This window comes from Dysgonomonas termitidis, from assembly GCF_054657735.1.
In genome coordinates, this window is the sequence record NZ_BAAHYD010000002.1 from 1 (window position 1) to 230,686 (window position 230,686).

At 42.0% G+C, this 230,686-nt stretch carries 163 protein-coding genes, 5 pseudogenes and 3 riboswitches (1 of these 171 cut by a window edge); of the genes and pseudogenes, 80 read left to right on the top strand and 88 right to left on the bottom strand.

Translation table 11 applies throughout. The features are described from left to right. Positions 1-724 (top strand): IS66 family transposase (gene tnpC, locus ACYQ3L_RS04410; RefSeq protein ID WP_459952349.1); only part of this gene is annotated, 724 nt, incomplete at its 5' end. 85 nt (positions 725-809) lie between these two features. On the opposite strand, the gene ACYQ3L_RS04415 is transcribed toward tnpC, so the two are convergent. The 3 genes from ACYQ3L_RS04415 to tnpA (ACYQ3L_RS04425) are packed head-to-tail and all read right to left on the bottom strand — an operon-like array spanning position 810 to position 2,483. Continuing rightward, the gene (locus tag ACYQ3L_RS04415) at positions 810-1,661 is read right to left on the bottom strand and encodes an IS66 family transposase (protein ID WP_459952350.1); all 852 of its coding nucleotides are present in this window, start codon (positions 1,659-1,661) and stop codon (positions 810-812) included. A 19-nt stretch (positions 1,662-1,680) separates the two neighbouring features. After that, positions 1,681-2,088 (bottom strand): IS66 family insertion sequence element accessory protein TnpB, encoded by a 408-nt coding sequence (tnpB, locus tag ACYQ3L_RS04420; protein ID WP_379993516.1) that lies wholly within the window; start codon positions 2,086-2,088, stop codon positions 1,681-1,683. Continuing rightward, positions 2,076-2,483 carry an IS66 family insertion sequence element accessory protein TnpA gene (tnpA, locus tag ACYQ3L_RS04425; protein ID WP_379993515.1) on the bottom strand — a complete coding sequence of 136 codons (408 nt, stop codon included), beginning with the start codon at positions 2,481-2,483 and terminating at the stop codon, positions 2,076-2,078. Before tnpA (ACYQ3L_RS04425) ends, tnpB (ACYQ3L_RS04420) begins: the two co-directional genes overlap by 13 nt. 153 nt (positions 2,484-2,636) lie before the next feature. On the opposite strand from tnpA (ACYQ3L_RS04425), the gene tnpA (ACYQ3L_RS04430) reads away from it, so the two are divergent. Continuing rightward, on the top strand, positions 2,637-3,080 hold the full coding sequence (tnpA, locus tag ACYQ3L_RS04430) for an IS66 family insertion sequence element accessory protein TnpA (RefSeq protein ID WP_379993514.1): 444 nt from the start codon (positions 2,637-2,639) through the stop codon (positions 3,078-3,080). Between the two features lie 48 nt (positions 3,081-3,128). Here the strand turns inward: tnpA (ACYQ3L_RS04430) and ACYQ3L_RS04435 are convergent, their stop codons facing one another. The 6 genes from ACYQ3L_RS04435 to ACYQ3L_RS04465 all read right to left on the bottom strand — a co-directional run bounded on the left by ACYQ3L_RS04435 (position 3,129) and on the right by ACYQ3L_RS04465 (position 5,774). Next, positions 3,129-3,389, bottom strand: coding sequence for a hypothetical protein (locus tag ACYQ3L_RS04435; RefSeq protein ID WP_379993513.1), 261 nt, complete (start codon positions 3,387-3,389; stop codon positions 3,129-3,131). Between the two features lie 71 nt (positions 3,390-3,460). After that, positions 3,461-3,823, bottom strand: a complete 363-nt coding sequence (gene tnpB, locus ACYQ3L_RS04440) for an IS66 family insertion sequence element accessory protein TnpB (protein WP_459952351.1) — start codon at positions 3,821-3,823, stop codon at positions 3,461-3,463. Positions 3,824-3,829: 6 nt separating this feature from the next. After that, entirely contained in the window at positions 3,830-4,216 is a 387-nt protein-coding gene (locus tag ACYQ3L_RS04445) for a hypothetical protein (protein WP_379993512.1), read from the bottom strand. Between the two features lie 72 nt (positions 4,217-4,288). After that, on the bottom strand, positions 4,289-4,906 hold the full coding sequence (locus tag ACYQ3L_RS04450) for an IS66 family transposase (RefSeq protein ID WP_379993520.1): 618 nt from the start codon (positions 4,904-4,906) through the stop codon (positions 4,289-4,291). Continuing rightward, entirely contained in the window at positions 4,906-5,184 is a 279-nt protein-coding gene (locus ACYQ3L_RS04455; RefSeq protein ID WP_465251899.1) for a transposase domain-containing protein, read from the bottom strand. The genes ACYQ3L_RS04450 and ACYQ3L_RS04455 overlap by 1 nt, the downstream gene beginning before the upstream one ends. A gap of 200 nt (positions 5,185-5,384) precedes the next feature. Further along, complete coding sequence (locus tag ACYQ3L_RS04465; protein WP_379993511.1) at positions 5,385-5,774, bottom strand: hypothetical protein; 390 nt, start codon at positions 5,772-5,774, stop codon at positions 5,385-5,387. A gap of 292 nt (positions 5,775-6,066) precedes the next feature. Here ACYQ3L_RS04465 and ACYQ3L_RS04470 point away from each other — a divergent pair, with 292 nt between their 5' ends. The 5 genes from ACYQ3L_RS04470 (at position 6,067) to ACYQ3L_RS04490 (ending at position 13,904) form a co-directional block, all read left to right on the top strand. Next, positions 6,067-11,490, top strand: a complete 5,424-nt coding sequence (locus tag ACYQ3L_RS04470; RefSeq protein WP_379993510.1) for a hypothetical protein — start codon at positions 6,067-6,069, stop codon at positions 11,488-11,490. Positions 11,491-11,533: 43 nt separating this feature from the next. Further along, positions 11,534-11,848 (top strand): ubiquitination-like system serine protease family protein, encoded by a 315-nt coding sequence (locus tag ACYQ3L_RS04475; RefSeq protein ID WP_379993509.1) that lies wholly within the window; start codon positions 11,534-11,536, stop codon positions 11,846-11,848. Positions 11,849-11,862: 14 nt separating this feature from the next. Beyond that, positions 11,863-12,153, top strand: coding sequence for a hypothetical protein (locus tag ACYQ3L_RS04480; RefSeq protein WP_379993508.1), 291 nt, complete (start codon positions 11,863-11,865; stop codon positions 12,151-12,153). Between the two features lie 65 nt (positions 12,154-12,218). Continuing rightward, on the top strand, positions 12,219-12,533 hold the full coding sequence (locus tag ACYQ3L_RS04485) for an RNA-binding protein (protein ID WP_379993507.1): 315 nt from the start codon (positions 12,219-12,221) through the stop codon (positions 12,531-12,533). Positions 12,534-13,124: 591 nt separating this feature from the next. Further along, positions 13,125-13,904, top strand: a complete 780-nt coding sequence (locus ACYQ3L_RS04490; RefSeq protein ID WP_379993506.1) for a copper resistance protein NlpE N-terminal domain-containing protein — start codon at positions 13,125-13,127, stop codon at positions 13,902-13,904. 40 nt (positions 13,905-13,944) lie between these two features. On the opposite strand, the gene ACYQ3L_RS04495 is transcribed toward ACYQ3L_RS04490, so the two are convergent. Then, positions 13,945-14,088 (bottom strand): hypothetical protein, encoded by a 144-nt coding sequence (locus ACYQ3L_RS04495; RefSeq protein ID WP_379993505.1) that lies wholly within the window; start codon positions 14,086-14,088, stop codon positions 13,945-13,947. Positions 14,089-14,207: 119 nt separating this feature from the next. On the opposite strand from ACYQ3L_RS04495, the gene ACYQ3L_RS04500 reads away from it, so the two are divergent. The 7 genes from ACYQ3L_RS04500 to ACYQ3L_RS04530 are packed head-to-tail and all read left to right on the top strand — an operon-like array spanning position 14,208 to position 20,408. Continuing rightward, positions 14,208-14,900 carry a hypothetical protein gene (locus tag ACYQ3L_RS04500; RefSeq protein ID WP_379993504.1) on the top strand — a complete coding sequence of 231 codons (693 nt, stop codon included), beginning with the start codon at positions 14,208-14,210 and terminating at the stop codon, positions 14,898-14,900. Continuing rightward, complete coding sequence (locus ACYQ3L_RS04505) at positions 14,893-15,837, top strand: hypothetical protein (RefSeq protein WP_379993503.1); 945 nt, start codon at positions 14,893-14,895, stop codon at positions 15,835-15,837. The genes ACYQ3L_RS04500 and ACYQ3L_RS04505 overlap by 8 nt, the downstream gene beginning before the upstream one ends. After that, complete coding sequence (locus tag ACYQ3L_RS04510; protein ID WP_379993502.1) at positions 15,821-16,708, top strand: hypothetical protein; 888 nt, start codon at positions 15,821-15,823, stop codon at positions 16,706-16,708. Before ACYQ3L_RS04505 ends, ACYQ3L_RS04510 begins: the two co-directional genes overlap by 17 nt. Beyond that, positions 16,705-17,268: a hypothetical protein gene (locus tag ACYQ3L_RS04515; RefSeq protein ID WP_379993501.1), complete on the top strand. Its 564-nt coding sequence runs from the start codon at positions 16,705-16,707 to the stop codon at positions 17,266-17,268. Before ACYQ3L_RS04510 ends, ACYQ3L_RS04515 begins: the two co-directional genes overlap by 4 nt. After that, positions 17,265-19,850 (top strand): hypothetical protein, encoded by a 2,586-nt coding sequence (locus ACYQ3L_RS04520; RefSeq protein ID WP_379993500.1) that lies wholly within the window; start codon positions 17,265-17,267, stop codon positions 19,848-19,850. Before ACYQ3L_RS04515 ends, ACYQ3L_RS04520 begins: the two co-directional genes overlap by 4 nt. A gap of 2 nt (positions 19,851-19,852) precedes the next feature. Continuing rightward, positions 19,853-20,056 carry a hypothetical protein gene (locus tag ACYQ3L_RS04525; protein ID WP_379993499.1) on the top strand — a complete coding sequence of 68 codons (204 nt, stop codon included), beginning with the start codon at positions 19,853-19,855 and terminating at the stop codon, positions 20,054-20,056. A gap of 34 nt (positions 20,057-20,090) precedes the next feature. Continuing rightward, complete coding sequence (locus tag ACYQ3L_RS04530) at positions 20,091-20,408, top strand: hypothetical protein (protein ID WP_379993498.1); 318 nt, start codon at positions 20,091-20,093, stop codon at positions 20,406-20,408. Positions 20,409-20,613: 205 nt separating this feature from the next. Here ACYQ3L_RS04530 and ACYQ3L_RS04535 read toward each other — a convergent pair whose 3' ends face one another. The 3 genes from ACYQ3L_RS04535 to ACYQ3L_RS04545 are packed head-to-tail and all read right to left on the bottom strand — an operon-like array spanning position 20,614 to position 22,453. Beyond that, complete coding sequence (locus ACYQ3L_RS04535; protein WP_379993497.1) at positions 20,614-20,844, bottom strand: (4Fe-4S)-binding protein; 231 nt, start codon at positions 20,842-20,844, stop codon at positions 20,614-20,616. Positions 20,845-20,889: 45 nt separating this feature from the next. Then, entirely contained in the window at positions 20,890-21,186 is a 297-nt protein-coding gene (locus ACYQ3L_RS04540; RefSeq protein WP_379993496.1) for a GNAT family N-acetyltransferase, read from the bottom strand. Positions 21,187-21,229: 43 nt separating this feature from the next. Beyond that, positions 21,230-22,453: a low temperature requirement protein A gene (locus ACYQ3L_RS04545; protein ID WP_379993495.1), complete on the bottom strand. Its 1,224-nt coding sequence runs from the start codon at positions 22,451-22,453 to the stop codon at positions 21,230-21,232. Positions 22,454-22,833: 380 nt separating this feature from the next. Here ACYQ3L_RS04545 and ACYQ3L_RS04550 point away from each other — a divergent pair, with 380 nt between their 5' ends. Further along, positions 22,834-22,968 carry a hypothetical protein gene (locus ACYQ3L_RS04550; RefSeq protein WP_379993494.1) on the top strand — a complete coding sequence of 45 codons (135 nt, stop codon included), beginning with the start codon at positions 22,834-22,836 and terminating at the stop codon, positions 22,966-22,968. Between the two features lie 85 nt (positions 22,969-23,053). Here the strand turns inward: ACYQ3L_RS04550 and ACYQ3L_RS04555 are convergent, their stop codons facing one another. Continuing rightward, positions 23,054-23,290, bottom strand: a complete 237-nt coding sequence (locus ACYQ3L_RS04555; RefSeq protein WP_379993493.1) for a hypothetical protein — start codon at positions 23,288-23,290, stop codon at positions 23,054-23,056. A gap of 682 nt (positions 23,291-23,972) precedes the next feature. On the opposite strand from ACYQ3L_RS04555, the gene ACYQ3L_RS04560 reads away from it, so the two are divergent. From ACYQ3L_RS04560 to ACYQ3L_RS04630, 15 genes and pseudogenes are all read left to right on the top strand, one after another. Then, complete coding sequence (locus ACYQ3L_RS04560) at positions 23,973-24,542, top strand: RNA polymerase sigma-70 factor (RefSeq protein ID WP_379993492.1); 570 nt, start codon at positions 23,973-23,975, stop codon at positions 24,540-24,542. Positions 24,543-24,651: 109 nt separating this feature from the next. Further along, entirely contained in the window at positions 24,652-25,815 is a 1,164-nt protein-coding gene (locus ACYQ3L_RS04565) for a FecR family protein (RefSeq protein WP_379993491.1), read from the top strand. 142 nt (positions 25,816-25,957) lie between these two features. Further along, positions 25,958-29,464 carry a TonB-dependent receptor gene (locus ACYQ3L_RS04570; protein ID WP_379993490.1) on the top strand — a complete coding sequence of 1,169 codons (3,507 nt, stop codon included), beginning with the start codon at positions 25,958-25,960 and terminating at the stop codon, positions 29,462-29,464. A gap of 16 nt (positions 29,465-29,480) precedes the next feature. Further along, positions 29,481-31,421 carry a RagB/SusD family nutrient uptake outer membrane protein gene (locus tag ACYQ3L_RS04575; RefSeq protein WP_379993489.1) on the top strand — a complete coding sequence of 647 codons (1,941 nt, stop codon included), beginning with the start codon at positions 29,481-29,483 and terminating at the stop codon, positions 31,419-31,421. A gap of 19 nt (positions 31,422-31,440) precedes the next feature. Further along, positions 31,441-32,646 (top strand): DUF5000 domain-containing lipoprotein, encoded by a 1,206-nt coding sequence (locus ACYQ3L_RS04580; protein WP_379993488.1) that lies wholly within the window; start codon positions 31,441-31,443, stop codon positions 32,644-32,646. 39 nt (positions 32,647-32,685) lie between these two features. Beyond that, on the top strand, positions 32,686-33,816 hold the full coding sequence (locus ACYQ3L_RS04585; RefSeq protein ID WP_379993487.1) for a DUF4998 domain-containing protein: 1,131 nt from the start codon (positions 32,686-32,688) through the stop codon (positions 33,814-33,816). Positions 33,817-33,934: 118 nt separating this feature from the next. Beyond that, the gene (locus tag ACYQ3L_RS04590; RefSeq protein ID WP_379993486.1) at positions 33,935-35,473 is read left to right on the top strand and encodes a glycoside hydrolase family 76 protein; all 1,539 of its coding nucleotides are present in this window, start codon (positions 33,935-33,937) and stop codon (positions 35,471-35,473) included. A 66-nt stretch (positions 35,474-35,539) separates the two neighbouring features. After that, positions 35,540-36,049 (top strand): annotated as a pseudogene (locus ACYQ3L_RS04595) (sugar-binding domain-containing protein); the annotation flags it as partial. A gap of 64 nt (positions 36,050-36,113) precedes the next feature. After that, entirely contained in the window at positions 36,114-39,359 is a 3,246-nt protein-coding gene (locus tag ACYQ3L_RS04600; RefSeq protein WP_379993485.1) for a glycosyl hydrolase, read from the top strand. A gap of 72 nt (positions 39,360-39,431) precedes the next feature. After that, on the top strand, positions 39,432-42,665 hold the full coding sequence (locus ACYQ3L_RS04605) for a glycosyl hydrolase (RefSeq protein WP_459952353.1): 3,234 nt from the start codon (positions 39,432-39,434) through the stop codon (positions 42,663-42,665). A 6-nt stretch (positions 42,666-42,671) separates the two neighbouring features. After that, a complete protein-coding gene (locus ACYQ3L_RS04610; protein WP_380001144.1) occupies positions 42,672-46,238 on the top strand; it encodes a glycosyl hydrolase in 3,567 nt (1,188 codons plus the stop codon). Between the two features lie 83 nt (positions 46,239-46,321). Continuing rightward, complete coding sequence (locus ACYQ3L_RS04615; RefSeq protein ID WP_380001142.1) at positions 46,322-48,622, top strand: alpha-L-rhamnosidase-related protein; 2,301 nt, start codon at positions 46,322-46,324, stop codon at positions 48,620-48,622. A 215-nt stretch (positions 48,623-48,837) separates the two neighbouring features. Further along, a pseudogene (locus ACYQ3L_RS04620) lies at positions 48,838-49,035 on the top strand (glucuronate isomerase); the annotation flags it as partial. A gap of 19 nt (positions 49,036-49,054) precedes the next feature. Further along, positions 49,055-49,417 carry a carbohydrate kinase family protein gene (locus tag ACYQ3L_RS04625; RefSeq protein WP_380001140.1) on the top strand — a complete coding sequence of 121 codons (363 nt, stop codon included), beginning with the start codon at positions 49,055-49,057 and terminating at the stop codon, positions 49,415-49,417. Between the two features lie 87 nt (positions 49,418-49,504). Beyond that, on the top strand, positions 49,505-50,275 hold the full coding sequence (locus ACYQ3L_RS04630; protein WP_459952354.1) for an NUDIX hydrolase: 771 nt from the start codon (positions 49,505-49,507) through the stop codon (positions 50,273-50,275). Positions 50,276-50,317: 42 nt separating this feature from the next. On the opposite strand, the gene ACYQ3L_RS04635 is transcribed toward ACYQ3L_RS04630, so the two are convergent. Further along, entirely contained in the window at positions 50,318-51,550 is a 1,233-nt protein-coding gene (locus tag ACYQ3L_RS04635) for a phage integrase SAM-like domain-containing protein (protein WP_459952355.1), read from the bottom strand. 311 nt (positions 51,551-51,861) lie between these two features. Here ACYQ3L_RS04635 and ACYQ3L_RS04640 point away from each other — a divergent pair, with 311 nt between their 5' ends. From ACYQ3L_RS04640 to ACYQ3L_RS04650, 3 genes are all read left to right on the top strand, one after another. After that, positions 51,862-52,380, top strand: a complete 519-nt coding sequence (locus ACYQ3L_RS04640; protein WP_459952356.1) for an RNA polymerase sigma factor — start codon at positions 51,862-51,864, stop codon at positions 52,378-52,380. A gap of 63 nt (positions 52,381-52,443) precedes the next feature. Beyond that, positions 52,444-52,647 carry a hypothetical protein gene (locus tag ACYQ3L_RS04645; protein ID WP_459952357.1) on the top strand — a complete coding sequence of 68 codons (204 nt, stop codon included), beginning with the start codon at positions 52,444-52,446 and terminating at the stop codon, positions 52,645-52,647. Positions 52,648-52,649: 2 nt separating this feature from the next. Next, positions 52,650-53,003, top strand: coding sequence for a hypothetical protein (locus ACYQ3L_RS04650; RefSeq protein ID WP_379995923.1), 354 nt, complete (start codon positions 52,650-52,652; stop codon positions 53,001-53,003). Positions 53,004-53,085: 82 nt separating this feature from the next. Here the strand turns inward: ACYQ3L_RS04650 and ACYQ3L_RS04655 are convergent, their stop codons facing one another. The 3 genes from ACYQ3L_RS04655 to ACYQ3L_RS04665 form a co-directional block, all read right to left on the bottom strand. Then, a complete protein-coding gene (locus ACYQ3L_RS04655; RefSeq protein WP_459952358.1) occupies positions 53,086-54,363 on the bottom strand; it encodes a phage integrase SAM-like domain-containing protein in 1,278 nt (425 codons plus the stop codon). Between the two features lie 198 nt (positions 54,364-54,561). After that, positions 54,562-54,851: riboswitch (cobalamin riboswitch) on the bottom strand. An 11-nt stretch (positions 54,852-54,862) separates the two neighbouring features. After that, a complete protein-coding gene (gene nrdG, locus ACYQ3L_RS04660) occupies positions 54,863-55,429 on the bottom strand; it encodes an anaerobic ribonucleoside-triphosphate reductase activating protein (RefSeq protein ID WP_379994715.1) in 567 nt (188 codons plus the stop codon). Next, complete coding sequence (locus ACYQ3L_RS04665; protein ID WP_379994713.1) at positions 55,422-57,629, bottom strand: anaerobic ribonucleoside triphosphate reductase; 2,208 nt, start codon at positions 57,627-57,629, stop codon at positions 55,422-55,424. The genes nrdG and ACYQ3L_RS04665 overlap by 8 nt, the downstream gene beginning before the upstream one ends. Positions 57,630-57,803: 174 nt before the next feature. Further along, positions 57,804-58,051: riboswitch (cobalamin riboswitch) on the bottom strand. 238 nt (positions 58,052-58,289) lie between these two features. Then, positions 58,290-58,541: riboswitch (cobalamin riboswitch) on the top strand. A gap of 176 nt (positions 58,542-58,717) precedes the next feature. On the opposite strand from ACYQ3L_RS04665, the gene ACYQ3L_RS04670 reads away from it, so the two are divergent. The 6 genes from ACYQ3L_RS04670 (at position 58,718) to ACYQ3L_RS04695 (ending at position 64,391) form a co-directional block, all read left to right on the top strand. Next, positions 58,718-59,512: a threonine/serine exporter family protein gene (locus tag ACYQ3L_RS04670; RefSeq protein ID WP_379994710.1), complete on the top strand. Its 795-nt coding sequence runs from the start codon at positions 58,718-58,720 to the stop codon at positions 59,510-59,512. Between the two features lie 2 nt (positions 59,513-59,514). After that, positions 59,515-60,018, top strand: a complete 504-nt coding sequence (locus tag ACYQ3L_RS04675; RefSeq protein ID WP_379994707.1) for a threonine/serine exporter family protein — start codon at positions 59,515-59,517, stop codon at positions 60,016-60,018. A 347-nt stretch (positions 60,019-60,365) separates the two neighbouring features. Continuing rightward, positions 60,366-61,082, top strand: a complete 717-nt coding sequence (gene dapB / locus ACYQ3L_RS04680) for a 4-hydroxy-tetrahydrodipicolinate reductase (RefSeq protein ID WP_379994705.1) — start codon at positions 60,366-60,368, stop codon at positions 61,080-61,082. A gap of 32 nt (positions 61,083-61,114) precedes the next feature. Next, positions 61,115-62,629 carry a signal peptidase I gene (lepB, locus tag ACYQ3L_RS04685; protein WP_379994703.1) on the top strand — a complete coding sequence of 505 codons (1,515 nt, stop codon included), beginning with the start codon at positions 61,115-61,117 and terminating at the stop codon, positions 62,627-62,629. 108 nt (positions 62,630-62,737) lie between these two features. Then, a complete protein-coding gene (gene lepB / locus ACYQ3L_RS04690; RefSeq protein WP_379994700.1) occupies positions 62,738-63,730 on the top strand; it encodes a signal peptidase I in 993 nt (330 codons plus the stop codon). A 7-nt stretch (positions 63,731-63,737) separates the two neighbouring features. Next, complete coding sequence (locus ACYQ3L_RS04695) at positions 63,738-64,391, top strand: WbqC family protein (protein ID WP_379994698.1); 654 nt, start codon at positions 63,738-63,740, stop codon at positions 64,389-64,391. A 120-nt stretch (positions 64,392-64,511) separates the two neighbouring features. On the opposite strand, the gene ACYQ3L_RS04700 is transcribed toward ACYQ3L_RS04695, so the two are convergent. The 4 genes from ACYQ3L_RS04700 to ACYQ3L_RS04715 all read right to left on the bottom strand — a co-directional run bounded on the left by ACYQ3L_RS04700 (position 64,512) and on the right by ACYQ3L_RS04715 (position 71,681). After that, complete coding sequence (locus tag ACYQ3L_RS04700) at positions 64,512-65,555, bottom strand: EFR1 family ferrodoxin (RefSeq protein ID WP_379994696.1); 1,044 nt, start codon at positions 65,553-65,555, stop codon at positions 64,512-64,514. A gap of 15 nt (positions 65,556-65,570) precedes the next feature. Then, positions 65,571-66,803 (bottom strand): TlpA disulfide reductase family protein, encoded by a 1,233-nt coding sequence (locus tag ACYQ3L_RS04705; RefSeq protein WP_379994694.1) that lies wholly within the window; start codon positions 66,801-66,803, stop codon positions 65,571-65,573. A gap of 121 nt (positions 66,804-66,924) precedes the next feature. Further along, positions 66,925-68,466 carry a SusD/RagB family nutrient-binding outer membrane lipoprotein gene (locus tag ACYQ3L_RS04710; RefSeq protein ID WP_379994692.1) on the bottom strand — a complete coding sequence of 514 codons (1,542 nt, stop codon included), beginning with the start codon at positions 68,464-68,466 and terminating at the stop codon, positions 66,925-66,927. A gap of 17 nt (positions 68,467-68,483) precedes the next feature. After that, complete coding sequence (locus tag ACYQ3L_RS04715) at positions 68,484-71,681, bottom strand: SusC/RagA family TonB-linked outer membrane protein (RefSeq protein ID WP_379994690.1); 3,198 nt, start codon at positions 71,679-71,681, stop codon at positions 68,484-68,486. A gap of 879 nt (positions 71,682-72,560) precedes the next feature. On the opposite strand from ACYQ3L_RS04715, the gene ACYQ3L_RS04720 reads away from it, so the two are divergent. From ACYQ3L_RS04720 to mutL, 19 genes are all read left to right on the top strand, one after another. Continuing rightward, positions 72,561-73,571 (top strand): Gfo/Idh/MocA family protein, encoded by a 1,011-nt coding sequence (locus ACYQ3L_RS04720; protein WP_379994688.1) that lies wholly within the window; start codon positions 72,561-72,563, stop codon positions 73,569-73,571. A 340-nt stretch (positions 73,572-73,911) separates the two neighbouring features. Beyond that, entirely contained in the window at positions 73,912-74,400 is a 489-nt protein-coding gene (locus ACYQ3L_RS04725) for a DoxX family membrane protein (protein WP_379994686.1), read from the top strand. Between the two features lie 20 nt (positions 74,401-74,420). Then, the gene (locus ACYQ3L_RS04730) at positions 74,421-76,118 is read left to right on the top strand and encodes a Gfo/Idh/MocA family protein (RefSeq protein ID WP_379994684.1); all 1,698 of its coding nucleotides are present in this window, start codon (positions 74,421-74,423) and stop codon (positions 76,116-76,118) included. 69 nt (positions 76,119-76,187) lie between these two features. Continuing rightward, on the top strand, positions 76,188-77,660 hold the full coding sequence (locus tag ACYQ3L_RS04735; protein ID WP_379994682.1) for a glycoside 3-dehydrogenase: 1,473 nt from the start codon (positions 76,188-76,190) through the stop codon (positions 77,658-77,660). Positions 77,661-77,693: 33 nt separating this feature from the next. Continuing rightward, complete coding sequence (locus ACYQ3L_RS04740; protein ID WP_379994680.1) at positions 77,694-78,578, top strand: 3-keto-disaccharide hydrolase; 885 nt, start codon at positions 77,694-77,696, stop codon at positions 78,576-78,578. Positions 78,579-78,677: 99 nt separating this feature from the next. Then, positions 78,678-79,562 (top strand): sugar phosphate isomerase/epimerase family protein, encoded by an 885-nt coding sequence (locus ACYQ3L_RS04745; protein ID WP_379994678.1) that lies wholly within the window; start codon positions 78,678-78,680, stop codon positions 79,560-79,562. 47 nt (positions 79,563-79,609) lie between these two features. After that, positions 79,610-80,572 carry an FAD:protein FMN transferase gene (locus tag ACYQ3L_RS04750; protein WP_379994677.1) on the top strand — a complete coding sequence of 321 codons (963 nt, stop codon included), beginning with the start codon at positions 79,610-79,612 and terminating at the stop codon, positions 80,570-80,572. 140 nt (positions 80,573-80,712) lie between these two features. Then, complete coding sequence (gene tatA, locus ACYQ3L_RS04755) at positions 80,713-80,910, top strand: twin-arginine translocase TatA/TatE family subunit (RefSeq protein WP_006799017.1); 198 nt, start codon at positions 80,713-80,715, stop codon at positions 80,908-80,910. A gap of 14 nt (positions 80,911-80,924) precedes the next feature. Beyond that, positions 80,925-81,788 (top strand): twin-arginine translocase subunit TatC, encoded by an 864-nt coding sequence (gene tatC, locus ACYQ3L_RS04760; RefSeq protein ID WP_379994676.1) that lies wholly within the window; start codon positions 80,925-80,927, stop codon positions 81,786-81,788. Positions 81,789-82,787: 999 nt separating this feature from the next. After that, positions 82,788-83,492 carry an RNA ligase family protein gene (locus ACYQ3L_RS04765; RefSeq protein WP_379994675.1) on the top strand — a complete coding sequence of 235 codons (705 nt, stop codon included), beginning with the start codon at positions 82,788-82,790 and terminating at the stop codon, positions 83,490-83,492. An 11-nt stretch (positions 83,493-83,503) separates the two neighbouring features. Continuing rightward, entirely contained in the window at positions 83,504-84,616 is a 1,113-nt protein-coding gene (locus ACYQ3L_RS04770; RefSeq protein ID WP_379994673.1) for an AAA family ATPase, read from the top strand. 59 nt (positions 84,617-84,675) lie between these two features. Further along, positions 84,676-85,053 carry a DUF4377 domain-containing protein gene (locus tag ACYQ3L_RS04775; protein WP_379994672.1) on the top strand — a complete coding sequence of 126 codons (378 nt, stop codon included), beginning with the start codon at positions 84,676-84,678 and terminating at the stop codon, positions 85,051-85,053. Positions 85,054-85,253: 200 nt separating this feature from the next. Further along, entirely contained in the window at positions 85,254-85,907 is a 654-nt protein-coding gene (locus ACYQ3L_RS04780) for a hypothetical protein (protein WP_379994671.1), read from the top strand. A 152-nt stretch (positions 85,908-86,059) separates the two neighbouring features. Beyond that, positions 86,060-87,535, top strand: a complete 1,476-nt coding sequence (gene guaB / locus ACYQ3L_RS04785) for an IMP dehydrogenase (RefSeq protein WP_379994670.1) — start codon at positions 86,060-86,062, stop codon at positions 87,533-87,535. Between the two features lie 150 nt (positions 87,536-87,685). Further along, positions 87,686-89,701, top strand: a complete 2,016-nt coding sequence (locus ACYQ3L_RS04790; RefSeq protein ID WP_379994669.1) for a peptidylprolyl isomerase — start codon at positions 87,686-87,688, stop codon at positions 89,699-89,701. Beyond that, complete coding sequence (locus ACYQ3L_RS04795) at positions 89,698-90,564, top strand: peptidylprolyl isomerase (protein ID WP_379994667.1); 867 nt, start codon at positions 89,698-89,700, stop codon at positions 90,562-90,564. The genes ACYQ3L_RS04790 and ACYQ3L_RS04795 overlap by 4 nt, the downstream gene beginning before the upstream one ends. 81 nt (positions 90,565-90,645) lie before the next feature. After that, positions 90,646-92,031, top strand: a complete 1,386-nt coding sequence (locus ACYQ3L_RS04800) for a peptidylprolyl isomerase (RefSeq protein WP_379994665.1) — start codon at positions 90,646-90,648, stop codon at positions 92,029-92,031. A gap of 177 nt (positions 92,032-92,208) precedes the next feature. Then, positions 92,209-94,095, top strand: a complete 1,887-nt coding sequence (locus ACYQ3L_RS04805; RefSeq protein WP_379994663.1) for an OstA-like protein — start codon at positions 92,209-92,211, stop codon at positions 94,093-94,095. A 74-nt stretch (positions 94,096-94,169) separates the two neighbouring features. Further along, complete coding sequence (gene mutL / locus ACYQ3L_RS04810) at positions 94,170-96,011, top strand: DNA mismatch repair endonuclease MutL (RefSeq protein WP_379994662.1); 1,842 nt, start codon at positions 94,170-94,172, stop codon at positions 96,009-96,011. A gap of 149 nt (positions 96,012-96,160) precedes the next feature. On the opposite strand, the gene ACYQ3L_RS04815 is transcribed toward mutL, so the two are convergent. The 22 genes from ACYQ3L_RS04815 to ACYQ3L_RS04920 form a co-directional block, all read right to left on the bottom strand. Further along, complete coding sequence (locus ACYQ3L_RS04815; protein ID WP_379994661.1) at positions 96,161-96,613, bottom strand: GatB/YqeY domain-containing protein; 453 nt, start codon at positions 96,611-96,613, stop codon at positions 96,161-96,163. 118 nt (positions 96,614-96,731) lie between these two features. Beyond that, positions 96,732-98,024, bottom strand: a complete 1,293-nt coding sequence (ftsZ, locus tag ACYQ3L_RS04820) for a cell division protein FtsZ (protein WP_379994660.1) — start codon at positions 98,022-98,024, stop codon at positions 96,732-96,734. Between the two features lie 69 nt (positions 98,025-98,093). Continuing rightward, entirely contained in the window at positions 98,094-99,419 is a 1,326-nt protein-coding gene (gene ftsA, locus ACYQ3L_RS04825; protein ID WP_379994659.1) for a cell division protein FtsA, read from the bottom strand. A gap of 59 nt (positions 99,420-99,478) precedes the next feature. After that, positions 99,479-100,213 (bottom strand): cell division protein FtsQ/DivIB, encoded by a 735-nt coding sequence (locus tag ACYQ3L_RS04830; RefSeq protein WP_379994658.1) that lies wholly within the window; start codon positions 100,211-100,213, stop codon positions 99,479-99,481. Continuing rightward, positions 100,210-101,580: a UDP-N-acetylmuramate--L-alanine ligase gene (gene murC, locus ACYQ3L_RS04835; protein WP_379994657.1), complete on the bottom strand. Its 1,371-nt coding sequence runs from the start codon at positions 101,578-101,580 to the stop codon at positions 100,210-100,212. The genes ACYQ3L_RS04830 and murC overlap by 4 nt, the downstream gene beginning before the upstream one ends. Beyond that, the gene (gene murG / locus ACYQ3L_RS04840; protein WP_379994656.1) at positions 101,573-102,685 is read right to left on the bottom strand and encodes an undecaprenyldiphospho-muramoylpentapeptide beta-N-acetylglucosaminyltransferase; all 1,113 of its coding nucleotides are present in this window, start codon (positions 102,683-102,685) and stop codon (positions 101,573-101,575) included. The genes murC and murG overlap by 8 nt, the downstream gene beginning before the upstream one ends. Continuing rightward, positions 102,682-103,932 (bottom strand): FtsW/RodA/SpoVE family cell cycle protein, encoded by a 1,251-nt coding sequence (locus ACYQ3L_RS04845; protein ID WP_379994655.1) that lies wholly within the window; start codon positions 103,930-103,932, stop codon positions 102,682-102,684. The genes murG and ACYQ3L_RS04845 overlap by 4 nt, the downstream gene beginning before the upstream one ends. 49 nt (positions 103,933-103,981) lie before the next feature. After that, positions 103,982-105,316 (bottom strand): UDP-N-acetylmuramoyl-L-alanine--D-glutamate ligase, encoded by a 1,335-nt coding sequence (murD, locus tag ACYQ3L_RS04850; RefSeq protein ID WP_379994654.1) that lies wholly within the window; start codon positions 105,314-105,316, stop codon positions 103,982-103,984. 98 nt (positions 105,317-105,414) lie between these two features. Next, positions 105,415-106,677 carry a phospho-N-acetylmuramoyl-pentapeptide-transferase gene (gene mraY / locus ACYQ3L_RS04855; protein ID WP_006799047.1) on the bottom strand — a complete coding sequence of 421 codons (1,263 nt, stop codon included), beginning with the start codon at positions 106,675-106,677 and terminating at the stop codon, positions 105,415-105,417. Between the two features lie 18 nt (positions 106,678-106,695). Further along, positions 106,696-108,147: a UDP-N-acetylmuramoyl-L-alanyl-D-glutamate--2,6-diaminopimelate ligase gene (locus ACYQ3L_RS04860; protein ID WP_379994653.1), complete on the bottom strand. Its 1,452-nt coding sequence runs from the start codon at positions 108,145-108,147 to the stop codon at positions 106,696-106,698. Between the two features lie 15 nt (positions 108,148-108,162). Continuing rightward, positions 108,163-110,370 carry a penicillin-binding protein gene (locus ACYQ3L_RS04865; protein WP_379994652.1) on the bottom strand — a complete coding sequence of 736 codons (2,208 nt, stop codon included), beginning with the start codon at positions 110,368-110,370 and terminating at the stop codon, positions 108,163-108,165. 24 nt (positions 110,371-110,394) lie between these two features. After that, a complete protein-coding gene (locus ACYQ3L_RS04870) occupies positions 110,395-110,721 on the bottom strand; it encodes an FtsL-like putative cell division protein (protein ID WP_006799050.1) in 327 nt (108 codons plus the stop codon). Positions 110,722-110,755: 34 nt separating this feature from the next. Next, positions 110,756-111,667, bottom strand: coding sequence for a 16S rRNA (cytosine(1402)-N(4))-methyltransferase RsmH (gene rsmH, locus ACYQ3L_RS04875; RefSeq protein ID WP_379994650.1), 912 nt, complete (start codon positions 111,665-111,667; stop codon positions 110,756-110,758). Between the two features lie 2 nt (positions 111,668-111,669). After that, on the bottom strand, positions 111,670-112,131 hold the full coding sequence (locus ACYQ3L_RS04880) for a division/cell wall cluster transcriptional repressor MraZ (protein WP_379994649.1): 462 nt from the start codon (positions 112,129-112,131) through the stop codon (positions 111,670-111,672). A gap of 571 nt (positions 112,132-112,702) precedes the next feature. After that, entirely contained in the window at positions 112,703-114,211 is a 1,509-nt protein-coding gene (gene hutH / locus ACYQ3L_RS04885; protein ID WP_379994648.1) for a histidine ammonia-lyase, read from the bottom strand. Positions 114,212-114,214: 3 nt separating this feature from the next. Then, positions 114,215-114,838, bottom strand: coding sequence for a cyclodeaminase/cyclohydrolase family protein (locus tag ACYQ3L_RS04890; RefSeq protein WP_379994647.1), 624 nt, complete (start codon positions 114,836-114,838; stop codon positions 114,215-114,217). Positions 114,839-114,914: 76 nt separating this feature from the next. Further along, complete coding sequence (locus ACYQ3L_RS04895) at positions 114,915-115,310, bottom strand: four helix bundle protein (protein ID WP_379994646.1); 396 nt, start codon at positions 115,308-115,310, stop codon at positions 114,915-114,917. 10 nt (positions 115,311-115,320) lie between these two features. Next, the gene (gene hutI / locus ACYQ3L_RS04900; protein ID WP_379994645.1) at positions 115,321-116,595 is read right to left on the bottom strand and encodes an imidazolonepropionase; all 1,275 of its coding nucleotides are present in this window, start codon (positions 116,593-116,595) and stop codon (positions 115,321-115,323) included. A 44-nt stretch (positions 116,596-116,639) separates the two neighbouring features. Next, positions 116,640-117,542 carry a glutamate formimidoyltransferase gene (ftcD, locus tag ACYQ3L_RS04905; RefSeq protein WP_379994644.1) on the bottom strand — a complete coding sequence of 301 codons (903 nt, stop codon included), beginning with the start codon at positions 117,540-117,542 and terminating at the stop codon, positions 116,640-116,642. A gap of 12 nt (positions 117,543-117,554) precedes the next feature. Continuing rightward, positions 117,555-118,376 carry a hypothetical protein gene (locus ACYQ3L_RS04910; protein ID WP_379994643.1) on the bottom strand — a complete coding sequence of 274 codons (822 nt, stop codon included), beginning with the start codon at positions 118,374-118,376 and terminating at the stop codon, positions 117,555-117,557. Then, complete coding sequence (gene hutU, locus ACYQ3L_RS04915) at positions 118,376-120,358, bottom strand: urocanate hydratase (protein ID WP_379994642.1); 1,983 nt, start codon at positions 120,356-120,358, stop codon at positions 118,376-118,378. Before hutU ends, ACYQ3L_RS04910 begins: the two co-directional genes overlap by 1 nt. 290 nt (positions 120,359-120,648) lie before the next feature. Then, entirely contained in the window at positions 120,649-123,483 is a 2,835-nt protein-coding gene (locus ACYQ3L_RS04920; protein ID WP_379994641.1) for a helix-turn-helix and ligand-binding sensor domain-containing protein, read from the bottom strand. A 580-nt stretch (positions 123,484-124,063) separates the two neighbouring features. Here ACYQ3L_RS04920 and ACYQ3L_RS04925 point away from each other — a divergent pair. The 7 genes from ACYQ3L_RS04925 (at position 124,064) to ACYQ3L_RS04955 (ending at position 137,081) form a co-directional block, all read left to right on the top strand. Beyond that, positions 124,064-127,231 (top strand): SusC/RagA family TonB-linked outer membrane protein, encoded by a 3,168-nt coding sequence (locus ACYQ3L_RS04925; RefSeq protein WP_379994640.1) that lies wholly within the window; start codon positions 124,064-124,066, stop codon positions 127,229-127,231. 27 nt (positions 127,232-127,258) lie between these two features. Further along, positions 127,259-128,863, top strand: coding sequence for a RagB/SusD family nutrient uptake outer membrane protein (locus ACYQ3L_RS04930; protein WP_379994639.1), 1,605 nt, complete (start codon positions 127,259-127,261; stop codon positions 128,861-128,863). Positions 128,864-128,884: 21 nt separating this feature from the next. Then, positions 128,885-130,747: a hypothetical protein gene (locus ACYQ3L_RS04935; RefSeq protein WP_379994637.1), complete on the top strand. Its 1,863-nt coding sequence runs from the start codon at positions 128,885-128,887 to the stop codon at positions 130,745-130,747. Positions 130,748-130,814: 67 nt separating this feature from the next. Continuing rightward, positions 130,815-131,666, top strand: coding sequence for a glycoside hydrolase family 16 protein (locus ACYQ3L_RS04940; RefSeq protein ID WP_379994636.1), 852 nt, complete (start codon positions 130,815-130,817; stop codon positions 131,664-131,666). Positions 131,667-131,680: 14 nt separating this feature from the next. Beyond that, a complete protein-coding gene (locus tag ACYQ3L_RS04945; RefSeq protein WP_379994635.1) occupies positions 131,681-133,105 on the top strand; it encodes an endo-1,6-beta-glucanase in 1,425 nt (474 codons plus the stop codon). A gap of 52 nt (positions 133,106-133,157) precedes the next feature. Then, complete coding sequence (gene bglX / locus ACYQ3L_RS04950; protein WP_379994634.1) at positions 133,158-135,548, top strand: beta-glucosidase BglX; 2,391 nt, start codon at positions 133,158-133,160, stop codon at positions 135,546-135,548. 285 nt (positions 135,549-135,833) lie between these two features. After that, the gene (locus ACYQ3L_RS04955; RefSeq protein WP_379994633.1) at positions 135,834-137,081 is read left to right on the top strand and encodes a glycoside hydrolase family 5 protein; all 1,248 of its coding nucleotides are present in this window, start codon (positions 135,834-135,836) and stop codon (positions 137,079-137,081) included. Positions 137,082-137,517: 436 nt separating this feature from the next. On the opposite strand, the gene ACYQ3L_RS04960 is transcribed toward ACYQ3L_RS04955, so the two are convergent. Beyond that, a complete protein-coding gene (locus ACYQ3L_RS04960; protein ID WP_379994632.1) occupies positions 137,518-137,877 on the bottom strand; it encodes a hypothetical protein in 360 nt (119 codons plus the stop codon). An 8-nt stretch (positions 137,878-137,885) separates the two neighbouring features. Further along, positions 137,886-138,188: an FtsB family cell division protein gene (locus ACYQ3L_RS04965; RefSeq protein WP_379994631.1), complete on the bottom strand. Its 303-nt coding sequence runs from the start codon at positions 138,186-138,188 to the stop codon at positions 137,886-137,888. An 82-nt stretch (positions 138,189-138,270) separates the two neighbouring features. On the opposite strand from ACYQ3L_RS04965, the gene xerD reads away from it, so the two are divergent. After that, positions 138,271-139,170, top strand: a complete 900-nt coding sequence (gene xerD / locus ACYQ3L_RS04970; protein WP_379994630.1) for a site-specific tyrosine recombinase XerD — start codon at positions 138,271-138,273, stop codon at positions 139,168-139,170. Between the two features lie 71 nt (positions 139,171-139,241). Next, on the top strand, positions 139,242-139,787 hold the full coding sequence (locus ACYQ3L_RS04975) for a DUF3332 domain-containing protein (protein WP_379994629.1): 546 nt from the start codon (positions 139,242-139,244) through the stop codon (positions 139,785-139,787). 84 nt (positions 139,788-139,871) lie between these two features. Here ACYQ3L_RS04975 and ACYQ3L_RS04980 read toward each other — a convergent pair whose 3' ends face one another. Next, a complete protein-coding gene (locus tag ACYQ3L_RS04980; protein ID WP_379994628.1) occupies positions 139,872-141,812 on the bottom strand; it encodes a sialate O-acetylesterase in 1,941 nt (646 codons plus the stop codon). Positions 141,813-142,109: 297 nt separating this feature from the next. On the opposite strand from ACYQ3L_RS04980, the gene ACYQ3L_RS04985 reads away from it, so the two are divergent. Then, positions 142,110-144,116 (top strand): Ig-like domain-containing protein, encoded by a 2,007-nt coding sequence (locus ACYQ3L_RS04985; RefSeq protein ID WP_379994627.1) that lies wholly within the window; start codon positions 142,110-142,112, stop codon positions 144,114-144,116. Positions 144,117-144,143: 27 nt separating this feature from the next. Then, positions 144,144-144,962, top strand: a complete 819-nt coding sequence (locus ACYQ3L_RS04990; protein ID WP_379994626.1) for a DUF3108 domain-containing protein — start codon at positions 144,144-144,146, stop codon at positions 144,960-144,962. A 65-nt stretch (positions 144,963-145,027) separates the two neighbouring features. On the opposite strand, the gene ACYQ3L_RS04995 is transcribed toward ACYQ3L_RS04990, so the two are convergent. The 3 genes from ACYQ3L_RS04995 to ACYQ3L_RS05005 all read right to left on the bottom strand — a co-directional run bounded on the left by ACYQ3L_RS04995 (position 145,028) and on the right by ACYQ3L_RS05005 (position 147,931). Continuing rightward, the gene (locus ACYQ3L_RS04995) at positions 145,028-146,353 is read right to left on the bottom strand and encodes a KamA family radical SAM protein (RefSeq protein WP_379994625.1); all 1,326 of its coding nucleotides are present in this window, start codon (positions 146,351-146,353) and stop codon (positions 145,028-145,030) included. Between the two features lie 208 nt (positions 146,354-146,561). Beyond that, on the bottom strand, positions 146,562-147,317 hold the full coding sequence (locus ACYQ3L_RS05000; RefSeq protein ID WP_379994624.1) for an NYN domain-containing protein: 756 nt from the start codon (positions 147,315-147,317) through the stop codon (positions 146,562-146,564). Between the two features lie 119 nt (positions 147,318-147,436). Further along, positions 147,437-147,931, bottom strand: a complete 495-nt coding sequence (locus tag ACYQ3L_RS05005) for a 3'-5' exonuclease (protein ID WP_379994623.1) — start codon at positions 147,929-147,931, stop codon at positions 147,437-147,439. A 484-nt stretch (positions 147,932-148,415) separates the two neighbouring features. On the opposite strand from ACYQ3L_RS05005, the gene ACYQ3L_RS05010 reads away from it, so the two are divergent. After that, positions 148,416-152,006 carry a glycoside hydrolase family 2 TIM barrel-domain containing protein gene (locus tag ACYQ3L_RS05010; protein WP_379994622.1) on the top strand — a complete coding sequence of 1,197 codons (3,591 nt, stop codon included), beginning with the start codon at positions 148,416-148,418 and terminating at the stop codon, positions 152,004-152,006. 58 nt (positions 152,007-152,064) lie between these two features. Here the strand turns inward: ACYQ3L_RS05010 and ACYQ3L_RS05015 are convergent, their stop codons facing one another. The 7 genes from ACYQ3L_RS05015 to ACYQ3L_RS05045 all read right to left on the bottom strand — a co-directional run bounded on the left by ACYQ3L_RS05015 (position 152,065) and on the right by ACYQ3L_RS05045 (position 166,916). Continuing rightward, positions 152,065-154,284, bottom strand: coding sequence for a S9 family peptidase (locus tag ACYQ3L_RS05015; RefSeq protein ID WP_379994621.1), 2,220 nt, complete (start codon positions 154,282-154,284; stop codon positions 152,065-152,067). A 586-nt stretch (positions 154,285-154,870) separates the two neighbouring features. Beyond that, positions 154,871-157,306, bottom strand: coding sequence for a glycoside hydrolase family 127 protein (locus ACYQ3L_RS05020; RefSeq protein WP_379994620.1), 2,436 nt, complete (start codon positions 157,304-157,306; stop codon positions 154,871-154,873). 191 nt (positions 157,307-157,497) lie between these two features. Continuing rightward, the gene (locus ACYQ3L_RS05025; RefSeq protein ID WP_379994619.1) at positions 157,498-158,325 is read right to left on the bottom strand and encodes a M90 metallopeptidase family protein; all 828 of its coding nucleotides are present in this window, start codon (positions 158,323-158,325) and stop codon (positions 157,498-157,500) included. An 11-nt stretch (positions 158,326-158,336) separates the two neighbouring features. Beyond that, the gene (locus ACYQ3L_RS05030) at positions 158,337-160,805 is read right to left on the bottom strand and encodes a glycoside hydrolase family 127 protein (protein ID WP_379994618.1); all 2,469 of its coding nucleotides are present in this window, start codon (positions 160,803-160,805) and stop codon (positions 158,337-158,339) included. Positions 160,806-160,895: 90 nt separating this feature from the next. Beyond that, positions 160,896-162,353, bottom strand: a complete 1,458-nt coding sequence (locus ACYQ3L_RS05035) for a RagB/SusD family nutrient uptake outer membrane protein (protein ID WP_379994617.1) — start codon at positions 162,351-162,353, stop codon at positions 160,896-160,898. 19 nt (positions 162,354-162,372) lie between these two features. Further along, positions 162,373-165,612, bottom strand: a complete 3,240-nt coding sequence (locus tag ACYQ3L_RS05040; protein ID WP_379994616.1) for a SusC/RagA family TonB-linked outer membrane protein — start codon at positions 165,610-165,612, stop codon at positions 162,373-162,375. A gap of 68 nt (positions 165,613-165,680) precedes the next feature. Further along, a complete protein-coding gene (locus tag ACYQ3L_RS05045) occupies positions 165,681-166,916 on the bottom strand; it encodes a glycoside hydrolase family 27 protein (protein WP_379994615.1) in 1,236 nt (411 codons plus the stop codon). 276 nt (positions 166,917-167,192) lie between these two features. Here ACYQ3L_RS05045 and ACYQ3L_RS05050 point away from each other — a divergent pair, with 276 nt between their 5' ends. Beyond that, on the top strand, positions 167,193-171,236 hold the full coding sequence (locus ACYQ3L_RS05050; RefSeq protein WP_379994614.1) for a hybrid sensor histidine kinase/response regulator transcription factor: 4,044 nt from the start codon (positions 167,193-167,195) through the stop codon (positions 171,234-171,236). 2 nt (positions 171,237-171,238) lie between these two features. On the opposite strand, the gene ACYQ3L_RS05055 is transcribed toward ACYQ3L_RS05050, so the two are convergent. Beyond that, positions 171,239-175,207: a response regulator gene (locus ACYQ3L_RS05055; RefSeq protein ID WP_379994613.1), complete on the bottom strand. Its 3,969-nt coding sequence runs from the start codon at positions 175,205-175,207 to the stop codon at positions 171,239-171,241. 163 nt (positions 175,208-175,370) lie between these two features. Here ACYQ3L_RS05055 and ACYQ3L_RS05060 point away from each other — a divergent pair, with 163 nt between their 5' ends. The 6 genes from ACYQ3L_RS05060 to ACYQ3L_RS05085 are packed head-to-tail and all read left to right on the top strand — an operon-like array spanning position 175,371 to position 185,024. Then, complete coding sequence (locus ACYQ3L_RS05060; protein WP_379994612.1) at positions 175,371-176,414, top strand: glycoside hydrolase family 130 protein; 1,044 nt, start codon at positions 175,371-175,373, stop codon at positions 176,412-176,414. 21 nt (positions 176,415-176,435) lie between these two features. Next, positions 176,436-177,698: an MFS transporter gene (locus ACYQ3L_RS05065; protein ID WP_291111544.1), complete on the top strand. Its 1,263-nt coding sequence runs from the start codon at positions 176,436-176,438 to the stop codon at positions 177,696-177,698. A 34-nt stretch (positions 177,699-177,732) separates the two neighbouring features. Continuing rightward, entirely contained in the window at positions 177,733-179,415 is a 1,683-nt protein-coding gene (locus ACYQ3L_RS05070) for a hypothetical protein (RefSeq protein WP_379994718.1), read from the top strand. A gap of 31 nt (positions 179,416-179,446) precedes the next feature. Next, positions 179,447-182,458, top strand: coding sequence for a SusC/RagA family TonB-linked outer membrane protein (locus tag ACYQ3L_RS05075; RefSeq protein WP_379994611.1), 3,012 nt, complete (start codon positions 179,447-179,449; stop codon positions 182,456-182,458). A 12-nt stretch (positions 182,459-182,470) separates the two neighbouring features. Continuing rightward, entirely contained in the window at positions 182,471-183,907 is a 1,437-nt protein-coding gene (locus tag ACYQ3L_RS05080; protein WP_379994610.1) for a RagB/SusD family nutrient uptake outer membrane protein, read from the top strand. 19 nt (positions 183,908-183,926) lie between these two features. After that, complete coding sequence (locus ACYQ3L_RS05085) at positions 183,927-185,024, top strand: LamG domain-containing protein (protein ID WP_379994609.1); 1,098 nt, start codon at positions 183,927-183,929, stop codon at positions 185,022-185,024. Between the two features lie 87 nt (positions 185,025-185,111). Here the strand turns inward: ACYQ3L_RS05085 and ACYQ3L_RS05090 are convergent, their stop codons facing one another. From ACYQ3L_RS05090 to ACYQ3L_RS05210, 25 genes and pseudogenes are all read right to left on the bottom strand, one after another. After that, the gene (locus ACYQ3L_RS05090) at positions 185,112-185,945 is read right to left on the bottom strand and encodes a hypothetical protein (protein ID WP_379994608.1); all 834 of its coding nucleotides are present in this window, start codon (positions 185,943-185,945) and stop codon (positions 185,112-185,114) included. 11 nt (positions 185,946-185,956) lie between these two features. Beyond that, positions 185,957-186,322: a GntR family transcriptional regulator gene (locus ACYQ3L_RS05095; protein ID WP_379994607.1), complete on the bottom strand. Its 366-nt coding sequence runs from the start codon at positions 186,320-186,322 to the stop codon at positions 185,957-185,959. Positions 186,323-186,325: 3 nt separating this feature from the next. Beyond that, positions 186,326-187,162 (bottom strand): hypothetical protein, encoded by an 837-nt coding sequence (locus tag ACYQ3L_RS05100; protein ID WP_379994606.1) that lies wholly within the window; start codon positions 187,160-187,162, stop codon positions 186,326-186,328. Positions 187,163-187,175: 13 nt separating this feature from the next. Beyond that, positions 187,176-188,012, bottom strand: coding sequence for an ABC transporter ATP-binding protein (locus ACYQ3L_RS05105; RefSeq protein ID WP_379994605.1), 837 nt, complete (start codon positions 188,010-188,012; stop codon positions 187,176-187,178). 339 nt (positions 188,013-188,351) lie between these two features. Then, positions 188,352-189,008: a helix-turn-helix domain-containing protein gene (locus tag ACYQ3L_RS05110; protein ID WP_379994604.1), complete on the bottom strand. Its 657-nt coding sequence runs from the start codon at positions 189,006-189,008 to the stop codon at positions 188,352-188,354. A 425-nt stretch (positions 189,009-189,433) separates the two neighbouring features. Beyond that, a pseudogene (locus ACYQ3L_RS05115) lies at positions 189,434-191,202 on the bottom strand (alpha-L-rhamnosidase-related protein). A 164-nt stretch (positions 191,203-191,366) separates the two neighbouring features. Continuing rightward, on the bottom strand, positions 191,367-192,269 hold the full coding sequence (locus ACYQ3L_RS05120; protein ID WP_379994603.1) for an AraC family transcriptional regulator: 903 nt from the start codon (positions 192,267-192,269) through the stop codon (positions 191,367-191,369). Positions 192,270-192,362: 93 nt separating this feature from the next. Beyond that, positions 192,363-193,061: a ribose 5-phosphate isomerase A gene (gene rpiA, locus ACYQ3L_RS05125; RefSeq protein ID WP_379994602.1), complete on the bottom strand. Its 699-nt coding sequence runs from the start codon at positions 193,059-193,061 to the stop codon at positions 192,363-192,365. Positions 193,062-193,083: 22 nt separating this feature from the next. Next, positions 193,084-193,854: an exonuclease domain-containing protein gene (locus ACYQ3L_RS05130; RefSeq protein WP_379994601.1), complete on the bottom strand. Its 771-nt coding sequence runs from the start codon at positions 193,852-193,854 to the stop codon at positions 193,084-193,086. 87 nt (positions 193,855-193,941) lie between these two features. Then, positions 193,942-195,066: a DNA polymerase III subunit beta gene (gene dnaN / locus ACYQ3L_RS05135; RefSeq protein WP_379994600.1), complete on the bottom strand. Its 1,125-nt coding sequence runs from the start codon at positions 195,064-195,066 to the stop codon at positions 193,942-193,944. Between the two features lie 239 nt (positions 195,067-195,305). After that, positions 195,306-196,385, bottom strand: coding sequence for an SGNH/GDSL hydrolase family protein (locus ACYQ3L_RS05140; RefSeq protein WP_459952465.1), 1,080 nt, complete (start codon positions 196,383-196,385; stop codon positions 195,306-195,308). A 75-nt stretch (positions 196,386-196,460) separates the two neighbouring features. Continuing rightward, positions 196,461-197,732: pseudogene (locus ACYQ3L_RS05145) on the bottom strand (family 8 glycosyl hydrolase); the annotation flags it as partial. Between the two features lie 26 nt (positions 197,733-197,758). Beyond that, complete coding sequence (locus ACYQ3L_RS05150; protein WP_379994599.1) at positions 197,759-198,574, bottom strand: SDR family oxidoreductase; 816 nt, start codon at positions 198,572-198,574, stop codon at positions 197,759-197,761. A gap of 13 nt (positions 198,575-198,587) precedes the next feature. Continuing rightward, on the bottom strand, positions 198,588-199,772 hold the full coding sequence (gene uxuA / locus ACYQ3L_RS05155) for a mannonate dehydratase (RefSeq protein WP_379994597.1): 1,185 nt from the start codon (positions 199,770-199,772) through the stop codon (positions 198,588-198,590). Between the two features lie 76 nt (positions 199,773-199,848). Next, positions 199,849-201,984 carry an alpha-glucuronidase family glycosyl hydrolase gene (locus ACYQ3L_RS05160; RefSeq protein WP_379994596.1) on the bottom strand — a complete coding sequence of 712 codons (2,136 nt, stop codon included), beginning with the start codon at positions 201,982-201,984 and terminating at the stop codon, positions 199,849-199,851. A gap of 287 nt (positions 201,985-202,271) precedes the next feature. Beyond that, positions 202,272-203,240, bottom strand: a complete 969-nt coding sequence (locus ACYQ3L_RS05165) for a glycoside hydrolase family 43 protein (RefSeq protein ID WP_379994595.1) — start codon at positions 203,238-203,240, stop codon at positions 202,272-202,274. 69 nt (positions 203,241-203,309) lie between these two features. After that, entirely contained in the window at positions 203,310-204,719 is a 1,410-nt protein-coding gene (locus ACYQ3L_RS05170) for an MFS transporter (protein WP_379994594.1), read from the bottom strand. Positions 204,720-204,750: 31 nt separating this feature from the next. Continuing rightward, positions 204,751-205,566: a glycoside hydrolase family 11 protein gene (locus tag ACYQ3L_RS05175; protein WP_379994592.1), complete on the bottom strand. Its 816-nt coding sequence runs from the start codon at positions 205,564-205,566 to the stop codon at positions 204,751-204,753. Between the two features lie 11 nt (positions 205,567-205,577). Next, positions 205,578-207,509: a sialate O-acetylesterase gene (locus ACYQ3L_RS05180; protein WP_379994591.1), complete on the bottom strand. Its 1,932-nt coding sequence runs from the start codon at positions 207,507-207,509 to the stop codon at positions 205,578-205,580. A 13-nt stretch (positions 207,510-207,522) separates the two neighbouring features. Next, entirely contained in the window at positions 207,523-209,958 is a 2,436-nt protein-coding gene (locus tag ACYQ3L_RS05185) for a glycosyl hydrolase 115 family protein (protein WP_379994717.1), read from the bottom strand. 51 nt (positions 209,959-210,009) lie between these two features. Continuing rightward, positions 210,010-211,680: pseudogene (locus ACYQ3L_RS05190) on the bottom strand (glycoside hydrolase family 43 protein); the annotation flags it as partial. Positions 211,681-211,693: 13 nt separating this feature from the next. After that, positions 211,694-213,541, bottom strand: coding sequence for a GH35 family beta-galactosidase (locus ACYQ3L_RS05195; protein WP_379994589.1), 1,848 nt, complete (start codon positions 213,539-213,541; stop codon positions 211,694-211,696). A gap of 72 nt (positions 213,542-213,613) precedes the next feature. Next, positions 213,614-215,593: a RagB/SusD family nutrient uptake outer membrane protein gene (locus ACYQ3L_RS05200; protein ID WP_379994588.1), complete on the bottom strand. Its 1,980-nt coding sequence runs from the start codon at positions 215,591-215,593 to the stop codon at positions 213,614-213,616. 11 nt (positions 215,594-215,604) lie between these two features. Beyond that, the gene (locus ACYQ3L_RS05205) at positions 215,605-218,697 is read right to left on the bottom strand and encodes a SusC/RagA family TonB-linked outer membrane protein (protein ID WP_379994587.1); all 3,093 of its coding nucleotides are present in this window, start codon (positions 218,695-218,697) and stop codon (positions 215,605-215,607) included. A 53-nt stretch (positions 218,698-218,750) separates the two neighbouring features. Further along, positions 218,751-219,485, bottom strand: coding sequence for a transposase (locus ACYQ3L_RS05210; RefSeq protein WP_459952247.1), 735 nt, complete (start codon positions 219,483-219,485; stop codon positions 218,751-218,753). A gap of 621 nt (positions 219,486-220,106) precedes the next feature. Here ACYQ3L_RS05210 and ACYQ3L_RS05215 point away from each other — a divergent pair. Together ACYQ3L_RS05215 and ACYQ3L_RS05220 are read left to right on the top strand one after the other, a co-directional pair. Next, complete coding sequence (locus tag ACYQ3L_RS05215; protein ID WP_379993806.1) at positions 220,107-224,231, top strand: hybrid sensor histidine kinase/response regulator transcription factor; 4,125 nt, start codon at positions 220,107-220,109, stop codon at positions 224,229-224,231. Positions 224,232-224,613: 382 nt separating this feature from the next. Beyond that, the gene (locus tag ACYQ3L_RS05220; RefSeq protein WP_006799072.1) at positions 224,614-224,787 is read left to right on the top strand and encodes a histone H1; all 174 of its coding nucleotides are present in this window, start codon (positions 224,614-224,616) and stop codon (positions 224,785-224,787) included. A gap of 88 nt (positions 224,788-224,875) precedes the next feature. Here ACYQ3L_RS05220 and ACYQ3L_RS05225 read toward each other — a convergent pair whose 3' ends face one another. The 5 genes from ACYQ3L_RS05225 to ACYQ3L_RS05245 all read right to left on the bottom strand — a co-directional run bounded on the left by ACYQ3L_RS05225 (position 224,876) and on the right by ACYQ3L_RS05245 (position 228,872). Continuing rightward, entirely contained in the window at positions 224,876-226,162 is a 1,287-nt protein-coding gene (locus ACYQ3L_RS05225) for a UDP-N-acetylmuramoyl-tripeptide--D-alanyl-D-alanine ligase (RefSeq protein ID WP_379993805.1), read from the bottom strand. Positions 226,163-226,552: 390 nt separating this feature from the next. Beyond that, complete coding sequence (locus ACYQ3L_RS05230; protein WP_379993804.1) at positions 226,553-226,756, bottom strand: hypothetical protein; 204 nt, start codon at positions 226,754-226,756, stop codon at positions 226,553-226,555. Between the two features lie 47 nt (positions 226,757-226,803). Continuing rightward, positions 226,804-227,307, bottom strand: a complete 504-nt coding sequence (locus ACYQ3L_RS05235; protein ID WP_379993803.1) for a DUF1858 domain-containing protein — start codon at positions 227,305-227,307, stop codon at positions 226,804-226,806. 3 nt (positions 227,308-227,310) lie between these two features. After that, on the bottom strand, positions 227,311-228,543 hold the full coding sequence (locus tag ACYQ3L_RS05240) for a DUF438 domain-containing protein (RefSeq protein WP_379993802.1): 1,233 nt from the start codon (positions 228,541-228,543) through the stop codon (positions 227,311-227,313). Positions 228,544-228,545: 2 nt separating this feature from the next. After that, positions 228,546-228,872, bottom strand: a complete 327-nt coding sequence (locus ACYQ3L_RS05245; RefSeq protein ID WP_379993801.1) for a cupin domain-containing protein — start codon at positions 228,870-228,872, stop codon at positions 228,546-228,548. 1,027 nt (positions 228,873-229,899) lie between these two features. Here ACYQ3L_RS05245 and ACYQ3L_RS05250 point away from each other — a divergent pair. Continuing rightward, positions 229,900-230,686: the 5' portion of a sialate O-acetylesterase gene (locus ACYQ3L_RS05250; protein ID WP_379993800.1), read on the top strand. 653 nt of this gene lie beyond the right edge of the window; 787 of the gene's 1,440 nt are visible here — the first part of the coding sequence; its start codon is at positions 229,900-229,902; its stop codon lies beyond the right edge, outside the window.

Genomic DNA, 230,686 nt, shown 5'->3' on the forward strand with positions numbered 1-230,686 from the left:
CGTCAAGGCGCCGGAAGAGCGGAAGCTTTTCTTCCATTACGACCACGGCTCGAGAGGGCAGAAAGTGGTGATAGAACTGCTGAAAAACTTTAAGGGAGCCGTCCAAAGCGACGCATACGCCGCCTACGGGATATATGAGAACAAGAAGGATGTCTTGTTGCTGGGCTGCTGGGACCATGCCCGCAGACGATTTGAGCAAGCCCTCAAAAATGACCCCGCCCGGTCATCCTTTGCCATGGATCAAATACAGTTGCTTTACCGGTTGGAGAGGCAGTTCAGGGAAACCTGTCATGTTCCCGATCAAATTGCTGTGGAGCGTAAGGCCAAAGCCTATCCCATCCTCAAGGCTTTCGAGCGCTGGCTGCTGGATGAGTATCCGAAGGTATTGCCGCAGTCCCTCATTGGAAAGGCAATCGCTTATACCTACAATATTTATCCCCGCCTGGTGCGCTATGTCATCGACGGAAGATATCAGATATCCAATATCGGTGCCGAGAATGGCCTTAGAGGCCTGGCCGTAGGCAGGAAAAACTATATGTTCTGCGGCAGCCATCAGGCTGCTTACCATGCCGCTATCATTTACTCCCTGCTGGGTACATGCAGGCTGCATGGCGTGAATCCCGAAGCCTGGCTTACGGATGTCCTGAACCGGTTACCTGATACCAAAACGGAAGACCTGCATCTGTTGCTGCCCGGAGCCTGGCTGCCGACGGGCCAACATTAATATAAATCCCTCAAGGGCGGCGATGTTCGCCGTCTGCCACACGAATAAAGTAGAGCCGGACGGTCATGTGACCGGACGGCTCTGTCTATTTTGTATGGATAAGCCCGAGGCTGCTGGCACCTGGATCTATGGACGCAATTCCCCGAACTATTACGTCTGATGAGAGTATTTTCTTTTTGATCTCCAGATAGAGCGGCCTGAGCAGTTCGCAGACCGGCTTAAACCAGCCGTCGAGCGTATTCTTCGATAGTTTTACTCCTAAGTGCTCAAGTTGCCTGACCTGACGGTAGAAGGGAACATGGTATTCATATTTCTGGAGGAGTACCTCCGCCAGCATGGAGGCTCCGGGCATCCCTTTGTATATGGGCATTAACGGTAGAGGAGCGGTCACAACCGTTTTTTCTCCCCTTTCCTCCGCATCCCTGCTGTCCTTGAGCGCGTAAGTGGGCCGTACGGTATCCTTCACATAAAGGTATCCCGGCTTCATTTCCAACGTCCGCGTATGTTCTTCCCCTATCTTGACGTAGTCGTCCAGGTCGATGCCTTCCGGATTGATGATTACGGTGACTACCGGAAGGTCATCCATAACGATCCGGTTCCTGCGTGTTGTTACGGCGGCTTGGGGTCTTGGAACCAGTATCTGCTCTTCCGCTTTTTTACGGGCTTCCTCGATTTCCGCTTCGATCTGCATCAAGCCTCCGTCTTCAAAAGGGAGCATGGGATCACCGTTTATGGGCTTACACTTCTCACTCATCTTGCCGAAGACCTTTTTCTTAAGCCACGCCAATGAAGCGTTTAGTTCGGATATCGTATTTCTGAGTTCCTCGATAGTTTGTGACTGCTGGCGGATAATTTCCATCAGCCCGGCAAGCTGTTCATCGGCGGTTAATATGGGTGGCCGTGCTGCATTATCCGGTGTCATTCCTACCTTTTTCATGTTTGAAAGATAATAAAAATCAGTAGGATATGCAAGGGCTCGGTGACTTATTTTCAGTTGTTTGCCAATGTTTTTTAAGGTCGGTGAGCCGCCTCTGCCTACCTTGACGCGGGTCCTCGTTGATGCCCTGTACCATGACTACCAAATCATTCCATGTCATGGGATAAGACTTGGTTTCCGGGTTGTATGCAGGCAATTTGAAGGTACCTTCTTCGAGCAACTTCTCGTACAGGACGAGACCGCCGCATTCGGCATGGAGTAATTTTATCTTTGTTTTGCGTTTGTTGCAGAAGATGTATACATCCCCGTTCCTTACGTCACCGCCCATCTTTTCCCGGATAAGGCCGCTCAGGCTGAACATACCTTTGCGCATGTCGGTACTGCCCGGGCACAGGAAGTAGCGCATCGAATCGTTCAGGCAGAACATGAGCCGCAAAGTTTGGTGATCAGGCTCAAGGCAGCTTTGCATCCGTTTGGCCCTTTGAACTTCATCTTTATTCCGTTGGGAAGTTCCAGCGATATCTCCGAGTCATCGCTTCCTTTGGTACATTGCTTCTCCGGTTTGCCGGGAAGTGGAGCCGGCCCGGGATGGATCGGGGATAAGATACCGTTATCAATGGATATCGGAGCAAAACCGGCCATGCCGCGGCAGCCCGGCGTTGCCTCGAGTTCTTCATCTGTTATCCGGAAACGGAGCCTCCAGTCGTAGAACTGTGAACGGTTATAACCCTCGTTCCGGCAAAAATCCGTTACTGTTAAGCTACTTTGCCGCTGCCGTAGTAAAATAACGGCGAATTCTTCCCTTGTCATGTATTTTGCCATAACTTCTTTTTGACGCAAAAATACTGCCAAACAAATTGTCATACAATATGTATATGAGCGGTCGCTTACTTTGTATGTAACATCGTAAGTATTCGGTGAACCCTGTCAAGTAGCGTAATAAAAGGTTTCTACCTTTGCAAAAAAAAGAGTTATATGCAAAGTAAGAAATGGACGCTGTCGCAGTTTGAAACGATTTATGCGCGTTATCAGGAAAGCGGCTTAACGCCGAAAGCCTTTTGTTCGAATGAAGGGATACTGACGGACCGGTTCTACGAATGGCGGAAGAAGCTGTTAACAAAAAACGGTGATTTTATCCCGGTCAGGATAAATGACAGGGGACAATTACGGTTACCCGGACGTGATAATCCCCCGCACTGCTCCTGCGATCCGGTACCCAACCAGAGTACTTGCGAGATAGCCTATCCCAATGGGGTCACCGTCCGGCTTAACGGGCCTGTTTCCCCGGAAATGCTGCGCACGCTTATCCTGTTAAACCGTAAGCGACCGCTCAACCACGTTAGTTTAGTGAGCAATATAGCAAAGCATCAATCCGGTATATACCGTAGGGTTCTCTCCCATTGGTTTATACCGGAATAAGTCCATGTGATACATATTTTGCTCTGAATATGGGATCATGATACGATGTTACATACAAAGATGAATATTTTTGACACATTTGACAGGGTTCACCGAATACTTACGTTTGGATATGCCTCTTATTTTATTTGCTGATTTAGTGAGGGATTCGTCTTTCTGAAGTAAGGCTTCCTGTAAGGAAGCGATGGTTCCTTCTATGGATTTGATCGTCGCAGACAGCGTTTCTATCTGGGTTAATAACTGCTTGTTGAATACATTGGCTGCTTCCAATTGTGCCGTCAATATAGCTTCCATCCTGTTTCTTACCATGCCTTAAAGGTACGAAAAAATATGGATATAAGCAAGCCTTAATTCGTTTTATTTAATTGATTATTAAATAGTTAAACGGATAAAAAGCGTGTCCTGTAGCGTTTGCGGAAGCGAACGCTATCTAGGGAGACCCCCGACATGATGAAGCTGAAAGTTTCCCAGGAAAGCTCATAATAGCCTGTAGCCGGATCAATTTTAGGTAGTTCAAAACTGCCCCGTTCAAGGCGCTTGTGGTACAACAGGAAACCGTCGGTATCCCATTTTAATATCTTTACGTTTTGCCGGTTCTGACCAAAGAATATATAGGTATCACCGTTCATTGGTGAGAGCGGGGATTCGGCCTTGATCAGATTGAACAATGCATCAATCCCTTTATTCATACGCACAGGGTGTTGGCACATAAAGTACCTTACATTATCGTTAAGGCCAAACATAGCGTGCTACTTTTCAGGGTGATACAATGAAAGTAATGAGATCAGGCTTTCCGCTGTACATTCCTGCAAAGTCAGATTGACATTATTTGGAAAGGTTATGCTGACACCTATGAGTACACGGTCTGTCATAACAGGATGACTTTGTGGCCTGAACTGGATAAAAGTTTGTTGATCATCATTGGTGATATCCTCGCCTCTCGCCGCCGCCTGAAGCTGCCTCATAAAGATTCCACGACGTTGAGCCCAATCTAAGATTTTTACATATTTAATGTTATTATCCCGGCAATAAGATTTGAATGATAAATACGAATCTTTCTTCAAACATTCTTTATAACCTTCTATAGCTCGCATCTGTAATGATGATTTACTCCTTTCTGAGGAATTCGTTTCCATGATCTTTTATTTGCAAATGTACAGGGCTACGGCATGCGCGTCAAGACGTCTTCGCGGAGACACTTACCGATGTTACATACAAAGATGAATATTTTTGACACATTTGACAGGGTTCACCGAATACTTACGGTCTCCCAGTTCGTAATGGAAGAAGTGCATCCTGTCCAGCACACTGCGGGCTACCCACAGGTATTCCTTTTCCGCCTTATGCTTGTCCTTACTGATGACCGGCAGGACGGTCTCGTCCGCCTGTATGTACCCCGACGAGAGGACAATTTCCCGCACCCTGCCGTACAACGGGCGCAGGGCTTCCCCCAGCCGGCTGAAGCATCCGTTGACCGTGCTTTCGCTCAGGATAACACCCAGGTCTTTCAACTGGCGCAACTGCCGGTGGAACGGTATATGGTAGGTATATTTTTGGATCAGGAGCTCGGCTGCCAGTGTGGAGCCGAACATGCATTTGTAGAGCGGTAAAAGCGGCAACGGAGCTATAACCACTGTTTTCTCACCTTCCCGCGGCAGTTCCAGCTTGTCTTTAAGCGCATACCTGGGACGTATGCGGTCCTTGACATAAAGCTTGCCCGGCTCGAACTCCAGTGTCTTTGTGTGTTCCTCGCCTATGCGCACATACCGGTTCCTGTCCAGGTTTTCCGGCTCGATGATAACTTCCACCACAGGAAGGCCTTCCATCACATCTGTTCGAGGTTTAACGGCTTTTTCTTTGTGGGCAGTGCGGATATTTCAGCGATTTCAGCTGCCGCGGATTCACTTGCCTGTGCCTGCAGCGGCAATTTGAGGTTGAAGCCCTCGAAGTCCAGGCCAAGCTGGTTGGGATCCAGGCGGGACAGCTTCTCTGACTTGCGCCCGAACATCTGACGCATAAACCAGGCCAGGTTGGTATTCAGACGGGCGATCGCTGCGCGCAGGCGCTTCATGTACAAAACCAGACCACCATCCTCGGCATGCAATAATTTAATGATCCGTCTATCCCTGTTGATGAACAGGTTATGTGGTGTACAACATAAAAGATATAAATATCACCGTTCATTGGGCAAAGCGGGGATTCGGACTTGATCAGATTGAACAATGCGTCAATCCCTTTATTCATACGCACAGGGTGCTGGCACATAAAATACCTTACATTATCGTTAAGGCCAAACATAGAATGCTACTTTTCAGGATGATACAATGACAATAACGAAATCAGACTTTCCGACGTACATTCCTGCAAGGTCAGACTGATATTGTTGGGAAAGGTAATGCTGACTCCTTTGAGAGCACTGTTCGCCATAACCGGGTGGCTTTGTGGCCTGAACTGGATAAAGGTTGGCTGACAATTGCCGTTGGCTAGATCTTCACCTCTGGCCTCATCTTGAAGCTGTCTCATATAAATTCCGTGGCGTTGCATCCAGTCTAAGATTTTTTTATAGTTAATGCTATTATCCCGGCAATAGGTTTTGAATGATAAATACGGATCGGTCTTTAAGCATTCTTTATAATCTTTGACAGCTTTCATGTATACTGTTGACAGAGATCTTTCTGAGGAATTATTTTCCATACTTTTTTGTTTGCGAAAGTACAGTGTTACGGTAAGTGCATCAAGGCGTCATCCCGGAGACGCTTACCAGCAGTCCAATAAAAATCCGGTACAAACCAGAGTGATAGAACCCTACGGTATATATCGGATTGATACTTTTAAATTTGAGTATTACACGAACGTAGTTGAGCGGTCGCTTACAATGGTCTAACCGCTTACTATTTATTTTAAGACCAAAATCTTTCCGATAAGATCACCCGTTAAACGTCTTGTCCTTTCCTTCCCTATTCTTTACCGTATAAAACGGTAAAAAATGGCCAGACAACTTATAGCCCGCGGGCAGGTAAATATACAAACCCTGAATGACGCCTACACGATCAACCAGTCGGTAAGCAGTTATGTGTTTGCAGCGGCAAGCAATGGTACGGTACTGAATGCTGTAACCATCGTATCGGCAATAAAAGTAATGAAGGGGGATACGGACTTCACAGCATTTACTATCGGCTCTATAAGCAAGCCGGCGGGATTCTCTGCGGTTACCATAAACAATACGGACAAGACCATCACCTATACGGTTGCGGCCAATACGGCCAACCTTCCCGATAACGGTATCGTTACTATTCCCCTTACCATAGCCGGCATTACTTACAGCCTTTCATTTGCCTGGTCGAAAGCCAAAGCGGGAGCTGCAGGCAAGGACGGTACGGACGCCAACCTGCTGGACTGGGTAGCTGACTGGAATACGAACAAGACCGTTATCGGGGCGAACTCCGTTATTACCCCCAAGATATTCGCCGGGGTAAAAAATGCTAACGGGACATTAACAGGCCTGGCCCTTGGCCGCTTTGCCCTATCGACACTAAACGCATCCGGGCAGGTAGCAACGGAAACGATAGACGGCCTTCATGGATTCAGGGACGGAAAGAAAACATTTTCCATCGATACGACCGGTACAGTCCTTTTAGGCAATGGAAACCAATCAGTCAAATATAATTCCGCGACCGGAAAGATCGAATTCGGTTCCGATGTCAGCCTGAACTGGATTGGAGCCACCTACATAGATAAGGACGGCGTTTTTACAGGAACACTGTCTGCCAATACAGTAAATGCCGTAAAGATCAATGCGACCCAGATAACAGCCGGAACAATCGATGTTGCCCGGTTAAACGTGGATGCCCTGAAAGTCTCCCTTATCACAGCTGCGAATATAGACGCCCTGACACTCAATGTAACCAAAGGCAAGATCGGTGGCTGGAGCATCGATACGGATTCTATATTCAGGGGAACAAAAAACAATACCTCCGGGGCATATACCGGGGCTTCGGGCGCAGTCACCATAGGCTCTAATGGGATTAGAGGTTTTAAGTGGAGGCTGGAATCTACCGGGGCAGGCGCTATAGCCGGGGGAAATATTACCTGGGACGCTTCAGGCAATGTAATATTCGGGTCATCCGTTTCCCTAAGCTGGACCAATGCAGCCGACAGTGCACTGGCTTCGGCTAAAAGCTATGCCGATACAAAGAAAACGGAAGCCATAAGCGCGGCAGCCGTGGATGCGGCCGGTAAAGTAAATGCAGTCGGCATCGGCGGACGGAACCTGATACCCCTTGCAAAAATCGGCGGAACAGCCGATACCGGAAAATTCGGGGACAATACCGGCAGGTATAAGGAAATATCATCAGCGCAATGGAGGATACAGAACTTTACCCAGCCTGAAGCGGGGTATTACTCGGTCAGTTTCTGGGCGAAGGCGGATGTGGCGGGTAAGCTGGGATTCGATATTTGCGACCAGAACAGTAAAACGGCAGACCTTACTACCGCCTGGACGCTTGTAAAATTCGAGAACCTGTATGTCACAAGTTACCTGGCGTCCCCATATTATGGATTTATCGACCTGTACAATGCATCCGGCAGTACGATAGCAACATTGTATATTTCAAACTTTAAGGTAGAATACGGGACAAAATGCACATCCTATACACCCGCGCCGGAAGATACGGACAGTATTATTAATACCGTAAAATCAGTTGCGGATAAAAACCTGGCGGCTCTTGGCGGAACATCATATCCCAGGCTGACCCAGATTTCCGCTACCGGAATATATACCGGTACTGTCAATGCCTCACAGATCACAGCCGGGACGATCGATGCAGCCCGGATCAATACGGATGCACTGAAATCCACCCTGATAACAGCGGCAAATATCGATGCCCTGACACTGAATGTTACCAAAGGCAAGATCGGCGGCTGGACAATAGGCAGCGATACGGTTACAGCGGGTAGCATCGGCAGTGTCGGCGCCGTACCCATCCAGTTGAGGAATTCGACGACTGGCAGCGGCAGTATATATAACGGCGGGATAAAGCTGTACGGTTTATCGATGCTCTGGTACCAGAACCAGAATGCGGGCCATCTTGTTTTCGGACAGGTGGCGGCAAGCGGTACCGGTATCAAAACCAGTTTCTATGGCATCCAGATGATGGCCTGGGATAATACCGAATACTTCTGCCTGTCCGCGAACACAGCCTTATCGGGTTCGAAGGAAGTCTACAACCGGATTGCAGGCTGGGCCTTCGACAACGCTAAGATATGGAAAAACAACGTATCGCTGGGCTCGGACGGTTCCATTACCAACGGCACGAAGTGGAAACTGAATAACGACGGCAGCGGGCAGGTAGCCAGCGGTAATATTTCATGGGATGCCACAGGCAACATTACATTCGGCTCCAGTGTATCACTGAACTGGACAAACGCAGCCAATACCGCCCTTGCATCGGCTAAAACTTATGCCGACACGAAAAAAACAGAAGCCATAAATACGGCGGCCACGGACGCATCCAATAAGGTAAATGCGGTACAGGTAGGGGGCCGTAACCTGCTGCTCAATTCCGGATTCCAGCTTGGCACCGCCAATTGGAGCCTGACAACAAACGTAAGCTATGACAATACGGTTAAATATAACGGCAATTTTTGCATAAAGTCTATCCAGTCCGGCCTGACGGCCGATTCATGGCGCGGGCCGTCCAGTGTCAATCAAAAGTATCCGGTTACCGAAGGGGAAAAGTATGTCGCATCGGTGTATACCATGAGTGACGATATTTCAGCCTTTGACAATTACGCAACCATGGAAGTCGACCTGGTCGATGCCGGCGGCACAAGGAAAATCCATGCAAGCGCCAGGATCGTGCCAACTAAAAATAACGACTGGCAGCGGTTCAGTATTCCTTTTGCAGTTCCGGCAGGGTATGTTTCGGTATATATCTGGGTATACGTTACACGGAACGGGCGGATGTGGATAAACTCCCCGCAACTGGAAAAAGGGAATAAATTAACGGACTGGACCCCGGCGCCGGAAGATGTTACCGCACGGATGACAAAGATCGATGCCAATGGTATCTATACAGGCACGCTGACCGCCGCGCAGGTCAATGCCGTCAGTATCGACGCTTCGAGCATCAAGGCCGGAACACTCTCCGCTGACCGGATAGCTGCCGGAAGCATCAATGCCGCCAAACTGGATGCGGCAAGCATAAAATCCTCCATTATCAATACCGACTACATCAATGGCCTTACCTGTACCTTTGTACGGGGAAAGATCGGAGGTTGGACTATCGGTGCGGATACCATTACCATAGGAAGTATCGGAACGGCAGGTGCTACACCTATACAACTAAGGTCTCTATCCACAGGCTCCGGATATGTATATTCCGGTCAGTACAAACCTTACGGACTGACAATGACATGGCATCAAAGCAGTAACGCGGGGCATTTTGTCTTCGGGCAGGTCATGTCGGCAGGCAATGCGGTCAAAACAGATTTTATCGGTATCCAGATGATGTCCTGGGATCACCTGGAATACTTCTGCCTGTCCGCGAACTATATGAAGTCCGGCGGAAAGGAAATCTATAACCGGATCGCAGGCTGGGCTTTCGATAACGATACCCTTTACAGGGGAACCAGGAACAATACCTCCGGGGCTTATACGGATGCTTCGGGAGCCATCAGCATCGGCTCGAACGGTATCCGCGGGTACAAATGGCGGCTGGAATCGAACGGCTCGGGAGCTGTCGCAGGAGGTAATATCGCCTGGGATGCCTCCGGCAACGTTACCTTCGGTTCCTCCGTATCGCTAAACTGGACGAATGCAGCCAATACCGCCCTTGCATCCGCTAAAACCTATGCCGATACCAAAAAGACGGAAGCAATATCTGCCGCTGCTACGGACGCAACAACCAAAAGTGACGCGGCCAGGGAACTGGCGCAGGCTATGGCTTTCGGCAGGATGCTATACCGCGACCCGACTTTTTACAACGGGAATAACGGTATGAATGTATATAATAATTCGAATAACGGTACGGTTACCATCACCCGGACAAGCGACACGAATGCCCCGAACGACAGCAAACAGGCGCTGGTGATAAAAAATACAGGGACATCGAGCCCCAATTGCGGTGGATTCTACTGGGGAACGGCGACTTCTTACCGCAAGGTATTCATCACCCGGATTATCGCAAAAATACCCGCAGGCAGGAATATTTCGTACCATTCGAACAGCATCGGTACAGGAGGCGTGCAAAAATGGCTGACGCCGGTAGCCGGAACCGGGGACTGGTGCGAATATATCTGCAAGGTATCCTGCGGGACGGACAGTTTTTCGGGCACACATTATTTTGCTGTCACCGGGGCTGTGGGAACCGGGGACGCCCCGGTAGAATGGCGGGTAGCCTACGCGACCGTATTCGATATTACATCCACGGAGAAATACACGACTACCATTGATGCCGGCGGGATTTACACAGGTACGGTTAAAGCGGGGCAGGTACTGGTGGATTCCGCGTTAGTAGTAGGAGGAAGTACCTATAACGGGAGTATATCCGTCAGGGACGCGTCCAATGCCGTCAAGGTCACATTGGACAGGAACGGGATCAATGCCGTCGGCGGGACGATTGCCGGATGGACCATTTCATCCAACCAGATATCGAGGAACAGCGTTATACTCGGCTCGGACGGTTCGATCACGAACGGCACAAAATGGAAGCTGATGAACGACGGCTCGGGACAGGTAGCGGATGGCAATGTCAGCTGGACAGCCGCGGGCGCCGTATCTGTTACGGGAACTATCAACGCGACGGCAGGGACTATCGGGGGATTTGTGATCAGCGGTAACAGGCTGACCAACTCGGCCGGGGATTCCTGTATTTATTTCGATAACCTGAACGGCGCGTCCTATGTCAGGATCAATGAGAGTTCGAGCTACCTGGTCAGCCTGAGGGCGGATTCAGCAAAGACAGCTATCAATATCCAGACCTATGCTTCAGGAGCCAGGGGGATTTCTATTATAGCCAATGCGGGCTCAACATATGCCATCGAGTCCTACGGGCCCCACCAGTTCGGGCAGCGCTCAGGGGAAAATTGGAATGCTCCGGGTGTGTTGTTTTCTGCTTTAGTAAAACGAACCTCTACTTTATATCAACAATGGGGTAATGGTCTAACGGTAACTTCTTTTGAAAGGACCGGGACAGGGTACTTTGTCTGTAAGCATAATCTGGGACATACTCAATATATTGTAGTGACTTCACCATATTGGGACCATAGTTCTAATGGCCACTCAAATTCATATGTTAGAGTAGAATATATTAATGCGTATGATTTTGTGTTAAGAGTCGTAAATGCAGATAATGGAAGTCAGGTGGATACAAATTTCACATTCGCTGTTATCGGAAGAAACAAATGGTAAACAAAAGCACTATTCTTTATAAAAATAAGAAATACAGTAAATCATGAAATTCAGGGAAGTAAAAGAAATGGGTGAAGGCGTCTATGAGTTCTATTGCCAGGGCTGCCGGTGCCGGCATCATGTATGGACCAACAAAGACAGCCGGCCATGCTGGGATTTTAATGGGGATACGGACAGGCCGACCATCTCGCCGTCTATACTGGTGACATATCCCACACCTTCGGGAAACCGGATATGCCATTCCTTTATAAAGGACGGCAGGATACAATACCTGGCCGACTGTTCGCATGAACTGCGGGAACAGACCTTGGAGTTAATCGAAATAAACTCAGCAACCGATGAATCATTAACCATTTAATAAAATACACCAAGATGAATATTACAAGCACAACTGTCATCAGGCACGGAGAGTATCATACAGGCAATGCCGGATACCGCATAGAATATGTTGTACTGGATTCGAAGCTGACCCGTATCCAAGCGAATGTGTATGAACCCATGGACGGTGAAGAAAAATACCTCGGCGTTATTTCCTTTGAGAACGGCGCGGTAAGCTGTTCCCTGCCTGTTCCGGAGAACTGTTCCCTTAAGGATTATTTCGGGGATTTCGAAATAATAATGAATAAAATCGAGGCCGAATCCGAAGGCCGGCCCGGTAAATAATACCGGTTCCGTAAACCTCTTATATCCCGGTATCCTATTCTTAGGAAATATTAAACAGATAAAAAATGGAATTAACGATTAAGGACCGGCTGTATATTCCGGCTATTTTACCGAAAGAAGGAAACTTTTCCCAGTTTAATATCAAGAAGGATATCCTGCGTAAAATTGAGATCTCCGACAAGGAAAGGCATGACACAGGCCTTACCGAGAATAAGGAAACCAAACGTATCGAGTGGAATGTAGAAAAGGACATTCCTTTAAACGTTGAATTCAGCGTGCAGGAACTCGAATATCTGAAACAGGCCTGCGAGCGTATTTCAGATGAGCAGCTCCCGGACGATATGTGGACCGTTGTAGAACGGATATATAATGGAGAGTAATACGTTATGTAAAGCCTTTTTATATACGGCACAAAATAATAAGATAAGTGTTATATGTCCCGTCGTAGTTAAATTGTTATATTACCAAGTGACCGGAAGAATACACAAAACCGGATTGTCCGTATAGACCGGGACAATCCGGTTTTATTTTTATCCGTCACATTTTTTTACATAAAACATTGTGTTTTATTGATTTTTAGTAATTTTGGCATATGGCCGGAACGGCAGCGTGATTTTTTATTCTGATATGCTGGTTGCCATTTTCCGTGATATTACCGGAAATCCGGTGCCGGGTAAAAGTTACAGGTGGCCTGTATGGCGTGACAACATGAAAATATACCAGGCATATTAATCGAAATAGTCAGGCATTACACAATAGTATGTATTTGGAAAACGGAGTTCCGGAACAATGCGTTTTCTGCCGAATATATTTACAAAACTATTTTTTATGATTATTAAATCTCTGAAAACAACCAGATAACCTGTCGCTTACAATAGGTAATGATAAGGACGAAGCGTTAAAAAACATCCGTAAATCCCGGATACAGTCCTTGCCTTCGAATTGATATAATTATTGTAAATTTAAATTTTATGAAAAAGATTTTATTAGTCATGGGGATTTTTTCCCTGATGACCGGGTTGAATGCCTGTAAAGGCAAACAGGAAAAACAGGATGCCGCCGGCGCTGTCGACGCGGCTCATAATTCAAGGAACAGCCTGAACTGGGACGGCGTTTACACGGGCATTACCCCATGCGCCGATTGTCCGGGCATCCGGACAAAGATCGTTTTGAACGGCGATAATACCTATACTGTCAGCAGGGAGTATATGGACAGTAAAGACGCCGTATATAATTATTCGGGATCGTTCGACTGGAGCGAAGACGGCGGTGCTGTCAGCCTGAAGGAGGACGAACGGTCCCCGGCTATCCGGTTTAAGGTCGGCGAAGACGCACTTATTCAGCTGGATATGGAAGGCAACGTCATTACCGGCGACCTGGCCGATAATTACATTTTGGTTAAAGCCGGCCCTGACCTACTGGAAAAACACTGGAAACTGGCAGAACTGTCCGGCAAGCCGGCCGGCTCAGGCAGCCCGAAGGAAGCGTTTATCGTCTTTAAGCAGGACGATAATCAGGTAACAGGCAATATGGGGTGCAACGATACACATGGAACTTACTGGCTGACGGCAAACAACGGGCTTTCTTTTTCACAAATGGCTTCTACCTCGAAGATGTGTCTCAATATGGACGTTGAGGAAAAATTAAAGGGTGTATTTGCAAATACGGAATCCTACACCCTCCGGGGAGACACCCTGGCATTGGAGGGGGAAACCTCCACGTTGGCCCGGTTTGTGGCGGTTACGGAATAGATAAAAAATTTTGACGGATAAGAACGGAGCAACCTGTAATTTAGTTACGGGCTGCTTCTTTTTTTTTGAAGTATTGGCGCTGGCGGCAAGAAAGCGCCAGTCCGGGAACAGGCTTCCGGGAACCGTTTGCCTTCCTGTTCATATCATCAGCCAATCCATTACAGGTATACGCAGGCCTTTTCATAAAATCCCCGACGCTTCCATAAACAGATAAAACTTTTCATCGTACTATGTTCTACTCTTTAATAGAGTGAATTGTCCCCCGCGCTCTGTGTACGGGGATATTTTTTAACACAAGCTTTTATGTCCAGACAAGATATTCATGTAGACGCTATATACGGTGAATGCAGTGTAACAGATAACTTAACCACTAAATTCATTTGTCCTTTCTTTTTCATTGACTATGTTGAAGGGGAGGACAATGACAATTACTGCTATGGGGAGATAACCGTCCCTAAAGATTATATACACGTGGCCGGCGACAATAAAAGCATCTATACCCATATTGAGTACACGCCTGTCTATAAGCAGTTACGGGTCAGATTCAAATTGGATATTCCGGATATAATACCGGAATACATTATAAACAAATCCGACAATACGGTCTGGTTTCCCGTAAAAATAGAGAAAAATGATACGGAACCTTCTCCGGTATATATTGCCGGGCTGTTGCAATTAAATGATAAGGGTCACTACAATCTCCGGTTCGCAAACGGATACCTGGCTATATACAGCGCGAATGAAACCGACTTCGAGATAAAGGCTTCCCTGAAGCAAAACGAAGTATTCCTGCTCAAGGCTTTTGCGGGGAACTTATACCAACACCCGACCACAGGCGTAGGCCTGATCGAGTTCCTGCACGGGAACTTTGAAAACTCAGGACTCGCCCAGAAGCTGCAACAGGAGTTTGAAAACGACAATATGATTATCAATAATGCGTATATGGATTCTTCCACAGGAGAATTATATATGGAAATAACGGAGAAAAATGGGTAAATATACAGTCACTACCGGCCAGAACCTGTTTGATGTGGCCCTCCATATATACGGTTCTATTGAAGGCATCATCGACCTGATGATGAATAATCCGGAACTGTCCCTTGCCGGAACATTAAAATCCGGGGATGAGCTGTTATTTTCCGATGATTATATTATCGACGCGAATGTTGTAGCTTACAATAAGATGAATAATATTATTCCGGCCAACGGGGAACGCCATGTCTATTACAAGGCAAGCGCCTATCCGCTTTTGATTGAACTATTTGTAGAATATACAGAGACAAGCGTTTCTTTTAGTATTTCCGGCAACGGGAATATGGAAATCGACTGGGGTGATAATTCCGGTATGGAAACCTATCCCCTGCAATATAAATCCCGTGACATATATCATGCTTTTGACAATACAATTCCGGATAAGCGAAAAATCCGTTTGTACGGGGATTTTTCTATTTATGAGATAAACCTGAGCGGACTGAAAACAAAACATATCTATGTATTCCGTCCGGTTTACTGCGAAAAGCTGGTCTTGAATTCACTAAACATAGACATACGGTTTATATCGTTGTTCCCTGACCTGCTGAAACTGGATTTGCAGGGTATCCGTACAGAAACCCTGATGCCGCTTATTGACTGTAAAAACCTGATGGAGATTGACCTCCATGGGGCAAAAATAAAGAAAGGAGTTGTGGATGAATACCTTATTGCCTTAGTAAAAAAGCATTATGGGCGCAGAAATTGTACAATAATCCTGACAGTTGAACCTACAGGGGAATATAAGGAACCGGAAAGGGATGAAAATTCCAATTACAGGATTACTTCAGGTATGGAAGCCGTCTGGCTCTTATGCAACGAACCGGCATGGAATGAGGCCGGATACTGGAAATTTATTATAAACGGCAATATATACACGACTGATAATGGCCAGGACAATTAAGGAAATATACAATGAATCCGTCCGGGAACGCAACAAGCGGCTGGAATTGTCGGAATTTTCCAACGACTCGAAACTTTCCGTTATGAACGGGCTTACATGGGCGTTCGCGGCGGTGATATATAGTTTCGAAGTATTGCTGGATGTCTTTGCCATCGATATTTCCAATGCGATCAACAGCCGGATAAACGGAACACCCGATTATTATGCGAACGCGTTGCTGCAATACCAGAAAGGGGATATTGTGAAGGTCAGGGAGGACGGGCTGGCATTCGGATACGAAGTAATTGACGGGACGAAACGGATCATTACCCAGGTTTCATATTCCGAGAGTACTAATAATGCGAACCTCGATAATAAACTGATACTGAAAGTAGCTACAGGGGAGAAAGGAAAGCTATCCGCCATCTCCCCGGAAGACCTGCTGATGGTCAACGCCTATATCAGCCGGATCAAGTTCGCGGGCACACGGGTAGAAGTGACCAGCCTGAAGGGGGATGTCCTTATTCCCCGCGTTACCGTTTATTATGACGGGGCCGTTCTGGAATCAGAGATATATGATTCGATCGATAAGGCATTGAATGAATATATAATGGATATTGAGTTCAACGCGGGAATCTATGTTTCGAAAGCGCTTGAAACCATTCGTAAAGTAGCCCATGTCACCGATGTACATATCGATGGCAAGGCAGTACCGGAACAGGGTATTTTTGTCGCGTGTTATGACACTGACGGCCATATCGGGCAGTCGGAGAAAATAGGCAGGGTGATATATACAAGCTCCGGATATATCAAAGAATCTACTTGTAAGGAAGAAGAAGCGAACCTGCCAAACTTCAGGCAGAGTATAAAACTGGTAATCGACAGGGGATGAGATATAAATTACCGGCAGACAGGATGGCTAACCGGCTGACGCCCCACTTCCTGGCGGGAAGGAGGTATATTTTGTTTTTGCAAAGCCTGCTTTATCCCCTGCAGGCTCTGAATGAGAGGTTTATCCTGTTTGCAAGGGAAAAGCATATCGAAGCCAGGATGACCAGCCAGACCGTCTATCTCGAATGGTACCTGAACCATAAGTTCAAAAAATACCTGGCAGATCCGGAAGACCGGATTTATATAAAAGAGAGCGGTACAGCCGGAGTCGATATATATCACGAAGGAGCCGGAGGGAAACCTTATACCCTCTGGAAAGAGGGTGAGGCCGTCAATACTCCCGATGAACGGGAAAACCCCAGGGAATTTTATTATTTATCCGAAGAAAAAGCAGTTAACAAAGTAAGCTTTACCGTATGTGTTCCCGGTATACATATAGAAGAGCGGGAGTTCGTTTATATGCTGTCCTATATCGTAAACAGGTACAAGCTTGCCGGGAAAACGTACCTGATAAAGATCGACTCGAAAGAGATTGAACCGAATACAAAAATAACAACATGAAAGAATACATCGCGGAAACAGGCGGACGGTATACCTATACGGATGACTTTTTAAACCTGCAGGAACTGACATTAAGCCTGACTTCCCTGTTTGAAGGCTGTTCCAATTTTATAATCAGCGGATGTGAAGTTTCCGGGAATGATATATCCGGGGGCTATGTGTGGCTAAATAAAAAAATCCGCCGTTTCGCAGGAGCGAAAACCGTGGGTTTTCCCTATTTCATTTATGAAGCCAACCATTATGATACGGTAACTTATGCCAACGAAGTAAATAAAAAAGGGAGGGTAAACTACCTGTGTTCGGGAGGCGCCGCGGTTCCCGGAAATACGGACGGGATGACCGGACGGGTTCCCGAATTTATTGAAATAAAGAAAGACTATGCGCCGCGGCTTACCGATAAGTTCTTCGGCCGGTATGCTGTCCTGCTGGAAACTCCTTTTTCAAAACAAACAATAAAGAAAGAGCTTTCCATCGCCGGAAAGCTCACAGGAGAAAAAGAGATAGAATCCAAATCAGCCTTGTCTGTCGCCAACGGTGATAACGGATACGCTATTAAAAGCATTGTTAAAAGTACGGGTGACGGTTCAGTAGGCGTATACCTGAATGGGTTACCGGTTAACGAGCTTATTATACATACGGACGGCTCATTCAGCTTTTATAAGCAGGACAGGCTGCTGGGACAACTGTCGGAGAACGGATTCAGTTATGTTGCCTCCTATTCGCAGATATCCAGGAGCGGATCGATATTGGTTACAGGTACGGACATCATAAATTCAGAAGACAATACCGATGACGGGACGGTAAATATAAATTATAGCGGTTATAAACAGGGAAACACGAAATACCGGAACTTTAATGTATATAACGGGAAATCGGCATCCGTACCCTTGTTTCAGGTTATAGGAAAAGACGGTTGTATTAGGGCAAACGGAATCCTGCAAATCCAAAGCAACGGGTCAGGCGTAGATATAACCAATCCCGGATACCTGAAGACAAACAGTCAACTGACTAATTCAATTAAATGGACGGATAGCGCATCTGAAATGATCGCATTTATCGGATTTTATGAAACCAATAATTTCGACCTGTCTTTACGGAATATCATCGGCAATATAAAAATACAGCCTGCCGCATATGTCGATATAACAGGGGAGTTAAGGGTAAACGGCATCAGTATAGACAGTACGTATGCGACAAAAGCCCTGCTTACCGCCGGACTGAATAAGAAGGTCGATGCAATTACCGGTAAGCAGCTTTCCACGGAAGATTTCACTACGGAATATAAAAGCAAACTCGATTCGATAAGCAAGGGAATTATCGGTGAGAACGGAAATGGCTTTATTTCGGCAAATGATATAAACGAGGCCTTAAAAAAGAACCTTACGATAGAAAAGAACCTTTCGGACCTGGCAGATAAAAACGCGGCAAGGATAAACCTGGATATATACTCGAAGGCCGAAAGCAAAACCATTTTCCTTCAGAAAGCAAATGGTTTGCTTGAACTGGTTAATCTGACGGCAGATGAAATTAATGGACTGACACCCGAACAGGCGGCAGAACTGAAGGCAAATAAACAGGCTGCTATCAGGAATAATATCGACGCGGAAAAGAAAGGCGCCGGGGATTCAAAGCTGGCAAAGTCAGCCAACCTGTCCGACCTGCCGGATAAAAGCCGGGCAAGGGCAAATATAGGCGTTTATTCGGTTGAAGAGACAGACGCAAAACTGGGAGGGTATCTTCCTGTTGCCGAAAGATATACCGGGGCTGTATTTACACCGGAACATAAAACCAAACTCGAAGCGATTAAGACCGGGATATTTGCAGGAATCGACAATGAAGGCAAGGCCATATCCCAGGCGGAAGGTTATGTCCTGACAAGCGGCGTGGTAAAGGAGCTGGGCAAGAAGGCGAACCTGCTCCTGGATGGCTATAACGATTCCCAGAAAAAAACAATTGCTACGAATATCGGAGTATATATAAAATCCGAATCGGATGCAAAATATGCATCGGTAGAGGAATTATTCCAGGATTTTATAACCTTCCTCGTCAAACAAGGTAAAAATACGATGGAAGCGCAAAAGATACTCCGGGATAAACTGGATGCACCGGGTAATTCGGATGTAAATAACAATTATCTGCGGAAAGACGGGAAACTTAGCGACCTGATGTTGACTAATGCAGATGCCAAAAAACTTGCCTGCCGGGCAATAGGCGCCGCCTATGCCGAGGAATACGAGACAAAGGTAAAAGATACCGGATGGCTGCAGATGTCCAACTCCGGCTCCGGGACAGACACCCGGCGTTTGTTTGTCAGGCAGATAGGGAATGTGGTTTGTATACAGGGAGTCATTAATACCGGGAAACGGGATGGCGGTAACTGGGGCGGCACTGTAGCCATTATTCCCAATACGGTTTCACCACCGCAGCATGGGGTACGGTTTACGGCCTGTGATTTTAATGACGACCATAAATACAACAGGGGATGCTCTTTTATACTGAATGGAAACAGCAGGAACATTTTGCTTTATGAGAGCGGATGGAACAATATCGACACAAATATTAATTTTACATATATGGTATAGCCATGGGAAAGAAAATAAACATACAGAGGGATCTGGAAAGCAGAAGAGGTATATCGGAAAATAACGCTATGCCAAAGTTTTATGTAGAACCGGAAAAACAGGAAAAAGATGCCGAAAGCGAAATTATACAGGAAAAAGAGACAGACCAGGAGGTCGGACAAGAGGCGGTTCCGAAAAGAAGAAGGCCGTCCAAAGGGAACGCATAAACGGTACCTGTTTGAAGAGACACGGCTGGGTTTTATGCTTAAGTATGAAGCCCCGGTCGTATTTGATATCATAATGAAGATGACACCTAAGCCGATGCTTGGGGAGCCTCCCTTATTGTTGGTTAAAACTGTCTGCCGGAATTCAGAAGATCCTTCTTTCAGGAAAAAGAAATTCACGCGTTACCTGGATGAATATGCACGGCTGGGCTTATATTGTAAAAGGCCGAAGAAGCTCAGCCCGGAAAGAACCGCTTATTATACATCTATAAGGAAGAAAAAGCTGGAAGCGTATGTAAATAAGAACAAAGAACAGATAGCCGTTTTATTGGAAAATGCCAGAAAAAACAGATAGGACCGCCCAATAGGATGAAACAACAAAATGGTGATGAAATTTTCTGTTCAAGGTGATCCCTCGTAATATCAACCTGCCCTGAAGTTTATAATATAATCAGATGATGATAAAGGGCTATATAACGCAAACATCCCCAAGAGAGCATTTTCTTCTGCATCTTTGAGGATGTTTGTAATATACACGCCGGAAAGGATTCGTATCCACCTTACTTTCCTTTATTATTCATCCTGTACGAAAGAGCACCTGACGGACAACTGTTTATCTGCCCGATCAGTTGTTCCGTTGTCGCGTTAGCAGGTTTTACCCATGGCCTTTCCTTCGGGTTATATACTTCGGGCAACATCTTTACGCAAATACCCGCATGCCGGCATATTCCGGGTTTCCAGACTATCGTCAATTCCCCGTTAGTGTATTCAACAATCTTTTCCTTTTCCATTGTTTTATCGTTTTTTTAGTGATATATTGATCTTGTAGCTTTCCTTTAGAAATTGATTCCTTTCATTACGATTCGCCTCCAATCCGGATGTTTCTTTATATATCCGGCGATAAACGGGCAGAGCGGAACCAGGGACAGGCCCTTGCTTTCTATATCCGCGAGTACCTTTTCTGCTAGCTGGCTGCCTATTCCCTGTCCTTCCAGGGCAACCGGTACTTCCGTATGCGTCAGGTAAATCTCGCCGTTGTCAGTCCTGAGATACTCGACCAGGGGCATATGTTTGCCAATGTGGAACTCATACCTGCTTTCTTCTGCATTGTCAATTAACTGATAGTTTTCCATTTTTAGTTTTTTAAGTTTCTGCTATTAAATAAAATATTCGGTATTATGCATTGTTTAATTCTGCCGTTCGTGCTTTCTTTTTTCTCCTGACAGCTGTAATTTCGTAAATGCTGATAAATACAAAAACCGAGGCGGCCAATGCGTTCAGCGCTAACAGGTTCAGGTAATGGCAGAAAGGTATAGCCAGTAATAAAACCGCTATCCCGGCAATATGCGATTTTGGAATTATTCTACAACTCAGCCATTTATAAGCCATGTTTGCAGCCAGGTATATGACAGGCCCTATTATAACCATGGCAACCGCTCCGAAAGTTATGTGGCCCAATGCGTGATTGATCACCAGTTCGTCACCGACCGCGCTCATGATCAACGCGCCTATCAGGATGACATGGATGGCGTGGTACTTGAGTCCCAGCATCCCGGGGTCATCTACCTTTTGTATTTTTTCCGCCCCGGCTTCACTGCTGGCATCGAAATACACCCACCACATAGCCAGGCTGCCAATTACAGATGTTATAGCTGCAAGTATGACAGGGACTGTCCATTCCCCGGCTTCGCTGAGCGATGCTCCCGTCATCAGAATAGTTTCACCGAAAGCGATAATAACGAACAACTGGCACCTTTCGGTCAGGTGGTGTCCGTCGATCGTCCATTCTCTGGACGAGTCGGATTTACCCAGAAAGGGCAGGTAGAAACCGAACATGGGGGAAGTATAATCGCATAAGACTGCTATGATCCATAAAGCGATCCGGATATGCCCTTCTTCGATAGCCCCGGCTATCCAGAATACGGATGAAATAATGAACCAACCGAGTATCCGGGTATAGTTAGGCGCCAGTTCATGCTTTCGTCCCAGCATAAACAGTATGGAAACAGTGCGTCCCAGTTGCGTGGCCACATAGCCCAGGGCGAAGACCAAACCCCGTTCTGCAAAAGCTTCGGGAATAGCCGCCGCGATAACCAGCCCGGCCAGCATCAATACAAACAGTAATATGCGTATGTTCCGTGTATCGGGATTGAACCAGTTCGTCATCCAAGTGGTATGCTGCCATCCCAGCCATACGGCAAACCAGAGTACCGCGCTTTGGATAAATCCCGTCCAGTCGAGGTGATGCAGCAGGGAATGCGAAATCTGCGTGACGGCGAAGACATAGATCAGGTCGAATAGCAATTCGGCGAAAGAAACTGAAGCAATCCCCTGTCCGCGCTTACGGAGCAGGGAATGTGCCGAACCGGCAGGATGGTTCCCGGGAATGGCGTTTTTCATATATGGCCCCGTTTTATCCTGCTAATTTAGATAAAATCAGCGGATTACAGCTATATAGGAGTGTTTTTTTACAGGATATAGCAGGATGCCGTTAAACTTTTAGAGAAAATGTTTCAAAGCAATCCGAGCATTGTACGTGTTTGGTATTAGTGTAAGGCGGAAAATTACACAGGTATACTATTAAAGCGAAAGAGCCCGGGCCCGGGCTCTTTCGTTTTTTTGCAGATCAAAAGAAGTCATCTACAATATATAATATAGTTGGAGGCTTAGGACATGACCATAAGATCCGGATATTGATAATCCTGTCTTTTTTGTACCATTCCATGAGGGTAATTTTTGTTTTGGTAACCGGAACACACCCTTGTGTGTAAGCTTTGGTAATGTTTCAAAATTGGAATTTAACCTATACTCAGATACCCCGGAAACTGGATAAAGAAAATAAGCCCGTTACAGACTGGCAGGCAGTTACATTCCAAAGCGATTATGATCCGTATAAGAATCCGGGGATGGTGTAAGAATAAGAGGGGATATTAGTACCTCTCGTGATACGAAATAAACATCATCTTATACTCTAAATGTGTTTCATTGAATATTCTAAACCTATTTTACTTTAAAATTACCAGATAACTGAAATAGCTTATTCAAATCATTTTTAATACTTTTGGGATCTTTGGGCTTGAAATAGTTCTTATATATTGTAGCCGCGCTATTCCCACACATAACCGCTATGTCCGGCGCTTCATACCCTAACCGCATCATTTTGGTTATGAATGTTCCCCTGGCTGAATACCAAACAATTTTATCAGTATATCCGTACTCTGAAGCAATCTTTCTCATTGTTTTATTTAGCTCATAAGATATACTCCCTACTTTGCTGGCTTTTTGTATATGTGTTTTTTCTTTGCTCCCAACCAGAGATACAAAGACCTAGTCTATGGAACTTGCAAATGCAATTTGTAACTGAGCCTGGAGAATTTTAATTTATGTTTGGTAAATCAGCAAAAGATATCAAATGTAAAGATACTGTAGAGTTCTTTTTTTTGCCTTAAATCAGTTTTGAGGGCTATAAATGGGAAATGTATCAATACCTGCATGCTGTTTGAGTAAATAGACAACCTAAGGATATAGAAAAACCGTCCTGAAAACAGACTTTCAAGAGGAAGCATATGCCATTGAATTCTTATTTTGAGTTTGTAGGGGATACAATTTATAACTCCTATAAGACAACTCTTTGTCTTAAGTCTTTTTTGCTATGGATAAATGATGTAATATTTCATTTTCAATCATATCTTTGCGAAGTACTTTATACAAAGGAAGCGTTATTTATTTGTTGTTTAGCGATTACAAAATTAATGCTTCCTTTTTTATTCTAATTGAAAAAACGTTAAGACGGCTTTTATTAGATGTTTACGGGTTATAGTAGGATAAATGCTAATTGATTTACGATGACTGGTATATATCCGTTATTTAAGACGATTTAGAAACTGAACAAACACAGATTAATTAAAAATGTGCCTGAATGAATTCGAATAAAAGTAAAGAGGAGATATTTAAAAAAATATTTTTTGAATATCATACTCCGCTTTGTAACTATGCATTTCAGTATACTTTTGAAAAGGCTGCTGCTCAGGACATTGTGCAGGATGTGCTTTGTGAATTATGGCTTCAAATGGACAAAATAGACTTTTCTTATTCTGTGGATAATTTGTTATATAAATATACCCGGAATAAGGCTATAAACTATTTGTCGAAGGCAGCGAATAACAGAAAAGATAAAATTGAAGAATTATCATTGAGTGATTATGTAAGGAACCTGGTTATTGACGATCAGGTAGAAGTTTTACATCTGAAAGACTTGATGGAATCACTGGAAAAAGGCATCAACAATCTGCCTCCTCAATGTAAATCAATTTTCATTCTTAGCCGTAAAGACGGGCTTAAAAATAAAGACATTGCACAAGTACTTGGAATAAGTATTAAAGCCGTTGAAAAGCAAATAACGAAAGCTTTATTTCTTCTAAAGGATCATCTGATAGAAAACGGATTTTCTGTAGCCCTCATCATTACGCTTCTTTCCATTCTTTTTTAGAAATTGAATCAACCTGATAAATAAAACATTCACTTTATCTCAATTTTAACATAATACGAGGTAGGGTATTTTCCTCCTGATTTGTGTAAACTATAATATCAATTGCAATATGGATTTAAAAAACAAGGAAATAGAAGAAATCATTGTACGTTATCTCGATGGATCTATAGACTCATTGGAAGAAAAAACTCTTCGCGCCTGGATAAAAGATTCGGAAGGAAATAAGAAACAGTTTCTTCAAAAATATAAACTCTGGAATTTAAGCAAACTTCCCTATTGCGACTATAATGATGAAAATGCGTATGGTACAGTCATCCATAAAATATATGCCAATAAGATTCGAAAAAGAAATATTTCCAAAAAAGTTATGTATGTGACAAGTAGCGTTGCTGCCATACTGATACTCTTCTTTTGCATATATACCCTTATTCCAAAAAACAGAAATGAAGCGGAAGACATACAATCGTATGTAGACAATTCTCAAAAACCTGATATGAAAGGGAAAGAAGCCTTATTGATCTTATCAGACGATAAAAAAGTATCTTTAAATAAAGACGATTCTTCGATCGAATATGCATCTAACAGCATTGCCATTAACAAGGATGATTCAATATCGAAAGAAGGATCTTCAGCCTTCAATCAGTTAGTGATCCCTTACGGAAAAAGATCATCTATCACGTTTTCTGACGGAACGAGAGCCTATGTAAATGCAGGAACACGATTAGTATATCCTGTCGAATTTAAGCAAGATATACGTGAGATCTATGTAGATGGCGAAATATACATTGATGTTACACCCGATAAAACCCGGCCTTTTGTAGTGAAAACAAAAGATATGGATGTAGCAGTGCTTGGCACATCTTTTAATGTAAATGCATATGAAAATAATAAAAGGAAATATGTCGTATTGAAAACCGGTGCTGTTAAAATAAATAAAAAACAGGGTAAAGAATCTATACTGAGTCCCAATCAAATATGCGAATTCGATGGTTCAGAAGATTTATTAATCAAAAACGTAAATGCCAATGATTATATTTTATGGATTCATGGTATGTATAAATACAACGGCGAGAAACTAAAAAACATCCTATATGATCTGACAAAATATTATGGAATAGAAATTATGTGTGACCAATCAATCGCGAATATGACCTATTCAGGAAAATTAGATCTGGAAAATGAACTGCCTGTCATTTTAAAAAATATTACGAAAATGTTATCCCTTACATACATAAAGGAGAATGATAAATACATTATAAAATCTTACAAATAATACTATTTCTAACCAAAACCTTGAAGAGCCTATGAAAAATTAACCGGAAAAAGAGACTGGATAGTATTTGCCGTACTATCCAGTTGTGACTTAACAATTTAAATTATTCCAACGTATTTAAAAAATTAAATCTTACAAATGTATGATAAAAAAACATGCAACCAATATTCTTTTTGCAAATATTGGGATAGGAATCAATACTAAAAAAACACTCAAAATCATGAAACTAAGTTTCTTCTTGTTTTTCATTAGTATTAATACTTGTTTTGCTGCTTATAGTTATTCGCAAACGACAAACCTTTCTCTGGATATAAAAAACAAAACAGTAAAAGACGTATTCTCCGAAATAGAGAAGAAAAGCGAGTTCGTTTTTTTCTATCAGGATGGTACCATTGACTTAAACCGGAAAGTGTCTATTAAAGCAGACAAAATGACTGTTGATAAAATATTAAACGAAATATTCAAGTCAACAAATAATACCTATGAAATAGCGAACCGGCAGATTTATATCCATAAATCAGATAATCCTTCTCCTCTTAAAGAGAATTATATCAAAGCCGAAAAAAAAATAACAGGGGCTGTTTACGATGAGGACGCAACGCCTCTTATTGGTGTTACTGTCGCAATAAAAGGTACAACCGTAGGAGTCCTGACAGATACTAATGGGGGATATTCCATCAATGTGCCAGATAATAAGGCTGTATTACAATTCACATATATAGGATTCGAAACACAGGAAATAGTAGTCGGTGATCGTAGCAACATTACTGTTATTATGAAAGGAGTAACCCAAAACCTGGAAGATATAGTTATAGTCGGATACGGAACTCAGAAGAAAGAGAGCTTAGTCAGTGCTATTTCAACAATTAACGTAAAAGAACTTAAAGCACCGACAAGTAACTTAACAACAGTTTTAGCTGGTCGTATTGCCGGTATTATTTCTTATCAGCGAAGTGGTGAGCCGGGACAAGATAATGCTGAATTTTTTATTCGTGGGATAGGAACATTTGGAGCAGGGAAAAGGGACCCATTAATACTCATTGATGGTATAGAATCATCAAATACAGATTTGGCTCGTTTACAACCTGACGATATATCGGATTTCTCGGTTTTGAAAGATGCAACAGCCGCAGCCGTATACGGAGCGAGAGGCGCCAATGGCGTAATATTGGTAAATACTAAACAAGGAGCGGAAGGAAAAACTAATTTTTCTTTTCGCGTAGAGAACTCTATTTCGACCAATACTCAAAATTTTAAGATGGTTGATAATATAACCTATATGGAATTAGCCAATGAAGCTGCATTAACACGGAATCCATTGTCACCTATTACATATTCTCAAGCAAAAATAGATTACACCAAAGCAGGTATAAATCCTTTACTATATCCAAGTAACGACTGGATTGATTTATTAATAAAGCCTTACACAATGAACCAACGTTACAATATGAGCATATCCGGAGGAGGACGCGCGGCAAGATATTATGTATCAGGAACATTTAATGTAGATAATGGGGTGTTGAAGAATGACAATATGAATAATTTTCAAAACAATGTCAAATTGAAAAACTATTCTATCCGCTCAAATACAATACTTAACCTGACAAAAAGTACAGAAGCAACAGTTCGGGTATATGGTCAGTTTGATGACTATGGCGGCCCTATCGGTGGCGGGCAAGGTATATTCAATTCTGCTCTTAAAGCTAATCCGGTCGCCTTTCCTGTAGTTTATCCTTCATCAATGTCTCCTTATACCAAACACATCATGTTTGGTAGCGATTTAGTAGCAGGTTCTAATAATACACTATATGCCAATCCATATGCCAGTATGGTTTCAGGTTTTCAAAGATACAGTACTTCTACATTCAATGCACAAGTTGAATTGAAACAAAATTTCGATTTCATATTGAAGGGATTATCCCTTAGAGGGATGGGATATATCCAGAGATATGCACGGTTCGCTTCCCATAGAAATTATAATCCTTTCTTTTACAGGGCGAAGGAAGTAAACGGGGAAATAAATCTGGTGACATTAAATGATGGAGGTGCTTCATCTGTCGGAACTGTCGGGACAGAGTATCTGAATTATACAACAGGAGATAGAGATCAGGAGAATAAATATTATGGGGAAGTTGCTGTCAATTATAATCAGGTCTTCGATAATAAACATACTGTTGGAGGTATGGTAATAGGAACCTTACAACATGCAATTATAAATTACAATACTGAAACTTTAGAATCTTCCTTACCAAGACGTAATTTAGGATTGGCAGGACGCTTTTCGTATATGTATGACGCCCGGTATCTGTTGGAGTTCAATTTTGGATATAACGGTTCGGAACGATTTGCCAAAAGCAATCGCTGGGGATTCTTCCCTTCGATAGGTGGAGGATGGATTCTTTCCAATGAATCTTTTTTTGAACCCTTAAGAAAAAAAATATCCAATTTGAAAATACGTGCTTCATACGGTTTGGTTGGTAACGATCAGATAGGTAATTCAAACGACCGTTTCTTTTATATGTCAAATGTCAATCTAAGTGATAATGCTTATGGAAGTTCTTTTGGGCAGAATTTTACTTATCACAGGCCAGGTATTTCGATATCCCGTTATGAAAACGAAAAAATAGGTTGGGAAAAGTCCAAACAAACGAATTTAGGATTAGACCTTACGGCCTTTGATTTGACCCTGACTGTGGACGGCTATATACAAAAAAGGGAAGGTATACTGATGGGTAGAACATACATACCTGGGACACTCGGATTACAATTGGGTGTACCAATGACCGCAAATATAGGAAAAGCGCAATCGTCAGGTGTTGATATAGCTCTAAATTACAATAAATCATTTAATAATTCAATGTGGACTGAACTTCGCGCAAATTTTACCTATGCCACAAATGAAGTAAAAGTTTATGATGAGCCCGATTTCGTAGCGAATGAGTATTACAGGTCGCATGTAGGCTATGCATGGAATACTGAATGGGGATATATAGCCGAGCGGTTATTTACCGATGATCAGGAGGTGGCGAATTCTCCTGCTCAGATTTTTGGGAGTGGTAGAGAATCGGAATATGGAGCCGGAGATATTAAATACCGGGATGTAAACAGTGATGGCGTAATAAATGAAGCTGATAAGGTTCCTATCGGATACCCTACTGTACCAGAAATTACATATGGCTTCGGCGGTAGTTTTGGCTATAAGAATTTCGATATCAGTGCCTTTTTCCAAGGGTCGGCACGCTCTTCATTTTTCATAGACCCTACGGCAATATCTCCTTTTGTACAAGATGGAGGCCATCAAAATGGTTTGTTGAAAGTAATAGTAGAAAACCATTGGTCGGAGGATAACCGGAATTTGTATGCATTTTGGCCTCGTCTAAGTGACATCCAAAACAATAATAATAATCAAAGGTCTACATGGTGGATGAGAAACGGTGCATTCCTTCGTCTGAAGAATGTTGAAGTTGGCTATAATGTACCTCAAAAGATGTTACGTAAGATAGGCCTTTCAAATTGTAGAATTTATGGAAATGCGACTAACCTATTTGTCTTAAGCAAGTTCAAAGCCTGGGATCCCGAAATGGGGGGTAACGGACTTGGATATCCGGTACAAAGAGTTTATAACATAGGAATTAGTTTTGGAATATAATAAATTAAATAGTATTATGGAAAAAATAAAGCTAGTACGGATAAGGAAAAATCTGGCTGAGAAATTGCTTATATTAATGATAATTCTTTCCTCCTTTTCTTGCAACGATTTTTTGGATATTATTCCTGATAATGTAGCAACGATGGACCATGCATTTTCAAATACAATAGAAACTGAGAAATACTTATTTACCTGTTACAACTACATACCGGATACGGGAGATATAGCTGGTAACATCGGATTACTTGCCGGAGATGAGATATGGATTCCCGAAATCTACAGGGATTTTGCGGCTGACAATTGGTCAATTATTGCACGGGGGCGCCAAAACAAGAACTCTCCAACCAATAATTATTGGAGTGGTTTCAATCAAGCCAAACCTTTATTTGTAGGAATACGACATTGTAATATATTCCTGGAAAATGTGGAGAATATGGATAAAATACATGACTTACCCTTGGATAAACGCAGAAGATGGATCGCAGAAGTGAAATTTTTAAAAGCTTATTACCATTTTTATTTGCTTCGTATGTATGGTCCTATTCCAATTGCTGATAAGAATCTACCAATGACTGCATCGAAAGAACAGGTGAAGGTCAAACGGCGTCCTGTTGACGAATGTGTAAATTATATAGCCGGTTTATTAGATGAATCATATGCAGACCTGCCGAGAGTAATACTAAACACGAATGATGAACTGGGTCGTATTACTAAATCTGTTAATCGGGCAATTAAAGCACGTCTTCTATTATTAAGTGCAAGTCCTTTATTTAATGGAAATACAGATTATGCTGATTTCAAAAATAAAGATGGTGAACTATTATTTAATACAACCTACGATCCGAATAAATGGAAGATGGCGGCAGATGCAGCAAAAGAAGCAATTGATGAAGCAGAACTGGCAGAACATAAATTGTATTACTATACTGAACCCAAATTTCAAATGACTGATACCACTATGATTCAGATGAGCATACGTGGAGCTGTAACAGAGCGGTGGAATGATGAAGTTATATGGGGACTAACGAATGGATTAAGAACTCAAGTATTACAAAAAGCTTGTATGCCTCTGTTGAATGAAAATATGGGAGTTAATACGGCTTATGCATCACTTGCTCCTCCGTTGAAGATTGTTAAAGAATTTTATTCCTTTCATGGAGTGCCAATTGAGGAGGACAAGCTTCTTAATTTTAAAGACATGAAAGCACTCAGGATCGCAACACCACAGGAACGGGTGAATTTTGAAGTCAGGTATGAAACTGCCCGCATTAATTATGACAGGGAAAACCGTTTTTATGCATGTATAGGTTTTGATGGAGGTAAATGGCTGACTGCCGATCTACCACAGAGAGTTGATTATGAAGCATATACTGTAAAAGCTAAAGCCGGGCAGATAAGCGCAGGAGCTGCTATAGCACTTTACTCAGTGTCAGGTTATTACACAAAAAAACTTGTAAACTGGGAATCCACATTCACTGCCAATTCTTCTATAAAAGAATATGCATGGCCGGAGATCCGATTAGCCGATGTGTATCTTATGTATGCCGAAGCTTTAAATGAAGCCGAAGGTCCTGTTGAAGATGTTCACAAATATTTAGATCTTATTCGTAAACGCGCTGGATTGGAATCTATAAAAGACTCATGGACCAAATATTCAAACAATCCTGCTAAACCGACTACAAAGGAAGGAATGAGAGAAATTATACACCGGGAACGTAACATTGAAATGTCGTTTGAAGGCATACGGTTTTGGGATATGAAAAGATGGAAAAAAGCGGTGATAAAACTAAACGAACCCATAACAGGATGGGATATAAACCAAAAAGATGCTGCTGCTTATTATCAGGAAAAAACGATATTCCAGCAAAAATTTATAGCTCCCAGGGATTATTTGTGGCCTTTAGCAATAGATGAATTAACTGTTAATTCCAATTTAGTACAAAACCCGGGATGGTAACAATAAAATTCTATACAATATGAAAAAAAAGAAATTATATATACTAATCTTATTTGTCATCTCTGTTCTGGTTACAGGATGTAGTGAGGAACAGAACGAACCATTAGAAAATAGTAAAGTCCCTCCTGGAAATATTACAAATATCCAAATAGAAAACCAACATGGGAAAGTTAAACTAACTTATACCTTACCTAAAGATCAGGATCTGTTATATGTAAAAGCTGTTTATACATTAGAATCGGGTGTCGTACGTGAGATAAAAAGTTCTTATTACCAAAATACAATGATTCTTGATGGATTTATTCAAACCTCGGAACATGAAATAAAAGTGTCGGCGGTCAACAGGAGTGAGGTTGAGTCCGAACCTGTTATTGTTAAAGTAAATCCTCTTGAAAATCCGATGTGGGAAATGCTTCGAAGTATGAAAGTTGAAGGAGATTTTTCCGGAATAAAGATTACTGTCGATAACCCTTATAAAGAGGCTGTATCAATAGAGTTAATAAAAAAAGACTCATTAGGTAACTGGAATCCTTTTCTTCCTTATATATATTCGTCATCCCCTCAAATAAGGTACATTACCCGTGGCTTAGATCCGGTTCCTCAAGAGTTTGGCCTGACTATCAGGGATAGATTCCGTAATTATACGGATACTTTATATACTATTGTAACACCTTTATACGAAGAGCATTTAGCCAAAAATTTGTTTAGAGAAATGAAACTTCCAGGTGATGCTGACATTCAAACAGTTACTGATGGTATGCGTTCAATGTGGGATGGGAATAGTGATTACAAGAATTGGAATCGTATGCTAACAGTAACAGCTAACACTAACATACAATGGATAACCTTTGATACAGGTCAACTAGCCAAATTGAGCCGTATCAAAATACAAAATTATGGAGAAGAAGTTGGCGGTGGCTATCAATTCTTTTACCGGGGACAGCTTCGCCATTTCGAAATATGGGGTTCTGCTAATCCTAATCCGGACGGCAGTTGGGATAGTTGGACTAAACTAGGAACATTTGAGTGTAAAAAACCGTCTGGACTACCTTATGGGCAGAATTCAGCCTCGGATTTTGAAGCAGGAGTAGCCGGATTTGAATATGAGATTAGTTCCGATGCACCTAAAGTCAGGTATCTCAGGATAAAGAGCCTTGAAAACTGGACGGGTACAACGTGGTTCGAAATATTGGAAGTAGATGTATTTGGCGATACAAGGCCTTAACAAAACAGATTACCCATTAATATTTAAAAGATATTTGAAATGAAAAAATATATAAATATAAGTTTTGTACTCACCTTTATCTTATCAATAATCTTTATGTTCTCTTGCTCAGAAATGGATGAATATAAAGAATTTGCTAAAGGAGGCGAGATTTCCTATACCGGAAAAATCGATTCTGTTACAGTTTTTTCAGGTGATGGCCGGGTATGTATTCAAGGTTTGATCATATCAGATCCTAAAGTCACCAATTGTAGAATATTCTGGAATGGAAATAAAGATTCTTTAAATATTCCTGTGGTTCGCACGGAGAATGTAGATACGATTAAAGAATATATATCATTACCGGAAAACCTATATAATTTTATTATCTACACTTATGACGCTTTAGGAAATAAATCGATTCCGGTGTACATTACCGGCCGATCTTATGGTGATGCATATAAAGCATCTATTTCCAATAGATTAGTTGCGTCTGCTTCAGTAGATGAGAATAGTGATGCTAAAATAGTATGGCGGGATATTGATAAAACGCTAGGTGCTTTTACAACAGATATATTTTACACGACCAATGATGGGGAACAAAAAACATATCAAGTTGATGTCGATGAAAAAGAAACTATCCTTTCAAACTATAAACAGGGAACCAATTTTAGTTATCAGACATTATACAGGCCTGATACACTGTGTGTCGACACATTTAGGACTATATCAGAAGTATATAAAATGCCTTATAAAATTGAAAAAAATAACTGGATAGCTATAGCCGATTCTTACGAACCTAACGGGCAAATGCCTATTGGAGGATCTCCTTCATTTGCAATTGATGATGATTATGATACATTCTGGCATACAGAACATGTTGATGCACAGCCCGATTTTCCGCATTGGTTTGCGGTTGATATGAAACAGCCTGTCAATATTGCATTTATTGAATTAACACGGCGTCCGGATAATACTTCTTTCTTTAAGTTTACACTGCAGGGCAGTATGGATGGACAGAATTGGACAGATATTTATGAATATGATTTTATAGAGGCTAACGGGCCTCAAAGATATTTTTTGTCAGGAGAACATATATATTCAAATCTCAGAATATATGCTTCTCAAGGAAGAGAAAGATGGGGGCATTTAATTGAGTTTTCCGTATATGGAAATTCTGATAATGAATAAGCAGGTTTTAGGCATAAGGTAAATGTGATCTGTTTTAATTTGGAGATCATCTTGCCTTTTGGATAAGGCAAGATGATATTCCTTTCATTTATCAATTTATAATATAGGCTAACAATCTATGAAAAATATATCAATCATACTATTATTATTTGCTATCTCTACTTTTACTTTTTGTAAGGATAATGAAGACGCGATTGATCTCTCGGAAAATTTAAGTGATAATTCCAAGATAGAACCAATACATTCATTAGAAGCGGAGACATCAAAAAATCCCAATCAGATATATCTAAGATGGCATAATCCGGATGATAAGTTTCTATCGACCGTAGAAATTTCATACCAGATTAAAGGCACCGATCAAATTTCCGATACTATTTGTATCAAAGCCATACCAAGATCAATAACACTCTATACATTAAATCTGCCTCAATATGCAACATATATTATTAATATTGTTGCTGTTAACCAGAGAGAGATAAGGTCTACAGCTACTGCAATAGAAGTCACCCCAATAAAACCAGAGGAAATTCCGGAAATAGAGGTTGCCGATTTCTTATCGATAGCCGATACATTAATGACATCAATGCTGGATAATTTTCTTGGTGGTCCCAGAGATGTCTGGCGGAGTTTTCCTAACCCTACAGGACCATATTGGGATGGTGATGCCTTGGCATGGGGGCAGGGTGCCGGATTTTCTGCTTTTGCCGCCATAAGAGAAGCGTCATCTAATAATGAGCTCTATAAAGAGAAATACAGTATACTGGATACAAGAATGCTTAATTCTATCAATAAATTTAAAGTTGTAGATTCCCGGAACGGAATGGCTGGATATTCTGTATATCCGGCAGATTGGAACGACAGGTTCTTTGATGATAATGTATGGATTGGGCTGGATATGATAGATTTATACTTTTTAACACAGAATCAGGCTTATTATGATAATGCCAAAGTCGTTTGGAATCTTATCATGACCGGAACCGATACGGACGGAGGGGTATTCTGGCAAGAGTTGCCTGTGAAAAGCACAACGAAACATGCTTGCTCTACAGCTCCAAGTTCAGTCTTGGCATCTAAAATGTATATGGCAACCCATGAAACACAATATCTGGATTATGCTGAAAAGATGTATCGGTTTTGTATAGATAAACTCCAAGATAAAAATGATTTTCTTATACAGGATCACTACAGGACAGACGGAACAGTTCAGGACTGGAAATTTACTTACAATTCAGGTCAAACCATTATGGCTGGAGTTTTACTATATAACCTTACAAAAGAAGAACATTATTTATCAGAAGCCCAACAAATAGCCGAGGCTATGTACAAAAACTGGTTTACAACATTCCACTCTTTAGTATTCAATAAAGATATAGGTTATATAAACAGTGATCACACATGGTTCAATGCAATTGCTTTGCGTGGTCTTATTGAATTATATAAAGTTGATGGTGATAGAAAATATATAACAGCTTATGAAGAGATGCTGTCGCATGCATGGATGTCTCCTTGCCGCAACAAGACATACAATATCCTGAACTACGATAGTTTTAAAGGTGAAGTTACGCAAACCGCTTGGGATATATTGCATGTCGGGGCAACAGTAGAAATGTTCGCACGTTTAGCTTCGTTAAAGTCAAGTGAAGGAGTATTTAATTAATAGGAAATCGAATCATTCTTTTTCTGTAAAAAATGGAATAACCAATCTAAAATCATCTATAATTAAATGAAAAAGATTTTATTATTCGCAATGATGCTTTTAAGCGTATCAGTATTTGCTCAATGGCAATCGGCAGGCGACAAAATCAAAACTCAATGGGCCGAGACATTAGATACTAAGAACTTATTGCCCGAATCCCCCCGCCCAATTATGAAGCGTTCAGCATGGACAAACCTGAATGGCTTGTGGAAATATTCGATTGTACCGGCAAATCAACAAGAACCTAAATCTTTCGATGGACAAATCCTTGTCCCTTTTGCTGTTGAATCAAGTGTGTCGGGGGTAATGAAACCATTAGAAAAAAACAATGAATTATGGTACAAGCGTACATTTGCAGTACCTTCAAAGTGGAAGGATAAAAATATACTGTTGCATTTCGGTGCGGTAAACTGGAAGACAGAAGTCTTCATTAACGATATTAAAGTTGGCAGTCATACCGGTGGATACACCCCATTCTCTTTTGTAGAAAGCGAAGTCAATGGATTGATTACTTACGGCCGCAAGGTCATTAAAGTGGAGGAAGGCAGATTGAAAAAGATCAATCAGGAAATTTGTAATTCTCTAAAAAAATAATACGGACATGAAAAGAGTTCTGAATATACTAATCTGTTTTTTAGCCTGCATATATTGTTCTGCACAAAAAATACAGTTGGAAAAAGACTTTATCACCCCTCCCGAAAGTGTTCAAACAGCCATCTATTGGTACTGGATTTCCGACAATATTTCCAAAGAAGGTGTTATTAAAGACCTTCAAGCGATGAAAAAAGCCGGTATCAACCGCGCCTTTATCGGCAATATAGGTCTGTCTGATGTGCCATATGGGCCTCATAAAATTTTCAGTGACGAATGGTGGGATATTATGCATACCGCACTAAAGACGGCTGGGGATTCAGATATCGAAATCGGCATTTTTAATTCACCTGGATGGAGTCAATCCGGTGGTCCTTGGGTTAAAGCCGAACAGTCGATGCGTTATTTGGCTTCATCGGAAATACGTGTTACCGGCCCTCAAAAGTTGTCTCAAACTCTTGATAAACCCTCTTCGGACTTCGAAGACGTGCGTGTATTGGCTTGGCCGGTAGCTAAAACCTACAGACGGAATTTGCTGGATGAGGCTTCTCAACTGCTGATTTCAACAGGAAGTAGCACTGCCGAACTAAAACCTAATGCTCCTATTCAACTTTCGTCCGGGAAAGAGACTGTCGTTGATGTGATTCTTTCGGAACCGGCAAATGCAAAAAGCATAGTTATTCATCCAACTCCTGGTCTGTTGCAAAGAGATACACCCGGAGGATCGTTTTATGAATGTTGTGTTCAAACCAAAAGTAGCAATGAGTATCGTACAATCAGCACATTTATTGTCGATCGGACGAATGGTGCACCAAATGTAGGATTTTCCCCTTTTGCCCCGATTGCAGAAAGTTTTGAAAAGGTGAAATCACGTGAATTCCGTTTGATATTCCGCAATATCCGGCGGGATTGTTCCATCGAAAAGCTTTTACTGACCGATTCTCCTGTTGTGGAGCGTTATGCCGAAAAGACGTTGGGTAAGATGTTTCAGTCTGAACAAGCTTTATGGGATGTTTACATGTGGCGTAATCAACCGGAAGAAAACAAAGATGCTCTTTGCATCGCCCCCAATCAGGTGCAGGATATATCCAAATATTTTTCTAAGGATGGTCGCCTTAATTGGGATGTGCCCAAAGGGGAATGGATAATCCAACGCACAGGTATGGCCAATACCGGAACAGTAAATGCTCCTGCTACCCCTGAAGGGCAAGGCAGGGAAGTAGATAAACTCAGCAAAAAGCATACGGTCGCACATTTTGATGCTTTTATCGGCGAAATTATGAGACGCATACCCAAATCTGATCGTAAAACGTTCCGAGTGGTAGTTGTCGATAGCTATGAGTGCGCCGGACAAAACTTTACCGATGATTTTTTACTTCGATTCAAAAAACGGTATGGCTACGATGCTCTTCCCTGGCTACCCGCTTACCAAGGTCATGCTATCGGGAATCCAGAGCTTTCTAATCGCTTTTTGTGGGATGTCCGCCGTCTTGTTGCCGATGGCATTTCTTATGAATATGCCAGAGGGTTGCGCGAAATATCCAATCGCCACGGATTGATTACCTGGCAGGAGAATTACGGTCATTGGGGTTTTGCTGGTGAATTCCTTCAATATGGTGGTCAATGTGACGAAATTGGTGGTGAATTTTGGTGCGAAGAAAATTACGGTGACATCGAAATTAAAGCTGCCGCTTCTTGCGCCAATATTTATGGGAAAAAGAAAGCTTCTGCAGAGTCCTTCACCAGTAATAGTTTTGGCAACAACAACTTTTACAGGCATCCTGCTTACCTTAAAAGGCGGGGTGATTGGTCGTTTGTTGAAGGCGTCAACGACGTAGTGCTACACGTCTATATTCAGCAGCCAAAAAACGAAGGAGCGGGAATACATGCCTGGTTCGGAACTGAATTTAACCGCCTCAACACATGGTTTTCCCACGTGGATCTGTTTGTTGATTACATCAAACGTTGCAATCTTATGCTTCAGCAAGGGTTGAATGTTGCTGATGTGGCCTATTTTATAGGTGAAGATGCGCCCAAAATGACTGGTATCCGAGATCCTGAATTGCCACGAGGCTATTCATACGATTACATCAATGCCGAAGTGATAGAAAAATCAATGACTGTGAAAGACGGAAAACTGACTTTGCCACATGGCACTTCATACCGGGTACTGGTCTTACCTAAGCAGGAAACGATGCGTCCTGAACTATTAAAGAAGATTGAATCACTGGTTATGGAAGGTGCCGTCGTCGTCGGTCCACCACCGTCACGATCACCAAGTATGCAAAATTATCCTCAAGCCGATCTCCAAGTGCAGAAACTTGCTAAAAAAGTATGGGGCAACATGGACGGAAAAAGCAGCGAACCGCAGTCTTATGGCAAAGGGTTGGTATTTCATGGTGCCAATCTGGAACAAGTTTTTGCCCGCATTAACGTCGTACCAGACTGCATTCTGCCAGACTACCGGCAAGTGCTTTTTGCACATCGGGCAAGCGATAATATGGATATTTATTTCCTTTGCAACCAGACAGACCAAACAATCCAAGTTTCTCCGGAATTTCGTATAGCGGGAAAACAACCGGAGCTTTGGGATGCTGTTACCGGAAAGAAACGTGATCTTCCCTCTTTTATACAAAAAGACGGAACGACAGAAGTGCCGTTACAGTTCGAGCCGGCTCAAAGTATGTTCATTGTATTTAAACGTCCAGGAACATCGGCTGTTTGCGATCTGTCCATCAATTTCCCGAAACAGGAAACGTTTCTTACCATCAATTCTCCATGGACCGTCCATTTCGAATCTGATGCAATCAAACGAGGGCCGAAAGCGCCAGTCACATTTGCTAAACTCGAAGATTGGACACAAAATGCGAATGATTCGATCCGTTATTTCTCAGGAACAGCTGTTTACCAAACCTCGTTTGAATTAAATACAACGGAAACATTGCCTCAACTTACGTTGGATTTAGGCAAAGTAGGTGTGATGGCTAAAGTGAAACTCAATGGTACATATGTAGGAGGTGTATGGACAATGCCTTACACATTGGATGTGGCAAAATTTGTAAAACCCGGAAAAAATACGCTCGAGGTGGAAGTGGTAAATACCTGGCAGAACAGAATGATTGGCGACGATCCGTTGCCACCAGATAAACGTCCCGTTACACCACATTCCGGTTTACCTATACATACGAAACTTACGTCATCGGGTCTCTTCGGGCCAGTTCGTCTGCTAATACCATCTGCAACAACAATTGAATAATAAAGAGAGTGATATATCTTATTAATAGTTATTCAGAGTATTGAAAAGTAAATTATTAACATAAAATAATCAATGAAGAAGATTTTGAATACAGTAATATTTGTTCTGTTATGTTCGTATTGCTGGGCCCAAGGTACGCAACTTGAAAAAGAATTTAAAACTCCTCCTAAAATTCAAACGGGTGTTTATTGGTATTGGATGTGTGGAAATATATCCAAGGAGGGCGTTATAGCGGATCTTAAAGCAATGAAAAAAGTTGGCATTAATCGTGCTTTCATCGGCAATAATTATTTTGATCCTTATAAAGGAGGGCGTACAGTAAGGTTAATGAGCGATGAATGGTGGGATATTACTCATACTGCGTTGAAGACAGCCTCAGAACTAGATATTGAGATTGGGATCTTCAATTCCCCTGGCTGGACTCAGGCCGGGGGGCCCTGGGTGAAACCCAGCCAGGCAATGCGTTATCTTACATCGTCCGAGATGAGAATAAAGGGCCCTGCAACCATTTCAACCCAGTTGGAAAAACCTATTGCTGAGTTTCAAGATGTAAAAGTAATTGCATATCCCGCTCCAAAAAATGATCTTCTAACTTTAAATAAGTCCAATTCCAGAATAAAAATATCTCCAGACCTTGTAAACTCAGACAGATTGTTCGATGGTGATAATTTTACTGGGGCGGGTATGCCTCAAAATGTAGATGTTACTGTAGATATCATTGCCAATAAAGAATTTACTGCACGAAGTATAACTGTTTATCCGGGGCATTCAAATATTAATGTTTCTTTCGATGTACAGGCAAAAGTGGGTAATGAATTTAAAACAATTTCAAATTTTGTTATTGACTGGCATAATTTAGGACTCATCGTAGGTTTTCAACCTTTTGCTCCTGTTGTCATGTCAATCGATGAAACTACAGCTAAAGAATTCAGGATTGTGATGAACAACAAACATCACGAAGGAGGCATTGGAGAAATAGAGCTTTCGGCCTCTCCACGTATTGAAAATTATGCAGCAAAAACCTTTGCTAAAATGTTTCAAGGACCACTTCCTCCATTTGATTACTATATGTGGAGAGAACAACCTGAACCGAAAAATTCAGAATTGAATATTGATCCGAAAAAAATTCTGGATATTTCTGAATATATGTCTCCGGATGGAAGGATCGCATGGGATGCCCCTGAAGGAGAGTGGGTAATATTGCGAATTGGTATGACTCCGACAGGAGTTACAAATAATCCGGCAGGGCCTGATGGTACAGGTCTTGAAATTGACAAAATGAACAAAAAACATATTGCAACTCATTTTGATGCTTTTATAGGAAAAATACTAGATCGTATTCCAGCTGAAGATCGCAAAACCTTTAAGTTAGTTGTTCAGGACAGCTATGAGTCTGGAGGAGAAAATTTCACAGACGATTTTTTAGATTCTTTCAAAGAGTGCTATGGTTATGATGCCTTACCATTTCTGCCGACATATTTCGGAAAGGTGGTCGGCAGCCAAAAGGAGTCAGATCGATTTTTATGGGATATGCGGCGTTTGGTGGCTGATAAAATTGCATACGATTACGTAGGCGGTTTTAGGGAGTTATGCCATAAACATGGATTGCGCACATGGCTTGAAAACTATGGACATTGGGGTTTTCCTGCTGAATTCTTACAATATGGAGGTCAATCGGATGAGGTTGGTGGTGAGTATTGGTTGCCTAGCGCATTCCCGTCTTGGGAAAACGATTTAGGTAATATTGAAAACCGGGCGGCATCCTCTTGTGCTCATATATACGGCAAAAATCTTGTGACTGCAGAATCGAATACCAGTGGTGGACCTGCGTTCTCGCGCGTACCAGCAGATGCAAAACAGCGTACGGATAAATACTTCTCAGAAGGTATAAACAATACATTATTCCATGTATGGGTTCATCAACCCGATCTGGATAGGTATCCGGGAACAAATGCATGGTTCGGTACCGAATTCAATCGTAATAATACATGGTTTTCGCATATCGATTTGTTTATAGATTACACCAAACGTTGCAATTATATGTTACGTCAGGGGCTTAACATCGCCGATGTAGCATACTTTATCGGTGAAGATACTCCTAAAATGACAGGAATACAAGATCCTTTACTTCCCTCCGGTTATCAGTTCGATTATATCAATGCCGAAGTTTTGGTTCGTGATGCGAAAGTAAAAAACGGATTTATAACATTGCCACATGGAACAACCTATCGTGTGTTGGTTTTACCTAAAGTAAGCACAATGCGCCCTGAAGTACTGACTAAAATCAAACAGCTGATAGCTGATGGAGCAGTAGTGTTGGGTGCTCCTCCAACACATTCGCCGAGCTTACAGGATCAACCTCAGGCTGACGGGTCAATCAGAGAAATGGCCTCTGAACTATGGGGAAGAGTTGACGGCATTAATATAACTTCTGCAAGAGTGGGTAAAGGTATGTTATTTAACGGCATCAACCTTGAAGAAGTGTTTTCAAAAATAGGATATATAGAAGATTGCAAGATACCAGCAAATGCTCCGATTCTTTTTGGGCATCGCAAGCTGGACAATATAGATATCTATTTTATATCCAACCAGAGCGAAACGACTCTGAAAACAGAACTCAAATTCCGAGTAAAAAAAGATATGCAGCCCGAACTGTTTGATCCAGTTACCGGAACAATACGTAAACTTACCGAATTCTCTTCCGATAAAGAAACGACTACCGTACCGATCTCTTTGTATGGATATGAGAGTGCGTTTATCGTGTTCCGGAGAAAGGGCACACCTGTTGTGGGGACGAAAAATTTCCCCGAACCGGTAAAAGTTGCTAATCTTGATGCAGCATGGGAAGTCGCCTTCAATGGTAAACTATCGAATCCAGCACCGATTCGTTTAAACGGACTTCTAGATTTGGCACAATCGGCAAACGATAGTATAAAATACTTCTCTGGAAATATGATCTATACTACTTCGTTCGATTTTGATACGAATACAGCAAAAGGGAAAGAGATATACCTTGATCTTGGAGAAGTCAATAAGATGGCTAAAGTATGGGTGAACGGCCAATATGTTGGTGGTACATGGACAATGCCTTACAGGGTGGATATATCTTCTGCTTTGAAACAAGGGGAAAATATCCTTCGCATAGATGTTGTCAATACATGGGTTAACAGGATGATAGGTGATAAAGCCTTACCAAAAGAAAAAAGGGAAACTTGGGCGGGAATAAATGATTACCAACCTGATTCACCGCTACAGAAATCTGGATTGATGGGACCTGTCACATTAGAATATGTGCCTAATTATTAAATAGCAATGAAGAAATTGATTGTTTTTTTAATTCTTATATCTTACCTAGGGGTATTTTCGAATATTTATATTAACGCCCAGGAACGCCCTTCCGGCTATCCTCAACGTTCCGGGATTATAGATATTAGGAGTAATTTCGCAAATCCGCCGAAAGGATACGGAGAAGTTCCTTTCTTTTGGTGGATGGGCGACACCCTTACCCGAGAGCATCTCTCATGGCATTTGGATAAGCTGGATAACAAGCATATTACAAGTCTTCAGGTAAATTATGCCCATGATGACAAAGGAGGAATCACTTATGGGAAAACCCTTCCTTCTCAACCAAGCCTCTTTACAGAAGAATGGTGGAATCTTTTTGGCTGGTTTGAAAACGAGGCTGGCAAACGTGGTATGACCGTGAGTTTAAGCGATTATACGCTTGGAGTAGGGCAAGGATCATATGTGGATGAGATGCTAAAAGAAGACTCTTCTTTAAATGGTTATGAACTCTGTTTTCGTAGTGACACTCTGGTGTCAGAATTCTTTTATCGTACATTTGTTGAGATGCCCTTATTGCTTAATGCCTATGAGCTAGATAAAGACTATAATATAACCGGACACCCTGTTGATTTAATACCTCAAATAACGAATGGAAAAATAGAATGGAAGAGCAAATGGCCCAATACGCTTATTACAGAAGTCTTTGCAGACCATCGCGTTCCTTCATTAGATCCAATGAATCCCAATTCGGGTAAAAGTTATGTGGAGCATTTTTTCCAATGCTTTGAAGATCGCCTTACGAAATCATCAGAATCAGGACTAAACTTTTTTTTCTCAGACGAATTACAATTTCATCTTTCAGGATGGCTATGGAATAACATTTTTAGTGAAGAATTCCATAAACGAAAAGGGTATGATATCAATCTTTATTTAGATGGTTTATTTATGGATATTGGCGATAAAACGCCGGGTGTCAGACTTGATTATAATGATGTTATGGTATCATTAAGTGAAGAAAACTTTTTTATTCTGGTATATAAGTGGCATGAAGATCGAGGTTTATTATACGGTTGCGATCATGGAGGACGTGGTCTTGATGTCGTAGAATTCGGTGACTATTTCCGAACTCAAAGATGGAATCAGGCGCCAGGCTGTGATCAGCCAGGTTTGGGTATTGACATTATAAAGAACAAGGTCGCATCGTCTATAGCACACTTGTATGAAAGAGAACGTGTCTGGTTAGAGGGCTTTCATAGTAGTGGATGGTCAACCAATACAGAACAGCTAACCAAAGCAGTATTTGCTAATTACGCTTCCGGACAAAATCTGTTGAGCCTTCATGGTTTTTACTATAGCACAATGGGAGGCTGGTGGGAATGGGCTCCTCCATGCAATCATTTCCATGAGCCATACTGGGAGGAGATAAAGCCATTTTTAGAATGTACAGAACGATTGAGTTATATCCTTTCGCAAGGCTACCATTGTGCAGACGTTGCTGTGTTATATCCGGTCGAACCGGTTATTGCAGGCTACGGAGATGGCTGTGTGAAAAAATCTTTTGCAGTCGGGGAACTCTTATATAAAAATGGTATGGATTTCGATTTTATGGATTATGAGTCTCTTGCCCGCTCTAAAGTTGATAGTAAAAACTTAAATATCGCAGGAGAAAGTTTCAAAGTGTTGATTATACCTTCTATGAAAGCTATCCGGAGTAGTTCTCTGGAAAAGATACTCGAATTCAAGCGAAACGGAGGCGTTATAATAAATATCGGAGACAAGCCTCAGGTAACAGAGAGGGGGCGTAATCATCCTAAAGATAAAAAATTATTGGAACAGATATTCGAAGGTGGTAAAAATACCATTCATTGTATAAATGAGACAGAGTCTCTTCTTTCTATAATTGATCAGAAATTTCAACGTGATTTCCGTGTGATTTCCGGTACAGGAGAGAATGAAACTCCATATGTTATGCATCGGACTATTGATGGAAAAGACTTATATGCCGTATATAATATCAAAAAAGGAACAGAATGCTTTTTTCGAGCAAAAGGAGCTGCACATCTTTGGAATCCCTGGACGGGTAAGATAACTCCTTTATCAGTGGAAAAAATTACACGAGAAGGCATTGTATTACGGTTGCCACTGGAAAATAGCGATATACAGATTATAACTTTCGATCCCAGTATAAAACCCACTATTGAAAAATATGCCCCTAATGAATATGCGACAAAATATATACCATTAAATGGAGACTGGCAATTCGAGATTGTCCCACTATTGGATAATGATTATGGAGATTTCAGTCTTCCCGCATACAATGATAAAGTGGGAGCAATAATATATCGTGCCAGCTATTCTTTTTCAAATAAAGAAACATTAAACACTTTTACTTTTGGAACAAAATTTATGATTTTAAGCGCTGTTCCTGAAATAGATATTGAAATTCTGAAATCGAGTATCAAGGAAAATTTGTCAACAATCGATTCTCATGGACGTAACTATTCATGGCAACCTTACGAATTTTCATGGAGATGGGGTGTTGAAGGTGATTATGGATATCAAGGATGGCATGGACTAAAAGCACGCATGTATGATGATTTTATTCGTTTAGGCAAGAAGGAGTATACTTGGAATGCAAATGAGATAGTGCGTATCCAGGAAGAAAACGGAGAAAAGAATTATTATTTGTTTACACGGGTGAATGCACCTCGCTCTGGATTTTATCTCGCCGAATATGGAAAAATGTTTCCTGCAAATATTTATATTAACGGACAACATGCCGAGTCATCACCTGAGTTGGAACTTAAGCAGGGGATTAATGAAATTTTGCTACATTTCGATAGCTATGGTGTAACCCGGTTTGCTCTACGTGATGGGAAGCCAGATATTATTGAAGAGACTCTTAAAGAATCTCCCTTAAGAATGAAATACCGGGGTGATAAATCTCTATTGCTTTTTGATATTCGCGAAGAAGTGAGTAACCATGGTGAATTTTCATTTACTTCTGCACCCGGACTCAAAGAGTTATTTTTCTCATCTTATGGCAAAGCCTGGGTTAATGCCAATAATATTGCTGCTGAAATGATAGTCACCGGAACACGTGAGGATGGATTGATTCAATATACAGCAAAGCTTGCTGAACCCGCTATTCGTCCGGTAAATATTATAATCAACGTAGATGAGCCTTTGGGGTATGGCGGTGGAAGCGTAATAGACTCACCTATTAAACAGATCTGTACGGAAGGAATTATACCTATTGGCGATTGGTCAACAATTGAGGGTTTAAAAGCTTATTCAGGTGGTGCATGGTATCGTTATAATATGGAATTAGAAGATTTGCCTCAAAGGAAAGCTACACTGAACCTTGGTCAAGTTATATCGACAGCAAGAGTGAGGATTAATAAAAAAGAGGCTGGTTTAAGACTTTCCGCCCCTTGGAAGTTTGACGTAAGCGATTATCTTCAGACAGGAAATAATCTTATTGAAGTGCTTGTATGTAATACGGCAGCTAACTATTACTTATCTGTTCCAACCCGTTACCGGGGAACTATTGAGTCTGGTATTATAGGGCCTGTATATATTGAAATAGAATAAACATTTCTATCGAACAATAAAAGCAATTATCATTTTATAAAAGCAGTAGTTCATAAAATAAATTATGTTTGTATAACAGTAATATGAAAAAAACAATCTTTGTATTTCTCTCTATTTTATTTTCCTGTATAGGCGTCAATGCCATTAATAATGCCAGATGGATAACGGTCCCTTCCGGCGATGCAAACAAGCCCAATACATGGATTTCCTTTCGAAAAGATTTTAACATAGAGAAAGTGCCATCAAAGGCATTGACTCAGATTGCCGTAGATAGCAAATACTGGTTTTGGATAAACGGGCAGATGGTTATATTTGAAGGAGGGTTAAAGAGAGGGCCGAACCCCAGAGATACATATTATGACGAAGTCGATTTGGCTCCCTACTTAAAGAAAGGCCAAAACAAGATAGCAATACTTTTATGGCATTTTGGAAAAGAAGGTTATTCTCATAAAAACAGCGGTAAAGCAGGATTGATCTTTAATCTGAAAGAAGGAAATATAGAGCTAATCAGTGATAACTCATGGCTATGTAAAATTCATCCGGCCTATGGTAACACGGGAGAGCCATACCCGAATTTACGTTTACCCGAATCGAATATTCACTTTGATGCCAACAAAGATATAGCAAATTGGCAAACTGAAGATAGCCGCGGGAAATACGGATTTGTAAATGCACATGAAATTGGAAAATGGGGTGATGCTCCATGGAATACATTAGTAAAACGGCCTATCCCGCAATGGAAAGATTTTGGAATAAAAACAGTTAAGTATAAGGATATCGAGCGTAAGAAAGGAACTGGAAAGGATACTATTATTGCAGCTTTTCCTTATAATATGCAGATGACTCCGGTTTTAGATGTAACAGATAAAAAAGGTGGTAGTTTAATTTCTATTTTTACGGATCATTTATATGGAGGCAGTGATGTCGGCATACGGGCTGAATATGTAACAAAGAAAGGAAAGCAAACTTATGAGTCAATCGGCTGGATGAATGGGCATAAACTAATGTTGGTAGTACCCTCGGATGTTACCGTAAACAGTATAAAATACAGGGAAACCGGATATAATGCTGATCCGGTTGGATCTTTTTCTTGCGACGACGAATTCTATATGCGTTTCTGGAAAAAAGCATTGCGTACACTGTATGTAAATATGCGTGATACATATTTTGATTGTCCCGATAGGGAACGTGCCCAGTGGTGGGGCGATGAAGTTGTACTGATGGGAGAAAGTTTCTATACTTACTCAACCCCTATCCATGATTTGATGAAAAAAGGCATTCATGAATTAATAGGATGGCAAAAGGAAGACGGTGTTTTACATTCACCGATTCCGGAAGGTAATTATGGAGTGGAGTTGCCCGGACAAATGCTGGCAAGTATAGGGCATTATGGTTTCTGGAATTATTACATGAACACTGGAGATAAACAGACAATACAGGATGTTTATCCCGGAGTGAAAAAATACCTGTCTCTATGGTCTCTCGATGATACAGGTTTAACAGCTTTCCGCCCCGGAGCATGGACTTGGGGCGACTGGGGTAATAACCGCGATATGCGGCTTATCTATGCAGGCTGGCATTACCTGGCATTAAAGGGTGCAGCATCGATGGCCGATTTATTAGGTTATACCAATGATGCAAAGGAGTACAGGATCATTATGGAAAAGGTGAAGGACGGGTATAATCAATGCTGGAATGATAAGGCCTACAGGCACCCTGAATATAAGGAGGAAACAGATGACAGGGTACAGGCGCTTGCCGTTATATCCGGTATTGCAGATCAATTGAAATATGATGCTATATTAAAAGTTTTCGAAACGGAATTTCATGCAAGCCCTTATATGGAAAAATATATAATGGAAGCATTATTTATGATGGGACAGGGAGAATATGGGGTGGAAAGATCCAAGAAACGTCTGTCAGCAATGGTGAACAATACAGAGTACACAACCTTGTTCGAAGGCTGGTATATCGGAGACATAGGAGAGCTTGGCGGAGGTACGGTAAATCATGCATGGAGTGGTGGAGCTTTGACTGTCATAGCCCAGTATATATGCGGTATCTATCCTCTTGAAGCAGGCTATAAGGTGTTTAAAATAGAACCAGAACCGGCTACATTCAAAACAGCTTCTATTAGCGTTCCTTCCATAGCTGGGATGATAAAGTCGAAATTTGTGTCTTCATCCAAAGAGTTTACATTAGAGGTTGTAGTTCCCTATGGTACTGAAGCTATTATATATCTGCCTGTTGGGAGAGAAAGGGAAATTACTATAAATGGGAAAATACCTTATGAGAATGAATATAAGACAAGCTCGAAATACTTATATAAAACGAAAGTTTCATACCAGCTTCCTGCGGGAAATTATAAGATTTCAGTGAAGTAACTTATCTGTATATTGAATTTTTTCTCTATTTTCAACAACTATCATACAATCAATTTCATCGCGGAACTCATTTTGACTGTGATTTACCTCAATTCTATTGAAATAAGTGTCGATTCTTAATAGGACCGGGTAGGAACAAAGAAAGGCTATGCATGAGCTATTACGCTATGGCCAATAGGTACCGCCATTCATACTTTTGCCATCGTTATAGAAGAAACCGTTTTGTTGGCATGCTTACCAACTCGCGAAACTTTGTTTCGTATCCTCGCCACGAATACTTTCGCCGGATTAAGTGTAATCTTATTGGCAATGACATGGAGCAGGGATTCCTGCCTGAAGCGGGAATAGATACGATAGGTAAGATGGTCGAAAATATATCATATTACACCGCAAAACATTTTTTTAATTTCTGACAACATATAGATACATTATATGAAAAAAGTAGTAACCTTGGGAGGAATTATGTTGCGTTTAGCAACACCAGGCTATCAATGCCTTATACAAAGCGCAAACCTTAATGTTACCTTTGAAGGTGGAGAAGCAAACGTAGCTGTTTTGCTATCTAGCTATGAAATTCCAACGGACTTTAGACCTCGTCAACCTAAAAATGATATCGCAAAATGGTGTATATCTGATTTAAGAAAATATAATGTTGGTGTCAATAAAATTACCGTATTAGTGTTAAATACTCCTCCCAAATGGTTCGGTGTTACTTCTGCAAAAGATAAACCGGATGTGGTACAAGGCATCCGGGAGTTAACTGATGCCGAGATCTATCCTGAAAAACTCTTTTAATATTGCATTTATTATAGCTTTTCGAAAAAATATGACCCATACCTACTTTCATAATCACAAGAGAAACTATTAGAACGAAATAAACCAATGGAATATACTGATAATAATGCTGTTTATAAAGATGTACATATATTTCTCGAAACGGCATCCGGAACATTCCTGTCCGAGATACTGATAAATACTGTGGTATTCAGCTTTTACAATAACAATTTAAAGGTACTTTTACTTCAAACCGGGGAAGGGTGCTGTTATTTTTTACCTGAGGGATATGTGTTTAAGGATGAAACAATAGATGACGCGTCGTTACGTATATTGCAACAGTGCTTCAAATTAAAGGATATATTATACAATGAACAGTTTCACATATCGGACGAAACCGGACAGGTAAACGAAAATATCTTTTCGGTAATGTTACGGTTATCCGGTATTGAGATTCCGGAGGACAGTTGGGTAAACACCAGGAAAGTATCGGTCTGTTATTATTCTTTAGTCGACAGGTTCAAAGTATTCCCTACGGCGCAGGATTTATTCTCATCTAAATTAGTATGGGTCGATATCCGGGATATCTCCGAACTTGCATGCAGCCACAAGGATATTATCAGTAAAGCCGTATTGAAATTGCAGGAAGACATGGATAGAAAACCGATCGCGTATAACCTGCTGAATAAAACATTTACCTTAAAGGAGTTGCAGGGGCTGCATGAAGCGGTTTTCCAGAAAAAGATCGTCAGCGCTAATTTCCAAAGGAAAATGTTATGCTCGAACCTGTTGGAACGATTAGGCAAGTTGTATGACGGAAGATCCCACAGGGCTCCGTATCTGTATAAATTTAAGGCTAAAACTAAAAGCAAGCGATAAAGAAATTAAAGGATTAGCTGAAAGGTAGCTAATCCCGTTTTCCTATTGTAAATTTTTGTTCATCCGGGTCCGTGCCTCATCCTGGTTCGTCGCTTTATAATAATGCTTATATATGACATCTGGACTATTGCCTGCATATCCGGCGACCTGGACAGGATGGAAACCGTCATCCAGCATTTTGGTTATAAAGGACCCCCTGGCGGAGTACCATGTTATTTTATCTTTATAATCCAGTTTCTTCCTTACCTTTTCGAGGGTTTTATTCACTCGTAAGGAAATACTTTCCACCCTGTTCTTTTTTTTCAGGTTAGTTTGATGTTTATAGGTAAAGATAGGAAAAACATAATCCTGGTAGGAAGCGGATATATATTTCCTTATTATAGCTTCGGCCTTATTTACGAGTGGAACATTGGCGTCTTTTGCTACTTTGCTCCTTTCATATTCTATAAAGCTATCCTTGATACAGCCTTTTTTCAGGTGGGCGACATCCGTATTACCTATCCCGCCTGCATAAAAACTAAAAAGGAACAGGTCGATATGGAATAACTGCTTCTTTGTGAAGCCATTTTTATCCATCCGCTCTATTTCCTGTATGACATAATAAGGGATTGTTTTAGGTATAAATTTGTTTGTCTTCATTTTTTGATCGACACATTTGAATATTCCGGTAGTTGCACCAGGTATTTGCCTCTGTGAAGCATAATTGCATACCGCTTTTAATTTCTTCAGCTTTTGGATCACACCGCCTTTGTTGCCTTTTTCGGCTCCTCTGACTTGAAGGTATACTGTATAATCGTTCAAAAATGTTTCATTCAGGTTTGTAAAATAATAAGAAGAAAAGCCTTTTTTATATTTGTCCCTCGTAAAATTACTTAATGAATTTTTAAGCAGTTTGTATTCTTTTACATTAGCGGAACTTCCTATGATCTCCCCATTTTTGAACCTTTCTTTTTTACCGAACTCTTCGATCAATTCATCGATCATTCTGATAACGGACAGGACTTTAACTTTTTTTGTTTTTACCTCCGGGGTATCAAAACAATTTGACCATTGGGCCGGCGTCCAGCTTCTACCCTCCAGTTCCCATTCTTCCGCTACTTTCAGATATTTTAGTTTCGTTTCTGAGAGGAGGTTGTTTTTTACTTGGTTTTCAGCATTCCGGGTCTTGAATGTCTGCTTACTTTGATCCCATTCTTTGTAAAGCCCGGTAATGTTTAGTACTTTTTTTGCTCTGCAATAACCGCTTTGATGAAAAATCGCAGTTACCTTGACCATCTTCTTGTTTTTGGGATGAAAAATTCCTTTAAAATTTATTGAGTACATATTTGAATTTGATTTATTTCAATATATAAGGTTAGGAGACAGGATGCAATTATTTGTAAAATAAATTTGTTTTTTTCATTGTCCATATTTACAAATATTGCCACACCACTAATATTCACAGGCTTATTCATCATTCTTCCGTATATTTTTAACACCTAAATAAGATTTTAAATGCTTATCAGGAATAGAGGCCCTCCTCTTAGTCTGTTTTTCATGATAATTATAAAAAACAGTTTTATTACAAAAATTTAAAATCAACATCTATGAATATTGAACAATCAAAAACAGAATTATTCAACAAATATGTATTACCGGAAAAGGATTTTATCTACCGGGTATGTTTAAAATACTCCAGGTCGGAGTATGAATGTAAAGAATTCTATAGCGAAGTATTATTCCGGATTTTCAAGGCTATTGATACTTATAATCCCTTACTGCATATCCGGCCCTGGTTATATACCATTATTACACGGATGATTGGACGCTCACGGACAAAATTCCAAAGAATGAATTTCATTGATATTGAAAACCTGCAAATACCATCGGATGAGAATGAAGAGGTTTACTTCAGAGACCTAAGGACTGATGATTACAAACAATTCTTTTCAGATGATATAGTAGAAGCTCTTGGCATGATAAAGCCGGCGTCCCGCAAAGCCTTATTATTACAACAAGCCGGATACAGCATGGATGAAATTGCCGGTGAATTGTACAATTCAAGGTTAATTAAATCAAATAGTACAGTGTCCGCAAGGTATTATTTACGTGTGGGGCAACAGTGACTGGCCAGGTCGCTTTCTCCTGACGGGAAATTATTGAGTAAAAAAACAAATAAACAAGAACATATGGCAAAATTAAAATCAGAACTGGATAAATGGATATCTATGCCGGACAAGGACTACCTCCTGCTGGTAGAAGACCATATTATGATGACTGCGCTTAAAGCTGCCGGTATAGAGGAGTTACCTATATACAAAGCCGCTGAAAATATTTTGAAAAATAACAGGATTGAAATTCATTTAAAACCAATAAAAAGCAGATATAAATAATTATGAGAAAGAGTCCTTATAAAGAGCCTAAGCAGGTCTTAATATTTAACAATGCAAAAGTATTAATAGCTATAGTCCGTTCTTTACACGCTGCTTCCGAGTTAAGTTTTTGTAATTTACAGGCAATATCTTTTTGTTGCTTAGGGAAGTATATTTCAACGGGTGGATATTATTTTAGACATGTTCATCCTGATATTGCGGTTGAACCGGAAGACCTCGACAATTTGAAGTTGGAGGAATATGATAGAATGTGTGGCGAAGAGAGATTGTATTACTCCTCCCGCCAATTGGCCAGGAAGAGAATGTTAGGGCAGGAACGCCGTAAGGCGAAATGGAAAAACCGGGATATCAAATAATGTGAGATAAACCAGTGAAATACGGCAAATCTGCTGATAGTTTTGCCGTATTTCTTATCTGTAAGCATGCCAGCAGGGACATTCACAGAAGAGAATCCAATTTATTATTAAGTTCCTCCCTCTGGGTTACAATGTAATAGTGTTTGTATATAACATCCGGGCTGTTCCCCGCATGTTCAGCAACCAGTTCGACAGGGTATTTTTCGTCTATAAGTTTTGATATATATGTTCCCCGTGCAGAGTTCCATGTTATCTTCCCTTTATATCCGATATTTTTTGCAACCTTACGGAGGGTTTTGTTTACGCAGTCTGAGAATCCGCTTACCCTGTGAACCTTTTGGGTTTCCGTCTGATGCCTGACCTGAAGGATTGGCAAAACATAATCACCATAGCACTGCCCTTTATATTTATTGATAATATCAACAGCTTTTTTTAATACCGGCATCCGAGCTTCTTTTGTCGTCTTCATCCGTTCATAAACGATTTTACCTTCATTGAAGCATTTATGGGTAAGATAAATTACATCGATAGGACTCATGCCGCCTGCATAGAAAGAAAAAAGAAAGGCATCTATATTCAGCCTTTGTTTTTCTGAATAACCGCTTAGGTCTAAGCTTTCTATCTTTTGTATATATTTATAATCAATGGTTTTAGGCGTTGTTTTTCCTATACGCATTTTATCCTGGACAACGACAGATGCGCCTTTGTTCACGCCGGGGATATTTGCCTTGTCGGCATGGGTAATGGTTGCCCTTAACGATTTCAGGCGGTTGACGATACCTCCCTTATTGCCTTGTTCCAGCCCCTTCTTTTGAAGGAAAAATGCATAATCCCTGAAAAAGTTTTCATCTATATCGGGAAAGAAGTAAGTATGGAAACTCCGGTTGTATGTTTTCTTTGTAAATTCAGCCAGGCTGTTCTTTAACGATAAATACAACTCGAAATTTGATGAACCTTTGATTATCCCCCCATTCTTAATCCTTTCTGTATTTTTAAAGCGTAAGATCAATTCATCCAAAAATACGGAAACACTCTTTACTTTTGTCACCTCTTTTTTAGTTGTATTTATATCAAAATAATGAGACCACTGGACTGGCGACCAATCAACCCCTTCCAGTTCCCACTGCTCCACAACTTTAAGATACTTTAGCCTTATAGCCATCAGAAGCTGGTTCTTTTCCGTTTCTTCACTGGTATTACCTGCGAAAGACTGGGCATTTTGGTTCCAGCTTTTTCTTTTGCCTGTGATTGATAATACTTTGGGAATCCTTGCGTAACCGGTTTTAAACAGAATCATTTCTATCCTTACCAGTTCCGGATTCTTTGTATTTGCTTTGCCTTTAAAATTTACTGAATACATATTAATTCGTTTTAAGTGCCCTTATGTAGTCTCAAAATTGCCTACATGAAAAAGGTACTAACGAATAGGTAAGGCCTAACCAAAAGGATTAAAAACCAGTAAAATTTAACATTTTAACAGTTTTAAGCTATTAGTCCGGCGTTACGGCTATATGATTAAATAATTGTTATTCAGATTGTTATTCGTAGAAAAGTCAATGTATCTCTAAATTCTTAGGCTGTCTTCTGGCTTACTCCATTTTTGAATTGCCTTCCCAATATTCAGTCAACAGTGAGCAGTTAACAGTTAACAAAAATGATAACGAATAACTGATGATTGATGGCTGTTAATCAGTGGCTATAAGTTTTGTTCAAAAAATATCAGTGATTAGTATTAACCGTTCACTGAAAAGAGCTTACAGCAGCGGGTCTGCCCGGGATTCTCACCCGGTTCCCTTTTCACCATCCTTTAAGAACATAAAGGATGACACCAAAACCATGACAAAGGTAGATATTTTATCTTAAATTGCTATATGACTGGCAGTAGAAAATTTATTTTGTATGTGTAGATGTGATAGTTCCATGCAATGGTTATTATTCCAGATGACGACCGCCGCACTTTTTAATGATTTTCCGACATCGATTAACCGCTGATTGCTGCTACCTCTGAAGATAAGGGATTCATCTTTTAATGATTCAACATATCGCCCGTCTACAAGTACATCTATGTAGGGAAGTATCCGGGATAGCCTTTCCGACCTTATGATTTGTTCATAAATATAGCCCGTGTAGCACCAGATGTTTTTATCTGTTTCGGATTTGATCCTTCGGGCTAGTTCTGTAAACCCTTCTACCTGCATAAAGGGATCGCCTCCCGTAAAAGTTACATTGGAAAACTCGGATTCCTTGAGTTTCTCCAATAAGCTATCAATGGAGTATGCTTTACCATTCCCGATATCCCACGAATGGGGATTGTGGCACCCTTTGCAAAGGTGTGCACACCCGGCGGCATAGATGGCAGTCCGGAATCCGGGGCCATCTACAGTGGTGTCGTGTACGATATCCAGTATCGATATATTGCTATTCATGGACAATACGGTCATTAAGTTCAGCAAGTTTTGCGCTATTCCATCTATCGGTAGTGCCTACCAGATAGCCTGTTATACGTTGCAGGCGGTCTATCTGCATGCTTCCGCAACGGGGGCACTCATTTATTTGTGTAGCGGCATTTTCGTATCCGCATTTCAGGCAACGGTTCCGGTTATGGTTCACCGAGGCGTAGCCGATATTATATTTATCCATCATATCTACAACAGTCATAATAGCTTCTGGATTATGAGTCGCGTCGCCATCCATCTCGACATAAAATATATGTCCTCCACGCGTAAGATCGTGATAGGGAGCCTCTATTTTAGCTTTCCGATGTGCGCTGCATGAATAATATACAGGTACATGATTTGAGTTTGTATAATACTCCCGGTCTGTAATTCCTTCAATAAGTCCGAAATCTTTTTTGTCGCGTCGTGTAAACCGCCCGGCAAGTCCTTCGGCGGGAGTGGCCAGTACGCTATAGTTGTGCTGATATTTATCAGAAAATTCATTTACCCGGTCTCTCATATATGTTATTATTTCCAGACCTAGTTTCTGGGCGGTTTCGTCTTCTCCGTGGTGCTTGCCGGTAAGGGCAACCAAGGCTTCGGCCAGCCCGATGAACCCTATGCCAAGTGTGCCCTGATTGATAACTTTCTCTATTGTATCCTCACCTGCCAGCTGCTCGCAACCTTCCCATAGCACCGACATTAATAACGGGAATTGTTTGGGAGCGGCTGTCTTTTGGAACTCGAAGCGGCGATGCAATTGGAGGGCGGCCAGCCCGAGCATCTGATCCAGTTTCCTGTAAAAGCAGTCGATCCGTTCCTTCTCGTTTTCTATGTTTCTGCATTCCAGAGCAATGCGTACCAGATTGAGTGTAGAGAAAGAAAGATTGCCTCTGCCTACCGATGTTTTCTTTCCAAAACGGTTTTCAAATACGCGGGTACGGCAGCCCATTGTCGCCACTTCATATTCAAAACGGCGGGGATCGTTCTCATTCCATTCTTCATGTTGGTTGAATGTCGCGTCCAGATTCAGAAAGTTAGGGAAGAAACGATGTGCGCTCACCTTGCATGCCAGTTGGTATAAATCGTAATTCCGGTCTGTTGGTAAATAGCTTACTCCCCGCTTCTTTTTCCATATCTGTATCGGGAAAATGGCTGTTACTCCGTTGCCCACGCCTTCATCTGTGCTGATTAACAGTTCCCGCATGATGCATCTTCCTTCGGCAGAAGTATCCGTTCCATAATTAATAGAACTGAATACCACCTGATTGCCTCCCCGGGAGTGTATGGTGTTCATGTTATGGATGAAGGCTTCCATCGACTGGTGTACACGGCTCACTGTACGGTTTATGGCATGTTGGATAATTCTTTCGTCACCATGTAATCCGGTCAGGTCTTTTGATAAGTAATCCTCTATTGGTGTTTCGTAAAGGTGTTTGTAGTCCAGTCCGTTTATCTGTTCCAGCACTTTTATTTCTTCAATAAAACTACGCCTGACAAAAGGTGCCAGATAAAAATCAAAAGCAGGGATGGACTGGCCACCATGCATTTCATTCTGGGCTGTTTCCATGGATATGCAGCCAATCATGCTCGCTGTTTCTATACGTTTGGCAGGACGCGATTCTCCATGTCCGGCATTGAATCCATGCTGAAGTATCTTATCTAATGGGTGCTGTACACAAGTGAGGCTTTTGGTCGGATAATAGTCCTTGTCGTGAATATGTAAATAGTTTTGGCGGACGGCTTCTTTTACTTCCGGCAGCAGCAGATAGTCGTCAACAAAAGGCTTCGTAGTTTCACTCGCGAATTTCATCATCATTCCTGCCGGAGTATCAGCGTTCATGTTGGCATTTTCGCGTGTGATATCGTTCGATTTGGTCTCTATGATTTCGAGGAACATGTCCCGTGTTTTGGCCTTTCGGGCAATGCTGCGCTGGTCGCGGTAAGCGATATATTTTTTAGCTGCTTCTTTCCGTGGGCTTTTCATCAGTTCCACTTCTACCATATCCTGGATTTGCTCTACGGTCATTTGCTCGTTACCCTGGCAAGAGATAAAATCCGTGATGCGTCTTATCAGGGAAGAGTCTTCTCCTTGTTCGGTGTGTAACATGGCTTTGCGGATAGCTGCCATTATCTTTTCTTCATTGAAGCCGACTATGCGTCCGTCTCTTTTTATGACTGTCTGAATCATGGTTGTATTATGTTATGAGTAAAAGAAAGTATTCGACCCGCTTTCGCGTCGTCAATTGTTGATTAATGATACATTGCTTCAATGTAACTGACGGGGATAGAGACCAAAATAGGCGAAGAGAGATTAAAGATGTAAAGTCACCGCATATTCTATTCTATCGCTTTTCTCCCGAAAGCTACGAATGTATACACGGCAGGTCTTCTGACTTATTTCCCGGTTAGGAGCCTTCCCAATGTTCAGTTAACAGTGAGCAGTAAGCAGTTAACAAAATGATAACTGAAACTGATGACCGGTAACTGTCGATCAGTGGCGTGAGGGCCTAACCTTTTCTTGAAATTTACAGCTACGGGGATAGTTCAGGACTTGCACCTGATTCCCTTTTCATCTGATTTTATTTCAGAACCGTATATGGTAACAAAGGTAGATTATTTTTTTATATGGTTTTCAAAAATGAGATTTATTTATTGAAAAATAATGCCAAAGTTTCCCGAAATAAATTCTAAGTTATACAATATTAGATAAATAAAACTTTTATATTGTTGAAAAGTTTCCTAAATTGGATAATTTACGATATTAATTTATCTTTATTCCGGATGATTTGCCGATAACTACAGAAAAAAATATTTTCTCAAAATGTTATTATTTCGATTTTTTATTCCAACTTTGTATCTGATTATTGGTGTTACAAGTCCGCATCTTCGGATAAGTAATGAAAAAGGGAATCAGGTGCAAGTCCTGAACAGACCCGCTGCTGTAACCTCTTTTCAGTGAACAGTTAACAGTCATCAGTTAACATTCATTGATGTTGTTCCGAGCGATACCCAATGCCACTGGTCGACAGATAACTGTCTATCGGGAAGGCTGCACGGAGCAAGAGTGAGTCAGAAGACCTGCCAGTAATAGTATGATTTTGTCTTTCGAGGATTAGAGGCAAGTTGGAGAAGTAAAAATTCATGTTCGGATAAAGCTGGTTTTGTGCAACAGTCAAAGTTGCATTGTGTTGGTTATATATGATAACTAAGATCCCTGCAAGAGCCGCCGACAGAATCACTTATTCTCCCGGAGATTAATTTTATAAAGCAAACAAAATGGAAAATGTTTTGCCGGAGGACAAAGGTATGTCCGCTACAAAATTTGCCGATCTGATTTTGGAGGTCAGTACGATTCTGTTAGAGTCAGGCGCTCACTGTGAACGTATAAACCGGAATGTGCAACGTATTGCCGATACGACTTGTTTTAAGGTGGAGATGCTTCTCTCCTTTACTGCTGTATCGGTAACGGTTACAGATCGTGAAAATCCCGAAAATACAGTAACCGGAAACAAGCGGGTGAGGCATCATGGTGCGCATTTCGGCGTATTGACAAATACCAGTTTGTTAACATGGAAGCTGTTTGAGAATAAAATTTCGTTGGGTGAGCTGGAAAATTGCCTGAATGAGATAAAAGCCGCACCTAAACATCCTGTTTGGCTGATACGCGTTTTTATCGGGGTAGCATGTGGTTGTTTATGTTTGCTTGCCGGAGGCGACTGGATGGACGGAGCTTTTGCCTTTATAGCGTCACTCATGGGGCTTACAGTGCGTCAGGAAATGGTAAAAAAGGGTTTCAATCTGATGGTTGCCGTTGTATGTTCTGCTTTTGCGACTACAACGATCTCCGGCATGAATGTATTGTTCGGTTGTGGCTTATCGCCCGATATATCGGTAGCAACCGCTGTCCTGTTCCTTATACCGGGGGTCCCGTTGATTAATTGTATTATAGATTTGCTGGAGGGGTATATACCCACGGGAATTGCGCGTGGGGCATTCGGCGGCTTTATTTTGTTATGTATAGCGATCGGCATGTTTATGAGTATGTCATTGATAGGTATTAATAATTTTTAGAGATGATGATAGATATATTAAGAGATGCTTTTCTAAGCTTTTTTGTAGCAATAGGCTTCGCGCTTCTTTTCGAGACCCCCCGAAAAGCTTTGCTGATTGCAGGATTGTTAGGAGGGGTAGGGCATTGTATCCGGTTTGTGCTGTTGCAATTGGATTATGGTTTGGTCGCATCTACACTTTGCGGGACTGTATTTATCGGGCTTGCCGGAATTTATTGCGCCCACCGTATACATACGCCTCCTGTCGTTTTTACGCTTCCTGCCTGCATTACGATGATTCCCGGCTTATATGCATACCGCACGATGCTCGGTTGTATCAGGATATACGAAGAGGGGATGGATAATAAAGGTTCGTCATTGCTGCAGGATACCGCATATAACTTTATTCTTACCTCTTCGCTATTGTTTTGTCTGGCGATCGGTATTTGCATTGCCGCACTCGTTTTTCGTAAAAAAAGTGTGAAAGATATAAAGAAAATCAGGGATTTGGGTATAAAGATTTTTTGAACTAATAAAGACTTGAATTCATCAATTGAGATGCTTATAAGCATTTCTTCCTGAAGGCAGGGGATGGCTAAAGTGTTAAGAATATCTAACCGGATGTAATAAACCGGGAATGGGGGCGACTAACCTTTTGTAGGTGGCTTTTATTGCTTAATTAGATAATAGCCGGGATTTAATAATGCATTTCCTATTATAACTTATTCTTGTTGTTTTACTTACTGATACAAAGAGTTGGCTCGTGTCCTTAAAAAAGCTTATAATCAAGGATTAATTAAAAGGGAAATCCTCTGGAAATAAGTTTTTATGTATATTTGTAAGCTTTAATCAATTAAATTAACAAATACTCAAATATGAATATAGCTCTCATCGGATATGGTAAAATGGGACATGAAATAGAAAAGATAGCTGTTTCGAGAGGTCACAATATTGTATCTGTCATAGATGTAAATAATACGGATGATTTCGGTTCGTCCGCGTTCAAAAGTGCTGATGTGGCAATCGAATTTTCTACGCCTGACAGTGCGATAGATAATTACAGAAAATGTTTTGCTGCACACGTTCCTGTAGTTGCAGGAACAACAGGTTGGCTCGAACATATGGATGAAGTGAAAAAAGCGTGCTCGGAAGGCGTACAGACTTTCTTCTATGCATCGAATTATAGCCTGGGAGTAAATATCTTCTTTGTGTTAAATAAGTATCTGGCACGGATAATGAATAATTATCCGGACTATGATGTGAAGATGGAGGAGATACATCATATTCATAAATTGGATGCTCCAAGCGGAACAGCTATAACGCTTGCAGAAGGTGTAATTGAAAATATCAGCCGCAAGGAACGCTGGAATCTTGAAGTTGAAGAAAAACAATCAGATCTGGCTATCCATTGTATCCGTGAAGGAGAAGTTCCCGGCATACACGAAATAATATATGAGTCGGATGCCGATATTATCAGCATCAAGCATGACGCGAAAAGCCGGAAAGGGTTTGCTTTGGGAGCAGTTATTGCCGCTGAATTTACCAAAGGTAAAAAAGGCTTCCTGGGAATGGATGATATGCTTAAATTTTAAAATAAGGTCGTAAACCTACTTTTACTTACAATATGGAAAATAACACTAAAAAAGATGGCGCGCAGCAAAAACGCAAATCCGGCGTAAGGCAATGGATATATGCCGTTCTTGCATGTATATTGTGTGTCTTGTTTGTTATCTGGACAGGATACTGGGGAGTCCTGATTCTCATTCCCGTTTTTATAGATATCTATATTACGAAATTTATCCCGTGGGGAGCATGGCGCAATGCTAAGAATCCGCATATGAGGAAAGTGCTCGACTGGGTAGATGCTATTGTTTTCGCATTGGTAGGTGTATGGATCATTAATACATTCTTTTTCCAGAATTACCAGATACCGACTTCATCTCTCGAAAAATCGCTCTTAGTAGGAGATTTCCTTTGTGTAAGCAAGGTTAGTTATGGGGCGCGTTCCCCGATGACTCCATTCTCACTGCCATTGATGCAACATACGTTTCCTGTTGGCGGATTTAAGTCGTATCTCGAAAAACCGCAGTTGGAATATAAACGGTTTGCAGGCACAGGGCATATAGAACGCAACGATATAGTCGTGTTCAACTATCCGTCCGGAGATACGGTAGCGCTTAATTATCAGAATGGGGATTATTACGGGCTGGCTAAAAGGGTTGGGCGTGATGTGGTATGGAATGATAAAAGGACATATGGGGATGTAGTCTACAGGCCTGTAGACAGACGGGAAAATTATGTAAAGCGGTGTGTCGGGTTACCCGGAGAAACTATAGAACTTATAAATGATATTGTTTACATAAATGATAAACCGATTGCCAGTCCCGAAAACATGCAGCTATTGTATTTTATCCAGACAGACGGTACTGAGATAGCTGCAAAGATATTTGAAGAATTAGGCGCCAGTGAGGATGACTATTTATATACCAACAGTATGGGGCAAAAAATGGTATATTCATTTAATCCCATGGGTATAGAAGGCGCGGACAGTCTGAGGCTGGCCAGTCTCGGATTTAAGTATAATAATGGAAGTTTCGGCCTCGCGTATCAGATTCCTCTGACAAAAGCAATGGTTGAAAAAATAAAAGAAAAACCTTTTGTGCTGACAGTCTTTCCAATGAATGAGTTTAAGAAAAAAGCAGGGATCAAGCGTGATGTTGATAATGGCGACTATGTATATCCTATTACATGGACTCAGGATTGCTATTCAGGTGACTTTCCTAAAATATGGATTCCTAAACGTGGCGAAACTATAAAATTTGATACGGATGTGGATTATAAAGTTGCGGCTTATATCCGCTGTATCAAAAATTATGAACATAATGATTTTGACTATCGTGACGGCAAAGTGTATATCAACGGGCAACAAGCCGATTCTTATACATTCAAATATGACTATTACTTCATGATGGGTGATAACCGCGATAATTCTGCCGACTCCCGTTCCTGGGGATTTGTTCCCGAAGATCATGTCGTAGGCAAACCGTTGTTTATATGGTTGTCTCTGGATAAGGATAAAGGATGGTTTAGCGGTAAGATTCGCTGGAACAGATTATTTACATCGGGGAACAAAAAATGAGCCAGTCCCCTAATCCCCCGGAGGGGCCTTGCAGGGAGGGTAAGGATGAATACTTGTTGACCGTAACTTGTAACTGCCCGTAGGGCGAAGTAACCTGTAACTAATTCAATGTCGTCAAAAAAGAAAAATATATACGTTTATCTGGGCAAAGTAATTCTTGTTACTTTGCTCATTGTTTTACTGGTGCGTAGCTTCTTTCTTGAATCATTCTCGGTTTCCTCTGCCCAAATGGAGACTACATTGCTGAAAGGAGATAAGATACTGATTAATAAAACGGCCTATGGCATCCGTATGCCGGTAACTTTATTGAGCATTCCATTTACATTTGACAAGATATTCGGCATGAAAGCATACTCTACAGCCCTGCAAGCGCCTTATAAAAGGTTCTTTGCACACGCTGCGGACAGAGACGACATCGTGCTTTTCAATAATCCTCTGGAAACAGATAAACCTTTGGATAAGCGAAGCTTGTTGCTTAGCCGTTGTATTGCCTTGCCCGGAGATTCTATCCGGATAGAGAGTGGATTGTTTATCATAAACGGAAGGCCGTATCTGAGCAGCCCTGGTACAATAGAAGAATATTATTTCAGGGTATCGGCCAAAAAAGAATTGGAAGATGTGGCAAAGGGAATGCATATACCTATGCCTTTAGGTATAGGGCAAGGGGATAGTATAATCACCCAATTGAGTAAATACGACGCATTTGTGCTGAATGAAAGTTTGTCGGATTCGCTGACACTTGTTCCCTGCAAAAAGGACACTCTGCAAAGCCACACATTCCTGATTCCATTCAAAGGGAAGATAATAGATTTGAGCGAAAGTAACCTTGTCGTATACAAGCAGATAATTTTGCAGGAACTGGAAGGACAAGATGCTAAAATTGAGGACGGTGAACTGTTGATAAATGGTATAAAACAGACCGGCTATACATTCGAAGACAGTTATTACTGGATGTTGTCCGATAACAGGACTTATTCTACAGATTCACGTTCCATCGGGTTCATTCCGTTCAGTAGTATTATTGGTAAAGCATGCCTGATCTGGCATAGTTCGGACGAAAACGGTACAAGGGCGGAACGTTGTTTCTCTTCCATAAAATAAGTGATAGATGAAATTAAATGATATATACCTTTCTTCAGCATACCTTGCCCCGGTTCAGTATTATACAAAGTTTCTTCTTGCCAACCGTATTTTTATAGAGCAAAATGATAACTATATAAAGCAGACATACCGGAACCGTTGCACTATTGTCTCGGCAAATGGCGGAATATCCCTGTCTATCCCTGTCGAACACTCCTCGAAAGACAAAACATTGATGAAAGATATCAGGATTGCCGGACATGGTAACTGGCAGCATATGCACTGGAATGCTATTGTGTCGGCATATAATTCGACACCTTTTTTCGAATACTATCAGGATGATTTTTATCCGTTCTATCATAAAAAATATTCCTTCCTGTTCGACTACAATAAAGAATTAAATGATCTGATTCTCCGGTTACTGGATATAAATCTGCCTCAGATAGAATATACGGCAGCTTATAAGACCGAACTTGCAGATACGGAGTCCGATCTCAGAGAGCTGATTCATCCCAAAAAAGATTGGAAATCGTTAGACCCGGATTTCTCTCCCATACCGTATTATCAGGTTTTCGAACAGAAATTCGGATTCATTGCTAATATGAGTATCATTGATCTATTGTTCAATATGGGAAATGAAAGCCAGATAGTGCTTGCTGGTTCGGTGAATGAAAGATTATGAGCTTTTGGAAAATAGTTTATTTGTATAATAAGCTGTTCGGCATTAATTTATAGGTCTTTGGACCGTTGGTTGTTAATTTTTTTCGACGAGTAAGTATAGGATAATAGCTATACACATTCTCTATTTGTTATCTTTCCACTTATTATCGGGAATAGATCTGTATCGTCCCCAGAATTTGTAATGGGTTAATGATGAATATGAAATGAGCTTCCCAATCCATTTTGTCTTGAGGAAGAGATGCTGTAACCTGTACAGTGCGAACAGCAATAGCATGAAGATGGATGTGAAGATGGCTGATCTTATAAAGCCGGATTGAATATTGCTTGAGATAAAATGATGTATAAAGCAGGATGACGCAAATGATGCTGTCAGTGAGACGGTGAGAAACAATCCGTGTGCGGTTTCGATCGCTTTCTTTGGGCATTCGTTCATGCATTTCATACAGCTTTCGCACTTGTATGTCCAGAATGGCCGTGAGCCTGTATCCCTGATTGCTTTCACAGGACATTGCTTTATACATGAGCCGCAGTTGTCACAATCGGGAGAAGCATAGAAAGATTTTGCGAGGGCAAACCGTCCGACAAGGTAATAGGCCAAAGCAACAGGGGATATGAGAATATCCTGCACGATGTCCTTGTCAGAGGCAAAGTCAGGTTTGCCGGATAATATCTTTTGGCAGTGCTTTTCGAGACGTGCATAATTTTTCTGGTGCAGGAATTTTACCGACTTGCCGTTCAATGCCGGATGAATGGATATCCAGTTTGAAGGCATGTCGAAGGGGATTTGTCCTGTGATATGATAGCCCTTTTTCTTCAGGATGAATGCGGATAACATGAAACTAATCCCTGTAAGGCCGGGAGTAATGAAACGACCGATTCTGAGTCCGGCTCTGGTGTTCATCAGCACCACCTTGTTTTCCCCTTTTGGAAAGCGGCGGATAAAGTCAAGAGTTATCCTGGGGTAGTTAAAGCCGTGTACAGGCGAGATGATAACAATCAATGTCCCGTGTTCCGGTACTTGTGTCTTGGAATTGATTTTTGAAATATCTGTCAATTGACATTCAATTCCGCTGTTAACAGCAAATCCGGAAAACCACATAGCCACCCGCCGGGCGTTGCCTGTGCCCGAAAAGTAAAACACATGTGCTTTCCCGAGTTTGTCCATGTACAGAACAGGTTTTTATTTTTCTGCGAGGAGTTCGTCTATTACTTTATTGAAGTCTTGCTTAAACTCTTCGTAGAACAACCCTGTCGCCGGACCGTTGAAGCCGGTGTGTATCTTGCGGACTTTACCCTTCTTGTCGATAAAAATAGTAGTGGGGTATCCCATTATTTTGCTTACCTGAGGTAGAGCTTTGGCAGTTGCATCATCGCCCAGCTTACCCGCGAATAAGATATCATATGTGGTATCGTAACGTTTCGCCAGACGGGAAAGAACTGTCTTTACATATTCAGGATCATCTTTACGCTCAAAGGCGAGGCCTATGATTTCCACGCCGCGATCTTTGTTTTCTTTATACCATGGCGATAAGTATTCCATCTCGTCGAGGCAATTAGGACACCAGCTGCCAAGTATGGATACAATCACAACCTTGTCTTTGAACTTAGGATCGGATAACGATACTTTATTGCCCTCGATATCTGGGAAGGTAAAATCAAGACGGTCGAAACCCTTTTTCATGTACGCAAGGCTGTAAGGGTCGGCGAGTGCCGCTTCGGCATTACGTTTTCCAATGAGCTTAGTTACGCCCCTGGTAGTGTAAAACTCTCCCGTAAAGTTATCGCTCCCTGCAAACCGGCCTTTAATCAGGTAAGGACTTAATCCGGCAAAGGCAGAGAATTGAAAGCCATCGTTTGTTAATGCACCTTCAAGATAACGAAGGTCTCCGGCATTGGTAAGTATAGAGCCTGTAAGTATATCCCCGCCCTGATTGAATATGCCTACATTGCGTGCCGTATCGCCTTTCGGGCTGATGAAATCAATGTCCCATTTTCCGGCCAGAGATGTTGTCGCAGGAGTTGCCGCTTTTTCGAAGCGGGGTGCGTCCGTTTTCACTGCGGAGAAAGGCACGCCTTCATCGCCGCCTTCGACAAAGAGTTTTATAAATCGTCCGTCGAATTTTCCGTTGCTGATGACACCTCTTATTTCAGCATCATAAGCTTCGATGGGAATGATTACTGTATCAGTAGAATAGCGGATGCCTTTGAGTGGTACGCGTTCAGCTCCGTTAATCAGATATACCGTGGCAGAGTCTGTCGCAGCATCTGCGACATCGAAGAGGAACGGGAATTTCTCACCGGAGACGGAGAACTCGCCGCGCCATTTGCCATCGGCCAGTCTGTTATTTACTTCCTTGTTGCATGAGGCCAGAGAGATCAGCCCGGCCAGGCTTGCTATTATATACTTTTTCATATGCTAAAAAATTAGTCCTGACCATTCTTGCCCTGCCATAGTTTGTGGTAGATCTTATGGGAGTAATTACACCACATTTCCGGGGCAGCAGGCGAAGAATGTATCAGGACAAAAATACATACTAGTTTTTAAATATCCACGGCTTTGTCTCTATTTTATCACTACCCTGTGCCGACAGTGCCTGCTGATAGTTTGCCCTATTCACGTTCTGCTCTTTGGTAGGATAATACAGCCGGCTGGGAACACCTCCGTCTCCGAAGAGAGGGTCGAAACGATATGTTACAGTGTTGGCTTCTATTTCGCCTTCGAATATGATGTCGCCTTCCTTTATGAGGAAATCGGGGAATCCGGTGCGGCGATATTCACTCCATGCTTCCAGCCCCTGCATATATAATGCGATGTATTTCTGGGTTAAGACATTCTTCTGGTTAGCCGCAGGCAGCTTGGACAGGTAGTCTGTAACTTTGTCGGCAGCGACGCCCCATTTTTCAAGCGAGGCTCGTACTCCTGCCTGATAATCGTTTTGGCTCCAGTTGTTGTATTCGGAAATAAGGAATGCAACTTCTGAGTATTCCATCAGGATTTCCGCATAATTCGCCGCATTGATCGCCGCTCCCGGCAAACTGACGTTATTGGCGGAGAATTTTCCGGCCTGATCGTTTGCAAGGCCATATGGCAGGCCTATATAGGTATTCGTGGCTGTTGCCGGTAATGCATATGCGGATAAACGTGGGTCGGCTACAGGGAGTGCCGGATTACTGCCTTTTAGCAAATCGACAAGGATGTGAGAAACGGCGAAGTCTTTCCGGTTGGCTGTTACGGTGGCCCTGTAAAGAGGAGCTTCATTTGGAGATGTACCGGAATATTTGAATGCGGCATTGTCTGAATTGCTTGTGAACACACCTTTGCTTAATGCGTCTTCGAAATGTTGTCTGTATAATGCGCTGTCCTTCTCCTTTAAGCGGGTGGCAAAACGCAAGCGTAATGAATTAGCTAGTTTGGCCCATTTCAGGTGCTTTCCTCTGTAAATGATATCCGCCTTATTAAAGGTAGAGTCATCCGGATATTTGAGGAGTGTATCACTGGCGGCTTTTAGCTCATTCAGGAAATCGGCATAGATCTTTTCTTGTGGTGCATATGCCGGGGTAATATTTTCGGGGTTTTGTTGCAGAGCCTGAAAATCTGCATCTTTATTGCCATAAGACTGGTAAGGGATATTTCCGAACACGTCAGTCAATGCATAAAAGGTATAGGTTTTCAATATCCGGCTGATGGCAATCTGAGTTGAGTTACGCCCTATACCATTGGCGGAGGCTACATCTTTTGTTGCAGGATCAGTGTTGAGCCTTATTATTTCCTCCAGATTATTCAATGTCTTATAGAGCCCTTTCCAGTAATCGTCCGAGTAGCTGAACGGAATGTCGTAGCGGGACTGTGTTGTATAAGTATTCTGTGAAAAATATTGCACAAACAGTATAGAGCCTCTTAATGATACTTGTTCGCTGCGTAGGTTATCTACCAGTAATTTCTCGGAAGAAGTGATCAAAGATGTAGTAGGTACAGATGATGGGCGGTTGGGATCTTCATTGATATCATCTACGCATGATGTGAATAATAACAATGATGTGAAAGCACCTAGTATATATAGTTTATTTATTTTCATAATCTTTTTGTTGTCTTTTAAAATTTGAACCCAAGGTTTAATCCGTATGTTACCGGAGTAGGGATATTTCCTCCTTCTATACCTTGTACATTGCCACTGCTGTTTGTCAGTTCCGGGTCTATATCTTTACTTTTTGTGTAAATATTCCATAGGTTGCGGGCATAGGCAGTAACGCTGACACTTTCTATCTTCCATTTCGGCAGTTTGAATGTATAACCGAATGTCAGCTCTCTTAGCTTGATAAATGTCGCATCGAATACAGTATAGGCTGTCGGCCCATTATATTGGTTCTGCGCCCAGGCCTGAGCGGTTATATTCTTCGTGTTTTGAGCAGTATTGCTTACAGTATATGTACCATCGGAATTGAATACGACATCTCCTGTAACGCCATCCAACACAGTCCCTGTTTCACGGATATTATTAGCCGCAGTTGATTTCAGTATACCGGAATACATACCCACTTTATAGGTCTGGGAGAAAAACTTGCCTCCTACCCGTGAGTCGATAAGGAAACCGAAAGAGAAGTCTTTATATCTTAACTGATTCTGGAAACTCCACAAGAAGTCGGGCAACACACTGCCTAGCGGAACAAACTGATCTGTACGCATATACACACCGTCTTTATCCACGACCTTTTGTCCGTCAGGTGCATATACAAAGTCATATCCCATTATCTGTCCGTAACTATCCCCTTCTTTAGCCACCAGAGATACCAGTGTATTACTTAGCTGGAGAGTGTTTACAGCTTCAGAGAGTGTGATGATCTTATTGCTGTTTTTAGAGAAGTTTGCAATAGCTGTCCAATCCCAGTCTTTTTGTCTGATAGGGTTCACTGTCAATGTAGCCTCTATGCCTTTATTATTTATCTTTCCGGCATTGATCAGCTTATAGCTATATCCGAAAGCATCGGAAGTAGGCAGTGAAATAATCTGGTTGCGGCTGTTGTTATTATAATAGGTGACGTCGAGCCCTAATAGATTATCGAAGAGTTGTAATTGTAATCCGGTTTCCCATGAAGATGTTATTTCCGGCTTCAGTTCCGGATTATTCAATTTCTCAGGAAGTGTATAAACGATATTGCCATCGAATGAATTCAGGGCTTCATAAGTCTTATATAATTGATAAGGGTCTGTATCGTTACCCACCTGTGCCCAGCCTAAACGGATCTTAGCAAATGACAGCCAGCTTTGTTCTTTCAACGCCGGTAGTTCGGTCAGAATGAAAGACGATGTGAGAGATGGATAAAGGAATGAGTTATTATCTTCCGGTAATGTTGATGACCAGTCGTTACGCAATGTCCCGTCTACATACAACATGCTTTTCCATCCATAAGAGAAGCTACCATAGACTGACGATATGGCTTTCTTGTACAACCCGGTCGATGGGTTCACAATAATAGACGCAGCATTGTTCAGACTGTAATATTCAGGGATGGCAAGTCCTCCCGAAGTTTGGATGTCGCTTACCCGTCTGTTGCGCCTCATGTAGTTCGCACCGGCATTTGCTACCAGTGAGTGATCTCCCCAACGGTTGTTGGTTGTAGCCAGGAATTCATAGTTAAACTCATCGAATTTCTGTGAATACTCCTGATATTGGGACTGTGAACGTGAATAATAAGCAATTCGGTCTTGAGAATTGTATTGATAAACATCTCCGTTGATCCGTCCGGTCAGGCTAAGCCATGTTGTAGGGGTTACTGTTAATCCTACATTTCCATAAAAGCGGTCCCTGTTTTCTTTCAGGTAACTTTCATATGCCGACCAGTATGGGTTATCGATGTATTTGGTCTTTTCTCCGGCAGCTGTATTTTCCCAGCTTGTCCTGTTCCATGCGCGGGGTGTTCCGTCGGCTCTTTTATATTCTTTCAACTTTTGATAGTCGACCTGCACTTGTCCCCATTGGTATGCCTCGAGTATGATGTTACGGTTCGAGGCTCCTGTCCACGGACGGCCTGTGGATTTGTTATTTATATAGTTCACATTTCCGAAGAATGATACAAGGGAGCCTTTGGTGCTACCTGATATATTTATGGAGTTACGCCCTAAAGATGAATTCGGGATAGTCCCTTTTACGTTCTTGTTTGTAAATGATACGCGAAAAGTACCTGTTGCCGTATTCTTGGACAGGGCGATATTATTTGTATTTGATACGCCTGTACGGAAGAAGTCTTCCACATCGTGTTTCGGATAAACCCATGGCTGAGGATTCAGATAATCGGCTGTATATTCAGGATCGAGATTATACCAGTGCAATACAGGTGTTCCGTCCAGTTTCGGGCCCCAGCTTTCGTCAGCCGCGTAATCCACTATATTATATTCTTTTCCGTCGATAGTCGCCTTTTGAAAAGTGGTGCTGTATCCCCCGCCATATAGTTTCTGACGTTCAGGCAGGCGGACTACTTTTTCGAACTCAATACCGGTATTTACCTGTATATCTATACGGTCATCTCTTCTATCTCCTTTTTTCGTGGTGATGAGGATTACCCCGTTAGCTGCACGTGTACCGTATAAGGCGGCTGCAGAAGGACCTTTCAGTACGCTAATGTCTGCGATGTCGTCAGGGTTGATGTCCTGAATTGTACTACCCACATCTTTTCCTGCACTACCATTTATCGTGGCAGATGTATTCATATCTGTATTGTCCAACGGAACGCCATCTATTATGTATAATGGCTGGTTGTTTCCCGTAATAGAGTTTATACCTCGTAAAGTTACTCTGGACGATCCTCCCATATTTCCTCCACTGGAAATAACCTGTAATCCTGCTATCTTGCCCGACAATGCGCTCAAAGCATTGGTCGGCCTTGTTTCCAATGCCTCACCTGATACTCCCTGAACAGCATATCCAAGCGCTTTCTTTTCACGGGGAATGTTTAATGAAGTGATGACCACCTCGTCCAGTTCTGTAGCCTTTTCTTTCAGAACTACATTTATAGATGTATTCGTCAATACTTTTGCTTCATGTGTCTCGAATCCCAAAAAGGAGAAGACTAAAGTTTCATTTTTCTGTGCGGAAATGGAATAATAACCATCTTCGTTGGTCAGTGTGCCAGTCCGAAGATTACCTTTAATCTGAACAGTAACTCCCGGAAGTTCCAGGCCTGTAGCATCGGTAACACGTCCTTTGATGACAAACTCTTGATCTGTTTGGGCAAATAGTAGTATTGTAAAGGCATTTAACAATAGTAATAATTTTATTTTTCTCAATCCTAACATAGTTTTTGTAGTTTATTCAAATATTTTTATAGATGCAATAAATATCTTGTTGTTAAAAACAGATAATATTTATCACAAAAGTATAACGACTATGTTGCGTGTGAAATCCCTTTTATGTGGTATTTATATACCTAAAACATGGTATAGCTTTAACCTGTTACGAGTATTTGGCCCCCTTTGGGGGCCCCTTTAAAAAAACACCTCCTTTTTGGGGAAGTTGGAAGGCTAAAAGGTAACACAGATCAATGTGCCGATTGACTAATATGCCGATGTGTCAATAGCGCGAAGCTACTTTACAATTAATAGTTAACAGTCATCAACTCGTAAGATGTAAAAACTTTGCGCCTTTGCGTAAAACAAAATAAAGTATCTTGTAACCCGTAACTGTTAAAAGGTAACAAAGGTAACACTTGTTTCAGTTAACAGTAAACAGTCATCAGTAAACAGTATCGTGGTTTGTCATGCTGAGAGAAACGAAGCATCTCGTCAGGGAGTAGTTAACAACCTGTCTCTCGTGTCTTTCTCCAAAAAGGTAACAAAAGTAACAGATATATCAGTGAACAGTAAAACAACTTGTAACTTGTAACTCGTAACTGCCCGAAGGGCGAAGAAATAACATTCGCCGAAGCGAAGGCGAGGCAAACTCGTAACTATCTTAAAAGGTATCAAAGGTTACATTTTTCATTACTTTTTCTAATCAATCTTTAAATCATTAAACGTTAAATCTTCAAATTCTAAATCCAGTATATCAAAGAACTATAAGCTAACAGCAAAAGACTGTCGGCTTCTCATTATAGATAAAATTATCTAAATTCGCTCACATATTTTGTTCTTCGCTTTCATTATACTTACATTTGTAGCAACAGAACCAATTGATTTATGACATTTAGTAACTCACAGCCTAAAATCCGTTTCGGAGTGATAGGCACTAACTTCATTGTAGATAAAGTTTTGGAAGGAGCGAGTTTCGACTCCCGTTTCGAATTAACGGCAATATATTCCCGCACACAGGAGAAAGCCGATGAGTTTGCCTGTAAGCATAATGTTCCGCATACATTTACATCATTGGAAGCAATGGCTGCGAGCCCGCTTATAGATGCCGTGTATATCGCCTCACCTAATTCGTTGCATGCTTCCCAGAGCATCTTGTTTATGGGGCACGGCAAACATGTTCTGTGTGAAAAACCTTTTGCTTCCAATGTCAAAGAGGTAAAAGCCATGATAGCTGCGTCGAGGGAAAATAATGTCACTTTGATGGAGGCCATGAAACCCAGTCTTACACCAAATTTCAAGGCACTGAAAAATCATATGGGGGAAATAGGGATTGTAAGGAGATATTTCTCGTGTTACTGCCAGTATTCATCACGTTACGATAAGCTGAAAGAAGGGACTGTACTGAATGCTTTTGATCCTGCGCTGTCTAACGGATCAGTAATGGATTTAGGAGTATATACAATATACCCGATGGTGGTTTTATTCGGCCGTCCACAGAAAATAAGCGCCACAGGATTGAAATTATCTACCGGTGCAGACGGGCAGGGAGCTGTGAATTTCGAATATGAAGGAATGAGTGCTACTGTGCTTTACTCCAAAATTGCCGACTCGGCCTTACCTACAGAGATACAGGGAGAAGAAGGCACAATAACCTCGGACCGGATAAATATTATCAGTAAAGTAACACTTAAATACAGGAATGGGGAAGAAAAAGGAATAAGTTCTCCGGATGTGTTGCACGAATATTATTACGAGGTAGCCGAGTTCATTAATTTGATACAGGACGGAAAACGCGAGTCGGATATCAATAGTCATGAAAACTCCCTTATAACGATAGAAATAGTAGATGAAATAAGGAAACAGTTAGGGGTAATATATCCTGCTGATGACAAATAAGTATATATTTGTGCCAAATATCTGGCATTTGTTTTTGTAAAAGTCAGATTAATATGATTTTAATTTTTTTAGAAAACTTTTTTTAACAATAATAAATTATTATTCACTCAAAATATTCATAGCTTTATTCCGCATTTAATAAGTAAGACTTCATGGATCGTTGAATTTACCTGTACGGGGAGTTGAACTTGCTGTGACCAAGAGCCTTAAGAAGAAATAAAACCATGTTATACTTTGATTATTATTGCATCAGGAGATTAGTATGTAAATTTTATTGCGAAAATAAGACCCCAAATAATAAACAATATTAAAAGAAACAATTTATTTATTAACTTAATCCATGAATGAACAGACATCTTACTCACGCGCCCAAACGTTTTGGCTGGTTATATTACGGCTGCTAATCGGATGGCATTTCTTATACGAGGGAATCGTAAAAATTTTAAATTCAGGCTGGTCAGCCTATCCTTACCTGATGGATTCTCAGGGATTTTTTGCTGAATATTTTCATAATTTAGCCGCCGACCCGGGTTTTTTAGCAGTATCCAACTATATTAATGTGTATGGATTAACACTAATCGGATTAGGACTAATATTGGGATGTTTCTCACGCATCGCTTCCATTGGAGGTATCATTTTTCTTGCACTATATTACCTGTCACACCCACCTTTTATCGGAGCCGCTTATATGATGCCCACAGAAGGCTCTTACCTCTGGATAGATAAAAACGTAATTGAAATAGGAGCATTGATGGTACTCATTTATTTTCCTACTTCCCGGATAATTGGCCTTGACCGGTATATCTGTAAATTATTTAAACGCAAATAAAGCTAACATACTATAATATTATGACACCCGAAGACAGAATTGTCCCTGAGGATAAAGATAAAAAGAACGATAAAAAAACTCCGGAAAATAATCCGTTACCGGAGTCCCAAGGCAGGCGTAATGCCCTCAAAGCATTGGCTACAACTCCGGTTCTAGGCGCTTTGGCATATGGTGTATATCAAAAACAAAAATACACCAAGACACTGAATGATGTAAGCGATGTATTCAAACTGAGTGCCGAAACCCCGTCGATACCCGGTCTGCAGCCCAACGGAGAGCAAATCCGCATAGGCGTTATCGGTTATGGAGGCAGGGGAAAATATTTGCTCAGAGCTGCCGGATTTGCCACTCCCAAACATTTACAGGGGTGGATAGATGATGCCAAAAAGAACAAGAAAGATACCCGCTACAAAGACTTTAAGGAGCAGGAGGACCTGAATATTGTATTTGCCGGAATATGCGATATCTTCGATACATTTGCAGAAGAAGGGATGGCTGCCGGAGCGAATATTCACAGGGAAGGTATCGGAGGTAAAATGGGGCCTGCCCCAAAACGATACCGCCACTATAAAGAAATGCTTGCCGATAAAGATATAGATGCTGTTATTATTGCAACTCCCGACCATTGGCATAGCACCATGGTAATGGATGCAGCCAAAGCCGGAAAGCATGTATATGTAGAGAAACCCCTTTCGTGGACAGTGCCTGAAACATATATGGTGAGGGATATTGTCAAAGAGACAGGGATCGTTTTCCAATTAGGACATCAGGGGCGCCAGATCGACAGTTACCGCAAGGCAAAGGAAATTATAGATAAAGGGCTGCTGGGCCCGATCAGCCTTATCGAAGTATGTACTAACAGGAATGATCCTAACGGTGCATGGGTATATGATATCCATCCGGATGCCAATCCTCAGACCATAGACTGGAAACAGTATGAAGGAGACCCGGAACGGATTAAGGAATACATGGATTACATGACCAAGTACAATCTGCTTAAATATGTTGGTCCTGAAGCAAGGGATAAATTCAGCCTCGAACGTTTCTTCCGCTGGCGCTGCTGGTGGGATTACAGTACCGGGCTTAGCGGGGATTTGCTCACACATGAGTATGATGCCATCAACCAATTGATGGGAGTAGGTATACCTCATTCGGCTACATCATCGGGTGGCGTGTACTTCTTCAAAGATGGACGGACTGTCCCCGATGTGTTGCAAACCACATTCGAATTCCCTGAAAAGAACCTGACGATGCTGTACAGTGCTACCCTGGCAAGCAGCCGCAACAGAGGTAAAGTCATCATGGGGCATGATGCATCGATGGAAGTAGGAGATACGCTGACGGTGAAAATAGACAGCGGTTCTACCAGATATAAAGAAAAACTTGAGAAAGGTATCATCAAACCCGATGTGCCATTCTATACATATGTTCCCGGAAAAAACAATGTGGATGCGATAACTTCAGCTACCGAAATGTATTTTGCCCAACGCGGACTATTATATTCTTACCTGGGAGGAAAACGTTACGATACCACATTCCTTCATGTCAGAGAATGGGTCGAATGCATCCGTAACCGGAATAATAAGCCGTCTTGTGATATAAATGCAGCCTTCGAAGAGGCGATAACCGCGCATATGGGAACACGGGCTTATCTCGAAGGCCGTACTATGTACTGGGACAAAGACAAAGAAGAAATTGTCAGAGGAGAAATCAGCTGATAATCAATTTTAAAAGGACATTAAATCTATAATAATTAATAATTATTAAACCTAAAAACAGAAAAACTTATGGCATCAGACATTTCAAGGAGAAAATTCCTGAGTACCGGAGCTAAAGCTGCTATCGGTCTGACAATTATCCCAAGCACCGTTTTGGGTAAAAACTTCGGGCATGTTGCACCAAGCGACAAACTAAATATTGCCGCAATAGGTATTGGTGGTATGGGACATGCTAATATCAAGCAAGTGGAAAAAACAGAAAACATCGTAGCTCTTTGCGACGTGGACTGGAGATATGCGAAAGGCGTATTCGACAGATTCCCCGATGCAAAAAAATACTGGGATTTCCGCAAAATGTATGACGAAATGGGTAAATCCATCGACGCTGTTATCGTAGCTACAGCCGACCATACACACGCTATTGTTTCTGCTGATGCAATGACAATGGGCAAACACGTTTATTGCCAGAAACCATTGACTCACACAGTATATGAATCCCGCTTGCTTACCAATCTTGCCAAGAAGCATAAGGTGGCGACCCAAATGGGTAATCAGGGATCTTCCGCCGAAGGAGTAAACCTTGTTTGCGAATGGATATGGAATGGCGAAATAGGTGAAATCACAAAAGTAGAAGCCTTTACAGACCGCCCGATCTGGCCACAAGGGTTGAATGCTCCTGAGAAAATAGATAAAATACCAAAGACATTAGATTGGGACTTGTTTACAGGACCGGCTAAAATGCGTCCTTACAATGCTCTGTATACTCCTTGGAACTGGCGTGGCTGGTGGGATTATGGTACAGGAGCATTGGGAGATATGGCTTGTCATATCCTTCACCCTGTATTTAAAGGCCTGAAATTAGGTTATCCTACAAGTGCTCAGGGATCTTCCACTATGTTGTTACAGGACTGCGCACCTCAGGCCCAGTATGTAAAACTTGTATTCCCGGCCCGCGACAATATGCCTAAGGTATCTATGCCGGAAGTCGAAGTACACTGGTATGATGGAGGTTTGAAACCAAATATGCCTGCCGGATGGCCACAAGGCAAAAGCATGAATGATGCAGGTGGTGGTGTTATCTTCCACGGAACTAAAGATACATTGATCTGCGGATGTTATGGTGTGAACCCATGGTTGCTTTCGGGCCGTAAACCTAATGCGCCTAAAGTTTGCCGTCGTGTGGAAACTTCTCATGAAATGGACTGGGTACGTGCATGTAAAGAAGATGCTTCCAGCCGCGTGCTGACTGCTTCTGACTTTAGCGAAGCAGGACCTTTCAACGAAATGGTAGTAATGGGTGTACTTGCTGTACGCTTGCAGAACCTGAATAAGGAGCTACTTTGGGATGGAAAGAATATGAAATTTACAAATATCAATCCTAACGAAGAAATCCGTATTCTGAAGAAAGACGACTTCAAGATTGTCGACGGCGACCCAAAATTCAACAAGATATGGACAGATCCTATCAATGCACAGGAATTTGCGCAGGAACTGATCAAGCATAATTATCGTGATGGTTGGAAATTGCCGGATATGCCGTAATATTAAAATTGTTAAATTAAACCGTATAAAGAAATGAAGAAAATTATTTACAGTCTGGGATGCCTTATGATCGCAGGAGCAATGGTTGCTTGCGGAGGTGCCAAAAAAGATGCGCAAAATGCAGGTGAAAATGCAGACTCTACAAAGAAAGCTGAAGCTGCTGCTCCTCAGTACACTGTAGTGGAAAAACCACAGATAGATCTTTCTAAATTTGCGAAAGATAAAGACGGATTTATTACTATTTTCGATGGCAAAACATTTGAAGGATGGCGCGGTTATGGAAAAGATGCCGTTCCTGGAAAATGGGTTATCGAGCAGGGCGCTATCAAGTTCAATGGAACAGGTGGCGGTGAAGCTCAGGATAAAGACGGCGGAGATATTATTTTTGCTCATAAATTCAAAAACTTCGAGTTGACTTTCGATTGGAAAGTAGCTAAAGGCAGTAATTCCGGAGTTTTCTTCCTTGCACAGGAAATTGAAACAACAAACGATAAGGGTGAAAAGAGAATGGAACCTATCTATATCTCATCCCCTGAATACCAGGTTCTGGACAATGCCAACCATCCTGATGCAAAAATGGGTAAAGACAACAATCGTCAGTCAGCATCTCTTTATGATATGATCCCTGCAGTACCTCAAAACTCTAAACCTTTTGGAGAGTGGAACACAGGTAAGATTATGGTATATAAAGGAACTGTTGTTCACGGACAAAACGGAGAAAACGTAGTTGAGTACCATTTGTGGACTCCTCAATGGACAGAATTGTTGCAAGCAAGTAAATTCAGCCAGGAAAAATGGCCTTTGGCTTTCGAATTGCTGAACAATCTTGGCGGAACTAACAGAGAAGGTTATATCGGATTCCAGGATCATGGAGATGATGTTTGGTTCCGTAATATCAAAGTTAAGATACTTGATTAATAATCAGGCAACTAATTTTTTCTATTATAATAATGTCAAATCCATTGAGGAACATATCCTTCATGGATTTGACTTTTAAATATATCTTATTTAATTAGCATGAAAATAACAACGTTTTTTATAGCTGCCCTTCTGCTGATCTCTTGTTCTCCAAAAGCGGAAACAGTGACTCAACAGGCCCCTCCGAAGAAAGATATAGCCCTGCAATTATATTCCCTTAGGGACGATATATCCAAAGACTATGCCGGCACAATAAAGAAAGCCGGGGAAATGGGATATACGGCAGTTGAGGCTGCGAACTATGGCGATGGTAAATTCTATGGAAAAACGCCGGAAGAATTCAAAGCCGACATCGAAGCTGCCGGAATGAAAGTATTATCTTCCCATACCGGCCGGGGACTTAATGAGAAAGAACTGGCGTCAAAAGATTTCACTGAAGCTATGAAATGGTGGGATCAGTGTATTGCCGCGCATAAGGCTGCCGGAATGAAATACATCGTTACCCCATCCATGGAAACGCCCAAGACATTGAAGGATTTACAGACCTATTGCGAATACTACAATGAAATAGGCAAGAAATGTAAGGAAAACGGCATGTTGTACGGATATCATAATCATGACTTTGAACTTAGAAATAAAATAGAGGACAAAGTGATGTACGACTATATGATTGAGAATACAAATCCTGAATACGTATTCTTCGAAATGGATGTATATTGGGTAGTAAGAGGCGGAAAAAGCCCTGTGGATTATTTCAATAAATATAAGAACCGTTTCGCTTTGCTTCATATCAAGGACAATAAGGAACTTGGACAGAGCGGTATGGTCGGATTTGACGCTATCTTCAATAATACAGACGCAGCAGGAACAAAACACCTGATTGTGGAAGTGGAACAGTACAACTTCACTCCTTTCGAAAGTGTGAAAAAGAGTTTGGAGTATTTACTGAATTGCCCGTTGGTAAAAAAAAGTTACGATAAATAAATTATAGATGAGCAGGGCGGAAAGCTCTGCTCATTTTCCGGATAAGCATGAATGCAGTAATGGCCGACAACGGTACTTTCTACTACAATATACAAGGAATAGCGGAAGGTACAAGTTACAATATTATTTATCAGGACGGCGAAGACCGTGACTTTCAGCCCGAAATAGAGTCTTTACTCGCCGGTTTTGAAAAGTCTATGTCTGTATATGATGAGACATCCCTTATTTCCCGCATCAACAGGAATGAGAATGTAGAAACAGACTATTACTTCGAAACTATTTTTAACAGGGCTAAAGAGATAAGCCGGCAAACGGAAGGCGCATTCGATATTTCAGCCGAGCCATTATTCAGGGCCTGGGGCTTTAGCTCCCGCGAAAAAGACATCCCCGACAAAGAAAAGGTAGATGCCCTTAAAGAATATGTAGGGATGGATAAGATGAAGATAGAAAATAAGCGTGTTGTAAAATCGAATCCGAATATAGTATTAAATGCCAATGCCATAGCTAAAGGTTATTCAGCTGATATAGTCTCAGATTTTCTGGACGGGCACGGGTGCCTGAATTATCTGGTAGAAATAGGTGGTGAAATACGTATGAGAGGAGAGAATACGGCCGGGGAAGCATGGAGAATTGGAATAGACCGTCCGGCAGAAGACAATCCGATACCGGGGCAGGACTTGCAGCTTATCTTACAGATTACGGACAGAGGAGTAGCTACATCCGGTAATTACCGCCAGTTTTATATACAGGATGGACAAAAGGTTACACATACCATAAATCCGGCAACCGGTTATCCGGTAACTCACAATTTGCTGTCAACAACAGTTATAGCCAGAGACGCGATTACAGCCGATGCATTTGCGACGGCATTCCTGGTAGTGGGTATTGAAAAGGCATTGGAATGGGTACAGAAGTTTCCGGATCTGGATGCGCTTTTTATCTGCGATGAGGAGGGACAATACAAAATGTATCATACTCCCGGTATAAAGGAAAATCTTATCCCGGCATAAGTTGGCCGGGGTTTGAAACAGGGAATAGTTAAAAAAGAAATAAATATCCATATCATCCCGTCTAGTAGACATTATTTGTGTTATTTTTACTGATGAATGGAATATAGCCATATTTACATTAATATTTAAACTTAGAAAACATGAAAACACTTTTGTTTTTAGGAAACCTGGGGACAGGAGAAATCATCATCATAGCTATAGTCGTATTGTTACTTTTTGGTGGCCGTAAAATACCGGAACTAATGAAGGGTCTGGGTAAAGGGATCAAAAACTTCAAAGAGGGCGTAAAAGGCATTGAAGACGATATAGAAGGAAACGATACAACTAAAAAAGATTGAGATAGTACTTTTCTATGGAAGAGAACAATGAAGGAATGACCTTTTGGGATCATTTGGAGGAACTTCGATGGACTTTAATACGGTCTATCATCGCTTTATTTGTATTCGCAATAGTTGGGTTTGCTATTATGCCGTACATATACGATACATGGATAATGGGGCCTACGCGTGCCAACTTTGTCCTGTATAAGTATCTGTGCTATGTTACGTCGGCTGTACCTTTTCTGCCAGACTTCTGTGATGATACATTTCACATCAAGATTATAAATTATAATCTTACATCACAGTTCTTCAGGCATATGACCACATCATTCTGGCTGGCGCTGATACTTACATTCCCTTATCTTATATTTGAGATATGGAGATTTGTCAGCCCTGCTTTATATTCCAATGAGAAGAAAAGTATCCGGTGGGTATTCCTGTTCGGTACCATTATGTTTTTCATAGGATGCTCTGTCGGTTACTTTCTGGTATTCCCGATGACTTTCCGCTTCTTGTCCACTTATCAGCTGAGTGAGATGATAGAGAATACTATCTCGCTCGACTCGTATATGGATAACTTTCTGATGCTGATATTTATTATGGGAATTGTCTTTGAACTACCGCTTGTATCGTGGTTATTGTCTCAGTTGGGATTGTTGAACAGGTCCTTCTTTAAAAAGTTCAGGCGTCATGCTATAGTAGGCCTTCTGGTGCTGTCGGCTGTTATTACACCTTCGGGTGACCCATTCACATTATCGGTAGTCTTTATACCACTATATTTCCTGTTCGAGTTGAGCCGGTTTATGGTAAAACCGGCGCCTAAGGAGACGGATGACGACGAAGAAGAGGAAGAGGAGGAAGAAGAGGACGAGGATTCTCCACAATTGTCAATATAGAATAATATATATAATCTGATTATAGTTAAGCGCATGCCTGAATCTTAGGTATGCGCTTTCCATTTTCACCGGGTAGATTATGTGCCGAAAAAGGGTAATTTTTTTGAAAAAGTTTATCTATATATAGCTTTTAGCCGTTAGCTGTTAGCTTATGGTTCTTTGAAGTATTGATTAAAGCAGTTACGAGTTTGCCTCGCCTTCGCTTCGGCGAATGTTATTTCTTCGCCCTTTGGGCAGTTACGAGTTACAAGTAAACAAGATACGACATACAAGTTGTTAACTGATGACTGTTTACTGCTAACTGATATATTTGTCACTTTTGTTACTTTTTGGAAGAGAGTGTATCAAAAGTAATTTTTGCTTTCTGTTTACATACGCTACGTTCTTGTGACCGTTGGTTATCATGTTGAACGGAGTGAAACATCTCCTAAATCGAATGAGATCCTTCGTTCCACTCAGGATGACAGCAGAAAATAACAGAATAAAGCGGAGAACTTAACAGTCCTGCCCCGCTCGCGCAGACGTCACGTCTGTGTGCTGCGTAGCAAACATTTTTACCCTGTCAACAAGACACGGACTTGAAGTCCGCGCTAGCGGGGTTTCAGCGTCCCTAAGCGCCCGCTCGGTGGTATTCAGTGTAACGGAAAAATTGTCTCTTAGCCAGATGTTGTTAACAAAAGTAAAAATGACAGAATAAAAACAGTGAAAAATATGTCAGATGTGTCAGGTTTTAACTATTTATAGTTAATAAATGCAAATCATATTGGAGGGCATAACGGATGATTTTCGTGGATTTGCCCTGGTGCAGAAACCCTGAAATTTGGACGTCTTAATAAATGTCATTACCTTTGTATAAATTATTTATAACTATTTCATACGGAATGTCATGTAATTGTTTAGCATACATAGCGGGAGTCTTCCCGCATCTTTCAAGGCTGTAAAGTGAATTTACGGGCCTTGTCTGCTATTGTATTCTAAGAACTAAAAAACAATTACATTATGTTATCACAAAAATATGGACGTACATATCATTTTCCGTTCTCGCCCGGGACTACCAGCGATGACCGGATAAACCATACATACCGGGATGATATTCAACTGATAGAAACCCTTGTGCATACAGAGAAACTGGATGGAGAGAATAACTGTCTCAACCGGTTTGGAGTCTATGCCCGCTCACATGCGGCGCCCACCACTTCGCCCTGGACCTCCCGGATACGTGAACGCTGGGAATTTATGAAGCGAGACTTGGGCGACATAGAACTATTTGGGGAAAACCTGTATGCAATACACTCTATCGAATACAAGCGGATAGAGTCTTATTACTACGTGTTCGCAGTGCGTTGCCTCGACAAATGGCTGTCGTGGGAAGAAGTGAAATTCTATGCTGCCATATTCGATTTCCCTACTGTCCCTGAATTGGATATTGAGCAGGTAAAAGATTTATCGCACGATACACTCGAGCCGCAGGTATTGGCTTGGGCACAGCACCCGAGTGTATTCGGTTCTACCGATACGCAAACCGGCGAAGATTGTACGCGTGAAGGCGTTGTCACCCGTAATGCAGGAGAATACCCTGTCAGTGCCTTCTCTCGCAATGTATTCAAATATGTCCGTAAAGGGCATGTAAAAACAGGAGAACACTGGACCCGTAACTGGAAACGTGCATGTTTGGTTTGGGAAAGGCAAATAATTAACGAATAAAATATATGATTATGACTTGGAAGTTAACACAAAATAAAGACTGGCAATCACTCGAAAGACAATTTTCGTGGGTCGCTGATATGAAAAATGTGGTGCAACACAAAACTCACCATGCTGAAGGTAATGTAGCCATCCACACACAAATGGTACTGGACGAATTATTGAAAATGCCGCGGTATCAGACTTTGTCCGAACAGGAACAGGAGATATTGTGGGCGGCGGCTCTCATGCATGATATAGAGAAATGCTCCACTTCGCAGGATGAAGGCAATGGAAATATCTCTGCTAACGGGCATGCCCGGAGAGGAGAATATACTGCGCGAAATATTCTGTTCAAAGACATTCCGACTCCGTTCCACATTCGGGAGAAAGTCGTTTCACTGGTACGCTTTCACGGCTTGCCTTTATGGCTGATGGAAAAATTGGAACCGGCCAAAAAGATTCATGCTGTATCATTAAGGGCTAATACCCGCCATCTGAGAATGTTGGCCGAGGCTGATGCCCGCGGAAGAATATGTGAGGATGCAGGGGCGTTAATCGAGTCATTGGACTTATTTGAGATGTTTTGCAAAGATGAAGGCTGCTGGGACAAAGCCTTGGAATTTCCGACGGCAAGTGCCCGGTACGAATATTTCAATACGATAGACGGTTATATTGGTTATGTGCCGTACGATGACTTCAAATGTGAGGTTACTTTGCTATCAGGTTTGCCGGGGATGGGCAAAGACCATTATATACAATCACTTAAACCGGATATGCCGGTCATCAGCCTCGATGCTATCCGCCGGAAATATAAATACAGCCCTGCGGACAGGTCAGCGACCGGCCGGGTAGTACAGGAAGCAAAAGAACAGGCTCGTGTATATTTGCGTAAGAAACAGGATTTTGTATGGAATGCTACTAATATCACACGCCTGATGCGTCAGCAACTGGTCGATCTGTTCACTTTGTATGGGGCAAAAGTTAAAATAGTATATGTGGAAAAACCATATGATGTGTGGCGCAATCAGAACCGTAACAGAGAGTTTCAGTTGTCAGGAGATATACTGGACAAGATGTTGCAGAAGCTTGAAATACCACAACTGCCGGAAGCGCATGAAGTAGAGTATATAGTTGAAAAATAAACCTTTTAGAGAGGGTATATGTTTATAAATAAGATATTAATCTATTCAAAATATAAATTATGTATAAATTAATTTTAAGCTTGCTCGCAGCGGCCTTATTTTTAGGTTCTTGCGGCAGTTCTGAGAATATTCAGAAATTGACGGTGGCATCCAGCCAGGGTGATTGTGTGGGAGTAGCTCCAATGAAATGCCTTTTGGTAAAAAGAGATGGCCAGACAGAATGGGAGTTTTTTTATAGCAACATAGAAGGCTTTATTTATGAACCCGGATATGAATATGTACTGGAAGTAAAAGTTGAAGAAGTAGAGCATCCAGCAGCAGATCAGTCTTCGTTGAAGTATACTTTGGTAAAAGAAGTTTCCAAAGAACAGAAAACATCAGACAACCTGCCTGATATGCCTACCGGGGATGATTTACAGTCCGGACCTGTGGAGTAAATCAACATCTCTTTTATTACAGACTAAAGGACGGTTTTTTGTTTAACCGTCCTTTAGTCTGTAACTCATAAAAGGCTACAGGCTTTTGCATATAAATAAATGAATTCTGAATCGATAAAAAATAAAGTATCCTGCACTATGATTTCGAAATAAATATCTAATTTTGAAGCCATACATTTTTATTATCAACCGGGTCCTCTATGAAAAAACAGTTTTTACTAATCCTCTTGCTGGCAGTATATTTCAGCCTGTCGGCCAGTGTGTACACCCCCGATAAATTACTATATAATGGAAAAGAATACAGCATAGTGGACAGCAAATACCTATCTCATTTTTTTATCGACAAAGCAGATCACACCGAAATGACCCCCGATGGAGAGATCATACTCTCTACTGCGCCCAGACAAGGCTATATAGGCACATTCCGGATCGAAGACAATCAGCTTTATGTAACGGCAATACAAAAATATTATATGGAGGATCTGCAAATAAAAAGAGAGAATGCATACAGTTCGCTATTTCCAAACACAACCCGGGCAAAAGCAGATTGGGTATCGGGCCTTATGCTTGCGGGGGAAGTACCCGAAGGTGGTTTCAAGAACGGGGATTCTCCCAAAAACTATATACTTCTGGAAATTAAGGACGGGACTGTAATCAAGGAAATGAAACTAAGCAGGAAAGAACTGAATAACTTCAAGAAAAGGCAATACCGGTCTTTTAAAAATACAGAAGAATACCATACGGTTTTCGACCGCCTAAAAGCCGAAGCGCCTGATTATACCTCCGATAGATCGATAGATGAAACAATAGAGTTTTTCATATTGATGCATTCGTCCAGAATATTGACAGATTAACAAATCAAACTAAATTAATGCTTAATTGTTAAAAAATGAAGCCGGTTCTAAAAACTTTTGTCAAATCCTCATCTTTTTTAATCAAAAAGAAACTCTGTTTGCCAAAAAATGACTATATTTGCACGCAATAAATTTCAAAAGCTCTTTTATATATGTCTTTTATTGCAGATAAAGTAGTCATGGATGGATTGACATTCGACGATGTATTGTTGATCCCCGCTTATTCAGAAGTTCTCCCACGCGAAGTCGATCTCTCGACAAGTTTCTCACGCAATATCAAATTAAATATCCCAATCGTTTCGGCGGCTATGGACACAGTCACGGAAGCTAAACTGGCTATTGCCATCGCCCGCGAAGGAGGTATTGGCGTTATACATAAAAATATGTCGATCGAAGCCCAGGCCCAACAGGTAAGGTTCGTAAAACGTGCCGAAAACGGTATGATCTCGAATCCTGTAAGCATCCTTCGCGACAAAACGGTAGGCCAGGCACTGGCTATGATGGCAGAATTCAAAATCGGAGGTATCCCTGTTGTTGACACCAACAACTATCTTGTGGGTATCGTTACCAACCGCGACCTGCGCTTCCGCCGCGATATGAACCAGCTGATAGACGATGTGATGACCAAAGACAGGATTATCACTACACGCCAGAGCACCGATCTGGAAGCCGCGGCAGACATCCTTCAACAGCATAAAATAGAAAAACTGCCCGTAGTAGATTCTGAAAACAGATTGATCGGACTCATTACATACAAAGACATAACCAAAGCTAAAGATAAACCGTTTGCATGCAAAGACGAACACGGGCGTTTGCGTGTCGCTGCCGGAGTGGGCGTGACATATGATACACTGGACCGTGTAGCCGCTTTGGTCGAAGCAGGAGTAGACGCCATTGTTATAGATACAGCGCACGGTCACTCGAAAGGGGTAGCCGATATGCTGAAAAGAGTAAAAGCTGCTTATCCCGGCATAGATGTGGTAGTAGGTAACATCGCCACAGGCGAAGCTGCCAGATATCTGGTAGATGCAGGAGCCGATGCGGTGAAAGTAGGTATCGGACCGGGCTCTATCTGTACTACACGTGTAGTAGCGGGAATCGGAGTTCCGCAACTGTCAGCCATCTATGATGTCGCAAAATCGCTGAAAGGAACAGGTATTCCATTGATAGCCGACGGAGGCCTCCGCTACTCGGGAGATATAGTAAAGGCCCTGGCCGCAGGAGGTTATTCGGTAATGATGGGCTCATTACTTGCCGGAGTGGAAGAATCTCCCGGCGAAACTATCATATTCAACGGACGTAAATTCAAATCATATCGTGGAATGGGCTCTCTCGAAGCGATGGAAAAAGGCTCGAAAGACCGCTATTTCCAGGATATGGAGGCTGATATAAAGAAACTTGTACCCGAAGGTATCGCTGCCCGTGTACCGTTCAAAGGCTCATTGTTCGAAGTCGTTTACCAGATGACAGGCGGTTTGCGCGCAGGTATGGGATATTGCGGGGCAAATAATATAGAAACGCTCCATAACGCTAAGTTTACACGCATCACAAATGCCGGAGTAGCTGAAAGCCATCCACACGATGTGGCAATAACAAGTGAAGCGCCGAATTATAGCCGCGGAGAATAAATACGATCCGATCGCATAAATTCTGAAATAAATTAAGACTCTGTATGTTGATAAAAATATACAGAGTTTTTATTTTAGAATATTTTAAAACATTATGAGCCTATATTTCTTGTATCTTTGTGTCTGGTTTATTTTTACATAGCTTATTATATGATAAAAAAGCTTTCTTTATTAATCTTTGCGCTACTTGCTACGTTGTGTACATTTGCACAACAGGACGATACTGTCGTGTTCTCAATAGATGGGACACCCGTGTATAAGTCCGAGGTTGAATACGCCTACAAAAAAGGAAATGCCAATACCGAAACCAAACAGAACTTCGCCGACTTTGTAAACTCATATATAGATTTCAAACTGAATGTAGCAGAGGCCAGGGCCCAGCATCTCGATACAACGGCGTCTTTCCAGCGGCAGCTTTCATCCTACAGGTCGCAGATGGCTCATAAATATATGAATAATACCGGCTATGAGGATGAATATATAGAGAAGATATATAAGCGGATGCAGGAAAACGTAGAGATCAACCATGTCATGTTCCCATTCGACAATGAAGAAATAGTCCTCCCTGGCGATACTCTGAGGATATACAAGAAGGCGATGGAAGCCAGAGTCAAAATACTGAAAGACGGATTCGCCGGAGCGGAACCGAATACCCCGCGCTCGGGTACTGCATTCTATACCCGTGCTGAGTCTCGCAACGGATATATAGGCTGGGTATCACCTTTTATGTTTGCGGCCAAGGTGGAAGATGCCATATACAGCTTGCCAATAAACGAGGTAAGTATGCCTATACGCGCATCCAGAGGATACCATATTATACAGGTACTGAACCGGCGTCCTGCAATGGGAGCAGTAGAGATAGAGCAAGTAGTATTCAATTTTTCACATCTGCCTCCGTCGCAACAGCAGATAGACAGTGTGGGAAAGGTAGCGTGGAGAGAATATGAAAACATCAAGTCTCCGGCAGATTACCAGACCCTCTGTGACTTATTTTCCAAAGCCCATAAAATGGAGGCCAACGGATGCTACTTCGGCATTATAAGGCTGGACTCCAATTTGCCTATGGATTTTACTATGGCAGCTTTCAATCTCGAAAAAGCCGGTGATATAAGCAAGCCGGTGATGTCCAACTATGGTTACCATATCATAAGGTTATTACGGAAAATACCCACAGAAAGCCTTGATGTAATGAAAAATCAGTTGAGGGAAAAAATACTGAAAAGCGATAAAGTTCAGGCGCTTAGCGATGAGAAAAGACGCAGGCTGAAAAGTAACTTTAATGTTACAGTCAACAAAGAGGCCTTCTCCAGATTGTATGAAATCACAGAAACGGTATCACCGCGTGATTCTGTGTTCCTGAAGATGATAAAGAACGGTGACGATATCCTGTTCGGTATCGACGGGCAGAGGGCATATCCTGTCCGTGAATTTGCCAAGTATATCAGTTACAGGCAGAAAGAAAGGATAAAAGATACGGATGATATCTCAATTATGCAAGTAGAAGAAGCCTCTCCTTACAGTTTATCGTCGGATATACTCAACGAATATTTCGAAGGTTTTCAGGCAGTCCTGCTATCCGATTATGAAGAAGATACTCTGGACAAAAGATTCCCTGACTTTGCCCGTACAATGAATGAATTTTCCGACGGTCTGTTATATTATGACGTACAGAACAAAAATGTATGGGAACGTTCAAAAAACGACGCGGGCGGGCTAACAGCTTATTTTACTAAAAACAAGGCAAGGTACTCGCTGGATGGTCAGAAATATAAAGGTATGGTGGTATATGCCAAGAGTGAAGATATCCTGAAGAAAGCCGAAGCAGGCGCTAAAAAGGCAACTTCGCGCGAGGCTTTCATCAATGAGATAGATGGTACGCTGAACAAGGACTCTTTACAAGTCAAAATAGAGCCGGGAATATGGATAAAGGGAAGCAATCCATATGTAGACAATAAAATATACGGAGGAGTTGCCCCTGCTCCATTCAGAGGATATCCGTATTTCTTCGTAACCGGAAAGTTTATAAATGCCCCTGAGGATTATACTGATGTCCGTTATGCGGTAGAATTGGATTATCAGGAAAAACTGGAAAAAGACTGGATTACTTATCTCCGTAATAAGTACAAAGTAGATATTAATAAGCCGGCACTAAATTTGAAACAATGAAAAAGACCCTCATCTGTTTATATCTGTTTTTTACGGCTTTCATTGTGTTTTCTTGCAGTGGAAGCGGAACAACCGATGCTGACCGGGCATTGAATCCGATTGTCACTGTGGGAGACAAAACCCTCTATCAGGCCGAACTAGATGAAATGCTGCCCATGGGTTTATCTGCTGAAGACAGTATTGCAGCTGCCAAGTCTTATATAGACATGTGGATAAATGACCAACTGATATACAGTAAGGCTCTGCAAAATATCATAAACAAGAAGGACATAGACGAGTTGGTAGAAAACTACAAAAAGTCGCTGATAACAAGTTCATATCAGGAGCAACTGCTGAAAGAGCATTTTTCAAAATCCGTTACGGAGAATGAGCTTAAAACGTATTATGAACAAAATAAAGACAAATTTAAACTGGAAGACAATATCATCAAGGGCCTGTATCTGAAAATCCCCGCTAACTCAAAGCAATTAGCCAATTTTCAGAAGTGGTACAGGCAGGGAAACGATGCCGCGATAGAAAATATTGAAAAAAACACGTTGCAGAATGTGGTGGCTTATGAATATTTTTATGACAAATGGGTAGGACTGGCAGATGTCCTGGAAAATATGCCTCCGGCTGTCACCGATGAGAAAATATTCCTGCAAAGGAATAAAAATCTGGAATTGCGCGATTCTTCCTTCGTTTATCTATTGAATATCAGGGAATATGAACTGGCGGGAAGCGAGGCTCCATACGACTATGTAAAGGGACAACTGTCCGAAATGTATATGGAACAAAAGAAAGCCGATTATTTGCAGCAAGTGAAGAAAGACTTGTATGACAAAGCCGTTTCAGATGAAGAAATTAAGTTTTATAACAAATAGAATATAACTTCTTTTTTTACGTTAAGAGAAAAAGTAATACATTATCACTATATTTACGCGATTTTTTAATTGAACATACAAATGGTAAAACAGGCCGGAAAATTTATTTTATTAGCAATACTATTAAGTTCGGGGCTTTTGTGTAAGGCTCAGGATAATATTATCGACCAGATAATCTGGGTAGTAGGAGATGAGGCTATATTAAAGTCGGATGTGGAAAAAGCCCGGCAGATGATGCTGTCACGGGGCGAACGTATTGAAGGTGACCCATATTGCCTGATACCCGAACAACTGGCTGTACAAAAACTGTTTCTCGACCAGGCCAAGATAGACAGTATAGACGTACCTACGGCAGAAGTGTCCAGAGGAGTGACCCGTCAGGAAAACATGGTTATTGCCAATCTGGGTTCTAAAGAAAAAGTTGAAGAGTATCTCCAGGCTTCGATGAGCCAGTTGCGTGAAGAGTGGAGGGAAGAAATCCGGAATGGCTATCTGGTATCGGAAGTAAAGAAAAAGCTGGTAGGCAAAAAAAGCAGCCTGACCCCATCGGAAGTAAGAAGATATTACGCTCAATTACCTCAGGATAGCCTGCCATATATACCTACTACCGTAGAAGTTCAGATAATTACAAACGAGCCGATAGTTCCTTTGGCCGAAATAGATAAAGTAAAAGAACGCCTGAGGGATTTCACCAACAGGGTAAATGCGGGTGAAAGCTTCTCCACACTGGCAATTATGTATTCCGAAGACGGTTCTGCCCAAAACGGAGGTGAAACCGGATTCAGCGGACGGGCAAGCTGGGTTACGGAGTTTTCCAATATGGCATTTTCTCTTAATGATCCTAAAAAAGTATCCAATATAGTAGAAACCGAATACGGATTCCACATTATTCAACTGATAGAGCGCAGGGGTGACCTGATAAACGTGCGTCATATCCTGCTTCGCCCGAAAGTGCCGGAAGCGGAATTTGAAAAAGCAATCGCTAAGATGGATTCAATCACCAAAGATATAAAGCAAAACAAATTTACATTCGAAGACGCAACCGTACTGTCATTCGATAAAGACACCCGCAAAAACAACGGGTTGATGGTAAACCGCAAGGAAAGTACCAATTATGGCACCCCGCGCTTCCTGAAGGAAGAGCTTCCGCCGGCAGTAGCCATCGCCGTGGATAAATTGAAGGTAGGTGAGGTATCGGCACCGTTCAGAATGAAGACAGATAACGGTAAAGAAGTAGTAGCTATCGTAAAGCTCAGAAGCCGTACCGAGGGACACGTAGCTAATGTATCTGATGACTATCAGGCCCTGAAAGAAATAGTAGAATCTCATAAGCAAGAGGAAATACTTCGCAAATGGCTCCAAACTAAAATTAAGGATACATATGTCTTTATAGACGAAAATTGGCGGAATTGCGACTTCCAGTATTCGGGATGGCTCAAAGATGATACTGCCGGCAAGGTTAGATAAACCTGTATCAAGTAACTGTTTTATTGGTCTTCTCCCATGAGTTTTTGAGATAGATTCTACGCTCAAAAGAATACACACAGAGAGCCAAAGAAAGAAAATAGTTATATAAAAGATTATTTCGGTAAATTTTAAACAGTTACTAAATAAGACGTGTTTAATAAACTTATAAAATATGCGATGCAAAGGCATAGAATACCTCTGGTGAGTATTCTGTGCCTCATTGCCCTTTATGCTTCGGCCCAGTCCATGCTGTCGCCGCAGGTAAGGCCGGACATCACACAGGTGCCCAAAAAGCCGCAAGATCCTGTAAAACAAAAGCCGGCAACGAGTAAAGGTGGCGTCAAAGTAATTGAATTACGCAATTCGAAAAGGCTGATAAGACGGCCGGATTTCGAGCCGCAGGTACTAAAAGACAGTGTCATATTCTTCCACGACGGAGCTTACCTTTATTGCGACAGCGCTTATTACGATGAGAAGCAAAATTCATTCGAAGCTTTCAGCAATGTCCGTATGGAGCAAGGCGATACACTGTTCCTGAACGGAAGATATATGCATTATGACGGGAATACGAAGCTGGTGAAAGTCCGTGAAAATGTCAATCTCGAACATTCACCCAAAAGCAAAAGGAACCCGATAACATTGTTTACCGACAGTCTTAATTATGACCGGACTATGAATCTGGGTTATTATTTCGATGGCGGTATGCTTGTCGATTCTCTCAACGAATTGACCTCTTTCTGGGGGCAATACGAGCCTGATATCCGTATTGCTACATTCAAGGATAGCGTAATCTTGAAGAACCCGAATTTCACACTTTATTCGGACAAGCTGAAATACAATACGAACGAGAAAGTCGCTATATTCACCACGCCCACCGAAATAGTATCTGATAGCGGAGTCATATACACCAGCAACGGGTGGTACAATACGGAAACAGAAAGATCACTCCTTCTGGACCAGTCTACAGTAATGAATAAAGAAGGAAACCGTTATCTCAGGGGTGATTCCATTTTTTATTATAAGACATTGGGCTATGGCGAAGTATTCGGAAATATGTTTTTACAGGATACTGTAAAGAAAATAATCCTTATAGGCAATTACGGCTACTATAATGAACTGAACAATTCCGCATTAGCTACCGATTCTGCTTATTGCATCGAGTATTCACAAGGAGACAGCCTGTATATACATGCCGATACACTGAAATTACTGACAGTTATAGACAGCAGTTATATCCCTAAGATAAAACCTGTTGCAGTAGATTCTCTGATAAAACCCGAACCTCAGATCCTGGATTCTCTGGCAAGGGATTCTTTGCATATCATCGACCGTTTCCAAAACGATTCGGCGCGGGTAGATATGGGGCTTCCGGCGGATACTATGCCGCTTTATACGGTGTCTGCGCTACAACAGCCTGTAGATACTGCCAGGAAAGAGTTTCGTTTGATAAAAGCCTATTATGGGGTAAGATTCTACCGTTCCGATATGCAAGGCGTATGTGATTCCCTGCAGTTCAACTCGAAGGATTCCATCATCCACATGTACCGGGACCCTATATTGTGGAATACCAACAGGCAGCTGTCGGGTGACACGATAGATATATTCATGAATGACAGTACCATCGACCGGATGCATATAAAGCAGTATAGTTTCTCTATCGAAGAAAAAGACTCTATACACTTCAACCAGCTGAAAAGCCGTTCGATGAAGATTTTCTTCGAAAATAAGAAAGTAAAAAGAGTGTTGGCCGAAGGAAACGTAGAAACAATCGCCTATCCGGAAGAACGGGACGGCACACTAAACGGGGTCCTCAACTGGCTGGAAGGCAGTTATCTGCAGATTTTTATGAACGACGGGCAGTTCGAAAAGCTGGTAGTCTGGCCTAAGCCTGTAGGCAAAACAACGCCTTTCCATTTGGTAACCAATGAGCAATTGAGACTGAAGGACTTTTACTGGTACGATTATATAAGACCTTTGGACAAAGACGATATATTCCGGAAAGCACCGAAAAAAGCCGGGGATGTACGGCCTAAACGTCCGGCAGTCTTTGACAGGGAAGAATAATCCGGTTACAAGTCAGGTAGACAAGATACAAGTAATTTTGAAATCTTGAAATTCTAAATCTTGAAATACAATAAATGAGTGATATAATACATCTTTTACCCGATTCCATAGCTAATCAGATTGCTGCGGGAGAGGTCATTCAACGACCCTCATCCATAGTGAAAGAACTGGTAGAAAACGCTATTGATGCAGGAGCCGACACTATACAACTTATTGTCAAAGATGCAGGACGGACATTAGTTCAGGTCATCGACAACGGTAAAGGCATGTCCGCTACCGATGTACGCATGGCTTTTGAACGTCATGCAACTTCGAAAATAAGGTCGGCTGATGATCTGTTCGCTCTGCATACAATGGGATTTCGCGGGGAAGCATTGCCTTCTATCGCTGCTATTGCCCAGGTAGAAGTAAAGACCCGCAGGGAAGAGGATGAGCTGGGTACTTTGCTCCAGATATCGGGATCGAGGGTTGAAGCTCAGGAATGTATCGCCTGTCCTAAAGGAAGTAATTTTTCGGTAAAGAACATCTTTTTCAATGTCCCTGCCCGCCGCAAGTTCCTTAAATCGAACGATACCGAACGGAGGAATATACTTACCGAGTTGGAACGGATAGTGCTGGTAAATTCCGAAATAGAATTTTCCTTCACCGACAATGATATTGAAGTTCTTCGGTATCCTGCATGCAATCTGCGCCAGCGAATTGTAAATGTGGTAGGGAAGAATTTCAACCAGCAACTGATATCCATCGATATAGATACTTCTTTGGTAAAGATAAGAGGATTTGTGGGAAAACCCGAATCGGCGCGCAAAACAAGGGCCTTGCAATATTTCTTTGTGAATGGGCGGTATATGCGTCATCCGTATTTCAATAAGGCCGTGACCGCTGCGTTCGAACCGTTAATCCCATCGGGCGAAAATCCGAATTACTTTATCTATTTCGATGTTGAGCCGGATACTATCGATGTGAATATACATCCTACAAAAACCGAAATAAAGTTCGAAAACGAACAGCCTATATGGCAAATATTATCGGCTGCAGTAAAAGAAGCGTTAGGCAAGTTCAATGAGGTGCCCACCATCGACTTTGATACAACGGATGCCATAGATATACCGATTCACGATCCATCGAAGAATGTAAGCCAGCCACGTGTGAATGTAAATCCATCGTACAATCCTTTCAAAAGCCCTTCTTCTGGTTCCGGCTACCAACGTCAGACTCTGGATTGGGAAAAGTTTTACGAAGGATTTGAAAAAGACAGGGGTAACTCTGGTATGGATATAGAACCGGATAGGGACGTAAATATATTCAGCCAGTCATCTGGTACGGAGACAACCATTCCTTCAGTAAACACTGAGATGGTTGTTCATTACCAATACAAGAACAAATATATACTTACATCTGTAAAATCGGGTCTGATGCTCATAGACCAGCACCGGGCACATGTCCGTATCCTGTTTGACCAGTTTATCGCGCAGATTCGCCAGAAGAGAGGTATATCGCAACGGGCCTTGTTTCCCGATATAATAGAGTTGTCTCCTTCCGAAGCAGCAATGATTCCTTATCTGATGGACGATTTGGAAGCTGTAGGATTCGATTTGAGCCATCTTGGCAACAATGCCTATGCTATAAACGGAACGCCTTCCGAAATCACAAATGTAGATCCTGTACAACTTGTACATAATATGATAAGCCGGAGTGTGGACAGCGGCAGTGATGTAAAGGAAGAAATACAGGAATCCCTTGCCTTGTCGATGGCTAATGCCGCATCTATACCTTACGGGCATAGATTATCCGACGAGGAGATGAATAAAATTGTAGACCAACTGTTTGCATCGCCTGCACATAAACATACTCCCGATGGTAAGACAATTATCTCATTACTGGAAGATGATGTGATAGAAAAGATGTTCCGGTAAGATATCTTTATCGGTACTATAATCTTTTAATTGGTAATTTGTTTTATTATTTGAGATAAACCATCTGAAAGATTCACGTGACACAGCTGTAAAACACAGAAAGAGCAGGATATTTATTATACCCTGCTCTTAAGTTATAGATTGTACGCTTATTTGCTTAATAACTTCTTTACTGTCTCCGAAATAGCCTTACCGGCTGCAACTCCGGCCAATGCCTTTGTAGCCACACCCATTACCTTGCCCATATCGGCAGGTGAAGTTGCACCAACCTGAGCGATGATTTCGCTGATTTTAGTGTCCAGCTCATCTTGCGATAATTGTTTCGGCAGGAATGTTTCGATAACAGCCAGTTCTGCCAGTTCATTTTCGGCAAGATCGGCACGGTTTTGTGTGGTGTAGATGGCTGCACTGTCGCGACGTTGCTTCGCCATCTTCTGAAGTATCTGAATAGCTGTCTCATCAGTCAGCTCATCATTAGCCCCTTTTGCAGTTTTCGCCTCTATAAATTCCTTTTTAATTCCACGCAGTGCTTCCAGCCTTATCTTATCTTTTGCACGCATTGCATCTTTTATACCTTCACTGACTTGGTCGAATAAGTTCATGGTTATATGTTTTTATTATATTGTTTCATTAAGTAACAGAAATGGTTTAATATGACGATATTGAATTATAACCAACTGCTGTTGTCATACATATAAAAATAATAAAAGGTTTGTGACCTTAAAAAAGTTCTCCCGGTTTCTTTGTTTCCGGTTTATATTCACTCGGATTGAATTTATCGTCACGCTTAAATACAGGTGTATTTTCCAGTGCATCTACAATACGGTCGTTATCCAGTTCCTCTGTCGATAAGATAACTGGTTTGGGGCTGAAAAAAGAAGTTCTTACGGCCATCGTCTGCACTCCGTCTTTACCGTAATGCTTTTCTATCATTTCGTTGATGCGGCGTTTTTCCTCTTCCTCTGTCCTGATACGTTCTTCTTCGAGCATTTCCTCTTCTTCGGTCATTTCTCGGTAATGCTCATCTATACCCGGAATGCTGGACATGCCGAATCCTGTGGCAAGAAGTGTTATCTTCACCTTCTCTCCCAGTTTTTTATCGGTAGCCGTACCCCAGATAACTTCAATTTCGGGACCGAAGCGCTTCATAAAGTTAGCTACAGCTTCCATTTCTTCAACAATAAGCGGGGTTTCGTCGCTTGAATATATATTGAATAATATTTTCTTGGCATCGAACACATCATTGTTATTCAACAACGGAGAGTGCAGAGCGTTTACAATCGCATCTTCCACACGGCTTTCTCCTTCACCGTATCCGCTACTCATAATGGCCACCCCACCGTCTTTGAGAATTGTCTTCACATCGGCAAAGTCAAGATTGATATGACCATGTACCGTGATTATTTCCGCAATACCTTTTGCTGCGATAGTCAATGTATCATCAGCTTTTGCAAAGGCATTCGGGATAGTAAGGTCAGCATATATATCTATCAGCCGCTCATTGTTGATAACGAGCAATGCATCCACATTCTTGGCTATATCTTCGACACCACGCAGAGCCTGTATTATTTTTTTACGGCCTTCGAATACAAACGGAATAGTTACAATACCAACTGTAAGGATACCCATATCCTTGGCAATACGTGCTACCACAGGTGCCGCGCCCGTACCTGTACCACCTCCCATACCTGCAGTGATAAAGGCCATTCTGGTTCCGTCGTTAAGCAGTCTTTCCAGATCGTCCCGGCTCTCTTCGGCAGCAGCTTTCGCCACTTCCGGACGGTTACCTGCCCCAAGTCCTTCCGTTGTTTTCCGTCCCAGTTGGACGCGGGTCTCTACAGGAGATTCACAAAGGGCCTGGTTATCGGTATTGCACAATGCGAACGATACATCGTGTATCCCTTCGTTATACATATGATTCACGGCATTGCCACCACCACCTCCTACACCAATTACTTTTATTATGGTCTGGGTTTTCTTCGGAAACTGGAAATCAAGTATTTTCTCATCCATATTTTTAATATTTAGCTGTTAGCTATTAGCGTATAGCTGTTAGCTTATATTTTTTTACTTGCAACTATTTTATTCTTCGTCGTTGAACATTGTTCCTCCGAAGTTCTGTATTTTTTCAAAAAAGCCAAACAGGGTTGTTTGCTTACCGTCTTTTTGCTTCTTTTGTTTTTTATTCTTCTTTGTGTCTTCCTCAGGCTCGTCGTCCTCTTCCGCAGGAGGCGGTGGAGTAGGGGTAACCACTGTTTCTACCTTAGGTGCCACAACTTCTTTCTTCTCACAATTTTCATTTGCAAAAAGCAATAGGCTCAAAGCCTGTGTATACAACGGGTTCTGAAGCAACTCGGCAGCATTGTTTATATATACGCGCTTTGCTACTGCACGTTTTACCGGAAGCTGTGATTTTTCAGCAAGGTGATCGACCAGGCCATTCATTTGAGAGGCTCCGCCTATCATGATAATGCCGGCATCCAGTTCATCGGCATATCCCGATAATTTTATCTGATTGATGACATTCAGTATAATTTCATCCTGACGGAGTTGTATGACTTTGTTTAATTCTCTCAAATCCACATCGGGAGAAACATCTGCCGCAGCCTTATTCTTATCTTTTCCTAATTTTCCGTAACGGATTTTATACGTTTCGGCCGATTCGAAAACAAAACCAAGTTCCTGTACATCCTTGGTTATGGTGCGCCCGCCGAAAGGTATGACAGACATGAAGCGCAACAGTCCCCCTTTATATATGGACAAAGTCGTAGTACCCGCCCCAAAATCGACAAGAGCGCATCCTGCCTGCCTGTCATGTTCGTCGAGAACTAAAGCCCCTGCAGCAACAGGACCCACAATATAACCTGCAATTTCTATCTGAGCTTTGTCGGTTATACTTTTTGTCAGGTTAGTCTTTATATTCGGACGGCCTATAACCAGCCGGTAATGTCCCTCTAGAGTAGAACCTATTTTATCTATAGGATCTTCTTCATATTTCCCGTCCAGATAATATTCAGGGGCAAGGACACTGTAATTGGTGAAAAACTCAGGCTTATTCAGTTTTGCCTGTTGCTCCAGATTGTCCAACAGGGCAAAGGTGATAGGCGTAGTTCCATCCAATAATTTGGTTTCCTTATGCTCTATTGCCCGAAGGGATTTTCCTGCAACCGATACATACGCCTTTCCTATTTTCTTACCTGTTTTATTTTCGAGCAAGTTGATAAGTTTCTTGATCTTACCCGCCGCTTCGTCTATATTGTATATTACGCCGTATTTTACGCATGAATCGGAAGGAATACTTTCCGATGCGAGGATGGAAATCACCCCTTGCTCATTCTTGCGGCCCAGTACTCCGATTATCTTGGATGTGCCTAAGTCGATACCTACTATAAATCCTGATTGCTCCATATAACTCCTATCTTTATAAACCGGCCCGGATAAAACCCGCCAGTATATCTATTCCTCTTTTAACGCTTTGTACAGACAACTTGTTTGTCAAATTTCAAATTAATAACGGAATACTTATTCCATCCCGTTTCGTTAAGCCCGTTTTCATAAAAAGCCAGCAGTTTATCCAGCCTTTCCTTATACCCGTAGAGGTTTCCCAGAATAATCTGGTGGTCGCCCACACGGGGTATTAATTTTATATCCTGATTAGGCAGGACTACAATTTGTTCGATTTGTGCGTTCCAAAACTTATCATTATGCAAAAATAGTGCAAATTTGTATAAGTCGGTCTTCGCGAAGTCTTCTTTTATTGCTCCGGTGGCAATAGGAAGATATGCGGTGAAACGTCTTGACAGGGGCATCTTGCGTCCTTCGTTGTCGATATAGTAATTTTCCCCTGCGCCGGACATAACTCTCAGTACCGGTTTACGCTCTTCTATAGACGCTTTGATGGCCCCGTTATTAGTAACAAATACATCAGCCTTTTTTATCAATTGATTAGTCAATATAGCCTCCTCTATAGTATTTGTATTTATATCCTTTATTTGCTTACCCGTAGGATCGAGTCCCTTTTCTTTCACATACCGGGTTATATCTTCCGTATCTACAAACTGCTCATCATCTGAAGCATTCTTTACCTCGACCTCAAATTTGGAGCATATGCCATCCTTTGGTTTTCCCTGAAAGTAGAAAACCGAGAAAACGAGATAGCCTGCAAGCAAACATATTCCGATGATGACTAATGCTTTTTTCATATTTTTTGTTCCAATATATCCTTTATCGGATTTAATAACCGGTCTATATCTCCTGCCCCTACAGTAAGAAGAACCTCCAAATCATTCTTATTTTCCAATAAAGGTAATAATTCCTCTTTGTTACACAATGTTTTAGGACAGGTGACTTTATCGAAAATAATCTTCGAGGTCACACCTTCTATCGGTTTTTCCCTTGCCGGATAAATATCCAGCAGTATCAATTCATCCAATAGAGACAGGCTTTTCGCAAATTCAGATGCAAAATCCCGTGTCCGTGTATATAGATGCGGCTGAAAAATGCCGGTCAGCTTGCGGTCAGGATATAGTTCCTTGACAGATGCTATACTTGCGGCCAGTTCTTCAGGATGGTGCGCATAATCATCTATCATCACTATCTTATCTGTTTTCAGCAAGAAATCGAAACGGCGCTTTGCTCCCATGAAGGTAGCCATGCCATGTCGTAATTCGTCCGCAGTAGCTCCGTTAAGCCAGGCCATAGCCATAGAACCAATGCCGTTTTCTATATTTATTTTTACCGGGACACCGAGCTGTATGTTATCAATCGTTCCCTTCGGTGTGACAAAATCGAAACGAATCTCACCATTTCCTATTTTTATATTCTGTGCATGGAAATCTCCTTTATCCATCGAATAAATATATATCCGCACATCTTTTCCTGTCTTTGGCGAAAGCTTTATATTGTGCTTTATCACCAATGCCCCTCCAGGCTGAATAAGGCTTGTAAACTTCTCAAAGCTTTTCAGATATTCCTCCTCCGTACCATAAATATCCAGATGGTCGGGGTCAACAGAAGTTATCAGCGCCATATAAGGATGGAGCCAATGGAAAGAACGGTCGTACTCGTCTGCTTCCACTACCGTAAATTCGCTTTTATCGGAAAGTATCAGATTGCTGCCGTAATTTTTCAATATACCGCCCAGAAAAGCATTGCAATCGAGATGCGACTGTTTAAGAATATGCGCCAGCATACTGGATGTCGTAGTCTTTCCATGTGTACCTGCACAACAGAGAGCTTTACCCGATTTTGTAATTATGCCTAATACCTGCGCCCTTTTCTGTATAGTAAATCCGTTCCCCTGAAAATATGCGACTTCTTCATTTTCAGCCGGAACAGCAGGCGTATATACAACAAGTGTACTTTCTTTATCTTTACAATAGCCCGGTATAAGTTTTATATCATCAGTATAATGGATTTCGGCACCTTCGGTTACCAGATCTTTTGTAAGAGGCGTTTCGGTGCGGTCGTATCCGGCAACCTTCTTGCCTTTCGATATAAAGTAGCGGGCCAGATTGCTCATGCCTATACCACCAATCCCTATGAAATATATAGATTGTATATTATCCATTTTTCTTTACTAATTTAATAACCTCATCCACAATACGATTGGCAGAGTCGGGTTGTGCCATTTTCCGAATATTCGCTGACAATACCTCAAGTTTCTCTTTATCCTGTATTATGTTTAATGCCTCAGGTACAAGTTTTTCGATTGCTTCGTCATCCCTGATCAGAATAGCTGCATTTTTATCTGCCAGTGCCATCGCATTCTTTGTTTGATGGTCTTCCGACACATTTGGAGACGGAATTAATATCACAGGCTTGCCGAGCAGGCTAAGTTCGGAAATAGAGCTTGCCCCCGCACGGGAAATAACCAGATCAGCCGCTTTATAAGCCAAATCCATACGTGATATAAACTCATGGATATGTATATTTTCAGGACTGCCTTTACCGGATAAATCCATATTCATTTCGAACGAATAGAGCTTTCCACATTGCCAAAGCAATTGAATATTGGAATTTGCCAGTTCATCGATTCCCGCCAGAATACTTTTATTCATCATTCTCGAGCCTAGGCTACCACCTATGAGAAGAATTGTTTTTTTATCCGGATCGAGATTAAATTCCTCATATGCTTCTTGTTTGGTAATAGTTGCGGATAGTAACTCCTGACGGCACGGATTGCCGGTCATTACTATTTTGCTTTTAGGAAAGAAACGTTCCATGCCTTCATATGCGACACACACTACCGAAGCCTTCTTTGACAAGAATTTATTTGTAACCCCGGCATAGGAATTCTGCTCCTGGATAAGTGTCGGGATTTTCAACGCATTCGCTTTGTAAAGCATCGGGCCACTGGCATAGCCTCCTACACCTATTACCACATCGGGCCGGAAATCCCTGAGTATCCGTTTCGCTTTTATCAAACTCTTTTGGAATTTCAATAGGGTAGATATATTCTTAAAGATGTTTTTCCTGTTAAGCCCGGATATTTCCAGACCGATGATTTCATATCCGGCCGCGGGAACTTTCTCCATTTCCATACGCCCGGTAGCTCCTACAAAGAGGATGTCAGCATCGGGGTAATGCTCTTTTATCGTATTGGCAATAGCTATTGCAGGAAATATATGCCCTCCTGTGCCTCCGCCGCTTATTATTACTCTTAGCTGTTTCATATTCTATTTGCTTCATCAAAAGTTTCAAAATCCACATTTGCAATACTTTCGTCTACATCTTCATGGTCCGAATCGTTCAGTTTTGAAGAACATGCCAGAATGATCCCGAAATAGGCGCAAGTAATGATTGTAGAAGTCCCTCCCCGGCTGACCAATGGTAATGGCTGCCCTGTTACGGGTATGAGATTGACTGCAACGGCCATATTAGCCAAAGCCTGTATTGTAAGTATAAGTCCTGCCCCCAGGATGAGATAGCGGGGGAATTTCTTTTCGCATTTCGATGCCAATACTCCGCACCGGATCATTAATGCGACATATAAAAGCAGCACAAACAACCCGCCAAGCAAGCCCATTTCTTCGAGAACGATTGCAAAAATAAAATCGGAATACGCCTGCGGCAAAAAATCGCGTTCTACACCGCTGCCCGGAAGTCCGATAACTCCACCGTTTGCAATTGCTATTTTAGCATGTGATACCTGATAGTTGTCGTCTGTGATCTTATAGGCAATTGTTCCATCTTCTTTTCTATCATGGATGGAGCCCCCTTCCTGTTCGCCCGAATGCCTTTCCAAACGGTTTTTCCAGGTCGTAAAACGTTCCGGCAGGTAATCTTTGACTACCTTATCCGGCAAGAGTGTGAGACTAAGGAATAATACACCACCTATAACAATTCCACCCAGGGCTACTTTGAATAGCCGCCCAAAACTGACCTGGCCGATCCATAACATGAGCATACAAACAGCGAAGAGGAGGCATGCTGTAGAAAGATTTTCAGGCGCAATGAGGGCGCAAATAATAATTATAGCGATTATTAGTGTCTTGAATACCCAACTTTCGTTTTCAGGCTTCATCTTACTCAGAAAAAAGGCGATAAAACCAATAGCCGATATCTTTGCAAATTCAGAAGGTTGTATTGTAAATGCTCCTACTCCCAGCCAGCGTTGCGCACCATTTACATCCTGCCCCATAAACATAGTGAAAATGAGTAGTATGGCCGAAATGGGCAGTCCCAGTAATAAGATGGAGAAGAAGCGGGTAGGTACCCTTTGCAGGAACATAACCACAGCAAACCCGATCAGCAAGAATGCTGCATGACGGAGTATAGGCGCCCAGTGACTCTGCTGACGGTAGGCAATTGTACTTGTAGCACTAAATACTTCAAGCAAAGAGATAATACACAATGCAATGAATATGCACCATATAACTTTATCTCCTTTAAACGCCCTTCCTAAAAAATTGAATTCCATAACATCATTATTTCAGATTTCAAAAATCGGCGTAAGCCAAATTTTGAAATTATAATCTTCTTACATATTCTTTAAATTGATCACCCCTGTCTTCATAATTTTTAAAGAGGTCGAAACTGGCACAGCATGGCGATAACAATACCGTATCTCCCTCCTCTGCCAATGCGTAAGCCTTTTCTACAGCATCTTTCATCGATGATGTATCTTCTATCTTTTCTATTTTATCGTCGAAGAACTTATGGAGTTTGCTATTATCCACACCAAGAAATACAAGAGCGCGGACTTTGTCCTTTACCAGCTGTTCTATCTCGGTATAATCATTTCCTTTGTCTGTACCCCCAAGTATCAGGATTACTTTTGTCTTCATGCTTTGCAAAGCATACCAGCATGAATTCACATTGGTAGCCTTGGAATCATTTATAAACTGGACACCCTTCACCTTAGCTACCTTTTCGAGACGATGCTCTACCCCCTGAAAGTCGCTGAGCGAATGACGAAGGTTCTCATCGGTTATATCCAGTAATTTAGCCGCAATACCCGATGCTAATGAGTTATACAGGTTGTGCGTACCTTCCAGAGCTAATAAATCCTGTTCCATAACAAATGCGGAATTAGGAGTGTTAATATCTATTTCATGGTTATTAAGGTAAGCGATTGCATTGCCGACCTTATGTTCGGCGAATGTATATTGTTTACCTTTAGATACCAGTTTCTTAATTTCTTTACTGACAATAGGATCTTCCTCCCAGAATATGAATGCATCGGCTTCAGTCTGGTTCTGTACGATACGCATCTTAGCGTCTATGTATTTCTGTATATCGTGGTCATACCTGTCCAGATGGTCCGGCGTGATATTCAGCAGGATGGCAATATCAGCTTTGAAAGAATACATATTTTCGAGTTGGAAGCTACTCAGTTCCAATACATAATAATCGTAGTTTTCTTCCGCGACCTGACGGGCGAAACTTCTTCCGATATTTCCTCCCAATCCTACATTCAGCCCCGCCGATTTCAGTATATGATATATCAGGCTGGTCGTGGTCGTTTTACCATTACTGCCTGTAATACAAATCATTTTAGCAGTCGTATAACGTTTGGCGAATTCCATTTCGGAAAGAACGGGAATACCTTTTTCTATGGCTTTGTGAACAAGAGGAGCATAATTAGGAATACCCGGACTTTTTATGATTTCGGTTGCGGCGAGTACCAGCTCTTCGGTGTGACCTTTTTCTTCGTAAGGAATACCGTATTGCTCCAGTTCTGCTTTATACTTGTCCTGCAAAGGGCCGTTATCCGACAAAAAAACATCGAATCCTTTCGCTTGCGCAAGTATGGCCGAACCAACTCCGCTTTCGCCCCCTCCCAATATGATAATTTTATTCATATGTTTTTTAATTTCAGGATTTCAAGATTTCAAGTTTCAAGATTTTTATTCAAGACTTAATCTTGAAATTTTGAAACCTGAAATTTTGAAATTGCATATTATCGCATTTTCAATGTTGCTAATGTAAGTACTGCAAGAATAATTCCTATAATCCAGAAACGTACCACAATTTTTGATTCCGGCACAGCTCCTATCGGTTTTTGGAATAAAGCCTGTATGCCTGAATTTCCGGCCTTCTGGAAGTGATGATGCAGGGGTGTCATTTTAAATACGCGGCGTCCTTCACCGTATTTCTTCTTGGTCAGTTTAAAATAAAACACCTGTATCATTACCGAAAGGCTCTCCACCATAAAGATACCGCATAATATAGGCAGCAATAATTCTTTATGGATAACCACAGCGAAAACCCCGATTATGCCCCCCAGCGTTAAGCTGCCCGTATCTCCCATAAATACTTGTGCGGGAAATGCATTGTACCATAAGAAACCAACTGTTGCACCGATAAATGCCGAAGCAAATATTACGAGCTCCTGACTGCCGGGAATAAACATGATATTCAGATAGGAGGCAAACTCAATGTGCCCGGATACATATGCAAGTATCCCCAATGTAACTCCTATAATAGCCGAACTGCCGGCCGCAAGCCCGTCCAGCCCGTCGGTCAGGTTAGCCCCGTTCGATACAGCCGTTACAATGAATATAACAATTGTAACAAACAGTATCCAGGCTGCCGGTTCCGCATAATCTCCCATGAAAGAGACAAGATCTTCATAGTCGAGGTTATTATTCTTCATGAAAGGGATAGTAGTCTGTGTCGACTTCGCTCCTTCGGCTGTATAGCTCACCCGTTCTATGACATTATCCTGGTTACGGAATTCTATATTTTCACGGATAATAACGTCAGGGCTCAGATAGAGTGTCATGCCGACAATCAGTCCCAAACCTATTTGGGCTATTATCTTAAACTTACCATGCAGTCCTTCTTTATCCTTTTTGAACACTTTGATATAGTCGTCCAGAAAGCCGAGCACTCCCAACCAGACGGTTGTAATAAGCATCAGGATAATATATATATTATCTAAACGGGCCAAAAGCAAAACAGGAACAAGTATGGAGATAATGATAATAATGCCACCCATTGTTGGCGTTCCTTTTTTACTCAATTGCCCTTCCAGTCCGAGATTGCGGACTATCTCCCCGATTTGCAGTTTTTGCAGCTTGTCGATGATACGGCGCCCTATGATAGTAGATATCAGCAGTGATAATACCAGTGCCATAGCTGCACGGAATGAGACATACCTGAACATACCCGCACCCGGGAAATCTAGCTGGTCTAAATAGTCGAATAGATAATATAACATTTGCTCCTTCTGATTTTATTATTCTCCAAAAATATTTCTTACTACTTCTCTGTCATCGAAGTGATGTTTCACTCCTTTCACATCCTGATAATCTTCATGGCCTTTTCCGGCAATGAGGATTACATCGCCCTCTTTGGCCAGTGTACAAGCTGTTTTAATCGCTTGTTCACGCTCGACGATCAATAGCGTTTTCTTCAGCTGCTGGTTGTTCAGCCCGTCAGCCATATCGTTGATAATGGCCTGTGGTTCTTCGAACCGCGGATTGTCAGATGTAAGTATCACCTGGTCGCTCAGGCGTACAGCTTCACGCGCCATAATCGGCCGTTTGGTCTTATCCCTGTTACCTCCGCAGCCTACTACAGTAATTACACGCCCGTTGCCTTCCAGTACTTCATGGATGGCTTCCAACACATTCGTTAAAGCATCCGGTGTATGAGCATAATCAACAATCGCTGTATAGCCCTCAGGAGAGCGTAATGTTTCAAAACGTCCCGATACAGGTTTTAATGTACTCAGTACGAGTAAGGCTTCATCCGGGTCCTGCCCCAATAATACGGTTGCCCCGTACACTGCTAATAAATTGTACACATTGAACACGCCAACAAACTGCACCTGCAATTCCTTATTATTGAATTCGACTGCTGTACCATCGAAATGTTTCTCAATGATCTTGGCTTTGAAGTCTGCCAGCGTTTTTACCGAATAAGTATATTTCTTCGCTTTTGTATTCTGGAGCATTACCGATCCGTTCTTATCGTCGACGTTGGTAAGGGCAAAAGCTGTTTCGGGTAGATTGTCGAAAAACATCTTTTTGGCTTTCAGGTACTCGGCCATCGTTTTGTGGTAATCGAGATGATCCTGTGTGATATTGGTAAAAATGCCTCCGTCAAATTTCAACCCGCTGATGCGCTTCTGATGTATAGCATGTGAGCTTACTTCCATGAAAGCATATTCGCAGCCAGCATTTACCATCTTTGCCAGCATCTCATTCAGCGACAGCGGATCAGGCGTAGTATGTGTGGCATGATATACCGTGCCATCGACATAATTAGCTACTGTGGACAGTAATCCGGCTTTATGCCCCAGCTTACGGAACATCTCATATAACAATGTGGCTGTGGTGGTTTTACCATTCGTTCCCGTAACTCCCACCAGTTTTAACTTGGCCGAAGGGTCTCCATACCAGAGGGTGGCTATTTTACCAGCCGCATCCGCGCTGTCTTTTACTTTTACATAAGTTATTTCCTCTTTTGACGTATCCACCTTCTCCTGATGAATAACAACTTTAGCCCCTAAATCAAGAGCATTGTTAATATATTGATGTCCGTCTACCTGTACCCCTTTTAGGGCAATAAAGGCCGAACCGGCGATTACTTTACGTGAGTCGGTCTGAATACCTGTTATTTCAAGGTTTTCATTTCCTTTTATTTCAACTACATCTATGCCTTTTAATAAATCCTTTAATTTCATATCTGTATCTTTATATTAATTCAATTCTATTGTAATGCCACCGCCTTTTACTATCCGGCTTCCGGCAGGGACAGATTGTCTCTTCACTTTTCCCTCTCCTGTCAGATTGACTCTAAGTCCGGCATTCTCCAATAAATATACGGCATCACGCGCCCCCATACCTATAACGTTAGGAACAAGGCCTTGTTTTACGGAAACATTATCTTCCAATATGATACCTCCTGACACAGAATCGTTCTTCGTTTTTATCCAATCGATATTACCGCCTGAGAATGTATAATTCTGGTCCAGTTTTTTCAATACAAATTCAGTATTCTTCAGTAATCCTCCCTTAACTACGGGAATCAATGAGTTTACTGTGTCTTTTGGTGCGGGCAGAGGTGTAGAAACCAAATGCTTAGTGTAGATACCTTCAGCTATAGACTTGAATACCGCTCCTGCCATAAGCCCTCCCGATGGAGACCCCTGCGGCCTGCGTATACCTACAAAACATGTGTATTTAGGATCTTCTGCGGGGAAATATCCGCAGAACGAAACATAGTAACCTTCATATCCTCCCCTGGATGCAATCATAGCTGTACCCGTCTTGCCTGCCGACTGGAAAAGAGGAGAACCGGCTGCTTTTCCCAGACCATCGGAAACTACTCCCCGAAGCATTTCCTTTATCTGGCCTAATGTTTTCTCGGAACATAATGCCGGATTGATGACTTCGGTTTCGAACTCTTCTTTCACTTTCCCGTCTTTCATGAAGGCCCTGGTAAGGAAAGGCTTTATCATCTTCCCATTATTGGCGATGCCATTGTAAAACATCAGCATGTAAATTGGCGGGATCTGTGTCTCATAACCGAACGACATCCATGCCAGAGTCGTTTTTGACCACGGATTTGCCTTATCATCAGGCATACGGACTATGGATGTTCCTTCTATACCCTTCAGAGGTACGTCCCATTCTATTTTCTTTGTAATACCTAAGTCACGGATATGTTGCGCATATTTCTGAGGATTATTTTCATAACCCTTCAGAATCATTTTAGTCATAACAACATTCGAAGAGATATACATACCTTCGGTAATAGTCATAAACTCTTTGCGTCCGCCTGTACGCCAGTAATGATCGCGGACAACCCGTCCTTTATATTCGAAAAGCCCGTTGCCGACACGCACGGAGTCATTCGGCGTAACGACCCCGTCTTCGAGGGCTACCATCACCGATACGGTCTTGAATGTGGAACCCGGTTCGGACATCCAGGAAAATGCGTTCGGGTTTCCTTCGGCGTACACTCCTTCCGATACCCTGTCGAGATTGGTTATCGCTTTTATTTCGCCGGTAGCTACTTCCATTACAATAGCTACACCTGATTCAGCCTTTGTTTCAGCCAATTTGCCGTAAAGGGCTTTTTCGGCCATATCCTGGATATCCACATTCAGAGTGGTCTTTATATCCCAACCATCAGTAGGTTCTTCCAACACTACATCTATCCATCGGCCCTGTACACGCTCACGTGTTTTCAACCCGGGCACACCTTTGAGTATCGAATCATATTTCAACTCCAAGCCACTGGCGCCCCCGTCTTCAAAATCTTTAAAGATGGAGCCTACGGTTCGTCCGGCCAATCGGCCGAAAGGTTTCAGGCGCATGGTTTTTTCTTCAGTGAAAAGGCCGCTCCTGTTACTACGCTGATTGAAGAACGGAAACGTTTTCAATTCTTTCAGGTCGACATAGTTTATATCGGGACGAATAATTCTTACATAACGGCTTCTTACTTTTACCTTCTTGTTGGAACCACTTTTCCGGTTGCGCTCCAGTTCGTCCAGTTCTTTGCGGCTAAGAGCCCAGCCATCTAATATTATCTTTTTATATTGGGCGGCATTTCTGTCCGGAAATTTTTTAGCTAACTCCTGAGAAAGAGGGGTTACGTACTTCATCAGCGTATCTTTCTTTATACCCTCCGACATGAAATCGACATATACGCCATATAAAGGTTCGCTGGTTGCAAGCAGGCGGCCGTCGTCAGCATATATATTTCCGCGGTTGGGACGTATCTCCCTGTCTTTCTTCACAGTTTCCTGCTTGCCTAGTTCGCGCCATTCGGGCCCTTCCGCATATTTGATTTTGAAAATGCAGACAATGATTGCTATAAACACGAAAGACATGAAAAAGACAATCCAACCGTAACGGCTGACTGCTACATTTTTCATTGTTCCTTCTGATTTCTTTGCCATATCCTTTTTCCGAGAAAGTCTCTTCTATTTCTTAATTTTATAAATCGGCTCCTTGGTTTGCTGCAAGTCTACTCCGTTCTGCTGAATCAAAGATTCGACTTTCGACTCCCGGCTCACCCCCATCAACTGCGCCGCAATAGTCAATGATTCGAATTTCGCATCTTTCAGTTCATGCTGCAACGACTCTATTTGTGACCTTTTCTCTATACAACTGTATCTGTTACTTATGTATAAGACCAGAATAACAAAAACAGTGATAATGAAACGTGCATTCTTCCAGAAGAAGTCCTCTGTGAGAACTGTCCCTCCCAGAATATACATCACTTTCTTTTTTATATCTTTCGCTTTCATTCCTATTACAAGTCCTATGTAATTTATTTACAACTTAAATTTTCTCTGCTATCCTTAGTTTAGCGCTTCTCGAACGCGGGTTCCTTTCCTCTTCTTCCCGTGAAGGCACAATTACTTTATTGTTTATCAGCCTGAATGGTGTTTCGAAGTTGCCGAAGAAATCTTTTTCCACCTTCCCTTCAAAGTTACCCGTCTTAAAGAAATTCTTCACAAGCCTGTCTTCCAGAGAATGATAAGTGATAACAACCAGACGGCCACCCGGCTTCAATATATCGAAAGCCTGTTCAAGCATTTCTTTCAGGGTTTCCATTTCCTCATTCACCTCTATCCGGAGTGCCTGAAAGGCCTGAGCCAATACTTTCTTTTCTTTTTCGCCTCTTCCCACAAAGGAATTCAGCGTATCCAGCAAATCACTTACTTTTCTGTAAGGTTTTTCTTTCCGGGTCTTTACAATCGCAGACGCAATGCGCCGCGACTGCTTAAGCTCACCATACAAGTAAAAAATGTCAGCCAGCTGCTCTTCCGGATATGTATTCAGGATCTGCGCTGCCGTTTTCCCTGCTTTTTGATTCATGCGCATATCCAGATCACTATCTTCGAAACGGAAAGAAAACCCACGGCCTTCGGCATCGAAATGATGTGATGACACACCCAAATCGGCGAGTATCGCATCCACTTCTTCTACGCCGTGATATTTAATAAAGTTTTTCAGAAAACGGAAATTACTTCGGATAAATGTGAATTTACTATCTTCCTGTATATTATTGATAGCGTCTTCATCCTGGTCGAAAGCATACAGATGCCCATTTTTATTAAGGCGGGAAAGAATTTCCTTTGAATGTCCGCCACCGCCGAATGTTACATCTACACAAATACTGTCGGTACGTATATTCATACCGTCCACACTTTCGTGGAGTAGTGCAGGTGTATGGTATATTTCAGTCATGATTAGCCGTTTTGAGAGTCGTTGTTCATTAATGCCTGAATGCGGGAACTGAAATCGTCTGCCGGAATAAGCGTCTTCTCCAGTCCTTCTTTTGCCCATATCTCAATTGTATTATCCACTCCCAGGAATCTTACATCGGATACGATACTTACCATCTGGCAATATCGCTTCGATATCAGGATGCGCCCGTTTGCATCTATATCGAGACGTTCGGCATCGACAACAAACTGTCTGAAAAGAGCCTGCTGCTCTCCGTCCCACCTGTTTAAGCGCGAACGTAATTTCGCCACTTCTGCTTCCCATACTTCCACGGGATAGAGTACGAGACAATCCTGAAACAGATCTTTTCTGAGTATCAATGTGTTCTGGGCAGAAGATTGAAGTATCTTCCTAAAAGCTGCCGGAACAAAGACCCTCCCCTTTGTATCGATTTTAGCCTCTATATTACCCAAAAACTGAATCATTAACACTTTGAATTTTAACAATATACAATATGTGACGTAAAGGTATGAAAATAATACACTTTTCCCCACTTTTCCCCACTTAAAATTGACTAAAAGTTTTCAACAGCCCTGTTTGTAAGTTATTAACATGTATATTGAATTGAGTATGTTCAACTTACAATATTTTATCAACAGGTTATCAACAGTTTGTAAACAGTTGTTTATCAGAGCTGTTTGAACATAATATTAATTTGTTGTTGAGCATAAATATTGGATTGTTTTTTGTTAGGTGCAATCAAAGATTGCTTGTATTCCTCCATAGAAGAGATATTCTATTGAAATGAAGTGAAGTTGATAAGAATCCAGCCTTAAAATATAACTACTAATTCACATAAGTAATAAGTTACATCTGTGCTAAGTGCTGATTATTAACTTTTTGAGATTCTTGTGGAGGTAATCCATATAGATCAACAGCACAAAAAGTAATAAAAGAAAAACCGGAAAGGTGTTACTTCTATTACTTTTTATATCAAGTTCTTTTTTATAATAGAGCAGAACTTATAGCTGCCCAGATATTCATATATAGAAAAGATTATTGCCAATCGATGAAGTCGAGTGAAACTCTGTTGAGGAACGCCACTGTTTTATGTATCTCTTTGTACATCACAATGTCGTCATTGATAAAAGCTACTTCTTTCCTGTATTCTTTAAGAAAATTCTCGAGTATCGGCGACGTTTTTGCAGGACGGCGGAAATCTATTCCCTGCGCTGCATTCATCAACTCTATTGCAAGAATATGGTTCAGGTTATCCATTATCTTGAATAATTTGACAGCTGCATTTGCTCCCATACTCACGTGGTCCTCCTGTCCGTTGGACGATACGATGGAATCGCTCGATGCCGCATAGCAGTACATCTTATTCTGGCTAACCATCGAAGCGGATGTATATTGCGGAATCATAAAGCCGGAGTTGACACCGGGGTTAGCGACAAGAAATTCAGGCAATCCGCGAAGGCCCATAATCAATTGAGCCACACGCCGCTCGGAAATATTTCCCAGCTCTGCTAATGCAATAGCAAGAAAGTCGTAAGAGAGAGCCAATGGCTGCCCGTGGAAGTTTCCACCCGATACGATCTTGTCCTCATCAGGGAAGATAGTGGGGTTGTCGGTCACCGAGTTTATCTCCGTCAACAGGACTGATGCCACATAGTTCATCGCATCCTTTGTGGCTCCGTGGACCTGCGGAATACAGCGGAAAGAGTAAGGGTCTTGTACGTGTGCCTTTTCCCGTGAAATAAGTTCACTGCCTTCAAGTAGTTTGCAGAAGTTGGCTGCTGTGTCGATCTGCCCCTGATGCGGACGCATCTTTTGTATTCCTTCATAGAACGGATCGAGGCAACCATCGAAGGCTTCCAGTGATAAGGCTGCTATCAAATCCGCTTTTTTTGATATGGCAAATGCGCGGAGCATGGCGAATACACCGTTAGCACTCATAAACTGTGTACCGTTGAGCAATGCCAGCCCTTCCTTACTCATCAGGCGGATAGGTTTCCAGCCGAATTCATCCAGTACGCTCATTGCTTCACGCTTTTTACCCTGGTAATAGACATCTCCCGCCCCAATCAGAGGGAGGAATAGATTAGCGAGTGGAGCCAGGTCTCCCGATGCACCAAGTGAGCCACGGTCGCAAACGATAGGAATAATATCATTGTTGAAAAAGTCGATGATACGCTGAACCGTTATTACCTGTACACCGCTATATCCAAGAGACAGGGCATGAGCTTTGAGCAACATCATGAGCTTAACAATGACCGGAGATATCTCTTCGCCTACACTGCAGGCATGCGATTTCACAAGATTCTCCTGCAAGCGGGTAAGTTCGTCGGGAGATATGTTCTTGTTGCAGAGCGAACCGAACCCTGTGGTAATACCGTACATAGGCGTTTTCTGCGACTTGATTTTTTCATCGAGGTAATCGCGGCATTTCTGGATACGATCTTTAGCTTCGGGAGCTAGTTCCAGTTTCAGATTCTTGTTTATGATTTGCTCCAGTATTCCGAAGGTTAGTTCACCTGAACCGACATAATAGACGTTCTTCATAGGTTATAGTGTTTTATTTACCTTTTCCAGCAAAGCTTGTTCTTTAGCCACGGCTGCCTTTTCCAACTGGCCGCATTCTTCTTTCATACGTGCGACATACTCTTCATCTTTTAATGCGGAGAGATTTATCTTCACGTTCAGTATCGCGCCTAATACAGCTGTACGTGCAGCCATCATACTTACGCAAGCATCTGTTATGGCATTCTGGTTACCATGTTCGGCGACTTCTTCTATGACCTCCATTATGGCAAAAGCTTTACGCGCGACATCCATAGGTACTTCGGCAGCGATTTTAGTAGTAGCCTGTATCTGTTTGCTGCGCTCGGTCTTTTCTTCGTCTGTTTCTTTCGGGAGTTTGAATGCTGCAAAGACTTTGTCATATGCATCCGAATCGGCATCTATATCATGGATAAAGAGTGCGCGATAGTTGTTTGCCGATGCTGCTATCTTCTTCATCATTTCTTCTTTATCTTCATATTTCTTCTTGCCAATGGTAAGGTTAGCAACCATTTCGGCAAGGGCTGCCGAAATTGCGGCATTCAATGCGGCAATACTACCTCCCCCGGGAACAGGATCATTGCCGGCTGTTTGGGATAGGAATTCTTTAACTGATAGATTTACAAGCATGGTATATTTGGTATTTCAAGATTTCAGGTTTCAAAATTTCAAGATTGGGATTTTTGAGTCTGAAATCTTATGGTTATTATAATTGTTTGTTTTTTAATCCGTTAATTTCTGATTGTTTCAAGTATTTTATGAAGTTGGATAGAGATTGGGAAATTATCATCGCTTTCTGGTAATGAATCTCAAAAAATTCCTTAGTTATATAATTTACATCTAACGCTCTATATAGTTGGCTTCTAGTTTCTCCGCACGAACCTTTGGCAACATATAAGAACTGAATAAACTCTTTACGTCCATCACGTTCAAATCCTTCAGCTATATTATCCATGATTGAACCGGTAGAACCTCTTATTTGGTCTCTCAATCGAAAATCTTTAGCAAACTCTCCTTCATTTGTCAATTGATAAATATCTTTTGCAAATTCCCGAGTCAGTTTCCAAACATCTAAGTCTTCAAATCGTTCTATCCTTGCCATTTTAATGCTTTTAATTTTGAAATCTTGAAACTTGAAATCTTGAAATAAGCTGTCCCTTTTTTATCACCTTTTCCACAATATTCATACCTATATGATATGGCAGAAATTTATATGACGGATATTCCAGAATAACCAGATCGCCCTGTTTTCCAATATCTATACTACCGATTTTATCTGCTTTTCCCACTGCTGCCGCTCCGTTTATGGTTAAAGCTGTCAAAGCTTCTTCGGGAGATAGCTGCATATAGATACAGGCCAGGGCAAACAGCAATGGAATAGAGTTCGTAAAGCTGCTCCCCGGATTCAGGTCAGTAGCCAAAGCCACTGCACAACCGGAGTCTATCATATAGCGTCCCCGCGCATAATGTTCTTTTAGAGAAAATGCGGTACATGGAAGCAATGTTGCCACTACTCCGCTCTCTGCCAAATCCCCGATTCCCTTATCCGAGGCTTGTAGCAGATGGTCGGCAGAAAGGGCTTTCAACTCGGCGCCGAGTTCCGCACCGCCCAGAGTGACAATCTCATCGGCATGTATTTTCAATTTGAAACCCAGATCACGGGCAGCGGTGAGATACCTGCGCGACTGTTCGATATCGAATACATTCTTCTCACAAAAGATATCACAGCATTCGGCAAGTTTTTTTTCCTTTACTTCGGGCATTACTTTTTCAATCATATAGTCAAGGAAGTCGTTCTCCCGCCCTTTATATTCCGTAGGGGTAGCGTGCGCACCCATAAACGTACTGACAATATCTACGGCGTGTTCTTCATTCAACGATTTCATAACCTCGAGTTGCTTCAACTCGGTTGCCTTATCCATGCCATATCCGCTCTTTCCTTCAACGGTAGTAACACCCATTGCCAGCATGCTGTTGAGACGTTTCCGGCCCGAATTTTTCAATTCGTCGAACGAAGCATTGCGTGTCGCGGTCATCGTGTTGTGAATACCACCTCCACGCTCCATGATAGACATATAACTATCGCCACGCATACGCCACGAGAATTCTTCTTCGCGGTATCCTCCGAATATGAAATGGGTATGGGAATCCACAAAGCCAGGAAGTACAGCCTTACCCGTAGCATCGATAATTTCATGGTTAGGAAAATCTGATAGCGGCGGGCAATTAGCATCCTTTCCCACATAGGTGATGATGCCACCGGAAACGATAACCGTTCCGTTCTCTATTACTGAAAGGTTGGACATCTCCCTTCCTTTCTTTGCTGAGAACCCGCTACAAGTAACCAGTTGCGCTGCGTTCTTTATGATGATATTCCCGTGTTTCATTCTGAATCTTTAAATTTTGAAATTTAAAATCTTTAAATCCTATTTTATTCCATCAGATGGGTTTCCAATACCTGCTTTGTAGAAAAGCCTTCCAGCCCGAGGTAATAGGCAGCCGTATCTATCAGCGCATCCATGGGAACAAGGCCGATAATTTCTGCTCCTACAATACTTACCCCGTAGCGGTTAGCCTCGACGCGTACCAACTCGTGGGCACGGTAGATAGCTGTCTTCGTAAAATCAGTCAGGTTCATCGATACCTGTACAATACCCCTGTCGGTAAGCTCCACACCCATAGCTTTACAAAAGCGAAGTCCACCGCCGAGGAAACGTACTTTCCTGGCAATAACATCGGCTATTTCGAGCTTATCAGTATTCAGGTTCACATTGTAAGCCACTAACGGCATGCGTGCGCCTATGACTGTAGCCCCTGCTGCCGGGTGCGGTTGTGCAGGACCAAAATCAGGTTTCCATTCGGGTAATTGCATTTTATCTTTCAAGCCTTCAAACTCTCCCTTGCGGATGGCCGCGAGGTTTTCGCGATGCGGGGCGGACGCGCTTTTTTCATATAGATAAACGGGCAGGTTGTATTTGTCTACTACTTCTTCAGCCACTTCTTTGGACAGATTGATCGCTTCTTCCATCGATACATTACGAATAGGAATAAACGGTATCACGTCTACCGCACCCATACGCGGATGCTGACCTTCATGATGGTTCAGGTCGATAATATCCACTGCAATGCTGATGGCTTCTATTACAGCTTTTTTTAGAGGCTCCGGTTCGCCTACTACTGTTACTACCATGCGGTTATGGTCTTTATCTGTACTGTAATCGAGTAGCTTTACGCCTTCTTTTGCACGGAAAGCATTCGCTATCTTTTCTACCTTTTCCAAGTCGCGCCCTTCGCTGAAATTAGGCACGCATTCTACGATTTTGTTTGAACTCATGGTATGTTGTTTTTATTCTTTAGATTCTTTCCCCAATTTCTCATAATCGTCCCTTGTCATTATAACAAGCGATTCATTCTCACAATCCCATATACTTATATAATTCTGCGACATTACAATATGCTGCTTCCAGCCGGCAAATTTTGCATAAAGCATCAACGTGCATATATCGGTCGCAGTAATGAATTCGTCTGTACCTGTGGCATGGGAATGTACAGATGCAACAGCGTCTTCATCTTCATCAAATTTTATAGGAATCAGATTGCGATGAAGCTTCTCCTTTTCTATCATATTATTGTCGTTGTCAAATGCCATCAGGTAATCATTACCAAAGAGGACAGTTCCCGTTAATTTTGGAGCAGTCAGGGCATATACTATCTTTTCTCCTCCTTTATTTGTCGGAATCAGGTTCAGACTGGTATTGTTATAAGCCTTAAATAATGTATCCCGCTGCACTTCTTCGAAAGCTTTTGTACGAATGGTGTATAGTTCTTTTTCAGAGGCCTTGAAATCCCTTTCTTTAAAATCTATTGTGGCCGTTTCCACTATACTGATATCACCAAAAGACACAACACCGAGAACTTTCGGATTATTCCCTTTGGAAAAGACCAGGCACTTGGGTTTATTACCATCCATAAAGGAAAAGTAGCCTCCTATCCGATGGGGTTCTTTATAACTTTTGGAGAATATATCCGTTCCGTTCCAAGCAGTTTTTTCCAGCTGATAAAGGTATTTTCCTTCTATAGTGATATCTATGGCCACTTTAGCCAAATCCAGTTGGGAAAAAGAGTTTAGTGAAAGGAACAATAATATAGGAACTATCAGTTTCTTCATTATTTACAAAGTTGTTTTATATATTCATCATCTGCCAGATAAGGCATCGTGATATGGTATCCTTCTTTATGGGATTGGTTGAATGATTCACAGGTCTCTATCGCATTTCCATTCCTTGCCCACGAACGACGGGCAACACCTCCCATCACATCCCACAACATAGATGAACGAATAATATCGTCGATTCGTTCACTTCCATCGCAAACTAATCCGAATCCTCCGTTTACCGATTTGCCGATTCCGACACCTCCTCCGTTGTGTAGGGCAATCAGACTCATGCCCCGGGCGGCATTTCCGGCAAAACATTGTACAGCCATATCAGCCATTACATTACTGCCGTCTTTTATATTTGCCGTTTCACGAAAAGGAGAATCGGTACCGCTTACATCGTGGTGATCGCGACCAAGCATGATCGGACCTACTTCTCCGTCGCGTACCAGCTTGTTGAATCGCAAAGCAATATTCATACGCCCCATAGCATCCTGATACAGTATGCGCGCCTGTGTGCCCACTACCAATTGGTTTTTTCCGGCATCACGAATCCAGTCGTAATTATCCTTATCCTGTCCTCTGCGTGCAGGGTTTATACATTCCATTGCCGTATAGTCGGTTTTAATCAGGTCTTCGTGTTTTCCACTCAAACATACCCAGCGAAACGGACCGTACCCGTAATCAAATAATTCAGGCCCCATAATATCCTCGACATACGACGGCCAGATAAATCCGTCTTTTTCATCTATCCCGTTTTTAGATATCTCCTTCACTCCGGCATCATATATAGCTTTCATAAATGAATTTCCATAGTCGAAGAAGTAAGTTCCCCGGTTTACAAGTTTGCGGATAACTTCGAAATGGCGTCTCAGTGAGGTATCTACCAGCTTCCGAAATGCAATCCTGTCTTCTTTCAATAAACGGGTACGCTTCTCAAATGTTATTCCGGCGGGGCAATATCCCCCTTCATATACTGCATGGCATGAAGTCTGATCTGACAATAAATCGATGTGTATCTGATTTGTGTACGCATATTCAAGCAGATCGACAATATTACCCAGATAGGCTATCGAGCAAGACTTTCTTTTTCTTTTGGCCGCTTTGGCTAATCTAAAGGCTTCGCCTGCATCCGGAACAATATGGTGTACCCAACCCTGATTATAACGGGTTTCTATTCTGGAATAATCTACTTCGGCAGTAATCGACACTGCACCTGCTATATCGGCGGCTTTAGGCTGAGCGCCGCTCATACCCCCGAGACCGGAAGAAACAAACAAGTAACCATTCAGGTTTTTGTTCTGTGAAATGCCCAGTTTCAACCGTCCGGCATTCAGCAGTGTATTGAATGTACCATGTACAATTCCCTGAGGACCTATGTACATCCATCCTCCGGCCGTCATCTGTCCATAATTGGCAACGCCCATCTGTGCGGCAATCTCCCAATCAGCCTGATTATCGAACATACCTACCATCATCGAATTGGTAATGATAACACGGGGTGCATCCGGTTTTGATCTGAACAAACCTAAAGGATGACCCGATTCAATGACGAGAGTTTGCTCTCTGGTCATTACTTCCAGATATTGTATTATCAGGCGGTACTGCATCCAGTTTTGGCAAACCTGTCCGGTTTCACCATATGTAACCAGTTCGTAAGGATAAAGAGCTATATCGAAGCACAGATTGTTATCTATCATTACCTGAAATGCCTTCCCCTCTATACAGTTTCCTTTATATTCATCTATCGGCTTCGGATAAATATCACCCTGTGGGCGGTAACGATAGCCATATATCCGGCCACGGGTTTTAAGTTCTTCCAGGAATTCGGGGGCCAGAGTTCCGTGAAGTTCGTTAGGTATATATCGCAAAGCATTTTTAAGAGCCAGTTCTGTTTGGGCAGGAGTCAGTTTATATCCCCGGTCGGGAGCGCGGCGTATTCCGTCAACGAAAGGCGGGTATGCAGGTAGCTGGTTATTGAGTCTGATTTCCATGATTATTGAGTTCTTAAGGTCGCAGACCGATTTATTACTTTGTTAAGTTTAAATGCAGCGGAGAGTTAGACTTAAATAGTATATCTATATCATTAAATTCTTTCTTCTTCTTAATTGCATTTTTCGAAGATAAGATTTATATTTTTTCCAATGAAAATATTTGATATATTTCTAAGCATGTTTAAAGACAAATTTCATTTTATAAAAGAATATACCAGAAGTTTTAACAATGAAAAAAGCCAACGATACAGATCATTGGCTTTTATTTCTATCAAAATGTCAGGATTCTTCTATTTCAGGTTTTGAAGGTATTCCGAGAGATTTATATCCCTGTCGAGATTCATTTTCTTTCGTAATCTGTATCTGTTCACCTCTACCCCACGTGTAGATATATTTAATAAAGGAGCGATCTCTTTAGTTGAAAGGTTCATATACAGGTAAGCACACAATATTTTATCATTCCTGCTCAATCCCGGAAACCGTTCATCCAGTAGTCTGAAGAAATCCTGATGTACAAGGTCGAAATTGGACTTGAACACTTCAAAATCAGTATCATGTTCTATATTGCTATTGATCTGGCTTATAAGCCTTACTACTCTTTGTTTTATTATATTTACTTCTTTTTCTTCGTCAATAGATTTTGAGATACTCAACGCATTCTTTTTAACATCTTCCAGTATTTCATTCTTGCGGATTACATTTAGCATATATCCGCTGAGTTCCTGTGTCTTATAACGCAATTCAGACTTCAGGTTCTCATTCTGAAGTTCATAAATTTCCTGATCCTTCAGCTTGGTTTCTTCTTTATGGCGCTTGGTTTGCGCAATTAATTCTTCACCTTTCTGGTATATTATCTTCTTTTGTTTACTGATTGTCTTTTTATATAGAACAAATAAGAAAATAATAATTATCAGGAAATACAATATATATGCCAATGAAGATCTATACCATGGGGGCAAAATCATAAAGCTGATAGAGGCCGTATTTGTCGAATCCGCATTCCCGTTTACAAACGCTTTTACTTCAAATACATACCTGCCTTCTGACAGGTTTGTATATTCTTTCGATGCGATAGGTGAGGGCAGGCTCCATTCGTCATCTACGCCTTTGAGCCTGTATACATAAAGGATATCGGATGTTTGAGTGAAATCCGTTGCAGCAAAATTTATTTTTATGGAATTTAAAGAATAGGGCAGAGAGACAAGCGCCGTGGCTTTACCTGTGCTGATAACGCTATCATTCCGGCTACTGGAAAGACTCTTTATATACGTCTTTATATTCTTCAACTTGTGAATATCTTTGGTTAAGTCTATTTTTATGAAAGCATTGTCTACAGATATAATTGCGGATTTCGTATCGGGTAAATATACATTTTCATGATTTATTATCAATTCGTTGGATAATCCCCAATTGTATATAGAAGCAGTATAGCCGCCTGGGGTATATTGTCTGAATTTCAATTTGCTATCCGATACAAACCAGATATTCTTGAGTTTATCTATATAAAGAAATTCATAATACCGGGAACCTTCAAGCATGGATTCGAGTTGTGTATATTTGTCGAAACTATCGGTGATACGGCTATATTGGTAAATACCGTCCAGCCCGCAAATAATAAGATTATTATCAACTTTCCGGAAAAACAGGTTTTCACTGGTTCTGGAATTTCCAAGTGTATATTCTTTCCTGCTGGTTATAGCGTTGAATACAGAATCAAAAGTTATCTTTTCTACCCTTTGTTTATCATTTACCAACCAAAAGCTATAAGGATTTTCGTCATCTTCGATAAATCCCCGGCTCGAATTGTTAAAATTTTCTACTCTGTGCGAAGGTATCCACCTGCCGTCTTTTTTCTTTATAATATCCAGTCCGAAATAACTTCCCGCTATCAGTTTATCCTTATCCGGTATCAGGGGGTGGGTTTCCCAAATACCCGGAATATTTATTTTATATGTCCTGTCTGTGCTTATAACCATAATACCATTATCACCCGAGCAAAAGAGTGAATTATCATACTCCATTATTGACCAGATTTGACCCTCCGATCCCTTTATCAACCCGCAACTACCATCCGGAGCTAATTTATATAATCCCTGATTAGTTCCCAGATAAAATTCATTCTTATAAAGAGCCGAACAATATCCGGTTCCAATGGGAGATACAGTAGCATAAAGATGGCTTACAGGAGTGTTCAGGTCTATGAGTCCGATACCCTTGTCGAGTCCCAGCCAGAGATTATTGTCTTTATCAAAAAACGAACTTAGTATTGTGTTGTTTTTTAATCCGTTATCGAGATTGTATATTTCTTTGAATCGTGGATTCTTTAAATCGAAAAGCAGCATTCCGCTCTGTACCGAGCCCAGAGCAATGACCGAGCCCAGAATAGAAGTACTGAACAACTGGTTCGTGGCGATGAAGTCATCGGCGACAGAATGTACCTTTTGTATATCGTTGTTGTCGAGCAGATACAATCCGAACTGGGCGGTTGTTACCAATAATCGTTTCTCATACGGAAGGATGCTGACAAGCTTATGTGACTGCAATGGAGATGATGTGGAGAGAAACTCCATTTTATTGTCTTTATCAAGGAAATAGACTCCGGCTGTGGTGCCTACATATAGCTTTCCGTCTACTATACCCGAACAGTCTATTTTTTTATCTATAGCTATAGTTCTTATCCCCAATCCGTCCTTGTACATATGTATATGCATGTCGCTGACAAAATATATAATATTGTCGTTCTGCAATATTCTCCATACTTCTCCGGTCCAACCGGTGATTTTCTCGGACAGTGATCTGTATTCCAGAAACCCCATATCATTGGGGGAGAAGTAACCGAATTCCGAACTTCCTCCTACAAATATTCTGTTATTGACAATTTTTAACGAACGTAAAATTCTGTTTCTGATTGAATATAAGGACCAGTTAACCCCGTCAAATTCCAGTAATCCGTTATTATTCGCACAATATATCCACCCGTTTTCAGACTGGTCTATCATCCAGTTCTGAGGTCCTGCCTCATACTGGGTCCGTTCGTAATTAATGACTTTTCTTTTCCATATAGGGTTTGAGTAACTATATGCCGGTATAAGAAAAGCTATGATCAGAATATATATATATTTCATATTGACTTAAGATATATGCACAAAAACCTTATTCCAAATAATTTTTTCAACTATTTGGAATAAGGTTTCCTATTTTCGGATAATACGTATTTATTCTCTCTCTCTCTCTCTCTCAAAAAGTGCCTAATAACCAAATTATCAGCAAGTAAAATGGTAAAATAAAATGATGTATTATCCAATTTTTGTCTCATTAATATATAAATCGTTATCTATAATACCTGGTTACACATCTTATTCTTATGACTGCCAACGACTGGCCGAAGTGTCTAAAATAGTCATAATCTGAATTATTCGCTATTCAAACAAATTTACTTAAACGACTATCTGAATAGTAGCGAATTCAAATATACAATATTAATTGTTAAAAAAACACATGAGAAGAATTTATTTACATAAATGTCTATTTATCAGTCATAAATGAAAACTATGTAGTAGTGTTGTAGTATTCATTTATACTCATTTTTGAGTTTTTGATGTATTAAAAAATTATAAAAAAAAATAGAACAGGAGTATGTTTGCAACAGATTCTTTTAAAAGGCTCTAAAAACCATAAATTAAACCAAACCTTAAATTAACAATCATGAAGAGAGAACCCATCTTTTGGAAAATGTTATTTATTCTTCCTTTATTTCTTTTTTCTTCCCTGGCTGTATTCGGACAGACGTCTGAAATAAAAGGAACTGTAACAGATGCAGCTACAGGAGAAACGTTAATCGGTGTATCAGTCTCCGAGAAGGGGACCATAAACGGCACTATGACCGACCTCGACGGTCAGTATTCTATTAAAGTTCCATCCGGAGCTACTTTGGTATTTACATATGTCGGATATGTAACTCAGGAAAGACCTGCTACGGGAGGTACAATAAATGTCGCTTTGAGCCTGACACAACAAATGCTCGATGAAGTAGTGGTTATCGGCTATGGTGTCCAGAAAAAGAGTGTGGTTACTGCCGCAATCAGTAGTGTGAAATCTTCTGATATAGAAAAACTGACGCCTTCCCGCATAGAGAATGTCCTGAAAGGACAAGTATCCGGAGTACAGGTTACACAAGGCTCGGGACAGCCGGGCAGCGGCTCCACTGTCCGCATACGTGGTATAGGTACTACAGGCAACAGTGATCCTCTGTATATTATAGACGGAATGGCCGTAGATGGAGGTATTACTAACCTCAATCCTTCCGATATCGCATCAGTGGAAATATTGAAAGACGGTGCTTCGGCTGCCGTATATGGTTCACGTGCCGCCAATGGTGTTGTTCTGGTAACAACCAAAAGCGGAGTAGCCGGAAAACCTAAAATCAGCTACGACATGAGTTATGGATTCCAAAATCCATGGAAGAAAAAAGCTGTCCTCAACTCGGAACAGTACATGGTATTGGTTAATGAATTGTATTTAAACAACGGGGAAGCTCTACTCTACTCATCTAAGGACATTGCCGATGCACGGGCAGGGTTGACTCCGAATACCGACTGGCAGGAAGAGGTGTTCAATAAAGACGCTCCGGTACAAAATCATCAGATCAGTATCTCTGGCGGAAATGATAAACTTTCATATTATCTGTCTTTCGGTTACTTCGATCAGGAGGGTATTATCGGCGGCAACTATAATGCTTCAAATTACAAACGCTGGAGTGTCCGCAGCAACAATACCTACGAAGTATACAACGCGGAAAAAGAGCGCAGCTTCCTTAATAAATTGAAAATAGGTTCAAACGTGACTTATTCCCGAGGCAAAAAAATAGGGATAGGTACAAACGATGTATTCGGTACAGTATTGGGTAGTGCAACGACTCTGCCCCCTAACCTGAGCGTATATCTGTCGGAAGATGATGGAAAAGCATTACTCGAGAAACATCCGTATGCAGTTAAAGCAAAAGACGGACGTGTATTAACTCCGGCTCCCGCTTATTTCCAGGAGATCCGGAATCCGATTGGTTTGATGTTACGTCCCGACAAGAGCTACGATAATGAAGACAAATTCATCGGAACGTTCTGGGGCGAATTAAATCTGTATAAAGGCTTGACATTCAAAAGCAGCTACGGATTCGACCTTGCGTTCTGGGGCAATGATGGCTACAGATTCCCTTATTATCTGTCGGATAACTCGGCTGCATCGAATGAAGATCCTGCAAAATCGGAAATCTGGTCCAGTATGAACCGTGGGGCTGCATGGCAGATCGAAAATACATTGAACTATAATTTCAAAATAGGCGAAGACCATTTTTTTACACTCCTTGCAGGACAATCGGCACGTGAATATTCCGTACGCGGACTTAGCGGCAGCGGATACGAGCATATTTCTTACGACCCTTCTATGATGGTGATCGATGCCACCCGTGGCGATGCTACAAAAGGTGGCCGCCGCAGTGGAGGTAGTGCATCCAGCACAACTCTGGCCTCTTATTTCGGGCGTTTAGATTATAACTTTGCCGAGCGTTATATGCTTCAGGCAACAGTACGCCGCGATGGCTCCGACAAATTTGGTAGTAACAACAAATGGGGAACATTCCCATCTTTTTCGGTAGGTTGGAATGTACTTAACGAACCGTTTATGAAAGATATTACTCCTGACTGGTTCCACAATATGAAGCTGAGAGGCAGCTGGGGTGTCAATGGTAACCAGAGGATCGATGCCTATGCATACATGAGTCTTATGGATGGTGGGCAAAACTACTATTTCGGAGACAATATGTACTATGGTATAAGCAGCGGCCGCCTTCCAAATCCCGACTTAAAATGGGAAGAAAGCAAACAAACCGATATAGGACTCGATCTAGGCTTCCTGAGAAATTCCCTTACACTGACAGTAGACTATTACAAGAAACGCACTGTGGGTATGCTTCGCGAAAAGCCAACTCCCAGCTACGTAGGATTGAAACCTCCTTTCGCCAATTCAGGTACAATGGATAATTCCGGTTGGGAATTTGACGTGAGTTACCGTGGCGAAATACAAGACGTAAACTTTGGTGTAAAAGCGAATGCATCTTATATGAAAAATACATTGGTGGATTACGGTAATGCCAGCGGAGAGAATTCATGGGGAAATGTTGGCGCAGCCGGTGTTGAAAACTTCATCTATCAAAAGAACGGAATGCCTAGCCCGTATTTCTACGGATATCGTACCGATGGAATATTACAGACCCAGGAAGAAGCCGATGAATATAACTTCAAATACGGAGGGAATGCCAAACCGGGTGATGTACGCTTTAAAAACCTCAATGGAGATGATAAAATCGACGATGAAGACAGAGATATGATCGGTAAGCCAAATCCGGACTGGACATTTGGTCTTACTCTCAATGCAGAATGGAAAGGACTCGACTTCTATGCGTTCTTCCAAGGAGTTACTGGAAATGAAATTTTCGATATATCAAAACGTTCGGATATTCCGCGACAAAATCTACCGGCATGGATGCTCGACAGATGGACCGGACCGGGTACATCAAACAAGATCCCTCGCCTTGTTGCAGGTGAAGACAATCGCAACTGGCGCGCATCCGACCTGTATATCAAAAACGGTGCATATTGCCGTTTGAAAAATATACAGTTGGGATATACAATTCCGGCATTCATTACACGAAAAGCCAGCATTGACCGCCTTCGTATATATGTAGCGGCCGAGAACCTGCTCACCTTTACCAAGTATGATGGTTTTGACCCTGAAATCGGAGATGGAGATATGGGGGTTGACAAAGGCATCTACCCACAAGCACGTACTATAACATTAGGCGCCAGCATTTCCTTCTAATTAAGAACCATGAAAACAATTACAAATATGAAACATATATTTTCGAAAAAAGGCAAATATACAATGCAACGCATTTGTACATGGGGACTAGGTGCTCTCCTTCTGGCGTTGCCCTCTTGTGGCGAAGACTTCCTTACTGTCTATCCTACAAATCAGGTTGCAGCAGGTGCTCCTGCTACAAAAGACGTGATTGAACAAATGCTTACTTCTTCTTATCAGATTCTTTTGATGGATAACTATGCAAATGGGTCCATTGCCAGCGTGACTATTTTCGGAGATTTCCGTTCCGATGACATCTACAAAGGAGGAGGTGATGCTACCGACCAGCCGGCTTACTATTATATGTCACAATATAAAAGCAACTCTGTAGATATACCTACAGGATGGTGGAGCATCTATTATACAGGGCTACAACGTTGCAACAGTACACTGCAAGCCTGTGACAATGCAATAAGCGGATCAGCCGCAGAAATAAGCCGGCTTAGAGCAGAAGCACATACGCTGCGGGCATACTATGTACACCTACTTTGGAAAGCATGGGGTAATATCCCTTATTATGATGTCCCGTTGGCGCCCCCTTATCTGGCTCCTCAACTTTCTGCCGACGACGTGTATCAGAAGATCATCGCAGACCTGGATGCCGCCATTAATACAGAAGAGTTGCCAATGAATACTACAGGGGCAAATGCATCACGTGTCAACAAAGCAATGGCTATGATGACCAAAGCCCGTGTGGTTATGTACCAGAAAGACCAGACGAAATATGCTCAGGTGCTTGAAGATATGAAAAAGATCATTGGTAGCGGAGAATTTGATCTGATCAAAAAAAGTCCTGATACAAAACTCACTGATAATCCGATAGAATGGATGTTTCTCCGTGAAGGCGAATTCTGCAAAGAATCTATTTTTGAAAGTAACCAGATTTCGGAAGGTAAGACATGGGGCAACTCCTGGGTTGGATATGGAAGTTATCTGCCCAGGGTAATTTCCGCACGCTCTCTTAAAGATTCGAAAGGCATGTTTGCCTTTGGCTGGGGCTGGTGTCCAGTACAACCGGATGCCTATGCCATTTTCAACGAATCTGGAGATTATCGTAAAGATGCAAGCGTTATCCAGTGGCCGAGTGGTACATACGAACCTGGTTACCAAAATACCGGCCTGTTCTTACGCAAATATACTGCCCGTGTGGGATATAACCAAAATACGACCGGAGATGCAGACCTCAATTTCGAGAATAATACCCGTATATACCGTTTGGCAGAAACCTACCTGAATGCAGCAGAACTTAGTTTCTATGCAGGAGGAGAAGGAGCGGCAAAACCTTATCTGGATGCCATCCGCGACCGTGCCTTCGGAGATGTGAATCATCGCATACCTGCTACCCTTAATAATATCAAACTGGAACGCCGCCGCGAACTATTCGGTGAGGGCAACCGCTTCTGGGATCTTGTACGTTGGGGAAGCGATGAAAAAGGACGTGATATAAATACTGTACTTTCTGTAACCGACGATACATACAAGATGAACCGTACATGGGATGATACAAAAAAATATCTGCCATTGCCTAAAAACGAAATTGATGTTACCAAGGGTACAGAATTTGAAATAAAACAAAATCCCGGATGGGAATAATTATTCAAAATGAGAATCATTATGAAAACATTAAATAATTTCCACATTAAATATAAAGATATGGTACGCAATATTACCACCGGGATCATAGCCTTGTGCTTCCTGCTTACGGCCTGTTCTCCCCAGGAGGATGACAGCTATAAACTCGGAGGCTCACAGGTGGAGATACCTCAAAACGTAAAGATAACCGCAGTTGACAATGATAATGAAGTAGTTATCACTTTCGATCCTATGACCATAATAGATGGAGATGATGTGCTGGCTGTGCAATTCTCTTCTGCCGAAGCAGGAATTAATTTTACTGTAAAAGATGCCAGTACAACCGTTCTGAAAAAGAAGGTATACCGCAGCGGCGAATATACCCTCTATGTAGCTGCAATAACACGGGCAGGAACAGGCACGCCTCGCGAGATACCATTCACTGTTGCTAAAAACCTGTTGTTGGAAACGTTGAGCGAAAGTGTACTGCCGGAAGTCGTAAAATATGGTATTGACGCTACACATCAGGAAACATTCTACAAGAATGAACTTTACATTGAGGAGAACAGTATTATTACACTTGCCGGCGCAATTGGCAATGATGATGCAATTGTGAATCTCGACTTCTTTGTAAGGGAAAGTACAACTACAGCTAAGTTTGTTGGTAAAAGCGGAGTATATTCTATCTATTGGAACCCTGTGCGCAAAAATGTTATTGTTGAACCTATTACTGCAATAGAAGCTCCTGATTATTATGTATTCACTGGTGTTGGCATTGGCTATCCAACTACTGTATCGTCGGAGGATATTAAAGCTGCTTATGGTGCGGGAGACGGACGTTATACGACAGAATGGGACCCGGGTAAGAATATTCGCAGCCGCGTTGTAATGCGTAGTACCGGAGAAAATACATATCAGGCAACTATCTGTATTAATGAAGGTGCTGCATTTAAACCGTTCTCCAATACAGGATGGGCAGGCGAAATCAAAACCGCAGCGGCCACATTCACAGGGTCTGACATAATTGATAAGACGAAAGAAAACGACTGGGTTCCTAATGGCAATCTTGATAAAAACGCTTATTATCGTATAACAGTGAACTCTTCAACGAAGGCCGTAGATATCAAGAAAGTGAGTGCAACGGGTGAAGTGTTGGAAGATGTAGAGATAGACCCGGATGCTCCTGTCGAATCCAGCATATTTAGTATAGCAAATGCTAAAAGCCAGGAAATAGCAGGTGAAGCGATCTTATCTATGTACTACACATTGAAAAAAGGAGATGAATATACACCTAACGGAGGATTGGCGAAGGCTCTATTTAATGTTGATTTCTTTGAAAAGGTAGCCGGGGGCAAATTGAAGTTCTTAGGAGAAGATGGTGATTATCGACTACTCTACAATCCTATCCGTAACAATGTGATTGTAAGTGTAGATGAACCTCAGCCTAATGATTACATATTCATCGCCGGAGTAGGACTAGGCTATCCTACAAAAGTATCTGCTGCTATCATCAGTTCGGTTTATTCCGATAAAGGAATAGCAACCCTTGAAAATTGGGGATTCTCGAATGTGATGGAATATATATTATTCCGTAAAGTAAATAACAACATCTACCAGGCAACTGTAATGATACCTTTCGAGAAAAAATATTGGGGAGAAGGACCGTATGCTTCATTCAAAGTTTATACCGCCACATCTACTGAAGCCGCAAATGAAAAAGGTGCGAAATTCTTCTCCGAAGCAGGAGGTATTACAGGAACTGCTACCGGTATAGTTACAGAAATCCTTGACATTCCGGAAGACAACAATATGGATATTTTTGCAAAATTACCGGCTGCCACATTGCGTATCACAGTTGATATGAATGCAAAATCGATGAAAGTAGATAATATCGTATTACCATAAGTACAAAACTAAATCATTCTTCAGTAAGGCATTCAATGCCTTACTGAAGAACTTTAACCCAATAATAATGAAACATATCCTTATATTCCTATCAGCCCTCCTGCTATGTTCTTTATCCGCTTGCGCTAAAGATAATTTCAATGGAGAAGAAGAACCGGAGAAACCCGATGGATATGCTCCTGAAGGCTACAGCCTGGTATGGAGCGATGAGTTCGATAATACTTCCAACGGGTTACCGGATAATAAGTGGTGGTTCGAGACCGGCAATAACGGCTGGGGAAACAACGAACCCCAATACTATATCGACAGGGTATTGGGAAATGATACCGTAGCTAAAGTACGCAACGGAATGCTGACCATCACAGCTCATAAACTGACTACACCACACGAAGGGGCCGATATCATCTCGGCACGTATGAATACAGTAGAATCATGGAAATACGGCTACTTCGAAATGAGGGCTAAAGTCCCCGGAGGAAAAGGTACATGGGCAGCCTTCTGGATGATGCCGAAAAACTTTCAAAGCTGGCCTCTGGACGGAGAAATCGACATTATGGAATATGTAGGCTATCGTCCGGATGTGACACAGGCCTCGGTACACACCAGGGATTACAACCACGTAGCAGGTACAGAAAAGACAGCTACACGCACAGCTCCGGGAGCCGAGCGCAAATTTTATACTTACGGGCTGCTCTGGACAGAAGATAAGATAACAGCCTATATCGACGGTGTCGAATATTTTTCATTTGCCAATGATCATGCGAACAATAAGAACACATGGCCGTTCAATGAACCATTTTACCTGAAATTAAATCTGGCAATAGGCGGCAACTGGGGAGGGTTGGAAGGAATCGACCCTGATATATTCCCTGCCCGCTACGAAGTAGAATATGTCAGAGTATATCAAAAAGCAAAATAAATTATATGAAATGTATGATCAATATATCAATCCTGTCTCTTACCATCGCCTCCTTATTTGCATGTAGCGACAGTTCCGAGAATCCGCCGGCTGAAGATCCGAAAGGCGACGTTTTAATGTATGTAACTACCGGCAACCGCTCGCAGGATTTCAAGAAACAGGCTGTGGATTTCAGCAATGAGCAGTCCGCGATGTCTATCACATTGAAACCCGTGGAACGTTTTCAGACAATGGACGGATTCGGGGCCGCCGTGACAGGTTCCAGCGCATTCAACCTATTGAAAATGACGGCTGAGGACCGTAAAAAGTTTCTGACAGAGACATTTTCACCTACGGAGGGAATGGGATACAGTTATATCCGTGTTGCCATCGGTTGTTCCGATTTTTCACTGAGTGAATACACCTGCTGGGACGATGAGGAGGCCGGATTCGGGCTGACCACGGAAGAAAACGATTATGTCATTCCTGTATTGAAGGAAATAATCGCTATCAACCCCACCATAAAGATACTGGCATCTCCCTGGACTTGCCCCATATGGATGAAAGAGCGGGTAGACGATAATCCATGGACAGGCGGACACCTGAAAAAAGAGTATTACGGAGACTATGCAGATTATTTCATCAAATGGATACAGGCGTTCAAGGCTCAGGGAATAAATATTACATCAGTTACTCCGCAGAACGAACCTTTGAATGATGGCAATTCGGCATCTCTCCATATGGATTGGGAAGAAATGGGTGAGTTTGTCAACCTGCATCTGGCTCCCAAGATCAAGGCGTCGGGATTAGGCACAAAAGTCTATCTGTACGATCACAATTATGATGTAGCCGATTATCCGCTCAATATTTACAAAAGCGGAATAGACAATGACGTTGTGGCGGGAGCGGCGTTCCACGATTACGGAGGGCAGATAGATGCGCTTAATTACGTTCACGAGCAAGCCCCCGACAAGGAACTTATTTTTACGGAAACATCTATCGGAACATGGAACAACGGGCAGGATCTCTCCGTACGCCTGATGGCAGATATGGAATATGTGGCTCTGGGTACAGTGAACCGCTGGTGCAAAGCCGTGATTGTATGGAACCTGATGCTCGACAGCGATAAAGGTCCTAATCGTCCCGGAGGTTGCCAGACCTGCTATGGCGCGGTAGACATTTTCAGGGGTAACTTCAAAGATATTAAAAGGAATTCACATTATTATATCATCGGGCATCTGGCTTCAGTAGTGAAACCGGGAGCTACCCGGATAGGTTCGGAAGGTAATACCGAATCGGGCATTATCTATTCGGCTTTCGAAAATACCGATGGTACATATGCCTTGGTACTGATGAACAATACCAGCGGAAACAAAAAGATTACGGTAAACAGTGGGGCTAAAAAGTTTACTTACGAAGTTCCTTCGAGAGGTGTAGTCTCTTATCGTTGGGCAAAATAGAGCCTCTTGCGGGCTATCCCGAATAATAAATTGCAGTAAAAAATAATAAGTTATGAAAGTAAGGAAACTAGGATTATTAGGCGTATTTATCCTGTCCGGAATATTCCCGGCGGGCTATGCCCAGAATAATGTTGAAAAACGGGTCGAGGATCTGTTATCCAAGATGACGCTGGAGGAAAAAATAGGGCAAATGAATCAGGTCAGCTTCTTCGCTGTCGATGATAAAGCAATCGCTCAATACAGTGACGATGATATGGATACATTCCTCGTCAGGATGGGTATTGCCGGAGGGCAAGGACAGAAGAAGCCTTCCGAAATGACCAAAGCAGAGAAAATAGCCCTTATCAAGGCCGAAGCAGCCAAGATGCTGGACAACAATATCACCCAGCCGATCAGGGACGGGAAAATAGGCTCATTACTGAATATTACCGATCCGGTGATGGTGAATAGACTGCAAAAGGCAGCGATGGACGAGAGCCGCCTGGGGATACCTATGATTATCGGGCGTGATGTCATACATGGATTCAAGACAATATTCCCTATACCATTAGGACAAGCTGCTTCATTCAATCCGCAACTGGTAGAAGACGGCGCGCGCATAGCAGCCATAGAAGCCCGTTCGACAGGTGTAAACTGGACTTTTGCCCCTATGCTCGACATCTCGCGTGATGCCCGTTGGGGACGTATTGCCGAGAGTCTGGGAGAAGACCCTTATCTGGGGGGACAACTGGGAGCAGCTATGGTAAGAGGCTTTCAGGGTAACGGTAATCTGGGTGATCCTAACGCTATCGCAGCCTGCGTAAAGCATTTTATCGGTTACGGTGCAGCCGAAGGCGGACGTGACTACAATAGTACGAATATACCTCCGCACCTGATGCGCAATATATATCTGCCTCCTTTCCACAATTCCATCAAGGCGGGTGCGGCCACATTAATGACCTCGTTCAACGACAATGACGGAATCCCGGCATCAGGGAACGATTATATTCTGAAAAGCATCCTTCGTGACGAATGGAAATTCGATGGTTTCGTTGTATCGGACTGGGCTTCGATAGGCGAAATGATCGCTCACGGGTTTGCCAAGAACGATAAACAGGCTGCCGAAATATCGGCTAATGCCGGTCTGGATATGGAAATGGTAACGGGTGCTTATCTCAAATACCTGCCCGAACTGATAAAAGAAGGTAAAGTGGCGGTAGCGACGGTCGATAATGCAGTCCGCAACATTTTACGCATCAAGTTCAGGATGGGATTATTCGAAAATCCATATGTAGACACCAACAAGGCTTCTGTAATGTATGCTGATGCCCATATGAAAGCCGCAAGACAGGCTGCTGTAGAATCTGCCATATTGCTGAAGAACGATAATAATACATTACCGTTGGCTGAAAGCAAGAAAATAGCGATTATCGGCCCTATGGCAAATGCTCCGCACGACCAACTCGGAACATGGATATTCGATGGAGACAAGAATCATACAGTAACACCGATAGGTGCCCTCAAAGGGGATTACAAGCATATCAGGTATGTGTATGAGCCGGCTCTGGATTTTTCGAGAGAGAAGAATACTGCTAATTTTGAGAAAGCAAAGCAGGCTGCGGCTTCTGCCGATGTAGCTGTTGTCTTTCTGGGTGAAGAATCCATCTTGTCAGGAGAGGCTCATTCTCTTTCAAATATAAACCTCATAGGAGTGCAATCAGAACTATTAAAAGCGGTAAAAAGTACTGGAAAACCGGTTGTTTTGGTTATCATGGCAGGTCGCCCTTTGACTATCGAACGCGATCTGCCTTTCGCCGATGCCGTGCTGTTTAATTTCCATCCCGGAACAATGGGTGGTCCTGCCATCTTCGATCTTTTGTTTGGAAAGGCAAATCCCAGCGGCAAACTTCCTGCTACATTTGTCCGAGAAGTAGGACAGATACCGATGTATTATAATCACAACAGTACAGGACGACCTGCTCCCGAAAAAGTAATGGGTTTGGACGAAATAGAACTGGAAGCAGGACAGACTTCTCTGGGAAACACCTCTTTCTATCTGGATTCGGGTAAAGATCCCCTTTATCCGTTCGGATTCGGACTCTCTTACAGTACGTTCGAATATTCGGGACTCACGCTGTCTTCGGCTTCTATCCCGATGAACGGAACACTAACGGCCAGAGTGACATTGAAAAATACAAGCAATGTAGACGGTACGGAAGTTGCCCAACTTTACGTTCAGGATATTGTAGGCTCTGTGGTGCGCCCGGTAAGAGAACTGAAAGGATTCCGGCGTGTCGCCCTAAAGGCAGGGGAAAGCAAAATAATAGAATTTAAATTATCGGCAGACGACCTGTCGTTCTATGGACGCGATTTGATCAAAAGAACGGAAGCGGGCGATTTTAATATTTGGATTGGTGGTGACAGTAACGCCCCGCTTAAGAGTACTTTTTCTGTGACAGAATAAAGTGGATTAACAAAAGGCATAGGAACACACATATATTTTTTCATAGTCATTTATCCTATGCCTTTTCTTTCATTAAAACCGGAAAAGTTTATCTATAAGATATAAAAAGCTCTGTCCTTAGTGAAGATTACAGAGCGGGCAAAAGTAACAGGTGTAGAAAAATGAAAAATGTGTTACATATGTCACTTTTTTTTAACAATTTAGAGCCTGTTTAAATTTTATTCGTTCATTTTCAGAACGAATAAAGAGATATAACAAAATATTAAAGCAAAAGACCTTTACTTTATGAAAAGACTAATTTACATACTATTACTGCCACTTATACTGGCAGCTTGTCAACCAAAAGAAGCCACGCCGGACAATGCAGGACGATTTCTCCGTGTAAAGGGGCCTGACCTGGTAAAGCCAAATGGAGAGAAATTTCTTATACAGGGGATTAATCTGGGTAACTGGCTCAATCCTGAAGGGTATATGTTTTTCTTCGGGTCGGAGGCAGCCTCTTACAGGACGATCAACGAGGCTTTCTGCGAAATGGTTGGTCCGGATTTTACAAGCCGCTTCTGGAGAGAGTTTAAAAAGAACTATATCACGGAAGATGATATAAAATACATCAAACAGACAGGAATGAACTCCATAAGGATACCGTTCCACTACAAGCTGTTTACCAACGAGGACTATATGGGACTGGATTCTTCACACGACGGATTCGAACTTATCGACCAGGTGGTAGAATGGTGCCGCCGGCAAAACCTGTATGTCATACTGGATATGCACGACGCTCCGGGCGGACAAACCGGGGATAATATAGACGACAGTTATGGCTTCCCATGGCTAATGACCGACGAAGGCAGCAAGGCCCAATTTTGCAATATATGGAAGGATGTGGCTTCCCACTATGCAAACGACACAATAATTTTAGGCTACGACTTGTTGAACGAGCCTATTGCACACTACTTTATGGAAGGTAATGCACACCTGAACGATTCACTTGAACCGCTTTACAAAAGATGTGTGGAAGCAATCCGTACGGTTGACAAAAACCATATCGTCCTTCTTGGCGGTGCGCAATGGAATGGCAATTTCAGTATGTTTAAAGACTCTAAGTTCGATGACAAGCTGATGTATACCTGCCACCGTTACTGGTGCGACACATTACAGGCCAATATTCAGGACTTTGTACAATTCAGGGACAGTGTCAACCTGCCTATATATATGGGCGAAACAGGCGAGAATACACACGAGTGGATAGCCGGATGGACCCGCCTGATGGAACGTAACAACATAGGGTGGCACTACTGGCCATATAAGAAAATGGTACCTAACAGCTGTATGGTAACCATCCCTAAACCCGAAAACTGGGATCTTATATCGGAATATACCAAACAAGACAGAAGCACTTTCGAGAAGATACGCAGAGTAAGGCCAGACCAGGAACTGGTAAAGAAAGCAATGACAGACTTGCTGGAAAATATGAAGTTCAAGAACTGTACCAAGAATGAAGGATATACCCTTGCAATGGGTATGAAACCATAAGATAAAATGAGGTTCTTCACTTACGGTGATGGGTTCATGTTAGATGAAGATTGGGAAGGGACTGTCTATAACGTAGGCAATCCCTTTTCTTATGAATATTATTGGGAAAACTTTATCTATACATAGCTTTTAGCCGTTAGCTATTAGCTTATAGCTCTTTGAAGTATTGATTAAAGCGGTTACGAGTTTGCCTCGCCTTCGCTTCGGCGAATGTTATTTCTTCGCCCTTCGGGCAGTTACGAGTTACAAGTAAACAAGATACGACATACAAGTTGTTAACTGATGACTGTTTACTGCTAACTGATATATTTGTTACCTTTACATACGCTACGCTCCTGTGACCGTTGGTTGTTGTCTTTTTGCACCTTAGCCTCTCTGCATGAAATACTGTTTACTGCTAACTGTTGACTGTTGACTGATATTCCTGTTACTTTTGTTACTTTTTATTGTCCTCCTGCTCTTTCTTATGTGCCATCGACATGGCTATAGCAGCATATAATGTAAGAAGAGCGGCAATAAGCATCGTGACTACCCACCCGTTTATGTTCATAAACAAAAGGACCGTGGACGCAACCATAAGCAATACGGCGAATATCTGGATGTTGAAAAGCCGTTTTCCGCGAAGGCTCTTGCCGGGATATGGAGTGGTAACAGTAGTAGCCGCAAAGCCAATTACACCTATAACCATTATATATTTGGCAATAGTGGCATCGAAGTAATAGATGACAGCAGCAAGAAGAATGAGAAGGGCTGATATCTGGAAAATGGAGTTATTTAGTTTTGGATTTATTTTCATCAGTTGATTTATTCTACAAGGAAAACGTCCTCATCAGGTTTCTTCATCAGGTAATTTTCCCTGGCAAACTTTTCAATGCGGTCTTTATCCGATTGAAGTTCCTGTAATTTTTGTTTATCTTCGATCGTTTTATTACGGTAATGCTCGATCTGGCTGTTAAGTTCCATTATCTTGGCATCGTAACTAAAGCGGGCAAAGATACTGCTCTCGCTTATAAAGAAGCCGAACACAATGATCGCCAGAATTATAAGCAATTGTACTTTTGTATATCTGGTGATAAGATAATTGAATGCTGATTTTAGAATAGCCATAAGTTGAAAAGAGATTAAGTCAATACTGTTTGATTAAACTCACATTGCAAAGATATATATTTGTACTTATATTCAGGTATCGATGGAAACAAAAGATAACATAATAAAGAAATACAGGAACTATTTATTGCTGGAAAAGTCTCTTTCCCCCAATTCGATAGATGCATATATGACCGACTTGGATAAGCTTTCCGGTTTTCTGGGAGACGAAGGACTGAAAGCAGAAGACGTGAAGCTCGACGATCTGCAGCAGTTCATCGCCCAGCTTTACGATTTGGGCATCAATGCCCGGTCTGTAGCCCGCATTATCTCCGGCATAAAATCGTTCTATAATTTTCTGGTACTGGATGGTTATATGCAGGCAGATCCCACAGAACTGCTGGAAACGCCGAAGATAGGATTAAAGCTACCGACTGTGCTTTCGCTCGACGAAATAGAAAAGCTGATGTCCGTAATCGACCTTTCCACAAAAGAAGGACAACGCAACAGGGCTATACTGGAGGTCCTCTATAGCTGTGGTTTGCGTATATCGGAACTTACGAAGCTGAAATTTTCGGATCTGTTTTTTGATGAAGGCTTTATAAAGGTGGAGGGGAAAGGAAGCAAGCAACGGCTCGTACCCGTCTCCCATACCGCAATAAACGAAATCGAGAAATATCTGTACTATCGCAGGGAAATGGATATAAAGAAAGGGTCGGAAGATGTACTATTCCTAAGTAATAGAGGTACAGCGATTTCCCGTATCATGGTGTTCCATTTCGTAAAGCAATATGCAGATCAGGCCGGAATAAAAAAGACGATTAGTCCCCATACTTTCCGGCATTCATTTGCCACACATTTGCTCGAAGGGGGAGCCAATATACGGGCCATCCAGCTGATGCTGGGCCATGAGAAAATCACGACAACCGAGATATATACCCATATGGACCGGGAGTATCTTCGTCAGGAAATAATAGAGCACCATCCTCGTAACAAAAAATGATGCTTCGGGCTTGTTAATGCATTTTTATTATATCTTTGTTCAGATATTTAATTAATCACAAACACGATTTTATGAAAAAGAGATTCTTTTCAGTGGCTGCAATAGCTCTTGCAGGAACACTACTATTCAGTTCATGTATTGGTTCATTCAATCTTTCGAAGAAAGTATTGGCGTGGAATCAGACCATAGACAATAAGTTCGTTAACGAGGTTGTATTCGTTGCATTATGGATCGTACCTGTGTATGAGGTTTGTATGATGGCCGATATCCTTGTTATCAACTCTATTGAATTCTGGTCGGGGGAAAATCCTGTTGAAGCGGGAATTGTGAAAAAGGTTCAGGGTGAAAACGGGGTTTATACTGTTGAAACATTGGATAACGGATACAATATCAAGAATGAAGAAGGACAGGAAATGGAACTTGTTTATGACAAGGCCACCAATACCTGGAGTGCAGTCGCTAATGGCGAATCGACCAAGGTGCTTAAATTCGAGGACGAAAAGAATGCTGTCGTTTATCTTCCAAACGGAAAAGAACAAAAGGTGGAGCTTTCCAGGGATGGAGTTCTTGCTTTCCGTCAATCTATTGAAAATGCAGTATTTGTTGCAGCAAAATAAGGTCGGATAACTATTCTTAAATTATAACCGCCCCATACTAAGCTGTAGTTGGGGCGGGTTCTTTATCCTTTACAATCCGAATCTTCAATCCCTTTGTGTAATTCCTTTCAGGCTGTCTGTCCTGAACGGGGCTGCCGGCAATCCTTCCGAATTGAACAAGTTCACATCCGGATTATTCGACCAGCTGTAGCGAACAGATACAGGCCTGGATACATTCTCGGAATAGACAATAACCTTATCTCCCTCAATATAAGCCTTAGCCCACACAAACTTGTTATCAGCCCTGGCAATGGCAAACCCTTCTATGTAGCCGTATTTGTTTGTGGATTTCAGTCCTTTTCCTATATTATTAAAGCTGATAATTGCCTTATCTCCAGTTATTTCCATAGACTTAAATGTCGGGCCGGAATAGATTATGTCCGTTTTGCCATAATCTTTATTCAAAGCATTTAAGGCCAGTCGAAGTCCTACATCCTGCTTATTACGGGGATGGATGTCGTTAGCTTCCCCTATATCTGTAATTACCGCCTGACCTGTCTTCGGCAGAGATAAAGTCATACTTTGAGCTTCTCGTAATTCAGCCCAGTTACTATCTTGAGGTAAATCGTCTTTTGCCATGAAGTTGGCCAGTTGCACCCAATAGAATGGAAATTCGTAACCCCATTTTGTTCGCCAGTCTGTAATCATATTCGGGAAGAGCGTACGGTAATTATAAGCCTGTCCTGCGTTATTCTCTCCCTGATACCAGATAGCACCCTTAATACCATATTGAATAATCGGATTTATCATGGCGTTATAAAGTAGGGATGAATACGTATTGGGAGAAAACTCTACATAGTTGAAGGCCTTGTTGCTTACCGCTACTTTGTACAACCAGTCTCCGGCCAAAGGATATGATTTTCCCCCAGCATCCAGGGTAAGGGCTTCGGGTTTCCCATATAGGCCACCGCCGCTGGCATTGTCCACGATTTTCACCGTTATGATATTTTGCCCCGCTTTAAGGATATTTGCCGGAACTGTGTACAAACGATTGATATTATATCCGTTTGTTTCACCAATCTTAATCCCGTTTATCCATGTTATATCATTATCGTCGATAGGACCCAACTGTATTGTTCCGGATTTTCCTTCAACATTATCCGGAAGTGTAAGAGTATATCTGAACCATAAAATGCCATCTACAGAGGACAGTTCTCCATCCCAAAGTTTTGGTACCTGTATTTTCTTCCATGTGCTTGTATTGAGAGACGGATTGAACCATGATTCCGCTATTCCGGGATCATTGAGCATAGCCTGAGTAAAAGCTTTTTTCCCTTCTTCGCTTTCTTTAGCAAATTTATCAAAATCTGTGATATTAAGAGCTTTATATCGTTCTTTAAAGGTATCGCCCAGCTTGCTGAAAGATTCCGGACTAGTCCATGTTTCTATATCTGTACCTCCCCACGATGAATTGATTATTCCAACCGGAACGTTCAGTTCCTGATACAATTTGCGTGCAAAGAAGTATGCAACAGCAGAAAAATCACCAGCAGTTTCAGGTGAACATACTTCCCATGAACCCTTGATATCTGATTTCGGTTTCATATTCAAATCTTTCACAACATTGAAAGACCGGATTCGGGGATAGTCTGCGCTGCTGACCTCAGCTTTCGCGTTCATTGAGTTTTTTAACTGCCATTCCATATTCGACTGTCCGGAACAAAGCCAAACTTCTCCGATAAGGATATTTTTAAGAGTTATGGTGTTATTCTTCCCTTTTACCTGCATAGTGTATGGCCCGCCGTAAGGCATAGATGTCAACTCGATACTCCAGGTCCCATTTTTATCGGCTTTTACTTTTTTAAGCTGATTGAGGAAGCTTACCTCTACCGTTTCATTCTTATCAGCCCAGCCCCATACTTTTATAACCTTATCGCGTTGAAGTACCATATTATCCGAAAATATGCGGGGCAACTTCACTTCTGCATGCAAAACAGAAATAGCAACGCTAAAAAAACAAATGAGAAAAGTCAGATTTTTTGTCATAATGTAAATTGATATTAGATAACGTAAAATAAGTACTAAATAATTATTTGACCAAATAGATAGTGAGCATATTTAAAGTAAATGTATGAAAATATTTGATTTTTGTACATACCGGAAATCATCAAAAGGCAACACTTTGTAACCTTATCCTCAAGGAAGATTACGTAGATTATAGAGATTTTCTCATTCCGGCGGCCAGGGAGTTTCTGATTAGAAACTGATTTAAGCTATTTTATGTACTTCATGGCAAATTTATGTATAAAACGTTGTATTTTTGCGTAAAACTTAGAAAAACAGATGTTACATTTTTTGAAAAGGCATATCTTATTTTCGCTCATTTTAGGTGTAATCTCCTTAGTTGCAGCCGCTTGTGCTAATATGGCATCACCAACGGGAGGTGCCTATGATCTGGAAGGGCCTAAAGTGGTAAGAAGTAATCCCGGGTTTAATGCGACTCAGATAAAAAAAGGGAAGATAGTTATCGAGTTTGATGAAAATGTTACAATAGAAAGGCCTTCGGAAAATGTAATCATTACCCCGCCTCAGAAGTCGTTTCCGATTATCAATACTGTGAACAGGAAAGTAAATGTGGAACTTAGGGACACTTTATTGCCGAATACGACATATACGATTGACTTTACGAATTCTATAGTAGATAATAATGAGAAGAATCCGATAGAGAATTTCTCCTTTTCTTTCTCTACAGGCGATGTGGTGGACTCTATGGCCGTGTCTGGAAAAGTACTTACGTCGGACAATCTGGAGCCTGTAAAGGGTATCTATGTCGGCCTTCATTCCAATCTGAACGATACAGCTTTTACCAAGACAAAGTTTGAACGCATCTCGCGTACAAACGAGTCCGGTGACTTTACCATCCGGGGTGTGGCTCCCGGCAAGTATAGGTTGTACGCACTGGATGACTCTAACCGCGATTATATGTACGATAATCCGTCAGAAGCCATTGCTTTTATGGAAACTATTGTAGAGCCTGCATCCGAAAGGGCTTCACGCTTCGATACCACTTATGTGGACAAGGAAAAAAAAGTGATAGATACTGTTGTAGCGGTACAATATACTCGCTTTTTACCGGATAATATAGTATTGCGCACTTTCAAATCCGGCTTTCAGCGCCAGTTTTTACAAAAACATGAGCGTACTCAGAATAAACTGTCGCTCTTCTTTGGAGCACCCACAGAGATGCCTCGGATAGAGCCGTTGAACTTCGATGGAAGCAAAGACTGGTTTATAATGGAACGAACTCCTAAAAACGATACTATAACATATTGGATCAAGGATAAAGAGGTGGCCGCAATAGATACATTGTCTATCAGGCTTACTTACCTGAAAACAGACACACTGAACCAATCCCTGCCGGTAACTGATACCCTGACTTTTATGGACAGAACCCGGAAGCCGGTAAAAGACGATAAGAAGAAAAAGAAGAAGGATGGCGAAAGTGACGAACCTGAAATTACTTTCCTGAACATAATAAATAATCTTTCTTCTACATGGGATACTCATAAAAGTATTTCGTTGTTGTTTGAGGAACCTATTACAGATACTTTATCCAACAAAATAAAGTTGCAGCAGCTGAGAGATACTGTGTATTATGATATCCCGTTCCAGTTGGAAGTGGATAGTGTGAATCCGAGAAAATATACTATCCGGAATAAATGGGGCTATAATAATGAATACCGTATACAAATAGACTCAGCTTCTATATATAGTATATATGGGCTATGGAATAATAAGATCGACCAGAAATTCAAAGTAAAGGCTGAAGATCAGTACGGACAGCTTGCCATCAGGGTTGCAGGTATAGATAGTATTCCCTCTTTTATGGAACTTTTAGATAAGTCGGATAAACCAATTCGCAAAACTCGGGTCATAGATAATATTGCAGTCTTTAAAGATTTGGACCCGGGGTCATATTATGTACGCATTGTACTGGACAGCAATAATAACGGAATATGGGATACAGGCGATTTCCAGAAAGGTTTACAGCCGGAAATGGTTTGTTATTCACCTAAGGAATATAAAATAAGGGCTTATTCGGAGGTTTATGACGATGAAGCCTGGCTAATAGACCCGGCTACATTGGCCAAGCAGAAACCTTTGGAAATTACAAAACAGAAACCTCAGGAAAAAGAATCGAGGAGAAAGCAATTAGAAGAAAAAGAAGAAAAAGAGAATCAGCAAAACAGAGAAAGATCGAGGAATTCAACCGATCCGAACTCGAACAGAAATAACAATTCCCAATATGGGGCGAGAAGCAATAGTCAAAATATGAATAGTGGATACTAATGCCGATCGGATAAAAATTATAAGAGTATGATTAAAAGAATTACAGGAATAGCGCTGGTGTTATTGGTTTTAGTCAGTATGCAAACACAGGCGCAGGGTAAATGTAAAATAAATAACATCTACTTTCAGGCAGGTGAGGAAATGACTTACGATTTGTATTTCAAATACGGACTCATCCATACCAAAGCCGGAATATCTACATTAAAGACTGTGGCTGAGAGGTATAATAATACTGACGCTCTTAAAATGACCCTGATGGCTCAGTCGACAGGTACTGCAAGGAAGATATTCAGCCTGAATGATACTTTGTCGTGTTATCTTACAAAAGATTTAGTGCCTCTTGCCTATATTAAGAACGCGGCGGAAGGTAAAGATTATACAAAGGAAAGAGTAACATATACCTATACGGGAGATAAGATAAGCATAAATACAATAAGACATAAAAACGGCGATTTTAAATTTAACGAAACACTAACGTCTCATTCTTGTATGTATGATATGATGAGTGTTGTATATTATGCCCGCACCCTCAATTATTCCGGGATGAAAAAAGGGGAGACTGTTAAAGTCGACTTTATTTCGGGAAAGAAGAAAGTGAATATGGTGATAGAATATGAGGGAATAGAGATCGTGGAAGCGAACGATGATAAAGAATATAGCTGTATGAAGCTGACGCTAAGTATTATGGATGATGCCTTCAGTGATAGAAAAGAAGCTATGAAGGTATATATAACCAACGATAATAACCGTATGCCGGTACGACTCGACTCGAAGCTGAATATCGGCTCCACACGTGCTATGCTCAAAAGCTATAAAGGAAACAGGTATCCTGTAAGAACAAAATAAAAGAAAGCAGTTTCCGGAATCGTCACCGGAAGCTGCTCCCTTATATTGTAGAAAAAGGACGGCCGCTATTCGAATAAGAATGGTTTAGTGGCATCCAATTTGGTACGTTGTTCCTCAAAGAAGAATTTCTCTTCACCAAAAGCAGGCTTTAGCTGATTGAACCATGTTGCTTTAGGATCGTATTCGGCAAAGAAAGGAATATCCACCCATTTTGGGTTCCGTCCTTGTATGAAACGGAGAACGAATATCTTCTCTCCTTTTACTTCCTGCACACCCAACACTTGTATCTTTCCTGCATGGTCACTCATGCTGGGCCCCCTGACGGTACGGCACAGGCCGCTGACCTGCCGGTAAGCACGCCGGAATATTTTCCAGCATTTTTCCAGCGGTAATTCGAAGTAATGCTTCGAGCCTGTATCGCGGGCAATGAACATATAATACGGGATGCATCCCAGATCGACCTGTTTGCGCCACATTTTGGCCCATAGCTCGGGTTTGTCATTGATATTGCGCAGGAGAGGGGATTGGGTGCGTATCTGCGAACCTGTCGAACGAATACGGGCGATGGCTTGCTTAACGGCCTCGGTAGACAATTCTCTCGGATGATTGAAGTGAGCCTGGAGAGAAAGATTCTTACCCGAACGGTTTACGAGTTCAAACAGGCGGATAATGTCATCGCTGTCTTTATCGCTCAGATACCTGTATGGCCAGTATGCCAGAGACTTTGTTCCGATACGGATAGTGCGGATATGGTCGAATTCCGGTTCCAACAGAGGCTTTATATAGGCTTCCAGTGTAGAGGCGTTCATTATCATGGGATCACCGCCTGTAAACAGTATATCGGTGACTTCTGTGTGCAGACACAGGTATTTGAAGAGCAGGTCGGCTTCTTTCATCGCAAATTTCAGTCCGCTCATCCCTGAAAACTGCGGCCACCGGAAACAGAATGTGCAGTATGCATGGCAGGTTTGTCCCTGACTGGGGAAGAATAAGACTGTCTCGGGATATTTGTGCTGAATACCTTTCAGCTTTATTTCTCCCAGATAGGGAACATTATGTTCCTGCCCGGCCGGATGAGGGTTGAGGGATAATCGTATTTGCTGTATTTTCTCATTTAGTTCTTTTCCATCAGAGTGCTCGTTCAGAAGCCTTTCTACTGCTGCGTAGTGCTTCTTCTCCAACATACCCCGTCTCGGGAAGTTCAATGTAAAAATAGGGTCGGTGTCAAGATTATCCCAATCTATCAGTTCATCCACCACATAGTTGTTTGTTTTAAATGGTAATACTCTTCCTACAACTTCGATATCCTTTACCATTTCTTTCGATAATGACGTTATCTGAGGAATAGTCAGGAAATTGTGGAGAGTATATGATTTTAATACTCTGTCCATCTTAATGTTAAAAATTTGATATATTTTGTTGATTCTTTACAATATACGGAAAATATTGCCGTAAGGAGGCCTGACTGAAGATCCTGTTACATATTTTATAGTATTATAACATTTGAGAGACAAAGAAAGAGGAATGACCATAGGCATTCATATACCTATAGTCAGAGAAATATTACCGTTTATTGAATTAAAAAAATTATAGGAATATCTATTCCTTCACTTTCACATAAATGAGCTTTGTCCGGCTCTTGTCAATATCCCGTTCGTCTATTTCAAAAACCTTTTTCTGTGATTTTATCAGAGGGGTTAGTTTGGGAAAACCATAGTTGCGTGAATCAAAATCGGGACGCTTCTTAATGATCAGGTTACCAACCTCACCGAGATATGCCCAGCCATCATCATCGGCCACATCGCGGATGGTACTTTTGAGTAACTGGATAAGTTTTTTGTTTACAGGTTCAATATTAGGGCTCTTGGTTTCTGTGGATGCTCCGGGCGATTGTGCGCTCTGCTGATTATCCGAATTCTCAAGTATCTCTATGTAAATGAATTTGTCACAGGCTACAATAAAAGGATTAGGGGTCTTCTTCTCCCCCAGTCCGAGCACAAACATTCCGGATTCCCTCAACCGCACGGCCAGGCGGGTGAAGTCGCTGTCGCTGGATACAAGGCAAAAACCGTCTACTTTGTCGCTATGCAATATATCCATCGCATCGATGATCATGGCGGAGTCTGTTGCATTCTTTCCTGTAGTGTAGCTGTATTGTTGTACCGGGGTTATGGCATGTTCGAGCAAGGGCTGTTTCCATCCCGATACCGAGGGTTTAGTCCAATCTCCATAAATGCGTTTGATAGTTGGTATTCCGAATTTGGTTATTTCATCAAGCATACCTTTTATGTTGGAGTAGGGTATATTATCGGCATCGATAAGGACTGCCAGCTTCATATCTGATTTTGGTACCATACATTCAATTGTTAGTTATTATCAAATATACGGTTTTTTAAAAAATATTGCTTGCCTTTCTATGAAAAACATTTACAGGCTTTCACTTTGAGGTATAGTCGTGCACAGAAAGCATGGTTTTATAATAACTGTAACGCGATCTCTGCGCAGGCTTCCGCGTCGGCAAGTGCATTATGATGGTTGGTAAGTATATATCCGCAATCTTCAGCTACAGTGTGTAATTGATGATTGGGCAGATGGCGTAACTGACGCCTCGACGCGGCCAGCGTACAATAGAATCTGTAATCAGGATAGTCCATCCGGTAAGTCTTAAATACAGCTTTCAGGCAGGCTTCATCAAAGCCTTTATTATGAGCAACCAGAGGCAGTTCTCCAACCAGAGGTTCTATCTGCATCCATACTTTTGAGAAAACTTCGGCATTTAGAGTATCTTCATATGTAAGGCCATGCACATTGCTGTTTCCGTAAGTATAATAGTTTGGCTCCGGCTGTATAAGGCTATAGAAGCGGTCACAGATAATTCCGTCCCGCACGATGACGATACCCACACTGCAAACACTCGACAGTTGTTCGTTGGCTGTTTCAAAATCTATTGCTGCAAAATCCCGTAACATACTGTTTTATTATGAGGAATAAAATTAGAAAGAATTTATCAGACCGGGAAATTACAGCCCCGGGATGATTATATAAAACAGGTTTATTTTTCTTAAATATCTTTATTTATAACATATAGCTTCTGGCTTCTAACCCTTTTAAATTTTTAGGATTTAGAAATTTAATGTTTAAGGAAGGAACACTATATAAAAGGTAACTTTTCAGTTAACAGTAAACAGTCATCAGTCAGCATGTAATTCGTAACTGCTTTAATCAATACGTCAAAGAACGATAAGCGAGTAATCTGTATGCTGCTTATACCTATAGATAAAATTTCTGATGAAAATAACACCTGTACCACTCTTTATTTTACAATCTGCTTAATTCATAATCAATTGATAAGAATAAGTGAGAAGTTTTTGAATTTCAATTGTTAAAGAATTATCTTTGTTTTTCCAACAGAGAATGAACCTTATAAACCCAGAACCATCAAAAATTAATTGCATGCAAAAACGAACAATCTATCACCTTTTATTTGTGATAAGTCTGCTGTTTATCAGCACGAAAGTTTCCCCGCAGGAAATCAATCCTGATATTTTATACAAATTGGTAAGTCCTTCGGGTCTGGTTATCGATAACCGTGATGCCCCTGACAATTCGGCAAATATGTATCTGGCAAAAGATGCCAGGAACAATCGTGGACAGGTATGGAAAATAGTTAAACTGTCCAGCGGTTATTATACTATTACCAATCCGTTTATCAATAAGAGCATTGATAACGATAATGAGCCGGCAGGCAACGGAAACCCTGTTATCCAATGGGATGCCAATCCGACCAACAGAAACCAGCAATGGAAATTTACGGTTACCGGAACCGGAGCATACAGTATCTCGCACAGGAGCAGCGGAATGACAATAGCTTATAACGGGGATGATGCTGTAGGTGCACGTGTATTTCAGATGCCTGCATCGTCTCAGGTGTGGCGATTAGTACCAACCAACATAAAAGCGCCGAAAGAAGTGAAACAGAAACCAAGTATATACGATTGGGAAAATGAGACCATTTTCGCCATCAATAAAGAGCCCGGACATGTCACTTATTATACTTTCCCTTCCTTAGAGAGCCTCAAAGCGGATAAGACTTTTGACAAACCTTGGGAAGAGCCGGCTTCTTCTTTATATAAGTCTTTGAACGGTAACTGGAAGTTCCATTGGGTAAAAAAGCCTTCGGAGCGTCCTTCCGATTTCTATAAGATGAGCTATGATGTTTCTTCATGGAAAGAGATACCTGTCCCTTCCAACTGGGAAATGCACGGTTACGGGACGCCTATTTATACTAATATAACATATCCTTTCAGAAATAATCCACCTTTTATACAACCGCAGAAAGGATATACGAACGAGATAGAAGTAAATCCTGTTGGATCGTATCGCCGCGATTTCTCAATCCCTGCCGATTGGGACGGAAAGGAGATATTCCTCCATTTCGATGGAGTATATAGCGGGCTTTATGTATGGATAAATGGGAAAAAGGTGGGTTATAGCCAGGGCGCGAACAACGTGGCCGAGTTTAATATCACAAGCTATGTAAAAACCGGAGACAATACAATTGCTGCGGAAGTATATCGCTGGACGGACGGTAGCTATATCGAAGACCAGGACATGTTCCGCCTGAGTGGTATCCACCGGAGTGTATTCCTGTTCGCTACTCCTAAAGTGCATGTGCGTGACTACTTCCTCCAGTCTGAGTTTAAGGGGGATGACTACAGTAGCGCCGCGTTTAAAGTCAATGCATCTGTAAAGAACTATGATAAAAAAGCATCTCAGCCTGCAACCATGAATATATCATTGCTGGATATGGCGGGTAAAGAGGTGGCCAACCTTTCTCAACCGGTAGAGGCTCTGAAGGGCGGGCAGGAACAGGTTTATGATCTGCAGGCTACAATAAGCAAACCTGCTCTATGGTCGGCAGAAAAGCCGAACCTTTATACGGCTGTTGTCACCCTGAAAGATAATAACGGGAATGTAGTGGAAGCGATGTCGTCCAAATTCGGCTTCCGCAAGGTAGAGATAAAGAACAAGCGTGTATATGTAAATAATGAGCAGGTGTTCTTCAAAGGAGCAAACCGTCACGACATTCATCCTCAGTTCGGTAAGGCCGTTCCTGTAGAATCTATGATACAGGATATCCTGCTGATGAAGCAGCACAACCTGAATACAATCCGCACAAGCCATTACCCGAACGACCCGCGTATGTATGCCCTGCATGATTATTACGGGTTGTATGTGATGGATGAGGCCGATTGTGAAAATCATGGTAATCATTCGATCAGCGGTATGCCAAGTTGGGCTCCTGCATATAAGGACAGAATGGACCGGATGGTGAAACGCGACAGGAATCACCCGTCTGTAATCTTCTGGTCGTTAGGTAATGAAGGAGGAAGTGGCGATAACTTCGATGAAATGTATAAAGTGGCTAAGGCTCTCGACCCTTCACGTCCGGTACACTATGAAGGAAAGAATGAACTGGCAGACATCGATTCGCACATGTATCCGGATATGGCCCGGATGGCAGCTTTTGACCAGCAAGATTCCGACAAGCCGTATTTCCTTTGCGAGTATGCCCACTCTATGGGGAATGCTCCGGGCAATCTCGCCGAATACTGGGATTATATCGAGAATCAGTCGCAGCGTATGATTGGCGGATGTGTATGGGACTGGGTAGACCAGGGGCTGAATATGTACGGAAAGCCTGCCAACCAGTACTATCTGGGTGGAGACTTCGGGGATAAACCGAATGACTTCGACTTTGTAAACAACGGGCTCACTACCCCTGACCGCCGGGTTACTGCCAAGCTGTTGGAGGTAAAGAAGGTTTACCAGTACATTAAGTTCAAAGCCCTCTCGTTGGGTGCAGGAAAGGTAGAGATTGAGAACAAGTACGACTTTACCGACCTGAACGGGTTTGATATCGCATGGGAAGTTATCAAAGACGGAGTAAAAGTGGAGTCGGGCAAAATGGCCCCTGTCGACTTGGCTCCTAACCAAAAGACAGTGATAACAATCCCTTACAGCAAGAACCTGGATGCAGGCAGTGAATATTTCCTCAATCTGTCTTTCTCTTTGGGAAAGGATGCAAGCTGGGCGAAAGCCGGACATACAGTTGCGGCTGAACAATTTGCCCTGAACAGAAGGCTCCCGTTGGCGGCAGTGAATACTTCGGTGATGCCGGATATCGCTGCTAATGCGCAGGGAGACAACCTTACTATCGATGGCACAGGTTTCAAGGCTGTATTCAACATTCAGACCGGAATTATGACCTCATTGCAGTATAGCGGCAAAGAGATGATATTCAATAACAACGGCTTTAACCTGAACTGGTATCGCAGTGTGAACAACGACAAATATGCCGACCAGAAATACTATCCGGCAACAAACGATAAGCCGATATTTACTTATCAAACGGCTACTGACGGTAAGTCGGTTACGGTAATATCGAGCACTACGGCCACCATCAACAGCGAGAAACCGGTTCGTGTACCGTATCTGGTGAAATATGTAATCTACGCCGATGGTACAATAGATGTGGACGCCAGTTTCACTTCTCCGCAAGACGGACGGATCATACACCGTCTGGGACTACAGGTTGTACTGCCTGAAGATATGGAAAATGTCCGCTACTATGGCCGTGGCCCACATGAGAATTACTGGGACAGAAAACACTCTGCATCCTTCGGTCAGTATGCTACTACTGTAAAAGGCATGGAGGAAGAGCATTATGTCCGTGCCCAGAGTATGGGTAACCGTGATGATGTAAGATGGGTCAGCATTACAAACCAAAGTGGCCAGGGATTGAAGATATCATCCAAAGACAGACTGGGATTCACGGCTTTGCATTTTACCGATCAGGCTTTATGGGAAGCTATACATGACTTCAAGCTGGATGAGATCCGTAAACCGGAGACTTATCTCAGTCTGGATTGCATCCAACAGGGACTTGGTAATGCAAGCTGCGGGCCTCTGCCTCTGCCTGAATATATGATCCCTGCTAATCAGAATCTAAGCTATTCGTTCAGGATACAACCTGCAAAATAAATAGTTAAAGCTTTAAGAAATCCGTCTGTATTCTGAAAATACAGACGGATTTCTGCTTTTATTTGTTCCATTTCGGGGTTTCAATTCCAAGCAGGTGCTTTACAAAGAAGTCACGACGCTTACGTTCTCCATAGTTTTCTCCCAGTGTATGCCTAACTCCCGGCAGCATCACAAATTCAAATTCTTTATTCTGCTTTATCAGTTCATCTACCACCTGTAATGTGCTCGACGGATCTACATTATTATCCAGTTCGCCGAGTATCAACATCAGATTGCCTTGCAGCAATTTGGCATTCACCACATTCGAACATTCTTCGTACTCTTTGCCTACAGGATAGCCCATCCATTGTTCGTTCCACCATATTTTATCCATCCTGTTGTCATGGCAACCGCAGGCAGCTACGCCCACTTTATAAAATTCGGGATGGAACAGCAATGCACCCATTGCATTCTGTCCTCCTGCCGAAGCTCCGTAAATGCCGACACGCTCTATATCCATTTCGGGATATTTGGCTGCCACGGCTTTCATCCATGCGATGCGGTCGGGGAAACCTGCATCTTTCAGGTTTTTCCAGCACACATCGTGGAATGCTTTCGAACGGTTGGCTGTGCCCATACCGTCTATCATCACCGTTATAAAGCCCAGTTCGGACAGTTCGCTGCACCGTTGGCTGATGGCAAACGATTTTGGTACATGCGAATCGTGCGGCCCTGCATAGATATATTCGATGACGGGATATTTTTTTGTCGGGTCGAAGTCTGACGGGCGCACAATTACTCCCCAGATGTCTGTTTGCCCATCCCGACCTTTTGCCGAGAATACTTCCGGCATACGCCATCCTGCTTCTACAGCTTTTGATATATCTGGTTGTTGCTGAGGTTTCAGTATAACCTTTCCGTCTGTGGCAGACCGTACGACAAGGGTAGGAGGCAGATCGACGCGCGAATAACTGTCGACAAAGTAAGTATAATCGGAGGAGAAAGTAACGTTATGGTTGGCATTCTCCGGTGTAAGCGGCTGTATCCTGCCATTGTCTATGTTTAATGAATAATACTTTTCCAGATATGGGTCTTCTCCTTTATCCATGCCACATGCTTTGAATATCAGCGTCCGTTTCTTTTCATCCACATTGACAACGGATTTTACAACCCACTCGCCTTTTGTCAATTGTTTCTTCACCATTCCTGTAAATACATCATAGAGATAGATATGCCGCCAGCCGTCACGTTCGGATATCCATAGCAGTTCTTTCCCGTTTTCGAACCAATGTTGGTACAGTGCATTGTAATAAACGAAGGTCTTGCTTTTTTCATCTACAACGGGGCGCACTTTACCTGTCGAGATATCTCCTGCATAAATAACATACTGTTGATGTCCCCGCTTATTGAAATTGAATGTAAAGTAGCGACTCTCTTTATCCCATTTTATATTATCCAGACTGAATTGCGCTTCCACGTCAGGGACTTTATATTCAATGGCTTTTCCTTCATCTATAAGGAATGCTACAGGTCGCCTGATCGGAAGTGCATCACCGGGCTTCGGGTAATCATACTCTTCTGTTCTTGGCTGTAGCTGGTCTTTTGGAGAAGAAGAAATGAGTAATAATTTGCGTGTTTCGGCAGGACGGTACTTGCAGCAGGCAATCTTTTTCGAATCGGGCGACCAGTAGATATTGGACGAATAGTATTCAGAAACAGAGCCGTCAATACTTATCTTCTTATTTTCTTTTGTAGCCAAATCAGTCACCCAGAGATTGCCTTCCGAAATGTAAGCTTCTTTCTTTCCGTCAGGTGATTTAACCTTATCTTTCCTGTCTTCCTTAAAGATACCACCCCAATAATAATCATTACGGGGAGTTTGATCTTTATCTTTGATAAGTGTATAATCGGCCAGCAAACAGATATATCTCGTATCATCTACAGAGAAATAGATAGAATCCATATTCTTACTGTATTGTAATGTCCTGAACGGTAGCTTATACGGGTCTGTTTCCTTGTTGATGACCTTGGCCAGCGATGCAGCCAGCTTTTGCTGATCGAAGGCCGGACTTACCTCTTTTTTATCTGCATTTATCAGGAAAAATTCATTTCCTTTTGGTGTCCGGGTCAGATACCAGAAGCTATGTGATTCGTTTACAGGCTTAATATCTGACAAGCCGTAATAATATTTGTCAGTATATTTATCTCTGAACCTGTCAGCTTGTTTGTACAGGCTGTCGATAGTTTGCCCGTAGGCAAAAGAAGAAATAAGTAAAGTAAAAATAAGTAATTTTTTCATTGTATATTTATTTACATATATTAACGATATATAGTTAAAAAGTAACAAAAGTAACAGGAATATCGGTGAACAGTTAACAGTCATCAGTTAACAGTGCTGTGTCTTGTCATGCTGAGCAGAGCGAAGCATCCCGTTTATTAAAAACTCTGTGTTACTCTTTTTTTGCTCCGCCGACCGTTGGTTCTCCGTGGTAAAAAAGTGACAAAGGTAACACCTTTTGCATTCTGTGTAGAGCAACTCTACGATTTCAAAACTTGACAAACCTGACACTTTTTCCAAGTTTTTTTTACTGCCACTTTTTTTATACTTGTAGGGGCAGACCTGTGTGTCTGTCCGGTATTACGATTAACAGGTACCCACAAGGGGCACCCCTGCGAATTCCAAAAAGTAACAAACGTAATACATTTTTCCACTTTTTAAATTATTAAACATTGAATCTTTAAATCCTTCCCATTTCTTCAAAGAGCTATAAGCTAAAGGCTAATAGCTTTACCATATAGATAAACTTTTATCAAAAAACAGAAGGATATGCATACTAAAACTTTACAAATCATTTCTGCATATCCTCTATCCTAATCTACATGTGCTATTTCACTTCGAATTCATAAACACCTGCCGATTCTTGTACCGGCAACTGGAATAGCAGGCGTACGCTCTGGCTTGTTACAGGTTCGAAATCCATTGTATTCAATGCATTCTTTTCCGGTTTGGCCGGCGTTTTGGCTCTCACATCTACCCATTCTCCCTTATCGTTTTTGTATTGTACTCCCCACGACAGAGGAATGCGGCAACCGCCCCAAGGCCCGTCGTCGTACCAGAATACCGAGGCAGTAGAAAATGTTTCAGGTTTGTCGAAATCGTAAACAATCCATTCCTGTGAATTATTTTTCGGCCACAAGGTGAAGAACGGTACATGCCTGTCGTTAGAGTCCTTCGGCCAGTAACCGTCGTTAACGCTGCTCATTGATTTGTTAGGAGAAGAAGCGGATACTTTCGCATTCGTACAGAAAGTCGGAGGAGGCAATGGGCGTGTCGATTCCACAGTACGCGGTATCCATACAGCCATTTCTCCCGAACCACGGTTCGACCATGCGTAATACGGAATGGCGGTCAGGCGCTTGTCTTCTATAATTACATTATTGTCTTTATCCCGCGATGCGCTTTTGGCATTTGCTTCCAGTTGCATGATGCCGCTTAGTTTGTCGGATAGGAAAACTTCTGTAAATACGACATTATCTTCGAGCACGGCATTCAGTACACGGTCTTTGTTGTCGACCCATTCGAGGCAATATACGACAGGGCCGCGCTCGATAGCTACTTTTCCCCTGTCGTCTTCTACTTTTTCGTTTGCGATATCTTTATGAACGTCCATAGGGAACGATAAATCTATCTTATCTCCCTTTTTCCATTTTTGAGAAAGGGTTACGTAACCGTTACTTCCTATTGTGTAATCTACATCTTTTCCGTTCACTTTTATCTTAACAGCTTCCTTTTTCGGATTCAGGTAAGTGTAAAGGTCGCTTGGTACAGGTTTATTCAATGCCCATCCCGGTATTCTTACCAGTACATCGAATTTTTCTGATTTTGCAGGATCTACATTGATAGTTACATTACCATCCCACGGATAGCCGGTCTTTTGTGACAGGTTGATTTTATTCTTACCCAATTCTATTTCACCTTCGCTTTCTACAAACAAGCTCACATATATCTTATCATCCTTCTTTGCATATACATATCCCGGTATCGAGGGCATAAAGCGGCATACATTGCTCGGACAGCATGCACAGCCGAACCATTCGCTGCGTCCGTGCTGTCCCACCGATTCCAGCGGATTAGGATAGAAGAAGTGGTTGCCGTCGAGGTTGATACCCGAAATCAATCCATTGTATAAAGTACGTTCCAGCACATCATAATATTTCGAATCGCCGTGAAGCAGGAACAATCTGTGATTCCAGTACACATTGGCGATAGCGGCGCAGGTTTCGCAGTAGGCCGACATATTCGGCAGTTCGTAATTCTTGCCGAAAGCCTCGCCGTGTCCTGTTGCTCCGATGCCCCCCGTGATATACAGTTTCTTGGTAACTACATTGTCCCAAATCTTGTCTATGGCATGCAGGTAAGCCTCATTTCCTGTCAAAGCAGCCACATCGGCCATTCCCGAATACATATAGGCAGCACGTACGGCATGCCCTACGGCTTCGTCCTGTTCGATGACAGGTTTGTGTGTCTGGCTGTATTCGCCGCTGTGTCCGTAGCCTTTGAGATCGAGGAAATATTTGGCGAGGTCGAGATATTCTTTTTTACCCGTTACACGGTACATCTTTGCCAGTCCCATTTCTACGATCTGGTGTCCGGGTTCGTAAGCCAGTTTACCCGGCCCGAAATCTTTTACCAGCAGGTCGGCATTTTTGATAGCCACATCGAGCAGGGAGCGTTTTCCTGTCGCCTGATAATGAGCGACTGCCGCTTCGTAAAGATGTCCACAGTTATAAAGCTCGTGGCTGAGGTCGGGGTCTTTTTCCCAACGTTTTTCACCTACCCACTCATGCAGTTTTCCCGGTTCTCCGGCAGTACGTGCTGTATATAGATATCCGTCGGGTTCCTGAGCCTTTTGGATGTAATAGATCAATGTATCCATGCGGGCTTCCAGTTCTTTATTCGGGAACATCTGGATAGAGTAGGCCGCGCCTTCGATAATCTTGTAGATATCCGTATCGTCGAAAGTCAGTTGAGTAGCAAAATAACCCGGCATCAGTTTGCCCGCTTTCTTGAAATTATCTACCCGTCCTGTATTGTAGCAATGACCGAGGGCAATCGGTATTGTTACATCCTGATTGATGCGGATGCGTGGCGCCCAGAACTTGTCCGAGAATTTGACCGAAGTAAAGGCTACCGGCTGGATAGGGTAGTCCTTGTTGTCTCCTTTCTGCTGATGGGCATGATGATGCCCCGGATTGTTGCATCCCCGGGCTGCCAGCCAGTAGCAGGTAAGTAAAAGGATAACTAAGCTTAATTTTTTCATAATTATATCTGTTTGTTGTTTTCATCCTGAGTTAACGGTGTATCGAAGAATTTGAGCGAATGCAGGTATCCGGTAGAACGTGGCCTCTGTTTGACTCGGTTTACATAGTCACCTATGTTTGACTTCCTGTCCGTACAATGAGCTTAAAAGTAGCGTAAATTATATGGAAAATATGCTTTTCTTCATATTTGTTACTGATTTGTTCTGTTATCAGAGCATAAATCCAATTCTATTTCGGGAAAATATTGCAATAACAGATTATACATATCAGGGTCATATTCTTTTAGTTTTACTCTGGTATTGATAGAGTTATGCACCCCGTTTGGTTCGGCGGAATATTTGTTACAGTCGAAAAATGATTGTACCGTTTCGGCAAAATATTCCTCTTTGTTGCTGATGGCATAGGTATCTTTCCATAAGCCCTTTCCGATGGCTTTCAGGCGCAGAGCCTCCAGTTCGTTGTCGAAATCCGGGTTTATACCCAGAATACCAATCATGTGGATAATGTGAGCAAACTCATGTACAAGGATACTTTCTCCTTTATACCTGTCCCCCGGAAGGCAAATTACATTCTCTTCGCCGCAACTGGCACTGAAATCGTGTTCAGGAGCTCCACCGAAACCACGGGCACGTTTGTTCCAATAAGCAGTATTTTCGGGTGTATCGCATATTCTCTTGTATTCGGGAATGTCGCATACTTCCTCCTTTTCACCTATAATCATCACCTTGCACCCTTTGGCTATCATTGCTTTCTTTACATCTTCCCGTTTGGATAAGATTTGTGAAATCACTTTGCTTGCCCTGATTAATGCGCTGTCATTGACATTGGCGGACGATACCACGGGAATCCCTTCAGCATCCGTATATTTCTTATAGAATGGGTCGAGACCTAAAGTATCGGGTACAGCAGTTACCGTCACTTCATGCAGAGAAAGCTGCCCCTTTTTGTCGGAGCAGCTATAAATTGAGATTATAAATAGTATAGAAAAGAATGAATATAGTAATCTTATTTTCATCATCGCTTATTATTCTATGGGTTAACCTTCCATTCTATAACCCCGCCGGAATATCCCTTCCGGCCGGCATCTACTACCTGAGGCCCGTTTTCATCCGAAGCTTTTTCAGGTTCCGGCCTTTGCAGTTGTACAACCATCTTCAGTTCCGTTGTGGTTACCGGTTCGAATGTTACTTTATTATATTTATCCAGTTCGGTTCCATATGGAGATGTGTTTTTCACTTCTTTCCACGAATTGCCGTCTTTGTATAATAGTTTCCATGATTCGGGCGCTTTGTAGATTACATCATAGTGTTCGAATGCCAGCCAGTAAACTTCAGTGCTTGATATTTTTTCCGGCTTTTTGAATTTGTAGCCGATAGACTCTTCTGTTCCGGCTTTTAGCCACCAGTAATGATACGGAGTGTTGATATCTGCCGAGGATTTCGGTTCGAACTGGTCATTATAGCCCCATCCCCCTATTTGCCATGCCTGTGATGCAAGAGTAGGTTCGGGCTTTGGAATAGCGTATTGAGAAGTTTCGGGTGTCCATACTATAAGTTGTCCCTGCCCGCGATTGTTCCATGTACTGTAAGGGATAGCCTTGAACGTAAACGGTTTTTCTACCGTGCTGCCACTTACAGAATCTTTTTCTACCGAATAGGCATTTCCTTCGAGTACTATAACACCGTTCAGCAGGCTTTTTTCGAAATGCGGTTCTATTTTCGAATCGCGTGGAATCACCACATCAAAGAGATAATCTTTCTTCTGGTCTATACTCTCCAATGCATAAACGATAGGCCCACGCTCCATGGATAAGAGTCCTTCGTCGTATTTCACATCTTTATGTGCCTGTACTCTTCTTACCGGCATATCCATATGTATTGAGATTTTATCTCCGGTCTTCCATTCACGTTCAATAACGGCATATCCTCCCCTGATTCTCTTTTTTGCATCGTGTCCGTTTACCAGTATCTTAACATCAGCATTTGCTCCGTCTACATAGTGGTATAAGTCGGAAGGTACGGGCTTGTTTTTTGCCCAGCCGGGGATTCGGACTAACATGGAGAATTTTTCGGGTGAGGAGGGGTTAACTTCTATTTCAACATGGCCTTCCCACGGATATTTGGTTTTTTGTACCAATTCCACTTCATTATTGTCCAGCATTACTTGAGAATTACCTTCAACAAACAGATTTACGAAGATATCTTTTTTATTCACGGCATATGCATATCCCGGGACAGAAGCCATGAAGCGGGTTACATTTCCCGGACAGCATGCACAGCCGAACCATGGTGCACGCTCAAATCCTCCATCCGACGCCAGCGGATTTCCATAGAAGAATTTGTCACCACTCAGGGAAACTCCTGCTATAAGCCCGTTGTAGAGCGCTCTTTCCAGTACATCTATATATTTGGATTCACCCGTAGCGAGAAACATGCGCTGATTCCAGTACACATTGGCAATGGATGCACATGTTTCACAGTAGTTATTGAAATTGTTCAGCTCGTAGTCCGGGCCGAAGCCTTCGCCCTGTGCACGGGAACCAATACCTCCGATGATATACAGTTTCTTGCTTGCCATATTGTTCCATACACGGTCTACGGCATCGAACAGCTTGTGGTCGTGCTGCATAGATGCTACGTCCGTAACACCCGAATAAAGATATCCGGCACGTACGGCATGTCCCACAATCTCGTTTTGTTCGAGTATCGGCATGTGATCCTGACTGTATGGGCTGAGCCTGTGTCCGTCCGTACCGCGTCCTGTTTCGTCGACAAAGTAACGTGCCATATCCAGATACTTTTTATTATTGGTTACATTGTATAACTTTACTAGTGCCATTTCTACAATCGGATGACCGGATGGTACATGTTTCTGTCCCTCATTTGGACCGAACACCTGACATACAAGGTCGGCATTCTTGATGGCCACATCAAGTAATGTCCTTTTTTGGGTTGCCTGATAATGGGCAACAGCTGCTTCGTAAAGGTGGCCGCTGTTGTATAATTCATGGCTGTTGATTTTCTCCCAGCGGGAGTTGCCCCACCAGCCCGAAAGACGCGTGCACTTGTTGGTAACGCAGGTTGTAAGATAGCCGTCGGGCTCCTGGGCCGCTGCAATCAGAGTGATTACACTATCGAGGTATGCGTCCAGCTTGGGATCGTATTTTACCGCAAGGGAATAGGATGCCCCTTCGATAATTTTATAAGGGTCGGTGTCGTCGAAGGAGAAATCTCCTTTGTGTTCACCTTTTATCAAACCTGCTGCCAGAGCAAAGTTGTCGAACCTCCCGTTGATTTCGCATTGGTGGAAGGCAGACGGAATGGATACTGTTCTGTTGATCTCCATCCGTGGCAGCCAGAACTCATCTGTAAAGTGGACATCCGTGAACGGAACTTCTTTGATCTCGCCCAGCTGTATATTTGCCGGTTCTTCTTTAATACCTTTGCAGCCTGAAAACAGAAGGGCTGACAGGAGCAAAAGGAGGGTCATTTTTTTCATTTCAGATATATTTGCATGATTAAATATTATACAAGGTTATATTTGCCGTGCAATGGCTATTAAGCTTGACTGCACGGCGGATTTGTACAATTAAGGGGTGAATACGGGTACTTTTTCCGGGTCCGGGTTTTGTTCTATATTAGGATTGTTTGTCATTTCATACTTTGGTATTTGTAAGATAAGCTTGTTAGAATTGACTGGGATATCCGCTGAATAGTAATGTCCGCCATGCGCCTTGTCTTCATCTCTCTTGATAGCTTTCTGTAGCCGCTTGACATCCCAGAGGTCAATACCTTCCCCATACAATTCCTTTCTTCTTTCCAGGAGGATCGCATCCCGCAGGTTATCGGATGTAGTAGTTACCTTACCGCCCCGAAGGGTTTGGATATTGTTCAATATGGTCAATGCCTGTGAGTCGTTGAGATGTGCTCTGGCTTCGGCCTCAACAAGATACATTTCTGCTGCTCTCAGGTCGCACATATCAGATAATATAGGCTGTCCGCCCAGTCGCCTGTCATTGAATTTGTCGCTAATATACCAGTCGGGCTGGGCTGCGATTTTTCTGAATTGGTATCTGGCATCGGAGGGGGTAATAATGTTTTCTACAAAATTGGTTGTCGGATAAAACATTTTGGCATTCCATTGGGTCCCTGTTTCCCAATACCATACACAACCGATAGAGTTGTAATACCAGTTATCATCGTCAGTCTGTTTATATCCCAGTATCCATTCGTCATTTTTTTCGCAGAACCCGTTTTTGTACTGCGCATTACTCATCAACGGATATTTTGAAGTGATTTGCATTGCCGCATCTCTGGCCTCTGTCCACATATTCTTGGTCAGGTACATGTCTGCCAGCAAGAAGTAGGCAACATCTTTGTCATAGTAGGTCCAATCGGGGCGGTTAAAGTCCGCCAGAAGTGCTATAGCGTCTTTCAGGTCATTTTCGATCCGGGAATAAACTTCTTCTACACTTGCTCTTCCTTTCGGTACTGTAGCCGCGTCTGACGGTTCTATGTAAAGAGGTACACCCGGTTTGTTTTTCGCTATTATATAAGTGTGCTGATATAGGCGCACCAGATTATAATAGCATCGTGCTCTGATAATCAGAGCCTGCCCTTTTATCTGGTTTTCGAGGGTGGGAGCATTATGAGCGTTCGCTATCAGTAAATTAGTATTGTTTATAATCTCATAGTAGTTCTGGAAAAATCTGGAAGCAAAGTTTCCATCCGATAAGTATGATGATGGAAGGAAACGGTAAGCCCCGTTAATCTCGTTTCCGGCAGCCGGATAAGAGGCAATATCGATACTGCCTACACCGGTCGAATAAGATTTCATGCCAATGGGGCTGGATGCGTGAAGATCACCATTCCCATCTTTCATCTTCCTGTATGTTCCGGTTAATAACATTTCCAATCCAGTCTGGCTTGTAAGGACAATATCATCGCTGAGTTCTACTGACGGATTTGTGGTGAGAAAGTCGTCGCAACCCGAAAAGAGTACGGCTCCGGTTATCAGAGCTATTGGTAATATATATTTGATTTTCATAAGAATATCGATTTAAAGATTAGAATTGAAAATTGATACCAAAATTATAGGTTTTCCTTACAGGTAGTCCGGCATAGTCGCCCACGATTCCACCCAACCCTACATTTTCGGGATCTGTACCATGATTTTTAGCAGTCCCCGATGTAAGGAGGTTTTCTCCTATTACAAATATACGCAGACCATCTATACCCCATTTCGATATCAGAGTTTTTGGGAAGTTGTATCCGACAGTGATATTCCTTAACCGCAGGAAATCGTTATTGTAGAGATACTGAGTGCTGTATGCCGCATTGTAGGCTGTTCCGCCTTGTTCGGCATATACTTTAGGTACAGAAGTGATATCACCCGGTTTTTGCCATCTTTTTTCTGTAAATTCGGTACTGGCATTGGATCTGAAAGCACCGGACGATTCGGCATAATGAGCGTCATAGTATTTGGCTCCAAAACTGTAATAGATCATGAAGGAAAGGTCGAAATCCTTATATCTGAGTGAATTGGTAAGGCTTCCATATATTTTAGGTAGCGCGCTTCCGGCTTTTATATACTGTTCGGTAGGGACAACATCGGTGTGGTTCGCTGTAACCTCACGTCCGGTTATATTTCCATCGCCATCGAAAGAATATTTATACCATGTGTTCCGTCCGGTCTCGGGGTCCACTCCTGCCCATACGGGAGCATACAGATCGTACATAGAACCTCCTACTTTTCTTTTATACATGGCTGCATGGTCATAAATAATGTCTTCGCCTGTAGGGAGACTGGTAATCTTGTTTTTATATCCACTTGCGTTGAAGGCGATTGCCCAGTCCAAATCTTTTAGTTTTAATGCATGGTATTTCAGGTCGATTTCATATCCTGTATTTTCCATATCCCCGATATTAGCCAGGTAAGATGTTTTACCGATAGAATATGGCAGTGGTTTTTCCATCAACAGGTCTTTGGATTTTCTTTTGTATATTTCGGCTGTAACTTCAAGTTTATCGAACAAAGTGAATTCCAGTCCGAGATTGGTTTGAACATTGGTTTCCCATTTCACTTCTGGTGTAGCCAGTTTACTTACTGTCACCCCACTGTTTCCGAAATAATTGGAAGTGCCGTAAAGTCCCTGATAAGCATACAGGTTAACGTTGTCATTTCCTACTTCGCCATGACTGAATTTTAGCTTCAGGTTTGATAACCAGTCGGATGTAGATTGCAGAAAGCTTTCCTGTGAGATTCTCCACGACGCGCCTACCGACCAGAAATTTCCCCAACGATGATCCGGATGAAAACGAGACGATCCATCGGTCCTGTAACTTCCAGTGACATAGTATTTATTATCGTAGTCGTATTCAGCCCTTGACAAGACACTGACCAGCCTGTATTTATCTTTCCATGAATCTGCTACTGCTGCACCGGATGCCGACGACTGCTCCGTCATGTTTACCATGGCCAATCCCCTGCGGTTGGAATACCACTCACTGTCGACCCATTGGTACGATTCGGCACCTGCTAATGCATTAACGGTGTGTAATCCGAATTTCTTTTCGAAAGACAGGAAATTATTGAATGTTTGCGCAATATATCTTTTTCCGCTTCTATCAATAAGTCCGTCTCCTGGTTTTAAAGCAGTGCCCCTTTCCGGAGAACGGTTCCACGAATTAAACGTTTGCACATAGTCGTAGCCGTAGGATATGCGGTAAGACAGGAACGGTAGAACAGTTACATTTGCAGAAGTCTTGGCAAATACCTGGTCCGTTTTATTTTTGGTTTGTTCAACCAGATATCCGAATGCACTCCAACCTATCCACCAGTTGCGGCTTTGTTCGCCTACGTCGAGTATTCTGTTTTTAGTATATGGGCTCACAGCATAGTCGTTTGTGTTGTGATCCCAGATGTATGCCGAGTAAACCGTAGGGAAATTTCTGAAAGCTCTGAAAGGAGTGGATGTGTTATAGTTTGTGCTGGTAATATATGCCAATGAATTTTCCAGTGATAGCCAGTTCTTTACTTTTGATGATAACTGGAACCGGGTATTGAAACGCTTGTAATGTTCTCCTACATAAATACCTTTATCGTCAAGCATCGATGCAGTGGCAAAATATGTATTCTTATCTCCTAATCCACCGCTCAGGTCGATGCTGTAATCTTGTTTTATACGGTGTTTGAACGATTCGTCATATACGTCATAGTCATATAGGCGCTGTGCCTCAGGTTTTATTTTTCCATCCAATCCTACAGGATAATCCGTATTCCAGTCCGACAGGTATTTTCTTGTTGTTCCGTCTTTTAGTGTAGTATTCGATTCGAGCCAGTATATGCCTGTTACATTGTTGTATGCATATTGCCTTGCTTCGGCATCTGTGTATTTACGTCCGTTGATGGTCATATAGTCCATAGCATCGTTATATAGTCCTTCAAAGGTAAGTTCATATTGCCTTTGAGGGCTACTTTTTTTCGGAAAGGCAACAGCAAAATCACTCGTACCCCAATTAGCCCTTACATTTATTTTGGTTTTGCCTGTTTTCCCTTTTTTTGTTGTAATGAGGACTACTCCGTTCCCGGCACGGGAACCGTATAATGTTGTTGACGCAGCATCTTTCAGTACGGTTATGCTTTCTATCTCAGAAGGAGAAATGGTATTTAAATCTCCGGAATAAGGTATTCCGTCCACAACGTATAACGGATCGTTGCTTGCGGTCATGGAACCTAATCCACGGATCATTATAGATGCATTCGCCCCCGGCGCACCGGAACTGTTTATTACCTGTAATCCGGGGCTTAATCCTTGTAAACCCTGGGATAAATTTACCGGCTGAACTTTCTCAAAGACCTCGGAACCGATAACAGTGGCCGATCCTGTAAATGATGCTTTTTTAGCTGTACCGTAGGCCACGATCATCACTTCTTCCAGCATCGTTACGTCTTCTTCCAGAGTGATATTGATATTTTTCTGGCCGTTAAGTCCGATTTCCTGTTTTTGGTATCCAACAAAGGATATAACCAGTATGCAATTTGTATTTGTCACGTTTAAAGAGAATTTGCCGTCAGCATCTGTCGTTATTCCGTTAGTCGTGCCCTTTTCTATCACCGATACACCGATTAGGGCATCACCGCTTGTATCGAGCACAGTTCCGGTAACCGTCGTCTTCGATTGTTGTATTTCTTTACTGTTTCCGGCAATTGATACCTGAGGGCGGGTCAGTCCGCTCAGCATAACACATGCCAGTATCATGCAACAAGCTGTTCTGTGTTTGATTCTTAGGAGGTTTGTTTTCATCTTTAGATTTAATTAGTTTCAAATTAATAAATTACTAACCACTAGTTTAAATGTGTTTTTCTTCTGGTTTACTTCCTGAGTTTGAGGAATAGGCTTTCGTGAGGTTCCAATACTTTGCTCAATGGGCTATCAGTAGTGCCCATATCTTGCTGCGTCCATATATTTTTGATTTTTCGTGGTGCACGTTTCATGTATAATGAGCCATTTTCGAGGCTTTCATCATATACGGTGTCAAAATTCCAGTTGTAGTTGAGGTCTACCTTAAAATTGTTACGGTTGATAAATAAGAATGCTACATCGCCATCAGACAGGGCTTTTACAAGGATGTCGATCCCATTGAGTTCTACAAAGCGGAATGCAGGTTTACCCTGTTTATCCTGATTGATAGCAATTGCTTCCTTGTTCAGGAGAATTTCTTTGGTGAGGGAATCCATACTACGGATATCATTGCCTGCCATCAGGGGAGCAGACATCATACTCCAGATAGCGAAGTGCGAACGGTACTCATGCTCTGTTTGGCCTCCATTACCGATTTCGAGCATTTCCAGATCGTTCCAGTGTCCGGGTCCGGCATATTGATTAATTGTGAGGGCTTTGTCTAATATTTGCAGGACACCTACTCCTCCCCAGTTGAACTTGCAATCGTAACAGTCGCGTATATCGGCTGTAATACGCCATAGATGACCGATGCCTTTACCCCATTCCCAGGGTTTGTTTTCGCCCCATTCGCATATGCTGAATACGATAGGCCTGCCACAGGCCTTTAATGCGTCGCTCATTGTTTTGTAGGCGGCTTTTGCATCTTGTCCTTCATTGTAGCACCAGTCGTATTTAAGGTAGTCTACACCCCATCCGGCATACTGGTGTGCATCCTGAAACTGGTATCCGCGGCTGCCCGGTCTTCCCTGACAGGTTTTGCTTCCTGCACAGGAGTATATCCCGAATTTGAGTCCTAAACTATGGACATAGTCGGCAACCGGTTTCATTCCGTTCGGAAAATGATCTTTATCTACTATGATATTTCCTTTCTCATCGCGTCCTGTTTGCCAGCAATCGTCAATCACTACATATCCGTAGCCGGCGTCTTTCATTCCTGATGAAACAATGGCATCGGCCATCTCTCTAATAAGCTTTTCGCTGACGTTGCATCCGAATTTATTCCAGCTGTTCCATCCCATTGGTGGAGTTTGGGCAAGTTTGTCAAATTCTGAAATGACTGATTGGTCTTGTTTTCCGAATTCCTGTTGGGCAAAAGAGAAATTACAGATACCTATTAACAAAAAGGATGTGATAATGCTTTTCATAATATAATGACTTTTAGATTCCGGTAATTATAGAGGAATTAAAGCGGGTGATTCCTCTATTGCAAAAGACGTTAAAATATGTTGAACGCATATGCAACGAATCTCCAGAACAATGCAAGAATTATCCAAATTACTTTTTTAACTATGCTATGAAAATCAAGGTTAATTATTTATAGATGAATAATTTATATTTGTCTTTGTAGGATTGTGCTATCTTTTTGAAATTTTGTGTTATCGGAAAAAGTGCGATATTTACACTTAAAACCTTTATACTATATGAAAACACGGATATTAAAGACATTCCTGATGATAGTATATTTTTTTCTTTTTACTTTTCCACTCACAGGAATAGAACTGAATTTTAAATATTATTTTGTAGAAAACGGGCTGTCGTCGAATACGGTATATGCTATTGAGCAGGATTCGAGAGGTTATATATGGATAGGGACAGAGGATGGACTCAATCGTTTCGACGGATATAATTTTCATTCATACAGGAATATACCAAGAGACAGTACATCTATTGTGAATAACTACATATACAGCCTTTATGAAGATGTAACCAAAAAACTATGGGTAGGGACTGAAACGGGGATTTCTATTTATGACTATCAAAGCGACCGTTTCCGCCCTTTTACGAAAAGAACAAAGGAGAACATTCCGATTAATGATAAGATACAGAATATTTTATCCGATGAGAATGAAAATATATGGATAAGTTCATTTAAGCAGGGAGTATTTTTTTATAGCAGACACACGGATGTATTAAAATTTTATTCTTTTGATAAATATATAAAAAACAAACAGGAACCGATTTTTACGACCTGTATTTACAAAGACCGGGATAATACGATATGGGTATTAGCCAATAATACAATATATCAGTTATATAAATTAGACAAGAAGAAAGATGAGTTTGTTCCTGCATTTCCCGATACTGCACCTGAGCTTTTAAATAAACTTGGCTCATACAGCATGCTTGAAGATACTTTCGGGACATTGTGGCTCGGAACCTGGACTAATGGACTTTTCGAAATAGATAAGAAAACCGGAATTAAAGGTAATTATCTGAATACAGAGAATATAGATAAAATATTGCACATTCATTCTTTGACGGAATACGAACCGGGAAAGCTGTTGATAGGCTCGAATGATGGATTGACTTCTTTCAGTGTATCGCCTGTCATCGGCAATAAGAGAGAGTCCCATATCAAGGAACCGGTACTCTCGAACCGCTTTGTTTATCCTATATATAAGGACCGGGAAGGCGGGCTTTGGATAGGCACTTATTATGGTGGTATCAATTATGCATCTCCTAACAGAAATTATTTTACAAGTTACACGTATGACAGATATGAGAATTCGATTAGTGGTAATGTGGTGAGTACATTCTGCGAAGACGCGTCCGGCAACTTATGGATAGGGACGGATGACGGGGGACTGAATTTTTTCAATACCAGGACGGAGAACTTCATCGCTTATAAACCGGATAAAGGAAGAAACAGCCTTTCTTATCACAATGTACATTCCCTTTGTATATATAATGACGCCTTATGGATAGGAACATATTCGGGCGGGCTGAATGTAATGGATTTTAAAACAAAGAAGTTCAGGTGTTATTATAATAATCCGTCAGACTCTACTTCTCTGGATGCCAATAATATATATGCTTTATATAAGGATTCACGCAATAATCTCTGGATTGGGACTACAACAGGCGTAAACCTATATGACCGCAAAACGGATAGTTTTATTCGCATGAAAAAATTGAATACATTGATTATAGATATACTTGAGGTAGGGAATACGATCTGGGTTGCCACTATAGGAGACGGTATACATATCTATAATACGGATACAAAACAGTGGCATGCCTATAAATTCGACCCTGAGAATAAATCTTCTCTGATCAGTAACGATGTTATTTGCTTTTGCCTCGATGAGTCCGGTCAGCTATGGATAGGAACGAATAGTGGTTTATGCCGGTACGATGCACAAAAACAGTGCTTTATACAAATGTCAGTTAATTTTCAGAGCAATGCGATTTGCAGTATATTCAGCGATAATGGTTCCCTGTGGATAGCTACTACCCGCGGGCTGTTAAGTTTCGATCCTAAAACCAGTCAATACCGTATTTTTACAAAAGGTGACGGATTGTTGAGCGATCAGTTTACAGGGAAATCCGGGATAAAAACTTCTTCGGGAAGAATCTATTTGGGGACAGCGACCGGATTTAATGCCTTTTATTCTAAGCAGATTGTAATAAACCGTTCTATTCCGTTAATAGAGATTACGGATTTCCAGTTGTTTAATAAGTCAGTGAATATTTATAACTACATCTCATATGGCGCGGACAGCGTCCGGCAGATAACATTACCGTATAATAAGAATGGCTTTAGTTTCGAGTACACAGCTCTAAGTTATTTTGCCCCCGAAAAAAATGAATATGCTTTTATGCTCGAAGGTTTCGATAAGCACTGGAACTATGTAGGCAAAGTGCGTAAGGCAGCTTATACGAATATACCTCCGGGTGAATATTACTTCAAGGTTAAGGCATCAAACAATGATGGTATCTGGAATGATACGGGACTAAAGATTAAACTCGTGATTACTCCCCCATTCTGGTGGAATAAATGGTCTGTCAGCTTCTATATATTATTGGCTATGGCAGCATCGATAGCTTTCCTCACTTATGTGAGGAACAGGGATGAAAAGAGAAACAGGGAAAGGATAGAGAAAATAAAAAATGAACAGGAAAAAGAGGCTTATAACTCTAAAATTAACTTCTTTACTTCTATTGCCCATGAAATACGCACTCCTGTGAGCCTTATAATAGGGCCATTGGAGCAAATTATAGAAACTTCGGATACATTGCCCGAAAATATAAAGGGCGATCTGAATATTATAGACCGTAACAGCCAGAGGCTTCTTACTTTGGTAAACCAATTGCTGGACTTCAGGAAGATAGAAAGAGAAACGATACAGATAACTTTGTCGGACCAGAATATATATGAATTTTTATTGAGTATGTATGACCGCTTCAAATCTTATGTGGAACATAAGCATATTAAATTCGTATATACATACGATAATAAAGACTTTCGTACTGCGATAGATGTAGAGAATCTGACAAAGGTGGTTAGTAATCTGCTGAACAACGCATCTAAATATACGAAGGATTATATTGAACTTATGCTTTGCTCTGACCTTGGAAACAATAAATATATGATATCTGTAAAAGACAATGGAGAAGGTATATCTGAAAATGAACAGGAGAATATTTTTAAGCCATTTTATCAGATATCCGGTAACCATAAGGCTGGTACGGGCTTGGGGCTCTATCTGGTAAAAACGATTGTGGATGCCAGCAATGGGAGTATTGATATTGAAAGTGAACCCGGTAAAGGGCTTTCGGTATCTGTCACACTCCCGGTAAACACTGTAAACATGGAACAAACGATTGATAAGGAAAGAGAGCCGCATGAAGAGGTATTGAAAAATGACTTAAATGCCTATCAACCAGATATTAATTTAAAGGAGCCTCTGTCGGAAGAAGATAGGCTGACTATCCTGATTGTAGAAGATAACCCGGATATGCGGGAGTTTATCAAAAAGAATATGGCTACAACATATAATGTGCTTTTGGCAAAAGACGGCTTAGAGGGTATAAAATTGCTGGAAAGAGAGGAAACCGACCTGATTATAAGCGACATTATGATGCCCAATATGGATGGAATAGAATTCTGTAATAAGGTAAAGAGCAGTTTACTCTGGAATCATATTCCTTTGATAATGCTGACAGCTAAAACCAATATTGCATCGAAGATCGAGGCTCTGGAAACAGGAGCCGACGCGTATGTAGAGAAACCGTTTTCGATCTCATTCCTTTCAGCACAGATAAAAAATCTACTCGAATCGAGACGAAACCTGTTGAAGAAATTTACGGAGACACCATTTGCTTCTTTAAGAAGCATTGCAGGGAACAGAGGGGACGAAGAGTTCCTTACAAAGGTAAATGATGTTATAGAAAGGAATATTGCAAATGTAGACTTCACAATCGAACAGTTAGCCGAAGAGCTTCATATCAGTAGTTCCGGCTTATTTGCCAAGATAAAGAACCTGTCGGGTATCACCCCGAATAAACTGCTGCTGATGGTGAGGCTGAAAAGAGCGACGGAATTATTGAATGAAAATAAGTACCGCGTAAACGAGGTCTGCTATATGGTCGGATTTAATAATCCGTCGTATTTTGCCAAATGTTTCCAAAAACAGTATGGAGTATTACCATCCGATTTTCTGGAGAGGCGGGATAAATCCTGACATTATTCTTTCGTTTTGGATAGCCTGTATTCTTTCGGCGACAAGTCATATTGCTTCGAGAATTCCCTGTAGAAGTATGACTTATTGGTAAATCCGGATTTGAACATGATCTCGGATACGGTCAGTTTCGTTGTTACCAATAACTGTGATGCGTAATTGAGCCGGATTGTTCTTACAAATTCGCTGGGGGTCTTATCTGCCATGTCCTTTAATTTCCGGTACAATGTTGCTTTACTCAACCCAAGAGCGTCGGCTATTGCATTCGGGTTTAATGATTCGTCGTCCATATTCTTCTCAATGAATGACACTATCTCCTGCAACAACTGTTCATCATCCTGATGAATTGTTATACCGTCTTTTACAGTAATAGATGAAAGGCTTGAATTGAAAAAGTCTTTCAGCACGGAACGTTTATTGATCAGGTTTTGTACGGTAGTCAATACATGGCGCGGATGGAAAGGCTTGGTAATATACAGATCCGCTCCATGTTGATAGGCGTTGATATGGTCTTCCACAGAGCTTTTCGCCGATACATTTATAATTGGGATATGCGCTGTCTTCGGATCGGATTTGAGTTTATCAATAAGTCCTATTCCATCCATATTCGGCATCAGCACATCACTTAATATTATGTCGGGCATATTCTGTCCGATCATAGACAAAGCCTCTTCCCCGTCTCTCGCCTCACTGACATTATAGTAAGGGCTTAATATGTCTTTGAGCAGTTCCCGTATATTCTTTTCGTCTTCGACAATCAAGATAGAAATGTCTTTCTTATCATACATTTGCGGACTTATAGTTATCCGGTCATCATCTTGGCTGTCTATGGAAGAAATAAGCTGATTGGATTTCATCGGAGGAATATCTATTTCGAACATGACGTATTCTCCCAGTCTGCTGGATACCCTGATCTCCCCGCCGAGCATTTCAGTCAGGCTTTTAGTCAGTCCTAGTCCGATGCCTGTACTTGTCGAATTCTGTAACTTGGATGTTTCCAGGATTTTAAAGCGGTTAAACACTTCGGCCATCTGCCTGTCCGTTAGTCCCTTCCCTGAATTCCTGATACTTATATGCAGATTATTGTTTTGTGTAACGCTGATATGTATGAAGCCATTCGCCGGGGTATATTTGAAAGCATTAGAAATAAGATTGAATATAATTTTTTCCAATGAATTACGGTCGGTAATAATAGCAGATATACTACCCGTTTCCACCCTGAATTCTATTTTGTTTTCCTGCGCTATCTCCGTATAGTTATCCGTGATATATTCTATTAAAAGTTTTATATCAATACTTTCCGGGTGCAGAGGTGCGTGTCCCGATTCTACTTTCCGGAACTCCATCAGTTCGTTGATCAGCTTTTGCATCCTGTCGGCATTGTTCTTTATTATCTGTATATACCGTTTTGTGTACCCGTCGAGATCCGCTTTTTCGAGCAAATGCTGCGCAGGTCCGTATATAAGGGTGAGCGGAGTAAAGAATTCGTGAGCGACATTCGTGAAGAAATTAAGTTTCGACTCGTGCATTTTTTGCTGGTTCTGCTTTTCGATATGTTCGAGCAGTAATTGCCTGTTGAGCCTTATCCTGTTTCTTATTACGGAATATGCTATATACACGATGATAAGGGCCAGAATAGTATATATAATAAAAGCAACTGTACTCAGCCACCACGGATATGCCACATCTATACTTAAAGTATATATATTATCACCCCATACCCTGTCGCCGTTTGTCACTTTTACTTCCAACCGGTATTTTCCGGGAGGCAATTTTGTGAATACAATGTTAGGGTTGTTGCCGTTGTTTATCCATTCATCGGAAAAGTTGAGCAAACGATAGTCATATTCACAATTTTCGTTGTTGATGAAATCATGCGCAATGAATGAAAATGTTACATATGCTTCGTCATATGCCAGTTTTAATGTATTATCATTTATGCGTTCATTTATATTTTGCGCCGTGTTGAATATTCTAAGATTACTCAACCCAATAGATGGGTTAAAGTCTCTCAGATGTATTTTTTCCGGGTTGAAATGGTTGAATCCGTTCACCCCTCCGAAATAGAGAATCTTATCTTCATCCTTATAATAGGCTCCGTCAGAGAATTCATCGTTCTGAAGCCCGTCCTTCGATGAATAGTTTGTAACACTATTGTCAGAAAGATTAATGTGGGAAATTCCCTGATTGGTACTGATCCATATACCTCCTGTTTCATCCTCAAGGATACCGTGTATTGTATTGTTGGCCAGTCCTTCCCTTTCTGTATATTCCCGTATTCCTGATGGATTATTATTCAATTTGAGGCGATTAAGTCCATAGCTTGTGCCAATCCACAGGCTTTCTGTATCCCTTGTCAGGGAAAGAACGTCGTTGTTTGTCAGGGAGAGATTATTGTCTATATCTTCTATCCGTTCAAATGATTTATCTTCTATATTAAACCGGCTTATGCCTCCTCCACGCGTGCCCAGCCATAACTGGTTTTTATCCACTCCCGAAGTTATTGAGTATATGACATTGTTATTAAGGGAATTATGTTTGTCGGCAGATGTGTATTGTTCTATGCCCTGCACTTCATATTGGTTTGCTCTTTTTGTCAATGCTATTTTTATCAGCCCGTAGCCGGATGTCCCTAGCCATAACAACGAGTCATTATTTGTAAAATGGATGCTGTAAACTGCTCTAAAGACAGGATGCTTCGCCGGAATACTTAATCTGTACAATTGCTTATCTTTCGATAATATGTTGATACCTTCACCTTCAGTACCGATGAATATGTCTCCCGATTGGTTCTTTTTTATTGTATATACAGAATTTGATATTAATCCCGAATTGATATTTAAGAAGTCGGATAATTTCCCTGTTTCCTTTTCTAATATCTTGATCCCGTCTCCCTTCGTTCCCACTAATATTTCATTCCGGTTATACTGACAAAAGCTTCTTACCGGATGGTTCGTATAAACTGTTTTGAACGGAGAGTCATACTCATATACCTTAAGTATGCCTTGCCCGTCTGTTCCTATCCAAAGTATATCCTGACTGCCTGAAAAAAGCGAGAATATAGATATTCTGGGAGAAATACTTTGTATTGGCTGATATACTTTCGTATCCAGATTATAGGTTTCACAGCCTCCTTCGTAATAACTTATCAATAAGTTATCCTTATAATACACAACCTGGGAGATAGTCTTGTCCTTGTCAAAGTCAATGGTACTCGGATAAAGGTTCTTGTCATCTATTATTTTCAGATATCCCGGATAGTTCAGTACCAGCATATTATTATGTAGCATAAATATATTGGATACAGGCTTTTCCTGCTCTAAATATCTGGGCTGGGATAATTTAATCTCTTTATCCTGATATAGTAATTTAGACTGTTGCAATTTTCCGTTTTCATATAAGAAATATATATTATCGTTTCCATCAATCGCAAAGGTCTTGACAGTACCGTCAATCAGGGAATGGTTGACAGGGATAAACATCTGCTGTACGGCATCGAAACGGAATAATCCTTGCTGCTTTACATAACATATAATATCTTTCCGGGAAGTAATTCCAATGAGAAAAGACCTCTCTTGCTTCGGTATCTGATGTTCTGTCCCTAGAAAATAATTCGTAAATCCCTGAGACTGTTTATCCCATCTGTTCACACCGTAATCCGTCGCTATCCAGAGATAGTTTGGGTCTGATTCCAGAATTTGCCGGATTACATTATTGCTTATCGAGGATTTGTTATTCCGGTTGTAACGATAGGTTTTAAAATCTCTTCCGTTATACGAATTGAGGCCGTCCCATGTGCCTATCCATATTGTTTGTTCCGAATCCTCGAAAATACAGTTTACAGAATTATTGGACAGCCCGTCGGTATTCGACAGTTGTTTAACTGTATTCTGGGAATAAGCAATCGTGGGTATTATAAAGAAACAGAATATAATACCGGAGATAATGGAATATGTGGTTTTGAATAAATTCATATTACAAAGATATCAGCATATCGAATCGCAAATTTAAACGAAATATGTTGTATAGCATGTGTATACCCTTTTGAGAATATAGTATACCTCTTTCCAGATGCGGGGTTATAGATTTGTTGCGAATTCGGAATTGTAATGATACTAATTTTTAATCATGAAAAATATGGATATAGCAAAAAGATTTTCTCAAAACCCATTATTAAAACCTTCAGACCTGAAACCGGGAATCGAAGGTATGGAAATAACCTGCCTCCTGAATCCGGGTGTTTTCAGATTTGATGGAAAAATCTGGCTGCTGCTACGTGTGGCCGAGCGTCCTACCCAAAAAGAAGGAATCATCAGTTTCCCTGTATATAACAAAGCTGGTAAAATAGAAGTTCTGTCTTTTGACGCTAAAGATCCTAAACTGGATGCATCCGACCCGCGCGTGATAGGATACGAAGGTAAGAATTACCTGACAACAATGTCATATCTTAGACTGGTTTCCAGCGAAGACGGGATTTACTTCAAAGAGGAAAGCGAATATCCTCCCGTTTTTGGGGACGGAGAGCTGGAATCGTTTGGCATCGAGGATTGCAGGGTGGCTACGACAAAAGACGGTTTTTTCTTAACTTTTACCGAAGTGTCGCCTGTAGCAGTAGGAGTAGGGCTTATACATACCCGGAACTGGAAGGACTATACACGTCATGGCATGATATTCCCTCCGCATAATAAAGATTGTGCGTTGTTCGAAGAAACGATAAATGGAAAATATTTTGCATTGCATCGCCCCAGCAGTCCCGAATTGGGAGGAAACTATATCTGGGTAGCCGAATCGCCGGACTGTCTCCATTGGGGTAACCACAAATGTATTGCGACCACACGTGACGGCATGTGGGATTGTGCCCGTGTAGGAGCAGGAGCAGCGCCTATCAGAACGGAGGCAGGATGGCTGGAGATATATCACGGCGCTGATTTCAATCACCGTTATTGCCTTGGTGCTCTCTTGCTGGACCTGAATGATCCGTCTAAAGTTCTGGCACGTAGTATAGAGCCTATTATGGAGCCAATCGCAGCATACGAGCAAACCGGATTTTTCGGTAATGTGGTATTTACAAACGGACATCTGGTAGACGGCGATACGATAAAAATGTATTATGGCGCGAGTGATGAAGTTATTTGCGGAGCTGAGTTTTCGATAGCAGAAATCCTTAATACATTAAAATAAGTAACCGGTTAAAAATCTGAAATGAATAAACTGAAAAAAGAATATATGTTCTTTAAACAGCAAGAGCCGAATATGCGCACCTTGCTGATGACTAATATGCTCTATGCATTGGTTCTCCCTGTAGTGGAAATATTTGTGGGGGCCTATGTTATGCGCAATACCAGCGACCCCATATCGGTCGCGTTCTACCAACTGTTCATGTATATAGGGATAGTGGCAACCTCATTCCTGAACGGATACTTGCTTCGCTTTGTTAATGTTAAGACATTGTATGCGGGGGGGATTCTGGTAAGCGGGTTATCAATGTTTGCAATGATGTCTGTCAAATCGCTTGGTTTTGTAGAACTGGGGATAGCAGGATTTGCAATGGGTGCCGCGTCAGGTTTTTTCTGGACAAACAGGTATCTGCTGACTCTGAATAATACAACGGACAACAATCGTAATTATTTCTTCGGACTGGAATCATTCTTCTTCTCCATCGCTTCCATTAGCGTTCCTCTGGTGATAGGAGCTTTCCTGAGTCAGATAGACGGTAAAGAATTGTTTGGCATGGTGGTGAATATAAATCTGGCTTACCAACTGGTAACCATTGGTGTTATCATATTGACGGTTATCGCGTGTATTGTACTGTGGAAAGGAAAATTTACCAATCCCGTACAGAAAGATTTTATATACTTCCGCTTTTGCCTTCTCTGGCGCAAGATGTTAGTCCTGTCGTCTCTGAAAGGCATGGTTCAGGGCTTTCTGGTTACAGCTCCGGCAATTCTGGTACTTAAACTTGTAGGTGACGAGGGGGCACTAGGCCTTATACAGGGAATTAGTGGAGCATTAACGGCAATTCTTGTCTATGTTCTGGGACGTATAGCTCAACCTAAAGACAGACTGAAAATATTTGTGGCAGGGTTAATTATATTCTTTGCAGGAACCTTATTCAATGGGATTTTGTTTACAGCTACAGGTGTGATTGTTTTTGTATTGTGTAAAGTGATTTTCCAGCCATTATTCGATTTGGCTTACTTTCCTATTATGATGCAGACAATAGATGCCGTTGTGAAGATAGAGAGACGCAACGAGTATACTTATATCCTTAGTCACGAATTTGGCTTATTTATCGGACGGGCGGCCGGATTGATCCTGTTTATTATACTGGCCTTCGGAGTTTCGGAAGATTTCGCTCTGAAATACGCCCTTATTCTGGTGGGAGCTATCCAGTTGATAGCTTATCCTTTAGCAAAGAACATTATTAAACAAACGAATACTATAAATGAAAATGAGCAAAGTTAAAATACTTTTAATTTGTCTGGTACTCTTACTATCTATGGCTTGTTCCGAAAAGAACATTTCATACGGGAGCAAGGTAGAGCAGGTCTCGATTGCACGGGTCGATTCTATGCCCGATATGCCCGGCTCTTATAAAATGTTGGATTGGGAAGCGAAGGCCAAGGCTTTTGACAGCTTCGTTTTCGACTGGAACAATAAGAGTGAGGCAGGCTCGATGATATGGCTCGATGATAACCGCAGGAACATAGATCAACCTACATTCGGATTATACACAGCCGTAAAAGATGTCCGTCAGGGTAAAAATGCCAATAACGGGGAATTCCATGAGAGTCTGAACTCATTGGCTGCGCTTTTAGGAGCGGGGCTGGTAGGGATAGATAAAACGAATCAGGATGGATATAACTATGTAAAAATGGTTCAGAACTATTTCAACAAAGATAACGGGTGGAATATAGTGATGAATAATACAACGCCCGAAGTAGGCATGCTTGGCGGCGGATATGGACGTGACTGGTGGTACGATGTGTTTCCGAATGCGCTGTACTATGCAGTTTGCGATGTATTCCCAGATGTAGACGGAGCCGAGCAGATACAACGCTCTATTGCTGAGCAGTTTGTTAAAGCAGACTCTGTTTTGGCCGGGAACTACGATTATTCATACTTCGACTATGCACGGATGCGCGGAATGGTGAATCATATACCATTGCAACAGGATGCAGCGGGCGGACATGCTTATGTATTGCTTTGTGCCTATAATAAGTTTGGTGATCCCCGTTATCTGGCCCATGCCAAGAGCGCGACAGAAGCATTACTCTCTCAGAAAGAAAGCCGTTTCTATGAAATACTGTTGCCATTGGGAGTATATGCTGCTGCATATTTGAATGCGGCAGAGGGTACAAATTACGATGTACAAAAGTTACTCGATTGGACTTTCGACGGCTGTAAGAACCCCGAAGGACGTAATGGCTGGGGCATTATTGTGGGCAAATGGGGCGATTATGAAGTTAATGGACTCCAGGGCAGTATTATCGACGGTGGAGGCTATGCCTTCCTGATGAATAGTATAAAACCGGCGTGGCCTTTCGTATCTATGGTAAAGTATGAACCGCAATATGCTAAGGCGGTCGGCAAATGGATGCTCAACAATGCAAACGCGTGCCGTCTGTTCTTCCCGATGGAAATTGATGATGAACATCAGTGGGACCCTGAAATGAAGAGTATTACGAACGATAACATTTCTTACGAGGGACTGCGCCGTGTAGACGATTACGGCAAGGTTTCACTCAAAGGAAAGACTCCGGTGGCTTTGGGCGATGGTCCAAAATGGGCGAAAGGGAATCCTCCGGCAAGTATGTTCAGCGTATATAGTTCCTCGCCGATGGGTATTTTCGGAGCTATAATAAAGGAGACAAATGTCGAGGGTATCCTTCAATTGAATTGTAATGCGACGGATTTCTACGCTGAGCGTCACTATCCTGTTTATTTGTATTACAATCCTCATAAAGAAAGTAAATCGGTAAAATATCCGGCAAAGGGTATTGTAGACCTCTTCGATATTATAAGTAAAGAATATGTCGCCAAAAATGTATCGTCTGACGGCACATTCGAAATGCCTGCCGGTGATGCGCGTATTATAGTGGAACTTCCTGCCGGAACAAGACTGACTACAGATAATAATAAAGTAGTTGCAGACGGCAAATACACTATTGCATACAAATAATAAATCTCACAAACCAATAATAAATAAAACCATGTTAAAACGTTTATTTTTCACTTGTTTTTTACTTTTTGCCTTTGCGAATATATTTGCGCAGGAAGTAAAAACAATCTCCGGTGTGGTGACAGATTCATCTACAGGAGAGGCGTTAATCGGTGTTACAGTGGTAGAAACAGGTACTCCTAATGGCACTGTAACCGATATTGACGGCAAATTCACCCTGAATATCAAGGGGGATAAAATCACGGTTTCCTATGTCGGGTTCAACGCTCAGGAAATTACAGTATCCAAATCTACTGAAATGAATGTAAGGCTTGTGCCTAATACAGAACTGGATGAGGTAGTCGTAGTAGGCTATACCTCAATGAAGAAAAGGGAAGTATTGGGTGCCGTAACTAAGGTAAATTCGAAGGAACTTACGCAGGTTCCGGCTCCGGGGGTGTCTGAAGCCCTTCAGGGACGTGTTGCCGGGGTACAGGTCACTTCCGCGACGGGTGCTCCGGGGGCGGGTGTCACTGTGCGTGTCCGTGGAACAGGTTCTATAAACTCTTCTAACGATCCGCTCTACATTATAGACGGTATTCCTTCCGAAAACGGGCTGAACTCTATTGTTCCTTCCGATATTGAAAATATTTCGGTACTAAAAGATGCATCTTCTGCGGCCATATACGGTTCCCGCGCAAATAATGGGGTTGTGTTGGTAACTACTAAAAAAGGGCAGAATGGTAAGGTGAAAGTTGCTTATAATGGCCAGTTCGGAGTGCAGACTCACGGAAGCCTTCCGAAAATGGTAAATACAAATGAATATATAGATATTTATAATGTAGCTGCTAAAAATGACGGAAGAACTTTGATCGAGGGTGCTCTGGTTAAGGATTTTGCAAACATCAATCACTTGGATGAGATTTTCAGGACCGCGTTGCTGAATGTGCATGAATTATCAGTAAGCGGAGGTAAAGATAAATTCGACTATCTGGCATCGTTTTCTTATTACAATCAGGAGGGTATTATCAAGAATAGCGATTATGAAAAATTCTCAGGACGCGTAAATCTCAATTATAAAGCTGCAAACTGGCTGAAGCTGGGGCTGAATGTGAACGGAGGAAAGGCTAAGACTCATGTTGTGCCAAGTTCAGGAGATGGTTACGGTAGCAATGAAGGCGGTAGCGTTGTACGGTATGCGTATATGCGTAATCCGGCAATTCCGACCTATGATGCAAACGGAAATTATGTGGATTTACCGAGCGAATATTTCGGACAGGCCGAATACAACAGCTTTTTCGGCGACGGTTATAATCCGGTAGGACTGGCGAATATGACCGACAGGGTACGGGACGAAGATACTTTTCTGGGTAAGTTCAATGTAGAGGCCAAACTGCCATATAATATCGTATGGAATACCAATTTCGGGATCGACTATAGGAAAAGTGATTATAATATCAATAATAAAACATGGGGGACAAATAACAGGATAAATAATCCAAGTTCCCTATTAGGTCAGAATAATGAAAGCCTGGGATGGACGCTAAACTCTGTCTTCAATACAGTTCAGACTTTCAACGATGTGCATACATTGAATGCAATGGCTGGTGCGGAGGCTATCCGCTATAACGGTACGGATAAGAATACATCTTCATCTGTGAATGGTGATACCTTTTACTCAAGTGACTGGGCGTATTCTTTGCTTTCGTTCTTTGGTAAGGTCGATTATAATTATAACTATAAATACTATTTGTCGGCTTTGGTGCGTCAGGATGGGTCTTCACGCTTTACAGAAGGAAACAGATGGGGTACATTTTACTCAGTCTCTGCGGGATGGGATATACATGAGGAGGATTTCATGAAATCTATTAAAGCCATCAATCTGCTGAAACTACGTGCCGGATGGGGTGCTGTAGGTAATCAGAATATAGCTTTATATGCATATACCGACAAATATACACCATATGCAAACTACCCTTTCGGGGGAAATCCGTCAGTCGGATATATACAAAGCCAATTGGGTAACGATAAACTGAAATGGGAGACCAGCAACCAGTTTAACCTGGGATTGGATATGGCCTTCGCGAAAGGAGAATATGGCTTCAGCGTGGATTATTATAATAAAAAATCGAGTGACATGCTCGTGCGTGCCCCATTGCCTCCGTCTATCGGTAATGCTTCCCCTTATTGGGTGAACGCCGGAAAAGTATTGAATGAAGGTGTTGATGTGGAGTTGTATGTCCGCAAGCAATACAAGGATATGGGCTTTTCCGCTTCATTGAACTGGGGATACCTGCACAATGAAGTCTTGGAACTGGATGCGCCTATCCAGGCAGGACGTGTGGATAACGGTGTCTTTGCAAAATATATAGAGAAGGGATATTCTGTCGGTTCATTTTATCTTTATCAGATGGATGGAATATTCCAGAATGAAGAAGAAATCGTGAAATCGGCTTATCAGGGAGCAAATGTAAAACCGGGGGATGTCAAGTATAAAGACCTGAATAACGATGGTGTAATTGACGAAAAAGACAGAGGGCACGTGGGCTCTTCTATCCCAAAACAGACGCTAGGACTGAATCTTCAGGGTAATTATAAGAACTGGGATTTGTCAATATTCTTTCAGGGCGCCTTCGGTCACGATATATATCACCAGATGGCTAATGAAACAGAAGGATTCTTCAGAGGTTTCTCCGTATCGAAAGATATGTATGATAATTACTGGAGGGGAGAAGGAACCTCTAATGAATATTCGAGACCGTCATGGAGCGCTAAATCGAATAATGTGATAGCATCTACACGTTTTCTGGAAGACGCGTCATACCTGAGACTGAAGAATATTCAGCTGGGATATACTTTCCCTATCAAATCGAAATACATCAGCAGTCTGAGGGCATTCGGTAGTGCTACCAACCTGCTCACCTTTACCGGATACAAGGGGCTCGACCCAGAAATGACGGTAAGTTCCAATTCGGCAGGAGAAGGTGATATGGCTAATGGTATAGACTGGGGTACTTATCCTGTTTCTAAATCCTTTACATTCGGAGTAAACATAACCTTTTAAAAATTACCTGAGATGAAAAAAATAATAACAATACTAACTATATTAGGAATATTCTCCTTCAGTTCGTGTAACGATTTTCTGGATGAAGAACTGGACGGTGAATATACATCCGACAATATATACAATACCGAAGAGGAGGCGAATCTGGCTCTGACAGGTGTATATAACAGCTTGAGCTTTACCACTTCTTCAAATATGATTTGGGTTTTCGGAGATGTCGCATCCGATGATGCAGTGAAAGGCGGAAGCGCATCCGATCAGGCCGAGATAGGTATGATTGACGAGTTTAATATCAAATCGGACAACGGGATTCTGCTTTCATACTGGAAGTTCGCCTATGAAGGGATTAACCGCGCTAACAATGTGATCCATGCTGACTATGGTACTGCTATTGATGATGGGGTTAAGCAGCAGATGATTGCGCAGGCTAAATTTATCAGGGCATATTATTATTTCAACCTGGTGAATATCTGGGGTAAAGTGCCTCTGAGAGTGGAACCTGTGACTCCTTCAAACGTAAATATGGGACTGAGTGAGGTTTCCCAGATATATGTCAGAATAGAACAAGACCTGAATGATGCCGCGGGAGTATTACCTCCGTCTTATACGCAAACAGCAGACAAAGGGAGGATCACCAAAGGCGCTGCTTACGGTTTGCTGGCTAAAGCCCAGTTATATCAGAAGAAATGGGACGATTGTATAACAACCATTACGACCAAGTTGGAACCGCTGGGCCTTTATGGGCTTGAAACTAATTATGAAGACCTGTTCAAATTAGGAGCGGAGGACAGTAAAGAGGCGGTATTTGCAATTCTGCATGAAAGCAATCAAAACCCCGGATTGGGTAATTCTCTGAACCAGTGGTTTGCACCACTTGTGGAAGGAGGATATTACTTCAATGCGCCGACAAATAATTATGTTCTGAGTTTCAGTGAACAAACAACTACAGGACAGACCGATCCCCGCCTCGATGCATCAATCGGCCGTTCAGGTAAAGAGTGGCTGAACGACGATGTATTTGACCTGACATGGAGTATTACCGGTTATCTGGTGAAAAAGCACAATCAACCATTGGCAGAAGTACCGGCCGGAACAAAGGGTGATGGCGGACTTCCATATATTTACCTGCGTTATGCCGATATTTTGCTGATGAAAGCAGAGGCATATACGGAAACAAACGACCTGGATAAGGCTGCTGCAGCTCTTAAACTGGTAAGGGACAGAGCCGGACTTGCATATGCTAAGCCAGTGAATCAGGAGCAGATGCGGTCGGTAATCTATCTGGAGCGTCGTCGTGAACTAGGATTCGAGTTCCATCGGTTCTTCGACCTGATGCGTTGGGGAAAAGATGCGGCAACTCAGGCCTTAGGCTCTGATTTCAAATGGCAGGAGCCTCGTTATTATTTCCCGATACCGCAGAATGAATTGGATTCAAACAATGGTATTTAATCAACTAAAAACATTGACTATGAAAGAGAATAAGATATTTAGTATATTATTAATATTTGCCCTGATCCTTTCTTCTGCACTATTTATCGGTTGTAGTGACAGTGATAAGGAGGAATTTGTGGCAGGAGATACTACTAATTTAAAGAAAGAATTGAAAGAATGCTATGACTCTATTTCTGTAGCTACACCCGATAAGTTTACTACTGAGACAATTAATGACTTCAAAAGTAAGGTAGATATTGTTAATAATATTGTTGAGCAAGGAAATGTTTCGCAACAGGACGTTATTAACATGAGCATCCATATCAGAGAGGCATTCACCCGTTTCCTTAATTCCAGAATGACAGGCATACCGGAAGAAAATCTGTTAGCCGGATGGAGTTTTGATGAAGGAACAGGAACCTCACTCGTTGGTGACGGGGTAAAAGCTCTGACCGCCACTCTGAAACCGGGGCCTTCTGAAATCTTCTCAACGTCCGTACTGCCGGAATTTGTGGATGATGGAGTAAACAAAGCCCTTTATTTCAAGAACGGGGCACATCTCGAAGTAGAGAATTACAACCCGTCTGATTTCCTGGGCAAGAAACTGAGTATTGCCGTATGGTTAAAACCTGAAGTAATAAAAGGTGGTAACTATGTGGCTTCCCTGAACTATTGGAACAACTGGAAATTCCAGATACAGGAACAAGGCAAAGCATTCTTCACAATCAAATCGCAGGCAGGTTTTACCGATGCGGATAATGAAGCGGATCTTTCTGTTTCTACCGGCAGCTGGAAGCATGTAGTAGTTGTCCTTGACCTTGAGAGCTCGAAATTGTCGTTCTATATAAACGGATTACTGACAAAAGAGTGGACTAATACCACTAAACCGAACCTGGCAGGCAGCCAGTCTGCGCCATATGTATCCCCGTTAGGTACCCAACTGCCGTTGATGATCGGGGCGGCAACGACCTATGCCGAGGCAAAAGCATCCTGGGACTGGTCGGGATGGGATACTCCTACATCATGGGATCACTTCCAGGGTATGATGGATGAGATTAAATTCTATAATACAGCATTATTGAGCGGACAGGTCCAGTGGCTTTACAACCAGGAAGTAGAGAAACTGAAACAATGATAAAGTCTGGCTTTCTGCCGGTTTTAACATAGATCAGAATAACAAAGGAAGAGGCTGCCTCCGGGCAACTTCTTCCTTTTACTATCATTATGGAAATACTACCCTTGCCGTATCAGACCCTAACGCTACATTCAGGGAAGCCTTTTCATTTTTTGGATTCCAGTTCATTATCCTGCATTCGGTAGCCGGTACCTCTACATTATGGTTTCCGCTTCCAGTCAGGTTCTCAGTATCTATATCACATTGTTCGATTCTCCAGTTTTGTAGATAGTCGAGATCGGCATTAAATACCTTTGTCCTGGAGTTCTTCATTACAAAATGCCCCCAACCCCTTACTGTAGGTGTGATTATATCAGCCTCACAATTTTCTATATTCAGATCTCCACGCATTATATCTATATTGATCGATTCTGCTTTTAATCCCTGTATATTAGCTCTTAACCCACCTATTCTACTTCTTATGTCTACACAGGAATCCGCATATATAGTAAAGTTTATCCCCCTTATTGCTGCCGGGTCCGGAATCTCGTTTTTGTAATGATCTGCTAATAATTCTGCGGTTTTCACACGCAGCATGGTCTTATCGTGTAATGCAGATATCTCCAGATATTCCTTCAATTGTTCCGGTATATAGATCTTACCTTTATCTTCTTCCTTCGCAGCAGGCTGTATATTGATGAGTCCATCGAAGATAATATAATGTTTATCCTTATCTTTCCCGTCATTTTTCATCGGTATTGTATCCGCGTATATCTCGATAATTTTTTGTCCGGATATATCTATGCTGACAGTTTCGTCCGTTAGTATAACACCTGTCTTTTTCTCTCCGTCATAACTTAACGAAAGATAGCATATATAGCCTGTGGCAGTTAAGAATACCGCGGCTATGATACCCAATACTATTTTGGTTGTAAGTCTCATATCATTTATTATTATTGTTTCTTAATATAGTCTTTATACATTTCCACGATATCCTCTATCGGAATATCCAGTGTGTATATTTGTTTGAAGAAGTCCTCAGCCTCCTCTTTCATAAAGGTATCTTTACGCAGCTTGAGTATCAGTTTTTTTGCTTTCGGAGCTACAAAATATCCGATTCCTCTTTTGTTGTAGATGATTTCCATCGATTGAAGGTAATCGAAGGTGCGCATGACGGTATTAAAATTCACTTCCACAATAGCGGCATATTCGCGTACAGACGGAACCCTTTCTTCCTCTTTATATTTTTCCAGTAGTATCTCGTCACAGATGCGGTCGGCTATCTGCAAATAGATTGCTTTATTTTCTTTAAAATTCATAAGCTAGAGTCGTTTAATTACTTCAGATTCCCTGAATCTGAAAAAAGCCAATACCCAATTTACCACAGCGAAGATGATGCATAGAATTGCCATATATCCCACTATAGTAGTATCCTGAACACCAAATGTTTTCTGCTGTAACGCATTTCCAAAGTTGTCCATGCCGTTTTCGAAAAGGAGAGAGATTACACACCAGCACACCAGAAGGAAAGTGATAAAGATGATAGTGCCTGCCGAAAATGTTTTTACCAGCGAATTTTTCGGCCAAAATGTCGATCCCAGGATAAACAGGGACTGAATAAAGGAGAAAAGGCCGACTGAAAATGTAAATCTTGTCATGTTATTAAAAACATAGTCGTAACTATCCTTTCCTATAAATTTATCGAAGTGAATAAATTGCACATCTATGTCAGGGAAGCGGATAGAACAGATCAGTACCCGGGTAGCGTCTGACAACCAGAATAGAATGAAGAAAACCGCCATGTAGCCGATTGTCATGATAAACCAACGGGAAAAGTATTTTTCAAAAGATGATGAAGGATTCATCAAATACACAAGCCGCTTTGTTTTGCTGTTGATAGGTTCCATTGCCATGGAAGCGCTGATACAGCCGAATATGAAAAAGACGAAGGCAGTGAAGACTATCAAATCCCTGTTCAGGTATTTTAAACGATTAATGCCCTGTTCTAATTCGGAATATGTCAGAAAAGCGCTCCATGTAGTCACAAGGGTGAGTGCCCCGTAAATTGTAAGGATGCGGATCAGATACTTTTTCCAGTTTTCCTGTATGTCTTTCCTTAACAGCAAGACAAATCGGTTTATATCAAATGTATTGTTCATAATTTATCAGGTTTTATTGTAGTATTGCTGTTATCTTTTCCGTATTGCTTAAAGTCGCGTTGAACAATGTTTCCAGATTCAGGGAAGTCTCCTCATTGTTTTCGTTCTCAAGGATTAGCTTGTATCCTTGTATAGATGGTGAGGCGTACAACGCTTTCTCCACATCTTTTTCATTATAACTTTCCATAAAGCGCAGTTTCTCACAAATCCTCGATACGGAAGAATTCATCAGCACTTTATTATTATCGAGGATAATCACCTGCTCCAGTAGCTTATCCACATCCTGTACCTGATGCGTCGAGATCAGAATCGTTTTTTCATCGGTCATTCCCGATGCTATAAATTTCCGGAACTGGCTTTTACCGGGGATATCAAGTCCGTTTGTCGGCTCATCCATCAGCAACAGGGGAGTGTTCGCGGCCAAAGCGAAGCTCATAAAGACTTTCTTCTTTTGGCCCAAAGAAAGTTCGTTCAGATGCACATTGGCTTCCATCTCGAAGTATTCCAGATTTTCATCCAGTTGTTTCTGACTGAAAGAGGGATAGAACGGGCGATTGATCTCCACATACTTTTTCAATGGGATATTAGGTAACTCAAATTCTTCGGGCACTATGAACATATCCCGCAATGTGGAAGGCATACGCTTTGCCACATCTTCGCCTTTATATTCTACTTTACCCTTTTCAGGACTTAAGAGGCCTGTAAGCAGGTACAACATAGTCGATTTACCCGCTCCGTTCTTTCCTAACAAGCCGCAAACTTTTCCTTTCTCTATCGAGATCGAAAAATCATTGAATATTAGCTTTTTCTTATACCCGAAGGTAACGTTACGCATTGATATCATATTCATTAGATTAAAAATATAACAGTGTAATAGTATAATAGTACACGCAAATGTATTGATAATTTTCATAAATACAATAGCAAACACATTTTTTTAGAAAAAAAAGTTTATGCTGAACAGATACAGGACTGGCCGATAACTAATTTAGCGGCTCAATTGATAAATAGTGTGAAGCGAAAATAGTTTGTGTTTCATCCGCTAATATTATACTTATTGTTAAAAAAAGGTGACACAAGTAACAGAATTAATGGAAAATCAAAAGTTATTTTCTACAATATCCTGAAGCTCGGATATTCATTTTGTATTCCCGTATGATATTCTTCACTTTTCGTTTTTCACTTTCAATTATTTTCTCCGCTTCTTTCTCCTCTTTCCTGCCGGATGGCTATTGTTCCTTCTTATCATGCCTTTCCGTTCAGCTATGGCTCTGTCCGGCATTATCTCCGTTTCCGCATCTTCAAGATCATCGACGAGGCTTTCTTTTTCATCTGCCGGAACACTCCCGCCCTCCTCGATATGCTCAGCTATCTGATTTTCTATATCCTTTGTAATAGTTACGTCATTAACTATTATATTTTTCCGGGTTGTGATATCTTCCTCCTCCTTTTGGGTTGATTGGCAATTCTCAATTTTATCCTGCCTGTCGAGTAACAGCTTAATTGTCTTCAGATCGGGCAGGCAATATTTCCTGCGGATAATTTTCGATTGTAGAACCAGTTTTTCCGGTTCATCTTCGTCCGGCAGGTATGTTTCTTTCTCTTCTACCATCATATGCCCGTCCAGCCGCTTTTTAAGGGACGAATACAACATTTGCCGTATCCTGTCTTCGCGCCGGCATTCTGCGTCGAATATCTCTTTTGCCAAACCCGGTACCGTCTCTTTCCAGCAGTAAAAAGTCTTTCGGCTGATACCTGTAACCCTGCAAATTTCCGCTACGGAACAAAAATCGTCTTCTATCAGCGAAACAATCGTCTCTGCTACACCTTCGTTATACTTTGCCATATGCTTTAAATAATTATAAATATAAATTATGAGTTATGAATGGCATAAGAAAAGTTATTATCCATCCATTATTTTCAGTATAGATAAATGTGGGTGGAAATGATTGTCTTTTTTAACATAAAGTTTTGTGAACTCTTGTGGATTGGTCGTCAGAATGTTTGTTTTGTCATGTACTTAGGGCATTGCCCAATGAGCAATCGCCGAAGCGAAGGCGAGGCAAGGCGAACCAAAAGGCTTGGTCAGCCTGCACCGCCGGTATCATGGACGCATGGGCCATTGTAGCCGGAAATTAAAGTATTTTTGATTACTTTTTGTTTAGGAAACAGCGTCCGGCAGAGTGAAGCGGAGCTGAAAAAATAATACAGGCAATCTTTGGTTGCGCGTGATAAATAGGGATAGAACAATTTTATATTGCGGTAATGACCTTATTTCACCACAACTATTCCCTCAGGGGCTTTAATCTCTGATTTTATCTTTCCATCGGCTTGTTTCGTATGCTTTATCTCAATTACCCCGTACGGAGTAGGAAAAGTCCCTTCCACCCATTCTAGATCTCCCAGATTAGGCATGATCCGTATTTTTTTGCATCCCGCCTCCAGAGGTTCTACACCCAGCACATAGCGGCTGAGCCATGTGGTGGGGCCGGATGCCCAACCATGACAGAAACTATGGCGGTATCCTTTGTAGCAATATGCGCCATAAGAAGCATGAACATCTATTTTGTCTTCGGGTACAACCTCATCTATACGTGCTGCATTTTTCATCCAGCCGATATCGAAATCTTCCCAGAATGTCGTCGCGCCCAGGTCGAGCATAGCTCCCCAGTATTCACGTATATTATCCAGCGCCCCTTTATAATCTCCGGCTTTTGCACGGGCATTCAGCATATAGTATCCGTAAAACGTAGACATGCCGTGTACTCCGTTTTTTGCCAACACCTCATCATTCGCTTTCTCCGGTGCGATAAGTCCGGACAGGCCCAGTAGAGAGGCCGCCTGTTTGGACGAGGTTATGGCGGGTACGTATTTTCTTAACTTCTTTAAAGTTGATTGACAGAGTGCTTCAGTGTCTTTGTCGCCCAGGATTCTGCTTATTTCTTTTCCTGCTTCGAATGTTATCACCATCATCGATTGCAGGCCGGCATGGATAGCCTCGGGGTTCTTACTCGATGGCCAATCGAGGAAACGGTTTCCATCCAGTATTTCTTTTCCGTCTTTATCTGTTTTTTCGCTTAATAGCTTAAGTAGCCGGGACATATATTCCTGCTGTTCCTTCAGGTATTCCAGATTGCCCTGATACAGATACCAGTCACGGTGGATTATGATCCACCACATGGAATACGAACTGATACCGTTCATCCATGCAGGCAGAGGCGTGATATCCCGTGCCAGATCGAGGCTTTTGGGTACCACATCGTTATATCCGAAAACAGTATTGATTGTCATTACCTCGGGGTGAAGGTCGCCCACCCATACCAATCTATCGCGCTTTATAGCGTCCCACAGGTAATCCTGCATATTCAGATGCACAGTATAGGCACCGGTAAGCCATATCCGGTTCAGGCGTTCATCGTTACAACGGAAAGAACCCAGATAGGGTATGTCCCTGTATGCAAATGCAGCATTTATCTCTTTAATTTCAACTTCGGTATCCGTGTCCATAACATCTATGCGGACAAATCGGAAACCGGAATCACCAACAGTCAGCCGTCCCAGCCAGGGCAGCGTTACTATAAATCACGCATGGCATGGTCGTTCGTCGCCCCGCCTTTACCCCCGATATCGCTCATCGTTTCTGCAACGGATTCACCGAAGCGTATACGCACCTTTCCCACCGGATTCTTATTATTTATGGATGTTATTATTTCCAATCCACCCTGTATCTCTTTGCCGAAATCGAGGATGATCCCTCCTTTATTTGTATCATCGCCGGTTAGTTTAAGATAAGTTCCGCTATTCAGGTCGGCTTGTCCTGTGCCTTGTTTTAGGATAGACCGCGCATTTATCACATATTTTCCGCTATTGTTATCTGAAGTCCAGACAATGCGGGCAGGAGTAAGGTAATTATATACCAGACTTGTTGACCTGACTTTTATATTGGTATCATCCTGAAATGGGAGAGGTAATTGCTGGGCCGGGATATTCTCGCTTACTAAAAATAAGGCAGCTAATGCCAGACTTAATATTATTCGCATGTTCTTCATTGTTGGTTAACTTAATCCGGATTCATCACTTTTTTCGTTATCAGGCTACGGTAAAATTTATGGGACCCGCCAAAGATAGCTGTTTTATCTGTCTATATAAATTTACAATTTGACAGACCTATTATAAAAAATGACAGAACCTGATGATATCCTGCTTATTGATTTCGCGGGCCTTGCGTGAATTTCCGGTATTCGACAGGGGTTGTATTATTCTTCTTTTTGAATGCAGTGAAGAAGTATTCCTGATTTTCGAAGCCCATCATGTAGGCAATCTCTTTTACAGGTATCATTGTGTTTGTAAGCAACTCTTTCGACTTCTGTATTTTCAGTTCCTGGATATATTGTGACGGTGCGAAGCCCGTATACTCCTTAAAAATTTTCCGGAAGTTGGAATAACTCATATTCAGCTGGTCGGCTATGTCCTGGGGTTTTATATTTTTAAAGTTTTCAAGGATAATGATCTTAGCCTTATTGATTTGGTTGACAGATTCCGAACTTTCGAAAAGATAGTTTTTATCTAAAGAATATGCCAGGCCCAGCAAGTGGTTCACAATTCCGGCAAGCATCTGCTGAAATCCTGATTTCTGTTCAATTGCAATCTGTATCGCCTGTTTATATAACTGTACAACTTCATTATTCAGCCCTACATTGTATATAGGTTTTTCTTTATTGAAGAAGCCGTTATTTACGCGGCTATCGATATTGATCCCCTTAAATCCTATCCAGTATTCGTCCCATCCTGTTTGTTTATCAGGCATATAATTGTGCCATTCACCCGGATAAAGGAGGAACATATCACCCTCGTTTATCGGATGCGTTTCTTTCTTTTCCGATATATCGGATATATAAGAGCCTTTCCCCTTGGTGATATATAAAAGCTGATATTCATCTAAAATGCGGCCTCTGTCTGTAGAAAACAAGTATCTGGTAGGATGATTGCCCGGAGGGTAGGGCATATTAGGTTCTATACTCTGATAACCTACCGAGTTTACAGTCAGTCCCCATAGCAAGTCCGTTTCATTTACTATCAAATATTTTAAATGAATAGAGTCTTTCATTTTTATGGTATATTGGTCTGGTATATTGAGCGCAATGTAGCGAAAATATTTTAAAATATGGTATTAATTAATTATGTTGTAAATCGTTAATCTCTATATGTTTAAAGTCTTCACATCATATCCTATGAACAATCCGCTTTCGATAACTCCCGTTATTGATTTAATGTCACGTTCCAGGGAACTTTCTATTGAGTCGAACCATGCATCGAGGATAAAGTTTCCGTTTTCTGTGATAACAGGCCCGTCTTTTCCTTTTGCCATTCTTAGTGATATCTCGCGTGCGCCTAAAGCTCCAAGTTCTTTCTCCGCATAGAGCAGTGAAATTGGAAATACCTCGACAGGAACGGGGAATTTAGAACCTAATTGTGTTACGAACTTGGATTCATCCACGATGATATAAGTTTCGGAACTGTTGCAGATTAATAGCTTTTCCTTAAACATGGCTCCGCCTCTGCCTTTTATCAGGTTCCGTTCGGGGTCGACTTCATCTGCTCCGTCGAAAGTCCAGTCGGGCTTTTTGTCTAAAAGTGTAGTTTGGGGAATTCCCAATTGGATGCAGGTCATGGATATCTCCAGAGAAGAGGGGATAACCTGTATATGTAGGCTGTCTTTTTTTATTCTTTCGGCGATGGCGATCAGAGCCAGATAAACGGTAGAACCTGAGCCAACTCCGATTATCTGCCCATCTTTCATCTTAGCTGCGATCTCCTTCGCAACCTTCTCTTTTCCTTCTTTATTGATAATGGTATCCGACCATTTCAATGAATCGATGATATTCTTTCCCCATTCCATAGCCCTTCTTTCTTCGCAGAGTTTATCTCTGCATTTCCCTCAGTTTTATTTTGGTCAGTACCTGTTTGGTATTTAGAGGGAAGTCTGCGTCCATCATCCAGGCATAAAAACTTGGTTCTTTTTTCAAAACTTCGGCTACAGATTTTCCCTTGTGCTTACCGAAGTTGAAAATCTCAATTCCATTTTCGTCTTTAATGATGCGTCCTGCCAGATCGACATTGTTGTTGAAGAAGGAGAATTCTTCCGCCAGTTTTTCCATATCGTTTGCCAGATCGGGATATTTGTCCAGTTGGGCTTTCAGCACTTCGAATGTGGCTAATGTATCGGCTTCGGCGGAGTGCGCATCGGTAAGTTCCTTATCACAATAGAATTTGTAGGCAGCTTCAAGTGTCCGTTGTTCTTTTTTATGGAAGATGATTTGTACATCGATCATCTTCCGCTTGCTGAAGTCGATATCTACTCCTGCCCGCAGAAACTCTTCTGCGAGAAGCGGTATGTCGAAGCGGCTTGAATTAAACCCTGCCAGGTCGCATCCCTCCATCTGATCGGCAAGAGATTTTGCTATTTGCTTGAAAGTCGGACAATCTTTTACATCCTCATCCGATATGCCGTGTATTGCTGTTGCCCCGGGAGGTATAGGCATTTCGGGGTTGAGTCTTTTGGTCTTGACTTCCTGTTTCCCGTTAGGATACACTTTCAGATACGATATTTCTACTATCCGGTCTTTTACCGTATCGGTACCTGTGGTTTCGAGGTCAAAGAATACGAGCGGGTTTTTGAGGTTTAATTCCATAAGCTTTTAAGAAAAAACTTTATCATTCCCCATTTTTTAGTATCAGAAGAATGATAAAGCCCGTATATTTTGTATTTAATTCTGTCTTTAGTCGTTTAGCATCATAGGCATGAGCAACATCAGCAGGTCTTCGTTCTCCTCATTTTCGGCAGGGATGATTAATCCTGCGCGGGATGGGTCGGAGAGTTCGAGGGAAATGTCTGTTGATGGGACGTTGTTCAAAATTTCAATCAGGAAGCTCGATTTAAATCCGATGTTCATCGGAGAACCAGTATATTCACAAGCGATGGTCTCTTCCGCAGCTGTAGAGAAGTCGATGTCCTGAGCTGTTACTACAATATTCTTATCGGTCAGCTGGAGCTTGATGAGGTTGCTTGCCTGATTAGAGAAGACCGATACGCGTTTTAGGGCATTCAGGAAAGCCTGGCGGTCTAGTATAACCTTATTTGTATTATTCTGGGGAATAACGGAATTATAATTTGGATAACGCCCTTCTATGAAGCGGCAAGTCATTGTATAGCTCGCCATCTTTATATATGCGTTGTTCTCGTCAAATTTGATCTCTACTGTTTCAGCTTCTTTCGGAAGAATGGCCTTTAGTAAGTTAGCTGGCTTTTTCGGCAGGATGAAAGATGCCCTTTCGGCTCCTTTTGCTGATAAGGTTTTGCAACGGACCAGTTTGTGTCCGTCTGATGCTACGAAAGTCAAATCTTCAGGGGTAATATCAAAGAATACGCCGTTCATCACAGGACGAAGTTCATCATCGGCACTGGCAAACAATGTACGGTTGATCCCGGCAAACAGTACCTGTGGTTCGATGGTCAGGCTAACGGCAGTTTCCTTCAGTTCTTTCGGCTGAGGATAGTCATCGCCACTTTGTCCGATAAAATTATATTTACCGTTATGGAAAAATATGAATGTTTCCAGATTGTCGTTGTTTATCTCAAATGTAAGTGGTTGTTCGGGAAGTTCTTTCAACGGGTCCAGCAGGTTCTTTGCATTTACCGCGAACTTTCCGTTACCATCCGCTTCGTTTACTTCGAGGGAAGTGACCAGGCGGGTTTCGGAGTCAGCAGCAGTAAGTGTCAGCGTAGAGCCTTCCAGTTCCAACAAGAAACAATCGAGAATAGGCAACGTGTTTTTTGAGTTGATCACCTTGCTTATCGCTTGCAAGTGACTTAATAAAGCAGTGCTGGAAACAACAAATTTCATATTATCAGTATGTTTTAGATTTTAAATTCCGCATATTATCAATAGAGCAAATGTAGGAATTTTTTCCAGTTATAACAATAGCTTTTTCTATATAACTGATATTTTAATCCGCCAAATACTAATTCTCTGCTGAAAGAGACAATTGCTATAAAAAACAGACTTCTTATTATGTAAAACGGTTCACACTCGATAGAAGCGCTGAATCCTCCGTCCACAGGCAATATAGCTCCGGTAATTTATTAATCGCTAAACAAGCTCAGATCAACAGCTTCCCCCATTCTTTTGTATCCTGCTTCATTAGGATGGAGAAAATCGCCGGAGTGCATCCCCTCCATGATGATATCGGAATTACCGGGTGACCGCATTATCTCGGCAAAGTCGATAACCGAATCAAATTTGCCGCTTTTCCGTATCCAATCATTTACTTTTTTCCATGCTTCCCGACGGAACGGAGTGTCGTAAAATGATTTTGCAAATGGCAATATGGTACAACCATAAACCTTTATTCCTTTTGAATGAGCTTTGTCTATCATCTGCGTATATGCGTCCGTTAATTCTTGAATGCATTCTGAGACTGTTTCTCCGGTTCTGATACCGCCAATGTCATTGATCCCTTCCAAAATAATCAGCCATTTCACACCGCTTTGTGAAAGAATATCCCTGTCGAAGCGCTCTAATGCTGTCGGTCCGAGTCCGCCCCGGACAACGCAATTCCCTCCGATTCCCAGATTCAGAACGCCGCGATCCCTTGTAAAGGAACGATCGTCCAATAACCTTTCTGAAAGAATGTCCGTCCATCGGTTTTGTTTGTCCGTACCCGATCCCCGGCCGTCCGTAACAGAATTGCCCAGAACGGCGACAACGGCTGTTTCCTGTGTCGCCTGTACGTCTATACCCTGGATAATATACCAGTGTTCGATTCTCAAAGTGTCCGTTAAACTTGACATTGAATTATTCCCGCTGAAGAGATAGGAGGTCGTACGTGAACCAGGGTGTCCTGTGAGTGTCGGCGAAGTTTTTCCGAAATAAATGGTAATTGCCGCCCTTGCGTTATTATCGAAATGAAAGGGAACAGGGTCGGAATATATTTCTTCATAAGGCGGTATGGTTACGCTGTCTTTACCTTGAAACGTAAGTTTTTGTTCAGAGGAAACATCTATTTTACCATCTTCTTTTGCAAGGGCGATAGCCCCTGATTTCATCGTTACGGGTTGATTTCCGAATCCGTTGGAAAAACGCAGCCGGACCTTTTCTCCACCTATTGAAACTCTGACGATTTGCCGTAAAATATTGTCACTTAACCCGGGAGAAGGAGGCATATTACCCGGCTCGACCAATTGAGGCGCGGCAGACCATGTTCCGACCCATTTCGGGTTCTCGTTTTGATCTTTTCCTTCCGGTAAAATGACGCGGTAGCGTCCGCTTAAATGCATAAAAGAGAAAAGATGCAATAACCCGTCATAGTACGCGTCGAAATAGCCGTCGCTGTATGGTTTATGTTGCGCATTCCACAATTCATTGATAAATTCTTTCCTGATCCCGTGTGTAGCGGTTATGGATATTGCCGCCGCCGAGGCGACTAATCCCAGTGAATGCCTCAGGGCTTTGTATCCGCCTGCCTGTAACGTGTCTTTAACCGTTGTTCCATCTACATTGTATTGATCCGGGAACCGGTCTGTTCCTTGTTGACACAAGAAATTTTGGATCTTATTTCCGTACTCCCGCTGCCATTCTTTATCAACGCAGGCCCATGAATAATCCAGCGCGATATTCATCGGCACGCGCCACGAATCGAAACGGAAAGCATCGCCTATGACGCGGCCGTTCCCTAAAAGACTACCGTCGTAATTACTGTAATCCGGTGTCAAACCTGTAACAGGATGAACCACCCGATGCAGGTATTCACGGCTTTTGACGGCGCATTCACGCCACAAACCGGCTCTTCCGTCCTTAGCCCAACTCGCCCAAACCTCGTAAAAAGCGGGAATATGATATGAGGGGTCAGTAAAACGTTCGCCTCTTATGTCAGGTACGAAGGTTATCAGCTTGTGATTCATGTTGATAATATTTGTAACGCCATCCGTCCCGTCTTTTTTCATCATACAGTCCAATATGTATTGTGCTTCTTTCAGATAATCAATGCCGGAATCATTACCCCATAGGTTTGATGCGAAAATCAGCGCGGTAATGTAATAAAGCTCGCCGTCAGAAGCAGGGCCTTGCGCGTTCCTGATGCCATTGATCTTACAGCTCCATGCGAAATATCCTTCTAAAGCTCCCGATTGATGTTGCATGTATTTTTTGCTCCATCGCCAGAGGCGGTCAAATATATCTTTACGGCCGAATTGTACGGCAATCATCATTCCGTAGGACATCCCTTCCGTACGGACATCATGGTTCTTGATGTCCGAAATATAAGCCAAAGAATCTTCTGCTTCAAAGTATATTTTGTTTTCCCCTTTAAATAATCCATCGAAAATCCCGTTAATTTTATCATCGATTGCCTGTTCGGAATAGCCACATTCGGCTAACAGATTACGATATTTTCCGGTCTCAAAAGCTCCTTTATCCCAAGGAATGGACAATTCTTGAGCCAATAATCCGGAAAACGAGATCCAGAAAACCAATACAATAACTGATAATTGTTTTTTCTTTATGTTATTCATGGGTTTTAAATTTTGGTTTTGTTGCTTTACACTCCGCTAAAAGCGCTGAATCCTCCGTCTACAGGCAATATAGCTCCCGTAATGAAACTGGCGGTATCACTGCACAGGAACTGTACGGCCCCGTTAAGTTCAGCAATATCACCGAAGCGGCCCATCGGTGTTTTAGCCAGGACTTTCTGGCTGCGGTCTGTCAGCGAACCATCAGGATTAATAAGTACGGCCCTGTTTTGGTCGCCAATGAAAAAACCGGGTGCGATGGCATTAACTCTTATTCCGTCACCGTATTTCAACGCCATCTCAGTAGCCAGCCACTGGGTAAAATTACTGACTGCCGTTTTTGCAGCCGAATAACCCGGCACACGTGTTATAGCTGAATAGGCCGCCATAGAAGAAACATTTACAATACAACCTTTCTTCTGTTCCGCCATTATCTTTCCGAAAACCATTGACGGGAAAACGGTTCCGTTCATATTCAGGTTGGTGACTTTTTCCCACTCTTCGAGAGGCATATCAAAAAAAGCCTGATCCGGAGCTAATGTCCCTCTTGGGGTATTTCCTCCTGCGATATTCAGCAGAATGTCTATACGTCCCCATTTATTGACGATTTCTTTTGCCACATTTTGTAAGCTCTCCATATCGAGGACATTTCCGACGATACCGATCGCTTCTCCCCCTTCTGCAGTCAATTCTTTTACCCGTGCGTCAAGTTGTTCCTTACGGATATCCAAGGCTGCGACTTTTGCTCCCGACTGGATAAAACTCTTCGCAATACTTCCGCCCAGCACTCCTCCGGCTCCTGTGATGACTGCGACTTTCCCTTTTACACTAAATTGTTCGTTCATTTCTTTTTATTATTTAAATGTTTATATTATGCTTTAATTCATCTTTTATAGTCGCTATCACACCATCCATCTGGGCAAGGGCGTACATACGCCCATAAAATGAATAGCCGGGATTATAACCTTTGTCTCCATCGTCGAGCATGAGTCTTCCATGATCTACACGCATAGGTAAAGACGGATTTTCCTTTTCAAAGATGCGGACGAGTTCTATCAGATGGCCTCGGCCTTCAAGATGCGGAGCTTCTATAAAGTCTCCGTTCTGGAAAATATCCGTACTGCGCAGATGGATGAAACGTGTCCGTGATGCAAACTTGCGGGCCAACTCAGGGACATTGTTATGTACACCGGCGCTAAGTGAACCGGCACAGAATGTAAGGCCGTTGTAAGGGTTGTCCACGGCGTTGAGAATCCATTCTATATCCTTTATATCTGTTACAATGCGCGGGAGTCCCAGCATCTGGAACGGGGGATCGTCCGGATGGACGCACATGTTTATATTATATTCTTCGCAGACAGGCATCAACTGCGAAAGAAAGTATTTCATATTCTCCCTTAATGCGTCCCTGCCAATGTTTTTATAGAGCGATAGCAGGTTCTTGAATATTGCGACAGGATTTTTGTCTCCTTCTTTGATATTCCCGTTTATGAAGCCTTGTGTCTTTACAATTATGGTATCTATCAATTGTTCTTTTTCTGCTTTGGTAATTGTCTTATCCAACGCATATACTTTGGCCATCTCCCCGGGAGTGTAGTCCTTTTCAGCTCCCTCCCGGTTAAGGATTAAACAGTCGAAGTAGGCAAAGCGAATCTTATCGAAATACAGGGAAGAAGTACCGTCCGTCCATGGATATTGAAGATCGGTGCGTATCCAGTCGATAACGGGCATGAAATTGTAGCATACCGTATTTATACCTGCTTCTCCCAGATTAGCCAGGCTTTGTATATAATTGGCTATCAACTGATCGGATTCGCTTCCTCCGTATTTTATGGCTTCGCTTACAGGCAGGCTTTCTACTACCGACCAGCGGAGGCCTGCATCCTTAATATAATTCTTCAAATCGTTTATTGCTTCCAATGGCCACACTTCTCCGTTGGGAATGTCGTGCAGGGCCGTTACAATACCTTCAACTCCTATCTGTCTGAGCATAGACAGGGTTATCTTATCTTTTTTACCAAACCATCTCCAGGTCTTTTCCATATAAGTTATATTTAAAGATTTAAAAAATTAAGGGTTTAAAGATTAATTCTTTATTCCTAATTCTTCATCCTTCATTTTAATTATGATGTTTCATTTCCAGTTTTATCTTTTTCAGGTCTTCCAGTTCGTGTACCGGCCGTTCTATATCGTAAGGTACCGGCCGTTTAGAAAAAGTCTGGAAATAAAGCAGGCAGGCATCTTTCCACCATACGGCATCCCGGGCTTGTACCCTCAATTTCGATTGTATTTCCCTGAAGCGTTGCCCATCAACATATTCTTCCATCCTGTCCCACAACTTCTGATAAGCTCTTACCTGCCGTACTCCCGTATCGTATTTATAACAAAGCCCGTCCCACAGCGTTTTCCCGTCTTTCAGCCTGTAATCCCATGGTACATGGTGAAACCATAACAGGAGGTTCTCGGGGCAAAGCGCAATATCATTATAGATGTTATTCAATGGCGGAAAGTATTGTGATACGGCATTACTTCCGCTCATTGTGCGGTCAAAGCCCAGTCCTGTGCTATCTGCATTATGATAATACCAAGGCATCCAGTCGGGACGGGCGCCGGGAACATCTCCCCAGGGCTCAGGTCCGTAATGGTGGCCGAATGCAAATATGTGGTGCAGCCCCAGCGGCATCATGTAGTCTACGGTAGTTTCTCTCGATGACAGCATCATGTCTTTCACCGGATTCATAAAGTCCTTATTATTTGAAAAGGTCATTTTTATCCATTCGTCTGCTATTTGTTCCGAAGTCAATCGGTGATTCCATGCCAGACGTCCGAAGGCGTACCAGTTGGCCTGTGCAAAATGATGCCCGCACCAGTTTGTATCTTCTCCTATATTTGCTACGGCAGATATCGCTGTTACTTTACCGGAACGTAATGTTCCGTCTGTTATCTTTGCAATGGTAGGGCCTTCCCCATCTGAATAGGTATCGCTGTCGAGCGTTTCTTTAAACATTGGCGAAAGATATACCAGATGATTGGAGAATCCGAGGTACTCCTGTGTTATCTGGAACTCAACCATTTCCTGTGTGTCGCGTAATGCTCCGAACAGAGGACTGAACGGTTCGCGTGGCTGAAAATCGACAGGCCCGTTTTTGATCTGTATTATTACATTATCCCGGAATTGTCCGTCCAGTGGTGTAAACTCCGAATATGCCTGTTTTGCTCTATCTTCATTGCTGGGATTGTAGACGAACGCTCGCCACATGACAATACCGCCATAAGGCTTCAGGGCGTCAGCCAGCATATTCGCCCCGTCGGCGTGGGTGCGGCCGTAATCCTGCGGGCCGGGAAGCCCTTCGGAATTGGCTTTGACGAGGAAACCGCCAAAGTCAGGTATCAGTTTGTAAATATCCTTTACTTTATTGTTCCACCATTTATTTACTGCCGGATTAAGCGGATCGGAATCAGATAAGCCTCCGAGTTCTTTTGGAGATGAAAAATTCACGGCAAGATACACTTTAAGCCCGTAGGGACGGAATACATCGGCTAATGCTTTTACTTTTGCCAGATAAGCACCCGTCAGTATTTCCGGCGTAGCATTCACGTTATTTAAGACAGTGGCGTTAATACCTATCGAAGCATTCGCCCGTGCATAAGCGTCGTATCGTGGCGACAGCGTATTGGGCAGTTCGTCCCACTTCCATAGTGAATACCCTGCATAGCCACGTTCTATGGTACGGTCGAGATTGTCCCAATGATTCAATATGCGTACTTTATATTTCGGGTTTTCTACAATATTCAGGTTGTCACTGAAGCTATCGGTCTGAACAAGGCGTAAAAAATGAAAGACTCCGTACAATATTCCTCTTTCTTCTGCAGAAGTAATTACAGTATAATTCCTGTTACCTTTTTTTACGGAACGTATTATAAAACCGTCGTCGGTGAGGTCTTTCAATTCTTTTCCCGTTAACAATGACCTGATGTTTTTACTTTTAGTAGTTCCTATGACAATAGAGCCATCCTGTAATGTTGCCGAAGATATATCCTTTCCTGTAAGTTCTTTCCATGCTGAAGATAATTCACCGGACGCAATGTCGAGTGTTGCAGACCTCTCATCTTTGACAATGGAGCTGAACGTGTTACCCTTTTCTTTTTGCATCCCTGTAAGAGGCTTGTATCTCAGCCATAGCCGGCTGCCGTCTTCTGCAAAAAGTAACAAAGGTAACAGGAATAGTAAAAATAGATAAACGGTATATTTCATGTCTATATAGTCGCTAGGTTATATATTTGTTAAAAGGTAACACATGTAACACATGTAACAGCTTTTTCAGTTAACAGTCAACAGTTATCAGTTAACAACTTGTATCTCGTATCTTGTTTACTTGTAACTCGTAACTGCCCGAAGGGCGAAGTAACTCGTAACTTTCTTAAAAGGTAACAAAGGTTACATTTTTCATTACTTTTTCTGATCAATCTTTAAATTTTAAATACAAAATATCAAAGAGCTGGCTATAGGCCAAAAGCTATTAGCCATACTCTATAGATAAATCATTTCTCCAATCCTTCAATTGTTTTTATGGTTCCGTCCGGATTATATTCCAGCTCTATGACTTTCATACTGCGGAGCCATGTCTTACCTCCCGATGGTACAGAATCGTGATGGAATAAATACCACTTACCCTTGTATTCTACGATACTATGGTGAGTAGTCCACCCGATAACTGGAGTGAGGATTACCCCTTTGTAAGTGAACGGCCCGTAAGGATTATCACCGATGGCATAGCAAAGGAGATGAGTGTCGCCTGTAGAATATGAGAAATAATACTTTCCGTTGTACTTATGCATCCATGAAGCCTCAAAGAAGCGGCGGTCTGTATCCCCCTGTGTTATTGGCTGCCCGTTTTCGTCCAGAATAACCACATCGCGGGGTTCTTCTGCAAACTCCAGCATATCGTTCCTCAAACGTGCGACTTTCCCGCAAATAGCCGGATCGTTATCTGCCGGAAAGGCAGCAGATTCCAACGCTTTATTATTCCGATAGCGTTGAAGCTGCCCGCCCCAGATGCCGCCGAAGTAGATGTAATATTCCCCGTTCTCTTCAAATACGCACGGGTCGATACTGTAACTTCCTTTGATCGGGTTTTCCTGGGGGATGAACGGCCCGTATGGTTTGTCGCTGATGGCTACACCTAGACGGAAGATATCATTTTGATCTTTCAGTGAAAAGTACAGATAATATTTACCGTTTTTGAATGCGACATCACTGTCCCACAACTGGCGTCCCGACCACGGTATATTTTCTGCCGCCAGTACAACGCCATGATCTGTGATAGGCCCGTCCACTTCGTCGAGTGAGAATACATGATAATCTTTCATATTGAAATGGTCACCGTTATCATTTTCGGGAATGCCGCTTTCCCAGTCATGGGACGGATAAATATAGATTTTACCTTCGAATACGTGTGCAGACGGGTCTGCCATATAGTCCTGCGGAAATAAGTATTTTGCTTTTTTCATTGCTGTTGATTTTTTATTAGTGTCGATACTTTCATGATTTCTTTTGTTTTTATTTGGACGATAGTTTACTTATTTCTTATTCAAATGCTTTTCTTCAATTTCCAAATTTATTTTGTCTATTACGTTGTCTTCCAGTTTATATCTTGAAATAATAAACATCGCCAGAATGAGCAGTATTGCTGGTATTACGGCCACCAGCCATAAAATGCCCTGTTGGGCAAGAGCAGATTGCGATACGGCGTTATCTTTGTCAAAACCGACGAATCCCAGGACTATATTGGGGATAAACAGGCCGATAGCCATCCCGAGTTGAAAAACAATTCCGATAATGGCATTTACCGTACCTGAAATACGCCGGCCTGTAGTGTATTCTCCGTAAGTGATTACTTCTGGAACCAGCGCCCACATATAGCCTGTAGCGACAATGATGCCTGTGGATTTAATAAATTGCGCCACCATTATGATCCAGATTTGCGAACGAAGCGCGGGAACTATCGATACAATGTAGAGCAAAGCCATTCCGAGAACAGCGACAGACAGAAATACATAAAACATTTGCTTTTTACCAATCGCCTTTTTAATGGCAGGGACCAACGGCATAAAGATGAATGCCGGCAGAAAGCCTATTCCCTGGAACCAACCCGTGTAATTAGAAGCCTGTACATTGTATGTCATGTAATAAGCCCCCGCCGCATTATATATTGACATCAGCGCAAAAGCCGTGAAAACAAATAATGCCACAATGCGCAACTGGCTGTTCCTGATAAATTCCATCCATAGATCGGAGATTTTTACTTCCGACGTTTTATCGGCTTCCATTACGATACGTTCTTTGCTTTGGGTGAAACAGAAAATCAATAAAGCCAAACCGATTAACGCCAGTATAGTCATGGTGATAAACCATGCATGGGCATCTCCCGAGGTATTGTATGTCCGGGTAGGAGAGAGCGATTGCACGATTGTCGGGATACCGAAAGCCACAGTAAATCCGCCCAGGTTGGCAAGCACCATACGGGTAGAGGTAAGCTTGGTCATTTCATCCCCGTCACGGGTAAGTGAAGCAAACAGTGCTCCGTAAGGCAGACTGACCACCGTGTAGAGCAGGCATAGCCCTATATAAGTGACAAAAGCATACACTGTCGACCCGGGAAAGCCATTCCAAAAACAGAGGACAGCAAATGCCATGAGCGGAACGCCTCCAATAATCAGGTAAGAACGGTACTTTCCCCATTTGGGATTATGCTTATCTACAAATGCGCCCAACGCCATAGACCCGAATATATTTATAACAGGCGGTATAAACACCATTACCGCCACGGTTTCCGGACGTAATCCGACAACAGTGGTATAAAAAATGGAAACATATTGCATCACCGTCTGGAATACCAGATTCTGTGCAAAATCTCCGCTACCGAAACCTATTCGTTGCAGCCACGACAGCTTGTAAAAACCTTTAGTCTCACTTATATTCACGTTCATAATTATTTATTTTATATTGATATTGTTAGATTTATTCTGCGAAATCCCTGGCCGTATCCGGCGGCGATACGGATACTTTTTCATTATTTTCCGGGCCGGTACCTATCGTGGTGTCGCCAACGGTCAGCGTATGCCTGTACACATTGGCCCTACCGCTGCTCTGATAGCCTTCGACACATAGTGCAACCTCATACATTTTCCCCAGTTTCATCCCCAGTTTTTCCCAAGCCCTGAAATGCTCGCTGACGGAAATGATGCCTTCGGTCTTCTTATTGGCGCGAACACTCCAGTATTGCTGGAAAGTAGTGTCGCCATTGATTGAGGGTTGTTCTACACGCGTAGTTTCATAGATGTCATACGTGCCGCCGTCTATTTCAACTGTCCCTTTAGATAGTGATCCGGGCGGACGCCAGTTGCCCCAAGACTCAACAACGTAGAACTCGACCAACGGATCGACCGACCAGCCATAGACACACAGGTATGAATTTCCTTCCGGCTGGTAATCGCAACCGTAGTTGAGGGAAATGTCGCCGGTTTCATCGTGAGTCTTCGTACAGTCAAATTTTCCCTGCGTTTTTGTGCAATCGAACTTCTTGCCTGTGCGGAACAGGACATTGTTGATATTGTTCCAGTAGCATTCGAATGCACCGCCTTCTTTCAGTATCATACCTACATCGCCTCTGTCGTACCAGAGTTCGTAGTCAAAGCCATCATTCACACCTTCGGTATTCACCGTAAGCCTATCGGGAGCGGCTTCCACAGGGGCTTGTACCAAATTCTGCGCAGTGACTTTTACTCCCGTAAAGGAAGCTAAGAGTGCCATTACCAATATTGTTTTGTTTCTCATGTGTTTATTAATTATTTATTATTTAATTGTTCTGTCATAAACGGGGATGCCGGTAACCCCTCCTTATTTCTGAGGTTCGCCCCTTCGGGATTGTCAGCCCATGCATATCTTACCGATACGGGATTTGGTATCTGATCACTCCATACTTTTACCTGGTTTTTGTTCAGGATCGCGGCCTCGGCCCATACATACTTCTTATCTGCACCGGCAATAGTGAAGCCATTGATTATACTGTTGGAATACAGGCCTTCACCTACAGAACGGAATGTGAGGATAATGGTATTTCCTTCAATATGCATATCTTCCGGTTGAGGTCCTGTACTGACAATGTTCTCACCATAGGCTACCCGCTTTGCTTCCAGTGCCAGCCGGCGGGCAACATCTTTTTTGTTTAAAGGATGGATATCGTTCCATTCTCCGCAGCCTAGTGTTACAGCCATGCCTGTATAAGGTAAGAGCAGAGCCTGACGCTGAGCTTCCCTGAGTTCGGCCATTCCACTTTCGGCAGGTTGCTTCCAAGGTTTGTTCAGTTCGGGAAGTTGTGCATATATAAAAGGTAGTTGCGGTTCATTCCTTTGTTCTCTCCAATCATTGATGAGGTCAGTAAATAAAGCTTTGTATTCCTTTGCTTTGCCTGTATTGGATTCTCCCTGATACCACAGTATCCCTTTTATTTTATAATTTACTGCAGGAGCAATCATCCCGTTATACAGGCCCATCGGTTTGTACTGAAAAAATGTATTTGGCGGAGGAGGCGGTAATTCTGTACCAATGCGGTATTTCCATTCTCCGGTAAGGTCTGTCTCCCTATTCCCGATAATTACCTTATAGGGTTTGTCTTCTTTTATACCTCCCCATGCATTTGTCACTATTCTTATTGCAACAGTGTTTTTACCGGCTATTAATGTATTTTCGGGTATCTGGTATATACGGGGCGGATATTGATAGCCTGTTGTACCCACAAACGTTCCGTTTACAAAGGCAGAATCGGAGTCAATTATATAACCCAGGCGCAAGATAGCGGGTTTTCCTTCATCCTCTTTTGTTACCTCAAACTCTTTACGAAACCAAATAACTGCGTTTTTCACATCCATGCCTTTATCCTTCCATAATCCCGGCAGATAAAAGTCGTTCCATCCCGATGTCTCGATATTCTTTTTGTGCCATTTTCCAATGCCTTTGTCTGTCTTTATCATTGCCGAGTACCATTCATTACTTGCCTGTTGTTCCTCTTTTTTTGTTTCTTCAATAAAGCCCGGTGCTGCACATTTTTGTGCTTCGGCTTCAAGGGCAGGATAGTTTTTTAATGTATTGGCACTGATCCAGGCCTCGGCAGGTGATCCTCCGATTGCAGTATTGATGATCCCTACAGGTACTTTATATTTATTGTATAAATCGGTTGCAAAAAAGTGGGCGACAGCAGAGAACTCAAGGATATTTGAAGGTGTTACGGATTTCCACTCTCCACCCTGTAAGTCCGATTCTTCCTTCTGGAAATCATATCGCATCGGTACCCTGAATTGTCTTATCTGAGAGTTATTTGCTTCTTTTACTTCATCTGCATACAAATCGAGAGTGCGGCGTATTGGCAGTTCCATATTCGATTGACCCGAACAGAGCCATACATCACCTATCAGAACATCTTTTATTGTGATTTCATTGATATTTATCGTATATGGCCCTCCGGCAGTTTGTGCAGGTAATACAATTCTCCAGTCACCTTTTTTATCAGCTTTAGTCCGGTATGTTTCATCCATGAATTTTATAGTGACAGATTCTTTCGGAGAGGCCCATCCCCACAGTTGCAGGGGAGTATCCCGCTGCAAAATCATCCCGTCGCTTATCAGGCGCGGCAGTTTTATTGCGGATTGGACGGCTGATACCGATACTGCTAATATCAACAGGGATATCGTCCTGTATAATGATGTATTAATAGATCTCATTTTTGTAATATCTTTATTTTAAATCGCTTTGTGGCGCGCCTAAATAGCTCGGTTTCAGACCGCCCGTATCCAGCATTATTTTTTGAAAAACGATACCCGGTTCAAGAGGGCGGATACGGATCGTGTGAATACCTTCTTTATCAATATTATGGATGGTAGAAGTTTCTATGATCTGTTCGGCCTGCCATTGTCCCAGTTCGCCTTTATAATGTCCGTTTATATTTACTATTTGTTCCTCCCCGCCATTCAAGGAGACTGCATAGCGTAATCCTTTATTGGCATTGAAATTCAATGTCGGGGATGTAAGGACTATCAATCTGGCTTTTCCTTTTGTTTTCAGATCGGCTTTATATTCCAGATAAACGTCTTTACCGGGGTTTTCGGTAACAGGCGTAGTTGTTACACCCGATACGGTTTTTCCTAAATCGGGAATAATAACCCATGACACTTTAGCCCCGTTGTTGGCTGTTGTGTGGTTTTCGGCTTCGATCGACACATAGCCGTCCGCTTCGGCGAATATCTTTTCTTTATGTATCATTGTTTGCACAATGTATTCTATTTTTGGCATCACACTCTTTTCAGGTTGCTGCCAACTGGTATAACCGATACGTATCTGGTCCATCATATGCGACCATTTTCCTCCGGCTATGTCATTATTATAATGCATTGTGAGTATGGAATCCCTTGCGAAACACTCTTTTGCTTTATCAGCCCAATAGTTTGCGCGTATATCCCTTTTGGCGGCATAGTGTCTGTTTCGGGCCACTGCATAGTACATTTCGTACAGATTGGAGCAAGCGTTTACCGGGAACAAAACCAACTGGTCGAAGGCATCCTTATATTCATTTGGAATCAGATAATATAGGCGCATAGCATCCACTACCAGATTACGATAATCGCTTACGACCGTTTCGAATTCGTTGTAATTTTCGAGACTGTATGTATTCTCATTCAGCAGTTCGGGTGTAACCCTGCGGTTATATTTCGTATAAAGATTTATCAGGCGGGCAGACTCTTTTGCATATTTTTCCCCGAATTGCCGGGCGCACCATTCTTCGGTATGAAGCAGGAGGTTGTCCGCATTAAATCTATCGGGATTCCAGGCCATATCGAGGAAAAAAGAGATGGGATACTCCATCGGTTTCAGGTCGCCGACATTCACTACCCATATTTTATCCACTCCGTATTGGTATGTGAGGTTCATCTGTTCCCAAATGCGCTGTACCTGACTGACATTTATCCATTTGTAATTACGCGGGCCTCCTACATAGTCGAAATGGTAATACATTCCGTATCCTCCTTTACGTGGTTTTGCGTTAAGGTCGGGAAGTTTGCGGACATTGCCCCAATTGTCGTCGCAAAGCAGCAATGTAATGTCGTCAGGCACACGCATCCCCTTGTCATAATAATCCTGAACCTCTTTATACAAAGCCCATACCTGAGGGGTTTCCTCTGCCTTTTTAGCTGTAACTTCTGATATTATCTTGCGCTGGTCTTTTACGATTTTTTGCAGTAATGCGATATCGCTCTCCTCGCTCATAGGTTCATCCCCATCGCCACGCATACCTACGGTTACTACCGTTTCGTAGTTTTTCATCCGTTCCATTCCTCCTTTCCAGAAGTTCTGCAGGGCCTTCGGGTTCTTACTATAGTTCCAAGCGCCTCCGCCATAACGTTTCCACTCAGAGTGGGCGCGTCCCATCGGTTCGTGGTGCGATGTACTTATCACGATGCCGTATTCGTCCGCCAATTGTCCGTTGAGAGGGTCATCATCGAAAAACGCATTTCCCCACATAGCCGGCCAGAGAAAGTTCCCTTTAAGGCGTAAAATTAATTCGAACATGTGTTTATACATCTTCGAGTTGACACCGCCGAATTTCTCAACGCACCAACCCTGAAAAGCGGGCGCTTCGTCATTGATGAAAATACCCCGGTATTTTACGGCCGGTTCGCCGTCGGTATATTTTCCCGGCTTTACATACAGATTTTCCCGGTGTTCGACAGGGACGTCCGCCCACCAATACCAGGGCGATACGCCGATTTGCGCCGAAAGTTCGTAAATTCCGTAGATTGTCCCCCGCTTGTCACTTCCGGCAATAACCAATGCCTTTTGTATATCTCCGGTCGGATTATCGACAGTTTGTATCACATACTTTTCATTTTTTCCGGTCAGTTCGTTCTTATCTACCTTGCCGTCTCTGACCAGTTTGTCGATGATGGCCGATTTTCCTGCCGTTCCGATAATAATCGCCGTTTTGCCGGAAACAGACGGTAGATTACCTGAAACTTTCCTGAAATCATCTTTCAGGTCGCCGACCGCACGGATCACACCCGCATAGTCATTAACATCGGAAATTACCTGGACAGGCTTGCCGCTTTCGACCAGAGAAAGATATTTTTGCCCGGCAGAGGAAAACACAAATCTTTCTACACCGAAAGGGTTCGCAATGTCCTTTGCCGGCAATTTTCTGTCATCGACAGGAGTAGTGTCATTATAAACATAACAACCGATTATTGTACCTGAAAATCCTCCTGCCGATTGTGTGCTGAGATTTTTCGCGTCAGTATCTTCTGCTATTGTTTTCCAGCTTTCTCCATCATCAAATGAATAGAGGAACGAATATTTATCTTTTTTGCCTTCTACCTTCAAGGTAACCGCTTTTTTGTCTGTACCGCCTGGAATTTCAGTTTTCGCTATGGTTTTCACATCCCCTTCAGCACGTTTCAATACAAGATAATACTTGCCGTTCCCGTCAGTGGTTTTTCCGAAAACAAAATTATGTTTCTCCCGCTGATAACAAACCAGTCCTGCAATATCCCCTTCATTATCCGGTAAATAATCCATTTTTATCTGCGCCGAAAAAGTTAAATGCTGTTGGCGGATACCTGTAAAAGCCGGTTGATTCGGTTCATAGATCGTGCTTCCGGTAGAACTGAGTGTAAGCATTCCATTAGCGATTTTCCACCATTTATCTTCAGGTGGAGTACGCAGCATCAAATAGCGGTCATCGAGTTTTTCGTCGTCGAAATCGCCTTTCCATGTAAAATTACCTTTATAACTTTCTGCATTCGGCTGGAGATTCGCTTTGTTTACAATGTAAGGAATTTCCTCGTTCGCTTTCAAAATCACCGGATATCCGTCAACCCATGTCACAGGTAGCATAAATGTTTCTCTACCTGTATTGTAATAATTGCCTTCGTATGGGCGGCAGGCAAGAAAAACAGCGTACCAGTCGCCTTCTGCTGTTTGTATAAGGTCGGCATGCCCGGCGGAAGTCACCGGATTCTTACGGTTTTCCGGTAAGTCGCGCTGGGTGAGAATCGGATTGTTTCTCCAGGGGATATAAGGACCAAAAATACTTTCGGAGCGGAAAACAACCTCTGAATGCTGAACACTGGTACCTCCTTCGGCACATAGGAGATAATAATAACCATTGATTTTGTATAAATGCGGAGCTTCTATCCACACCGGATGTTTGGCTTTGTCCGTACCTCCGTCTACAATCATTTTCTTCTCACCGAAAATAGAGTCGCCCTCAACACTAAACTGTCGCAGCCAAATAGACCTGTGCCCGTCCCATCCGGGTTTCCCCTCCGGTTCGTCGTTATGTACGATATACGCCTTTCCGTCTTCATCGAAAAAAATATCGGGATCGATACCGCCAAAATGCAGGGGGACCGGTTCACTCCAGTTATTTTCTTTCGGATTCTTGGTTTTCACGATAAAATTGCCGATTCCGTCAGTACAGGTAGTAATGAGATAAAAAGTATCATTGTATTTGTTGTAGCGGATTGTAGGAGCATAGATTCCTCCACTGAGCCGGATTGCGGCTTTAAGTTGCAACTGCGAAGGCCGGTTCAGCACATTGCCGATCTGCACCCAGTTTACCAGGTCGGTACTGTGAAATATCGGGATACCCGGATAGTATGAAAACGTTGAGGTTACCAGATAGTAATCCGAACCCTTGCGACAGATACTCGGATCGGGATAAAAACCGCTGAGAACCGGATTGAAATACTGGTTCCGGTCGTTTATAGCCTGTGCGAAACAGGTATCCTGTCCCTTGTATTGAAAATAGAGAAAATCTGCTGTCTGACTATTTCCGGTACGGGAAAAGGCTATAATCAGTATCAGCATTGACAAACAGGTGTACAAGTCTTTTGTTTTCATAAATATAGTCGGATTATTTGTATTCGTATAGTTTCACATGAAGGATACTAAAATCATCGGCTCCGATACGTATATGCCGTCCCTGATGGGTCTGGTCTCCGTTTAGGCGGCGGATGTATTTAAATGTCCCATTTTCATTTATGCTGATTTCGTCTACTGTTCCTATTCCTGCTCTGAGGCTGTCGTCCCATGCTACTTGTTTAACTTGTTGTCCTCCCTGATTCATAAAGCCGTCTTCTCCAAGTTTTTTTGCATCGATCGCTTTTTTCTCTCCTTCTTTTTCAAATTCGACAACAATGCCGCTGCCTGCTATAATATATTCATCTTTTGCCAAACGAAGGATAAGCCCTCCACCCTCAGGCCAGATACTTTCATCAGTTGCACGCGAATCCCAAGGCAGGGTGAAAAAGTGGCGGCAGGTAATTTTTAGGTCGTCATATCGTAAAATACGTTCCTTGTTTTCCTGGTCGAATAAGAGCCCGTTGGATTGCCCTCGTCCCTGATATTTGGTAAGTACAGGCATCAACTCCCTTAATTTAGAATAAGCCTGTGTCAGGGGGGCATCTTCCGCTCCGTTTTCTATTGAGAATGGACAATAGCCGATTGCATCGTGTTCGCCAAAAACATAGAAGGCTTGTACTCCATTATTCTTGCCTGATTTTACTTCGGGTATGAATAGCGGATTATTATGCAGTTTATATTGAGCCACCCAATTGGCGAAGCCTTTATCATAGAGGTCGGGAGCCAATAGGTCGATATTAGGTGCTCCGCAATGCCAGATATCTATCAGATGCGCTAATGGCCCTGCGGAGGGATATTCTCCGGGTTTGCGTCCGCGGCTGTTCATCGCGGCATTTACATAAAGAGGGATATTATGTATCGAACGTGCAGTCTGTGCCAATTTTTCTACATAACGGGCATACGACCAAGCCATGAATATTTCGTCCGTATACAGGTCTGTACCGAATATTTCCGGCCAGTTGCCTTTTTTCTTAAAGCCTTGTTTCCCCCATTTTTTGAGTATCTGAGGATGAAGCGTATCCCTATTCCTGCTTAAATAGTTTATCAGAACTTCAGGAACTGCTTCATTAAATAATTTATTTGCTTCTGCCGAATAGTCGCGGGCATCTTCGAGCATGCCTGTTTCGTTTTCTATTTGTACCATTATTACAGTACCTTCCTCTTTATCAATGGATGCAATATATTTCATCAATTGAGAAAAAGCCCGGTTGTCGGCCAGGTACACATTTTCAGAAAAAGAACTGGCTATTTCGAGCGGTTTTCCGGCCTTAGTGTATGCTCGGGGATATTTTCTGTAATCTTTCTTGAACCATAGGGGTGCATAACAACTCATAGAGTTTTTCCATGCCCCAAACCAGAGAAATACGATTTTCAAATTGTTTTTCCTAGCTTGTTTAACAACTTTATCGACAAGTGAAAACTCATAACTGCCTTCGATGGGTTCGATCAGGTCCCAATATGCCGGAACTAAAACCGTATTAAGCCCCATGCGTTGCAGTTTCGGGAAAATACGATCAATGTCTTCTCCTGAAGCTGCCGATGAGTTACTTAACTCACCACCGAGGATAAGAAAGGGTTTATCATTTACTATCAACTGGGTAGCAGTGCCGCTTTTTACAAGATGCGAAGTACTCGCTTCTTTTGTCCGGTTTACGGTTATTTCCCCACTGATCGTGAAATAATCAAAACCAGTATATCCTCCGGTATTATAGTAAGTATCACCGACATGTACCATCGACATCTCGGGAACATCGGCAAAGATAAGCGGATACTTTGCTGTCTGAGCATTGAAAAGTATTGCTACAAAGAAAAACTGTACGATAAAGTAATTTCTTTTCATATAAATGTCCTTCAATAAAAGGGCTGCCCGAGAACAGCCCTTCAATGAGATGTAAAAGCTTTCTACTGATAATTAATTATATCCCGGATTTTGAAAAGCTTTCTTATAAGCCTCGTCACCGTCCATATTATCAAGCTGACTCGTCGGGATAGGACGTAAGTACAGATATTTCTCTATGGCACGGTTCACTGTTATGGGAGCAGCGTCTCCGGCTGTTGAACAGATCTGGTAACTGCCTGCATACTCTTCCCATTTCTGGGTGCGTGCCAGATCGTGCCAGCGGTAACCTTCTCCATAATATTCACGGGAACGCTCATCTAAAATATAATTAATATTAATAGTAGCTGGCGTAGCAGCGACTAAAGCGGCACTGTAATCATCTGTTTTGGTGATATTGCCGGCGACGCTGAACTTCCACTTTCCTGCGCGGGCGCGAATCACATTAATTAAACCTCTGGCTGTACCATCGCAGGTACTTAACCCTTTCGTTGTGGCTCCCTTTACGGCTGCTTCGGCCGCGATGAAGTAAAATTCTGAAAATTTCAGGATATTGAACGGGCGGGTGCTTGCAGCTTTATCATCATTGTAGTCGGTCCCTTTGCGGGCAATGCCCAGTTTCCAAAGTCCCGGAAATACGGTGCGGGAAATTTTACCCAGAGGCATTACAAAATCGGCTCTGCCCGGCAAAACTCCAAGCCCGGAATTACTTTTATAAACCGAGTTGCTATAATCTATACCTCCCGGATCGGAAGCAAGGAAAGAAACAGCCGGTTCGCCGGGTGTTATAGGCATATAGTTGGCATTATAGAGTACCGACGGCGCGCTGCTGCCAGCAAGATTCCATGTGCCGCGATATACCGTAGCGAAAGTTCCATCGAAACGGGAGTCGTTTGTTTTGTCGGCAAATGTGGTATTAAAAATATTGATGGGAGTAGCCATACGGCTCCACATACGGCTGAATGATTGTCCAGCCTGCGCACTGCGGAAAAATGTACCTGTTCCGCTCCATGAGCCGGTGGTCCTACTGCTCTGAACATTTTGGAAATACCAGGTTACCATCCATACGGCCTGATTTTGTGCTTCGTTGGTGTTGTTCGGGCTTCCATCCCATCCAATAACATTTCCTTCGTTGTACTGGGCGCTGTTTTCCGTGTGGTCCGCATAAAGCATGATTTCCTTATTCCGGTCGTTAGTGAACACATGTACATCGTAGTAAGTAGGCTGTAATTGATAATAACCCGGATTGTCAATGGCTGTAGCCGATATATCATAAGCCTGCTGGATATACCAGGCCGCATTGTGCCCGTTAGGATCGGTACGTTCGCACACAGGAAAAGTAGGGATATTATTTGGGTTTTCGAGCCACCAGCCATAAGTCAGATAGGCTTTTGCCAAAATGAGCCGTGCTGTATTTTTCGTCACTGCCCCGGTCAGACGAGGGGTTTCTGGTAAATTTGCCACTGCGGACAACAAGTCAGGGAATATAGCGCGGGTATATACTTCCGGTACTGTGTTCCGGGTAGAAACACGTGATGGTGTGGTGTTGAACATTAACTCGCCGCTGCCTAAATCCAAAGGTACGCCGCCAAAGGTTTGTACCATCTGGAAATAGTAGAAAGCCCGGAAGAAAGAGGCTTCGGCAATAAGCGCCGGCGGCATATTCGCTTCCGTTCCATTAGTAATAATGGCACTGGCATTATTGATGGCCGCGTATGCCACATTCCAGATCACGTCGAAACGGCTGGTTGAAGCATCGGGAACCGCTCCGGTCGTCAAATCTGCGTTCTTGAAGTTCTGGTCTGCCTGAGAGCCGTAAGTATATTCGTCTGTTCCTGTTTCACAGGCATTATAGTAATAGGGTTGCCCATACACCCGGCGCAGCGTCCCGTAAAGGCCTGTCAATCCACCTTCAATGCCTTTTTCAGTTTTGTAAAAGCCGGGTTCGTATATATTTCGGGGTTGCTCATCCAAAATATCAGAACAGGAAGCCATCGCCAAGAACAATGCAACCGCGCCTGTTCTCAAAATATTTTTATATAAGTTACGTTTCATATTCTTAAATGTTAAAATGTTAAGTTGATACCAAACAGATAGTTCCGCGTATTAGGCGTACTATATCCTACAATAGGCAAGCGATCCTGCAATTGGGTAGTGACAGCCTGATTTTCATTTCCTCTCGAGTTTGTCTCAGGGTCCAGTCCTGTTTCATCATGATAAGGTGAAAACAATACAAAAGGATTTTGTACCGTAGCGTATATCCTCAATTTATCAATGCCGGCATCCCTTAGCCATTTTTGCCGGAAGTTGTAACCCAGTGTGATGACACGTACCTTCATATAAGACGCGTCGAACAAAGCCATGCTATTGGCATATTTGGCATTATCGTTCGACGTTATACCTCCTGGCCTCGGATATTTGGCTCCGGTGTTTTCAGGTGTCCAATAATCCACATTTACATTTCCGTGGCGTCCGTTCAGCATATTAAGGTAGCTTGTACCTCCATAGAGAGTGGAAATCAATTTTCCTCCGTTCTGGAAACTGCCTACTACAGTCAGGTCCAAATCCTTATAGGCTACGCGGGTATTAAAACCTCCCTGCCAGGAAGGGTCCAGGTGTATAATCTGACGATCGTCAGCTCCGATTTGTCTTACAGGTTTGCCATCGGCGTCATATTCGCCGGTATATTTTACTTTGATCATACCTGCGTTACCACCCGGTTCGAGTATTTGCAAATAAGGGTCGCCTTCCTGCCAAAGACCGATTTGTTCGTAGTCGTAAACTACATTGATAGGATGTCCTTTAAACCACCAGTTACCTTCATTTTTATCTTCTCCCGAATTGAGTTTCAGTAGTTCATTCTTGTTGGTGTACCAATTGATACCGGCTTCCCATGTCCAGCCATTGAGATTATCCAGAATCTTACCGTTAAGAGAAATTTCCCAGCCTTTATTTGAAGTTTCACCGATATTTGCCATATAAGATCCTACTCCGGATGTGCTTGGCAAGTTTACTCGCAACAGGATATCCTTGGTGTGCTGTGTATAATATTCGACGGTGCCGCTCAGACGGTCATTGAACAATGAAAAGTCCAGGCCGTAATTATATGTGGTAGTGTATTCCCAGCCCAGTTTTTCGTTGGGTAACTCGGACAGATAGTAACCTGTCGAATAGTCTTCGCCGAAATTATAATAGCGTGTATCTAAAAGTCCGAGTGTCTTGTAGGGATCTACCGCCTGATTAGAGGTTTCACCGTAGCCTGCGCGCAGCTTCAACTGATCTATCCATTTCAGATCTTCCATGAATGCTTCACGATTGATGTTCCAACCGACCGAAACAGCCGGATATGTATGCCATTGATATCCCGGAGCTAATCTGGAGGATGCGTCCGCGCGCACTGTAGCTGAAAGCATGTAACGGTTATCGTATGAATACATCACACGGCCCATCCATGACGTCAGGCCGGATACCTGGTATGACTGTCCGCCTTTGGGCAACAATATTTCGCCTGTGGCTTTCGAGAGATCGTAGTATTGAAAATGATCTGCCGGTAGATCACGCGCAGAAACTTCCGAACGGTTATAATGAGTTTGTTCGGAAGAATAAAGCCCTACCACGTTTATCTGATGTTTTTCGGCAAAGGTGCGGTCGTAGGTCAATAAATTTTCAACCGCCCAGTTGGTCCTCAACGAATTATTAATTGACGCCGAGGATGGTGCATTCGGATCGGATGCGCTGGTAACGCCTATTCCCGTAAAACCTCCACCCGTTCCAAAACGGACGTTTAAGCCGAGGTTGATGCGGTATTTCAAACCTTGTATCCAGGGGGCGCTTACTTCCGCGTAAATGTTATTATAAGAAGCCAGCGATTTGGCATCGCTCATCCACAAGTCTTTTGCTTCTTTTAAAGTTTCCTTTGTCCATATCCGGTAATTATCGGTAGCACTGGATTGCACGGAACGCTTTAAATTACCGTCCGCGTCGTATGGATTAGCTAATGGTGAGCTCGCAAGGGCATCGCCTGTATTGATCTGGGTGCCCGAAGTGAGTCCGTAGCTTGAATTGGATGATAGTCCGAACCGGATATATTTACCGAAATTCTGATCCACCGAGGCACGGAGCGAGATACGGCTGTATTGCTGGGTTGGTATCACTGCCTGATCGAGATAGTAGCCGAGTCCGAAAGCATAGCTGCCATCCTCGCTGCCTTTTGTCATGCTAATATCGTGATTGACTATCGTACCGGGCCTGTAAAGCATATCCTGCCAATCGGTATTAATGTCGTTCGACTCATCCGGAGAATTAGTGAATGGAGAATCGGGTTTCCCCAATTCCTTAATGGTTCTTGCCGCTTCTTCACGCAGCTTTGCGAATTGCTGGCCGTTCATCATCGGATAACGAATAGCGCTTTTTGTACCATAATAAGCATTGTAGCTTACCTGTGCTTTTTGCCCGGCATAGCCGCGGTTGGTACTGATAAGTATTACCCCGTTGGCTCCGCGTGACCCGTAGATGGCGGTAGCCGAAGCGTCTTTCAATATGTCAACACTTTTGATACTGTTCGGGTCGACATCGTTGATGGAACCGGAAAAAGGGATTCCGTCAAGCACGATCAGTGGGGCGTTGTCGGCACTCAGCGAACGTGTACCGCGAATCCGGATTTGCATTTCCGCTCCCGGTTTAGATGAAGTCTGAGTCATTTCCACCCCGGCGATACGTCCCTGCAAAGCGGTCGATACATTCGTTGCCGCCACTTCGCGTACTATATCGCCCCGCATGGATGCGACCGAACCTGTTACCGCCTCTTTCCGTTGCGTACCATAGCCTATAACCACTACCTCTTCGAGCATCTTGTTATCCTCTTCGAGTACCACATCTATACGATTCCTTCCGGAAACATTTACAGTCTGCATTACAAATCCGATAAACGAAAAAGTAAGTTTACCTTGAGGGGATACTGAAATGGAAAACTTACCATCAGTATCTGTTATAGTACCATTGGTAGTACCGGATTCTACTACACTGACCCCAATAATGGGCTCTCCTGCAATATCTTTCACAACTCCATTTACAGAAATGTTTTGAGAAAAAGCTAAAGCCGGGATAAGAAAAAATAAAAATAAAAGTCTCAGGGACTTAAAAATTCTTGCATTTCTCATGATTAAGATAAGATTCATTATTTACTATATTTACTATTAATGCGAATCAGTATTTAAAAAATTAGATAAATAAAAGCGATGGCAATTTTACCCATCGTATGAACTAAAAGTCCGGATGTCGATCTGACTTTCTGCGCTCTTTGAATTTTTGTACGTTCATTCAACCAATTGAAGAATGATTCTATGGGTTGTCTGACTTTAGAAACAGCAGTAGAAAATAAGTCATTATATGCTTTGTTCCATTGTTTTTCTTGTTCAGACTGTCCTTTGACTGCTTTAACAGGAGTAAGCATTTGAATATTCTGCGTTTGCTTTTTATTATCATTAAAGTATTCAAAATCAGAATATATTTTATCTCCAAAAATCATTCGGTTAACTATCGTATCACCCCAGTTCTGTTTAAATACAGTCAGGTCGTTATCTTCAGCAGGAGTGTAGGTTATGGATTCCGGAAAAGGGATTGTCCCTTTTCGTCTGAATGCCAGAGCATGAAGCTTTAAACCATAGTAATATTGATTCTTTGTTGAACAATATCCTTTAGTGGTGATTTCTTTAGCAACCTTTGCTATTCTGTTTCGTCCTGCACAAGTGATTACAGGCATAGAATCAACCAGCGATACATCAAAATCACAATCTTTTGGCGTGAATGAACTTATCAATCTCTGGGATAATACCTTAAAACATTCATTCAGGCGGTTTAACCTTAAGTTAAATGTTTGATACGATGGCAATGAAGGAAACCAGGAAGATAGATACTCTTTTGTAAAAGAATGTATATCTTTGACCATGAAATACTTCTGACAACATCCTGCGAACAGGTAAATTGTCATTATTTCCTGATCAGTAAAAGATGGAGCATTGTTGTTACTGTACCGTTGACAGTAATATTTTAGCTCTGAATCGTATAAATCACAGATATACATATAAATTCTTATCAGTTTAAGCTCTTTCTTCTTGGGAATCATTGTTAAAGAAATGTGTGGTAATATTCCTTTAATTTAATGATTTTCAAGAGATTGAGCAAGTATTCGGTACGCTTATTTTATTGATAATTAATCTTTTAATTAAATAAATCAGCCAATAGTTGCAACTACTGATTCGCATTATTATTAATAGGTTATTTACTTTTGATTTAAAGTATGGAAGTTCTAGGTTTTTTCATAGGCATAATTTAGGATTTAAGGTACGATATTATATTTCTCAATTCGGTCAGATTCTGTATGATACAAACTTATGAATATCTCTTTTCAAAATACAGACCGGGTGTATCATATAGTTTCCAGTGTGTAACATGTGCTTTCCCTGTATAACATATACTTTTCTCTACGTTACATTAGTTCCTGAAAAGTAGATATTCCTTATTATTTTTTTATATTTGCATATATACTGCTTCTAATATCTGGATACCCATGACAACAAAGAACACGAGGATAAAAGCATTTGTTCTGATATGTATTTTTTGCCTTGTAACAAACTCCTATGTATTTTCGCAAATAGGTAGATTCTATTCCCCTGACGAAGATCTGTCAAACAGCCTTATCAATCAGGTATATCAGGATAGGAAAGGATTTGTCTGGATTGCAACGGAAAACGGATTGAATAAATTCGATGGGATGAAATTCAATATCTATAAACATTCCTCTGATGATCCTACCTCGCTGAAAAATAATTATGTGAGGACTATCTTCGAAGATAGTTCGGGCAATTTCTGGGTAGGGTGTATCAATGGACTGATGAAATATGACTGGACGACTAATTCATTCAGGGAAATAAAAATGTACAAAGACGGGAACCTTGTTTCTCCCCATATCACGCGCATGATAGAGGCACATAATGGAGATATATGGGTCGCCACTTCCGGACAGGGGATATTTTTCATCAAAAAAGGTGAACGGGAATTCCATGCGAGTTTACAACTTACCAACCTGCTGGTCAGTAATTATCTTAACTCAATTTTTGAAGATTCGAAAGGGAATCTTTGGATAGGTTCTGAGAATAACGGACTGAATCTCTACAACCCTGTTACCAATCAGATAAAAGCGTTTACTGCCCCTGCTAATATCAGCAGTAACAATATATCATCCATAACAGAAGATAAACAAGGAAATATATACGTAGGAACATTGACCGGAGGGCTTAACAAATATAATGAACAGACAAAGGCATTTGAGGCAATTGGGGCAGACAATAATACCCAGCTGCTGATTAAAGACCTGCTGTTGACCAAAGAAAATATATTATATATAGGCACAGACGGGCAGGGTTTGAAGCTATATAACAGAGACAGAAACATCGTAGAAGATTATAAAATCAGTTCCGCTCCATTCGATTTCTCGAAAGGGAAAGTTCATTCGATTCTTCAGGACAGGGATAATAATCTTTGGCTTGGTATTTTTCAGAAAGGGATAATATTTATTCCGGGCACAGAAAAGAAATTTGATTATTACGGTTTCAAATCGTTAAAGAATAATCCGATTGGCTCCAGTTCGGTGATGTCTATCTATAAAGACAAAGAAGGCATAACCTGGGTAGGTACAGATAATGAAGGTATTTACGGTATCAACAATAGAGGGGAAAGGGTAGCTCATTTCATGCAGACCTCTTTATCTTCATCCATTTCAAATATCATACTGAGTATCTTTGAGGATTCCAATAATAATATGTGGGTGGGCTCATATACTAAAGGACTGGCAAAGCTCAACCGGAAGACGGGAACCTGTGAATATATTCCTGAACTGTTAAATGAAAAGATATACTGCATAACGGAAGACGACAAGAAGAACCTGTTGATAGGTACCTATGGTTCCGGCTTTTTCAGATTGAATCTGGCAAGTGGGAAAATGACTCATTATGAATCGCGGAAGAGCGAGAATGATGATTTTTCTATAGATGAACTGAGTAATGACTGGATCAACGATATTCTGTTCGATAGCGAGGGCTTGATTTGGATCGCACATTATAAGGGCGTAAGCTGCTATAATCCGAAAAAGAACACCTTCCTGAATTATCTCAACCAAAATACAATATTACCGCATACGGTGGCATATACCCTTTTTGAAGATAAGACAGGTAATATATGGATAGGGACATCCGACGGATTGAATATTCTTAATAAGAAAGAGCAATCGGTTAAGAGCTATTCGACCAGAGACGGATTACCCAACAATGTTATATGTGGCATACGGGAAGACTGCGAGCGGAATATCTGGATAAGTACCTATTTTGGTATCAGCAAATTTATTGTCCGTGAAAACCGGTTTATCAATTACTATACCGGCGACGGGTTACAGGGTAATGAGTTTACACGTGGCGCAAAATTTGAGGATGCTGCCGGCAAAATATATTTTGGAGGTATCTATGGTGTAACCAGCTTTTATCCTAAAGACATAACTGAGGCGAAAAAGGAGTTGAAAGTGCTGATTACGGACTTTTTTCTATTCAACCGGGCCGTAAAGATGGGAGACAAATCGGGTAGTAACGAGATTGTTGCTACATCTGTTCTGGATGCGGACCAGTTTACATTAGCTTATGATGACAATACATTCAGTATAGAATTTTCCGCACTGGAGTTTTCAAACCCCGAACGTATTGTTTATCAATATATGATTGAAGAAATCAGCCAAGACTGGCTTAATTCGTATCCCGGCATGGGGAGGGTTACATATACGAACCTGAATCCGGGTGCATATACTTTCAAATTGAGGGCGAAAGACCATGATAATTATTCGGATATAAAAACAATAAGAATAATCATTACACCTCCATGGTATCAGTCTCCATGGGCATATGCCGCCTATGCTGTGCTAAGTGTCTTGTTGGTTTTGTTTATTGCGAATTATATCCATGCGCGTATCCGTCATCGTCAGGAAGAAATGAGACGGCAGCATCTGGAGCAGATAAATGAAGCTAAATTGCAGTTTTTTATTAATATATCGCATGAGATACGTACTCCTATGACCTTAATTATAAATCCATTGGAAAAGTTATTGTCGGAGAATAAAGATCAGAAGTTGCAAAAGAGTTATGTGATGATATACAGGAACGGACTGCGGATTCTTCGACTTATCAATCAGTTGATGGATATCCGTAAACTGGATAAGGGGCAGATGCAATTGCATTTCAGGGAAACTGATATTGTCGGATTTATCGACGATCTGATGATGACGTTTGAGTATTCTGCACAAAGAAAGAATATAAGTTTCAATTTCAGGCATGACATGGATAAGCTGAATGTCTGGATCGATCTTAATAATTTTGATAAAGTCCTGTTGAATATAATTTCAAATGCTTTTAAATATACACCGGATAATGGAAATATAACCATCGATTTATCTACCGGGCATGATGAAAATGTAAGAGGAGCATTGAGAAATTATTTTGAAATCTCAGTAACAGATAATGGTATAGGCATCGATAAGGATAAAATAGAGCAGATTTTTGAACGTTTCTATCAAATAAGTAATGATTTCACAAATTCTAATTTCGGGACGGGCATAGGTCTGCACCTGTCTAAGTCGTTGGTGGAACTGCATCATGGCGCAATTTTTGCCGAAAACAGGCAGGATATGCCGGGGACCCGTTTTGTAATACAGCTGCCTTTGGGTAGCGATCACCTGATAGCCCGGGAACTGGAAGATGGAGAAGAGTATAAAGTAGCGGCAGAAAAGATCCCATCCTCATATATATCAAATGAGCTCCTTAATAAAATAAATGTCGGAGACGGAGAAAGGAAGGTGAAGCCCCGTACAAAATACCGGATACTGATAGTGGAAGATGAAGATGAGATCCGGGAATATATCAAGGACGAACTATCGTCTGAGTACCGGGTTATGGTAAGTGAGAATGGAAAAGAAGCTCTGAATCTCATATTGACCGAAAAGCCCGATCTGATTATCAGTGATGTAATGATGCCGGAAATGGATGGCATAACGCTTTCGCGCAAAGTCAAGCAAAATATAAATATAAACCATATACCGATTGTCCTTCTCACAGCAAAATCAACTCCTGAAAACAAAATAGAAGGTCTCGATATAGGAGCTGATGCTTACGTTTCCAAACCGTTCAACACCGATCTGCTTAAAAGCACCATAGCTAATCTGATTGAGAACAGGGAACGGCTGAAGAGTAAATTCAGCGGACAACAGCAGCCCGAAGATAAAATACAAAAAATAGAACTGAAGTCTTCGGATGAGATACTTATGCAACGCATCATGAAGATTATAAATGAAAATCTTTCCAACCCCGAACTGAATGTGGAGATGTTAGCTATGAATGTCGGGATGAGCCGCGTACATATGCATCGCAAACTGAAAGAATTAACGAACCAGTCTGCCCGCGATTTTATAAAGGGCATCCGGCTGAGACAGGCTGCAATACTGCTCTCCGGAAAGAAACTGACTATTTCGGAAGTAGCCTATGCAATAGGATTTTCTAATCTGTCTCATTTTTCCAACTCGTTCAGGGAATTCTATGGAATGTCGCCAAAGGAATACCTGGCAGCACATCTTGCCCCTCCTCCGTCAAATGAGGAGTAAACTCAGATGAAGTATGGAATAGTCCTGTTTTTGATTTTATTCTTTCAGATTTTTTCGTTTCAAAGCTCCTTTTAGAAGAAAAAATCATTCCTGTGAAATGATTTTAATAAGTTTAAAACAGATTCCATTATAAAATATTATTAACATCGCCAATCAGGCTGAAATCGAAGGTATAAATGATACGGTTTTTACGCAGAAGACGATCATAGATTATATACGTGTTTATAAGCAAGTTGAATAAATAATGAATGTCTTGTCTTCGTATTAACCAAGAAAAATCGCTAAAACTTTACTATTAATGCGCATTTAAATAAACTATCCTGCATTTTTGTTTGTTTAGTTAAAGAAATTATCTTTGTACAAATTTAAAAAAAGAAGTAAAATGAAAAATTTAGTAGAAAAATTACACAAGGATTTTGCAGACTTTGCTAAAGATGCAGCTGCGCAGGTTGAGAGCGGGAATAAAGCAGCTGGTCAAAGAGCGAGAAAAGTATCTCTTGAGATTGAAAAAGCTTTGAAAGAGTTCCGCAAAAAATCTATCGAAGCAACAAAATAATAAAAGCAAAAGCATTTATTTGAGAACAGGATGATCCGATGGGTTATCCTGCCTTTTTTATACTAATCTGCAAAGTATCTTTTCTAATTTATAAAACGTCTATACACCTTTCCAGCTGCACCCCCCGCGAACCTTTCAGGAGAATATAACTGTCTTCGATAGGATTCTCTTTCAGGTAATACTTTAGGCTGTCTAAATCCTTGAAGCGGGGATAATCGGTCGTAATGCGGCTAAAATTATCACCGACGAATATTACCCTGTCAAAATTATGATGTGATACATAGTCGGCCACTTTCTGATGTTCTACATCCGTGTCGGGACCCAGTTCTTTCATGTCTCCCAGAATCAGGACTTTATGATTCACATCCATGTGATTGAAGTTTTCGAGGGCTGCATGCATACTTGTCGGATTCGCGTTATATGCATCTATTATCAGCATATTCTTATCTGTTTCTTTTAGCTGTGAGCGGTTGTTTGTAGGCTGATATTCTTCAATCGCTTTGCATATTAAAGAGGCTTTTACTCCCAGGTATTTACCGATAGTGACTGCCGCCAATGCATTCGGGAGGTTATACTCCCCGATCAGATTGGTATTGACCTTATTGCGCCTGTTTCCGAATTTCCATTCAAATTCGAGATAAGGCCTTATCGATAATACCTTTCCGGATATAAACAGGTCTTCTTCCAAACCGTAAAATATGGATGTGATACCTTCCGACATCTCGCGTAGGAGTGAATTGTCATAGTCGATGAAGATTTTACCATCCCTTGTACTTCTGATATATTCGTATAGCTCTCCTTTGGCTTTGATGACATTCTCGTATGAGCCGAAACCCTCTATATGGGCATGTCCGATATTGGTAATGACCCCGTAATTAGGCATGGCCATTTCGGAAAGCACCTTTATTTCCCCTACATGGCTGGCTCCCATTTCTATAATGGCTATTTCATGTTCCTTCTTTATACGGAGCAGGGTGAGAGGAACCCCGATATGATTGTTCAGGTTGCCCTGGGTGGCCAGGACGTTGTACTCCTGGGAAAGAACAGAGGTAATAAGTTCCTTGGTGGTCGTTTTACCGTTTGTACCTGTTATACCTATAACCGGTGTTTTTAGTTGTTTACGGTGGTAGTTTGCCAGTTTTTGCAATGTGTCGAGGCAGTCTTCTACCAATATAATATTGGGGCGTGTGGCGTATTTTGCTTCATCTACAACGGCATAGCTACATCCCGAATCAATAGCTTTTCCGGCATATTCATTTCCGTTGAAATTGGCACCTTTCAATGCAAAGAAAATAGAATCTTTTGGGCTGTTGCGTGTATCTGTTGAAACCTCCGGGTATTGTTTGTAAATTTTATACAGTTCAGATATCTCCATGGCTCTTTGTTAGATGATATTATTTTTTAATAATCAACGTTTATTTCTCTATTATTGTTTGGTCTTCGTATGGGTCTATAAGATAATTTAAGGCTATGCGAATATAACGTTAATTATTCATATCCCGAGTGCCTCTTAACGTTTTTTACTTTATGGAATAATAAGGTTGTATCCCTGTTTTTAGTACCGGTAATGTTATTTGACTGAGTGAATATTTATTACGTTTCATTTGTTATTTTCGCAAAGAGGAAACAGCAATTTTAATGCCATCTTATCTGATCGGTACCATGCTGTTCTTATCTGAAAATATTGTGCTGAAAGGCATGCAAAGGACACAAAACTAAAGAACGATTTTCGTCATATATTATTTACTTTTCGGCTATTCATTCCTCAATATCTGGCTCCGCCGATTTTTAATTCAAAGAGCCAATAGCTGTCAGTAGTGTATAGATAAACTTCTGCGAAAAAAAATACAATCTCGTTTGCCCTGATTTTCTTCTTTCTCCGGTTTTTTAGTTTGGGTTGAGCACGGAACTGATTATCCGGTTTGTAGTTTTCCACAGCATATTCAGTATATGCTGTGGAAAATATCATAAAAAGGGGGTCTTTTAAGCTACTTGCAAATTCTTATTTAATAACTATTATTCCTTTACGAAAAAATGATTATTCCCCCGGCTCCATACTTTAAAGCCTTTCGATTTTAAAATATCGATAATTGGTATAGGTTTAAATGGTGTAATTATCTGTAATATCTGCTTTCCTTCTAACTCCGACGACAGTTTCAGTATTTCCTGCATGGGGCTCTCTCCTGATTCTATTACAGGGCGGGCATCAAAGCGGATGCTTATCTTGCTTTCATCAAACCAGACGGGCATGGCAGTATCTTCAACATTATCTGTATCTTCATTAATTGTAATTTCCGATAACCCTGCGGCCTTCCTTAGTTCCTGAATGAGCAGAGGCGGGGAGATCCCCGCGACCCCTGCTGCCTGTTGCAATGATGTAACCTTGGCAATGGTACGGCGCAACACAGGATTCTTCAATTTGGAGAAAACGGGGGACAGTTCAATTAGTTTGCTTTCCAGGTGGGGATAAGACTCCAGCAGGTTTGCAACTTTGGTCTGTAGATTGATATCCGTTTTCATTGCTTACCTCGCTGCGTAAGATAACAGACGCTGGTCGCCTTCCAGCTTGCGTAAATCTGTTATATCCTGTGTGACTTCCATTACTCCCAGATATTCGCCGTCATTTCCCCGGAGCGCGGTGTATTCGATATAAACAAAACGGCCCATGAATGAAGAGATCCAGAATGCAGCGACATTTTCTTTCCCGCTTTTAAAATCATTAATTATCTGCTCTACGATATGTACGCTTCCCGGAGGATGGCATAAGCGTACATCCCTGCCTATAATGGAACGGTTACGTTCAAAGACCTTTTTTGTGCCATGCGAGAAGAATTTCACTTTATCATCCTTATCTACAAAAGTGACATCGACAGGCAATGTCTTGAATATTGTTTCCAGTTCTTTTGTGGTAAAACTACCGGATGAAAGATGTATCGCATCGCCTTCTTTATAAGTAAGCTCTCCGGCTTCTACCGCTTCGGGAGTCCATTCCGTTTGCGGATCATACAGGCTGAATCCGAATTGCGGGGTTTCCTTATATATCTGATACCAGTCTTTATCGGTGAGCGTGTCGAGGCACATTGGTAACAATATCTCCTCTTCTTTCATTATCATGCCTTCGATGGCGTCGGTAACAGGTAAAAGAACCAGCAGGATCAGGGCAGGGACTTCTTCGGTGGAAACATCTTTCGCCAGGAGGGACTCATGTGCGGCTTTCAGCAGTTCGCGTGTTTCGTCATGTTTGCCCCACATTACCTTCGGAGGCCCTGTAATACCTGCTTTTTCGAGAAACGGGAATAGCAGGTATTCTTTCCGTTTGTAATGTTTATCTACATCCGACAGATAGTTAAAGATACTTTTCATCTGTAAAAGATATTCTTTAACTTCTTCATCCTTAAGTTTGTTCCCTTTGTCGAACAGAGCCTTTGCTTTTTCGATATATTCTTCCAGGGCGCGGTTTTCCCGCTTGAAAGTATCTACCGGATGTCCCGGTGCTACTACTTTCGCTGCGGATGTATCTATACTTCCATCCAGCACAGCTGTATGTATATCGCAAAAGCGCAGGACTTCCTCTTCGGGTAGGCCCTCGGATATAAGTTCCTGTTCTACTTCCACTACTTCATTGTAGGGAACAGAACGCAACAGTTCAACTAATCGTTTCCGTACAATTTCGGGAGCTTCATTATTATGTAGCTGAAGGATCAGGTGCTTGAGCAATTCCTTCCTTTTCTGCGAATTGTTTATTACTTCACTCATGGTTATCCTCTTATCATGGTTAATAGCATTTTGAATCTTTCTACAGCAAATAAGGCATGAGAGATATTGGCTGGCATAATGATAGTCTCCCCTTGTTTAAGCAATACGGGATTACCACCGATCTTGATTTCTACTTTTCCATCGAGTACCTGAACCATCGCATCGAATGGTGCTGTGTGTTCGCTCAACCCCTGGCCTTTGTCGAAAGAGAACAGGGTAATGTTTCCTGCGTTGCTTTTGAGCACTTGTTTGCTGATGACTCCTCCGTCAGAATAATCGACGAGTTCGGATAAGTGTAGGACTGTTCCTTTTTCAAATATATTATTCATCTTCTTTATTGTTTTTTGATTTCACAATGTGAAGGTATTAAGATAATAACAAGTAATCTGTCACATTTGTTACACTCCGGGAATCTGTTATAAATAATTATGATATTATTTTCCTGCTTTAATACTGAAAATCAATAATTGTCCTGTGATCTGATTTATTTTTTACTACAAGACAATAGAAAAAAAACTGATGTTAATTCTTTTACTCTGCATTAAAAATGAAAAAGTTGACAAACTTTACAACTTTTGCACATTTTCTTACTTTTTATGATAGCTTTTAGCCGTTGGTAACGCGAAGCGGCAAAACCTGTAATTGTTAAAAAAAGGTGACAAAAGTAACAGATATATCAGTTAACAGTAAACAGTTAGCAGTAAACAACTTGTATCCCGTTTCTTGTCTACTTGTATCTTGTTTACTTGTAACTCGTAACCGCTTTAATCAATACTTCAAAGAGCTATAAGCTAATAGCTAACGGCTAAAAGCTATATATAGATAAAGTATTTTCCAATAATCGAGCGGTTATTTTCATGATAATTTCAATTCGTTTTCAAGGCTCTGGTCAGAAGCGGCAATGCTTTTAGGGAGTCACTTCAAAAGTATTTGTGACAGAGTGTTTTATGATGGTTTGACTGTGTGCAAAAGTAAATACTGGCATATACCGGTATAGAGCAGGTTTTGCAGGATACTATCTGGTTTCCTGTTATAAACAGCACTCTTTAAGTCCCTATATCTAAATATATTTTTAATTAATGGTTAATTAATGCTAATGGTAAGGATCAGGACAGATATTTGTGTAAATTATGTCGCAAATCTAATTTAAACACGAAATAGCCAAATGGGCTATTTATGAATGACCTGAAAAAGTTTATAGACGATGTTTGGTAATTTTCTCTTTAATTGTAGAATACCAAAGTTCTTATTCTTTGGGAAAAACACTATTATTCCACCGTTTAAAAATCATTTTTTAATTTCTCATCAAAATTAAAAACCTCAAAGAAATCACAGTAAAATAACATATAATTAATTATGAATAAGAAAATACTGATCATTATAAGTTTTATTTGTTTTGCGTTTAGTGCGTATTCCAGAGTGAACTTACCGTCCATATTGAGCGACAATATGGTATTACAGCAACAAACTAATGTAAAATTATGGGGAGAAGCTAAGGCTAATGTACAGATTAATATCAAAACATCCTGGAACCAAAAAGTATATACTGTAAATTCGGATGCAACCGGAAAATGGCTTCTGCCGGTGACTACCCCTGTGGCGGGAGGCCCTTATGAAATATCTTTTAATGATGGGGACGAACTGGTATTAAAAAATGTCCTTATCGGCGAAGTCTGGTTTTGTTCGGGGCAATCAAATATGGAAATGCCGATGAAGGGATTTGACAGGCAGCCAGTAGAAGGGACTAACGAAATCATAGCCAAAGCCAAGGCCAGGATACCTCTAAGAATGTATACTACCGATTCACGGGACGGGCAATGGGTGCGTCAGTTTAGTAAGCAACCCCAATCTGACTGTAAAGGCACCTGGTTGGAAAACACATCGGAAAATGTAGCCAATATTAGTGCAGTCGCTTATATATTTGCACAGTATATTCAGGAGATACTGGAAGTTCCCGTTGGCATCATTGTCTCCTCATGGGGTGGATCAAAAGTAGAGGCATGGATGAGCCGGGAAGCTATAGCTCCTTTTAAGGAAATAGATCTGGCTATATTGTCTAATGATGAACCCGTTAAAAATCCGACCGCTACACCCAGTGTGCTGTATAATGCTAAAATAGCGCCTCTTACTAACTTCGCGATTA

What these genes read in the sequence shown, in the direction of transcription:
- ACYQ3L_RS04415 (WP_459952350.1), bottom strand. Translation starts at nt 1,661, where the DNA reads ATGAAAAAGGTAGGAATGACACCGGATAATGCAGCACGGCCACCCATA.
- tnpB (WP_379993516.1), bottom strand. Translation starts at nt 2,088, where the DNA reads ATGTTCTGCCTGAACGATTCGATGCGCTACTTCCTGTGCCCGGGCAGT.
- tnpA (WP_379993515.1), bottom strand. Translation starts at nt 2,483, where the DNA reads ATGGCAAAATACATGACAAGGGAAGAATTCGCCGTTATTTTACTACGG.
- tnpA (WP_379993514.1), top strand. Translation starts at nt 2,637, where the DNA reads ATGCAAAGTAAGAAATGGACGCTGTCGCAGTTTGAAACGATTTATGCG.
- ACYQ3L_RS04435 (WP_379993513.1), bottom strand. Translation starts at nt 3,389, where the DNA reads ATGGTAAGAAACAGGATGGAAGCTATATTGACGGCACAATTGGAAGCA.
- tnpB (WP_459952351.1), bottom strand. Translation starts at nt 3,823, where the DNA reads ATGTTTGGCCTTAACGATAATGTAAGGTACTTTATGTGCCAACACCCT.
- ACYQ3L_RS04445 (WP_379993512.1), bottom strand. Translation starts at nt 4,216, where the DNA reads ATGGAAACGAATTCCTCAGAAAGGAGTAAATCATCATTACAGATGCGA.
- ACYQ3L_RS04450 (WP_379993520.1), bottom strand. Translation starts at nt 4,906, where the DNA reads ATGGAAGGCCTTCCTGTGGTGGAAGTTATCATCGAGCCGGAAAACCTG.
- ACYQ3L_RS04465 (WP_379993511.1), bottom strand. Translation starts at nt 5,774, where the DNA reads ATGGAAAATAATTCCTCAGAAAGATCTCTGTCAACAGTATACATGAAA.
- ACYQ3L_RS04470 (WP_379993510.1), top strand. Translation starts at nt 6,067, where the DNA reads ATGGCCAGACAACTTATAGCCCGCGGGCAGGTAAATATACAAACCCTG.
- ACYQ3L_RS04475 (WP_379993509.1), top strand. Translation starts at nt 11,534, where the DNA reads ATGAAATTCAGGGAAGTAAAAGAAATGGGTGAAGGCGTCTATGAGTTC.
- ACYQ3L_RS04480 (WP_379993508.1), top strand. Translation starts at nt 11,863, where the DNA reads ATGAATATTACAAGCACAACTGTCATCAGGCACGGAGAGTATCATACA.
- ACYQ3L_RS04485 (WP_379993507.1), top strand. Translation starts at nt 12,219, where the DNA reads ATGGAATTAACGATTAAGGACCGGCTGTATATTCCGGCTATTTTACCG.
- ACYQ3L_RS04490 (WP_379993506.1), top strand. Translation starts at nt 13,125, where the DNA reads ATGAAAAAGATTTTATTAGTCATGGGGATTTTTTCCCTGATGACCGGG.
- ACYQ3L_RS04495 (WP_379993505.1), bottom strand. Translation starts at nt 14,088, where the DNA reads ATGAAAAGGCCTGCGTATACCTGTAATGGATTGGCTGATGATATGAAC.
- ACYQ3L_RS04500 (WP_379993504.1), top strand. Translation starts at nt 14,208, where the DNA reads ATGTCCAGACAAGATATTCATGTAGACGCTATATACGGTGAATGCAGT.
- ACYQ3L_RS04505 (WP_379993503.1), top strand. Translation starts at nt 14,893, where the DNA reads ATGGGTAAATATACAGTCACTACCGGCCAGAACCTGTTTGATGTGGCC.
- ACYQ3L_RS04510 (WP_379993502.1), top strand. Translation starts at nt 15,821, where the DNA reads ATGGCCAGGACAATTAAGGAAATATACAATGAATCCGTCCGGGAACGC.
- ACYQ3L_RS04515 (WP_379993501.1), top strand. Translation starts at nt 16,705, where the DNA reads ATGAGATATAAATTACCGGCAGACAGGATGGCTAACCGGCTGACGCCC.
- ACYQ3L_RS04520 (WP_379993500.1), top strand. Translation starts at nt 17,265, where the DNA reads ATGAAAGAATACATCGCGGAAACAGGCGGACGGTATACCTATACGGAT.
- ACYQ3L_RS04525 (WP_379993499.1), top strand. Translation starts at nt 19,853, where the DNA reads ATGGGAAAGAAAATAAACATACAGAGGGATCTGGAAAGCAGAAGAGGT.
- ACYQ3L_RS04530 (WP_379993498.1), top strand. Translation starts at nt 20,091, where the DNA reads ATGCTTAAGTATGAAGCCCCGGTCGTATTTGATATCATAATGAAGATG.
- ACYQ3L_RS04535 (WP_379993497.1), bottom strand. Translation starts at nt 20,844, where the DNA reads ATGGAAAAGGAAAAGATTGTTGAATACACTAACGGGGAATTGACGATA.
- ACYQ3L_RS04540 (WP_379993496.1), bottom strand. Translation starts at nt 21,186, where the DNA reads ATGGAAAACTATCAGTTAATTGACAATGCAGAAGAAAGCAGGTATGAG.
- ACYQ3L_RS04545 (WP_379993495.1), bottom strand. Translation starts at nt 22,453, where the DNA reads ATGAAAAACGCCATTCCCGGGAACCATCCTGCCGGTTCGGCACATTCC.
- ACYQ3L_RS04550 (WP_379993494.1), top strand. Translation starts at nt 22,834, where the DNA reads ATGTTTCAAAATTGGAATTTAACCTATACTCAGATACCCCGGAAACTG.
- ACYQ3L_RS04555 (WP_379993493.1), bottom strand. Translation starts at nt 23,290, where the DNA reads ATGAGAAAGATTGCTTCAGAGTACGGATATACTGATAAAATTGTTTGG.
- ACYQ3L_RS04560 (WP_379993492.1), top strand. Translation starts at nt 23,973, where the DNA reads ATGAATTCGAATAAAAGTAAAGAGGAGATATTTAAAAAAATATTTTTT.
- ACYQ3L_RS04565 (WP_379993491.1), top strand. Translation starts at nt 24,652, where the DNA reads ATGGATTTAAAAAACAAGGAAATAGAAGAAATCATTGTACGTTATCTC.
- ACYQ3L_RS04570 (WP_379993490.1), top strand. Translation starts at nt 25,958, where the DNA reads ATGATAAAAAAACATGCAACCAATATTCTTTTTGCAAATATTGGGATA.
- ACYQ3L_RS04575 (WP_379993489.1), top strand. Translation starts at nt 29,481, where the DNA reads ATGGAAAAAATAAAGCTAGTACGGATAAGGAAAAATCTGGCTGAGAAA.
- ACYQ3L_RS04580 (WP_379993488.1), top strand. Translation starts at nt 31,441, where the DNA reads ATGAAAAAAAAGAAATTATATATACTAATCTTATTTGTCATCTCTGTT.
- ACYQ3L_RS04585 (WP_379993487.1), top strand. Translation starts at nt 32,686, where the DNA reads ATGAAAAAATATATAAATATAAGTTTTGTACTCACCTTTATCTTATCA.
- ACYQ3L_RS04590 (WP_379993486.1), top strand. Translation starts at nt 33,935, where the DNA reads ATGAAAAATATATCAATCATACTATTATTATTTGCTATCTCTACTTTT.
- ACYQ3L_RS04600 (WP_379993485.1), top strand. Translation starts at nt 36,114, where the DNA reads ATGAAAAGAGTTCTGAATATACTAATCTGTTTTTTAGCCTGCATATAT.
- ACYQ3L_RS04605 (WP_459952353.1), top strand. Translation starts at nt 39,432, where the DNA reads ATGAAGAAGATTTTGAATACAGTAATATTTGTTCTGTTATGTTCGTAT.
- ACYQ3L_RS04610 (WP_380001144.1), top strand. Translation starts at nt 42,672, where the DNA reads ATGAAGAAATTGATTGTTTTTTTAATTCTTATATCTTACCTAGGGGTA.
- ACYQ3L_RS04615 (WP_380001142.1), top strand. Translation starts at nt 46,322, where the DNA reads ATGAAAAAAACAATCTTTGTATTTCTCTCTATTTTATTTTCCTGTATA.
- ACYQ3L_RS04625 (WP_380001140.1), top strand. Translation starts at nt 49,055, where the DNA reads ATGAAAAAAGTAGTAACCTTGGGAGGAATTATGTTGCGTTTAGCAACA.
- ACYQ3L_RS04630 (WP_459952354.1), top strand. Translation starts at nt 49,505, where the DNA reads ATGGAATATACTGATAATAATGCTGTTTATAAAGATGTACATATATTT.
- ACYQ3L_RS04635 (WP_459952355.1), bottom strand. Translation starts at nt 51,550, where the DNA reads ATGGTCAAGGTAACTGCGATTTTTCATCAAAGCGGTTATTGCAGAGCA.
- ACYQ3L_RS04640 (WP_459952356.1), top strand. Translation starts at nt 51,862, where the DNA reads ATGAATATTGAACAATCAAAAACAGAATTATTCAACAAATATGTATTA.
- ACYQ3L_RS04645 (WP_459952357.1), top strand. Translation starts at nt 52,444, where the DNA reads ATGGCAAAATTAAAATCAGAACTGGATAAATGGATATCTATGCCGGAC.
- ACYQ3L_RS04650 (WP_379995923.1), top strand. Translation starts at nt 52,650, where the DNA reads ATGAGAAAGAGTCCTTATAAAGAGCCTAAGCAGGTCTTAATATTTAAC.
- ACYQ3L_RS04655 (WP_459952358.1), bottom strand. Translation starts at nt 54,363, where the DNA reads ATGTATTCAGTAAATTTTAAAGGCAAAGCAAATACAAAGAATCCGGAA.
- nrdG (WP_379994715.1), bottom strand. Translation starts at nt 55,429, where the DNA reads ATGAATAGCAATATATCGATACTGGATATCGTACACGACACCACTGTA.
- ACYQ3L_RS04665 (WP_379994713.1), bottom strand. Translation starts at nt 57,629, where the DNA reads ATGATTCAGACAGTCATAAAAAGAGACGGACGCATAGTCGGCTTCAAT.
- ACYQ3L_RS04670 (WP_379994710.1), top strand. Translation starts at nt 58,718, where the DNA reads ATGGAAAATGTTTTGCCGGAGGACAAAGGTATGTCCGCTACAAAATTT.
- ACYQ3L_RS04675 (WP_379994707.1), top strand. Translation starts at nt 59,515, where the DNA reads ATGATGATAGATATATTAAGAGATGCTTTTCTAAGCTTTTTTGTAGCA.
- dapB (WP_379994705.1), top strand. Translation starts at nt 60,366, where the DNA reads ATGAATATAGCTCTCATCGGATATGGTAAAATGGGACATGAAATAGAA.
- lepB (WP_379994703.1), top strand. Translation starts at nt 61,115, where the DNA reads ATGGAAAATAACACTAAAAAAGATGGCGCGCAGCAAAAACGCAAATCC.
- lepB (WP_379994700.1), top strand. Translation starts at nt 62,738, where the DNA reads ATGTCGTCAAAAAAGAAAAATATATACGTTTATCTGGGCAAAGTAATT.
- ACYQ3L_RS04695 (WP_379994698.1), top strand. Translation starts at nt 63,738, where the DNA reads ATGAAATTAAATGATATATACCTTTCTTCAGCATACCTTGCCCCGGTT.
- ACYQ3L_RS04700 (WP_379994696.1), bottom strand. Translation starts at nt 65,555, where the DNA reads ATGGACAAACTCGGGAAAGCACATGTGTTTTACTTTTCGGGCACAGGC.
- ACYQ3L_RS04705 (WP_379994694.1), bottom strand. Translation starts at nt 66,803, where the DNA reads ATGAAAAAGTATATAATAGCAAGCCTGGCCGGGCTGATCTCTCTGGCC.
- ACYQ3L_RS04710 (WP_379994692.1), bottom strand. Translation starts at nt 68,466, where the DNA reads ATGAAAATAAATAAACTATATATACTAGGTGCTTTCACATCATTGTTA.
- ACYQ3L_RS04715 (WP_379994690.1), bottom strand. Translation starts at nt 71,681, where the DNA reads ATGTTAGGATTGAGAAAAATAAAATTATTACTATTGTTAAATGCCTTT.
- ACYQ3L_RS04720 (WP_379994688.1), top strand. Translation starts at nt 72,561, where the DNA reads ATGACATTTAGTAACTCACAGCCTAAAATCCGTTTCGGAGTGATAGGC.
- ACYQ3L_RS04725 (WP_379994686.1), top strand. Translation starts at nt 73,912, where the DNA reads ATGAATGAACAGACATCTTACTCACGCGCCCAAACGTTTTGGCTGGTT.
- ACYQ3L_RS04730 (WP_379994684.1), top strand. Translation starts at nt 74,421, where the DNA reads ATGACACCCGAAGACAGAATTGTCCCTGAGGATAAAGATAAAAAGAAC.
- ACYQ3L_RS04735 (WP_379994682.1), top strand. Translation starts at nt 76,188, where the DNA reads ATGGCATCAGACATTTCAAGGAGAAAATTCCTGAGTACCGGAGCTAAA.
- ACYQ3L_RS04740 (WP_379994680.1), top strand. Translation starts at nt 77,694, where the DNA reads ATGAAGAAAATTATTTACAGTCTGGGATGCCTTATGATCGCAGGAGCA.
- ACYQ3L_RS04745 (WP_379994678.1), top strand. Translation starts at nt 78,678, where the DNA reads ATGAAAATAACAACGTTTTTTATAGCTGCCCTTCTGCTGATCTCTTGT.
- ACYQ3L_RS04750 (WP_379994677.1), top strand. Translation starts at nt 79,610, where the DNA reads ATGAATGCAGTAATGGCCGACAACGGTACTTTCTACTACAATATACAA.
- tatA (WP_006799017.1), top strand. Translation starts at nt 80,713, where the DNA reads ATGAAAACACTTTTGTTTTTAGGAAACCTGGGGACAGGAGAAATCATC.
- tatC (WP_379994676.1), top strand. Translation starts at nt 80,925, where the DNA reads ATGGAAGAGAACAATGAAGGAATGACCTTTTGGGATCATTTGGAGGAA.
- ACYQ3L_RS04765 (WP_379994675.1), top strand. Translation starts at nt 82,788, where the DNA reads ATGTTATCACAAAAATATGGACGTACATATCATTTTCCGTTCTCGCCC.
- ACYQ3L_RS04770 (WP_379994673.1), top strand. Translation starts at nt 83,504, where the DNA reads ATGACTTGGAAGTTAACACAAAATAAAGACTGGCAATCACTCGAAAGA.
- ACYQ3L_RS04775 (WP_379994672.1), top strand. Translation starts at nt 84,676, where the DNA reads ATGTATAAATTAATTTTAAGCTTGCTCGCAGCGGCCTTATTTTTAGGT.
- ACYQ3L_RS04780 (WP_379994671.1), top strand. Translation starts at nt 85,254, where the DNA reads ATGAAAAAACAGTTTTTACTAATCCTCTTGCTGGCAGTATATTTCAGC.
- guaB (WP_379994670.1), top strand. Translation starts at nt 86,060, where the DNA reads ATGTCTTTTATTGCAGATAAAGTAGTCATGGATGGATTGACATTCGAC.
- ACYQ3L_RS04790 (WP_379994669.1), top strand. Translation starts at nt 87,686, where the DNA reads ATGATAAAAAAGCTTTCTTTATTAATCTTTGCGCTACTTGCTACGTTG.
- ACYQ3L_RS04795 (WP_379994667.1), top strand. Translation starts at nt 89,698, where the DNA reads ATGAAAAAGACCCTCATCTGTTTATATCTGTTTTTTACGGCTTTCATT.
- ACYQ3L_RS04800 (WP_379994665.1), top strand. Translation starts at nt 90,646, where the DNA reads ATGGTAAAACAGGCCGGAAAATTTATTTTATTAGCAATACTATTAAGT.
- ACYQ3L_RS04805 (WP_379994663.1), top strand. Translation starts at nt 92,209, where the DNA reads ATGCAAAGGCATAGAATACCTCTGGTGAGTATTCTGTGCCTCATTGCC.
- mutL (WP_379994662.1), top strand. Translation starts at nt 94,170, where the DNA reads ATGAGTGATATAATACATCTTTTACCCGATTCCATAGCTAATCAGATT.
- ACYQ3L_RS04815 (WP_379994661.1), bottom strand. Translation starts at nt 96,613, where the DNA reads ATGAACTTATTCGACCAAGTCAGTGAAGGTATAAAAGATGCAATGCGT.
- ftsZ (WP_379994660.1), bottom strand. Translation starts at nt 98,024, where the DNA reads ATGGATGAGAAAATACTTGATTTCCAGTTTCCGAAGAAAACCCAGACC.
- ftsA (WP_379994659.1), bottom strand. Translation starts at nt 99,419, where the DNA reads ATGGAGCAATCAGGATTTATAGTAGGTATCGACTTAGGCACATCCAAG.
- ACYQ3L_RS04830 (WP_379994658.1), bottom strand. Translation starts at nt 100,213, where the DNA reads ATGAAAAAAGCATTAGTCATCATCGGAATATGTTTGCTTGCAGGCTAT.
- murC (WP_379994657.1), bottom strand. Translation starts at nt 101,580, where the DNA reads ATGGATAATATACAATCTATATATTTCATAGGGATTGGTGGTATAGGC.
- murG (WP_379994656.1), bottom strand. Translation starts at nt 102,685, where the DNA reads ATGAAACAGCTAAGAGTAATAATAAGCGGCGGAGGCACAGGAGGGCAT.
- ACYQ3L_RS04845 (WP_379994655.1), bottom strand. Translation starts at nt 103,932, where the DNA reads ATGGAATTCAATTTTTTAGGAAGGGCGTTTAAAGGAGATAAAGTTATA.
- murD (WP_379994654.1), bottom strand. Translation starts at nt 105,316, where the DNA reads ATGAATAAAATTATCATATTGGGAGGGGGCGAAAGCGGAGTTGGTTCG.
- mraY (WP_006799047.1), bottom strand. Translation starts at nt 106,677, where the DNA reads ATGTTATATTATCTATTCGACTATTTAGACCAGCTAGATTTCCCGGGT.
- ACYQ3L_RS04860 (WP_379994653.1), bottom strand. Translation starts at nt 108,147, where the DNA reads ATGAAATTAAAGGATTTATTAAAAGGCATAGATGTAGTTGAAATAAAA.
- ACYQ3L_RS04865 (WP_379994652.1), bottom strand. Translation starts at nt 110,370, where the DNA reads ATGGCAAAGAAATCAGAAGGAACAATGAAAAATGTAGCAGTCAGCCGT.
- ACYQ3L_RS04870 (WP_006799050.1), bottom strand. Translation starts at nt 110,721, where the DNA reads ATGAAAGCGAAAGATATAAAAAAGAAAGTGATGTATATTCTGGGAGGG.
- rsmH (WP_379994650.1), bottom strand. Translation starts at nt 111,667, where the DNA reads ATGACTGAAATATACCATACACCTGCACTACTCCACGAAAGTGTGGAC.
- ACYQ3L_RS04880 (WP_379994649.1), bottom strand. Translation starts at nt 112,131, where the DNA reads ATGATTCAGTTTTTGGGTAATATAGAGGCTAAAATCGATACAAAGGGG.
- hutH (WP_379994648.1), bottom strand. Translation starts at nt 114,211, where the DNA reads ATGAAGAACGTCTATTATGTCGGTTCAGGTGAACTAACCTTCGGAATA.
- ACYQ3L_RS04890 (WP_379994647.1), bottom strand. Translation starts at nt 114,838, where the DNA reads ATGCTTGTAAATCTATCAGTTAAAGAATTCCTATCCCAAACAGCCGGC.
- ACYQ3L_RS04895 (WP_379994646.1), bottom strand. Translation starts at nt 115,310, where the DNA reads ATGGCAAGGATAGAACGATTTGAAGACTTAGATGTTTGGAAACTGACT.
- hutI (WP_379994645.1), bottom strand. Translation starts at nt 116,595, where the DNA reads ATGAAACACGGGAATATCATCATAAAGAACGCAGCGCAACTGGTTACT.
- ftcD (WP_379994644.1), bottom strand. Translation starts at nt 117,542, where the DNA reads ATGAGTTCAAACAAAATCGTAGAATGCGTGCCTAATTTCAGCGAAGGG.
- ACYQ3L_RS04910 (WP_379994643.1), bottom strand. Translation starts at nt 118,376, where the DNA reads ATGAAGAAACTGATAGTTCCTATATTATTGTTCCTTTCACTAAACTCT.
- hutU (WP_379994642.1), bottom strand. Translation starts at nt 120,358, where the DNA reads ATGGAAATCAGACTCAATAACCAGCTACCTGCATACCCGCCTTTCGTT.
- ACYQ3L_RS04920 (WP_379994641.1), bottom strand. Translation starts at nt 123,483, where the DNA reads ATGAAATATATATATATTCTGATCATAGCTTTTCTTATACCGGCATAT.
- ACYQ3L_RS04925 (WP_379994640.1), top strand. Translation starts at nt 124,064, where the DNA reads ATGAAGAGAGAACCCATCTTTTGGAAAATGTTATTTATTCTTCCTTTA.
- ACYQ3L_RS04930 (WP_379994639.1), top strand. Translation starts at nt 127,259, where the DNA reads ATGAAACATATATTTTCGAAAAAAGGCAAATATACAATGCAACGCATT.
- ACYQ3L_RS04935 (WP_379994637.1), top strand. Translation starts at nt 128,885, where the DNA reads ATGAAAACATTAAATAATTTCCACATTAAATATAAAGATATGGTACGC.
- ACYQ3L_RS04940 (WP_379994636.1), top strand. Translation starts at nt 130,815, where the DNA reads ATGAAACATATCCTTATATTCCTATCAGCCCTCCTGCTATGTTCTTTA.
- ACYQ3L_RS04945 (WP_379994635.1), top strand. Translation starts at nt 131,681, where the DNA reads ATGATCAATATATCAATCCTGTCTCTTACCATCGCCTCCTTATTTGCA.
- bglX (WP_379994634.1), top strand. Translation starts at nt 133,158, where the DNA reads ATGAAAGTAAGGAAACTAGGATTATTAGGCGTATTTATCCTGTCCGGA.
- ACYQ3L_RS04955 (WP_379994633.1), top strand. Translation starts at nt 135,834, where the DNA reads ATGAAAAGACTAATTTACATACTATTACTGCCACTTATACTGGCAGCT.
- ACYQ3L_RS04960 (WP_379994632.1), bottom strand. Translation starts at nt 137,877, where the DNA reads ATGAAAATAAATCCAAAACTAAATAACTCCATTTTCCAGATATCAGCC.
- ACYQ3L_RS04965 (WP_379994631.1), bottom strand. Translation starts at nt 138,188, where the DNA reads ATGGCTATTCTAAAATCAGCATTCAATTATCTTATCACCAGATATACA.
- xerD (WP_379994630.1), top strand. Translation starts at nt 138,271, where the DNA reads ATGGAAACAAAAGATAACATAATAAAGAAATACAGGAACTATTTATTG.
- ACYQ3L_RS04975 (WP_379994629.1), top strand. Translation starts at nt 139,242, where the DNA reads ATGAAAAAGAGATTCTTTTCAGTGGCTGCAATAGCTCTTGCAGGAACA.
- ACYQ3L_RS04980 (WP_379994628.1), bottom strand. Translation starts at nt 141,812, where the DNA reads ATGACAAAAAATCTGACTTTTCTCATTTGTTTTTTTAGCGTTGCTATT.
- ACYQ3L_RS04985 (WP_379994627.1), top strand. Translation starts at nt 142,110, where the DNA reads ATGTTACATTTTTTGAAAAGGCATATCTTATTTTCGCTCATTTTAGGT.
- ACYQ3L_RS04990 (WP_379994626.1), top strand. Translation starts at nt 144,144, where the DNA reads ATGATTAAAAGAATTACAGGAATAGCGCTGGTGTTATTGGTTTTAGTC.
- ACYQ3L_RS04995 (WP_379994625.1), bottom strand. Translation starts at nt 146,353, where the DNA reads ATGGACAGAGTATTAAAATCATATACTCTCCACAATTTCCTGACTATT.
- ACYQ3L_RS05000 (WP_379994624.1), bottom strand. Translation starts at nt 147,317, where the DNA reads ATGGTACCAAAATCAGATATGAAGCTGGCAGTCCTTATCGATGCCGAT.
- ACYQ3L_RS05005 (WP_379994623.1), bottom strand. Translation starts at nt 147,931, where the DNA reads ATGTTACGGGATTTTGCAGCAATAGATTTTGAAACAGCCAACGAACAA.
- ACYQ3L_RS05010 (WP_379994622.1), top strand. Translation starts at nt 148,416, where the DNA reads ATGCAAAAACGAACAATCTATCACCTTTTATTTGTGATAAGTCTGCTG.
- ACYQ3L_RS05015 (WP_379994621.1), bottom strand. Translation starts at nt 154,284, where the DNA reads ATGAAAAAATTACTTATTTTTACTTTACTTATTTCTTCTTTTGCCTAC.
- ACYQ3L_RS05020 (WP_379994620.1), bottom strand. Translation starts at nt 157,306, where the DNA reads ATGAAAAAATTAAGCTTAGTTATCCTTTTACTTACCTGCTACTGGCTG.
- ACYQ3L_RS05025 (WP_379994619.1), bottom strand. Translation starts at nt 158,325, where the DNA reads ATGATGAAAATAAGATTACTATATTCATTCTTTTCTATACTATTTATA.
- ACYQ3L_RS05030 (WP_379994618.1), bottom strand. Translation starts at nt 160,805, where the DNA reads ATGAAAAAAATGACCCTCCTTTTGCTCCTGTCAGCCCTTCTGTTTTCA.
- ACYQ3L_RS05035 (WP_379994617.1), bottom strand. Translation starts at nt 162,353, where the DNA reads ATGAAAATCAAATATATATTACCAATAGCTCTGATAACCGGAGCCGTA.
- ACYQ3L_RS05040 (WP_379994616.1), bottom strand. Translation starts at nt 165,612, where the DNA reads ATGAAAACAAACCTCCTAAGAATCAAACACAGAACAGCTTGTTGCATG.
- ACYQ3L_RS05045 (WP_379994615.1), bottom strand. Translation starts at nt 166,916, where the DNA reads ATGAAAAGCATTATCACATCCTTTTTGTTAATAGGTATCTGTAATTTC.
- ACYQ3L_RS05050 (WP_379994614.1), top strand. Translation starts at nt 167,193, where the DNA reads ATGAAAACACGGATATTAAAGACATTCCTGATGATAGTATATTTTTTT.
- ACYQ3L_RS05055 (WP_379994613.1), bottom strand. Translation starts at nt 175,207, where the DNA reads ATGAATTTATTCAAAACCACATATTCCATTATCTCCGGTATTATATTC.
- ACYQ3L_RS05060 (WP_379994612.1), top strand. Translation starts at nt 175,371, where the DNA reads ATGGATATAGCAAAAAGATTTTCTCAAAACCCATTATTAAAACCTTCA.
- ACYQ3L_RS05065 (WP_291111544.1), top strand. Translation starts at nt 176,436, where the DNA reads ATGAATAAACTGAAAAAAGAATATATGTTCTTTAAACAGCAAGAGCCG.
- ACYQ3L_RS05070 (WP_379994718.1), top strand. Translation starts at nt 177,733, where the DNA reads ATGGCTTGTTCCGAAAAGAACATTTCATACGGGAGCAAGGTAGAGCAG.
- ACYQ3L_RS05075 (WP_379994611.1), top strand. Translation starts at nt 179,447, where the DNA reads ATGTTAAAACGTTTATTTTTCACTTGTTTTTTACTTTTTGCCTTTGCG.
- ACYQ3L_RS05080 (WP_379994610.1), top strand. Translation starts at nt 182,471, where the DNA reads ATGAAAAAAATAATAACAATACTAACTATATTAGGAATATTCTCCTTC.
- ACYQ3L_RS05085 (WP_379994609.1), top strand. Translation starts at nt 183,927, where the DNA reads ATGAAAGAGAATAAGATATTTAGTATATTATTAATATTTGCCCTGATC.
- ACYQ3L_RS05090 (WP_379994608.1), bottom strand. Translation starts at nt 185,945, where the DNA reads ATGAGACTTACAACCAAAATAGTATTGGGTATCATAGCCGCGGTATTC.
- ACYQ3L_RS05095 (WP_379994607.1), bottom strand. Translation starts at nt 186,322, where the DNA reads ATGAATTTTAAAGAAAATAAAGCAATCTATTTGCAGATAGCCGACCGC.
- ACYQ3L_RS05100 (WP_379994606.1), bottom strand. Translation starts at nt 187,162, where the DNA reads ATGAACAATACATTTGATATAAACCGATTTGTCTTGCTGTTAAGGAAA.
- ACYQ3L_RS05105 (WP_379994605.1), bottom strand. Translation starts at nt 188,012, where the DNA reads ATGAATATGATATCAATGCGTAACGTTACCTTCGGGTATAAGAAAAAG.
- ACYQ3L_RS05110 (WP_379994604.1), bottom strand. Translation starts at nt 189,008, where the DNA reads ATGGCAAAGTATAACGAAGGTGTAGCAGAGACGATTGTTTCGCTGATA.
- ACYQ3L_RS05120 (WP_379994603.1), bottom strand. Translation starts at nt 192,269, where the DNA reads ATGAAAGACTCTATTCATTTAAAATATTTGATAGTAAATGAAACGGAC.
- rpiA (WP_379994602.1), bottom strand. Translation starts at nt 193,061, where the DNA reads ATGGAATGGGGAAAGAATATCATCGATTCATTGAAATGGTCGGATACC.
- ACYQ3L_RS05130 (WP_379994601.1), bottom strand. Translation starts at nt 193,854, where the DNA reads ATGGAATTAAACCTCAAAAACCCGCTCGTATTCTTTGACCTCGAAACC.
- dnaN (WP_379994600.1), bottom strand. Translation starts at nt 195,066, where the DNA reads ATGAAATTTGTTGTTTCCAGCACTGCTTTATTAAGTCACTTGCAAGCG.
- ACYQ3L_RS05140 (WP_459952465.1), bottom strand. Translation starts at nt 196,385, where the DNA reads ATGCCTCCTTCTCCCGGGTTAAGTGACAATATTTTACGGCAAATCGTC.
- ACYQ3L_RS05150 (WP_379994599.1), bottom strand. Translation starts at nt 198,574, where the DNA reads ATGAACGAACAATTTAGTGTAAAAGGGAAAGTCGCAGTCATCACAGGA.
- uxuA (WP_379994597.1), bottom strand. Translation starts at nt 199,772, where the DNA reads ATGGAAAAGACCTGGAGATGGTTTGGTAAAAAAGATAAGATAACCCTG.
- ACYQ3L_RS05160 (WP_379994596.1), bottom strand. Translation starts at nt 201,984, where the DNA reads ATGAAATATACCGTTTATCTATTTTTACTATTCCTGTTACCTTTGTTA.
- ACYQ3L_RS05165 (WP_379994595.1), bottom strand. Translation starts at nt 203,240, where the DNA reads ATGAAAAAAGCAAAATACTTATTTCCGCAGGACTATATGGCAGACCCG.
- ACYQ3L_RS05170 (WP_379994594.1), bottom strand. Translation starts at nt 204,719, where the DNA reads ATGAACGTGAATATAAGTGAGACTAAAGGTTTTTACAAGCTGTCGTGG.
- ACYQ3L_RS05175 (WP_379994592.1), bottom strand. Translation starts at nt 205,566, where the DNA reads ATGAGAAACAAAACAATATTGGTAATGGCACTCTTAGCTTCCTTTACG.
- ACYQ3L_RS05180 (WP_379994591.1), bottom strand. Translation starts at nt 207,509, where the DNA reads ATGAGATCTATTAATACATCATTATACAGGACGATATCCCTGTTGATA.
- ACYQ3L_RS05195 (WP_379994589.1), bottom strand. Translation starts at nt 213,541, where the DNA reads ATGAAAAGAAATTACTTTATCGTACAGTTTTTCTTTGTAGCAATACTT.
- ACYQ3L_RS05200 (WP_379994588.1), bottom strand. Translation starts at nt 215,593, where the DNA reads ATGAAACGTAACTTATATAAAAATATTTTGAGAACAGGCGCGGTTGCA.
- ACYQ3L_RS05205 (WP_379994587.1), bottom strand. Translation starts at nt 218,697, where the DNA reads ATGAGAAATGCAAGAATTTTTAAGTCCCTGAGACTTTTATTTTTATTT.
- ACYQ3L_RS05210 (WP_459952247.1), bottom strand. Translation starts at nt 219,485, where the DNA reads ATGGTCAAAGATATACATTCTTTTACAAAAGAGTATCTATCTTCCTGG.
- ACYQ3L_RS05215 (WP_379993806.1), top strand. Translation starts at nt 220,107, where the DNA reads ATGACAACAAAGAACACGAGGATAAAAGCATTTGTTCTGATATGTATT.
- ACYQ3L_RS05220 (WP_006799072.1), top strand. Translation starts at nt 224,614, where the DNA reads ATGAAAAATTTAGTAGAAAAATTACACAAGGATTTTGCAGACTTTGCT.
- ACYQ3L_RS05225 (WP_379993805.1), bottom strand. Translation starts at nt 226,162, where the DNA reads ATGGAGATATCTGAACTGTATAAAATTTACAAACAATACCCGGAGGTT.
- ACYQ3L_RS05230 (WP_379993804.1), bottom strand. Translation starts at nt 226,756, where the DNA reads ATGATATTTTCCACAGCATATACTGAATATGCTGTGGAAAACTACAAA.
- ACYQ3L_RS05235 (WP_379993803.1), bottom strand. Translation starts at nt 227,307, where the DNA reads ATGAAAACGGATATCAATCTACAGACCAAAGTTGCAAACCTGCTGGAG.
- ACYQ3L_RS05240 (WP_379993802.1), bottom strand. Translation starts at nt 228,543, where the DNA reads ATGAGTGAAGTAATAAACAATTCGCAGAAAAGGAAGGAATTGCTCAAG.
- ACYQ3L_RS05245 (WP_379993801.1), bottom strand. Translation starts at nt 228,872, where the DNA reads ATGAATAATATATTTGAAAAAGGAACAGTCCTACACTTATCCGAACTC.